182 protein-coding genes, 13 tRNA genes, 2 rRNA genes, 5 pseudogenes, 1 riboswitch and 1 other annotated feature (1 of these 204 cut by a window edge) are annotated in these 230,686 nt (G+C 57.2%); of the genes and pseudogenes, 157 read left to right on the forward strand and 45 right to left on the reverse strand.

The window, feature by feature from the left end; genetic code table 11:
* The 30 genes from ACLBWT_RS06625 to ACLBWT_RS06770 form a co-directional block, all read left to right on the forward strand.
* A 16S ribosomal RNA gene (locus ACLBWT_RS06625) occupies nucleotides 1-62 on the forward strand; the annotation flags it as partial.
* Nucleotides 63-290: 228 nt separating this feature from the next.
* Nucleotides 291-367, forward strand: a tRNA-Ile gene (locus tag ACLBWT_RS06630).
* A 25-nt stretch (nucleotides 368-392) separates the two neighbouring features.
* Nucleotides 393-468 (forward strand) — tRNA-Ala (locus tag ACLBWT_RS06635).
* Nucleotides 469-615: 147 nt separating this feature from the next.
* A 23S ribosomal RNA gene (locus tag ACLBWT_RS06640) occupies nucleotides 616-3,544 on the forward strand.
* A 173-nt stretch (nucleotides 3,545-3,717) separates the two neighbouring features.
* Nucleotides 3,718-3,793: transfer RNA gene (locus ACLBWT_RS06645), tRNA-Asn, on the forward strand.
* A gap of 3 nt (nucleotides 3,794-3,796) precedes the next feature.
* Nucleotides 3,797-3,872: transfer RNA gene (locus ACLBWT_RS06650), tRNA-Thr, on the forward strand.
* 7 nt (nucleotides 3,873-3,879) lie between these two features.
* Nucleotides 3,880-3,954 (forward strand) — tRNA-Glu (locus tag ACLBWT_RS06655).
* A gap of 46 nt (nucleotides 3,955-4,000) precedes the next feature.
* A tRNA-Val gene (locus ACLBWT_RS06660) sits at nucleotides 4,001-4,076 on the forward strand.
* A gap of 9 nt (nucleotides 4,077-4,085) precedes the next feature.
* Nucleotides 4,086-4,160: transfer RNA gene (locus ACLBWT_RS06665), tRNA-Gln, on the forward strand.
* 5 nt (nucleotides 4,161-4,165) lie between these two features.
* A tRNA-Lys gene (locus tag ACLBWT_RS06670) sits at nucleotides 4,166-4,238 on the forward strand.
* A 14-nt stretch (nucleotides 4,239-4,252) separates the two neighbouring features.
* Nucleotides 4,253-4,333 (forward strand) — tRNA-Leu (locus ACLBWT_RS06675).
* A gap of 190 nt (nucleotides 4,334-4,523) precedes the next feature.
* Nucleotides 4,524-5,348 (forward strand): ABC transporter ATP-binding protein, encoded by an 825-nt coding sequence (locus tag ACLBWT_RS06680; protein ID WP_447662270.1) that lies wholly within the window; start codon nucleotides 4,524-4,526, stop codon nucleotides 5,346-5,348.
* A gap of 80 nt (nucleotides 5,349-5,428) precedes the next feature.
* Nucleotides 5,429-6,223, forward strand: coding sequence for a (2Fe-2S)-binding protein (locus tag ACLBWT_RS06685; RefSeq protein WP_447662271.1), 795 nt, complete (start codon nucleotides 5,429-5,431; stop codon nucleotides 6,221-6,223).
* Nucleotides 6,224-6,317: 94 nt separating this feature from the next.
* Nucleotides 6,318-6,392, forward strand: a tRNA-Gly gene (locus ACLBWT_RS06690).
* Between the two features lie 6 nt (nucleotides 6,393-6,398).
* A tRNA-Arg gene (locus tag ACLBWT_RS06695) sits at nucleotides 6,399-6,475 on the forward strand.
* A 9-nt stretch (nucleotides 6,476-6,484) separates the two neighbouring features.
* Nucleotides 6,485-6,561, forward strand: a tRNA-Pro gene (locus ACLBWT_RS06700).
* Between the two features lie 8 nt (nucleotides 6,562-6,569).
* A tRNA-Gly gene (locus tag ACLBWT_RS06705) sits at nucleotides 6,570-6,643 on the forward strand.
* Between the two features lie 144 nt (nucleotides 6,644-6,787).
* A complete protein-coding gene (locus ACLBWT_RS06710) occupies nucleotides 6,788-7,561 on the forward strand; it encodes a polysaccharide deacetylase family protein (protein WP_447662272.1) in 774 nt (257 codons plus the stop codon).
* A 388-nt stretch (nucleotides 7,562-7,949) separates the two neighbouring features.
* The gene (ppc, locus tag ACLBWT_RS06715; RefSeq protein WP_447662273.1) at nucleotides 7,950-10,745 is read left to right on the forward strand and encodes a phosphoenolpyruvate carboxylase; all 2,796 of its coding nucleotides are present in this window, start codon (nucleotides 7,950-7,952) and stop codon (nucleotides 10,743-10,745) included.
* Between the two features lie 144 nt (nucleotides 10,746-10,889).
* A complete protein-coding gene (locus ACLBWT_RS06720) occupies nucleotides 10,890-11,822 on the forward strand; it encodes an EamA family transporter (protein ID WP_447662274.1) in 933 nt (310 codons plus the stop codon).
* Nucleotides 11,819-12,394, forward strand: coding sequence for an RNA polymerase sigma factor SigW (gene sigW, locus ACLBWT_RS06725; RefSeq protein WP_447662275.1), 576 nt, complete (start codon nucleotides 11,819-11,821; stop codon nucleotides 12,392-12,394). The genes ACLBWT_RS06720 and sigW overlap by 4 nt, the downstream gene beginning before the upstream one ends.
* A gap of 143 nt (nucleotides 12,395-12,537) precedes the next feature.
* Nucleotides 12,538-13,164, forward strand: coding sequence for a zf-HC2 domain-containing protein (locus tag ACLBWT_RS06730; RefSeq protein ID WP_447662276.1), 627 nt, complete (start codon nucleotides 12,538-12,540; stop codon nucleotides 13,162-13,164).
* A 163-nt stretch (nucleotides 13,165-13,327) separates the two neighbouring features.
* Entirely contained in the window at nucleotides 13,328-14,170 is an 843-nt protein-coding gene (cdaA, locus tag ACLBWT_RS06735; protein ID WP_447662277.1) for a diadenylate cyclase CdaA, read from the forward strand.
* Nucleotides 14,163-15,548, forward strand: coding sequence for a CdaR family protein (locus tag ACLBWT_RS06740; protein WP_447662278.1), 1,386 nt, complete (start codon nucleotides 14,163-14,165; stop codon nucleotides 15,546-15,548). Before cdaA ends, ACLBWT_RS06740 begins: the two co-directional genes overlap by 8 nt.
* A gap of 612 nt (nucleotides 15,549-16,160) precedes the next feature.
* The gene (glmM, locus tag ACLBWT_RS06745) at nucleotides 16,161-17,501 is read left to right on the forward strand and encodes a phosphoglucosamine mutase (RefSeq protein ID WP_447662279.1); all 1,341 of its coding nucleotides are present in this window, start codon (nucleotides 16,161-16,163) and stop codon (nucleotides 17,499-17,501) included.
* 393 nt (nucleotides 17,502-17,894) lie between these two features.
* On the forward strand, nucleotides 17,895-18,110 hold the full coding sequence (locus ACLBWT_RS06750) for a hypothetical protein (protein WP_447662280.1): 216 nt from the start codon (nucleotides 17,895-17,897) through the stop codon (nucleotides 18,108-18,110).
* Between the two features lie 239 nt (nucleotides 18,111-18,349).
* Nucleotides 18,350-20,185, forward strand: a complete 1,836-nt coding sequence (gene glmS, locus ACLBWT_RS06755; RefSeq protein WP_447662281.1) for a glutamine--fructose-6-phosphate transaminase (isomerizing) — start codon at nucleotides 18,350-18,352, stop codon at nucleotides 20,183-20,185.
* 504 nt (nucleotides 20,186-20,689) lie between these two features.
* Nucleotides 20,690-22,567 carry an SLOG domain-containing protein gene (locus tag ACLBWT_RS06760; RefSeq protein ID WP_447662282.1) on the forward strand — a complete coding sequence of 626 codons (1,878 nt, stop codon included), beginning with the start codon at nucleotides 20,690-20,692 and terminating at the stop codon, nucleotides 22,565-22,567.
* Nucleotides 22,568-22,620: 53 nt separating this feature from the next.
* Nucleotides 22,621-23,229 (forward strand): TIR domain-containing protein, encoded by a 609-nt coding sequence (locus tag ACLBWT_RS06765; protein ID WP_447662283.1) that lies wholly within the window; start codon nucleotides 22,621-22,623, stop codon nucleotides 23,227-23,229.
* 120 nt (nucleotides 23,230-23,349) lie between these two features.
* On the forward strand, nucleotides 23,350-24,441 hold the full coding sequence (locus ACLBWT_RS06770; protein WP_447662284.1) for a toll/interleukin-1 receptor domain-containing protein: 1,092 nt from the start codon (nucleotides 23,350-23,352) through the stop codon (nucleotides 24,439-24,441).
* Nucleotides 24,442-24,714: 273 nt separating this feature from the next.
* On the opposite strand, the gene ACLBWT_RS06775 is transcribed toward ACLBWT_RS06770, so the two are convergent.
* Entirely contained in the window at nucleotides 24,715-25,302 is a 588-nt protein-coding gene (locus ACLBWT_RS06775; protein ID WP_447662285.1) for a cysteine hydrolase family protein, read from the reverse strand.
* 24 nt (nucleotides 25,303-25,326) lie between these two features.
* Here ACLBWT_RS06775 and ACLBWT_RS06780 point away from each other — a divergent pair.
* Together ACLBWT_RS06780 and ACLBWT_RS06785 are read left to right on the forward strand one after the other, a co-directional pair.
* Nucleotides 25,327-25,530, forward strand: a pseudogene (locus tag ACLBWT_RS06780) (helix-turn-helix transcriptional regulator); the annotation flags it as partial.
* Nucleotides 25,531-25,680: 150 nt separating this feature from the next.
* Nucleotides 25,681-26,217, forward strand: a complete 537-nt coding sequence (locus ACLBWT_RS06785) for a dihydrofolate reductase family protein (RefSeq protein ID WP_447662286.1) — start codon at nucleotides 25,681-25,683, stop codon at nucleotides 26,215-26,217.
* Between the two features lie 441 nt (nucleotides 26,218-26,658).
* On the opposite strand, the gene ACLBWT_RS06790 is transcribed toward ACLBWT_RS06785, so the two are convergent.
* Nucleotides 26,659-27,675, reverse strand: a complete 1,017-nt coding sequence (locus tag ACLBWT_RS06790; RefSeq protein ID WP_447662730.1) for a phosphotransferase — start codon at nucleotides 27,673-27,675, stop codon at nucleotides 26,659-26,661.
* A 958-nt stretch (nucleotides 27,676-28,633) separates the two neighbouring features.
* On the opposite strand from ACLBWT_RS06790, the gene ACLBWT_RS06795 reads away from it, so the two are divergent.
* From ACLBWT_RS06795 to ACLBWT_RS06815, 5 genes are all read left to right on the forward strand, one after another.
* Nucleotides 28,634-29,569: a carbohydrate ABC transporter permease gene (locus ACLBWT_RS06795; RefSeq protein WP_447662287.1), complete on the forward strand. Its 936-nt coding sequence runs from the start codon at nucleotides 28,634-28,636 to the stop codon at nucleotides 29,567-29,569.
* A gap of 39 nt (nucleotides 29,570-29,608) precedes the next feature.
* Nucleotides 29,609-30,415: a carbohydrate ABC transporter permease gene (locus ACLBWT_RS06800; protein WP_447662288.1), complete on the forward strand. Its 807-nt coding sequence runs from the start codon at nucleotides 29,609-29,611 to the stop codon at nucleotides 30,413-30,415.
* Nucleotides 30,416-30,518: 103 nt separating this feature from the next.
* Nucleotides 30,519-31,883 (forward strand): ABC transporter substrate-binding protein, encoded by a 1,365-nt coding sequence (locus tag ACLBWT_RS06805; RefSeq protein ID WP_447662289.1) that lies wholly within the window; start codon nucleotides 30,519-30,521, stop codon nucleotides 31,881-31,883.
* 124 nt (nucleotides 31,884-32,007) lie between these two features.
* Entirely contained in the window at nucleotides 32,008-33,762 is a 1,755-nt protein-coding gene (locus tag ACLBWT_RS06810; protein WP_447662290.1) for a cache domain-containing sensor histidine kinase, read from the forward strand.
* Nucleotides 33,755-35,341, forward strand: a complete 1,587-nt coding sequence (locus ACLBWT_RS06815; protein ID WP_447662291.1) for a response regulator transcription factor — start codon at nucleotides 33,755-33,757, stop codon at nucleotides 35,339-35,341. Before ACLBWT_RS06810 ends, ACLBWT_RS06815 begins: the two co-directional genes overlap by 8 nt.
* Before the next feature lie 67 nt (nucleotides 35,342-35,408).
* On the opposite strand, the gene ACLBWT_RS06820 is transcribed toward ACLBWT_RS06815, so the two are convergent.
* Nucleotides 35,409-35,975, reverse strand: a complete 567-nt coding sequence (locus ACLBWT_RS06820; protein WP_447662292.1) for a DUF302 domain-containing protein — start codon at nucleotides 35,973-35,975, stop codon at nucleotides 35,409-35,411.
* A 206-nt stretch (nucleotides 35,976-36,181) separates the two neighbouring features.
* On the reverse strand, nucleotides 36,182-36,433 hold the full coding sequence (locus ACLBWT_RS06825) for a YolD-like family protein (RefSeq protein WP_076358590.1): 252 nt from the start codon (nucleotides 36,431-36,433) through the stop codon (nucleotides 36,182-36,184).
* A 395-nt stretch (nucleotides 36,434-36,828) separates the two neighbouring features.
* On the opposite strand from ACLBWT_RS06825, the gene ACLBWT_RS06830 reads away from it, so the two are divergent.
* From ACLBWT_RS06830 to ACLBWT_RS06875, 10 genes are all read left to right on the forward strand, one after another.
* The gene (locus tag ACLBWT_RS06830) at nucleotides 36,829-37,503 is read left to right on the forward strand and encodes a hypothetical protein (protein WP_447662293.1); all 675 of its coding nucleotides are present in this window, start codon (nucleotides 36,829-36,831) and stop codon (nucleotides 37,501-37,503) included.
* Between the two features lie 195 nt (nucleotides 37,504-37,698).
* Nucleotides 37,699-38,547, forward strand: coding sequence for a copper amine oxidase N-terminal domain-containing protein (locus ACLBWT_RS06835; protein ID WP_447662294.1), 849 nt, complete (start codon nucleotides 37,699-37,701; stop codon nucleotides 38,545-38,547).
* 405 nt (nucleotides 38,548-38,952) lie between these two features.
* Complete coding sequence (locus tag ACLBWT_RS06840) at nucleotides 38,953-39,867, forward strand: carbohydrate ABC transporter permease (RefSeq protein WP_447662295.1); 915 nt, start codon at nucleotides 38,953-38,955, stop codon at nucleotides 39,865-39,867.
* A complete protein-coding gene (locus ACLBWT_RS06845) occupies nucleotides 39,864-40,700 on the forward strand; it encodes a carbohydrate ABC transporter permease (RefSeq protein WP_447662296.1) in 837 nt (278 codons plus the stop codon). Before ACLBWT_RS06840 ends, ACLBWT_RS06845 begins: the two co-directional genes overlap by 4 nt.
* A 110-nt stretch (nucleotides 40,701-40,810) precedes the next feature.
* Nucleotides 40,811-42,595: a cache domain-containing sensor histidine kinase gene (locus tag ACLBWT_RS06850; RefSeq protein ID WP_447662297.1), complete on the forward strand. Its 1,785-nt coding sequence runs from the start codon at nucleotides 40,811-40,813 to the stop codon at nucleotides 42,593-42,595.
* The gene (locus ACLBWT_RS06855; protein WP_447662298.1) at nucleotides 42,570-44,189 is read left to right on the forward strand and encodes a response regulator; all 1,620 of its coding nucleotides are present in this window, start codon (nucleotides 42,570-42,572) and stop codon (nucleotides 44,187-44,189) included. Before ACLBWT_RS06850 ends, ACLBWT_RS06855 begins: the two co-directional genes overlap by 26 nt.
* A 133-nt stretch (nucleotides 44,190-44,322) precedes the next feature.
* The gene (locus ACLBWT_RS06860) at nucleotides 44,323-45,612 is read left to right on the forward strand and encodes an ABC transporter substrate-binding protein (RefSeq protein ID WP_447662299.1); all 1,290 of its coding nucleotides are present in this window, start codon (nucleotides 44,323-44,325) and stop codon (nucleotides 45,610-45,612) included.
* A gap of 242 nt (nucleotides 45,613-45,854) precedes the next feature.
* The gene (locus tag ACLBWT_RS06865) at nucleotides 45,855-48,917 is read left to right on the forward strand and encodes a histidine kinase (protein ID WP_447662731.1); all 3,063 of its coding nucleotides are present in this window, start codon (nucleotides 45,855-45,857) and stop codon (nucleotides 48,915-48,917) included.
* 3 nt (nucleotides 48,918-48,920) lie between these two features.
* On the forward strand, nucleotides 48,921-50,039 hold the full coding sequence (locus ACLBWT_RS06870; RefSeq protein ID WP_447662300.1) for a response regulator: 1,119 nt from the start codon (nucleotides 48,921-48,923) through the stop codon (nucleotides 50,037-50,039).
* Nucleotides 50,040-50,132: 93 nt separating this feature from the next.
* Entirely contained in the window at nucleotides 50,133-50,387 is a 255-nt protein-coding gene (locus ACLBWT_RS06875; protein WP_447662301.1) for a hypothetical protein, read from the forward strand.
* 149 nt (nucleotides 50,388-50,536) lie between these two features.
* On the opposite strand, the gene ACLBWT_RS06880 is transcribed toward ACLBWT_RS06875, so the two are convergent.
* The gene (locus ACLBWT_RS06880; RefSeq protein WP_447662302.1) at nucleotides 50,537-51,433 is read right to left on the reverse strand and encodes a LysR family transcriptional regulator; all 897 of its coding nucleotides are present in this window, start codon (nucleotides 51,431-51,433) and stop codon (nucleotides 50,537-50,539) included.
* 152 nt (nucleotides 51,434-51,585) lie between these two features.
* Between ACLBWT_RS06880 and ACLBWT_RS06885 the strand changes: the two are divergent.
* The 6 genes and pseudogenes from ACLBWT_RS06885 to ACLBWT_RS06910 form a co-directional block, all read left to right on the forward strand.
* Nucleotides 51,586-52,119 (forward strand): annotated as a pseudogene (locus tag ACLBWT_RS06885) (acyl-CoA thioesterase); the annotation flags it as partial.
* A gap of 411 nt (nucleotides 52,120-52,530) precedes the next feature.
* Complete coding sequence (locus tag ACLBWT_RS06890) at nucleotides 52,531-52,902, forward strand: VOC family protein (RefSeq protein ID WP_447662303.1); 372 nt, start codon at nucleotides 52,531-52,533, stop codon at nucleotides 52,900-52,902.
* A 299-nt stretch (nucleotides 52,903-53,201) separates the two neighbouring features.
* Nucleotides 53,202-53,522, forward strand: a complete 321-nt coding sequence (locus ACLBWT_RS06895) for a hypothetical protein (protein WP_447662304.1) — start codon at nucleotides 53,202-53,204, stop codon at nucleotides 53,520-53,522.
* A 589-nt stretch (nucleotides 53,523-54,111) separates the two neighbouring features.
* A complete protein-coding gene (gene asd, locus ACLBWT_RS06900) occupies nucleotides 54,112-55,200 on the forward strand; it encodes an aspartate-semialdehyde dehydrogenase (RefSeq protein ID WP_447662305.1) in 1,089 nt (362 codons plus the stop codon).
* A gap of 225 nt (nucleotides 55,201-55,425) precedes the next feature.
* A complete protein-coding gene (locus ACLBWT_RS06905; RefSeq protein WP_447662306.1) occupies nucleotides 55,426-56,601 on the forward strand; it encodes an acyl-CoA dehydrogenase family protein in 1,176 nt (391 codons plus the stop codon).
* 66 nt (nucleotides 56,602-56,667) lie between these two features.
* Nucleotides 56,668-57,450 carry a copper homeostasis protein CutC gene (locus ACLBWT_RS06910; protein WP_447662307.1) on the forward strand — a complete coding sequence of 261 codons (783 nt, stop codon included), beginning with the start codon at nucleotides 56,668-56,670 and terminating at the stop codon, nucleotides 57,448-57,450.
* On the opposite strand, the gene ACLBWT_RS06915 is transcribed toward ACLBWT_RS06910, so the two are convergent.
* Together ACLBWT_RS06915 and ACLBWT_RS06920 are read right to left on the reverse strand one after the other, a co-directional pair.
* Complete coding sequence (locus tag ACLBWT_RS06915; RefSeq protein ID WP_447662308.1) at nucleotides 57,447-57,953, reverse strand: SRPBCC domain-containing protein; 507 nt, start codon at nucleotides 57,951-57,953, stop codon at nucleotides 57,447-57,449. The genes ACLBWT_RS06910 and ACLBWT_RS06915 overlap by 4 nt on opposite strands.
* A 90-nt stretch (nucleotides 57,954-58,043) precedes the next feature.
* Complete coding sequence (locus ACLBWT_RS06920; protein ID WP_447662309.1) at nucleotides 58,044-58,397, reverse strand: ArsR/SmtB family transcription factor; 354 nt, start codon at nucleotides 58,395-58,397, stop codon at nucleotides 58,044-58,046.
* Between the two features lie 381 nt (nucleotides 58,398-58,778).
* Between ACLBWT_RS06920 and ACLBWT_RS06925 the strand changes: the two genes are divergently transcribed.
* Entirely contained in the window at nucleotides 58,779-59,729 is a 951-nt protein-coding gene (locus ACLBWT_RS06925; protein WP_447662310.1) for a DMT family transporter, read from the forward strand.
* 145 nt (nucleotides 59,730-59,874) lie between these two features.
* Here the strand turns inward: ACLBWT_RS06925 and ACLBWT_RS06930 are convergent, their stop codons facing one another.
* The gene (locus ACLBWT_RS06930) at nucleotides 59,875-61,368 is read right to left on the reverse strand and encodes a long-chain-fatty-acid--CoA ligase (protein WP_447662311.1); all 1,494 of its coding nucleotides are present in this window, start codon (nucleotides 61,366-61,368) and stop codon (nucleotides 59,875-59,877) included.
* 350 nt (nucleotides 61,369-61,718) lie between these two features.
* Here ACLBWT_RS06930 and ACLBWT_RS06935 point away from each other — a divergent pair.
* The 6 genes and pseudogenes from ACLBWT_RS06935 to ACLBWT_RS06960 all read left to right on the forward strand — a co-directional run bounded on the left by ACLBWT_RS06935 (nucleotide 61,719) and on the right by ACLBWT_RS06960 (nucleotide 67,133).
* Nucleotides 61,719-62,233 (forward strand): annotated as a pseudogene (locus ACLBWT_RS06935) (acyl-CoA thioesterase).
* Between the two features lie 253 nt (nucleotides 62,234-62,486).
* The gene (locus tag ACLBWT_RS06940) at nucleotides 62,487-63,125 is read left to right on the forward strand and encodes an ABC transporter permease (RefSeq protein ID WP_447662312.1); all 639 of its coding nucleotides are present in this window, start codon (nucleotides 62,487-62,489) and stop codon (nucleotides 63,123-63,125) included.
* 14 nt (nucleotides 63,126-63,139) lie between these two features.
* Nucleotides 63,140-64,063 (forward strand): ABC transporter substrate-binding protein, encoded by a 924-nt coding sequence (locus ACLBWT_RS06945; protein ID WP_447662313.1) that lies wholly within the window; start codon nucleotides 63,140-63,142, stop codon nucleotides 64,061-64,063.
* 18 nt (nucleotides 64,064-64,081) lie between these two features.
* Nucleotides 64,082-65,119: an ABC transporter ATP-binding protein gene (locus ACLBWT_RS06950; RefSeq protein WP_447662314.1), complete on the forward strand. Its 1,038-nt coding sequence runs from the start codon at nucleotides 64,082-64,084 to the stop codon at nucleotides 65,117-65,119.
* Nucleotides 65,091-65,723: an ABC transporter permease gene (locus ACLBWT_RS06955; RefSeq protein WP_447662315.1), complete on the forward strand. Its 633-nt coding sequence runs from the start codon at nucleotides 65,091-65,093 to the stop codon at nucleotides 65,721-65,723. Before ACLBWT_RS06950 ends, ACLBWT_RS06955 begins: the two co-directional genes overlap by 29 nt.
* 36 nt (nucleotides 65,724-65,759) lie before the next feature.
* A complete protein-coding gene (locus ACLBWT_RS06960) occupies nucleotides 65,760-67,133 on the forward strand; it encodes a dihydrolipoyl dehydrogenase family protein (RefSeq protein ID WP_447662316.1) in 1,374 nt (457 codons plus the stop codon).
* 393 nt (nucleotides 67,134-67,526) lie between these two features.
* Here the strand turns inward: ACLBWT_RS06960 and ACLBWT_RS06965 are convergent, their stop codons facing one another.
* Both ACLBWT_RS06965 and ACLBWT_RS06970 read right to left on the reverse strand, forming a co-directional pair.
* A complete protein-coding gene (locus ACLBWT_RS06965; RefSeq protein WP_447662317.1) occupies nucleotides 67,527-68,060 on the reverse strand; it encodes a cysteine hydrolase family protein in 534 nt (177 codons plus the stop codon).
* 227 nt (nucleotides 68,061-68,287) lie between these two features.
* On the reverse strand, nucleotides 68,288-68,428 hold the full coding sequence (locus tag ACLBWT_RS06970) for a hypothetical protein (protein WP_447662318.1): 141 nt from the start codon (nucleotides 68,426-68,428) through the stop codon (nucleotides 68,288-68,290).
* An 84-nt stretch (nucleotides 68,429-68,512) separates the two neighbouring features.
* Here ACLBWT_RS06970 and ACLBWT_RS06975 point away from each other — a divergent pair, with 84 nt between their 5' ends.
* Entirely contained in the window at nucleotides 68,513-69,112 is a 600-nt protein-coding gene (locus ACLBWT_RS06975; RefSeq protein ID WP_447662319.1) for a dienelactone hydrolase family protein, read from the forward strand.
* A 118-nt stretch (nucleotides 69,113-69,230) separates the two neighbouring features.
* Here ACLBWT_RS06975 and ACLBWT_RS06980 read toward each other — a convergent pair whose 3' ends face one another.
* The gene (locus ACLBWT_RS06980) at nucleotides 69,231-69,869 is read right to left on the reverse strand and encodes an NAD(P)-dependent oxidoreductase (RefSeq protein ID WP_447662320.1); all 639 of its coding nucleotides are present in this window, start codon (nucleotides 69,867-69,869) and stop codon (nucleotides 69,231-69,233) included.
* 240 nt (nucleotides 69,870-70,109) lie between these two features.
* On the opposite strand from ACLBWT_RS06980, the pseudogene ACLBWT_RS06985 reads away from it, so the two are divergent.
* From ACLBWT_RS06985 to ACLBWT_RS06995, 3 genes and pseudogenes are all read left to right on the forward strand, one after another.
* A pseudogene (locus ACLBWT_RS06985) lies at nucleotides 70,110-70,315 on the forward strand (SUMF1/EgtB/PvdO family nonheme iron enzyme); the annotation flags it as partial.
* Between the two features lie 139 nt (nucleotides 70,316-70,454).
* On the forward strand, nucleotides 70,455-71,150 hold the full coding sequence (locus ACLBWT_RS06990; protein WP_447662321.1) for an RNA polymerase sigma factor: 696 nt from the start codon (nucleotides 70,455-70,457) through the stop codon (nucleotides 71,148-71,150).
* Nucleotides 71,147-71,929 carry a DUF4367 domain-containing protein gene (locus ACLBWT_RS06995; RefSeq protein WP_447662322.1) on the forward strand — a complete coding sequence of 261 codons (783 nt, stop codon included), beginning with the start codon at nucleotides 71,147-71,149 and terminating at the stop codon, nucleotides 71,927-71,929. The genes ACLBWT_RS06990 and ACLBWT_RS06995 overlap by 4 nt, the downstream gene beginning before the upstream one ends.
* Here the strand turns inward: ACLBWT_RS06995 and ACLBWT_RS07000 are convergent.
* The 4 genes from ACLBWT_RS07000 to ACLBWT_RS07015 all read right to left on the reverse strand — a co-directional run bounded on the left by ACLBWT_RS07000 (nucleotide 71,923) and on the right by ACLBWT_RS07015 (nucleotide 74,476).
* Nucleotides 71,923-72,228, reverse strand: a complete 306-nt coding sequence (locus tag ACLBWT_RS07000; protein ID WP_447662323.1) for a DUF1871 family protein — start codon at nucleotides 72,226-72,228, stop codon at nucleotides 71,923-71,925. The genes ACLBWT_RS06995 and ACLBWT_RS07000 overlap by 7 nt on opposite strands.
* Before the next feature lie 118 nt (nucleotides 72,229-72,346).
* Nucleotides 72,347-72,826, reverse strand: a complete 480-nt coding sequence (locus tag ACLBWT_RS07005) for a hypothetical protein (protein WP_447662324.1) — start codon at nucleotides 72,824-72,826, stop codon at nucleotides 72,347-72,349.
* 371 nt (nucleotides 72,827-73,197) lie between these two features.
* A complete protein-coding gene (locus ACLBWT_RS07010) occupies nucleotides 73,198-73,731 on the reverse strand; it encodes an NUDIX domain-containing protein (RefSeq protein ID WP_447662325.1) in 534 nt (177 codons plus the stop codon).
* 31 nt (nucleotides 73,732-73,762) lie between these two features.
* Nucleotides 73,763-74,476 (reverse strand): MOSC domain-containing protein, encoded by a 714-nt coding sequence (locus ACLBWT_RS07015; protein ID WP_447662326.1) that lies wholly within the window; start codon nucleotides 74,474-74,476, stop codon nucleotides 73,763-73,765.
* A gap of 478 nt (nucleotides 74,477-74,954) precedes the next feature.
* Between ACLBWT_RS07015 and trpS the strand changes: the two are divergent.
* The 3 genes and pseudogenes from trpS to ACLBWT_RS07030 all read left to right on the forward strand — a co-directional run bounded on the left by trpS (nucleotide 74,955) and on the right by ACLBWT_RS07030 (nucleotide 81,993).
* Nucleotides 74,955-75,941: pseudogene (gene trpS, locus ACLBWT_RS07020) on the forward strand (tryptophan--tRNA ligase).
* 181 nt (nucleotides 75,942-76,122) lie between these two features.
* Complete coding sequence (locus tag ACLBWT_RS07025; protein WP_447662327.1) at nucleotides 76,123-77,070, forward strand: ribose-phosphate diphosphokinase; 948 nt, start codon at nucleotides 76,123-76,125, stop codon at nucleotides 77,068-77,070.
* 1,734 nt (nucleotides 77,071-78,804) lie between these two features.
* Nucleotides 78,805-81,993: a glycosyl hydrolase family 18 protein gene (locus ACLBWT_RS07030; protein ID WP_447662328.1), complete on the forward strand. Its 3,189-nt coding sequence runs from the start codon at nucleotides 78,805-78,807 to the stop codon at nucleotides 81,991-81,993.
* Nucleotides 81,994-82,126: 133 nt separating this feature from the next.
* On the opposite strand, the gene ACLBWT_RS07035 is transcribed toward ACLBWT_RS07030, so the two are convergent.
* Entirely contained in the window at nucleotides 82,127-82,402 is a 276-nt protein-coding gene (locus ACLBWT_RS07035; protein WP_447662329.1) for a YciI family protein, read from the reverse strand.
* Nucleotides 82,403-82,537: 135 nt separating this feature from the next.
* On the opposite strand from ACLBWT_RS07035, the gene ACLBWT_RS07040 reads away from it, so the two are divergent.
* From ACLBWT_RS07040 to ACLBWT_RS07055, 4 genes are all read left to right on the forward strand, one after another.
* A complete protein-coding gene (locus ACLBWT_RS07040) occupies nucleotides 82,538-83,563 on the forward strand; it encodes a phosphotransferase enzyme family protein (RefSeq protein ID WP_447662330.1) in 1,026 nt (341 codons plus the stop codon).
* Between the two features lie 951 nt (nucleotides 83,564-84,514).
* The gene (locus ACLBWT_RS07045; protein ID WP_447662331.1) at nucleotides 84,515-86,320 is read left to right on the forward strand and encodes an ABC transporter ATP-binding protein; all 1,806 of its coding nucleotides are present in this window, start codon (nucleotides 84,515-84,517) and stop codon (nucleotides 86,318-86,320) included.
* On the forward strand, nucleotides 86,313-88,193 hold the full coding sequence (locus ACLBWT_RS07050; protein ID WP_447662332.1) for an ABC transporter ATP-binding protein: 1,881 nt from the start codon (nucleotides 86,313-86,315) through the stop codon (nucleotides 88,191-88,193). The genes ACLBWT_RS07045 and ACLBWT_RS07050 overlap by 8 nt, the downstream gene beginning before the upstream one ends.
* Nucleotides 88,194-88,663: 470 nt before the next feature.
* On the forward strand, nucleotides 88,664-88,945 hold the full coding sequence (locus tag ACLBWT_RS07055) for a hypothetical protein (RefSeq protein WP_447662333.1): 282 nt from the start codon (nucleotides 88,664-88,666) through the stop codon (nucleotides 88,943-88,945).
* Nucleotides 88,946-89,098: 153 nt separating this feature from the next.
* Here ACLBWT_RS07055 and ACLBWT_RS07060 read toward each other — a convergent pair whose 3' ends face one another.
* Nucleotides 89,099-89,539 carry a VOC family protein gene (locus ACLBWT_RS07060; RefSeq protein ID WP_447662732.1) on the reverse strand — a complete coding sequence of 147 codons (441 nt, stop codon included), beginning with the start codon at nucleotides 89,537-89,539 and terminating at the stop codon, nucleotides 89,099-89,101.
* Between the two features lie 185 nt (nucleotides 89,540-89,724).
* On the opposite strand from ACLBWT_RS07060, the gene ACLBWT_RS07065 reads away from it, so the two are divergent.
* The 3 genes from ACLBWT_RS07065 (at nucleotide 89,725) to ACLBWT_RS07075 (ending at nucleotide 94,666) form a co-directional block, all read left to right on the forward strand.
* On the forward strand, nucleotides 89,725-90,111 hold the full coding sequence (locus ACLBWT_RS07065) for a VOC family protein (protein WP_447662334.1): 387 nt from the start codon (nucleotides 89,725-89,727) through the stop codon (nucleotides 90,109-90,111).
* Nucleotides 90,112-90,427: 316 nt separating this feature from the next.
* Entirely contained in the window at nucleotides 90,428-93,877 is a 3,450-nt protein-coding gene (locus ACLBWT_RS07070; RefSeq protein ID WP_447662335.1) for an OmpL47-type beta-barrel domain-containing protein, read from the forward strand.
* Between the two features lie 393 nt (nucleotides 93,878-94,270).
* Complete coding sequence (locus tag ACLBWT_RS07075; RefSeq protein WP_447662336.1) at nucleotides 94,271-94,666, forward strand: MmcQ/YjbR family DNA-binding protein; 396 nt, start codon at nucleotides 94,271-94,273, stop codon at nucleotides 94,664-94,666.
* A gap of 108 nt (nucleotides 94,667-94,774) precedes the next feature.
* Here ACLBWT_RS07075 and ACLBWT_RS07080 read toward each other — a convergent pair whose 3' ends face one another.
* Nucleotides 94,775-95,185, reverse strand: a complete 411-nt coding sequence (locus tag ACLBWT_RS07080) for a VOC family protein (RefSeq protein WP_447662337.1) — start codon at nucleotides 95,183-95,185, stop codon at nucleotides 94,775-94,777.
* A gap of 231 nt (nucleotides 95,186-95,416) precedes the next feature.
* Here ACLBWT_RS07080 and ACLBWT_RS07085 point away from each other — a divergent pair, with 231 nt between their 5' ends.
* From ACLBWT_RS07085 to ACLBWT_RS07100, 4 genes are all read left to right on the forward strand, one after another.
* Complete coding sequence (locus ACLBWT_RS07085) at nucleotides 95,417-97,246, forward strand: LytS/YhcK type 5TM receptor domain-containing protein (protein ID WP_447662338.1); 1,830 nt, start codon at nucleotides 95,417-95,419, stop codon at nucleotides 97,244-97,246.
* On the forward strand, nucleotides 97,243-98,229 hold the full coding sequence (locus tag ACLBWT_RS07090) for a LytR/AlgR family response regulator transcription factor (RefSeq protein WP_447662339.1): 987 nt from the start codon (nucleotides 97,243-97,245) through the stop codon (nucleotides 98,227-98,229). Before ACLBWT_RS07085 ends, ACLBWT_RS07090 begins: the two co-directional genes overlap by 4 nt.
* A gap of 309 nt (nucleotides 98,230-98,538) precedes the next feature.
* Entirely contained in the window at nucleotides 98,539-98,880 is a 342-nt protein-coding gene (locus ACLBWT_RS07095; protein WP_447662340.1) for a DUF485 domain-containing protein, read from the forward strand.
* Nucleotides 98,877-100,418: a solute symporter family protein gene (locus ACLBWT_RS07100; RefSeq protein ID WP_447662341.1), complete on the forward strand. Its 1,542-nt coding sequence runs from the start codon at nucleotides 98,877-98,879 to the stop codon at nucleotides 100,416-100,418. The genes ACLBWT_RS07095 and ACLBWT_RS07100 overlap by 4 nt, the downstream gene beginning before the upstream one ends.
* Nucleotides 100,419-100,969: 551 nt before the next feature.
* Here the strand turns inward: ACLBWT_RS07100 and ACLBWT_RS07105 are convergent.
* Complete coding sequence (locus tag ACLBWT_RS07105) at nucleotides 100,970-101,344, reverse strand: VOC family protein (protein WP_447662342.1); 375 nt, start codon at nucleotides 101,342-101,344, stop codon at nucleotides 100,970-100,972.
* Nucleotides 101,345-101,637: 293 nt separating this feature from the next.
* Between ACLBWT_RS07105 and ACLBWT_RS07110 the strand changes: the two genes are divergently transcribed.
* The 5 genes from ACLBWT_RS07110 to ACLBWT_RS07130 all read left to right on the forward strand — a co-directional run bounded on the left by ACLBWT_RS07110 (nucleotide 101,638) and on the right by ACLBWT_RS07130 (nucleotide 107,072).
* Nucleotides 101,638-102,615 (forward strand): NlpC/P60 family protein, encoded by a 978-nt coding sequence (locus ACLBWT_RS07110; RefSeq protein ID WP_447662343.1) that lies wholly within the window; start codon nucleotides 101,638-101,640, stop codon nucleotides 102,613-102,615.
* A gap of 1,265 nt (nucleotides 102,616-103,880) precedes the next feature.
* Nucleotides 103,881-104,336, forward strand: coding sequence for a MarR family winged helix-turn-helix transcriptional regulator (locus ACLBWT_RS07115; protein ID WP_447662344.1), 456 nt, complete (start codon nucleotides 103,881-103,883; stop codon nucleotides 104,334-104,336).
* Between the two features lie 97 nt (nucleotides 104,337-104,433).
* Nucleotides 104,434-105,378 (forward strand): VOC family protein, encoded by a 945-nt coding sequence (locus ACLBWT_RS07120; RefSeq protein WP_447662345.1) that lies wholly within the window; start codon nucleotides 104,434-104,436, stop codon nucleotides 105,376-105,378.
* An 8-nt stretch (nucleotides 105,379-105,386) separates the two neighbouring features.
* Nucleotides 105,387-106,001: an alpha/beta hydrolase gene (locus tag ACLBWT_RS07125; protein ID WP_447662733.1), complete on the forward strand. Its 615-nt coding sequence runs from the start codon at nucleotides 105,387-105,389 to the stop codon at nucleotides 105,999-106,001.
* Nucleotides 106,002-106,094: 93 nt separating this feature from the next.
* The gene (locus ACLBWT_RS07130) at nucleotides 106,095-107,072 is read left to right on the forward strand and encodes a ring-cleaving dioxygenase (protein WP_447662346.1); all 978 of its coding nucleotides are present in this window, start codon (nucleotides 106,095-106,097) and stop codon (nucleotides 107,070-107,072) included.
* Nucleotides 107,073-107,143: 71 nt separating this feature from the next.
* On the opposite strand, the gene ACLBWT_RS07135 is transcribed toward ACLBWT_RS07130, so the two are convergent.
* From ACLBWT_RS07135 to ACLBWT_RS07145, 3 genes are all read right to left on the reverse strand, one after another.
* Nucleotides 107,144-108,130: an NAD(P)/FAD-dependent oxidoreductase gene (locus tag ACLBWT_RS07135; RefSeq protein ID WP_447662347.1), complete on the reverse strand. Its 987-nt coding sequence runs from the start codon at nucleotides 108,128-108,130 to the stop codon at nucleotides 107,144-107,146.
* Between the two features lie 101 nt (nucleotides 108,131-108,231).
* Nucleotides 108,232-108,696, reverse strand: coding sequence for an RrF2 family transcriptional regulator (locus ACLBWT_RS07140; protein WP_447662348.1), 465 nt, complete (start codon nucleotides 108,694-108,696; stop codon nucleotides 108,232-108,234).
* A 1,199-nt stretch (nucleotides 108,697-109,895) separates the two neighbouring features.
* Nucleotides 109,896-110,606, reverse strand: a complete 711-nt coding sequence (locus ACLBWT_RS07145) for a FadR/GntR family transcriptional regulator (RefSeq protein WP_447662349.1) — start codon at nucleotides 110,604-110,606, stop codon at nucleotides 109,896-109,898.
* 161 nt (nucleotides 110,607-110,767) lie between these two features.
* Between ACLBWT_RS07145 and ACLBWT_RS07150 the strand changes: the two genes are divergently transcribed.
* A complete protein-coding gene (locus ACLBWT_RS07150; protein WP_447662350.1) occupies nucleotides 110,768-112,183 on the forward strand; it encodes an FAD-linked oxidase C-terminal domain-containing protein in 1,416 nt (471 codons plus the stop codon).
* Nucleotides 112,184-112,238: 55 nt separating this feature from the next.
* Nucleotides 112,239-113,603 (forward strand): (Fe-S)-binding protein, encoded by a 1,365-nt coding sequence (locus ACLBWT_RS07155; RefSeq protein WP_447662734.1) that lies wholly within the window; start codon nucleotides 112,239-112,241, stop codon nucleotides 113,601-113,603.
* 98 nt (nucleotides 113,604-113,701) lie between these two features.
* On the opposite strand, the gene ACLBWT_RS07160 is transcribed toward ACLBWT_RS07155, so the two are convergent.
* Both ACLBWT_RS07160 and ACLBWT_RS07165 read right to left on the reverse strand, forming a co-directional pair.
* Nucleotides 113,702-113,797 (reverse strand): putative holin-like toxin, encoded by a 96-nt coding sequence (locus ACLBWT_RS07160; protein WP_447662351.1) that lies wholly within the window; start codon nucleotides 113,795-113,797, stop codon nucleotides 113,702-113,704.
* 365 nt (nucleotides 113,798-114,162) lie between these two features.
* The gene (locus tag ACLBWT_RS07165) at nucleotides 114,163-115,935 is read right to left on the reverse strand and encodes a proline--tRNA ligase (RefSeq protein ID WP_447662352.1); all 1,773 of its coding nucleotides are present in this window, start codon (nucleotides 115,933-115,935) and stop codon (nucleotides 114,163-114,165) included.
* A 675-nt stretch (nucleotides 115,936-116,610) separates the two neighbouring features.
* Here ACLBWT_RS07165 and ACLBWT_RS07170 point away from each other — a divergent pair.
* From ACLBWT_RS07170 to ACLBWT_RS07180, 3 genes are all read left to right on the forward strand, one after another.
* Nucleotides 116,611-116,802: a hypothetical protein gene (locus ACLBWT_RS07170; RefSeq protein WP_447662353.1), complete on the forward strand. Its 192-nt coding sequence runs from the start codon at nucleotides 116,611-116,613 to the stop codon at nucleotides 116,800-116,802.
* Nucleotides 116,803-116,918: 116 nt separating this feature from the next.
* Nucleotides 116,919-118,535, forward strand: a complete 1,617-nt coding sequence (locus ACLBWT_RS07175; protein ID WP_447662354.1) for a gamma-glutamyltransferase family protein — start codon at nucleotides 116,919-116,921, stop codon at nucleotides 118,533-118,535.
* Between the two features lie 352 nt (nucleotides 118,536-118,887).
* Nucleotides 118,888-119,145, forward strand: coding sequence for a peptide-methionine (R)-S-oxide reductase (locus ACLBWT_RS07180; protein ID WP_447662735.1), 258 nt, complete (start codon nucleotides 118,888-118,890; stop codon nucleotides 119,143-119,145).
* Here the strand turns inward: ACLBWT_RS07180 and ACLBWT_RS07185 are convergent.
* On the reverse strand, nucleotides 119,103-119,342 hold the full coding sequence (locus tag ACLBWT_RS07185) for a hypothetical protein (protein ID WP_447662355.1): 240 nt from the start codon (nucleotides 119,340-119,342) through the stop codon (nucleotides 119,103-119,105). The two genes, ACLBWT_RS07180 and ACLBWT_RS07185, sit on opposite strands and share 43 nt — an antisense overlap.
* Nucleotides 119,343-119,635: 293 nt before the next feature.
* Between ACLBWT_RS07185 and ACLBWT_RS07190 the strand changes: the two genes are divergently transcribed.
* The 11 genes from ACLBWT_RS07190 (at nucleotide 119,636) to ACLBWT_RS07240 (ending at nucleotide 130,672) form a co-directional block, all read left to right on the forward strand.
* Entirely contained in the window at nucleotides 119,636-119,968 is a 333-nt protein-coding gene (locus ACLBWT_RS07190; protein ID WP_447662356.1) for an ArsR/SmtB family transcription factor, read from the forward strand.
* A gap of 98 nt (nucleotides 119,969-120,066) precedes the next feature.
* The gene (locus ACLBWT_RS07195; protein ID WP_447662357.1) at nucleotides 120,067-121,179 is read left to right on the forward strand and encodes an NADH:flavin oxidoreductase; all 1,113 of its coding nucleotides are present in this window, start codon (nucleotides 120,067-120,069) and stop codon (nucleotides 121,177-121,179) included.
* A 285-nt stretch (nucleotides 121,180-121,464) separates the two neighbouring features.
* The gene (locus ACLBWT_RS07200) at nucleotides 121,465-121,602 is read left to right on the forward strand and encodes a hypothetical protein (RefSeq protein ID WP_447662358.1); all 138 of its coding nucleotides are present in this window, start codon (nucleotides 121,465-121,467) and stop codon (nucleotides 121,600-121,602) included.
* Between the two features lie 306 nt (nucleotides 121,603-121,908).
* Nucleotides 121,909-124,911 (forward strand): glycosyl hydrolase, encoded by a 3,003-nt coding sequence (locus ACLBWT_RS07205; RefSeq protein ID WP_447662359.1) that lies wholly within the window; start codon nucleotides 121,909-121,911, stop codon nucleotides 124,909-124,911.
* 671 nt (nucleotides 124,912-125,582) lie between these two features.
* Nucleotides 125,583-126,071 (forward strand): hypothetical protein, encoded by a 489-nt coding sequence (locus ACLBWT_RS07210; protein ID WP_447662360.1) that lies wholly within the window; start codon nucleotides 125,583-125,585, stop codon nucleotides 126,069-126,071.
* 219 nt (nucleotides 126,072-126,290) lie between these two features.
* On the forward strand, nucleotides 126,291-126,539 hold the full coding sequence (locus ACLBWT_RS07215) for a hypothetical protein (RefSeq protein WP_447662361.1): 249 nt from the start codon (nucleotides 126,291-126,293) through the stop codon (nucleotides 126,537-126,539).
* Nucleotides 126,540-126,568: 29 nt separating this feature from the next.
* Complete coding sequence (locus ACLBWT_RS07220) at nucleotides 126,569-126,796, forward strand: hypothetical protein (protein WP_447662362.1); 228 nt, start codon at nucleotides 126,569-126,571, stop codon at nucleotides 126,794-126,796.
* Between the two features lie 262 nt (nucleotides 126,797-127,058).
* Nucleotides 127,059-127,934, forward strand: coding sequence for an aminoglycoside 6-adenylyltransferase (locus ACLBWT_RS07225; protein WP_447662363.1), 876 nt, complete (start codon nucleotides 127,059-127,061; stop codon nucleotides 127,932-127,934).
* A 125-nt stretch (nucleotides 127,935-128,059) separates the two neighbouring features.
* The gene (locus ACLBWT_RS07230; RefSeq protein ID WP_447662364.1) at nucleotides 128,060-129,028 is read left to right on the forward strand and encodes a quinone oxidoreductase family protein; all 969 of its coding nucleotides are present in this window, start codon (nucleotides 128,060-128,062) and stop codon (nucleotides 129,026-129,028) included.
* Nucleotides 129,029-129,166: 138 nt separating this feature from the next.
* Nucleotides 129,167-129,766 carry a GNAT family N-acetyltransferase gene (locus tag ACLBWT_RS07235; protein WP_447662365.1) on the forward strand — a complete coding sequence of 200 codons (600 nt, stop codon included), beginning with the start codon at nucleotides 129,167-129,169 and terminating at the stop codon, nucleotides 129,764-129,766.
* A 96-nt stretch (nucleotides 129,767-129,862) separates the two neighbouring features.
* Nucleotides 129,863-130,672, forward strand: coding sequence for a hypothetical protein (locus ACLBWT_RS07240; RefSeq protein WP_447662366.1), 810 nt, complete (start codon nucleotides 129,863-129,865; stop codon nucleotides 130,670-130,672).
* Between the two features lie 187 nt (nucleotides 130,673-130,859).
* On the opposite strand, the gene ACLBWT_RS07245 is transcribed toward ACLBWT_RS07240, so the two are convergent.
* A complete protein-coding gene (locus ACLBWT_RS07245; protein ID WP_447662367.1) occupies nucleotides 130,860-133,595 on the reverse strand; it encodes a discoidin domain-containing protein in 2,736 nt (911 codons plus the stop codon).
* Between the two features lie 584 nt (nucleotides 133,596-134,179).
* Between ACLBWT_RS07245 and ACLBWT_RS07250 the strand changes: the two genes are divergently transcribed.
* From ACLBWT_RS07250 to ACLBWT_RS07275, 6 genes are all read left to right on the forward strand, one after another.
* Nucleotides 134,180-137,497, forward strand: a complete 3,318-nt coding sequence (locus tag ACLBWT_RS07250; RefSeq protein WP_447662368.1) for a DEAD/DEAH box helicase — start codon at nucleotides 134,180-134,182, stop codon at nucleotides 137,495-137,497.
* Between the two features lie 45 nt (nucleotides 137,498-137,542).
* Complete coding sequence (locus ACLBWT_RS07255) at nucleotides 137,543-137,740, forward strand: hypothetical protein (RefSeq protein WP_447662369.1); 198 nt, start codon at nucleotides 137,543-137,545, stop codon at nucleotides 137,738-137,740.
* A gap of 367 nt (nucleotides 137,741-138,107) precedes the next feature.
* A complete protein-coding gene (locus ACLBWT_RS07260) occupies nucleotides 138,108-138,410 on the forward strand; it encodes a Dabb family protein (protein ID WP_447662370.1) in 303 nt (100 codons plus the stop codon).
* A gap of 39 nt (nucleotides 138,411-138,449) precedes the next feature.
* Nucleotides 138,450-139,040 carry a uridine kinase family protein gene (locus tag ACLBWT_RS07265; protein WP_447662371.1) on the forward strand — a complete coding sequence of 197 codons (591 nt, stop codon included), beginning with the start codon at nucleotides 138,450-138,452 and terminating at the stop codon, nucleotides 139,038-139,040.
* A 193-nt stretch (nucleotides 139,041-139,233) separates the two neighbouring features.
* Nucleotides 139,234-140,214 (forward strand): aldo/keto reductase, encoded by a 981-nt coding sequence (locus ACLBWT_RS07270; RefSeq protein WP_447662372.1) that lies wholly within the window; start codon nucleotides 139,234-139,236, stop codon nucleotides 140,212-140,214.
* A gap of 38 nt (nucleotides 140,215-140,252) precedes the next feature.
* Nucleotides 140,253-141,431 carry an MFS transporter gene (locus ACLBWT_RS07275; RefSeq protein ID WP_447662373.1) on the forward strand — a complete coding sequence of 393 codons (1,179 nt, stop codon included), beginning with the start codon at nucleotides 140,253-140,255 and terminating at the stop codon, nucleotides 141,429-141,431.
* 105 nt (nucleotides 141,432-141,536) lie between these two features.
* On the opposite strand, the gene ACLBWT_RS07280 is transcribed toward ACLBWT_RS07275, so the two are convergent.
* Nucleotides 141,537-142,208 carry an HAD family hydrolase gene (locus ACLBWT_RS07280; protein WP_447662374.1) on the reverse strand — a complete coding sequence of 224 codons (672 nt, stop codon included), beginning with the start codon at nucleotides 142,206-142,208 and terminating at the stop codon, nucleotides 141,537-141,539.
* A 27-nt stretch (nucleotides 142,209-142,235) separates the two neighbouring features.
* Entirely contained in the window at nucleotides 142,236-142,739 is a 504-nt protein-coding gene (locus ACLBWT_RS07285) for an NUDIX hydrolase (protein WP_447662375.1), read from the reverse strand.
* A gap of 354 nt (nucleotides 142,740-143,093) precedes the next feature.
* On the opposite strand from ACLBWT_RS07285, the gene ACLBWT_RS07290 reads away from it, so the two are divergent.
* From ACLBWT_RS07290 to ACLBWT_RS07360, 15 genes are all read left to right on the forward strand, one after another.
* Nucleotides 143,094-144,515 (forward strand): ABC transporter substrate-binding protein, encoded by a 1,422-nt coding sequence (locus ACLBWT_RS07290; protein WP_447662376.1) that lies wholly within the window; start codon nucleotides 143,094-143,096, stop codon nucleotides 144,513-144,515.
* Between the two features lie 28 nt (nucleotides 144,516-144,543).
* Entirely contained in the window at nucleotides 144,544-145,428 is an 885-nt protein-coding gene (locus ACLBWT_RS07295) for a carbohydrate ABC transporter permease (RefSeq protein ID WP_447662377.1), read from the forward strand.
* On the forward strand, nucleotides 145,422-146,312 hold the full coding sequence (locus tag ACLBWT_RS07300) for a carbohydrate ABC transporter permease (protein WP_447662736.1): 891 nt from the start codon (nucleotides 145,422-145,424) through the stop codon (nucleotides 146,310-146,312). The genes ACLBWT_RS07295 and ACLBWT_RS07300 overlap by 7 nt, the downstream gene beginning before the upstream one ends.
* 118 nt (nucleotides 146,313-146,430) lie before the next feature.
* Complete coding sequence (locus ACLBWT_RS07305) at nucleotides 146,431-148,128, forward strand: DUF4127 family protein (RefSeq protein ID WP_447662378.1); 1,698 nt, start codon at nucleotides 146,431-146,433, stop codon at nucleotides 148,126-148,128.
* 4 nt (nucleotides 148,129-148,132) lie between these two features.
* A complete protein-coding gene (locus tag ACLBWT_RS07310) occupies nucleotides 148,133-148,819 on the forward strand; it encodes an N-acetylmannosamine-6-phosphate 2-epimerase (RefSeq protein ID WP_447662379.1) in 687 nt (228 codons plus the stop codon).
* Between the two features lie 2 nt (nucleotides 148,820-148,821).
* Entirely contained in the window at nucleotides 148,822-149,658 is an 837-nt protein-coding gene (locus ACLBWT_RS07315) for a MurR/RpiR family transcriptional regulator (protein WP_076358701.1), read from the forward strand.
* Nucleotides 149,659-149,787: 129 nt separating this feature from the next.
* Complete coding sequence (locus ACLBWT_RS07320; RefSeq protein ID WP_447662380.1) at nucleotides 149,788-150,711, forward strand: ROK family protein; 924 nt, start codon at nucleotides 149,788-149,790, stop codon at nucleotides 150,709-150,711.
* Nucleotides 150,708-152,309: an FAD-dependent oxidoreductase gene (locus tag ACLBWT_RS07325; RefSeq protein WP_447662381.1), complete on the forward strand. Its 1,602-nt coding sequence runs from the start codon at nucleotides 150,708-150,710 to the stop codon at nucleotides 152,307-152,309. Before ACLBWT_RS07320 ends, ACLBWT_RS07325 begins: the two co-directional genes overlap by 4 nt.
* A gap of 382 nt (nucleotides 152,310-152,691) precedes the next feature.
* Nucleotides 152,692-153,822, forward strand: coding sequence for a hypothetical protein (locus ACLBWT_RS07330; protein WP_447662382.1), 1,131 nt, complete (start codon nucleotides 152,692-152,694; stop codon nucleotides 153,820-153,822).
* A 468-nt stretch (nucleotides 153,823-154,290) separates the two neighbouring features.
* Nucleotides 154,291-155,739: a SulP family inorganic anion transporter gene (locus ACLBWT_RS07335; protein WP_447662383.1), complete on the forward strand. Its 1,449-nt coding sequence runs from the start codon at nucleotides 154,291-154,293 to the stop codon at nucleotides 155,737-155,739.
* Between the two features lie 237 nt (nucleotides 155,740-155,976).
* Nucleotides 155,977-156,873 (forward strand): hypothetical protein, encoded by an 897-nt coding sequence (locus ACLBWT_RS07340; protein ID WP_447662384.1) that lies wholly within the window; start codon nucleotides 155,977-155,979, stop codon nucleotides 156,871-156,873.
* A gap of 253 nt (nucleotides 156,874-157,126) precedes the next feature.
* Nucleotides 157,127-157,987, forward strand: a complete 861-nt coding sequence (pdaA, locus tag ACLBWT_RS07345) for a delta-lactam-biosynthetic de-N-acetylase (protein WP_447662385.1) — start codon at nucleotides 157,127-157,129, stop codon at nucleotides 157,985-157,987.
* A 511-nt stretch (nucleotides 157,988-158,498) separates the two neighbouring features.
* Nucleotides 158,499-158,936 (forward strand): SRPBCC family protein, encoded by a 438-nt coding sequence (locus ACLBWT_RS07350; protein ID WP_447662386.1) that lies wholly within the window; start codon nucleotides 158,499-158,501, stop codon nucleotides 158,934-158,936.
* A 3-nt stretch (nucleotides 158,937-158,939) separates the two neighbouring features.
* The gene (locus tag ACLBWT_RS07355) at nucleotides 158,940-159,311 is read left to right on the forward strand and encodes an ArsR/SmtB family transcription factor (protein ID WP_447662387.1); all 372 of its coding nucleotides are present in this window, start codon (nucleotides 158,940-158,942) and stop codon (nucleotides 159,309-159,311) included.
* A 108-nt stretch (nucleotides 159,312-159,419) separates the two neighbouring features.
* The gene (locus tag ACLBWT_RS07360; protein ID WP_447662389.1) at nucleotides 159,420-160,199 is read left to right on the forward strand and encodes a DsbA family oxidoreductase; all 780 of its coding nucleotides are present in this window, start codon (nucleotides 159,420-159,422) and stop codon (nucleotides 160,197-160,199) included.
* Nucleotides 160,200-160,840: 641 nt separating this feature from the next.
* On the opposite strand, the gene ACLBWT_RS07365 is transcribed toward ACLBWT_RS07360, so the two are convergent.
* Nucleotides 160,841-161,602 (reverse strand): ZIP family metal transporter, encoded by a 762-nt coding sequence (locus ACLBWT_RS07365; RefSeq protein ID WP_447662390.1) that lies wholly within the window; start codon nucleotides 161,600-161,602, stop codon nucleotides 160,841-160,843.
* A gap of 552 nt (nucleotides 161,603-162,154) precedes the next feature.
* Between ACLBWT_RS07365 and ACLBWT_RS07370 the strand changes: the two genes are divergently transcribed.
* From ACLBWT_RS07370 to ACLBWT_RS07380, 3 genes are all read left to right on the forward strand, one after another.
* Nucleotides 162,155-162,787 carry a TVP38/TMEM64 family protein gene (locus ACLBWT_RS07370; RefSeq protein ID WP_447662737.1) on the forward strand — a complete coding sequence of 211 codons (633 nt, stop codon included), beginning with the start codon at nucleotides 162,155-162,157 and terminating at the stop codon, nucleotides 162,785-162,787.
* Between the two features lie 253 nt (nucleotides 162,788-163,040).
* Entirely contained in the window at nucleotides 163,041-164,666 is a 1,626-nt protein-coding gene (locus tag ACLBWT_RS07375) for an MDR family MFS transporter (protein ID WP_447662392.1), read from the forward strand.
* 330 nt (nucleotides 164,667-164,996) lie between these two features.
* Entirely contained in the window at nucleotides 164,997-166,157 is a 1,161-nt protein-coding gene (locus tag ACLBWT_RS07380; RefSeq protein ID WP_447662393.1) for an MFS transporter, read from the forward strand.
* On the opposite strand, the gene ACLBWT_RS07385 is transcribed toward ACLBWT_RS07380, so the two are convergent.
* Nucleotides 166,142-166,384, reverse strand: a complete 243-nt coding sequence (locus tag ACLBWT_RS07385; RefSeq protein WP_447662395.1) for a hypothetical protein — start codon at nucleotides 166,382-166,384, stop codon at nucleotides 166,142-166,144. The genes ACLBWT_RS07380 and ACLBWT_RS07385 overlap by 16 nt on opposite strands.
* 250 nt (nucleotides 166,385-166,634) lie before the next feature.
* Between ACLBWT_RS07385 and ACLBWT_RS07390 the strand changes: the two genes are divergently transcribed.
* Nucleotides 166,635-167,567, forward strand: a complete 933-nt coding sequence (locus ACLBWT_RS07390) for a manganese-dependent inorganic pyrophosphatase (protein WP_447662396.1) — start codon at nucleotides 166,635-166,637, stop codon at nucleotides 167,565-167,567.
* A gap of 256 nt (nucleotides 167,568-167,823) precedes the next feature.
* Here the strand turns inward: ACLBWT_RS07390 and hflX are convergent, their stop codons facing one another.
* Entirely contained in the window at nucleotides 167,824-169,113 is a 1,290-nt protein-coding gene (gene hflX, locus ACLBWT_RS07395) for a GTPase HflX (protein ID WP_447662397.1), read from the reverse strand.
* 568 nt (nucleotides 169,114-169,681) lie between these two features.
* Between hflX and ACLBWT_RS07400 the strand changes: the two genes are divergently transcribed.
* A complete protein-coding gene (locus ACLBWT_RS07400) occupies nucleotides 169,682-170,494 on the forward strand; it encodes a DUF4362 domain-containing protein (RefSeq protein ID WP_447662399.1) in 813 nt (270 codons plus the stop codon).
* Between the two features lie 126 nt (nucleotides 170,495-170,620).
* On the opposite strand, the gene ACLBWT_RS07405 is transcribed toward ACLBWT_RS07400, so the two are convergent.
* Both ACLBWT_RS07405 and ACLBWT_RS07410 read right to left on the reverse strand, forming a co-directional pair.
* Complete coding sequence (locus tag ACLBWT_RS07405) at nucleotides 170,621-172,129, reverse strand: glycoside hydrolase family 30 protein (RefSeq protein WP_447662400.1); 1,509 nt, start codon at nucleotides 172,127-172,129, stop codon at nucleotides 170,621-170,623.
* Nucleotides 172,130-172,372: 243 nt separating this feature from the next.
* Nucleotides 172,373-173,389 (reverse strand): LacI family DNA-binding transcriptional regulator, encoded by a 1,017-nt coding sequence (locus ACLBWT_RS07410; protein ID WP_447662402.1) that lies wholly within the window; start codon nucleotides 173,387-173,389, stop codon nucleotides 172,373-172,375.
* A 306-nt stretch (nucleotides 173,390-173,695) separates the two neighbouring features.
* Here ACLBWT_RS07410 and ACLBWT_RS07415 point away from each other — a divergent pair, with 306 nt between their 5' ends.
* The 4 genes from ACLBWT_RS07415 to ACLBWT_RS07430 all read left to right on the forward strand — a co-directional run bounded on the left by ACLBWT_RS07415 (nucleotide 173,696) and on the right by ACLBWT_RS07430 (nucleotide 179,197).
* Nucleotides 173,696-174,742: a LacI family DNA-binding transcriptional regulator gene (locus ACLBWT_RS07415; protein WP_447662403.1), complete on the forward strand. Its 1,047-nt coding sequence runs from the start codon at nucleotides 173,696-173,698 to the stop codon at nucleotides 174,740-174,742.
* 15 nt (nucleotides 174,743-174,757) lie between these two features.
* Nucleotides 174,758-175,672 carry an ABC transporter permease gene (locus ACLBWT_RS07420; protein ID WP_447662404.1) on the forward strand — a complete coding sequence of 305 codons (915 nt, stop codon included), beginning with the start codon at nucleotides 174,758-174,760 and terminating at the stop codon, nucleotides 175,670-175,672.
* A 12-nt stretch (nucleotides 175,673-175,684) separates the two neighbouring features.
* A complete protein-coding gene (locus ACLBWT_RS07425; RefSeq protein WP_447662405.1) occupies nucleotides 175,685-176,572 on the forward strand; it encodes a carbohydrate ABC transporter permease in 888 nt (295 codons plus the stop codon).
* Nucleotides 176,573-177,571: 999 nt separating this feature from the next.
* The gene (locus tag ACLBWT_RS07430; RefSeq protein WP_447662406.1) at nucleotides 177,572-179,197 is read left to right on the forward strand and encodes an extracellular solute-binding protein; all 1,626 of its coding nucleotides are present in this window, start codon (nucleotides 177,572-177,574) and stop codon (nucleotides 179,195-179,197) included.
* 173 nt (nucleotides 179,198-179,370) lie between these two features.
* Here ACLBWT_RS07430 and ACLBWT_RS07435 read toward each other — a convergent pair whose 3' ends face one another.
* Complete coding sequence (locus ACLBWT_RS07435) at nucleotides 179,371-180,264, reverse strand: AraC family transcriptional regulator (protein ID WP_447662407.1); 894 nt, start codon at nucleotides 180,262-180,264, stop codon at nucleotides 179,371-179,373.
* A 121-nt stretch (nucleotides 180,265-180,385) separates the two neighbouring features.
* Here ACLBWT_RS07435 and ACLBWT_RS07440 point away from each other — a divergent pair, with 121 nt between their 5' ends.
* From ACLBWT_RS07440 to ACLBWT_RS07480, 9 genes are all read left to right on the forward strand, one after another.
* On the forward strand, nucleotides 180,386-181,768 hold the full coding sequence (locus ACLBWT_RS07440) for an MATE family efflux transporter (protein ID WP_447662409.1): 1,383 nt from the start codon (nucleotides 180,386-180,388) through the stop codon (nucleotides 181,766-181,768).
* A gap of 83 nt (nucleotides 181,769-181,851) precedes the next feature.
* On the forward strand, nucleotides 181,852-182,481 hold the full coding sequence (locus ACLBWT_RS07445) for a sugar O-acetyltransferase (RefSeq protein WP_447662410.1): 630 nt from the start codon (nucleotides 181,852-181,854) through the stop codon (nucleotides 182,479-182,481).
* Between the two features lie 546 nt (nucleotides 182,482-183,027).
* Nucleotides 183,028-183,624 carry a TetR/AcrR family transcriptional regulator gene (locus tag ACLBWT_RS07450; protein WP_447662412.1) on the forward strand — a complete coding sequence of 199 codons (597 nt, stop codon included), beginning with the start codon at nucleotides 183,028-183,030 and terminating at the stop codon, nucleotides 183,622-183,624.
* Nucleotides 183,625-183,663: 39 nt separating this feature from the next.
* Complete coding sequence (locus tag ACLBWT_RS07455) at nucleotides 183,664-184,164, forward strand: hypothetical protein (RefSeq protein ID WP_447662414.1); 501 nt, start codon at nucleotides 183,664-183,666, stop codon at nucleotides 184,162-184,164.
* A gap of 445 nt (nucleotides 184,165-184,609) precedes the next feature.
* Nucleotides 184,610-186,556 (forward strand): PhoX family protein, encoded by a 1,947-nt coding sequence (locus tag ACLBWT_RS07460; RefSeq protein WP_447662415.1) that lies wholly within the window; start codon nucleotides 184,610-184,612, stop codon nucleotides 186,554-186,556.
* Between the two features lie 526 nt (nucleotides 186,557-187,082).
* Nucleotides 187,083-187,265, forward strand: a riboswitch (Lysine riboswitch).
* 104 nt (nucleotides 187,266-187,369) lie between these two features.
* The gene (locus tag ACLBWT_RS07465) at nucleotides 187,370-188,194 is read left to right on the forward strand and encodes a transporter substrate-binding domain-containing protein (RefSeq protein WP_447662738.1); all 825 of its coding nucleotides are present in this window, start codon (nucleotides 187,370-187,372) and stop codon (nucleotides 188,192-188,194) included.
* 66 nt (nucleotides 188,195-188,260) lie between these two features.
* On the forward strand, nucleotides 188,261-188,980 hold the full coding sequence (locus tag ACLBWT_RS07470) for an amino acid ABC transporter permease (RefSeq protein WP_447662417.1): 720 nt from the start codon (nucleotides 188,261-188,263) through the stop codon (nucleotides 188,978-188,980).
* 20 nt (nucleotides 188,981-189,000) lie between these two features.
* Nucleotides 189,001-189,750, forward strand: coding sequence for an amino acid ABC transporter ATP-binding protein (locus ACLBWT_RS07475; protein WP_447662419.1), 750 nt, complete (start codon nucleotides 189,001-189,003; stop codon nucleotides 189,748-189,750).
* Nucleotides 189,751-190,081: 331 nt separating this feature from the next.
* Entirely contained in the window at nucleotides 190,082-190,666 is a 585-nt protein-coding gene (locus ACLBWT_RS07480) for a YdeI/OmpD-associated family protein (protein ID WP_447662421.1), read from the forward strand.
* A gap of 308 nt (nucleotides 190,667-190,974) precedes the next feature.
* Here ACLBWT_RS07480 and ACLBWT_RS07485 read toward each other — a convergent pair whose 3' ends face one another.
* From ACLBWT_RS07485 to ACLBWT_RS07505, 5 genes are all read right to left on the reverse strand, one after another.
* On the reverse strand, nucleotides 190,975-191,277 hold the full coding sequence (locus tag ACLBWT_RS07485) for a putative quinol monooxygenase (protein WP_447662422.1): 303 nt from the start codon (nucleotides 191,275-191,277) through the stop codon (nucleotides 190,975-190,977).
* Nucleotides 191,274-192,296, reverse strand: coding sequence for a helix-turn-helix transcriptional regulator (locus tag ACLBWT_RS07490; protein WP_447662423.1), 1,023 nt, complete (start codon nucleotides 192,294-192,296; stop codon nucleotides 191,274-191,276). The genes ACLBWT_RS07485 and ACLBWT_RS07490 overlap by 4 nt, the downstream gene beginning before the upstream one ends.
* 43 nt (nucleotides 192,297-192,339) lie before the next feature.
* The gene (locus ACLBWT_RS07495) at nucleotides 192,340-192,831 is read right to left on the reverse strand and encodes a DinB family protein (protein ID WP_447662424.1); all 492 of its coding nucleotides are present in this window, start codon (nucleotides 192,829-192,831) and stop codon (nucleotides 192,340-192,342) included.
* Nucleotides 192,832-193,123: 292 nt separating this feature from the next.
* Nucleotides 193,124-193,417 (reverse strand): hypothetical protein, encoded by a 294-nt coding sequence (locus ACLBWT_RS07500; protein WP_447662425.1) that lies wholly within the window; start codon nucleotides 193,415-193,417, stop codon nucleotides 193,124-193,126.
* 107 nt (nucleotides 193,418-193,524) lie between these two features.
* Complete coding sequence (locus ACLBWT_RS07505) at nucleotides 193,525-194,361, reverse strand: AraC family transcriptional regulator (RefSeq protein WP_447662426.1); 837 nt, start codon at nucleotides 194,359-194,361, stop codon at nucleotides 193,525-193,527.
* A 133-nt stretch (nucleotides 194,362-194,494) separates the two neighbouring features.
* Here ACLBWT_RS07505 and ACLBWT_RS07510 point away from each other — a divergent pair, with 133 nt between their 5' ends.
* From ACLBWT_RS07510 to ACLBWT_RS07525, 4 genes are all read left to right on the forward strand, one after another.
* Nucleotides 194,495-196,597 carry a beta-galactosidase gene (locus tag ACLBWT_RS07510; protein ID WP_447662427.1) on the forward strand — a complete coding sequence of 701 codons (2,103 nt, stop codon included), beginning with the start codon at nucleotides 194,495-194,497 and terminating at the stop codon, nucleotides 196,595-196,597.
* 64 nt (nucleotides 196,598-196,661) lie between these two features.
* Entirely contained in the window at nucleotides 196,662-197,600 is a 939-nt protein-coding gene (locus tag ACLBWT_RS07515) for a DNA-3-methyladenine glycosylase family protein (protein ID WP_447662429.1), read from the forward strand.
* Between the two features lie 326 nt (nucleotides 197,601-197,926).
* Nucleotides 197,927-199,570: a hydroxysqualene dehydroxylase gene (locus tag ACLBWT_RS07520; protein WP_447662430.1), complete on the forward strand. Its 1,644-nt coding sequence runs from the start codon at nucleotides 197,927-197,929 to the stop codon at nucleotides 199,568-199,570.
* Nucleotides 199,571-199,594: 24 nt separating this feature from the next.
* Nucleotides 199,595-200,866 carry an ATP-binding protein gene (locus ACLBWT_RS07525; RefSeq protein ID WP_447662431.1) on the forward strand — a complete coding sequence of 424 codons (1,272 nt, stop codon included), beginning with the start codon at nucleotides 199,595-199,597 and terminating at the stop codon, nucleotides 200,864-200,866.
* On the opposite strand, the gene ACLBWT_RS07530 is transcribed toward ACLBWT_RS07525, so the two are convergent.
* Complete coding sequence (locus tag ACLBWT_RS07530; protein ID WP_447662433.1) at nucleotides 200,830-201,312, reverse strand: hypothetical protein; 483 nt, start codon at nucleotides 201,310-201,312, stop codon at nucleotides 200,830-200,832. The genes ACLBWT_RS07525 and ACLBWT_RS07530 overlap by 37 nt on opposite strands.
* 72 nt (nucleotides 201,313-201,384) lie before the next feature.
* Between ACLBWT_RS07530 and ACLBWT_RS07535 the strand changes: the two genes are divergently transcribed.
* The 6 genes from ACLBWT_RS07535 (at nucleotide 201,385) to tyrS (ending at nucleotide 213,040) form a co-directional block, all read left to right on the forward strand.
* Entirely contained in the window at nucleotides 201,385-201,900 is a 516-nt protein-coding gene (locus ACLBWT_RS07535; protein ID WP_447662435.1) for a DUF6886 family protein, read from the forward strand.
* 287 nt (nucleotides 201,901-202,187) lie between these two features.
* Nucleotides 202,188-207,383, forward strand: coding sequence for an S-layer homology domain-containing protein (locus tag ACLBWT_RS07540; RefSeq protein WP_447662437.1), 5,196 nt, complete (start codon nucleotides 202,188-202,190; stop codon nucleotides 207,381-207,383).
* 726 nt (nucleotides 207,384-208,109) lie between these two features.
* Nucleotides 208,110-208,622: a GNAT family N-acetyltransferase gene (locus tag ACLBWT_RS07545; RefSeq protein ID WP_447662438.1), complete on the forward strand. Its 513-nt coding sequence runs from the start codon at nucleotides 208,110-208,112 to the stop codon at nucleotides 208,620-208,622.
* A gap of 584 nt (nucleotides 208,623-209,206) precedes the next feature.
* Nucleotides 209,207-210,373, forward strand: coding sequence for a GNAT family N-acetyltransferase (locus ACLBWT_RS07550; RefSeq protein WP_447662440.1), 1,167 nt, complete (start codon nucleotides 209,207-209,209; stop codon nucleotides 210,371-210,373).
* Between the two features lie 112 nt (nucleotides 210,374-210,485).
* Nucleotides 210,486-211,241, forward strand: a complete 756-nt coding sequence (locus ACLBWT_RS07555; RefSeq protein WP_447662441.1) for a class I SAM-dependent methyltransferase — start codon at nucleotides 210,486-210,488, stop codon at nucleotides 211,239-211,241.
* Nucleotides 211,242-211,397: 156 nt separating this feature from the next.
* Nucleotides 211,398-211,633, forward strand: a binding site (T-box leader).
* Nucleotides 211,634-211,750: 117 nt separating this feature from the next.
* Entirely contained in the window at nucleotides 211,751-213,040 is a 1,290-nt protein-coding gene (gene tyrS, locus ACLBWT_RS07560) for a tyrosine--tRNA ligase (RefSeq protein WP_447662442.1), read from the forward strand.
* Nucleotides 213,041-213,196: 156 nt separating this feature from the next.
* On the opposite strand, the gene ACLBWT_RS07565 is transcribed toward tyrS, so the two are convergent.
* Nucleotides 213,197-213,700 (reverse strand): hypothetical protein, encoded by a 504-nt coding sequence (locus tag ACLBWT_RS07565; protein ID WP_447662444.1) that lies wholly within the window; start codon nucleotides 213,698-213,700, stop codon nucleotides 213,197-213,199.
* A gap of 256 nt (nucleotides 213,701-213,956) precedes the next feature.
* On the opposite strand from ACLBWT_RS07565, the gene ACLBWT_RS07570 reads away from it, so the two are divergent.
* From ACLBWT_RS07570 to ACLBWT_RS07585, 4 genes are all read left to right on the forward strand, one after another.
* Nucleotides 213,957-215,057 carry a LacI family DNA-binding transcriptional regulator gene (locus tag ACLBWT_RS07570; protein WP_447662445.1) on the forward strand — a complete coding sequence of 367 codons (1,101 nt, stop codon included), beginning with the start codon at nucleotides 213,957-213,959 and terminating at the stop codon, nucleotides 215,055-215,057.
* A gap of 161 nt (nucleotides 215,058-215,218) precedes the next feature.
* Entirely contained in the window at nucleotides 215,219-215,851 is a 633-nt protein-coding gene (locus ACLBWT_RS07575) for a hypothetical protein (protein ID WP_447662446.1), read from the forward strand.
* A gap of 49 nt (nucleotides 215,852-215,900) precedes the next feature.
* Nucleotides 215,901-215,993: a stalk domain-containing protein gene (locus ACLBWT_RS07580; RefSeq protein WP_447662739.1), complete on the forward strand. Its 93-nt coding sequence runs from the start codon at nucleotides 215,901-215,903 to the stop codon at nucleotides 215,991-215,993.
* Nucleotides 215,994-216,674: 681 nt separating this feature from the next.
* Nucleotides 216,675-217,970: a glycoside hydrolase 5 family protein gene (locus ACLBWT_RS07585; protein WP_447662448.1), complete on the forward strand. Its 1,296-nt coding sequence runs from the start codon at nucleotides 216,675-216,677 to the stop codon at nucleotides 217,968-217,970.
* A 1,051-nt stretch (nucleotides 217,971-219,021) separates the two neighbouring features.
* Here ACLBWT_RS07585 and ACLBWT_RS07590 read toward each other — a convergent pair.
* The 3 genes from ACLBWT_RS07590 to ACLBWT_RS07600 form a co-directional block, all read right to left on the reverse strand.
* Entirely contained in the window at nucleotides 219,022-220,200 is a 1,179-nt protein-coding gene (locus tag ACLBWT_RS07590; RefSeq protein WP_447662449.1) for a glycine C-acetyltransferase, read from the reverse strand.
* Between the two features lie 52 nt (nucleotides 220,201-220,252).
* Nucleotides 220,253-221,299: an L-threonine 3-dehydrogenase gene (tdh, locus tag ACLBWT_RS07595; protein WP_447662451.1), complete on the reverse strand. Its 1,047-nt coding sequence runs from the start codon at nucleotides 221,297-221,299 to the stop codon at nucleotides 220,253-220,255.
* A 211-nt stretch (nucleotides 221,300-221,510) separates the two neighbouring features.
* Nucleotides 221,511-222,059: a helix-turn-helix domain-containing protein gene (locus ACLBWT_RS07600; RefSeq protein ID WP_175619213.1), complete on the reverse strand. Its 549-nt coding sequence runs from the start codon at nucleotides 222,057-222,059 to the stop codon at nucleotides 221,511-221,513.
* Nucleotides 222,060-223,107: 1,048 nt separating this feature from the next.
* Here ACLBWT_RS07600 and ACLBWT_RS07605 point away from each other — a divergent pair.
* From ACLBWT_RS07605 to ACLBWT_RS07620, 4 genes are all read left to right on the forward strand, one after another.
* Nucleotides 223,108-223,851 (forward strand): YheC/YheD family protein, encoded by a 744-nt coding sequence (locus ACLBWT_RS07605; protein ID WP_447662453.1) that lies wholly within the window; start codon nucleotides 223,108-223,110, stop codon nucleotides 223,849-223,851.
* 638 nt (nucleotides 223,852-224,489) lie between these two features.
* Nucleotides 224,490-224,957: a RidA family protein gene (locus tag ACLBWT_RS07610; protein ID WP_447662454.1), complete on the forward strand. Its 468-nt coding sequence runs from the start codon at nucleotides 224,490-224,492 to the stop codon at nucleotides 224,955-224,957.
* Between the two features lie 233 nt (nucleotides 224,958-225,190).
* A complete protein-coding gene (locus ACLBWT_RS07615; protein ID WP_447662456.1) occupies nucleotides 225,191-227,845 on the forward strand; it encodes a glycoside hydrolase family 2 protein in 2,655 nt (884 codons plus the stop codon).
* 230 nt (nucleotides 227,846-228,075) lie between these two features.
* Nucleotides 228,076-228,927, forward strand: coding sequence for an alpha/beta hydrolase (locus tag ACLBWT_RS07620; RefSeq protein WP_447662458.1), 852 nt, complete (start codon nucleotides 228,076-228,078; stop codon nucleotides 228,925-228,927).
* 244 nt (nucleotides 228,928-229,171) lie between these two features.
* Here ACLBWT_RS07620 and ACLBWT_RS07625 read toward each other — a convergent pair whose 3' ends face one another.
* A complete protein-coding gene (locus tag ACLBWT_RS07625; RefSeq protein WP_447662460.1) occupies nucleotides 229,172-229,951 on the reverse strand; it encodes an SDR family oxidoreductase in 780 nt (259 codons plus the stop codon).
* A gap of 235 nt (nucleotides 229,952-230,186) precedes the next feature.
* On the opposite strand from ACLBWT_RS07625, the gene ACLBWT_RS07630 reads away from it, so the two are divergent.
* A protein-coding gene (locus ACLBWT_RS07630; RefSeq protein ID WP_447662462.1) for a glycosyltransferase family 2 protein crosses the window boundary here: on the forward strand, nucleotides 230,187-230,686 show its beginning. It continues 751 nt past the right edge of the window; only the first 500 of its 1,251 coding nucleotides appear in the window; the start codon lies at nucleotides 230,187-230,189; its stop codon lies beyond the right edge, outside the window.

Raw genomic sequence — 230,686 nt, forward strand, 5'->3', positions numbered from 1 at the left:
TGATTGGGGTGAAGTCGTAACAAGGTAGCCGTATCGGAAGGTGCGGCTGGATCACCTCCTTTCTATGGAGAATCGCTTCCTGCAACGGAAGCATTCAAATTCGGAGTGTCGCCAGACACTCCACGAGAAGCCCTCGGGTTTCAAATCGGAATCGCAAGATTCCAACCGGCTTGTCACTCACTCGTTGTCAGTTTTGAAAGAGCAAGTCTCTTTCTACAGGAGCTCTTGTTTTTTTCTTCTGTTTGGAGGAAAAAATGTTCTCCACATGGGAACCAAGTCAATATCGACGAGGGCCTTTAGCTCAGCTGGTTAGAGCGCACCCCTGATAAGGGTGAGGTCGGTGGTTCGAGTCCACTAAGGCCCACCATTTGTCTTTGCAGACAACCTTATACGGGGCCATAGCTCAGCTGGGAGAGCGCCTGCCTTGCAAGCAGGAGGTCAGGAGTTCGATCCTCCTTGGCTCCACCAACCATTTTATTGGAAGTGTCTTTTGCTGAGGTAACACTCGGTGGACGGCTCATCCGTAAAAACACTTGTTCCTTGAAAACTGGATACGAACGAATATGAAATGCTGAAACATCCTTAGCTGTTTCTTAACCAGGCTATACAGCCTTAGGTTAAGCTACTAAGAGCGCACGGAGGATGCCTAGGCGCCAGAAGCCGATGAAGGACGTGGCGAACCACGATAGGCCTCGGGGAGCTGTAAGCAAGCGTTGATCCGGGGATTTCCGAATGGGGAAACCCAGCTGGAGTAATGTCCAGTTACTGCAGAGTGAATACATAGCTCTGCGTGAGGCATACCAGGGGAACTGAAACATCTAAGTACCCTGAGGAAGAGAAAACAATAGTGATTCCGTCAGTAGCGGCGAGCGAACGCGGATTAGCCCAAACCAGGAGGCTTGCCTCCTGGGGTTGTGGGACGTCTCACATGGAGTTACAAAGGAATGGGTTAGGCGAAGAGGTCTGGAAAGGCCCGCTACAAGAGGTAAAAGCCCTGTACCCAAAAGTCCATTCCCTCCGAGACGGATCCCGAGTACCGCGAGACACGTGAAACCTCGTGGGAATCCGGCAGGACCATCTGCCAAGGCTAAATACTCTCTGGCGACCGATAGTGAAGCAGTACCGTGAGGGAAAGGTGAAAAGCACCGCGGGAGCGGAGTGAAATAGAACCTGAAACCGTGCGCTTACAAGAAGTCAGAGCCCTCTATATGGGTGATGGCGTGCCTTTTGTAGAATGAACCGGCGAGTTACGTTCACGTGCAAGGTTAAGTCGGGAAGACGGAGCCGCAGCGAAAGCGAGTCTGAATAGGGCGCCATAGTACGTGGGTGTAGACCCGAAACCGTGTGATCTACCCCTGTCCAGGGTGAAGGTGCGGTAACACGCACTGGAGGCCCGAACCCACGAATGTTGAAAAATTCGGGGATGAGGTGGGGGTAGCGGAGAAATTCCAATCGAACTCGGAAATAGCTGGTTCTCCCCGAAATAGCTTTAGGGCTAGCCTCGGTGTTGAGCATGCTGGAGGTAGAGCACTGATTGGGTGCGGGGCCCGCCAAGGGTTACCAAGTCCAGTCAAACTCCGAATGCCAGTCATGTATAACCGGGAGTCAGACGGTGAGTGCTAAGATCCATCGTCAAGAGGGAAACAGCCCAGATCATCAGCTAAGGTCCCCAAGTGTGTGTTAAGTGGGAAAGGATGTGGAGTTGCCCAGACAACCAGGATGTTGGCTTAGAAGCAGCCACCATTTAAAGAGTGCGTAATAGCTCACTGGTCGAGTGACTCTGCGCCGAAAATGTAACGGGGCTAAACACACCACCGAAGCTATGGCATGTACCATTTGGTACTTGGGTAGGGGAGCGTTGTGTATAGGTTGAAGTCAGACCGTAAGGACTGGTGGACAGTACACAAGTGAGAATGCCGGTATGAGTAACGAAAAGATCAGTGAGAATCTGATCCGCCGTAAGCCTAAGGGTTCCTGAGGAAGGTTCGTCCGCTCAGGGTAAGTCGGGACCTAAGGCGAGGCCGAAAGGCGTAGTCGAAGGACAACAGGTTGATATTCCTGTACCACCGCAAGCCGTTACGAGCAATGGAGTGACGCAGAAGGGTAGTGACGCGGACCGATGGATGTGTCCGTCCAAGCAGTGAGGCTGGTTTGTTGGCAAATCCGCAAACCGTAAGGCTGGGCTGTGATGGGGAGGGAAACTTTAGTACCGAAGGTCATGATCTCCAGCTGCCAAGAAAAGCTTCTAGCCAGGCGAAGGTGCCCGTACCGCAAACCGACACAGGTAGGCGAGCAGAGCATGCTAAGGCGCGCGGAGTAACTCTCGTTAAGGAACTCGGCAACATGACCCCGTAACTTCGGGAGAAGGGGTGCCTCGGTAGGGTGAATAGCCCGAGGGGGCCGCAGTGAAAAGGCCCAAGCGACTGTTTAGCAAAAACACAGGTCTGTGCGAAGCCGTAAGGCGAAGTATACGGGCTGACGCCTGCCCGGTGCTGGAAGGTTAAGGGGAGCGGTTAGGGGCAACCCGAAGCTGTGAACCGAAGCCCCAGTAAACGGCGGCCGTAACTATAACGGTCCTAAGGTAGCGAAATTCCTTGTCAGGTAAATTCTGACCCGCACGAATGGCGTAACGACTTGGGCGCTGTCTCAACGAGAGATCCGGTGAAATTTTAATACCTGTGAAGATGCAGGTTACCCGCGACAAGACGGAAAGACCCCATGGAGCTTTACTGCAGCTTGATATTGGACTTTGGTACGATCTGTACAGGATAGGTGGGAGCCTTAGAAGCCGGAGCGCCAGCTTCGGTGGAGGCACCGTTGGGATACCACCCTGATCGTATCGGAGTTCTAACCTGGTACCGTGAAGCCGGTACAGGGACCGTGTCAGGCGGGCAGTTTGACTGGGGCGGTCGCCTCCTAAAATGTAACGGAGGCGCCCAAAGGTTCCCTCAGAATGGTTGGAAATCATTCGCAGCGTGCAAAGGCATAAGGGAGCTTGACTGCGAGACCTACAAGTCGAGCAGGGACGAAAGTCGGGCTTAGTGATCCGGTGGTACCGAATGGAAGGGCCATCGCTCAACGGATAAAAGCTACCCTGGGGATAACAGGCTTATCTCCCCCAAGAGTCCACATCGACGGGGAGGTTTGGCACCTCGATGTCGGCTCATCGCATCCTGGGGCTGAAGTAGGTCCCAAGGGTTGGGCTGTTCGCCCATTAAAGCGGTACGCGAGCTGGGTTCAGAACGTCGTGAGACAGTTCGGTCCCTATCTGTCGTGGGCGCAGGAAATTTGAGAGGAGCTGTCCTTAGTACGAGAGGACCGGGATGGACGTACCGCTGGTGTACCAGTTGTTCCGCCAGGAGCACCGCTGGGTAGCTACGTACGGACGGGATAAGCGCTGAAAGCATCTAAGCGCGAAGCCCCCCTCAAGATGAGATTTCCCAGTATGTAAGACCCCTGGTAGACGACCAGGTTGATAGGTTCGGGGTGGAAGCGCAGCAATGCGTGCAGCTGACGAATACTAATCGGTCGAGGGCTTATCCTATGGATCAAGCATCACGGGAGATCGTCGCAAGACGATGACCGTGAGCGAGACATGGCGAGAATGAATCCGAATACGATTCGCTAGCCATGCAAGAAAAAGCAAATGGACTCAGCATCCATCCTATTCGTTCGATCCAGTTTTCAAGGCGCAAGCTTTGAATGCAAACCGCATATTCCCTGATAGCTCAGTTGGTAGAGCACTCGACTGTTAATCGAGTTGTCACAGGTTCGAGTCCTGTTCGGGGAGCCATTTGCTCTCATAGCTCAGTAGGTAGAGTGCATCCATGGTAAGGATGAGGTCACCGGTTCGATCCCGGTTGAGAGCTCCACAATCGTGGCCCGTTGGTCAAGGGGTTAAGACACCTCCCTTTCACGGAGGTAACAGGGGTTCGAATCCCCTACGGGTCACCATTTTTTTGTTTTTACATAGTAAATGGTTCATTGGGCAAATTATTTAGGAAGCTTAGCTCAGCTGGGAGAGCATCTGCCTTACAAGCAGAGGGTCGGGGGTTCGATCCCCTCAGCTTCCACCATATGCCTGTTGGGGATTAGCCAAGCGGTAAGGCAACGGACTTTGACTCCGTCATTCTCAGGTTCGATCCCTGAATCCCCAGCCATTTGCGAGCCATTAGCTCAGTTGGTAGAGCACCTGACTTTTAATCAGGGTGTCGAAGGTTCGAGTCCTTCATGGCTCACTTTTTTTTATTTTGCGCGTATGGCGGAATTGGCAGACGCACCAGACTTAGGATCTGGCGCCTTCGGCGTGGGGGTTCAAGTCCCTCTACGCGCATCCACAAAACCTTGAGAAATCAAGGTTTTTTTGTTTTTCCCGAATATACCGCTGAACCGTCCCGGGCGGCTGAAATCGATAATTCTTTTGACAATTCAATTGAGAACCGTTATCATATATTGTATAATGATAATCGTTATCAAATAATCGGGTCGCAGCGATCCGTCCAAGCAGAGAGGAGCTTGCAGCCATGGTTCGATTGACGACCAGCCAGCTGGATATAGCCTATGAAAAGAGACAGATCGTCCGTGATCTCAACCTGAGCATCCCTCAGGGGAAAATTACGGCCCTGGTAGGGTCCAACGGCTCCGGCAAGTCGACGATTCTGAAGACGATGGCTCGCCTGATGTCTCCTCAAAACGGACAGGTGCTGCTTGACGGAAAGTCCATTCATAAGCAGGCCACCAAGGAAGTCGCCAAGGAATTGGCGATTCTGCCTCAGAACCCGACGGCTCCCGACGGGCTGACGGTTCAGGAGCTTGTCTCCTACGGCCGCTTCCCTTATCAGAAGGGATTTGCCTCCATGCGCAAGGAAGACCGCGAGATCGTGGACTGGGCGCTTCAGGCGACGAGCATGACGGAGTTCGCGGATCGTCCTGTGGACCAGCTGTCGGGCGGACAGCGGCAGCGGGGATGGATTGCCATGGCGCTGGCGCAGGAGACGGACATTCTCTTCCTCGACGAGCCGACGACATTCCTTGATATGGCTCATCAGCTCGACGTTCTGCAGCTTCTTGAAGAGCTGAACGAGAAGGCGAAGCGGACGATTGTCATGGTCGTCCACGACTTGAACCATGCCTCGCGTTTCGCCCATCATATGATCGCGATCAAATCAGGCCGAGTTCTGGCTGAGGGCGCGCCGGCTGAAGTCATGACGCCTGCCGTGATGAGGGATGTATTCGGCATCGAAGCGGATATCGTATCGGATCCGCGTACAGGAGTGCCTCTGTGCCTACCCTATGCTTTGGCGCCAAAAGAAGAGCGCAGGGAATCGGCAGCAGCCTTGGTATCGTAGCCGCAGCAGATGCTGCAGGCGGCTGTTTCGAGCCGCTAGAACGCCTAGGAAACGGAGTTTTAGGAATCGAGGGATAAGCCATGAACGCAGATATCAAGCAGAAGCTCTCAGACAAGCATGGACTGCTGTGGGAGCTTCCCGATGGAATTCATATGACGGCTACCGCAGAGGAGCTGGCGCGGCCAGACACGGCTTCCCGGTTCCTCAAGCTGTATGCGGGCCTGCTTCCGTCCACATCGATCCAGCCTTCGGCTACATACTTCTGTTCCTGGGCGAGAAGCCTCACAGGCGCGGTGCACTGGCTTCTGGCCAGCCGCAGCGGCTGCCTGTCGGTGGATCCGCAGGATTGGACCGTCGTGCTGTCCAAACCGGGAGCATACGCTTCCATCGGCTTCATGCCTTCTTCCACCACGCTTGTCACCGTGGAAGGCGACGGCTCGGCTATAGACCCGGAGACCGTCATGGACCGTTTATACGGAGAGCTGATCGCACCGATTTTCCGAACCTTCGCTGATGTGTCCGGCGTTCGCCAGAACGACCTGTGGCGGCTCATGGCGACGAATTTGAACTATACCAAGGCGACATTGCTTGCAGACTCGCCCGAAGAAAATGAATTCATGTCCTTGGAATCGGACTTCCGTTACGTGCTGGCTGAAATGTCCGGCGAGAAGGTAGGCTTGGCCCGCAATCCGCTGGCCATTCCGATGAGATACGTGGACAATCCGTATAAGCCCGGAGAGCATAGCATGATGCGGGCTTCATGCTGCCTGGCGTACATGACGGACTTCGCCAAATACTGCTATACTTGTCCAAGGCTCAAAGCTTCCGAACGAGGCAAAATGTTACAGGAAATCCGGGAGATGCAGAAGGTTTAAAAGAGCGTAAAACAATTTCAAAAAAACACTTGCATTCCTTTGGGCAAGCTGATATATTATTACTTGTCGCGCTGAACAAAAGCGATGACAACAAGCGGAAGTGGCTCAGCGGTAGAGCATCGCCTTGCCAAGGCGAGGGTCGCGGGTTCGATTCCCGTCTTCCGCTCCATAGTGTGTGCCCGTAGCTCAGCTGGATAGAGCATTTGACTACGAATCAAAAGGTCGGGAGTTCGAATCTCTCCGGGCACGCCATTTAAATTTCGGGATGTAGCTCAGCTTGGTAGAGCACCTGGTTTGGGACCAGGGGGTCGCATGTTCAAATCGTGTCATCCCGACCATTTAGTTTGCGGGTGTAGTTCAATGGTAGAACTTCAGCCTTCCAAGCTGATAGCGTGGGTTCGATTCCCATCACCCGCTCCATACTATACATAATCTATCGGATCCTTGCCCTCGGGCAGGGATTTTTTGTTTTGATTGTTGGTTTTGGGATGGATTGCGCCCCCCTTGGGAAACCTGAATCGGAATGACTATTGGGTTGCCTAGCCCAAGCAAGGGGGTTGCAAGATGCCTACGAAGAAATTTATCGGTGCGGCGAAGAAGCCGCGCTGGATGCTGCTCGGCATAGCAGCGGTTATCGGTACCGGGTACGCGGCGCCTCATGGGGAAAAGGGCAGAGACTATTTCGAGTCCACGGGCCAGGCGTTATGGGAAGTGAAATCGGATCAAAAAGTAATCGCGATGACTTTCGACGACGGACCTGACCCGGTAAAGACCGCACTCATCCTCGACGTACTGAAGGAATACGAAGCGAAGGCTACTTTTTTCGTCATCGGCAAAAATGCGGAGAAGTATCCGGATGTCGTAAGGAGGGAGGCGGAGGAAGGCCATGAAGTGGCTAACCACACCTATACCCATCTGATGAAGCAGCCGCCTCAAGTGGATAAGCTGATCCGCGAAGTGGAGCGCAGCCAGGCGGTGCTGACCGGCATTACCGGCATCAAGCCGGTGCTGTTCCGGCCGCCGGGAGGCATCTACAACGAACCGATGCTGCAAGCGATGAAAAAAGAAGGGATGATGACGATCCTCTGGTCATGGCATCAGGATACGCGCGATTGGGCTCGGCCGGGCACAAGCGCCATCGTGAATAAAGTCATGCGGAACGTGCGAAGCGGCGATATCATTCTTTTCCATGACCGGGTGGAGCACAGCATGCAGACAATCGAAGCGCTCAAACAGATTCTCCCCAGCCTGAAGAAGCAGGGTTACCGGTTCGTTACCGTCAGCGAGCTGATCCGGTACGACAGCCGGCCGATATGGAACAAAGCCGAAAAGCCTTGAGCGACTCAAGGCTTTTTTCTTTGATTCCGCCGCTGGATGCCGCTGCTTCACCGCTGTGACTCGCCAAAAAATACTGGCTTCGACAGTCTTCTATCCCAAAAGGTTTTGTAGTATGATGATTAAAGTGATTTTAGGCACCAGTTAGCGGGTAAGACGGGCCAGAGGGCCGGCCGTACATGACGTTTGAGCAGCAAGGGTTTGAGGTAATGGCATGAACCTGCCGTACGCCTCGATACGACGCCTTGTTATTCAGCGTACCGGTAACCGGAGCGGGGCTAGCAGGAGAGCAGCCGCGCTTACCGTGTTTGCAAAATCAGCCATTTCATGCACTCTACGCTAACGATGCGGTTCCGCCCGCCTTGGGCAAGGAACCTGGAGGAGGAACAGAATGTCGGAACAGGCTGTAACCGCCCAAACGGCGAATCGCCCGCAATCCAATAACCTGCTGCGCCGCGACGTCCGTTTCTTGGGAAATATTCTAGGGGATGTACTCGTTCACCAGGGCGGCGAGGAGCTGCTGGAAGTCGTGGAGAGAATCCGCGAGATGAGCAAGGCGCTGCGCGCCGAGTTCGTCACGGAGCTGTACGATGAGTTCAAACAGACGATTACGACGCTGGACCCTGATATCCGCCATCAGGTTGTCCGCGCGTTCGCGATCTATTTCCAGCTGGTCAATATCGCGGAACAGAACCATCGGATCCGGCGCAAGCGGGACTATGAGCGCTCAGCCGGAGAATCGGTCCAGCCGGGCTCGATCGAAGCGGCTGTCCAAGGTCTGCAGGAGCGCCATATCTCCATCGACGACGTGAAATCCATGCTGAACGACATCTCCCTCGAGCTCGTCATGACGGCGCATCCAACGGAGGCGACCCGCCGCGTCGTGCAGGACATCCACAAGCGGATCGCTGTCGGCATGATGGAGCTGGACAATCCGAACCTGGCCTACCGGGAGCGGGAGAAGCTTCGCGAAGGACTGCTCAATGAAGTGCTGATCCTTTGGCAGACCGATGAGCTGCGCGACCGCAAGCCGACGGTCATCGACGAGGTGCGCAACGGCCTTTACTATTTCGATGAAACGCTGTTCGAGGTTCTTCCCAACGTCTACGAGGAACTGGAGCGCTGCCTTCACAAGTATTATCCGGAAGAGCATTGGCATGTGCCGACTTACCTGAAGTTCGGCTCCTGGATCGGCGGCGACCGGGACGGCAACCCTTCCGTCAAGGCCAAGGTGACCTGGGAGACGCTGACGCTGCACAAGCAGCTCGCGCTCCGCAAGTACGAGACCGTCCTGAAGCAATGGATGGAGATTCTCAGCTTCAGCACGAACATCGTGGAGGTGCCGGCGGAGCTGATGGATTCCATCGCGAAGGATCAGCAGAGCGTGGAGCTGCGCGGCGCCGACAGATGGCGCAACACCAAGGAGCCGTACAAGATCAAGCTCAGCTACATGCTCGAGAAGCTTGTCAATACAGGGGACGATTCCCTTCGCAGCTCGTCCAAGCGCTACGGCAGTCCGGATGAATTCAAGGAGGATCTGCTGCTCATCGACCGCAGCCTGCGTTCGCATTATGCGGATTATACGGCCGATACGCATGTCCGCAAGCTGATCCGCCAGGTGGAGCTGTTCGGCTTCCACATGGCCGCTCTGGACATCCGCCAGCACAGCCAGGAGCATGAGAACGCCATGGCGGAGGTTCTTGCGAAGATGCATATCGTCGAGGATTATGCGGCGCTGGGCGAAGAAGAGAAGATCGGGCTGCTCGCCAAGCTGCTGGAAGATCCTCGTCCGCTTACGTCGGGCCATCTGGAATATTCCGAAGGAACCCGCGAATGCCTCGACGTCTATCAGACCGTCTACCGCGCCCAGCAGGAGTTTGGGACAGATTGCATCTCCAGCTATCTGATCAGCATGACCCGAGGCGCCAGCGACATGCTTGAGGTCATGGTATTCGCCAAGGAAGTCGGCCTCTTCCGCAAGGAAGCGGACGGCTCGGTGCGATGCACGCTCCAGTCGGTGCCGCTCTTCGAGACGATCGACGATCTGCATGCCGCGCCTGACATCATGAAGAGGCTGTTCGAGCTGCCGCTCTACCGCAAAGCCGTCGAGGCAAGAGGCAACCAGCATGAGATCATGCTGGGCTACTCCGACAGCAACAAGGACGGCGGTGTCGTAACGGCCAACTGGGAGCTGCGCATGGCCCTCAACGACATCACGGAGACGGGCTCGCAATACGGCGTCAAGCTCAAGTTCTTCCACGGCCGGGGCGGCGCGCTGGGCCGGGGCGGCATGCCGCTCGGCCGCAGCATTCTCGCTCAGCCTCCGCATACGATCGGAGGCGGAATCAAGATCACGGAGCAGGGCGAGGTGCTCTCGTCGCGCTACTCCATGCAAGGGATCGCGTACCGCAGCCTGGAGCAGGCGACTTGGGCGCTGCTGACCGCGGCGCGGCTGGCGATGCATCCGGAGCAGATGGCTCCTGAAAATCCGGAATGGGATGAAATCGCCAAGGAGATCTCCGAGACGGCGCAGCGGAAATACCAGGATCTCATTTTCCGGGATCCGGACTTCATGGAGTTCTTCAAGGGAACGACTCCGCTGTCCGAAGTGGGCGAGCTCAACATCGGGTCGCGTCCGTCCAAGCGCAAGAACAGCGATCGCTTCGAGGATCTGCGCGCGATTCCTTGGGTATTCGCCTGGACGCAGAGCCGTTACCTGCTTCCGGCCTGGTACGCCGCCGGAACCGCGTTCCGGAGTTATGCCGGAGCGGATGAGAAGCGGCTCCAGACTCTTCAGGAGATGTACAAGGACTTCCCGTTCTTCCGCTCGCTTGTCGACAACCTGCAAATGGCTATGGCCAAAGCCGATCTGATCATCGCAAGAGAATATGCCGGCATGATTCAGAACGAACAGGTCCGTGACCGGATCTTCCGCCTCGTGGAGGAGGAATACGATTTGACGTTGAAGTTCATCCTCGACATTACGGGACAAAAAGACTTGCTGGACAACGTTCCGGTCATTCAGGAATCGATCCGCTTGCGCAATCCTTACGTCGATCCGCTCAGCTACCTTCAAGTCGAGCTGCTGACGGAGCTGCGCCGGGAAGAGGGCGACAACGCCCATCTGCTGCGCGAAGTGCTGCTCACGATCAACGGAATTGCCGCAGGCCTCCGCAATACAGGCTGACAACCTGAACGACAAGCAACTCGCATCTACACAAGGGTGACTTGTTCATCTGAAGGAAAGGCAGCAAGCGGCCGCACTGCTCAAGCTATGAGCATTGCGGCCTTCTTGCTGCCTTTCCCGGCTTGAAAGGGGCGTCTAGAGGCTATGGGGAGACTGGCAAGAGGGAGCTATTGGACATCCGTGCTGCTCGTGCTGCTCGGGGCATCCAGCTACGGATTGATGTCGCCGCTCATCAAGCATGTGTATGGATTCGGGTACACGTTCAGCCAGGTCGTCGTCCATCAGCTGGCTGCCGGGGCTGCGATGCTGTGGATCGCGGCTGGAGCGGCAAGGGGGCGCAGCGGCGCTTCCTTGCGCCCCCGCCTGTCATTGGGACAATGGACCGGGCTCGCGCTGATCGGCACGGCGGGACTGGCGATGACGACGGTGCTGTACAATCAAGCCCTGCAAGGGCTCAAAGCCTCCTTTGCCATCGTCTTGCTTTTTCAGTTCACCTGGATTACGATTGCGCTAGACAGTATCTGGAACCGCCGTCTTCCGGGATGGGGAAGGCTGGGATGCGTGGCGGTCATTGCTGCCGGCACGGTGCTCGCGCTTGGAATCGGCGGAGCTTCATGGCCGCACGCCGCAGTCATGCCGCTGTTATGCGGACTGGGCGCAGCGTTCACCTACAGCCTGTATTTGGCGGGAACCGGACGTTTCCGGAGAGATCTCAATCCCGCCGCGGCTTCAGCTATTATGGTCACATTCGGATTTATACTGGTCCTGGCGCTGTTCGGCAGAGGCGCATGGGCGGGAGCGGCCGAACCCCGGCTCATCTTGTGGGCGGTCGTGCTTGCGCTGCTCGGGCAAGTCATCCCCACTCTACTGTTAACGATCGGGATTCCGCGCATAGGGAGCAGCCTCGCCGCGCTGCTGGGGGCCATGGAGCTGCCCGTAGCGGCAGCGGCAGCCTGGCTGATCGGAGGAGAGACGCTCAGCGCTCTCCAGCTGGGAGGCATCGCGGCGATTCTGGCCGGCATCGTGCTGGCTCAGAAGGTTCCCGCCAAGGAAAGTCCGGCAAGTCTGGAGGAATGAATGCAGTGAAATCCATCGAAGCCAACCTGATCCGGCTCGCGCTCAAGGGAGACCAGCGAGCGTTCGCGGATCTGGTTGGCATGTATCAGGACAAGTTATACCATTTGGCTTACCGGATGCTGTACAACCGCCAGGAAGCTGAGGATGCCGTTCAGGAGACGTTCCTGAGGGTGTTCCGCAATATGGAGCGGTATGACGAGTCGATGAAGTTCTCGACCTGGATCTACCGGATTACGACCAATCTGGCCATCGACCGGCTGCGCCGCCGCAAGCCGGGCTTCTCGCTGGACGCGGAGGTGCCGGAGCATGACGGGCTGGACGGCTATTCCATGTTCGCTAGCGAGGATGCATCCCCCGAGGACGAGGTGCTGCTGTCGGAGACCCAGCGGATCATCCGCACGGCGATCGATACGCTGCCTCCAAAGTACAAATCCGTCATGGTGCTGCGTTACCTGGAGGACTTGTCGCTGCAGGAAATCAGCGATGTGCTCGATATGCCGGTCACGACGATTAAGACGCGCGTCCATAGGGGAAGGGAATTCCTCCGCAAGAAGCTTGAGCACAAATTATAAGCCGCAGGGCTCAGCATAACAGGCTCAAAAAAACGAAACACAACGTGATCTCGCAACGTAAGCTATGAAGTAGAGCGCCGATCAGCGCGTTTTTCAAAAGTCATCGGGAAACGATCCGTTCCCTGAAGAAAGGACTGGCTGCCATGAAATGCAATGTCGCCATCGTTTGGATGCATGACTATATAGACGGCGAGCTGCCCCGCGAGGACGCCGTCGTTCTGAAGGAGCATCTGCTTTCCTGTCCGGGATGCCGGGCACGCTTCGAGCAGCTCGAGAAGACCGAGGCGCTTCTCTCCTCCGCCATGACGGAACCGAGGGAGCCGATGCTTGCGCCTGCGGCTTCGGCGGCGCTGACCGAAAGAATTATAAAACAAATTCCCCCTCCGGCTCGTCATAGAGATTGGACGGGATGGATTCGCAGACATCCTGCCTTGACGGCAGCGGCCGTATTCGTGCTGGTCATGCTGGCCAGCTTCGCGCCCGCCGTCAACAACGGTTCCGAGCTAATCGTGCGCGGCGACGATCTGAGACAGGTCGTCATCGACGGCCATACGGTCATCGTTCCCGAAGGCGCCCATCTGAAGGGCAGCCTGACGGTCGAGAACGGCATCGCCGACGTACGGGGAGACGTGCAGGGCAGCGTCACGGTTGTGGACGGCTCTCTGCTGACGGCCTCCACGGCTCACATCGCCGGTCAAACACGCAAGATCGACCAGCTGCTGGACCGGCTTTGGTACAAGGTGACCCAGACTTTCGGAAGCACTCCGTGAAGGCTACAGGCCACGCTCCCTGCGCAAGGGAGCTTTTTTTTTTGCTTGACAAGGATTTGTGGTAAGCTAACTAGAAAAGAATAGGGTTAGCACAACACTCAGGGTCAGCTTGCGGACAACAGAAAAAAAGACATCCGGCAGGCAGCGGGCGGGGGTATCGAACATGGGATTTTTCACGGAAATGACTTGGCAGGGCTGGATCCGCAACGTGATCGACATCGGCATCGTCAGTTATATCATATACAAGCTAATTCTGCTGGTACGGGGCACTCGGGCCGTGCAGCTGATCAAAGGGATCTTCATGCTTGTGGGGACTTGGGCCATCAGCACCTGGCTGGATCTGTACACCTTGAAGTGGCTCATGAACCAAATGTTCACCTTCGGGGTCGTGACGGTGCTCGTCATCTTCCAGCCGGAGCTGCGCCGGGCGCTGGAGCAGCTCGGGAGGGGCAAGCTGTTCGCACGGACTTCGTCGGCGGATCGGGATCAGCTCAACGAGCGGATTACCGAGCTGATCAAGGCGATACAGTTCATGTCCAAGCGTCGGATCGGAGCGCTCATCGTATTCGAGCGCATGACCGGCCTTACGGAGCTGATCGAATCCGGCATCAAGATGGAATCGCGCATCAGCTCGGAGCTGCTCATCAATATCTTCACTCCGAACACGCCGCTCCATGACGGAGCGGTCATCATCCGGGGGCCGCAAATCACGGCGGCCGCCTGCTATTTGCCTCTCTCCGAGAATCCCTTCATCAGCAAGGAGCTCGGAACCCGCCACCGCGCCGCGATCGGCGTCAGCGAAGTGACCGATGCGATATGCGTCGTCGTCTCCGAAGAGACGGGACAGGTTACTCTTGCCGTTGGCGGCATCATCGTGCGGGACATCAAGGAAGAGTCTCTCATCTCCAAGCTGTTCGAGGAGTTGACGCTGCAAAGCTCCATGAAAGCGAAGCAGAGGTCCAGATTCAGCCTGCGCAAAAAGAAAGAAGGCGATGCCAATGGATAAATGGCTCAGCCATCCAACGGCCATCAAGATCCTTTCGGTCGTCATCGGCATCCTGCTCTGGGCAGTGGTGCATTTCGATCCGGAATCGACGCCCAATACAGTCGCCTCGACAACCGAGACCCAAAGCGTCGATGTCGTGAAAATCCAGACGACCGGACTGGATGAATCGGCTTATTCACTCAAGCTGCTGGAGCCGAGCGTAGCCAAGATGATGGTCAAGGGCAGCCGGTCCGCGCTTGCCTTTACGACGAATGACGATTACTCCATCAGCGTCAACCTGGAAGGCAAGGGACCGGGCACATATACTATTCCGCTGACAGTAGGCAAGCTGCCAAGGGGAATCGAGCTCGTGACGCTGTCGCCGAGCCAGGTGGAGGTCGTCATCGACCGCCTGGAAAAGGGGACGTTCGAGGCTGGCGTCGTCACGCAAGGCAAGCCAGCGGAAGGGTACGAGCTTGGAACGCCTGTCATCAAGCCGGGAAGCACGGTGGAGGTCACGCTGCCGGCTCAGGATCTTGCCCGCGTCGGCTCCGTCAAGGTTTTCGTCAATGTAGATGGAGAAGATGCGCCCGTGCATGAGAAGAAAGCCAAAATCTCCGTGTTCGACAAATCGGGCAACGAAATCAAAGGAGCGGCGCTGAACCCCGGCACTCTGGATGTAGAGGTTCCGCTGACGATGCCAAGCAAGGAAGTCCCTCTGCAGATCGGTTATAAGGGCAGCCTGCCCGGCGGCCTTACGCTGGAGGGAATCCAGTCCAAGTCGAGCACGGTCAAGCTGTACGGCCCGAGAGGGCTTCTCGAGGAAGTCAACCAGCTGGCGGCTGATGTGGACCTCAGCCAGATCCGCAGCTCTGGCGATGTCGAGCTGGAGCTGCTGCCGCCCGAAGGACTGAAGGCGGTCGAGCCGTCCAAAGTCACCGTAACCGTTACATTGTCTTCTTCGGGGACGAAGACTCTCCAGGTACCCGTCACATTCGAGAATACGCCGAGGGGACTGGATGCAGCGCTGGAAGCGCCCCGGGATGGAACCGTGGATATCCAGGTAAGCGGCTCTCCGGAGGAACTGGACAGGCTGACCGCTGCGGATATCCGCGCTGTCGCCAGCCTGGCGAATCTCGCGGAAGGCGCCCATGAGGTGCGCCTTGCGTTGACGCTGCCGAACGGCGTCCAAGCTGTCGGCGAGCCGCCGCTTGTGACCGTCAAGCTTGTTGCCAGCGAGCCTGCCTCGGGATTGCCCGAGAGTAGTCCGTCTCCTTCGCCCAGCCCTTCGCCAAGCCCTTCGCCCGGCAATGATGGCGGCAAGGGGAACGATCCGGCAGGAGACGGTGCTGCCGGGGAGGGCAATGCATCCGACGGCGGAGGGAGCAACTCCCCGTGAAGTGCTAGTGATGCTTGCTTGCTCGCTGCTAAGCGGCAGACGCGGGTGAAGCGACCAACGGAAGCGAGTAACGCACAGCATGGAATATAATGCAACAAATGAATAGCAACAAGTGTATAGCAACAAAGTACAGCAACAAATGTAAAGCAACAAATCTATAGCAACTGCGTAAAGCAACAAATCTATAGCAACTACTTAAAGCAACAAATGTTCATCAACTAACGTATAGAAGCTGCGTGCAGAAGCTGACCGACCGCAACCAACGTGCAGCAGCAATACGTGCCGTAACTAACGTACCAGCAGCAAATGTGCCGTAACTAACATACATACCCGCTTGCATGAGCAATGCTGGCATAGCGCCAGCGGCCGGAGCGGGGAAGCAGCCTTGATCCAAGCCTTCTTGGGTTTCCGGGTTTTTCCAGCCATGCATTTCGGAACCCGACTGGGCTCGGTCTGCGTATGATGAATTCCGGGGCTATTTTCCATGGCATAAGGTTGCGATAGTTTTAATGGGATAAACCCTTTATAATGAATACCATTCTTCTCCTCAATCATTTCTATCATACAAGCTTGCTAAAAGGGAGCTTACAAAAAAGGGGCTTTTCATTCACTATGGGCAAATATTTCGGAACCGACGGGGTTCGCGGGGTAGCGAACAGCGAACTCACGCCGGAGCTTGCATATAAAATCGGCCGCTGCGGCGGCTACGTACTAACAGCTGGAGCACATAAGCCGACCGTCGTCATCGGCCTCGACACCCGCATTTCCGGCCCGATGCTGGAGTCGGCGCTCATCGCCGGCCTTCTCTCCATCGGAGCAAGCGTTGTAAGACTTGGCGTCGTATCGACTCCGGCTGTCGCATACCTCACCCGGATGCTGAAGGCCGATGCCGGCGTCATGATCTCGGCTTCGCATAACCCGGTGCAGGACAATGGCATCAAGTTTTTCGGCGGCGACGGCTTCAAGCTGTCGGACGAGACCGAAAACGAGATCGAGCGCCTGATGGATGCCGAGACGGACGAGCTGCCGCGTCCTACTGGCGGAGATATCGGCACGGCGAGTTATGACGGGAACGCGAAGCGTCTGTACATCGACTTCCTCAAGACGACCGTCTCTTCCCGCTTCGAGGGGCTTAAAGTTGTCCTCGACTGCGCCAACGGAGCGGCTTACGAGCTCGCCCCTGCGGTGTTCCGCGAGCTGGGGGCGGAGATCATCACGGTGGGAGCGGAGCCGGACGGCCGCAACATCAATGAAGGTGTAGGCTCCACCCATCCGGAATACCTGCGCGAGGAAGTGCTGCGTCACGGAGCGGATCTCGGCCTAAGCTTCGACGGCGACGCCGACCGCTTGATCGCCATCGACGAGAACGGCGAGGAAGTCGACGGCGACTTCATCCTCTGCATACTGGGGGATGCCATGAAGCGCGAAGGCAAGCTCATGAACGACACGGTCGTGACGACAGTCATGAGCAACATCGGCTTCTTCAAGGCGGCGGAATCCCTCGGCCTGAACACAGCCAAGACGGCTGTAGGCGATCGCTACGTCATGGAAGAGATGCGCCGCGGCGGCTTCAATCTGGGCGGCGAGCAGTCCGGCCATGTCATTTTCCTGGACTATAATACGACCGGAGACGGCATCCTGACCGCTCTGCAGCTGACAGATGCGCTGGTGAAGTCGGGCGGCAAGCTGAGCGGACTGCGCAGCTTGATGCGCAAATACCCGCAGGTGCTCATCAACGTGCGGGTGGCCGACAAGTCGATGTACAACGACAATCAGGCGATTCTTGCTGCCGTAGCGCAGGTGGAAGGCGAGATGGGCGACAACGGGCGTGTACTCGTGCGTCCTTCGGGGACGGAGTCTCTGATCCGCGTCATGGCGGAAGGCCCGGACAAGGATCAGGTTGCGGCTTACGTCGACCAGATCGTTGCCGTTGTAAAAGCCGAGCTCGGCTAATAACGGCCGCCTTTTCAAAAAATAGCAGATGACGGTTAACCCGGGTGCTTCCCGGGTTAATGTCTTCTATCTGCAAGGTTTGTCCGCCATTCAGTTGCATTTCAAGCCTGCATTGAATATGATATAGGGTATTGGTTTTGATTCCGGAAGGAAAGCGAGGATCGAGGTTGGATCAGGCAATATAAGCGCCAGAGCTTGCAAAAAAGGAAGCCGATTTTCGGCAGGACTCCCGGCCACGGAGCGGGAGCATAGGATAGCCCGGTCAATTCGGGCACGATCCACAGTCGTTGACGCCGGATAGAAGATCCAGGCGAGAAAGCGGCGGGACCGGGCGGCTTCGCGAGGAGCGGCGACCTTTGGATTCCTGAGGCATTCCCGGAGCAAGCTGACGAGGTGAAGGTGTTCGAAACATTCGGCGGGGACCTTCCGGTGGGCATGACATCGACAGCCGTTATCGCAAAAGGACGCGGGCAACCGGTCTTACAAACGAACGGCACCATGCTGGAATGGAACGTAGAGGGCATTGCCGGCAGCTTAGCCGGTTTGCTTTTGGACCTTATAGATTTTTTAGAAGCAACATACTATTACAGGACGGGTCTGCCGCCCTGAAGGTTTGCGATGCCCGTCAATAACATGCGCCGAGCGCATGATGGATCGGGCTGCTGCGGATACTAGGCCAAGGATGGCGACATCCAGGGTTCTGTTCTCTGCTGCTTAAGGTCATCGGCGTCCTATGGGACTGCCTCGCCACCACTGATTCGACAAAAACGGAATCGGCGCAGGAGAAGCCTGCGTCCATATGGCATCCAACCGGGCGGCCGGCGCCGCATACGGAGGTTTATTTCACTATGTGTGGAATCGTTGGTTATATCGGCAATCGTGACTCGAAGGAAGTTCTGATCGAAGGACTCAAGAAATTGGAATACCGTGGGTATGACTCCGCAGGCATCGCCGTATTCACGGACAGTGGTCTGGAAATCCGCAAATCCAAGGGACGCCTTGCGAACCTGGAGGAAAAGCTCGTCAGCGAGCCGATTCAAGGCTCCGTCGGCATCGGACATACGCGTTGGGCGACGCACGGCAAGCCATCCGATGTGAACTCCCATCCGCATACCGACAACTCCTCGAAGTTCTCGGTCGTTCACAACGGCATTGTCGAAAACTATATGGATCTCAAGGAAGAGCTCGGCGCGAAAGGTCATACCTTCGTGTCGGAAACCGACACCGAGGTCATCTCCCATCTGATCGCCGACGAGTACGACGGCGATATCGTCACGGCGGTGCAACGTGCCGTGAAACGCATGAGAGGCGCTTACGCCCTCGGCGTTCTGACCGAATACGAGCCGGAGAAGCTGGTCGCAGTGCGTTTCGCGAGCCCGCTCGTCATCGGCGTCGGCGAGAACGAGAACTTTATCGGCTCCGATATTCCGGCCATTCTGGAATATACGCGCAACGTGTACATTCTGAATGATGGCGAAATGGCGGTTCTGACGCGCTCCGGTGTCGAACTGATGACGACTTCGGGCGACATTATTTCCAAGGAAATATTCCATGTCGACTGGGATCTTGTTACCGCGGAAAAAGCCGGTTTCGACCACTTCATGCTCAAGGAAATCCATGAGCAGCCGAAGGCTTACCGCGACACGATGATGAGCCGCATCAGCGAAGACGGCAAGTCGGTCGATCTCAAGAAGGAAATCAGCATGACGACGGAGCAGATCCGCGGCATCTCCCGCGTGCATATCGTCGCTTGCGGAACGGCTTACCACGCCGGTCTCGTCGGCAAAACCGTCATCGAGAGCCTGGCTCGCATTCCGGTGGAAACCGATGTCGCTTCTGAATACCGTTATCGTTCGCCGATCATCACGCCTGACACGCTCGTCATCGTCGTGAGCCAATCCGGCGAGACGGCCGATACGCTGGCCGCTCTTCGTGAAGCGAAGCGCAACGGCGCGCGCGTGCTTACGATCACGAACGTAGTCGGCAGCTCGATCGCCCGCGACGCGGACGATGTCATCACGACCTGGGCGGGACCTGAGATCGCGGTCGCTTCGACCAAAGCGTACTCCTCGCAGCTGATCGCCTTCTACCTGCTTGGCTTGTACCTGGGGCAAGAGCGCGGCACCGTCGAGGCGGAGCAAGCAGCGGAGATCATTGCCGCCATGCAGAAGCTGCCGGAGCAAGTCGAGCAGATTCTGGAGCAGGCGAACATCTTCAAGACTGTCGCCGAATCCGTGTCGAAACATGCCAACCTGTTCTTCATCGGACGCGGCCTCGACTTCGCCGTAGCCCAAGAGGGATCTCTGAAGCTGAAGGAAATCAGCTACATCCACTCCGAGGCTTACCCGGCCGGCGAACTGAAGCACGGCACGCTGGCGCTGATCGAGGAAGGCATTCCGGTCATCGCTCTGGTGACGCAGGAAGAGCTGTACGAGAAGACGCTGAGCAACATCAAGGAAGTCAAAGCTCGCGGCGCGCATGTTCTGGGCATAGCCAACGCAGGCTACGAGGAAGAAGTCATGAAGTCGGTCGATGAGGTGTTCTCGATTCCTCGCACGCTTCCGCTGCTGACGCCTGCGCTGTCGGTCGTTCCTCTTCAGCTGCTGAGCTACCACGCTTCGCTGGCCCTGGGCAACGACGTGGATAAGCCAAGGAACTTGGCGAAGAGCGTGACGGTGGAGTAAGGAAGGCGAGTGGTTTTAAAACGGATTTTCTTTGACAATAAAGTCGTTTAACTAACAAGAATTTGATTAAAAACCCCATGGTGCAATGCACCATGGGGTTTTTTTAATTATCCTGTGATTCTTTTCTAGGTGCTGAACGACAACAGCCTGCCGATAATCAACGGCAGGCTGTTCCATTAACGGGCAGATTAGTTCCATATTAACCGCGGTGAACCGTATCACAAGTGAGGCGAAATAATTTGGATTAACCGCTTGCGGGACTTGGGAAGTTACCTCCCCTACTTTTGAGGAGCAACTTAAATTGTTCAAGGTCGACTGACAGGAGATTTTGTTGAGAAAGTGAAAGAGAAGCAATTTTGAGTGGATAAATATGTTAATATTAAACCAAAGGGACATGAACCTAATGAAGGATTTAACTTCTATCAATTGTTTGACTATGATTTCTACTTTCATCTACATAAACAATAACATGATAAACATTTAGGAGCTAAAAGGAGTGGTTATGTGACAGCTTTTATTATCCTTCCGGAGCTAACACTGGGTGTAAAAGAACTTTCAGAAAGATTTTATAAGACTTGTTTGGAGGAGTTGTCACTACATATATCGATTCAAGTGTTGTCAACTGAGACTGTTATTCAAAGTATACGCCTTACACGAAGTGATGCGATTATTTTTTTTAACCGATCCGACGGAAGGTATCCGGACTTTATTATTGATTTTCTAAAGGATGCTGTTACGGACCATTGCAAAATACTTCCTGTCGCAATTACCAAAGATGAACGGATACCGCCTGACTGTGTTAGACAGGCGCAAAGCTTTGATGTATTTGAACACTTAAGACAACGCTCTTTATCTGAATCACTGATTGAGACAGTAGCTGTTGTTTTCGCACGAAACGTGATTGCGGAATTACAACCGACACTAAGTAAAAATAATATGTATCTATTCCTAAGTCATAGGCGCTTTGATGGAGAACTCATTGCTGGCGCATTTCACGACGCATTCGCTGTTAGAGCACAAAAAGCATTCCGAGATTTAAATAAGGTATTAGTAGGTCAAGATGCTCAAAATATAATAGAGCAGAACTTGCGGCAGAGTGATGCTGTCATCTTTTTGGACACGCCTAAGAGTGGTGAGTCAGAATGGATCGCAAAGGAATTAACTATGGCCATGTCCGCTGGTCTTCCAATCATCTGGGTACGTATTGGTCCAAATGAGGGAAGGTCAACTAAATATTCACTTAGACCTACAGGTCAACCACATTTCAACCTACCCCAACTTGATCCGACCGATACTATGGCCGACTCAAGCATAGTTGATGCCATTATACATAAAGCTTTCGAGATTTCTAGGGAACATGCAAAAACCATCTTAGGACACATTAAGCGACTCCGTACTTTGTCCAGAAATAGTTCAATTAAACTTACTGAGCTTGACAACCAACTCCTTACGTATCAAATAGATATTCCGCGACGTGGCTATCGATATTTTCAAAGGCCGATGACCCATGTAGTTGGCTTCTACGGTTGGATACCGCAAGTGCGAGATCAAGATCAGTTTATGGAGAAGGTACAAAGTACTGGTTATCAGCCGCATCCTCTTCTAGGCCATGTCTATGATGCGGCCCTTATGCTTGCACCAATAGCTTCTTACAACAATCAGGATCTCATAAATGAACCTCATAAAATTGATTCTTGTGACGAGTATATTAATAGTCTGGAAAGCTACCTTAGTTTTCCAGGTACTTTAAAAAAGGATTGCAAGAGAGGGGTAATTATTTCAGGTGCTTTTCCTGACTGCGAACCAGAGCATCAACAGTATATAACAGATGCAGTAAGAGCTTTTACTCAAGCAGTGCTTAGTCGAAATGGCCAAGTTATCTTTGGTGCCCACCCAACCTTTCAGCACTTGATTTTCGATATGGCTAAAGAAAAACGACCTAATGATTTTCAAGCAGCAGTTCACATGTATGTTTCGAGATACTTTGTGACTGAAGGCAACGTTGAAGAAGGCAGAAAAAATGCAACCATCTCGCCGGTTGACGCTGTGTTCAACGAGCGGGAGAAAAGTCTGACTGCCATGAGAGAAGCTATGATAATGGATCCAGAGGCCGCATGCATGGTTGTTATTGGTGGAAAGACCAATCGGCCGTATCTTCCACCGGGTGTAGACGAGGAAATCGAGCTTGCAATGAAGCGTAATTTGCCGATATTTTTAATCGGGGCCGCTGGCGGTCGTACCTCAGAAATTGCAGCTGAGCTTGATAGTACAGGATGGAAAACACAGTTGAATGATTTCTCTATAGAAATAAATCATGAATTAATGGTTAGTTTAGATTTTCCAGCACTCGCAAACAAACTGTTAGATAAAATGCACATATAAACAAAATGGTATTAATATGGATTTAATGACAAGCATATTAGGGGGAATGTACATTGGCGCGTAAAACTTTTATTTCTTATAAATATTCTGAAGCAAAAGATATTAGAGATCGAATTTTGGAAACCTTAGGTGATGATGCGAGATACTACCAAGGTGAAACTAGTGAATCTCCTGACATGTCAGACAATACCACAAATTATATTAAGGAAAAGTTAAAAGACATGATTTATTCTACATCTGTTACCATAATAGCTATTTCCCCAAATATGAAAAAAAGCGAGTGGATTGATTGGGAAATCGAATATTCACTTAAACAAATAAAACGAGGCGATAGAACATCTGGTACGAACGGGGTATTGGGAGTAGTAATGAAGTGTAATGGTGATTATTCTTGGTTAAGGCCTACCACTACTAACTCAGATGGACATACGGCAATTCTAACAAACACCGAGTACCTATATGAAATTATTACAAATAATAGGTTCAATCAAGAACCTAAGGCATATACATGTAATGTATGCAAGAATGTTGATTTTTTAACAGGATCATATATTTCTTTAATTAATGAAGATGATTTTCTTGTTGATCCAGAAAAGTATATCAACAATGCATATGATAAAAGTAAAAATACAGAAAACTATAACATCTCCAGAATAAGATAACCGAATTTGATTGTTTGTTTGCAGAGATTAATTTAGAGACTGATAGCAATTTTAATTATTACCAGTAGGGCACTGGACTATGAGTGCCATGTGTGAAATTCCATAGATGGAGGGTTTGACGTGGCTGAACATAATCCTAAGATATTTTTAAGTTATTGCCAAAAAAGTATCGAATTTTCAGATGAGGTGCTTAAGTTTTCAAATAAACTCAGGAGTGAAGGCATAGATACTATCTTGGACCAGTATGAAGAATCCCCTAAGGAAGGGTGGCCAAGATGGATGGAGAATTCAATTAATGAATCAGATTATATAATATTAATCTGTAACCAAGAGTACCTAAATAGGCTATCGGGGAAAGCTGAAAAAGGAGTAGGTAGAGGCGTTAAATGGGAAAGTAATATAATTTACCAACATTTATATAATGATGATACATTAAATGAGAGATTTATTCCGGTTGTATTTCAGTCAACAGATACCGCATTTATTCCAATGCCTCTTCAAGGAGTTTCCTATTACGATGTCTCAAAGTCTGAAAGATATGATAGTTTGTATTGGCGGTTAAGAGGGATAAGTAAAAATGAGAAACCTCAGCTGGGTAAATTGAGACCTTTGCCAGCAAAAGAAAGAAAATCATTATTCATTACTACGCCAATTGATTTAGAATCATGGGATAAAGCTATCTGGAGGGGGGCAGCATTTCTGATGGACGTGGATGATGAGGAACCTCCATGTTTATTGCTGCCGTACTCAAAAGAATACTACGCAAAGAAAATATTCAAAGATTGGATATCAATTTATGGTAAGGAAGATAAGTTTGACGAACTAAGGGTAGCAATTATTGAAGGAGATATTCCTGGTGAAGATACAGGCTACACAATACATATTAGCTCCAATATTGATAGAGCTGCTAAGAGAATGGAAGAACAAGGATTTGAATTTGAAGAAAGCTTACTGATGTCAATTTCAAGAATGCAGCGAGCTAATCCTACAGATAATTTTAAAATGCTTAATATATTTAAAACACGGTTTCAAAAACATAAAAAATATTTTTTGATGCCTGCTGTCCTTGACGAAAAAAATCGGAGAATTAAGCCATTGACTGAATATAGAATATTAAAGCAAGAATTAATCTTTAGGCATGTAAGTGAAATTGGGGAGCATGATATAGATACAGTAGTTATTCAAAAAAACAAGCCTTGGAGAGAGTATTGAAGGAGTTCGTTGGTTTGCATGAACTGATACTAACATGGGACAATTATGTAGTTTCATATTTAACCGGATTTATTCGGGTACCTTCTATTTTTGGTACCTGTAATTTCGCCGTTAGAGTGATACGGAGAACCGTATCACAAGTAGTGGTAAAGCGGAAAATGGAGCTAGTGGTAAATAAAAGTGGTTGGGACATCCATTACAAATAAGAATGAGAGACCGAAAATTCAGCGGCGGGCGAAAAAACGCCCGCCGCGCTATGTGTATGGAAAGAGCTCAAATTAATAGGTTATTCAAACAATTAATTTTACTACCTTTACTTTCATAATAACGAAGCATTTCGTCAATTTTCCTTTTATCATAACTGGTAACGCAATCTGATAGGACATTAACGCCATAATTTGCTTTGCGCAAGTTGTAACAGGTTGATTTAACACAAGCAACAGCATCTGCTCCTGCGATGTAGAAATCACATATTTCATTTTTACTAATAAATTCTGTAAATTCTTCACAACTTAATGCATTTCCTTTGTATTTTGTAAAAACATTTTTTGATACTATTTTCAAGTCTGAAGCTAATTCAGACCCATATGTATTGGGTTTAAGAGTCCTCGTGCCGGCTGATAAATTTTCATGCCTTAAATAAATAACATGAATATTATTCTTGACTGTCCAATCAATAGCTTTATTGATATTGCCAATAACATCCTTGTAATTCTTTGTTATGTCATTTTGAATATCGATTATTACTAAGGCTATTTTCTGCCTAGTGTTTCCTCCTGATAGGTAGATTGATTTGTTTGCTTTTTGAACATACCTTGTAATTGTTGACGACAGTATGGCAACAATCAATAATGATAACAAGAAATTTTGGTAGGCGGCTATCAGATGAAAGTTGACAGGCTTGTTAGCATTATTATGATACTCCTTGATAAAAAGCGTATAGGCGCACAGGAGTTAGCCGATATGTTTGAAGTTTCACCCCGCACAATCTACCGCGACATAGACACTATCAACATGGCGGGTATTCCTGTTTGCTCAACATCGGGAGTGGGCGGCGGCTTTGAAATCATGCAGAAATACAAGATGGATTCGGTCAGACCAGGACTATGCACATTAGCAATCCATGAGAAACCGGACATGCTGTTGGATGATAAAATGTAGACATAAATAAGGCTGCATAATGGAACGTGTAATTTTGATGATGAATGTGCGAGAAAACAAGAGAGGAGAGTCAGTCGCATGGCAAAGATCGTTTTCGCTTTGAACCAGTCTCTGGACGGATTCGTCGACCACGACCACATGGCATTTGAGCCCGACCCCGTGCTATTCCGTCATTTCATCGACGACGTGCGCGGCCTAGCGGGCATCCTGTACGGAAGCCGCATGTACGAGACCATGCGGTCTTGGGACGGGGACCACTTTGAATGGGATGCGCCGGAACAGGAATACGCAGCGGCGTGGCAAAGCAAACCGAAGTGGGTGGTGTCGAGGACGTTAAAGTCCGTCGGTCCGAACGCTTCTCTGATCGAGGGCGACCTCGCAGCGGCCATACGTAGGCTGAAGGCTCAGTATGAAGGGGAAATTGAAGTTGCCGGGCCGGAGTTGGCCCACAGTCTAACGGAGCTCGGTCTCGTTGATGAGTACCGACTCTATCTCCATCCAGTCGTGCTGGGTCACGGCAAGCCGTTCTTCGCCGGTCCGCGGCCGCCGCTGCGCTTCGTGGCAAGCGATCGAATTGGCGAGAAGGTGATCAGGTTGACCTACGTTCCAACTTAGTTGTGCGGTTGACCCAGCGTCCTAAAGGGCACGTTACTTTAATAGGGATTCTCCGGCTGTAACGGCAGTCAGAGGATCCTTTATTCTTTAAAATTAGTTCAGTTATGCGAAATGACATAGTTATTTATGGAATTGACGATTGACCTAGCGGATTACGATAGTTCAATGAAACCAGGCTGCCGACATTCAACCAGCGCATCTTCTCCGCATTTCAATGACGATATCTTGCAATTTCGATATCTTGCAATTTCGATAGATCCCTTTTCCCAGCGTCGCATAGCGATTCTTTTCTAGGTACTAAAAAATGTTATGTTGTGCTCACGTTGTTGATTCATTCATTTTAAATTGTTCTAAGAATGCAAATTATAGACTGGTGGGAATAATGAAAGAAACTCCGAAAACCCACTACATTCAAGGGTTTTAGGAGTTCTTATTTTAGAGTCAACCCCGCACAGGGTTGGTCTTCATTTCATAGATTTTTTCGAGCGTATGGACAGACTTCGTCTTCTCGTCATCGTCCTCTATGCGGAGATACCGCTCCACAAGCCTGTACCCGAATACGAGAAGGATCATCTCATAAACGCAATGATTGGCGATAGGGGATACATCCGCATACTCGGAAAAGCCTTTGTAATACGCGGGAATGCATCGCTGGTAGTATTCGACCATGTGATCAATATCCGCTTCATCCGCAATCAGGCTTGCGAGATCCTCGCCCAGGTAGCCCCATCCGCTGGTATCCCAGTCGATGAGCGCGATTTTCCCATCGGTATAAATCAGGTTGGTCACCCAGAAGTCCCGGTGGCATAACACGAGGGGCAATTTTTCGATGCGGGCGAGTATCTCGTCTGCGTGCTCATCGATGTCGATGAGCATTTGCCGCACGTGTTGCGGGAATTCGCAGTCCTCCGAGCGGATATAATCGTAGACGACTGGCCATGACCAATAACGCAGATAATTATTTTTCATGAATTCAGCATGGCTCAGATTGGTCAGGCTCTGCAGCACGGCGGGCTGCTCCGCATACAGCCTGCCTTGATAGCGTCCTAGCTCCAGCGCGGCCTGTTCATACATGTCAGCGGTCAATTCTAAACCGGTTACGCCATCGATATATTCCAGCCACAGCTGAAATTCATTTTCATCGGCATTGATCTCGGCGTGATAACATGTCGGCCAGCGCAAGGCATCCGAGAACGTCGCTCCTAAGTCAGACGAATAGAGATCATATTCCCGGCGCCATGAACCCGGATCGCCGTAGCGCTCCCATTTCTTTTGGGTTTTCAGCACGATACGGTACGGCAATTTTTCGCTATCTGCCGTATCAGCTGTCCCCGTTACCAGTTTCACATTTCCCACAGTTCCGCCCTGTAATAGCATGGTTTGGCAGTCGGCGGAGATGATATCCGTCTTGAAACGGCGGCTTAAAGCATAGATCAGCGTTTCGAGTTTAATATTCATTTCTTCCATCCTCCATTTTTCTTCGTTTGCTTGCTTCACATGGCGATTGTTTTGGCATACCCGGCATATCGATGACCATCGCGCCGGAGGGAGCATAAACAGCTTACGGTGCGTTGTTGTATGCCGCCCCTGGCTGTCGACCTCCCGGATCGCCTGAACTTTCATTACGTCCTGTTCCATCAACATTGAGTAGAGACGATTGTAGTTTTTTGGACGCAAAAATGCCACGGACAAGCAGCCTCTAAAGAAGCTGCTGTCGCGCGGCATCAGGACGCAAAAAGATACGACCTTCATCGTATCTAGCAAACAGCAATATTCACGAAAGGTTACTTTGGATGGCATACCAAATAATACGGGGGTTTCCCGCTTTTATCGCGTATGCCTGCTATTCAGATTTAAGACCAAACCACCTTATAAGTAGTTGCCATTCAAACACATCTCCCTTCGTGTCAGGAACTTGCTTATCGCTAAGCTGTTTATAAAATAATCTCTTTTGGAAAAAAATACAATGCCTTACAGCACAGATTGTGTCGGCGGCCTGCCCTATCGAATCTGAGCAAATGTAAATGGGACAGTTGATCAACTGGAACTTGCTCACAGTTTGAACATTAGTATGATTCCGCTGTACTTGCATTCATGGAAAGCCGGCATTAATTCTATTCTTTTCCCGCCATGAACCGGAACGCCTGGTGCTGAACGGTCTTCACTATATTAAAACCTATAACAAAGTCATATCTATTCCTGTAAAGATCAAAAAACAAATAGTTGCGGGGAACGGAGGTGCGCTTGCGCATCTCCGTTTTGATGTGTCCGCAAGCCTGAACGCAGAGGCTGCCTCTATGTTCCCCATCGTTAAAAAGTAAAAATATTTTCAAATCGGTCATTTTCCAATCTTATTGTCATCGGCGAACTTCGGTACGATGGAAGCAATCAAGATCACGGGATCGGGGTGCGAGCGATGGACAATACGATCATAAAAACGGCCAAGGCCAAGCGGACGCCGCGCGTCCGTTCGGCCGCGCAGCGGAGGGAGACGCTCTCAGGCTACATCTTCATCGGACCGATGTTTCTGGGATTGTTGATTCTGACGATCATACCGACCCTTCTTACTTTTATTCTCAGCTTTTCGGATTGGAGCTTTATTTCCGGCGTCGACAAGCTCAACTTCACCGGCTTCAAAAACTTTTCCAAGCTGTTCGACGACGACGTCTTCCTCACTTCGCTGAAGAACAACCTCTACCTGCTGCTCGTCGTCCCTATCCAGCTGATCATCTCCCTGGCCCTCGCGGTCATCATCGACAGGCTGGTCTATCTGAAGGGCCTCTTCAAAATCGTCTTTTTCATGCCGTATATCTCCAGCATCGTGGCCGTCTCGATCTGCTTCCAGCTGCTCTTCCAGCCTTCCTACGGCCCGATCAATCAATTTCTGCGTTCCCTCGGCGTGCGCAACCCGCCCACCTGGCTCGCGGATATCCACTATGCGCTGCCTTCCGTCATGATCATCATGGTCTGGGTTGGAATCGGCTTCTGCCTGATCGTCTATATGGCGGCTCTGCAATCCATCCCCAAGGATCTGTACGAATCGGCGGACATCGACGGCGCCGGCGCATGGACCCGGTTCACCCGGATCACCTTCCCGATGGTGTCTCCGACGACGTTCTTTTTGCTCGTCACCGGCTTCATCAGCTCCTTCAAGGCGTTCGACATCATCAAGGTCCTGACCGAAGGGAAGCCGGCTTATTCCACCTCCGTCGTGACCTACTATCTCTATACGACGGCGTTCGAAAATCTCAAGACCGGTTATGCCTCCTCCATGGCGCTGATCTTGTTCGGCTTTGTCCTCTTGATTACGCTTTTCCAGCTGTACGGGCAAAAGAAATGGGTCAACTACTGATCGGGGTGAACTATGGATAAACAGAATAGAGGCGTCCGGATGGCCGCCACGATCGTGATGCTCTTCGCAGGCATCGCCTTCATCACACCGTTCCTGTGGATGATCTCGGCTTCGTTCAAGCCCGAGATCGATGTGTTCAATTATCCGGTCGAATGGATTCCGAAGCATTGGAACATCTATGGCAATTACCGCGAGGTGTGGTTCGGAGAGCATCCCTTCGGCACCTATTATTGGAATACAATCAAGGTAAGCACGCTTACGACGGTCGTTTCCGTCCTGGTGTCGAGCATGGCCGCCTATGGATTCGCGCATGTGGACTTCAAGGGCAGGAACGTCATGTTCCTCGTCGTGCTGATGACGTTCATGGTGCCAAGCTATTCCATCATCGTGCCGCAGTTCCTCCTATTCAGATGGCTGCATCTGTTCGACAGCCACCTTGGCCTGATCCTGATCGGCTCCTTCAGCGCCTTGGGCACCTTCATGCTCCGCCAGTTCTTTCTCGGCATCCACAGGGATTACCTGGAGGCGGCCAAGCTGGACGGCGCCGGGCATGCCCGCATCTTCCTGCAGATCACGCTGCCGCTGGTGAAGCCCGCGCTGGCCACATACGGCATCCTGCGGTTCATCTGGACCTGGAACGACTACGCCAATCCGCTCATCTTCCTGCGCAGCGACCGTCTCTCGACGATCCAGCTCGGCATCCAGAAATTCGCTTCGGAGAGCGGAGTCTACTATTCTCTCATCATGGCAGGGACCGTATCGGCCATCCTGCCGCTCATCGTCATCTTTGTCATCGGGCAAAAGCAGGTCATCGAAGGCATCGCGATGGGCGGCGTAAAAGGGTAAAAATAATTCCGGATCAGTCAAAATAGAAGCTCTGATCACGCTCTGGTCTATGGTAAGTTTTGATTGTCAAAAACGAGACGCACTTAAACCGGGAGGTTGGAAAATGAAAAAGAAATGGTTGTCGGCCGCTGCGGCCGCGCTGCTGGCGACAGGCCTGCTGTCCGGCTGCGGCAACGGATCCACGAACGACGCAGCCTCGCCCAAGGAGACTGGCGGCGCGAGTCCGAGCGCCAGCGCTCCTGCCGCCAAGGAGCCCGTCTCCATCAAGTTCCTCGGCTGGGAGAAGGCATCCGTCTATCAGCCCGCCATCGACGCCTTCCAGCAAGCGAATCCCGATATCAAAGTCGAATATGTTCCGCTCGTCGAGAACGATTCGAACGAAACGATCAAGAAGATCGATCTGATGTACGCTTCGGACGACGATTTCGACGTCTTCACGCTCAACTCCGCTCCAGCCTTCGCGCAGCGCGGCGCGAGCGGCATGCTTGAGCCGATGGACGACTATCTGGCCAAGGAAGGCGTCAAGTATGAGGACGAGTACAAGGCGGAGCAGCAAAAGCTGGACGGCAAGCGGTATTCCCTTCCGGGAAAGTTCGGGCCGTGGATGATCCTTCTGAACAAGGAGCTGCTGGATGCGGCGAACCTCGAGGTGCCGAAGAGCTGGACCTGGGATGAATTCCGGGACTACGCCAAGAAGCTGACCAAGGGCGAAGGCGCGAACAAGACCTACGGCGCGCATTTCCATGAATGGAAGGATTATTTCCTGCTGAAGCTCTATAGCGCTTCAGGGGACCAAGGCATCATGAAGGACGACGGCCAGACGCTCAATGCCGACAACCCGCTGATGAAGCAGTCGCTCGAGCTGCGCTACGAGATGGAGAAGACGGATAAATCAGCGACGCCTTATCAGGATGTCATCACGCAGAAGATCCCTTACCGCAATCAGTTTTTCCAGCAAAAAGCCGCCATGCTCCCGACCGGACCGTGGATGGTAGCCGAAGCCGGCGGCACCGACAAGATTCCGGCGACCTTCGTATCGGCATTCGCGCCTTGGCCGACCAACGCGGCCGGAGATGACGTCTACTCGTTCGGCGGAGCCGATCCGCTCGTCATCTCCTCCCATTCGAAGCACAAGGAAGAATCCTACCGGTTCCTGCGCTACCTATCGACCGAAGGAATGGCGCTGACCAACCAGTTCTCGGCTTGGAAGAAAGCCGACATCAATCAGGAGGTCGACCGGATCGTGAGCGCCACGCAGTCGCCGGACAAGATCGACAAGGCATCGCTGATCAACGTCCTGAGCGTGACGAAGCTGCCGATCCCGCCGATTACGGTGTCCTATGCAGGCGATCTGGAGAAGGCTTACATCGCGGAAGCGGACACGTACATGCTGAGCAACAATGACATCGATAAGACCATGGATTCCATCAAGGCGAACCTGCAAAAAATTATAGATGCAAACAAGTAGCTCCAAAATTATAATGGGGGGGAGGATGCTCTTGCGGCATCCCCTTTTCCATCTTATAAACATCCTGCCTGAATGGGCGGGACTATGAACCTTATTTCGGAACGCGGACGGGAGGCAGGGCGCCATGCGCATGCCGTTGATAAGCTGGAGGCAGAAGCTGATCGTAATGTCCCTGCTCTGTCTTGTCGTGCCATCCGTCATCACCCTCATCCTGCTTGGGCTGTATGCGAAAAACGAGCTGAAGGCCAAGGCGGTCGAGAAGGCGGAGCAGTCGCTGGAAGTGGCCGAGCTGTATACGTCCAATATCATGCAGGATATGGTAAACGCTTTCAATTCGATCCAATACGACAGCGAGACGATTACGGATATACGCATCGCCTGGAACAAATACAAGCAGGACGGGACGGGCAAGGTCGATTTCTTCTCGTTCCGGCATCTCTCGGAGAAGCTGGACCGGATCACCTTTTTCGGCGGAGAAACCTATGTGACCATTCTGCTGCCCAATGGCCTGTACTTCACGAATTATTCGACCTACGACAACAGCCTGAGCTTCATGTACAAGGAGAAGTGGCTGGAGGAGATGGCCGCCGAGCCGGGCAACACGACCGCCTGGCTGGGCACGCAGCACAACTACATCCGATCGGAAGCCGACAAATATCCGAATGTGGTCACGATCATCCGCAAGTTCCAGCTGTACAACAACGGCGTGAGCGCCTATATCATCCTGAGCAAGCCCGAAGGCCAGTTCCGGCAAATATTCGCTCGATACGAAGGCGACCCGGTGCTGATGCTGCTGGATAAAAACGGGACGATCGTCTCCCATACCGACCCTTCGCAAATCGGGTCCAAGGCTCCAGTGCCAGCCCCGCCGCAGGGACATAACGGCCGCTCCGAATGGAACGGAGCCGACTATTTGACGGTAAGCCACACGCTGCCCTTCGCCGGGTGGAGCCTGCTCAGCCTCACTCCGTACGAAAAAGTCACAAGCGGGATCGGAAGCATGTTCAACCGGACGTTCGTGCTGCAGCTTTCATTCTTCCTGCTGTTCGCCCTTTTGCTGCTCTATTTTCTCAACCAATGGACGAAGCCCGTCATCCGGCTCGCGCGGACGGCCTCCAAGGTCGAGAAAGGATTTCTGGACGAGCGCTCGGGCGTCAGAGGGCGGCATGAGGTCGGATTCCTGGGGCTTGCCTTCGACCGCATGCTGGATCGCATCTCGGACATGATCGTGCAGATCGAGGAGGAGCAGACCCGCAAGCGGATGGCCGAGCTCGAGCTTCTGCAGGCGCAGATCAATCCCCATTTTCTGTTCAATACGCTCAACTCCATCCGCATGCAGGTCATTCTGAAGGGCGAAGAGGAAATCGGGGGCATTATCGGCTCGCTGTCCACGCTGCTGCGCATGACGATCAACCGCAACAACGAGTATATTCCGCTGCACGAAGAGGTCGCTACCGTCGGGCATTACATGCAGCTGATGAACTTCCGGCATCATGAGCATGCGGAGCTCAACGTCAATCTGGCCTCGGACACGCTGCTGGCGTCGATTCCACGGTTCACGCTGCAGCCGCTTGTGGAGAACGCTTACATCCATGGCCTGCGCCAAAAGAGCGGAGAAATCGCCATTACTTCCTGGAAGCGGCAGGGGACGCTCTTCATTCAAATCCACGACGACGGCATCGGCATGGCCGAAGAGGTGCTGGAGCGGTTCCGCAGCGGCGCCCCGATGTCCGGCATCGGCCTCAGGAACGTGAAGGAGCGGCTGCAGATCATGTATGGAATCCGGTTTGAGATGGAAATGATGAGCGAGCCTGGTGCGGGCTTGAGGATCATCCTGAAAATTCCGCTGCAAAGCAGGGAGGAGCTCATCCATGCATAAAGCCATTCTGGTGGATGACGATGTGGCGGTGCTGGCCTTTCTCAAGCAGCTCGTGCCTTGGGAAGATTTCGGCTTCGAGCTGGCGGGGACCTATACGAACGCGCTGGATGCTCTTGAAGCGTGCCGAGGGGGATACCCTGACCTGATCATGACCGATATCGGCATGCCGGAGCTGGACGGGCTCAGCTTTATTCGGAGGGCGCAGTCCGAGGGGGCCAAGAGCCGGTTCGTCATCCTGTCCTGCCACGATGAGTTCCATTATGCCCAGCAGGCCGTTCAGCTTGGCGTTCAGGATTACATGCTCAAGGAGTCGCTGACCCGTCAGGGCATCGCGGAAATGATCCGCAAGGTTCAGGTCAAGATCGAAGAGGATCAGAGCCTGAAAATCAAGGTGGACCGGCTCAGCATCCAGGCAAGCAAGAGCAAGACGGCAGCCAAGGAGCAGTGGCTGAGAGAGGTTCTCTCATCGGCATATGCCGATCCTTCGACTTTGCTGGAACAGCTGCGGGAGCATGGACTGCCCGCCCGCCTGGGACATTTCCTTCCGCTGATGTTCCGATCCCACCGGCATCAGGAGGCGATCGACCGCTACCGGCAGGAGGATGCCGTCAGGTTCATCGTGGAGAACGCAGCCGAGGAGCTGCTGCGGGACGAGCCGGACATGCTGTTCATGGGGCATGCGGGAAGCTCATTTTTCCTGATCTACGGATACAGGAGAGACTTGGCTCGCAATCCCTACGAGCATGCCGCCTCCGCTGCGGGGAAGCTGCAGCGGGCGTTCGCCGGCGTGCTGAAGCTGAAGTATTCCGTTGCGATCGGAGAGGAAGCCTCGACGGGAGCAAGCCTCAGGCGGCAGCTGATCGAGCTGCAGGAAGCCGGAGAGCGGCTCTTCTATTCCGAAGGGCCGGTCGCGGTCAAGAAGGCTGAGCTGCAGCGGGAATGGAATCGGGAGGATCCCTTCGCCCATCATTTCCACTACGCGGAGCGCTTCGGCCGCCTGCTGCTGGAGACGGGCGACGACGTCGGCCCGGCCGTGGAGGCGTTCATCGGCTTGATGGCGGAACGCCGGTTCCAGCCTGCGGCTGTCAAGCAACTGGTCTGGAAGCTTGCCCTCGACCTGCTGCTCAAGCTGCGGCTCGGCATGGCGTACGACAAGGAGAGGGTGCAGCAGGAGATTGGCCGCATGATGCATGTCAGCGAGCTCAGGGACTGGCTGGCCAAGTTTTTGGCGGAAGCCGTCTCCCAGGCCGGACGAATCGCGAGCAGCAGCAAAAAGACCGAGATCGTGGATGCTCAGAACTACATCCGGATGCACCTGAACCGGAAAATCTCGCTCGAAGAGGCGGCGGAATACCTGCATCTGAATCCCAGTTATTTCAGCCGCCTCTTCAAGAAAGAGACCGGAGAAAACTTCATCGAGTTCGTGAACCGGATGAAGATGGAGCGGGCGATGGCCCTCATCAGCGATTCCGGAAAATCGGTCGAAGAGGCGGCATTTTCGCTCGGATACGACAATAAAAGCTACTTCATCAAGCTGTTCAAGCAGCATCACGGAATCGCGCCCAGCCGAATCGTCTGATGGTCATTTTGCCTATGGCGAAGCTGCCGGCCGATGCCGGAGTCGAGAAGGTCATAAGGTCATAAGGTCATAAGGAGCTGCTTTCTCTTTCCTCAGGGTTCTGCATCCGATTGTTCCTTACGATGCACTGCACGACACCGTGCATGCGACAATCCAGCAAAGAACCGTACGGATATAAGGCCGGCTGGTTCAATGTCGCCAAAAAAGAAGATGGCCGCTCGTAGCTGATTGTAGCACCGGCGGGACTGCCGTCATCATAAAGACAAACCCGGAACGGCACGAACAAGCTGGATCTGATATCGATCGTGAGGATCGGTTCGGCGACGACTCCATTCCCGACGAGATATAAAACACATTTTTTGATGCCGTCATGAAGCGAGACCAGCCGGCCTTGATCGATTTTGCAGAAGATCATCAGCCCGTGGGGGCCAGCCATTTGGGCGAATGCCTGCTGGACCTTATCCCAGGAAGCCTGCTCGTTGACGAGCGAGGTTTCAGCGTTGCTGTCCCAATGCCCCATTTCTCGCTCGAACGCAGCCACAAGGGCCTCATAGCTGAGCCCCGATGGGATATCTTCGCGGACGGTCGTCAACCATGAAGCCGTTCTGTTAGGAATAAAAGGGCCGTTTGCCATTGCAGCGGAAGCCTCCCCTTGCGATTCTTTTTTCTCCTCATCCTATTCCTTAGAACGAAAGGTTAGAGCCTCCATCCACGGAGCTGGCTTGCCAGGCTTCGAGCTCAAGCCTGCTGCATGCGGCGGCTGGACGTCTGGGAGACGGGGAGGCCGCATAACAAAAACCCAGGAGCGAAAGGCCCTGGGTTATCATCTGATTCGAGATTTCAATCTCTAGGATAGTCCACGGACATGATGTCCATGAACGGAATTTTGACAACATCCTGTGCCTGCTGGACATGAACCTTGCCCGTGCGAGAATCCATGACCACGATCTGCCCTCTCACGAACTCCTCCCGACCCCAGACCGTCAGAACGATTTCCGAATTCTCCTGATACGCTTCGGTTATTTGGTTCCCTATTTCCTCCAGGACGAACTCATCTCTCGTGGGACGCTTAGGAACTTTTGCCTTTGCCATGTTCACAACCTCCTGTTGCCAATTGCAGTTCAAATCCCATGCGGCCAGCCTGCTTATAAGCCTCATAACCTCATGGACCGGTTCGAGGGACGGCGTATCCAAACCATTCGTTTTAAAGTGCAAACTCGATTTGTCGTTCCTATGAATGATAGATGCGCCATATCTATGGACATGGATACCTTCACTATTTTCCCAATAAACAAGGCAGTCGATGTCGTTTTTTTCTATCGGGGGTTAGTATAGCATACTTCAATTCAACCTGAATGGTCATCATAAATTCATTCGAAATGGCCGCCAAATTGCAACCTTCATGACGCTCCGACTCGTTCCCTTGAGTAGAAAGGGGAGGCGGCCGTGAACATGTATATCCGGATGCACAGACGGGAGGAAGCGCGATGAAACGTACTTGCCTGCTGCTGGCGCTTTTATTTACTCTGTGCGGATGTGAGAGCAGCGACGAAAAAAACACTCCTGCTGCCGTGGAAGATATCAACGCGAAGGGTGACATAAGCACAGCAACCTTGCCCTTCACGAAAGAAAAGGGCTCGACAGATACCCCCGGCTTTTCCGTCGAGAATGAAAACGATGTGGCTGATTCGGATTTTGAACCGGCTTTTGAAATGTGCGCGAAAGCTTTGTCCGACTATTACAAGGCGATCTGGAACGGCTCGGAGATCGATTTGGATGCTTATATCGATAACAGAAACCTTAACCAGTACATGCAAAAGAAGATCGCAGCCCAATATGAATTGTTCCTCAAGAACAACCTTGTGGATAATCGCGTGACAGATGTAGATATTGGCGCTGGTAAAGCAGAGTACGCTGGAGGAAATAAGAGCTACGTGTATTTGAAATTGGATGCGCGCGTTGAAAAGGATGTAGGCAGCTATGCTGAACCTACCGAGTTTCTTGTCCATCGTTCAAATGGAAAGGCAGTCATTGTGGATTGGTATGCGAGCGGTAAGGATAGCTACGATTCCATCGTACGCGGGCATAGTCAGACGATCGACAATCCTGATATCTGGAATGACAGCGACTGGGTAGAGAAATTAGCTCTTCGAACGGATTGAGCCGCACATGCAAGCGACACGGAGACTCTTATCCGACGTGGTCGACCTGTTGAGGCCGAACCGACACTTATCCACAGCTGGAGCCGAGTTATTATCCACAGTCTGTGGGTAATGACTCGGGCAGCAACCTATTTTCCAGGGTTCCGTCTGTAAGACTGTCTTATCCTAATTGACTGATAAAGGATGGATTGAAAGATGAAGATCATAATTCCCGGCCTCTTTCTTGCAGCAGCCGTGCTCGTCTCGTCGCCTGCCGCCCATGCGGCAAGCAGCCCAATCAAAGTTGATGGCGTAGCTGTCGCTTCGGATGTGAAGCCTGAAATGAAGAACAACCGCACCATGGTGCCTTTGCGTGTAATCAGCGAAAATTTGGGAGCTGCGGTAAATTGGTCCAATTCGGAAGTGACGCTGACGAAGAACGAGATGAAAGTGGTTCTAAAAGCCAATAGCGCGACTGCGGTAAAAAATGGCGAAAAGGTTCAGCTGGACGCCAAGCCGTACGTCAAAAACAATCGGGTTCTCGTTCCGCTTCGCTTTATAGCCGAAACCTTTGGCTGCACGGTCGGTTACAGCCATTCCACGGCAACGGTCGATTCTCCGCCGCTGGTCATTAATGATATCAAAGTAAAGACCCTTCAGACCGAATACCATATGACCATGGGCGGCGTCGTCGAGCAGATCAATGGGAATTCCTATATCGATGCCATCTACAAGCTCATTGATAGCGGCAAAGGCCAGAAGGTCGATGCGCCTGCCAGCTTCGCGTGGAGGGTCAACATCGATGTGCCTGGGTCCTATTATAAAAATAAACAATATGACTTCATGGACAGCAAAGGAAGCAGCGTGAAGCGTTATGATGTTTATTCTTTGGTCGAGGCTTTCCCGGCTGAGGATCTGAAAGGATTTGCAAAGGTGTTGGTTCATGACGCCAAGGGCAATCAATGGTATTCGTTCAGCGAGACAGCCAGAGATTCCCTGGCGAAGCTGACGGAATCAGCCTCCTCGAACGGTTATTCGAAGGTAATCAGCAACACGGTTGTTTAAGCCGCGGTCGCTGACAGTCCTTTTCACCTGACCAGGCAGGCGCCTGACAGGCTTTGCTCATCGGGGAGCCTGTCCTTCAGCTTGAACATGTATTCCCAAGCCGCATCTCTCCAAAGTGGAGGGAGCGGCTTTGTTGGTTAGGACTAATGGCAATTGAAATGGCAGAAGGAGAAATGGTCAAATTGCTTTACGAGGAAGCCTTCTCTCGAAGCTTTATAGGCATCAGATGCGGATAGGATCCGCCTCAATCTTCCCGATCGGTCAATAGTGAAAGAATTCGTGCATTTCCCGGCTTCACCCCCTTATCCTCATCCTCTATACTAGGCTCATCAACAAGCGAGAGGTGAATTCATGGGCATGCCATCATCCATTGAACCTGCTGACAAAGCCGGAGTCCGTTCAAATGTGAAAGCGATTTCTACTAGAGCCGGACGGCGATGGAACGCGCCGGTCGTCGGTTATCTGTTCATCGCGCCGTGGCTGCTCGGCTTCCTGATCCTGCAGCTGTGGCCGATCATCCAATCCTTCTATCTGTCCATGACCGAGTTCTCCCTGCTGGAGCCGGCCCGCTGGATCGGTCTCGACAATTACCGGCATATTTCCCATGACCGATTGTTCTTCAATTCCCTGCGGGTCACCTTCGTGTACGTCGCTGCTTCAGTGCCGCTCAAGCTGATCGCCGCGCTGCTGGTGGCCATGCTGCTGAACCGGCAGATCCGGGGAATTTCGATCTACCGCACGATCATCTATCTGCCCTCTCTAATTGGAGGAAGCCTGGCCGTAGCCGTGCTGTGGCGCAATATATTCGGTCTCAACGGATTCGTCAACCAGCTGGCCATCCTCGTGGGCATCGCCCCCAAAAACTGGATCGGCACGCCGTCCACGGCCCTGGGCACACTGGTGCTCTTGACCGCCTGGCAGTTCGGCTCCTCCATGATCATCTTCCTCGCCGGGCTCAAGCAGATTCCTCCCGAGCTGTACGAGGCGGCGTCGGTGGACGGAGCCTCGAGGCTGCGCAAGTTCTTCCGCATCACGCTGCCCATGCTGTCGCCCGTCATTCTGTTCAATCTCGTCATGGGCATCATCAATGCCTTCCAGATGTTCACCTCCGCCTACATCGTGACGAACGGAGGGCCCGTCAATTCGACGGAGATGTTCGCGCTGTTCCTGTACAACAAGGCGTTCGGATCGTTGCAGATGGGTTATGCCTCGGCGCTGGCGTGGATCTTGCTCGTCATCATCGGCTTCGTCACGGCGCTCAACTTCATCGTGTCGAAGTATTGGGTCTTCTATGAAACGGAAACGGAGGGACGAAAATGACCGGCGCGCTTCGAAAAAGCAATCTGCTCGTCCATCTGGTTATGATTGCGTCTTGTCTAATCATGTTCTATCCCCTGCTCTGGTGGATCGGGGCTTCCTTCAAATCGACGGCGGAGCTGGGACAGCCCGGCCTGTTCCCGAAGCAGTGGCTGTGGCAGAACTACACCGAAGGCTGGGTGGCCCTGCCGAAATATACGTTCACGAGGTTCTTTGAGAACAGCCTCATGCTTAACGCCTCGACGACGCTCCTGCATGTGGTCTCGGCCAGCCTGGTCGCCTTCGGCTTCGCGAGGCTCACCTTTCCGCTCAAGGGCATGTGGTTCTCGATCCTGCTCCTGACCCTGATGCTGCCCGGCCAAGTCACGCTGATCCCGCAGTATACGATGTTCCACTCCTTCAACTGGGTCAATACCTATCTGCCGCTGATCGTGCCGTCCGCGATGGGAGGAGCCTTCTTCATCTTCCTCATCGTGCAGTTCATCCGGGGCATTCCGCGCGAGCTCGACGAATCGGCGAAGATCGACGGCTGCTCCTGGTTCGGCATCTATGCGCGGATCATCATGCCCTTGACCGTTCCGGCGCTGATCACGGTGACGATTTTCTCGTTCATCTGGGGATGGGACGATTACTTCGGCCCGCTGATCTATCTCAACAGCGTCGACAAATACACGGTGCCGCTCGCCCTGCGCATGTTCATCGACACGCAGTCAGCCGTCGCCTGGGGCCAGTTGCTGGCAATGTCGCTCTTGTCCGTGCTCCCGCCGGTGCTGATCTTCTTCCTGGCGCAAAAGCATTTCGTCGAGGGCATCGCCACCTCGGGCCTGAAGGGGTGATCGTCAGGACTCTGGCGCAGCCGGGCGGGCAGGGATACAATGGGGGCCCAAGGGAGCCGCAGCCGGCAGGGCGGCTTTCCCGCCAGTAGACGAGAAAAGGGCTGATCCTCATGAACCCGTTCCGCAAGCATCGCGTTGATTATGTGTTTTTTCTAAGCTTTGCCGCCTTCATCGGCATGCTGGTCACGGTCATCATGACTGTCAGCTACCAGCTGTCTGCCCGCGAGCAGGCGAGCAGCGCTTCGGTCTATCAGCAGGCTGTGCTCCAGCAGCTGAACAAGCAGCTGACGGATCAGATGGATGCGGTCGAGCAGACCGCTCTGCTCATTTCAATCCATTCCCAGATGGCGGGCTACCTGACGAGCAAGGGGGATTATTTCACCCTCAAGAAGGCAAGGGACGAGCTGAACAAGGATTACCTGGCGCCGATGCTGAACAGCTCGCGCTCCATGTTCTCGTTCCAGGTCTACATGAATGCCCCTCTGCAGGTCGATCCCAACGCTTCGATTCAGTACTTGCCGCTGGCTAGTGCAAGAGCGGAGAACTGGTATAGCTCGGTCGAAAAGGCGGATTCCCTCTGGATCGGGCAGCGTGGCATCGGCTCCCCCCAGGGGAGGCAGCAGGTGGTCAGCTTCATCCGCAGGATCAATACTCCGGACGGCGTCAATCTGGGCATCTTCATCATCAATGTGCGCGTTCGATTCCTCCAGTCGATCCTGACAGAGGACAATTCCTCGGCCAGCCGGCTGCTGCTCGACTCCGGAGGCCGCATGATCATGCATACGCAGAGCGCTCCGCCGCCAGGCGAGATTCAGGCGGTGCTGGCACAGGTGCGGGGGGATGCGGGCCATGCGCGCCAGCAGCTGGCCGCTGCCGGTTCGCTGCCGGAGAAGGATATGCTGACCGTCTGGTCCCGCACGACGCCCAACAGCTGGATGCTGGTGGAGCTGACGCCCTGGAAGACCATCACGGGAGGGAGCGTGCGCCTCGCCTGGACGTTGGCGGGAGTAGGCGCCGCCGCGATTTTGCTGGCGCTGTTTTTCACTCTCTACTTGTCCCGCAGCTTCACCCGTCCGATCCGGCAGCTCGTACAGCTGATGCAGTCGTTCTCGCCGGGCCGGCGCTCCCAGGCTCTGCCGACCGAATACCGCAATGAATTCGGCAGCCTGTTCGGCGGCTACCGCAAGCTGACGGAGAGAATCGAGGGGCTGTACCAGTCGCTTGATCAGCAGCATCAAGCCCAGCGCCGGGCAGAGATCCGGGCGCTTCAGGCGGCGATCAATCCCCATTTTCTCTACAACACGCTGGATCAGCTCAACTGGATGGCGATTGAGGCGGGCCAGGAGAAAATCAGCCACGTCGTGGAGCTGATGGGGCGGATGTTCCGCATTGGCCTATCCGGCGGCGAGACGATGATTCCGCTGCAGGAGGAGCTGCAGCTCGTGGAGAGCTACCTGGGGATCCAGCAGGTGAAGTGGCGGGACGGGCTGGAGTACCGGATCGAGATCGCCAGCGAGCTGCGGGAGCTGCTCGTACCCAAGATGACGCTGCAGCCCTTTGTGGAAAATGCGATCGTGCACGGGTTCCATGGCCGCCGCAGGGGGCTCGTCACGATTACGGGCGAGCAGCGGGACAAAGGAATGCTGCTCACGGTCCGGGATGACGGCATCGGGCTGAGGGAGGACTGGAATACCCGCAAGCGGACAAGGACCGGCGGATACGGAGTCCGCAACGTGACGGAAAGAATCGATGTGCTGTTCGGCCGGCCTTATGGGATCAAGCTCCGTGCCCTTCCGGAAGGGAAGGGCACGGAGGTGGACATTTATCTGCCGAATAGGCAGGATCATGGAGTCGAAAGGGGCGACCAGCATGTGGACGATCGCGATCGTGGATGACGACCGGCAGGTGCTGGACGGCATGTCCCGTCTCATCCCTTGGGAGCAGCTTGATGCCAGGCTGGTCGGGGAGGCGTCGGACGGCGAGGAAGGGCTGCGCCTGATCGGGGAGAGGAACCCGGACATCGTCATCACGGACATCTACATGCCGGTGATGAACGGGCTCGACATGATCGAAGAGCTGCGCAGGCAGGCATACGGAGGCAAGATCATCATTTTGAGCGGGTATTCCGATTTTGATTATGCGCGCAAGGCGCTGAGGCTCTCGGTGGACGATTATTTGCCCAAGCCGGCCTCTCTCCATACGATCCGCGAGGTGCTGGAGCGGGTGGCGGGGGAGCTGTCCAGGCAAAAGGCGGTGGAAAGCGAGGAGCGGAGAATCCGTGAAAAGCTGCTTCAGTTCGAGCCCTATTGGGAACGGGAGTGGGCAAAGTCGGTGCTGACGGGCGGAGAGCCGTCGCCGGCGGGAGCGGCCGCCGGGTTGCCGGAGAAGCTTGGCTGGAGGAACGCGCAGGTCATCACGCTGGCTCTTGAGCTGCGGAGGCAGGGAAGGATGGAGGGCATGTCCGTCCGCGACTGGAGCTTGTTCCGCTTCGCCATCGGCAACATGGTGGAGGAGCTGGCCGGGCATGCCGGCATGCGAAGCTTCTTTTTGGAGCTGCACAGCCATCATATGGCGATTCTGCTCAGCAAGCCGCTGACCTGGCCGGAGCCGGTCTTCCGGCAGGAGGCGCTGGAGCTGGCGGGACGCATCATCGCTGCCGCCGACAGCTGCCTCCAGGTCAAGCTCCGGATCGGATCCGGCTCGCGTAAGGCCGATTGGAGACATGCGGCGCATTCCACGGAGGAAGCGTTCCAGGCGCTGGCCTCCCGGCGGGAGCCCCACCCGGTCCATCCATGCGTCTATGTGCATGCGGAGGGCGGCCGCCCTCCCGGCAGCGGTCGGGAGCATCGGCCCGTCTGGTTCTTCCAGGAGATGGCGGATGCCATCCGCAGCTTCGACGAGCAGCGGGCGCTGCTGGCGCTGGAGCAGTTTTGCCGCGAAGGGGGAGGAGCGGCAAGCCTCGATGGGACGGAGCTGGAGGCAATCGGGGCGCAGCTGTTCGCGATCCTGTCCTTCACGCTGTACGAATCCGGAATACGGCTGGACGACACGCTTGCGCCGTCGGAACTTGCCCGCGAGCTCGCCCTTGTAGAAGGCGTGCCTCAGTGGAGGGAGTGGGCTGCGGAGAAGATTCGCTTCGTCTGCTCGCGGTTTGCACCTAACGAGAACCTGAAGCATAAGGAAACGGTCGACTTCATCATCCAGTACATCCACGAGCATTATGCCGAAAATATCCATCTGCAGGATCTGGCCGATCGAGTCTATATCTCCAAAAATTATCTCAGCACGCTCTTCCGCCAGGCAACGGGAGAGACGTTCGGCGACTACCTGACGCGGGTGCGCATGGAGCGGGCCAAAAGCATGGTGCTGGAGAAGCGGCTGCTGGTTGCGGAGATAGCCGAGAAGGTCGGCTACCGCAACGTGCCGTATTTCACCACGTTGTTCAAGCGTCACACAGGCAAAAGCCCGACGGAATTCTACAAGGCCTGAGACAGGACAGGAGCAGGTTCGTAAAATCAAGAAAGATTTTGGGCTTCCGCCGTCTGTGAGCGGAGCGCTCGGATTGGTACGCTGGGGAAGCAAGGGAATCGGGTTAGGATCATTCGAGGGAGGCTGACAAGGGATGGGAAATCGGAAACGCCGCCTGGCGGCAGGCTTCATGATTCCGCTCCTGATGGGATTGTCGCTGAGCGCATGCAGCGGCGTCAAACAGGAAGAGGCGGGAACGACTGACGGAGGAAGCGGCAAGGCCGTCAAGCTCCGGATCATGTGGTGGGGATCGCAGGCCCGCCATGACGCGACTTTGAAGGCGCTCGACCAATATGCGAAGACCCATCCCGGCGTCACCTTCGAGCCGGAGTATCAATCATTCGACGGCTACCAGGACAAGCTGTCCACGATGTCGGCGGGCAAGAACACGCCGGATCTGTTCCAGATGGATGCGGCGTGGTTCAATGACTGGGCCTCGAGCGGGAGGCTCGAGGATCTTTCTACCGTACCGGCTGCGGACATCGACAAGTCCCTGCTCGAGACCGGCACGTACGAGGGCAAGCTGTACGCGATGCCCCTCGGCAACAACGCCTGGGGCATGGTCTACAACAAGACGATGATGGACAGCCTCGGCATCCAGCCGCCGTCGACATGGGAGGAATTTTTCCGGATGGCCCGGGACATCAAGCCCAAGCTGGCGAAGGACCAGTATATGAGCAAGGATATGACGGCGGACGGAGCCTTCTATATGAGCTACCAGCTGAGTATGGGCAAGGGCTACAGCCTCAGCAAGGATGGCAAGTTCCACTACGACGAGGCGACCTGGAAGGACTGGATGAACAAATGGGCGGCTCTGCGAAAAGACAAAATCGTGGCTCCGCCGGACGTAACCGTGTCCGACAAGGGCCAGGACGCGCAGATGGATCTGCTCGTGCAGAAGAAGATTCTGCTCAAGGGCTCCCACGCGGCGGAATTCGGCGGCTTCGATGCGCTGATGCCGGGCGATCTGGCGCTCACGGCGCTGCCGCGCGGCACCCAGGCCAGCGGCTGGCTGAAGGCTTCCATGTACTGGAGCGTCAGCCCGACCAGCAAGCACAAGGAAGAGGCGAAGAAGTTCATCGACTGGTTCGTGAACAGCGAGGAGGCGGCAGCGATTCTGGGCACCTCTCGCGGCATTCCGGTGTCCAAAACCGTGGTCGACGCTCTTCAGCAGAAGTTCACCGCTGTGGATAAGAGCGCTCTCGGCCTGATCGAAACCGTGTCCAAGGACGGAGCCGCCTTCGACCCCGGCCCCGGCAGCAAAGGCGGCTGGGCGAACTTCACCAAGGAATACGACAATATCGTCCAGTCCATTCTTTTCGGCAAGATCAGCATTGACGAAGGCTGGAATCAGGTCGTTGGACTGAGCAAGGATCTTGGGTGACGTTCTCGGAGATTCTTTGTCAAAATGGGCTGTCCTCCAAAGCGAGGGCGGCCTTTTTGCGATTGGGGAGGCATGGAAGAAGCATCCCCCCAGATTACCTCCTGTTTATTATTCAATTCGAGCACGAAGATGCCCATTGCGACTTAATAGCCGACCCCGCTCTTCACGAAAGCTACTTTTTAACCGATAAATACTATCTAGGTTTATTGATATTTAAGTAGGTGGATGGGGGCATTATTTTGATGCGGAAGGTTGTCGGCATCATCTTCCTCGTGGTGTCGCTGAGCATCTGGATTCCGCTCGGCATCAGCTCGGAGCGAGGTTCGGAGCCGAACCGGCTGCGGGCGGAAAAAGGCGTGCTCGATCTGGCGGGCTGGGACGGCTCCGGACGGATCGCGCTGAATGGCGAATGGGAGTTTTATTGGAACGAACTGCTTCCCCCGGGAGCGGCTTCCGAGCAGGGTGCGCCGTCTTGGATGGAAGTGCCGGGCGTATGGAGCGGGGGACAGGCAAGCGGGGAAGAGTGGCCGGCTTACGGGGCGGCGACCTACCGGCTGAGGCTTCTCCATGTGCCGGAGCCTGGCGTCTACGCGCTCAAAAAGACGAATATCCGCTTCGCCAGCGAGATTTACGTCAATGGGAAAAAGGTGCTGACCGACGGCGTGCCCGCGCTGAGCGAGAATGCCTATGTACCTGGCAATTCCCCGGGCCTGGCCGCATTCGAGCTGAAGAGCGGGGAATCGGAGATCGTCGTGCACGCGGCCAACTACGACTATCTCGATTCCGGCATCCCGATGCCGATCTACTTCGGCAAGCAGGAGGCCGTCGGCGCCGCCAACGAGCGGAGCTTGATCGGCGAGTCGGCCATCGCGGTCGTGCTCGCCGTCATCGGCCTTATCCATCTCGTTCTGTTCGCCGCGGTGTGGCTGTACGGGCAGCGGGACTACCCGCTGCTGCTGTTCGGCCTCACATGCTTGTGCCTGACCTTGTTCAACGGCCTCCTCGGAGAGAGGCCGCTTGCCTTGCTGCTGGACGGGCTGCCCTTCCAGGCGATGTACACGATCAAGGACATGAGCTCGCTTGCCGGCTACATCGTCTCCGTCTATCTGCTCCGGCTTCTGCAGGGAAACCGCCCCAACCGGTGGCTGCGCCTGTTCGTGCTGTCGCTGCTGGCCGGCCTCCTGATCTTCCCCTTCCTCAGCATCCGGGCGTATTTGCCGGTCTACCGTGTCGTCATCTTCATCGAGCAATTGCTGATGGTCTGGCTGCTGTGGAGCGCGGCGGCGCATTACGTGCGGGCAGCCCGCGCCAAGAGGTACGAGGCGATGCTGCTGGTGCTGGCGGTGCTGCTGCTGAATCTATATGCTTTAAGCTGCTTCCTGTTCGGCATGTCGCTGCTAGGCTCCCTGCTGCTGGGCCGGATCTATCTCATTCTGTTCAGCCTGGTCGTCTTCCTGATCATCGTCTATCGCTTCTACTCGGCGTTCCGCGAGACGAATCATATGCATAGCAAGCTGCTGCGGCTGGATCGCCAGAAGGACGAGTTCCTCTCGTCGACGACCTATCAGCTGAAGGCGCCGCTGCAGGATATCGTCCACCTGGCCGACAGCGTGGCCAAGAGCATGGCCATCCCGCCGGGATCCGGTCCCGCGCGCAGCCTCGAGCTGATTGCCGGAACGGGGCGCAAGCTCGGGTATCTCGTCCAGGATATGCATGACTTCTCCCGGCTGAAGCATGAGGACATCCAGCCGGAGCTGCGCAACCTCGATTTGAGATCCGCAGTGGAATCGGTGCTTGGGCTGCACCGGTCGCTGCTGGGACGCCGGCCGGTCCTGCTGCTGAATCGGGTAAGGGAAGAGATGGCGGCAGTCTATGCGGACGAGGACCGGCTGGTGCAGATTCTTCATCGTCTGGTCGGACAAGCCGCGTTTCGGGCAGAGGAGGGCAAGATCGAGATCGATGCCGAGGAGCAGGGCGGCTTTGCCATCGTGACGATCGATTTTGTCGGGAAAAGAAAGCCGCAATCCTCCGATGAGCGCTTCGTCTCCGATCCTCCTTTGTCGGGCGAGGACTACGCCGATCTGGCGCTGCTGATCTCTCGCCGCTTGATCGAGCTCCAGGGAGGCCGGGTGCTGCAGCCGGCGGCGGGGGAAGCTGAGCTGCCGTTCCGATTCGCCCTGCAGCTTGAGGCGGAGCATGGCGGCAAGCCGGCCCGAAGGGGAACGGGAGCGAAGGAGCCGGCTGCCGCCGCCCATTTCCTCAAGGCCGCCCGCGATGGCAGGCAGGGTCCGGCCGTGCTCGTGGCCGATCCCGATGCTGCCAGCCTGCATGCGATCTCCCTGCTGCTGGAGCAGGACGGCTATCGGGTAGATGCGGCCCATTCGCTGAAGCAGATGCGGGAGGCGCTCGGCCAGGACCGGGAGCTGTGCCTGGTGCTGCTCAGCGTATCGCTGACGGACAGCAGCGGCTACGAGGCGCTCGAGGGAATCCGGGAGCGCTTCTCGCCTTCCGAGCTTCCCGTTCTGATGCTGACCGGCCGGCGCCGGGAGGAGGACCGCAAGCTCGCCCTCGATCTCGGCGCGAACGATTATGTCGCCAAGCCCTTTCAGGCGGAGGAGCTGCTTGCCAGGGTTCGCAGCCTCATCAAGCTGCGGCAGTCGGTCAAGGAAGCGAGAGAGCGGGAGATCGCCTTCCTGCGCTCTCAGATCAATCCGCATTTCCTGTACAACGCGCTCGGCGCGATCGCGGAGCTATGCGTCGAAGATCCGGCGAAGGCGGAGGAGCTGACGCTGCATCTGTCCGGTTACTTGCGCGGAAGCTTTGACTTCCGGGAGCTGGACTCCTTGTCCACGCTCGGAGCGGAGATGAAGCTCATCGAGGCGTATGCCGCGATCGAGAAAGCCCGCTTCGGCTCCCGGCTGAAGGTGAGTCTCCGCTGCGACGCAGATCCGGGCTTGCGTTTCCCGCCTCTTCTGCTTCAGCCGCTCGTGGAGAACGCCATCCGCCACGGCCTTCTCTCCAGGGGGAGGGGCGGCGAGGTCAAGGTGACGATCTCCGAGCACGAAGGCTTCCTGCATGCGGCGGTGGAGGATGACGGCGCCGGATTCGACGCGGAGGCGATGTCGCTTCGGCTGCAGCAGCCGGAGCGCATCGGCGGAGTCGGGCTGTGGAATGTCAGCGAGCGGCTGCGGCTGCTGTACGGGGAGAAGCTGGACCTAACAAGCCTGACGGGGCAAGGCTCGAGGCTGGCGTTCCGCGTTCCGGTCGCGGCCGGGCCCGCACGCGGCTATGACAAAGGAGGATGAGCGATGCTGCAAGCGATTATCGTGGATGACGAGGAGCTGTCGGTTCGCCGGCTGTCGAGGATTGCGGGCGAGCTCGGCGGCGTGGACATCACCCGCAGCTTCTTCAGTCCGGCGGAAGCCTGCGAGTTCATCCGCAGCCATCCCGTCGACGTCGCCTTTCTCGACATCAACATGCCCGAGATTGACGGGATGGAGCTTGGAGCCCGGCTGAAGCAGCTGCAGCAGTCGCTTGAGGTCGTCTTCGTAACCGGCTACGACCGGTACGCGGTCGATGCCTTCGAGCAGGACGCGGCGGATTATGTCCTCAAGCCGGTCAACGCGGAGCGGCTGGCCAAGACGCTCGAGCGTCTTCAGAAGCGCCTTAGGCCGTCTCGGGAACCGATTCCGCAGCCGAAGCTCGGCGTTCGGCTGTTCGGCGGCATCCGCTTTTTCCGTTGCGACGGTATGGGCACGGAAGCGCCGATCAAGCTGCGCAGCCCCAAGACCGAGGAGCTGTTCGTTTACCTGCTGTGCAAAGGGACCGTCAGCCGGGAGGAAGTCGCCGATACGCTGTGGAAAGGGCTCGATCCGGACAAAGCCGCCAACAACATCAACTCCACGCTCTATGACATCCGCAGGTCGCTCGCAGACGCCGGCCTGGAACCGCTGCTGCAGGCCGGACGCTACGACATCAGAATCGATGCCTCGCAGGTGGACTGCGATCTGTACGAGTACGAACGCATCGTCCAACTGATCCGTGCGGAGCCGTCGCCGGACCTAGGGCGCTTCGACAAGGCGGAGGCCGCGGCGCAAGGCTCGTTCCTGACGGGCAAGCTGTACGAATGGGCGGGCGGGCTGTCGCGGCGCCTGGAGCGGGAGCGGATGGAGCTGCTGGAAGGGAAGGCGAGAATGCTGCTGCGGGACAGCAAGCCTCAGGCCGCCTTTCCGCTGCTCGAGCGCGTGATCGAGCTCGATCCGCTGCGGGAGGATATCCACGTGGAGCTGATCCGCCTCTACATCAGCCTCGGCCGCACCCACGACGCGGCCAGGCAATACCGGGAGCTGGAGGAAAGGCTCGCCCGCGATCTCGGCGCCGCTCCTTCCTGTTCGTTCGCTTCGCTCATGAACGCAGCTCATCTTTAATTCCATCGATAAGCCAGGACTTTAGAGCTAAAGTCCTGGCATTTTTGTGTTCTCTATCGCTTGTTTATTTTTCTTTTATTCCAGTTTACTAGAATGAACTCGGATCATGTCGCCGATCGTGACGCAAGGCATCTCAGCAGCCCGGACGCGTTCGTCAACGGCCGCAGCCGCGTGCTCATCGACGCCGCCATCGCCAGCGCATTGTCGGGCGGTCCGCTGATCGACGAGCAGGGGCGGCTGGCCGGCATCATTTCCGGATCGCTGCGCACGATGGAAGGCATCCATCTGGCGGCCGGCATGTCCGACCTGACGGCGCTGCTGCCGGACGGCTTCCGATCGGCAGACTGAATCGCCGTTTGCCGGTGCGGCCCCGGGGCCTAACGGGAGCCATCCCTCCTAATGTCAATGAGGCCGGAAGCAAGGGCCGCAAGAAGCCTCGGCAACCTTATCGGCCTTCTTGGCCGTTTCTACTCATTCCGCGGGACCGCTTCACGCCATCAGCCCCTGACGTCCTCCAAGCCCGCCCGCATGAACGTGATCCACTCCCGCGCGGCGAAGGACAGGTAGCGCTCCTTCTTCCATATCATATACAGGCGCCATAGGATTGCCGGCTTCACGAGCGGAATGACGCGGAACCGGGCCATGTCCAAGGAACGCGTCACACCTTCGGGCAAGATCGCAATGCCGAAGCGGGCTGCGACCAATTCGACCATGAAGTCCCACTGCGTGCTTTCAAAGGCGACATCGGGCTCGAATCCGGCCTGCCTGCATTGATCCACGATCAGATGATGCAGCGTGAACTCATCCCTGAACAGGATGAAGGACTCCCGTCTTAGCTCCGCAAGCTCAATGCTGGCATGGGAAGCGGCCCAATGCCCGGGATGCACGACCAGATGAAGCTCTTCTTCGATGCAAGGGAGAAGATGAAACTTCTCTTCATTCACGATCGGAAGGATGACAAGCCCGGCATCCAGCTCGCCGTTGTCCACGCCGGCCTCGATCAGCTTGCCCCCGCGCTCCGCCAGCTGCAGGCGGATCTGGGGGTATTTGCTGTGGAAGCCTTCCAGAATGGACGGGAACAAGCGCCCGCCGATCATCGGCGGGATGCCGAGGCGGAGCGTTCCCCTCTTGGCCTGGACGACATCGTCGAGCTCCGCCGTCATATGGTCGAGCGACTTCATGACCTGCTGCGAGGAGCGCAGGATGCTCTCGCCGGCATCGGTCAGCACGATCTGCTTCGAAGACCGGTCGAACAACGTGACGCCGAGCTCCTCCTCCAGCAGACGGACCATTTTGGACAAGGAGGGCTGGGTAATATGAAGCTGCCGAGCCGCTTTCGTAAAGCTGCCTTGCTTCGCGACTTCCATGAAATACGTTAATTGACGGATATCCATGGCTTGCTGGGACACCTGCCTTCCTGAATCATACCTATAGAGAAAACGAATGAAAACAATGCGATATATGTATTTTACCTATATGACAAGGACGTGTACACTATATATCTAGCCCGGACAGACGGGGTTATATACAGAAAGAAGGTACATGCATGATTGCCCAAAAAGAAACCTTGCCTGCAAAGCCGGCGAGCCTCTCATACACCATAAAAGCGTCCATCGTCCTGCCGCCCGACACGAACCATCACGGAACGATTTTCGGCGGCAAGCTGATGGCCTACATCGACGACGTCGCGACCATCGCCGCTACGCGCCATGCCCGCCGTCCCGTCGTGACGGCTTCCACCGACTCCGTCGACTTCCTGCACCCGGTCAAAAAAGGCGATGCCGTCTGCTTGTCCGCCTTCGTAACCTGGGCGCATAAGACGTCGATGGAAATCTTCGTCCGGGTCGTGACGGAAGACCTGCTGACCGGAGAGAGAAAAGTATGCGCCACCTCGTTTCTGACCTTCGTGGCGCTTGGCGACGACGGCAAGCCGACCGAGGTGTCCGCCGTCATACCGGAAACGGTGGAGGAGCAGCGGCTGCATGAAACGGCCTGGGAACGGAAAGAGGCGCGGAAGATCAGAAGGAAGGAAAGCAAGCTGTTCGCCGACGTATTGGGACCTGATTTCAGCTTGAGAAAAACGAAGGAAAAGCTGGAGGAGAACCGCAGCCGGCCGAAGCCGGTCTCGGAGAACAAACAAGCCGCTCCGGCGCAAACCGGCCTGCCGAGCGTAGACGAGCGAGAGGCCGCGGCGATATCCGGCGCGAGAAGCGACTCCGCCCCGCGGATGATGGAAGCCTACGCGAGCGCTTGGGGCAGCGACTGGTAAGCGGCAAGCGCAAAAGGCATCCGTTTTGGAGGCAGAACCGGCACACATGAATAGCGTGGCAAAAAAGCAGCCCAATATGCGGCTGTTTTTTTATTTTTTCACGAAGAGGCAGGATCGCGGGGGCGGGCGTTGAATTGAGGACATGAAGCTGGGGACACCTTAAGCCCATCGGCAATGGCTGCGGAAGCCGAAGCCAATATGAGATTCGGGAGCGTGCAGACGATGATCAATAAAATCGGCCAAGTGATGCTGTATGTCCAAAACCAGGATCAAGCCAAAGCATTCTGGACGGAGAAACTCGGATTTACGGTCGTAGCCGAAGAGAATGGAGAAGGCATGAGATGGTTCGAGGTCGCTCCCAAGGAAGGCGGGACAAGCCTCGTTCTGCACGACAAGGAAGCTATCGCTCGAATGTCGCCTGAAATCAACGTCGGCACGCCGTCGCTGATGTTTTTCTCCGAGGATCTGGAGGGGCTGTACCGGGACTTGGGCGACAAGAAGGTGACGCTCGGAGAGCTCGTGACGCTTCCGTTCGGCAAGGTTTTCAATTTCGCCGATTCCGAAGGCAACTATTTTGCGGTCATGGAAAAGTAAACGCATCCCTTCTAAATCCTCTTCCGAGGTCGGATTGGCATGCCTGTTTGAGCTGCGAGAAAGGTATCTTTCTCGCAGCTCTTTTATTTTTCCGGGAGGTCGAAACTATTGCAGGGCCGAACGGTTCCGAAAGAGGACTTTTCCACAAATGGAGCCGAGTTATTATCCACCATTTAGCGAGGCAGCGAGAGATTCCCTCGTGATCATTACTAATAAATGCTATTATTATTTTTGAATAAGGTATTTCAACCTTATTTTTGTGTATAATTAAACTAATAAACATTAATGAGGTGACTAGTTTGGCTAAACTTTACTCGTCCGATTCTGTAGACAGCTTGATTAATCGTCTGGAAACTCTTAAAAACCATGAATCAAAGAGCCTTGAGTTCGAAAAGCAGCTGTCTGTCGAAGGGAATAGCTCCACGATTGTGCGTGAAGTGAATATTCACGCTTATGAAAGCATTATTGAGATGATTAAAGATCATTTTGAAAAGGCTGAATCGGTCAAGCAGACCCGTTCTCCCCGAAATCCGTCTCTCCCTCGCAACACGGGCGGCCGCAAGCCTGGAAGACCTCGCAAGAATGAGAATGCTGAGGTAGCCGCCGCGAGCGAACAGTGATCGTTTCCTGAGGCACGCTGCCCTGTCAGTGTGCTTTTTTCTTTGATCGATGACAAAATTTTTTATTTACCTTGGCAGGGATAATTTGATACGATAGGTGCAACAATTCAAATGCGATGAAGAGAGAAGTAGGTAAAGCGATTCTTTCCCAGAGAGCTCCGTCCGCTGAAAAGGAGCAAAGGACCCTTTATCGAAAAAAGACTCCGAGCAGCGCGCAGGAACCTGGCTTATCAGGGGATGGCGCGACGGGAGCTCCTGTTACAGAGCTAGAGTATACGCATCTTGTGCCGACCGGCATGGCGATGCCGTACTCGAAGAGGCCGATTGGGCGACCAATCCGGCGAACCTGGGTGGTACCACGAGGATTCCAATCTCGTCCCTGAGACTGAAGCGCAGTCTTGGGGGTGGGATTTTTTTGTTGGCAATAGATGGAGCTTGAAGGATGGGCATCCGGCTTCGGAATGCCCGTCGGTGACAACTCGAGTTTTCAGCCTATCTGGGCAGCAGGCGGTACATCGAGCCGGCGGGCTGAATAGGTAGTAGAAAGAGCGGCATTCATTCATCATACGCAGAGGGGAATGGAATTCGAATGGCAGAGAGAAAACTGAAAGCCGGCATCGTCGGCGGAACGGGCATGGTCGGGCAGCGCTTCGTGCAGCTGCTGGATGGACATCCTTGGTTTGAGGTGACGGCGATCGCGGCAAGCGCCGGGTCGGCGGGCAAGACGTATGAGCAGTCCGTGCAGGGCCGCTGGAAGCTGGAAACTCCGATTCCGGAAGCGGTGAAGGGGATCGTCGTGCAGGACGCGTCCAAGGTGGAGGAGGTCGCCTCCGGCGTGGACTTCATCTTCTGCGCCGTAGACATGAAGAAGAATGAAATCCAGGCGCTGGAGGAAGCCTACGCCAAGGCGGGCGTGCCGGTCATCTCCAACAACTCGGCGCATCGCTGGACGCCGGACATCCCGATGGTGATTCCGGAAATCAATCCGGAGCATATCGAAGTCATCGCGGCCCAGCGCAAGCGTCTCGGCACGGAGACCGGCTTCATCGCGGTCAAGCCGAACTGCTCCATCCAAAGCTATGTGCCGGCTCTTCATGCCTTGCGCGAGTTCAAGCCGACAACGGTCGTCGCCTCGACGTACCAAGCCATCTCCGGCGCGGGCAAGAACTTCACCGATTGGCCGGAGATGCTGGACAACGTGATTCCATACATCGGGGGCGAGGAAGAGAAGAGCGAGCAGGAGCCGCTCCGCATCTGGGGCCGCATCGAGAACGACGAGATCGTCAAGGCCAGTTCGCCGCTGATCACGACGCAGTGCATCCGCGTGCCGGTAGCCGACGGGCATATGGCGACGGTGTTCGCTTCCTTCGAGAAGAAGCCTTCCAAGGAACAAATCCTCGAGCTCTGGAAAACCTACAAAGGCCGTCCGCAGGAGCTTGGCCTCCCGAGCGCGCCGAAGCAGTTCATCACCTACTTCGAGGAAGAGAACCGTCCGCAGACGAAGCTGGACCGCGGCATCGAGGGCGGCATGGGCGTCTCGGCCGGACGTCTGCGCGAGGACTCCGTCTACGATTTCAAGTTCGTCGGCCTCTCGCATAACACGCTGCGCGGAGCGGCAGGCGGCGCGGTTCTGATCGCCGAGCTGCTGAAGGCGGAAGGATATATTCAAGCGAGATAGCTGGTCCCTCCCGAAAGACGGAACATCCGCAATTGCTGACAAGGAGCAAGGCAGCGGCATGAAGAACTTATTTCCTCGGAGATAAGTTCTTTTTTTTGAACAGGGGTCAGGGTATAAGCCTGGTTCCCTATCGGGTAACTATGTTAGGATGTGAATAATTCATGCCCGATACCGTTGACGGGGCATCTTATCTTTCATTAGTTCGCAGGAAAGGCGGCTGAGAATATGACACCATCGATGGATCCCTATATCCGCAATGAACGCGAGGCGGCGATCGCGGAGAGGGCGGACCGGCTTGCCGCCCGGTTTGCTCCCAGAGCGGCGGAGCATGACCGGGAAGGCTCGTTTCCTTTTGAAAACTTCGAGGATTTGAAGAGATCCGGCTACCTGAAGCTGACCGTTCCGGAGGCGTACGGAGGCGAGGAGGCATCCGCCTACGAGCTTGTGCTGTCTCAGGAGCGTCTCGCCCGCGGCGACGGCTCGACGGCGCTGGCCGTCGGCTGGCATGTCCACACGCTGATGAAGCTGAGGCTGTCCCGCTCGTGGCCGGAGCCGCTGTTCGCCAGGCTGTGTCAGGATATCGTCCGGGACGGCATCGTCATCAACGAGCTCGCCAGCGAGCCGGCGACGGGCAGCCCCACCCGGGGAGGCCGGCCGGAGACGACGGCGAGACGGACCGACGGGGGCTGGCTCATCACGGGACGCAAAACCTTCAGCACGCTGAGCCCGATCCTCGAGCGGTTCACCGTGACGGCCGGCTTCGAGGGCAGCGGGAAGGTCGGCTCGTTTCTTGTGCGCAGCGGCCCAGGCGTGCAGGTGGAGGAAACATGGAACACGCTCGGGATGAGGTCGACGGGAAGCCATGACGTTGTGCTGAGCGATGTATTCGTTCCGGACGAGGAGACGATCATCGGCCTGGATTCGGCGTCCCCGGCTGCCCCGTTCGTGCCGACGGAGGCGTCGATGCTCCATATTCCGGCTTGTTATATCGGCATCGCCTGGGCGGCGCGCGACTTCGCGCTGGAATTTGCCCGCAGCCACAAGCCGAATTCCTTGACCGTGCCGATCGCCGAGCTGCCTAACATCAAGCGCCAGCTCGGGCTCATCGAAGCCGACTGGCTCGCCGCCCGCTCGTACCTGTACGGGGTTGCAGACCGCTGGGACCGGGAGGAGGAAGGCCGCGCAGAGCTGAAGACGGAGCTGGGACTCGCCAAATACATCGCCACCAATGCTGCGATCTCCATCGTGGATCAGGCGATGCGGATCGTCGGCGGCTTGAGCCTCTCCCGCAGCTACCCGCTGGAGCGAATGTACCGGGATGTCCGTGCGGGCCTGCATAACCCGCCTATGGACGATATCGTGCTGACCAATCTGGCGAACCGCGCCCTAGCGGAGTCTTGATGTCCGTTATTTGATCAGGCATGGCAAGGCAGGCGGGACCGATAGACAGAAGAGGAGGCGACCAGGATGAAGCTTGAGATCATCGCGACCCGCGTATCGGATGCGGTGCTGGCGGCCAGCGGCGGAGCGGACCGGATCGAGCTCGTGACCGGCATGCTGGAAGGCGGCTTGACGCCGGGACCGGGGCTGATCGAAGAGACCGTCAAAGCGGTGCCGATTCCGGTCAACGTCATGGTGCGGCCGCACAGCTTGTCGTTCGTCTACGACAAGCTCGACCTTCTGGCGATGCGGGCGGACATCCGGATGATCCGCAGGTCGGGAGCGGCGGGAGTCGTCCTTGGCGCCCTGACTCCGGAGGGAACGGTCGACGAGGAAGCGCTGAAGCATCTGCTTGGCGAAGCCGAAGGGCTGGATGTCACCTTCCACCGTGCATTCGACGCCGTCCGCGATCAGCTTGAGGCTTTGGAGATCCTGACCATGCATCCTGCCGTCAACCGCATTCTGACCTCCGGCGGGCAGCCTTCCGCGCTCCAGGGAATGTCCCGGCTGAGGCAGCTCGTACAAGCATCGGCAGGGAGCGGGATCTCGATTTTGGCGGGAAGCGGCTTGACTGTGGACTCGTTGGAAGGCTTACTGCTGGAAACGGGCGTGAACGAGGTTCATTTCGGCTCCGACGTCCGAGAAGGAGGGCATGCCCTCAGGCCGCCTTTGCCGGAGCGGATCTCGGCGATCAAGAAGGTGCTGGCGGCAGCGGGACAGCAGAGGGATTCTGCAGCTTCGGTTCATGCGCAGATAGGCAGCCGACAACGAAAAAAAGCTGCCGGGAACCGGCAGCAGTCCAATCTCTAGGCTTGCGAAGCCACATATTCCTCCAGCCGATCCCATGTCTCCGTGATGCCTTTCTCCATGCCCATTTCGATCACGCTCTTGAGAGCTTCGGCGCTCTCGTAAGCGGAATAGTTCGTCACCTTGGTGCCCCCTTCGACATCCTCGAAGAGCAGCTTTATGCGGCTGGGCGGCATGTCGTTGTTCTCGATTCCGTCGGCGTCGGAGAAGTAATCGATGCCCGTGAATTTCTCGCCGTCCACCACTTCTTCATAGACCGTCTTGCCCCATGATTCCATGCCGAAGAAGTCGCCTTGATTTTTGTCCATGCACGTCATGCAATAATGCCAGCTTCCCCCCGGGCGGAAATCCATCCGGCTTGCGGTCAGCTCCCATCCGCGCGGTCCCCACCAGTGCTTGAGCATTTCGCCGTCGGTGAAAGCTTGGAAGACCAGCTTGCGCGGAGCCGGGAAAACCCGCTCCAGAATAAGGGTATTGCCTTCGGCCTTGAGAGTCATTGTGCTCATTCATATTCCTCCTCTTATCGATTGTCCCTATATGTTCATGCCGGCCATTGCCTTCGCCCGCCCTAACCTTGAGATCGCGAGGGCAAGGTTTTATTTCAGCTTCCGATCGGATTCCTCATCCGAGTTCATGTCCGCTGCCTGCAGCTTCAGCAAATAGTCTTCCAATGCGTCGTATCGCTCTTCCCAAATGCGCCGGTAGCGCTCCAGCCAAGCATCCATCTCCCGAAGAGGCTGCATGCGAAGGCTGTAGCTGCGGCGGTTCGCCTCCGCCGCTACATCTACGAGGCCTGCCTCAAGCAGCACCTTCAAGTGCTTGGAGGCTTGAGGCTGCCGGATCTGAAGCCGCTCAGCGATTTCTCCGACCGTGAACGGCCCTGTCGACAGCAGCTCGACAATCCGTAGACGGCTTGGCTCGCTTAAAGCTCCGAATGTCGTTATGTCCATAGCTGTCTGTTGTCGCCTGGATGCAAGGAAAAGCTCCACTCCGGCACGGCTCTTGCCGATCCAATCATCCGCTCACCCCCTTCCCTTCATCATTGCCGTCCCATGATTTCAATATACCATATAAGGAATATTCCTGTAAAGGAATATTAAAAACATAAAGCCGGACTTCCCTTTAGGAAGCCCGGCTGGATGCCGATACCCGGCTCGCGCCGAACGATCGAAGCCTATGAAAGAGCAAGATAGCGAAAGAGTGGGCATGTTAGGATAGGAAAATATAATGCAGGCCCATAATCAGTTCGCATTTACAAACGGTCCTCCAGCCCTTTTAATAGAAGGACCGTTCTATAGCCATACCGGAATTGCATTGCAGGGGGAGTTCATATGCCAAAATCGCTGTATGCCGCACTCGTCGCTCTGAGCCTGATCTGGGGAGGCTCCTTCTATTTCATCAAGCTTCTGCTCGAAGAGACGGGACCGTGGATGATCGCCTTCCTGCGTTCATCGTTCGGCCTCGTCACCATTACCGCAGTCATGCTGCTGTTGCGCAAGCCGTTCGGGCTTCGCTCCGTGCCCTGGATTCCCATGGCTGTCATGGCTCTCGTCAATACCGCCGTTCCATGGGCGCTCATCGGCTTCAGCGAAACGAGGCTTTCCAGCGGAATGGCGTCGGTTCTGAACGCGACGACCCCTCTGTGGACGATTATCGTCGGCACGCTCTTTTTCCGGATTGCGGCCGGAAGGCTGCAGTGGGCGGGAATGCTTGTGGCCCTCGCGGGGATGATGCTCCTGCTCGGCGTCAATCCGTCCACGATCATCTCCGTCGACGGAATCGGCTTCGCCTGCATGCTGGCGGCGACGCTCTGCTACGGAATCGGCTCGCAGCTGTCCAGGCGCCTGAAAGGCTTGTCGATGTATCAGCTCACCTTCGGAACGCTGTTGTGCTCCGCTGCCGGGAGCGGAATCGCCGCCTTTTCCACAGAGCCTTTTCCGGCTGGAGCCTTCAGCTCAGGTTCGATCATCGGGGCTTTGGTCGGCATCGGCGTATTCGGCTCCGGCATCGCGTACATCATCTTCTACTACCTGATCCAGAAGGGGAGTCCGGAGTTCGCCACGATGGTCACCTATCTCGTGCCGGTCAGCGCCATCGTCTGGGGATACGCGCTGCTCAGCGAGCCTCTTCATTGGAATCTGCTCGCGGGGCTGGCCGTCATTCTCGGCGGCGTGTTCCTCGCTACCCGGGGCGGAAGGCAGAGAGGCGGCGGGAAAGCCCCCTCTGATGCCCGCAGGGAAGACGAATCAAATCCGTTGACGGTTAGCCGCATGAATGATTGAATTCCTGGAAAATGAACGGCATCAAACGGTTGGCCTGCTTAATCGTCTGCATGAATATCCGCAAAAAACGGCAAATCCCGAGGATCTGCCGTTTTTTGCTTTTCATGAAGGGATTCTGCCGGAGCATCGAGCCGGGCATGAAGCGTTACTTTTCCCTCAGAGCCCGCCGGAGCGTTTTGCCGGAGCTGTTCTTCGGCAGCTCCGCCAGGAACTCGACGATCGTCGGAATCTTGTATTTCACAAGCCGGGATTGGCAGAACTCCAAGAGGCTGTCGACCGCAAGCGCATCATCGCTGCGGACGACGAACGCCTTGACCCTCTCGCCGAACACCTCGTCGGGCACGCCGACGACCGCCGCCTCGAATACGGCCGGATGCTGGTAGATGACTTCCTCCACCTCGCGCGGATAAACGTTGAAGCCGCCGACGTTGATCATGTCCTTCTTGCGGTCGACGATAAAGATGTAGCCTTCCTCGTCCATCCAGGCCATGTCGCCTGTGTAGAGCCAGCCGTCCCGGAGCGTCGCCGCCGTCGCTTCCGGCATGCCGAGATAGCCCTGCATGATGTTCGGGCCTTGCGCGATCAGCTCTCCGACCTCGCCGCGCGGCACCTCGCGTCCTTCCGAATCCACGACCTTGTTGATCACGTTCGGGATGTCCACGCCGATGGAGCCTGGCTTGCGGATGCCCCCGAGAGGGTTGAAGGCGGTGACCGGACTGGCTTCGGACAATCCGTAGCCTTCATAGATGACGGTCTGGAACTTCTCCTCGAACTTGTTCAGCACTTCGAGCGGCAGCGAGGCGCCGCCGGAGGAGCAGAGCCGGATGCCTGCGAAGTCTGCGGCCGACGCTCCGGGGAATTGCAGCAGGAAGCTGTACATCGTCGGCACGCCGGAGAATATCGTCGCCCTGTCGTCGCGGATCGTGCGGATGACCTCGGCTGGCTGGAAGCGCGGCATGATGATGAGCGCTGCTCCGACCGCGAGCGGAGCGTTGACGCACACCGTCATGGAGTAGATGTGGAACATCGGCAGCACGACGACGGCGCGGTCCTCATGATCGATCTTGAACATGGAATGGACCGATTCCGCGTTGGTCGCCAAGTTCCGATGGGAGAGCATCGCCCCCTTCGGCTTGCCTGTCGTACCCGAGGTATAGAGGATGACCGCCGTATCGTCATCTTTGATGTAAGCGGATTCAAGATCGCCGCCGCCAGCGCTCAGAAGCTCATCCCAGGACGTGCCGGCTCCGGCGAAGACGACAAGCTTCAGCTCCGGAAGGCGGGGCCGCAGAGCATGGAAGACCGGCTCCAGAGGAGCGGCGGCAATGGCCGCGCGGGCACGGCTGTTGTCCAGCACGTAAGCGATCTCCTCCGGCGTGTAGGTCGGGTTGACCGGCACCGCGACGGCGCCGATGCGCAGGATGCCGTAATAGGCGATGACGAATTCGGGCGAATTGCCGAGGAGAAGCACGACCTTGTCTCCCTTGGCGATTCCGTGGGACGCAAGCCCGGACGCGCACTGCATCACTTGGTCCATCAGCTCGGAATAGCTTGTTTCCCGGCCGCCCCAGACGTAGGCGGGACGCGCGGGATAGCTTGCTGCGCTGTTCTCCAGTATTTCGACCAGACTCCAACTCATGCGCATTCATCTCCTCTTTCAATCGGCTTGGAATGAGAACCGGTGATGTAGGCAAGGATGAATTTATTCAGCATTATATTCTTGAAAGCGATAACAAATCCCTGCCGGCGGCGATGAATTTATTTTCCATTTCATGGATCTCGTTATTGGACGGGAAGCGGCTTGAAATCGGAATGTGATGAAGGTGCATCGAGAAATCGTAGCGAACATGAACATGTAATTCTAATAATTCAACCGCTTTATACTATATTGCTAAAAAGTATAGATCTTTTCCGAACAAAACGGGTACATTCTATTCAATAGAACCGAACAGCTGGGTCATCCAACCAGAGAGCAGGAGGAGAATATCCATGCAGCCATCCAAATTCGTGCGCCAATCCCGCTGCTTCAAGACGGCACGCATCTTTCCGCCGGATATCAACAACCATCAGACGATGTTCGGCGGCAAGCTGATGGCCTATATCGACGATATCGCCTCCATCGCGGCGATGAAGCATTGCCGGATGCCGACCGTGACCGCATCGACGGATTCCGTCGACTTCCTCCATCCGATCCGCCCGACCGACAGCATCACGATGGAGGCCTATGTCGCTTGGTGCGGCCGGTCGTCGATGGAGGTGTTCGTGAAGATCGTCAAGGAGGATCTATGAGCGGGGAGCGGATGGTCGCGGCGACGGCTTTCCTGACGTTCGTGGCCATGGGACCGGACAAGCGTCCGGCGCCGGTGCCCGATATCCTACCGGAGACGGAGGAGGAGAAGAAGCTGTTCGAGTCCGCTCCGGAGAGAGCGGAGATCCGCCGGCGGCGCCGGGAGGAATCCAAGCGTTTTGCCGATTTTCTCGGCGTGGATCATCCTTGGGAATAATTTTTAGTACAACAGACGGGGGAGCCGTTCTTTCCCTTGATTCCGTGCGCTCAAGCCGATGCTGTCGACCCGCAGACCTGTAAGCCGGGCCGGCGGATCCGCGGCATATTTTCACTTCTGTGAACAAAACCAGCCGACCTTCGGCTGGTTTTTTCGTTCGGCGCCGGAAAAAGTTGTCATCCGAGGTCTGATTGGAGGGCCGGTTGGATAGGGTATCTACTATAGATTGTCTTTTAGGGAAGGCGGGGAATGCATGGTTGCGGAAGCATATCGGTACATAACGGAAAACCGGGAGCGGTTTTGGGAAGCCGTGCAGACCCATGTGGCGATCAGCCTGTACGCGCTTCTGATCGCTGCTGCCATCTGCATTCCTCTCGGAATCCTCTGCGCCAAATACAGTCGGCTGACCGCGCCCGTCATGGGCTTGTTCAACTCGCTGCGGGTCATTCCGAGCCTGGCCGTTCTCGTCATCCTGCTCCCGATCCTGGGCACAGGCTTCACGCCTGCGCTCGCCGCGCTCACGCTGCTGGCCTGTCCGCCCATCCTCATCAACACTTATCTCGGCTTCCGCAAGGTCGAGCCCTCTGTGCTGGAGGCGGCGTCCGCCATGGGCATGGGAGCGGGCAGGCTGCTGCGCCGGGTGGAGCTGCCGCTGGCGGCTCCGCTGATGATCTCCGGGCTGAAGACAGCAGCCGTGGAAGTTGTCGCGAGCGCCACTCTCGCCGCGTTCATCGGAGGCGGCGGACTCGGGACGTTCATCATCAACGGGCTGGGCTTGTACAACTTCCCGATGCTGCTGGTCGGGGCTTTGCCGGTCGCGGCGCTGGCTGTCCTCATGGAGCTGGTCCTGTCCGGGCTGGAGCGTTACGCTTCGAGATTTCAACGAATATAGAAGGGGTGTCGGGAATGAATACGAACATGCAGAGGAACAGCCTGGCGAAGAGAGCTTGGATAGGAACGGGGATCGTTCTGATGGGCGCCATGCTGAGCGCCTGCGGCTCAAGCGGCAGCGGCAAGCCGGAGATCGCGGTCGGCTCCAAAAACTTCACGGAATCGCTCGTGCTGGGCGAGATGTACTCGCTGGCGCTGGAGCATGCGGGCTACAAGGTGGACCGCAAGCTGAATCTCGGCGGCACGCTCGTCGCGCATGAAGCGCTCAAGAAGGGCGATATCGACATGTATCCGGAATACACGGGAACGGGCCTCATCAACGTGCTGCAGCTGCCGCCGAAGACGGACGCGCAAGCGGTGTATGACGAGGTATCCAGAGGATACAAGGAGAAGTTCGATCTTGTCTGGCTGAAGCCGACAGAAGCCAACGACTCCCAGGGCCTGGTCACGACCAAGAAAGTCGCCGAGCAGTACAACCTGCATAAGATCTCCGATCTGCCCAAGCTCGCTCCGCAGCTGCGGATGGCTGCCGTTCCCGAGTTCGAGGAGCGGGAGGACGGCTTGAAGGGACTGAATTCCTTCTATGGCAAAATGGATTTCAAAAGCATCAAGCTGTTCGACTACGGCGTGAAGTACCGCGTCATCATGAACGGAGAAGCAGACTTGACGGTCGGCTTCACGACCGACGGAGACCTCACCAATCCCGATCTTGTGCTGCTTGAAGACGACAAGAAATTCTGGCCTCCGTACTTCGTCGCGCCGGTCGTGCGGGGCGAGGTTCTGGAGAAGAACCCCGATGTGGAGAAGGTGCTGGACGACGTCTCCGCCAAGCTGGACAACAAGACGGTGCAGGCGCTGAACGCGCAGGTGGACATCGACAAGAAGGAATACGGTGACGTGGCGAAGGACTTCCTGCAGAAGCAGGGATTGCTCGATTAAGCGGAGGAGGGAATCGCCATGAACGGACTGGCGCTTAGATTCGAAGGGGTGAGCAAGCTGTACCCCGGGGCCGCCGACCCGGCGGTCCGGGACGTCTCGCTTGCCGTGGAGGAAGGCTCGTTCGTCACGCTGCTCGGCACATCCGGCTCAGGCAAGACGACGCTGCTGAAAATGGTGAACCGCATCATCGAGCCGACCTCGGGCAGCATCACGCTGTTCGGGCGGGATATCCGCGAGCGTCCGGCGACGGAGCTCAGGCGCGGCATCGGTTATGTCATCCAGCAGACCGGCCTGTTCCCGCATATGACGGTGGAGCAGAACATCTCGACCGTGCCGGACATTCTCGGCTGGGACAAATCGCGCGTCTCCGCCCGCGTATCGGAGCTCATGGAGCTCGTCCAGCTGCCGGAGGACATGCGCAAGCGATATCCGAGGCAGCTCTCCGGAGGCCAGCAGCAGCGCGTCGGCATCGCCCGGGCGATGGCCGGCGACCCCAAGGTGCTGCTCATGGATGAGCCGTTCGGAGCGCTCGATGCCATCACGCGCAGCTCGCTGCAGGATGAGCTGCTCGCCATCCAGCAGCGGCTCGGCCGCACCGTGCTGTTCGTCACGCATGACGTCAGCGAGGCGTTCAAGCTGGGAGACCGCGTCGTCGTCATGAACGGCGGCCGGATCGAGCAGTCCGGGACGCCGCTGGAGCTGCTGACCCGCCCGGCGACCGATTTCGTGCGCCAGCTGACGGGAGGAGACGATCTGTTCCAGCTGCTGGAGCTGCTGAAGGCGGAGGACCGGATGCTTCCTCTCTCCGCCGGACCGATGCTGCCGGAGTCGGCTCCGTCCGTCCAGCGCACCGACAGCTTGAAGTCGGCGCTGGAGAAGATGCTGAGGCATGGGGCTGTCGAAGCAACCGTGGCAGATGATCATGGAGCAGCGGTGGGCAGGCTGACGCTGGCTCAGCTTCAGCCCCAGTCCCTGGCCCAGACGGAGCTGCCTAGACCGCAGCCGCAGCCTCGGGAGGGGGAAGCCGATGTCGGAGTATTTGCTGAACCATTATGACGATCTGCTGAAAGGCCTCTGGGAGCATCTGCTGCTGTCGGCCTCGGCGCTGGCGATCGCGCTGCTGATCGCGTTGCCGGCAGGCTACTGGCTGTCCCGGCACGGCCGCATCGCCGTTCCTGTCTTGGCGGTGCTTGGAGTCGTGTATGCCATCCCGAGCCTCGGCATGTTCGCTTTGCTGATTCCGCTGCTGGGGCTCGGCAAGCAGCCGGCGCTGGCCGCGCTTGTCCTGTACAGCCAGCTGGTGCTGATCCGCAACGTGATCTCGGGCTTCCGCTCCATCGAACCCGCAGTTCGCGAGTCGGCGTCCGGCGCGGGCTTCGGCCGCTGGCGGCTGTTCATGCGGATCGAGCTGCCGCTCGCGCTGCCCGTCATTCTGGGCGGGGTGCGGATCGCCTCGCTGTCGATCATCGGCATCGCGACGATCGCCGCCTGGATCAATGCGGGAGGGCTCGGCGTCATCTTGTTCGAGGGCCTGTATCAGAACTCCGTGCCCAAAATGGTTTGGGGAACCGTGCTTGTCGCGCTGCTGGCGATCTCGGTCAACCAGCTGCTGCTGGCTCTGGAGCGGAGATCGATCCGGCGGGCGGCAGGAGAAGGTTGATTTTGCGCCGGGAGAAGCGAGGGGAGGAAGGAAATCATGAACACAGGCACGCATGAATACGATCTGGTCGTGGTCGGAAGCGGAACGGCTGGAGCTTCGGCTGCCCATCGCTGCCGGGAGGCGGGGTGGAAGGTCGCCCTAGTCGAGAACCGCCCTCTGGGAGGTACCTGCGCCCTGCGCGGCTGCGATCCGAAGAAGGTGCTGGCCGGCGCGGCGGAGCTGATCGATTGGAACCGCCGGATGAAAGGCAAGGGAGTAACGGGCGATGTCTCCATCTCTTGGCCGGAGCTGATGGCTTTCAAGAACGGCTTTATTGAAGGCGTGCCGGAATCCAGGGAGAAGGAATTCCGCGAAGCGGGCATCGAGGTGTGGCAGGGCACGGCGAAGTTCGCGGCGGAGGACATGATCGAGGTCGGCCATGCCAAGCTGAAAGGCCGCCATATCCTTCTTGCAACGGGAGCGCGGCCAGCCCCGCTCGGAATCGAGGGCGAGGAGCTGCTCGCGACAAGCGACGATTTCCTGGAGCTTAAGGAGCTGCCCAAGGAGATCGTGTTCATCGGCGGCGGCTATATCTCGTTCGAGTTCGCCCATATGGCGGCCCGCGCCGGAGCGAAGGTCCATATCCTGCATCGGGGGAAGAGGCCGCTGACCGGCTTCGATCCGGATCTGGTCGATCGCCTCGTCCAAGCGACGGAGGCGCTCGGCGTCGACATCCATCTGGGAGCGGCGGTACAGTCGGTGACAAGGGAGCCGGGAGGCGGCCTGACGGTCCAAGCCATGAAGGACGGCAAGCTGCTCAAGCTTCCCTGCGGACTTGCCGTGCACGGAGCCGGCCGGGTCGCCAACGTGGATGATCTTGATCTCCGCCAAGGTTCCGTGGAGGGCGGCAGCGCCGGAATCAAGGTCCACCCTTGGCTGCAGAGCGTCAGCAATCCGCGCGTCTACGCGGCCGGCGACTGCGCGGATACCGAAGGTCCTCCGCTGACGCCGATATCCTCGGCGGAGTCTGCCGCCGCGGCCCGCAACATGCTGCAGGGCAGCCGCCAGGAGCCGAACTATAGCGAGGTCCCGACCGTCGTCTTTACGGTGCCCAAGCTGGCTTCGGTGGGCCTCTCGGAGGAGCAGGCGCAGGAGCGGGGCTTGAATGTGACCGTGAACAAGCTGGATGCGGCTTCATGGTACACGTACAAGCGGACCAACGAGCAAGCGGCGATGATGAAGGTCATCCTGGACGCGGATTCCGGCAAAGTGCTGGGCGCCCATCTGCTCGGAAGCACGGCGGACGAGCTGGTGAACCATTTCGCGACCGCGATCCGCTTCGGCTTGACGGGGGAGGACATTTCCTCGATCCTGTTCGCGTACCCGAGCGCGGCGTCGGATCTGACCTATCTCGTCCAAGGAAAAGAATAAGCGGCTCCCGCTGAATGGCAGCAACCGCGTCGAAGCGTCCTTCGGGACGCTTTTTTGCTAGCCGGCAACATTCACGTCGGCCTTGACGGCCGCCGCAGCTGCGCCATTCAGCCTGCGCCGCTGGAGGATGAGCAGGAAAAGGCATCCTGAGAAGCGGAAGGCCGGCGTTGGCGCCGGCTGGAATGACCGGCCGGAAGGACCAGCCGGAAGGATCAGCCAGAAGGGCCAGCCAGAAGGGCCAGCCAGAAGGACCAGTCTGAAGGAACAGCCAGAAGGACCAGCCTGAAGGGGCAGTCTGAAGGACCAGTCTGAAGGAACAGCTGGAGGCGGCTGGTCTTTTTTTGGAGCTGATTCCAGTTGCACTGCGGTGACTCTGTTGGGAGATCGGCTCCGCTATGCGGAGCGGAAATCGACCTCGGAGGCTTCGGGATTGCCCGCGAACGAACGAAACTCATCGTTGTAACGGCCGATGATCTGGATTGCGCTCTCCCCGCCCTGGCCCCAGGTGCTGTGCCCGTCCTTCACGACGGCCACCTCATAGCCCCGGTCATGGGCTCCCTTGGCCGTGGCCGCAATGCACATGTCGGTCTGGAGGCCGGCAATGACCAGACTCCCGACTCCAAGCCGCGTGAGCACCTCCTGCAGGTCCGTGTTCTGGAAAGCGTCGGGGACATGCTTCTGGATCGTCGGCTCCCCAGCTGTCGGCGCGATCCGAGGGTGGATGCCCCATCCGTGGCTGCCGGTCGCCAAAGGATAGCCTTCGTCTTCATTATGCTGGACATAGATGACAGGAGCATGGCTGGCTTTGGCTTTCTCGACGAGGTCTTGAATGCGCTCAAGCAGGCCGGGGCCGTCATGCATCGGTTCGGGCTCCTCGAACATGCCGTTTTGGACATCGATGACCAGCAGGGCTGTATTCGTACTCATGATCCCAACCTCTTTCTATATTTTGGTTTTTTGTCCCTTTTATCTTATAGGAACAAATGTTCTTTTTGCAACAGTGAAATTTAAGAGAGAGGATGAAGAAATCAGGTTCGCTTCCGCTCCGTCGCCTGCCATGGAGATCGTTTTCATTGGATTTAGTTGGAAGGCGTGCTAATCTAGCTCTATCTCTATGGATAGCAATGCGGGACTTGGCGAAGCTCAAAGTCAACTCAGGCACAGCCATGCTCGTTTTCAGCGCTCTTCTTTTCATCCGTATGCGATTGAAATAAGTGGAAGCGCCGCCCGTCAAAGGGCAGCGTTTTTTCTTTGCGGCAGGCCAAGAGCTTGCGGGAAAGCTGCTTGCCAAGCAAGCAGCTTTCCTTGATTCATAGTGCCGCTTCCTTGGGTCCCTGGTTCCTTGGTGAAGCGGCGATAAATGAAGGGGGAAAGAGCCATTGAACGGTAAAACCGTTGTCGTCGTCCTTCACGAAATCTACGGAGTAAACAGCCATATCAAAGAGGCGGCCGCTTCGCTGGAGGCGCAAGGGTACATGACGCTGACGCCGGATCTTCTGGACGGACGGACATTTTCATATGAGGAAGACGAGGAAGCCTATCGCCATTACCATTCCACGGTCGGTGCCGCAGACGCGCGGGATCGGCTTCTTCCCTTGCTGCGCAGGTTAAAGGAGCGGGGCGACCGCGTCCTGCTCGTCGGCTTCAGCGTCGGCGCGTCCGCCGCCTGGCTGTGTGCCGCTGTCGAAGGAGCGGCTGACGGAGCGGTCTGTTACTACGGCTCCCGGATCCGCGAGCACGCCGGCCTGGAGCCCCGTTGTCCCGTGCTCTTGCTGTGGGCGGAGCAGGAGCCAGGTTTCGACGTTCAGGAGCTCAGCGCGTCGATGGCGTGTATGAAGCAGGTGACCAGTCGCATCTTCAAAGCGGAGCATGGGTTCGCGGATCCCGGCTCCCCCCGGTACGACGGCGTCTCGGCATTTGAGGCGGACCGCGAAGCGAGGTCGTTTCTGAAGCAGGCGCCGATTTTTCCGGAGGGTTGAACGGAGAGAGGCGGCATGTTTCTGTCGCATAGTCAAAAAACAAGCCAGCCGGATGTTTCCGGCTGGCTTGGCTGCTGAGCGAGGCCGCGCAGAATCCCCGCCGGCCGTCTCCGTTCCTTTACTCCGCTTCGCCGACGAGCGAGAAGCGCTCGCCGCGATGGGCTGGACTCTCGATCTCATCCACGAGCGCGATCGCGTAATCCGCGTAGCTGATGTAGCTGTCGCCTTTGGCGTTGACCGTCAGGCGGTCGCGGCCTTTCCGATAGGAGCCCGTGCGTCTGCCTTCCGCATGGAAGAAGGCGGCCGGGCTGATGAACGTCCAGTCCACACCTTCCGACTGCTGCAGATCGGTCAGATTCTTTCCTTGATTGGAGGCTGTCGCGTAATATTCCTTGGGGAACTCCGGCGTATCCATCAAGCGGGTCGCATGGGCTTCATCGACGAACAGGCTGCCTGCGCCGCCGACGACGATCAGCCGGGTATCGCTTCCTTTCAGCAGCTCGATCAGCTTTTTGCCTGCTTCGACGTGGAGATGTTCCTGACCGGGAGCGGCGCCGAATGCATTGACGACGACATCGAACGGGCGGAGGTCTTCCGGCTGCAGGTCAAATACTTCCTTTTCCAGCATCAGGAGCGAAAGGTTTTTGACTTTGGATGCGTCCCGCACGATCGCGGTCACCTGATGCCCCCTGTTGGCGGCTTCTTCCGCGATGAGGCTTCCTGCCTTGCCGCTGGCTCCGATAATACCGATTTTCATGCTTGTATCCTCCTCGAATAGGTTCGTATTCCATTATTCCCGACGCCGGATCGACCAAACGCGATCGCATGATGAGGGCGGAGCATGGCTCCTAATGTAGATGTAACCATCATGATTATAACAAGCTGCTTTTGTCCATTTTTTTGTGATCGGGAAAGGACAGGTGCCTCGGATTGAAGTATGATGAAGGCAATCAGGCTTGGGAAGGGGAGAGCAGAGATGGATTCATGCTGCTGCGCAGGAGATTGGTTTGCGCCCGATTACCATCGCCAGACGATGGAGGTCAATCCCTTCTATGCGGAGGCTACCGGCAAAAAATCCATCCGGGGCAATCCTACCTATGCCACCGTTCCTACTGCAACCGGTACCGCGTAGCGGCGCGAAGCTCCAATACGCCGGACAGCTCCATGGGCAATGCCGGCTTCCGGGTGGCGGCGGATTCCTGAGCCGGCCTTCGTAAGCAGGGCTTCCGGCCGAGCCGAATGCCGGTTCCATCTGTACCATTTTAGAAAACCTGTCCACGCGGGCAGGGTTTTTTTGAGTTGGAGAGATTCCATTTCAACCGTCTCGGAAGGTATTCTGTTGATGGACATAGAAGGAAACAAACACGGAAAATGTCGAGATTTCAATTTATTATTCAATAAATCTGGAATTTTTTTCTTCATGGTCAGGCTGACTATTCTTACATGGGGGAACGTGGCAGTAATGGAAAGCAAACTCTTTTTCATCGCTACAGCCGATTTTGTTGCTTTGAACCCGGATCTCCAAAGAGAGATATATAGGGAATATTACAGACTTGTTTATTCTCCTATCATCTACATGGTCAAAGATCATGCGACAGCGGAGGACATCATCCAGATTTCCTTCCTCAAAGTGATCAAAAAAAGGCCGGAGGCGGAAAACGAAGCCAAGCTGAAGGCATGGATTCATGTGGTCGTAAAAAATACGGTTTATGATTTTTTCAAAAAATCCAAAAAAAATCGCAACGAAATGGATTCGGATCATGTTTACATTAACGAAAGCCCCGTTTACGCGACGGAAGCAGGCGACATCGAAAGCCAAATCGAGCTCAAGCTTATGATAGAGGCTCTGGAGAAGTATCTCGAGGATATCAAGCCCGAATACAAATCCTTGATCGAGCTTCGCTGGAAACGGGACCTCAGCTATAAGGAAATCGCCCTCAGGCTGGACACGACGGAAGAAACGGTGAAATACAAGCTTTTCCGGGTGAGAGAAGCGATGAGGAAGAAATTTTTGAAGGAATGGGGGGCAGAAAAATGAAAAGCGACGAAGAGTTCGACCTGTTGTTCGATCGGGCGATAGCCGAGGCCTCCGGCAAGCATGAATTCGTGCCCGATCCGGAGATATCCTGGATGAAGGTCAAGAAGCAGCTTGGACGCAGGGCAAAGAGGCGTTCCCGGATGAAGGTGCTTCCTTACATCGCGGCATCGTTTCTGGTTGGCGCGGTCCTGCTTGGCGGACCCGTCAAATCTCAGGCTTTCCCTTTCTTCCATGCGGTCAAATCCATTCAGGACGATGTCGTGAAGCTGATCTTCGGATCCGGCGGCGACAATGCGGTCGAACCGAAAACGGCGCCCCCTCCGGAGCATTCAGGGCCGGAGGGCAGCACCGATGAGCCGGGCGGCGCAACCGAGCAGCAAAGCTTCCACAGCCTGAAGGATGCGAAAGCCCATGCGGATATGGAGATCCCCGCGATGAACTATGTTCCCGAAGGGTACGAGTTGAAAGAAGCCATGATTCTGAACAGCCAGAAAGGCAAGTCGGAGAGCGCCATTCTGAACTACAGCAATGGCGAAGGGAAGATGCTTACGGTCATGGTACGGAAGGTCAGGGCCGGCGAACAGGTCACGACCGGCGGGGATCTCAACGGCAGGGCGGATTACAAGGAAATCAAGATCGGCGGCAGCAATGCGTATCTCTTTCATTCGGAAAAGGATGGTTTGTCGAGTCTGGAATACATGAAAAGCGAATTGTTCATCTCGATATACGGAGAATTGTCTCCAGAGGAGATCACAAGGATAGCGGAAGAAGCCTACTGAGAGGATAAAGGATTGAAGGTGGAGCCGGGACGAAGCCTGGGCAATAGGCCTTGATGCCTTAACCCTTCAATAATTTTTTGGGCGACGCGGAGAGTGCCTTTGCACTTTTCGTTTTCGCCAAAATGGTTGCTGAAGATGGCGCTGATGCGGAAGGAAAGCTCCTCGGCGGTGATGTTGTCGTGGATGTGGCATACGATCGCTCTCACCTCGTGCTTGTATTCGTCGGGAGGACAGCAATATGATCGCAACAGATTAAAGGGATCCCACTCGTTCACGACGTCTCTAATCAGTTCAAACATACGCAGTCAATCCCCTCTCGCATGGTAACGTTGTAGTCGAATCTTGAAGCGCAGCCTGAATAAGAAAAGCGGAGCCGTCCATTCGAGCTCCGCTTTTTGGTTATGAATAAATTAAACTTTAGCTGCAGAGGTGGTTAGCGGTATAGGCGGTCGTTTGCTCGGTTACGGAGCCGTTTTTGACGAAGTGCACGATCTTGCCCCGGAAGTAATACCCCGTATCTCCCGTGCGGAGGACGGAATTCTGGAACACGTTCGTGTCCTTGGAGCTCAGCGTCGTAAGGACGCCCGAATCGATCCATTGGGTTCCCGTCCACTTTTGCAGCTGGAAAGTAGCGCCTAATTCGGAAACAGTCGTTTTGGCCTGAGTTACTGCCGTTAAGGTGACCACGCCTTTTTCGGAATAGATGGATTCATTGCCGTAACCGAGATAAGTATAACCATCATAAAAGCCGTACGTGGAGAACATTGTGGGAGGTGCTGACGTTTTGGCTCCATCAGCCGAGGCTGCCGACAACGGCGAGCTCAGGGAACCGAATACCAAAGCCGCCGCGAATAAAATGCTCCAGAAAATACCGATGATCCTTGCGTTTCGATTCATACTAAATCAGCCTCCAATATGTAATGGTCCAACACTAGAATAACAACCGCAAACCGAGTGTGGTTGCAGCCTTAATAAAAAATATTTACGTGTATTAAAATAGTGATCATCGCCTGCAGCTGCCCTCTTGCGGTCTATGTTCATCCCGATAAGATTGAACGAAAATGGATTTCTCTTCCAGTTAGATAGCGCTTACAATAGTTCCGAAGAACCTAATTGTGAGAAGGGGGAACGCATCCGGGGGAACGGGTTGCGCTGGATTAGCTCTTTCGCCCAGCCGCTTCGGCAAGAGCCGGACTCTCCTAGGCAGGTAACGCGAGGCCGGTGACTGAGGAGATCCGCATGAGGCGGGGAACCTAGTCAGCTGCTGCTCAGAACGGCAGCCCGTCCCGGATCTGACGCTCCACAAGCTCCATGACAAGCGTCTCCCTTTCGATCGCAAAGCCGATATTCACACCTTTTCGCTCCATTATGGCGCGGTTGTGGGAGATGGCATCGGCGATTTCCACCCACTCCGGCCGCGAACCGTTGGCGATCTCGTGGGACTCCGGACGAATCCGGGAGAAATCCGTCTCTGCCCGGCACACATAGAAGCAAGAGCTCATTCTCATGTTTTCATACTCCGACTCCCGCGCGGGACGGATTTCCTCCACGCGGCCGAGCTCCCGGACGACTTCAATGGAAGAGCAGCCGGCTTCTTCCTCCAGCTCGCGCCGGAGCCCTGAGAGCATGTCTTCTCCCGGCTCGATTCCGCCGCCGGGAATGCCGTAGTCGTCATAACGGGCGGTGTAGATCACCAGCATCCTGGTTCCATCGACGATGATGCCCCGGGCGGAACGGCGAACGAAGGCGGAACCGTCTGGATTAGCGACTTTCGGATGGACCAGATCATACAGCAGTTCCATGTCTTCAGCTCCTTTATCCTTTTTGACGCGCTCAAACTTCGACGACCGTGTCGCCGACCCGGACGGTACCCGGCACAGCGACGGATGCATAGAGGCCGAAGTGGTTTCCGAATTGCCGGCTTACAGTCTTGTGCAGCGACGGATCGCGCTGCAGCGAGTCCGGTTCCAGGCCGATCATCGAGCAGCGGCCGCAGAACGAGTCCACTCGCAGTTCGGCGGTCCCTATGCGGACCCGTCTGCCGATCCACTGCGCATCGTCGAAGCCGGGATCATTCATCGCGAGCACCAGGTTAGGCCGGAAGCGGCGCATGTCCAGCTTCTTGCCCCAGGCGGCTTCGAGCTTGCGCCGTGAAGCGTCGGTCACGATGAGAACGGGAGCGGCGTCGACAGCCAGGAGACCCGTCTCCTCCAGGTGAGGCTCTTTGTACCCGGTCATCGACATCCCGATCTCCGTATGCCGCTGCATGTCTGCCAGCAGCTGCTCGTCCCAGCGGAAGGCTCGGCCTTCAGGAGAGATGACATGCAGGCCGTCTTCCGCTACGGATGCGCGGTAAGCCAGCATCTCCGGAAGCTGCCGGGCGGTGATATAGCTGTTCCATCCCTGCTTTGTTTCATCGCGGAATGCCCCGACGCGGTCGCCTGCGAGTCCTGTTGCTTCCATCTCGCAGGCATCCAGGCGCTCGCCCGCAAATGATTTGACCGGATACCTCGTAATGGAGGCGACTTTCCCGGAAGACGTTTCCATCCTTATTCCTCCTCGAATGAATCCTGCCTTTATTATAGGGGCAGGACCGGATTTTGCCCATCGGTTGAAAGCCGAACGGCGTACCATGGAAGAGGCTTCATAGGAGGATAAAGGGAGCGGGATATTGACATACTGGGATATTATTTATATTGAGTGGCAAGCAAATGAATCTATCAAAGCTAGGAATGGAAGAGTACCCTGAAGGAGTTGTCTCAGCGAGCCGGCGACAGGTGGAAGGTCCGGCACAACGGATTCAGGCGAATGGCTCCATTCGCTTCGGCCCGAAAGCGGGCAGCCGTAAGGCAGCCGCCAGTAGGCTCCGGCGGGAGTTCCCGCCGTTATCAAGGGAATCATGTTAGCCGTTTTGACATGACAAGAGGAGCGGCCCTTGGCCGAATTCGGGTGGTATCGCGGAGTATTCACACTTCGTCCCTTTCAGGGACGGGGTGTTTTTTTATGTTCAAGGAGGCGAAGGGATATGGGAAAACGAATCTTGTCGGGAATCAAGCCAAGCGGGGAGCTTAATATCGGAGGGTATGGAGGCGCTTTAAGCCAGTTCGTTGCGATGCAGGAGAATGCCGAATGCTAATTTTTCATTCCGGATCTTCATGCCGTAACCGTCAGGCAGGACCCGAGAGAACTGAGAGCGCGCTCGATGGAGACCGCCGCGCTTTATCTGGCTGCGGGAATCGATCCCAAGCGGTCCGTCGTGTTCTTGCAGTCCCAGGTTTCCGCTCATGCCGAGCTGGGATGGCTGATGGAGACGCTGGCGACCGTAGGCGAGCTGGGCCGCATGACCCAGTACAAGGAGAAGGCGGAGGGCAGGGAGTCGGCGAGCTCTGCCTTGTTCACTTATCCGGCTTATATGGCCGCAGATATACTTCTGTACCAAGCGACTCATGTTCCGGTAGGAGACGACCAGAAGCAGCATCTGGAGCTGGCACGCGATTTGGCGGTCCGCTTCAACAGTCGGTTCAGGAAGGGGCTCTTCTCCATCCCCGAGCCAATTATAGCGGGCATCGGGAGCCGCATCATGGGACTCGATGATCCGGCCAAAAAAATGAGCAAAAGCAATCCCAACCGCAGCAGCTATGTGCTGCTCATGGATGAGCCGGATGAGATCCGCCGCAAATTCGCCAAGGCCGTTACGGATTCCGATGGTGTCGTCCGCTACGACTGGAGCGGCAAGCCCGAGATCAGCAACTTGATGGAAATCTATGCGGTGTTCAGCGGAATGACGATCAAGGACATCGAGCAGCGATACCAGGGCATCGGATACGGAAGCTTCAAAATGGATTTGGCCGAGGCCGTCAGCGGAAAGCTGGAGCTCCTTCAGAGAAACTTCCGTGAACTAGCAGGCTCCGAAGAGTTGGAGCGGGTGCTCAAGGAGGGCGCCATGCGGGCTGCGGAAGCAGCGGCGCCGACGCTTAAGGCCGTGAAGGAAGCGATGGGGTTCGTGGTATGACAGAGACAGACTGAACTCGCTGCGGCTGCAAATGCAGAAGGGCCTGTTCCTTACATCGAGGTTTCTCCTTTGCGAATGAGATGCCGCAGATCAATCCTCCCGCGGGCTGTTGATTTGGCTCCGATAGGCTATAATGGTTAAAAAGGATGATAGCCGAAACGCGGGAGGGAAAGGGATCAATATGACGGATAAAGTGAAAATTTTCAGCGGATCTTCCAATATTCCGCTTGCGAAGAGCATCAGCGAGCAGCTGGGCATTCCTCTCGGAGAGGTGGAGCTGTCGCAATTCGGTAACGGAGAGCTGTACGTCTCCTACAAGGAGCCGATTCGGACCTGCCATATTTTCATCGTGCAGTCGCTGTCGGACCCGGTCAACGAGAATTTTATGGAGCTGCTCATCATGATCGACGCGGCCAAGCGGGCTTCGGCCAAGACGATCAACATCATCATGCCGTACTACGGCTATGCCCGCCAGGAGCGCAAGCGCCATCCGCGCGAGGCGATCTCCGCCAAGCTGGTCGCCGACCTGCTGGAGACGGCAGGCGCTTCCCGGATCATTCCGCTTGATCTGCACACGGCCGCAATTCAGGGCTTCTTCAACTTTCCGGTCGATCATCTCACGGCGCTCGACGAGCTGGCTGAATATATCCGCAGCAAGAACATCGAGAATCCGGTCATCGTGTCTCCCGATGCGGGGCGCGCCTCTACGGCAGAGAAGCTGGCGAACTACCTGCATGCCCCGTTCGCGATGGTCGTGACCAACCACGACAGCCACACGGGAGAAGAGAAGACGCATGTCATCGGCGAGGTGGCCGGCAAGACTCCGATCGTGATCGAAGATATCATCGATACAGGCAAAACCCTTCTCAATGTCGTGGACAAGCTCGTCGAGAAGGGCGGACGCGACATCATGGTCGCGGCGACCCACGGCCTGTTTTCCCAAAATGCGCTTGAACGCCTGGAGCATGCGCATATCAAGGAAATCGTCGTTACGGACTCCATCCTGCAGCCTTCCGGTCATTCCGACAAGCTGACCGTCATCTCGATGGCAAGCCTGTTCACCGAAGCGATCCGCAGCAATATTTATGGCGGCTCGATTGCCACTATGTTCAAGAACAAAGGAATTTAATCGTCCGCGGAAGCAGCATCCGCGAACCGATCCAAAGAGGCCGGAAGCCATTTCCGGCCTCTTTGCCGTTCTCTTCAAACGGCAGGCGAACGTGCGAGCAGGCTTAGAAGGCAGTTTGCCGGTCTGGATGCGTCTCAGAAGCAGATGCAAGACAATTGCAGGCAAGACAATTGCAGGTAAGACAATTGCAAGCAAGACGTTTTATGGATAATGACAGGCTTATGCGCCTTTCGAGAAACACAGCCGGTTTACGTTACCGATGTAGCCCGGCTACTAATTGATAAATGCACATGTTGCACCGTTAATGGAACCCAGGCGCTCTCGGACATTCCATTACAAACACTGATGCGGATTATCTTGGAAGCACGCATTGCCGTTAAAGCACCCGTTGCCGTTAAAGCACCCGTTGCCGTGGAAGCACCCGTTGCCGTGGAAGCACCCGTTGCCGTGGAAGCACCAGTTGCCTTGAAAGCATCCGCTGCCTTGAATGTTCTTTTTACCTAGAATGCTTATCGGACATAGGATCCGTTATTTGCCTTACAGAGTGGAATTTGCGAAGTTATCGGACATTAGATCCGTTATTTGCCTCCACTCTATTGATATTAGGGTAATTTTTTGGAAATAGCGGAACGTATGTCCGATAGAATGCCAAAAGCCTCGAATTCGGCCAAATAGCGGAACGTATGTCCGATAGAATGCCAAAAGCCTCTAATTCGGCTAATTAGCGGAACGTATGTCCGATAAAATGCCAAAAGCATCGAATTCGGCTAAATAGCGGATCGTATGTCCGATAGAAAACCAAAGGCACTCGAAATCGGCCATACGGAACGAATTTCCGAAATGCATGCTTCAAATCCAGGCCTGTCGGCGCTCTCGCCAAACAGATGTCTTTCACCTGCGGCGTCAGAAGCGCGACAGCGTCTCTACACCGTTTCTACAGTCTCTTTGTTGAGCCTTCGCACCGCTTTTCAACCGAGAGGAAATAAAGGCCCATACTTAGAGATGAATCGTTTCGAAAGTTATTATGATTATTAAAGACAATTTAGTGGTTGAAAAAATGATACTTTCGATCTTTTTGTGATGAATATCACGGATTATATAGATTTTGAAAAGGTGTTGGATCATTCCCAACGAATAGGGAAGTTTGATAGGCACAAAATTCGCCAGCGAGGTGGTAAGCACTCTCATTGATGCTTGATATCATTGACTTCACTTCTTTCGCCAAACCTTTCAGATCATTCCGCAAGTCAGATCATTCCGTAAGTCAGCTCATTCCGCAAGTCAGATCATTCCGTAAGTCAGCTCATTCCGCAAGTCAGATCATTCCGTAAGTCAGCTCATTCCGCAAGTCAGATCATTCCGCAAGTCAGCTCATTTCGTAAGTCAGCCCTTTCCCTTTCGCAAGTCAGATCATTCCGCAAGTCAGCTTTTCCGCAGTCAGTTCATTCCGTAAGTCAGCCATTTCCCTTTCGCAAGTCAGCTCTTTCCACAGGTCAGCTTTTTCCAAGTCCGTTCTTCAGGTCAGCTCTTACCGCCAGACAGCTCAACTCTTTCGGTACTTCAGCTCTTTCCGCACTTCAATTCTTTCCGTACTTCAATTCTTTCCGCACTTCAATTCTTTCCGTACTTCAATTCTTTCCGCACTACCCCCCTTTTTTCTAAGTCAGCCGGTCCAGACAGAGGTCGAAAAGCCGTTCCATGATTCCCCAAATCATTATGGATGAGGTGACTTGATTGTCCACGCGACTGAAAAAGAACGTTTCTTCCACGCTTGCTTCCTTGCTCGCTTTGGCACTCCTGATCAGCATGTTCGGAGCTGCCGCTGCCCCCGCTGCCGCTGCGGAGGATCCCAACATCCCCCAGAATCTGGCCGTATCGGATGTAAAGGCAAAATCGATCACTCTGACTTGGGATGAAGTTCCCGGGATCGACCCTAACAACGGGTATCAGATCTACTACAAAATCGGAGACAGCACCCAGTGGAATTGGGCGGCCTGGGCCGGACTTTCCCCGAAAATCGTCGGCGGTCTGGAGCCGGAGACGACCTATTCCTTCTACGTCACTTCCGTTCCGGTGCTAGGCACCCAGAGCGAGAAGAGCAATGTGGTCACGGCAACGACCGTCGCCGAGGATCCCAATGCCTATCCGGAGCCGCCGCTGACGGCTCCCCAATACCTCCGCGTGACGGACGTCACCTCCAATTCGATCGAGCTTGGATGGACGACGAGCCCGCTCGCTACGGGATATGACGTGTATGTGGACAACAAATGGTTCGGGGGAGACTGGGCGGCCGCCGGCAAATTCTCCTACGAAATCGCCAAGCCGACGGTAGGCCAATCCGTTTACTTCCAGGTCGCCGCGCAGGATAAAGATCGCCGGGTATCCGGCAAGAGCAACGGCCTGCGCATCGTCTGGGGCCAGCTCGACGCTCCACAGTCGGTGCAGGTCGTATCGGGAACCCGTACCGCAATCTCGCTAGGCTGGGCTCCGGCAGCTGGTGCGACCGAGTATGAAATCTACCGCGACGGCGACCTCATCGGCACCAGTTCGGTTCCGCGGTATGCGGCGACGGGATTGACCGAGGGCCAAGCCTACGACTTTACGGTCGTCGCCAAGAACAGCCTGTGGCAATCGGAAGCGAGCGTGCCGGCAACCGCCGTTCCGGGCCGCGAGTACAACATCGTCGCCTATTATGCCGCTTGGGCACAGGGCGCCCGCCAGTTCAGTCCGGCTGATATCGACGGCTCGGAGATTACGCATATCAACTACGCTTTTGGTGATATTTGCTGGAAGGGAGCCGGCACGACCGGAGCCGAATGCCAGAACCCTGATATCGAGCTGCAAAAGGGATATGTGTTCAATGGAGGCGTCATTCAAGGCTATCCTGAATTCGATCCCCAAGGCTTCGAGGAGCTGAAGGAGCTCAAAGCCGACAACCCGAGCCTGAAGACGCTCATCTCTGTCGGCGGCTGGTCCTGGTCCAAAAACTTCTCGCTCGTCGCCGCGGATGAAATTTCCCGCAGGACGTTTGCCAGCTCCGCCGTCCAGTTCCTCCGCGCCTACGGCTTCGACGGCTTCGACATCGACTGGGAATACCCGGTTGAGGGCGGAGAGACGACCAACGCCAGGGGACCTCAGGACAAGGAAAATTTCACGCTTATGGTGAAAACCGTCCGCGAGGCGCTTGACGCAGCCGGCCAGGAAGACGGCAAGTATTATCTGCTGACGATCGCCTCCGGCCAAGGCGACAATTTCACGGTAAATGCCGATTACGCCAACTCGGTCCAATACCTCGATTTCATCAACATCATGACCTACGACTACAACGGAACCTGGCAGACGGAAGCGGCCCACAACGCTCCGCTTTACTACGATCCGAACAACAAGGCTGCCTCGGCCAAGCGCTTCAATGCAGCCGGAGGGCTGCAAGGACATCTGAAAGGCGGAGTGCCGAATTACAAGCTGGTAGCCGGAATTCCGTATTACGGAACGGGCTGGGGCGGCTGCGCGAGCGGCGGCGAGTATCAGCAGTGCTCCAGCACGATCATCCCTGGAACGTGGGGGGCTGATGCGAAGTTCGACATCGCCGATCTCGAAAGCAACTACCTGACGAATCCGGACTTCAAGCGGGTGTTCAACAACTACGCCAAGGTTCCTTATTTGTACAATGAAAAGACTGGCGTGTTCATCTCTTATGACGATGCGGAGTCGACCGCCTACAAAACCGCTTATATCCGGTCGATTGATATCGCCGGCGCCATGAACTGGGAAATCAGCGCCGACCGCAACCATACGATGTCGGATCAGCTCGCAGCCGACCTCCCTGCGGGAGGCAGCTCTGCGGACAGCCTGTCGGCACCGGCAGCGCCGACTGCCGGCAAAGCGACCGCCACGGAAATTCCGCTTCAATGGCAGGCCGTGCCGGGAGCGACCGGCTACGACATCTTTGCCGATGGCCAATGGGCGGGGTACGCTGCCGAAACAGAATGGACGCTGAAATCCCTGGAGGCGGATACTTCGTATACGATTGAAATTGCCGCCATCCAAAAAGGAGGGGATGGAAAAGCGATCCGGGTTTCTATTTTCAGTTCCCCTCTGATGGCGAAAACAGCTCCGGCCTCTGATCCGACGCCGACACCGACAACAACGCCGACACCGACACCGACAACAAACCCGACGCCGACGCCGACAACAACGCCGACAACAACGCCGACAACAAACCCGACACCGACACCAATACCGACGCCGACACCATGGTACCCGTCCTATCCGGTAGCTACGCCGACGCCATCCGCAAGCCCGACGCCGTCCGTCACGCCTGCACCGACAGCTTCGGCATTGCCTGAGCCTTCCGCAACGTCCGTGCCGGCCAAGCCGCTGCCGTTCAACGATGTCAGCTCCAAGCACTGGGCGAGCGATGCCATCGCTAGAGCTTCCGGGCTGAACATCATCATCGGGTTCGGAGACGGCAGCTTCCATCCGAATGGAAGCGTCACCCGCGCCGACTTCGTCACCATGCTGGGACGCGCGCTCGGTCTGGACAGCACCGGCGGCAGCCTGGACTTCAAGGATGCTTCCTCCGTTCCGGCTTACGCACGCGGGTATATCGCGCAGGCTCTGGAGGCGGGCTGGCTGAAAGGGTACGACGACGGCACGTTCGGGCCGAAAAAGACCATCACCCGCGCCGAGATCGCAGTGCTGGTCGCCAAAGCGCTCCGGCTTCCGGCCGCAGACTCCAAGCCGGCCTTCGCCGATGCCTCTTCCATCCCGGCATGGGCATCCAAGTATGCAGCCGCGCTGGAAATCGCCGGTCTTATCCAGGGCGACGAAAAGAACCGGTTCCATGGAGATCAGCCTCTGACACGGGCTCAAGCAGCGGTTCTGATCATCAACCTGATCGACCATGCCAAAAAGGCTTCGTAACGAAAACAAGCCCCTTCACCGTTCAGGTGAGGGGGCTTTTCGCTTGCTGAAGCGATGCTGTCGATGTCAAGAAACCGTAGACAGCAGAACTGATGGGCGAATTAGTTCCGGGGCTAGACCTTTTGTTCCGGAGCTAGACCTTCAGATGCAGGGAGGTCATTTCCCAAGGGTGAATCTCGTAATTGCGAGCCTGATGGAGGACATAGGGATCCTGTTCCACGAGCGTGGCGACCTCTTCGAGCGATTCTCCCGTGTAAATGACGAGGCCGCCCCATCCATCTGTGAATCTTCCTCTGGCGGCGATGCGGCCCTCTTGCTCCAGGTTCTCCAGGTAAGCAAGATGCTCCGTCCGCAGCATTGCGCTCTTTTCTTCATCCAGCATCGGCAGCATGACCGCGTAAAATGCCATTGTCGACTCCTCCTCCATCGTATCGGGAATAGTTTCAGTATACATTTATTTGAGGGAACAAGCAGGAAATTAAGGGCCAGCCCCCTAAACCTAATCAGAGGACTAGAAACCTATATTCAGGCAAGGGGGATAAACATGGAGGCATCGGTAGAGAAGCTGTTCGGTACAGAACGGCTGGAGGATGCGGCGCTTCGTTTCGGACTGCAGGGAGATCCGAAGAAGCTGGGCGATTTTGAAAACTATATCTATGAAATGCAGACAGCGGAAGGCGTTTCCGTCATTCTGCGCCTGACCCACAGCAGCCATAGATCGCTGGAAGAAATCGAAGCCGAGCTTGATTTCCTTCAGCATCTTGAGACGGAGGGCTGCGGGAAGGATATCGCGTCGAGTCTGGCCTCGCCGTCCGGCAGCCGCATCGAGAAGATTATGGCCGCGGACGGATCGTGCTTCTATGCGAGCCTGTTCCGCAAAGCGCCGGGCGGAAGAGCGGTGCCGGACTCGGAGGCATGGAATCGGGAGCTGTTCGCCGAGTGGGGGGCGGTAACGGCCCGTTTCCACAACGCTTCCGCCAAGCTGGATCGGAATCTCGCCCGAAGACAGTGGAGCGAGGATGACCTGATCGCGAACGCCGCAGCCTATCTTCAGGGCGAAGACCCGAGGATTATCGCGCAGCTTGCATCCGTGCAGGAAAGGCTGCATGCTCTGCCTCGGCCGGAAGGGAGCTACGGCTTGCTTCACGGAGATATCCATAACGGCAACTTTTTTGTCCACGAAGGCCGCATCACGGTATTCGACTTCGACGACCTGGAATACAACTGGTACATCCATGATGTCGCCATTCCGCTCTATTATGCGCTCAGCTCCCGAATTCCAGATCGATACGGCGCGGATCGGGACGCATATGCGGCGGACTTCTTCCTTAGCTTCCTGCAAGGCTATCGCAGCGAACGGGAGATGCGGGAGGAGTGGCTGGATGTGCTGGGGCTGTTTTTGGAGACGCGCGATCTCACTTTGTATACCGTCCTTACCAAGAAGCTCAGCCCCGAAGAATTGACGGAGGGCACCCGCACCTGGATGGGCCAAATAAAGGAAAGGATTGTTGCCGGGACTCCGATCGTCTCTCTCGATTTCAGGGAGCTGGCCGCTGCCGCGCTCAGCTAGATGCTTGACGAAAGCCGTCCGCTTGGACGGCTTTTGAATGCCAGGAGGGTCGCTGCAAGAAGTCTCGCTGTTTGGGCAGCGTATTGTGGCTATGTCCGCCAGCAAGATGGTTATGTCTGCCAGCAGGATGGCTATGTCTGACAGCAGCGTTGCTATGTCCGCCAGCAGGATGGCTCAGTCGCCAGCAGCGTTACTGTTTTCACCAGCAGAATGGCTAAGTTGCTAGCAAGATTGCTAAGTCTACGAGCAGGTTTGCAAGTAAGCCAGCAGTGTTGATATGTCCGCCAGCAGGATGGCTCAGTCGCCAGCAGCGTTGCTATGTTCACCAGCAGAATGGCTAAGTTGCTAGCAGGATGGCTAAGTCTACCGGCATGATTGCTAAGTTGCTATCAGGATGGCTAAGTCGCCTGCAGCGTTGCTATGTCCGCCAGCAGTGTCGCCATCTCTGCTCTGCCAGCAGCGTTGCTATGTCTTCATGCAGCGGGGTAAGAATTCATTGTGCGGGGACGGTATCCGGAAAAACATCCATATTTAGAAGCCAGTAGTGGCACAGCTGCTGGAAATACCGGTTATCGGACATAGGATCCGTTATTTGCTCAATTATCCCGAAAATGCCTTTTTATCGGACATAGGATCCGTTATTTCAACGAAAATCGGTCCAGAAGAGCAAGAAAGCCAACAATAACGGATCTGATGTCCGTTAAATTTTTTTTAACGGTGCCGGAACCCGAAATAACGGATCGTATGTCCGATAGGGAGGGCGCGCCAGGCTCATTCTCCGTGTGCTGGCACTTCAAGAAGGCTTGCCTTACAGCCTTGCTATCAATCGATAATGAAGGGCGGCTGCAAAAGCCGAGCCGGACGCCTGCCCGCCAGGATAGAGTCGGAGCCTTCCTTGGGAAATATAGGGTATAATAAACGCATACATAGCTCGGAGGTGCATCACGGCATATGGAGAAAGTATTGTCATCGCTGTCCAAGTACCGCGTCTCGGCCGGGGTCGCCCTGCTGATGATGCTCGTCGAGCTGGCGGTGGAGCTGTCCCAGCCTTTTATCATCGCGAAGATCATCGATGAAGGCATCGCCCATAAAAAACTGGAGGTCGTCTGGCTGTGGGGAGGCGTGCTCACTGGAGGGGCGCTTGTCGCCTTCGCGGCGGGGATATGCAGCTCCTTCTACGCTTCGTACGCAAGCCAGGGATTCGGCTACGACCTGCGAGAGCGGCTGTACGGCAAAGTTCAGTCGTTCACCTACGAGGTGTTCAACCGGTTCGCGGCGTCGAGCCTGATCACCCGCCTGACGGGAGACGTCAGCCAGGTTCAGGATACGGTTTTCATGGCGCTCCGCTTCATGACGAGAATCCCGCTTGTGGTTGCGGGAAGCGTCCTGATGGCGCTCATCGTCAACTTCCGGCTGGGTCTTATGCTGGCGGCGACGCTGCCGCTGCTGCTGCTTTTCGTCGGCTGGATGATCGGCCGGGCTTCTTCCGTATTCCAGACGGTGCAGCGCCGTCTCGACAAGGTCAACGCAGTCATTCAGGAGAACTTGACCGGCATCCGGCTTATCCGCGTTTTTGTCCGCATGGGCTATGAAGTCAAGCGCTTCGGGGAAGCCGGCGCCGAGCTGATGAAGGGCACCGTGCGCGCCTTGCGGCTGACGGAAACGACCCAGCCGTTCATCATGCTGATCGTCAACGCCGCCATCATCGCCATTCTCTGGTACGGCCGGCTCGATATCGCATCGGGATCGGCGACCGAGGGCCAGACGGTCGCGGTCATCAACTATGCGCTGCGGACGATCGGCGCAATGAGCATGCTGGCATGGATCGCCGCGATGTTCTCCCGGGCCGGCGCATCGTCCCGGCGCATCCGCGAAGTGCTGAACGCGGACGGCTCCGATGCGCAGGTTGCTTCCGGAACGAAGCCGCTTGCGGGCTCCGATGCGCAGGTTGCTTCCGGAACGAAGCCGCTTGCGGGCTCCGATGCGCAGGTTGCTTCCGGAACGAAGCCGCTTGCGGGCTCGGATGTCGAATTCCGCTCGGTAGGCTTCACCTACCCGGAGAGCAGCATCTCGATCCTGGACAACATCAGCTTCCATGCGCGCGCGGGGCAGCGAGTCGCGATCATGGGGGCGACGGGATCCGGCAAGTCCTCACTCGTGCAGCTGATTCTGCGCCTGTATGAGCCGACCGATGGCGTGATCGCGGTCGGAGGCATCGATCTTCGGGAGCTTGATGTCAAGGCGCTGCGCCGGGCGATCGGTTATGTCCCGCAGGACGTGACGCTGTTCTCCGGCACGGTCAGCGAAAATATATGCTGGGGCAACGAGCATGCGACGGAGGAGCAGATCGCGGCCGCAGCGAAGGCGGCCCAGCTGCATGAGACGATCATGCGCCTGCCGGACGGATACGGAACGATGCTCGGCCAGCGCGGCGTGAACCTCTCCGGCGGCCAGAAGCAGCGGCTTTCCATCGCCAGAGCGCTCGTCAGGGAACCGAAGATTCTTATTCTCGACGACAGCACCAGCGCTCTCGACCTGAAGACCGAAGCCAACTTGCTGCAGGAGCTGGAAGCAATGAGCTGCACGACATTCCTGATAACACAGAAAATAAGCTCGACCGTATCAGCGGACCTGATCCTGCTGCTGGAGGACGGCCGTCTGACGGCGGCAGGGCGCCATGACCAGCTGATGGCGGATTCGGAGCTGTACCGGCGCATCTATGAATCGCAATACGGGGAGGAGACGCGGCATGCTTAAGCAATGGCTCGAACCGCTGAGAGTTCCGCGCCCCGAGCCGGATCCTTCGCTTCCGCCTGCGGGCGCCCGCGGCGGCAAGCCGAAGGCGAAGGCCAAGGACTGGACCGGCACGCTGAGGCGGGTGTGGGGATATCTGGCGAAGCGCAAGGTGAAGCTGACGATCGTGCTCGTGCTTGTAGCGGTCAGCTCCGCGCTTGCCTTGCTCGGCCCGTACATGATCGGGCGCGCCGTCGACCTTTATCTCAAGGAAGGCAGCGACGCAGGCGGATGGGGCTTATTCCTCGCCGGGCTCGGCACGGCATACCTGCTTGCTTCCGCAACTTCCTGGACCCACAACGTGTGGATGATCACGATCGCCCAGGAGACGGTGTACCGGCTGCGCAGCGATCTGTTCGCCCACCTGCACCGGCTGCCCATTCCGTTCTACGGCAAGCGTCAGCAGGGCGAGATCATGAGCCGCCTGACGAACGATATCGAAAATGTCAGCTCCACGCTCAACAGCTCCGCGATCCAGATCTTCTCCAGCGTGCTGACGCTGGTCGGAACGGTGAGCGTCATGCTGTGGCTCAGTCCGCTGCTGACGCTGCTGACCTTTGTCGTCGTGCCGCTGATGGCGGTCGGCATGCGCTGGATCACGAGGCGGACCGGCCCTCTGTTCAAGGCCCGCCAGCGCAATCTCGGAGAGCTGAACGGCTACATCGAGGAGACGCTGTCCGGCCAGCGCGTCATTACGGCCTTCTCCCGCGAGGAGCAGGTCAAGGAGGCGTTCCGCGAGCGCAACGAGCGGATCCGGCTGTCCGGATTCTGGGCGCAGACGATCTCGGGCTTCATCCCCAAGGTCATGAACAGCCTGAACAACCTGAGCTTCGCCATCGTGGCGGGAGTGGGCGGAATTCTGGCTGTACGCGGCGCCATTACGGTCGGCACGATCATCGTGTTCGCCGAGTATGCGCGCCAGTTCACCCGTCCGCTGAATGACTTGGCGAACCAGTGGAATACGCTGCTGTCGGCCATCGCAGGCGCCGAGCGGGTCTTCGAGGTGCTCGACGAGGAGCCGGAGGAGCGGGAGGACAGCAAGGCCGAGCGGCTGGACAAGGTCGAAGGAGCGGTGCGCTTCGAGCATGTATCCTTCGGCTATGAGGAAGGCCGCGAGACGCTGACTGGCATCGACTTCGAAGCTCGTCCCGGCGAAATGATCGCCCTTGTCGGGCCTACGGGAGCGGGCAAAACGACGGTCATCAGCCTGCTCTCCCGCTTCTACGAGCCGACCTCCGGCCGGATTACGCTCGACGGCAAGGATTTGGCCGGCATCCGCCGGGACAGCCTGCGCTCCCGCATGGCTTTCGTGCTGCAGGACTCGTTCCTGTTCGCAGGGACGATACGGGAGAACATCCGCTACGGAAGGCTTGACGCGACCGATGAGGAAGTGGAGGAGGCGGCCAAGCTTGCCAATGCGCATTCCTTCATCATGCGGCTCAAGGACGGCTACGGCAAAATGCTGAGCGCGGACGGCAGCGGCATCAGCAGCGGCCAGAAGCAGCTGCTCGCCATCGCGAGGGCGATTCTCGCGAATCCGTCCATGCTCGTGCTCGACGAGGCGACGAGCAGCATCGATACGGTGACCGAGATCAAAATCCAGGAGGGGCTGCAGCGGCTGATGAAGGGCAGGACGAGCTTCGTCATCGCCCATCGGCTCGGAACGATCCGCAGCGCGGACAAGATTCTGGTGCTGAGGGACGGCAGGCTGGAGGAGCAGGGCACCCATGAGGAGCTGCTGCGCCGCGGCGGCTTCTACAGCGAGCTTTACGGCTCCGGCAAAGGCGTTCCAGGAGGCGCTCAGGAGAATCCTGTGGCTGCCTTGCAGCAGCGCTGACAAGCCATGAAACTCAAGTCGCAAATCACGCAGGTTCAGAAGCTGAAATTGCGCCCCTTGACCGAAGATATGGAGCAGCCGATTTAAACGACCATCGTCTTCAGGGACGGGTTGAAACACGAATATTCCGCCAAAATGAGTGCCCTGAAGGGTGCTCATTTTTAGTTTGAAATCATGCGTGCCAAGGATGCAAGCGGCAGAGCGCCGGCAAATGGGGCTTGGGCTTTTCCTCGTCGATTTCATCAAAAGGCATCACGGGAACGAGTCTTGCGTTCGGAATTGAAAGGCCGATGATCGGCAAGAAAGAGACGGAAATGAGATGAGGAGAGACGAGAATGAGACGAGAAAGAGACGGGGACGAGACGAGAAGGAGGAAATCCAGCCTTTAGAATGGACAAATAGAAAAAATATAGGAACCTTTGCTGCAAACCGGTGTTGGATGGGTAAGGAGAAAGAGGAGGCGAGCAGCGATGCGTGAATACAGACTATTGGACGACAGCATTCTGATGACCGACGGCCGAAGCCTATGGTTGAAGAGGCTGGGCAGGGAGCCGGAGCCGGTGACGGCGGAGGCTATCATGCCGGATCTGCTTGAGCTGCTGGAAGCGCAAAGGGTCACCAAGGTGGCCAAGCTGCAGATGGAGCTGGCTCACGCTCTGGACGAATCGATGAAGCTCGGAGCGGAAGAGGAAGCGAAGACGGTTCTGGAAGCCTACCGGCCGGTCCTGGAGGAACGGGGTTCGATTCAATAACCTTTTTTCAAACGATGAAAAGACGATCCGGGAAAAGAGAAAGTCCCGGACCGTCTTTTTCTATGCGGATAAGAGGAAGCTTGCGCCTTGGTCCGAATCGCGATTCATCCAGAATGGCGTTATTCCAAGACGCTGCAGCCGTCCATGCTTCGCTTAGGCGGTCGGTTCGGCTTGCTGGCCCTGCTCAGCCATGGCGGCCATATCCATATGGAATACTTCCCATAGATGTCCGTCGACATCCTCGAAGCTACGGGTATACATGAAGCCAAGATCGGAGGCATCGACCGTCGCTTTGGCGCCGGCTTTCAGAGCGGTCTCGAAAATCTCGTCCACCTTGTCCCGGCTGTCCGCCGTTATGGCGATGATCGCCTCTGCGGTGCGGGAAGCATCCGCGATCTCTTTGTTGACGAACTTGCCGAAGAAGGGCTCGGTCAGCAGCATGACGAAAATCTGCTCGCTTACGATCATGCAGGCGGCGTCGCTGTTCGTCATGTCCAGGTTGAAGCCGAAGCCGACTTCACGGAAGAATGCCATTGACTTGTCCAGGTCTTTTACGGGAAGATTGACGAAGATCATGCTCGATGTAAGAGACATCATTGATCACCTCATCCTTGGATTTGACTCCAGTATATCCTCTTTGCCTAAGTGCTGTTTCTCATGGATTGCTATGATTTCCGCATGCGGCGGTCCGTGGGGTCCAGCTGCGCGGCTGTTGAAACGGGAGACGGTTGAATGAGCGGAGATGAGCATCCAATCCTTTTAGAAAGCTGGGCGAGACCATGCTGCACCATTTGGAATTGTATGTATCCGATCTGGAGGCTTCGGCCGGATTTTGGGGCTGGCTGCTGGGAGAGCTCGGCTACGAGCCCCATCAGCGCTGGGAGCAGGGACGAAGCTGGAAAAAAGACAGGTTCTACCTCGTTCTGGTGCAGGTGGAGGAGAAGCACCGCGACCGGGCCTACCACAGGCGGAAGGTAGGAATGAACCATTTGGCCTTCCACGCCTCTTCCCGCGAACAGGTCGACCGCCTTGCGGCAGAGCTGGCTGCCATGGGGACGGTCATGCTCTATGGAGACCGCTATCCTTATGGCGGAGGAGAAGGGCATTACGCCTTGTTCTGCGAGGACCCGGACCGGATCAAGGTCGAGGTCGTGGCTCCGGACTAACGGGGGCAAGGGGAGCCGGTCGATCTGCACGATTGGGTTTGATTTGCACGATTGGCTGTTCTGCACGGAGTCTAATTTTCACGTCATATAATCTCCGCTGGATGGCTGAACCGCTCGGGAGAGCGGTTTTTTTGCTGTCTGCAATAAAGGTGGAAAAGGAGCCATGCTAAACGATGCTTATTCAAATGTTTACAGAAATTTATCTAAGTAACAATAAAATTTACCTGACAAATGACTATCCGAAAACATCTTCCTGATATATTCTATTTCTGCCGGGAGATTAACAGAATATTCCGGCTTAACCGGAAAGGGGATCATGATGAGGACGAATTCGGTATGGAAGAAAAGATTGCTGCATGCGGCGCTTGCCGCCGCTGTGCTGGCGCCGACCCAGCTGACCGCTTGGGGCGGAGGCCAGGCGCATGCCGAGGGGCCCGCCGATCCAGCGCCGTTCATCAAGGCCAAGGTCGTCAACGGCAACGCAGGGAAGAAAGTGCTGTTCGACAATTCGCATGCCCAGACGGCCGGCGCGGCGGACTGGGTCATCGACGGAGGCTTCTCGGACTTCGGCAACGCGCTCGCCACAGCCGGCTTCGATGTCCAGGAGCACCGCAAGTCCACCCCGATCACCCTGGCGGATTTAAGCCCTTATAATGTCTTCGTTACCGCCGAGGCCAACGTTCCGTTCAAAACGAGCGAGCAGTCGGCCATGGCCCAGTACGTGCAGAACGGCGGCAGCATCTTCTTCATCGGCGACCACTACAACGCCGACCGCAACAAGAACCGCTGGGACGGCAGCGAGTCGTTCAACGGCTACCGCCGCGGAGCGTGGGACAACCCTGCGAAGGGAATGAGCGCCGAGGAAGCCGCATCCGCAGCGATGCAGGGCGTGCAGAGCTCCGACTGGCTGGCGGACAACTTCGGCGTGCGCTTCCGCTACAACGCTCTCGGAGACATCAACGCGAACAATATCGTAGCGCCGGACCAGGCATTCGGAATCACCCAAGGAGTGTCCTCGGTAGCGATGCATGCTGGCTCCACGCTGGCGATCATCGACCCGGCGAAAGCCAAAGGCATCGTCTATCTGCCCAAAACGAGCGCCAAATGGAGCAGCGCCGTCGACCAGGGCGTCTACAACGGCGGAGGCATCGAAGAAGGCCCTTATGTCGCCGTCTCCAAAAAAGGCGCTGGAAAAGCCGCGTTCATCGGCGACTCCTCGCCGGTCGAGGACGCGACGCCGAAATATGTGAGAGAGGATACGGGAGCGAAGAAAACGACCTACGACGGCTTCAAGGAAGTGGATGACGGCAAGCTGCTCGTCAACCTCGTGAACTGGCTTGCCGCTTCCGAAAGCTATACGAGCTTGTCTCAGGTATCCGGCCTGACGCTGGACAACCCGACGCCGCTGCTCGCCTTTGAGAATCCGGCGACCTCCACGGAGCCGCAGGCCGAGCCGTGGGCAGCTCCGAACGCCGGCTACAAATGGTATGATTCCAGCACGTTCCGCGCCGGGTCCTACGGAGTGAAGAGCAGCCCGACGCCAACGCCGACGTCGACCGTATCCCCGACACCGACGCCGAGCGCGACGCCTGCGCCTACTCCGGCGCCCGGCACGGTCGGCTACGAATTCGTCTCGCAGGCGACGCTGCCGAACAACGGCAGCGAATTCCAGATCCGCGTGAATGCGAGCGGCCTGACGCCGGGCAGCACGCTCAGCGGTTATTCGCTGGGCATCTATCTGACGGCCAACGGCACGCAGATCGCCCAGGTGCAGAACGATGACGGCACCTGGCCGAGCGCGTATGCGTACAGCTCCGCGTTCAGCCTGACTGCGGACAGCGCGGGCAGCGCCACCAAAGTGCTCAGCGTCCGCATCAAGTCCGGCTCCACAGGGGCGGCGAATCTGCGCTTGCGCCAGAACAGCACCAATCTCAAGACCGTCGCGGTCACGCTCGGGAATGTCCAGCCCGAGCCGCTGCCGACGCCGACTCCGGCGCCGACAGCGACTCCGGCGCCGACAGCGACCCCGGCTCCGACCAAGACGCCAACCCCGACCGCAACGCCGACTCCCAAGCCGGCTAAAATAACGCTGTCGGACGCAAGGACGCTGCCATCCGGCAGTGTCGTTTCCGTTCAAGGCGTCATCGTCAGCGAGCCGGGCATTTACGGCGGCGAATCCTTCTATTTGCAGGATGGCACGGCGGGCATCTACGTGTTCCAGAGCGAGCCCGGCTTCCATGCCGGAGACGTCGTGGAGCTGACGGCCGAGACGGCCGTCTACAACAGCGAGCTGGAGCTGGCCAACCCTGAATCCATCGTAAAGACAGGAACGCAGGAGCTGCCTTCGGCTGCCTCGGCCGACACCGTGACGGCAGCCAACCAGGGAACGCTGATCTCTATCGGCGAAGCGACGATCGCCAATCTGGCTGCCGCCGCACCTACGGGCTCGTTTGAATTCGATGCCGTGAAGGACGGGGCTTACGTACGCGTGCGCGCCGACGTCCGGACCGGCCTCAGCCAGGACAGCTTCCCGTATCATGACGGCGACCGGGTTCAGTTGCAAGGCATCTCCTCCGTGTTCAAGGGCACCTACCAGCTGAAGCTGCGCGGAGCTCAGGATATCGCCCTGCCGGCCGATACGGCCGCGCCGGCGACGACCGCTTCGCTGTCCGGCAAGCCGAATGCCGCAGGCTGGCATCAGGGAGACGTGACGGTCGTTCTCGAAGCGGCGGATGACCGTGCCGGAAGCCTGAAGACGTTCTACAGCCTCAATGGAGGCGGCGAGACCGCCTATGGAGCTCCTGTCCTGCTTTCGAGCGAAGGCACGATTACACTGCGTTATTATTCCATCGACGCCGCCGGCAACAGGGAATCGGCCCGGGAGCTGACGGTCCGCATCGACAAGACCGTTCCGGACGCCGTTCTTACGCAATCTGGAGGTCCTGTCGCCGATGCGGCCTTCACGGATACGCTGAAGTTCGAGCTGCAGGCATCGGATGCCCTCTCCGGCATCGTCTCCTCCGAGCTGCTGCTGGACGGACAAGCGCTGGCCAGCGGAACGCAGCTGCTCGCTGCCGATCTGGGCCTCGGCGCGCATTCCGTACGTTATATCGTGACGGACGCCGCCGGCAATACGGCCGAGCAGACGACCGCCTTCAACGTGACCGAGGGCGCAGCTTCCGCCAAGGGGGCTCCGGGAACTCCGGTGCTCAGCGACAACAACGGGCATGTCAACGGCTTGCGCGACGGCAGCTACAAGGTCACGATGAACATGTGGTGGGGCAACAACGGCAGCATCTACAAGCTGTACGAAAACGGCAAGCTGATCCGTACCGTCGTGCTGACCGATGCAACGCCTTCCGCCCAATCGTCCGCGGCGGAGATCTCGGGAAAAACCAACGGCACGTATGTGTACACTGCCGAGCTGATCAATGCCAAGGGAACGGCGCGCAGCGCTCCGCTGACCGTCCAGGTGACCGACGCGAATCCCGGCAAGCCGGTGCTTTCCCATGACAATTGGGACGGCGACGGAGCCTACCGCGTGACCGCCAATATGTGGTGGGGAACGAACGCAGCCGAGTACCGCCTGTATGAGAACGGCACGCTGATCGACACCCAGGCGCTGAAAGCGGCGACGCCGGCGGCTCAGTCCGCCTTCACGGACATTTCCGGACGCGCCAAAGGCACGTATGTATACCGGGCGGAGTTCGTCAACGCGGCGGGAGCCGCTTCCAGCGAGACGATCACCGTAAAGGTCAACAGGTGACGATTGCCGCTTCAGCCGGTTTCCATGCACTAGGATTTCTCCAGATCCCTTCGGGGATCTTTTTTTGTTTCGAGGCTACCCGAGACTATCCGTGGACAATGCTTCCGCCAAGGGGACTCCGGGGATTCCGGTGCTCAGCGGCAGCAGGCGGGCATGTCACGCCGCATGCAGTTCGGGGAAATCCGGCGGCTATTGGAGCGGAGCATGGCTGCGCTATAATGAAGCAAATGGCAGCCAACGGCTCCGGCTCGAGAGCTGCCGGCGAGGAGGCCAGGTTAGGAAGGGGTGATCCGAAGTGGAAGTCAACCCGGTGGGAGACTTGCTCAGCCGCGGCGAGGGCGATCTGTATGAACAAATGAACGCGAGAACGACCGGACAGGAGAGGAACGCGCAGTGAACCATGAAAAGCTGATCAAGCTTGGCCTCGGCTACCCGGGAACCAGCGTGAAAACCCCTTTCGACCCTGATATGCAGGTGCTGTACGTGAAGGACAAGATGTTCGCCCTCTTCGGACGGCATGCCGAATGGGAGAGCGTGAACCTGAAGGCCGATCCGGACGAAGCCTGGCTGCAGCGGGAGAGCTACCCGGATTCGGTTCTTCCGGGATACCATATGAACAAGCGGCACTGGAACACGGTCGTGCTGAATGGACAAGTTCCCGGCGATATCGTCCGGCAGATGCTCCAGGAGAGCTATCAGCTCGTAGTGGCCAAGTTCCCCAAGCGGGTGCGGGCGGAGCTGGCCGGAAGCATGAAGCGGGGCATGCCGGGCGGCGGGCAGGAAAGCTGACTTGCCAGCATCATAGGCAGCCGCGCAAGCGATTCAGAGAATCAAAAGGCCGATTCAAGCGGAAAAAGCCCGGGAATCCCGGGCTTTTTTGGATAAGCTCCGTATGAATCAGCCCGCAGGAGGGGCTTCGGTCGTAATCATCCAGAGAACGCCGTATTTGTCCGTCACCTGCCCGAAGAGCGTTCCCCAGAATGCCGGTTCCAGCGCATGGCCGATCGTTCCGCCTTCCGCCAGCTTGGCGAAGGCTTCGCGCGCCTCTTCCTCGTCAGCGAATTCAAGCGACAGATTGAGATTGGTGCCGGGATGGACGGGACGGAACGAGTCCGATATGAAGATCGTCACGCCTGCGGCGACGAGCGCCAGATGGAGAACCTTGTCCTTGAGGCTGTCGTCGTCCTTTGCGCCCGGCATTTCGCCGTAAGTCATGACGGACAGGATTTCGCCTCCAAGAGCCTCCGTATAGAATTCCGCCTGCGCTCTTGCGTCTTCCGAATGCAGGTAAGGGTACAGCTTGGCCATTCCGCTCATCCTCTCTCGTACTGGATATTTTGCTCATGAATACAGTGTACCTGAACGGCTTCGTTCCGGTTTCTCACGGATTGCTATAGATAGGATTCCACTCCTTGTCTTCGTCAACCTCCATGCACAAAATAACTAGGCAAATGATTGCGGGGCGGGATAAAATGGACTCAACTCCCAATTTTAGCTTTGATAGCGCTGTCAAATTTGCCGGAGCGAAGGAGTGGAGCCATGGAGCCCTATACCCGGGTGCTCATCGAGCGGATGGGCATGCTGCTGATTGTGATGTTCATCATGACTCGGCTTCCGCTCTTCCGCATGCTGCTGGATCGCGCGGTGACGATCCGGACAGGCCTGCTGTTCACGCTGATGTTCGGACTTATCGGCATTGCCGGCACGTACTCCGGCGTTGTCGCCGGAACCGATGGCATGCAGGCCGCCTTCTGGATCAGCCGGCTTGAGCCCGGCCAGTTGCTGGCCCACTCGGCTCTGATCGGCGTCGTGCTGGCCGGCCTGCTCGGCGGCGCATACGTCGGCGCCGGAGCGGGGCTGATCGCCGGGCTGCATGCTGCGGCGCTCGGAGGGCTGGCCGGCGGCGCCTACCTGGTCTCCACGCCGCTGATCGGCCTGCTGGCGGGGCTTGTTGCCCGTTTCTTCTACGAAGAGAGGATCATCGCTCCGATAAAAGCCTTTTTCATCGGCGTATTCGCACCCATCCTGCAGATGGGCGTCATCCTCATCTATACGACCTCCTCGCCCGAGGCGATCGCTCTCGTCAACAGCATCGGCATGCCGATGGTGCTGTCCAGCAGCCTTGGCATTGCCCTCTTCGTCGCGATGATCCAAGTCGCGCTGAAGGAGCAGGAGCGGTCAGGCGCGCTGGAGACGCAGCGCGCGCTCGCCGTGGCGGGAACGGTGCTGCCTCATCTGGAGCAGGAGCTCACGGTGGAGAGGGCGTCTGCCGCTGCCCGCGTGCTTGCGCTGGCGCTGCCGGCCGATGCCGTCGCCGTGGCGGATACGGCTTCGATTCTTGCTTATACCGGGTCCGGCTCCCGCAGGTTCGAACCGCTGAATCCGACCGGCTCGCCGTTATGCGTGCAGGCCATCCGCACAGGCGGCACGGTCGTCGCCGAGCTGCGCCGGGAGGAGGACGAATCCACCTTGCAGGCGATGGCATCGAAGCGCGGGAGAGCGGTCGTTCCGGGCTCCCGCCGCAAGGACGGATTGAAGCTTCGCGCCGCCCGCGAGCCTGGCGCCGTCATCCTGATCCCTTATCAGCAGTCGGGGCGGACGGTCGGCATGCTGCAGCTGTATTACCGCAACCGCCGTCTCATCCGCAGGGTGGAGGAGGAGTTCGCCGCGGGACTCAGCCGGCTGATCTCAAGCCAGCTGACGCTGGCGCGGGCGGCAGAGCTGGAGGTGCTGACGAAGGAAGCGGAGCTGCGTGCTCTGCAGGCGCAGATCCATCCCCATTTCCTCTTCAACACGCTGAATTCGATCGTCACGCTCATCCGCACGCAGCCGGAAGCGGCCAAGGGGCTCACCTACCAGCTGGCCCAATTCATGAGAGCGAGCCTGCGGACGGCACAATCGCCGCTGATTCCGCTGGAGCAGGAGCTTGAGCAGCTTGGAATCTACCTCAATATATTGCGGGTTCGATTCGGGGACCAGATGAGGCTGGAATGCGACGCCTGCCCGGATGAGGCCGGAATCCAGATTCCGCCTTCGACGCTGCAGCCGCTCGTGGAGAACAGCATCCAGCACGGCTTGCGCAGCGTCAGAAGCGGCGGAATCGTCAAGGTGACGCTTCGGCGGGAGCCGGGCTGCCTGTCCATTGCCGTGGAGGACAACGGCAGCGGCATCGACGGGACGGCGCTGTCCAAGCTCGGCGCGGCCCCTTTGCAGACCGCCGATCCGAGGGGCAACGGCCTCGGCGTCTACAACGTGAATCAGAGGCTGATCCGGCTTTTCGGAGCCGAATCCGCCCTTGTCTATGAGAATTTGCCTGCGGGCGGATGCCGGGTGGCCTTCCGCTTGCCGCTGGAGAGGAGAATCGGATGAAGCTGACCGTGCTGATCGCCGAGGATGAGAGGCTGGCCCGCGAGGAGCTTGTCTATATGCTGTCCAAGGAGCCTGATCTGGAGCTGCTGGAGCCGGCCTGCAGCGGCAAGGAAGCGATGGAGGCCGTCCTTGCCCGGCGGCCGGATGCCGTCTTCCTCGATGTGGAGATGCCGGAAATGACCGGCCTGCAGGCGGCTCGCGCCCTGATGGAGGCGGGCAATCCGCCGCTTTTCGTCTTCACGACAGCATACGACCACTATGCGGTCGATGCGTTCGGAGTCGAGGCGGTGGATTATTTGTTGAAGCCCTACGATGAGGAGAGGCTTCGGCAGGCGCTGCGGCGGCTGCGCGAGCGCAAGCAGAAGGGCATGCTCGAGCAGCCGGCGGGAGGGGGAGAGGGCGGCGCATCCTTAGCGGAAGCGGGACATGCAGCCGTTCCCGCTGCGGAAGCGGGAAGCAAGCTGGCCGCGGCTGCTGCCGCTTTTCCTGCGGCGGGAGCGGACGTCAGGCATGGCGGAACAGGCCCGGCCTCCGGTCCCGCCGGAGCGGTGACTGGGCAGGCAGGGGCAGGAAATGCTGCCGGGACACCGTCTGCAGCAACGTCTCTGCCGCTTCCGGTTTCCGCTGGTCCTGCTTCAGCGCGGCGGATCCGTCTGCTGATCGAGGATGGGGGGAAGATGGTCGTGCTCGACGGCCGCTCCCTGCTGTTCGCCGTCAAGGAAGAGAAGCTGACCCGGATCCGGATGGCCGACGGAAACGAATATACGGCGCGCCAGACGCTGCAGGAGCTGGAGGAGCGCCTCGGCGCGGGTTATTTTCGGCCGCACCGGAGCTACCTCGTCAACCTGGATTACATTCGGGAAATCCAGCCTTGGTTCAACGGAGCCTACAACGCGGTGCTCAAGCATGCGGAGGAAATCCGCATCCCGGTGTCCCGTTCCGCCGCCAAGGAAATGCTGCGGCTGCTGGAGGAAGGCGGATGAGCGCGTCTGAGCATTCGGCCTGGAACGGGCCGGGCGATGACGGGAAGGGGGACTTCCATTCCAGCAAGGCCTGTGCTCTGCTTCCACATCGGAAGCAGAGCTTTTTGTTCGATTTAATGAAGGTTCGTCGGTCCAGGCTGCCCGAGCGGGAATGCGGCTGCCCATCGCTGACTGCGGCATCCGACCGTTCGCAACCGCATTTCCTCCATTCAGGAAGCGGAATCAACATTTCGCGACGCAAACGTTCCGGAGGCGGAGACTTGGCGTGTATAGTAGAAATAAAGCGTTTTCATTAGAGGAGGATGCCAAGTGGCCAAAGCTCCGCTGACCTACAGCGACGTAGCCCGTTCGGATTCGTTTCGTGCCTTGTTGCGGAAGAAAAAGCAATTCCTGCTCCCGATGACCCTCTTTTTCCTCGCTTTCTACTTTACCCTGCCCATCCTGACCTCCTACTCCAAGGTGCTCAACGAGCCCGCGCTCGGACCGGTCTCCTGGGCATGGCTGCTCGGCACGGCGCAGTTCATCATGACCTGGACGCTATGCACCGTCTACAGCCGCAAGGCGGCCAAGTTCGACGAGATGGTCGAAGGCATCAAGGCCGAGGTCGCGCGCAGCGGCCAAGCCCATGAGAAAGGGCGGAAAACTTCATGAACACGGCGTTTCTGCTGTTCCTGCTCATTGTGCTCGGCACCCTGGTCATCACTTATTACGCATCCAAAAAATCCAAGACCGCGAGCGAATTCTACACCGCCGGCGGCGGCTTGACCGGCTGGCAGAACGGACTGGCCATCGCCGGCGACTACATGTCGGCCGCTTCCTTCCTCGGCATCGCCGGCATGATCGCGCTGTTCGGCTTCGACGGCTTCTTCTACAGCATCGGCTTCCTTGTCGCCTATCTGGTCGTGCTCTATCTCGTCGCGGAGCCTTTGCGCAACCTGGGCCGCTATACGATGGCCGACATGATCGCCGCGCGCTTCAATCAGCCGCAGATCCGCGGCGTGGCGGCGCTGAACTCCATCGTCATCTCGATCTTCTACATGATCGCCCAGCTCGTAGGCGCAGGCGGCCTGATCGCCCTGCTGATTCCGAGCCTGGATTACACCACCTCGGTCCTGATCGTCGGCGTGCTGATGACGGTATACGTCGTCTTCGGCGGCATGACCGCCACGAGCTGGGTGCAGATCATCAAATGCGTTCTGCTCATGGCAGGAACGCTGATCATCTCCCTGATCGTATTCGCCAAATTCGACTTCAACATCGGCCATATGTTCACGGAGATGAAGAGCGCTACGGGCCTGAAGGAAGCGTTCCTGAATCCCGGCAACAAATTCAAGAACGGCCTCGACACGATCTCGCTCAACCTGGCGCTCGTGCTCGGCACAGCCGGCCTGCCGCATATCCTGATCCGCTTCTTCACGGTCAAGGACGCCCCGACCGCGCGCAAGTCCGTCGTGACGGCGACGTGGATCATCGGCATCTTCTACATCATGACGCTGTTCCTCGGCTTCGGCGCCGCCGCCTTCGTCGGCGAGGAGACCATCGTGAAGGCCAACGCCGCCGGCAACATGGCCGCGCCGCTGCTGGCCAAGGCGCTTGGAGGAGAGTTCCTGTTCGCCTTCATTTCCGCTGTCGCCTTCGCCACTATTCTAGCGGTTGTGGCTGGACTGGTCCTGTCGGCCGCATCGGCCTTCTCCCATGACTTCTACAACCATATCCTGCGCAAAGGGCAGGCCAAGGAAAAGGATCAGGTGCGCATGGCGAAGCTTGCCTCCGTCGGCGTCGCCGTCATCTCCATCATCCTGGCTCTTTTTGCCCAGAAGCTGAATGTCGCCTTCCTCGTCTCGCTGGCCTTCGCCGTCGCGGCAAGCGCGAATCTTCCCGTCATCCTGTTCACGGTATTCTGGAAGAGATTCAATACGTCCGGCGCCATCACAGGCATGCTGACCGGCCTCATCTCGGCCTTGTTCCTGGTCATGATCAGTCCGAATGTCTGGAACCCTGTCGCAGGCAAAGCCATTCTCGTCGGCACGCCGCTCATCGACCTGACGAACCCGGGCATCATCTCCATTCCGCTCGGCTTCATCGGCGCGTTCCTCGGAACGTTCCTCTCGTCCAAAACGAATGCAGCCAAGTACGACGAGGTGCTGGTCAAAGCCAATACAGGCATATCGGATCTTCCGACTTCGTAGGCTTCGAAAGCGAAGCAAGCCGCCTTCTCCATCAAGGATGGGGGAGGCGGCTTTTTCATTGTCGCGGGCTGGATGTGATTGGAAGACGGACAGGCAAAAGGTCCGTCCTCGCTTGAGAATGGCGGATTGCGGCCGCTTTAAGGCATGGGCGTAAACGAGCGGAGGAAGTTGGCCAGCCAGCTGCAGACGAAGAAGCCTGACAGCACGATGGTTAAGGCGATCGAAGCCGCTTTGGGGATTCTAGGAATGTTTCCGAGCAGCTTGGCCGCGGCGACGGTGCATGATGCCGTTCCCATAACACAAAGGAGAAGCAGCAGTCCCAGGAGCCTTTCACCTCGATCCTAAATGAAGTTCTTAGTAGATAGGACGGTTTCCAGGCTCCTAATATATCAAGCAAGCCCGAATCTTGCTCCGTTCCTTCCAGCTTGAAGCACGAGCCGTCCTCGGGAGATGGCCAAAGCGATCAGAGCCTTGGCATGAACTCCAGCCGGGAGATGGCGAAGGTGATCAGAGCCTTTCCATGAACTCCAGCCGGGAGATGGCGAAGGTGATCAGAGCCTTTCCATGAACTCCAGCCTATTGCCGAAGGGATCACTGCAATAAAAGCGTCCGATTCCTTCTTCGGCACGCGTCTCGTCCTCTTGGACGGCGATTCCGCTTGCCACCAACCGAAGCCGCAAGGCATCCAGCCCGTTCACGCCGAAGGCGGGATGGGCTTTCGCGGCAGGAACGAAATCCTTTTGCACGCCGATATGGACCTGATGCGCTCCGCATTGGAACCAGACGCCGCCTCGGCTCTGCAGGGCAGCGGGCTTGGGCAGCTCGGGCCAGCCCAGCACATCCCCGAAAAAGGCGCGTGCTTCGGCTTCTCTGCCGGCTGGAGCGGCCAGCTGCACATGATCAATGCCGTGAAATGAGTACCCCATGAAAGGTTGGCCTCCTTAACACGTGAATGGTGCGAATTGAAATGAATGAGAAAGCGGGGTTCCAGCTTGATTAGAGAATTTTAGTTTCAATTAATGAAACTATGTTTTAAAAATCTATTTTAGTATACCTCTATTTCATAAAAATTCCATCCCTCCGCGTATAATTCCAACTTCCGAATCCACTCTAAGAACAGATCGGAGCTGCAGCGTTGCGACCGGATCGGCGATCAGAGCTGCGGCTGCATCGGCGGTCAGAGCTGCGGCTGCATTCCAGAGCATAGGGAGTGGACATAATGGCACAAAGAAAATGGCTGCGAAAAAGCTTGAAGCCGGCCTTCGTGCTGGCTGCGGCGGCCAGCTTGGCAGGAGGCTGCGGCACGGCTGGAGAGAGGCCTTACAACGATTTGAACATGCGCATGCAGAATATGCAGCAGAAGATGGGCGCCGGTACGATCAAGGTCGGAAAGCAAAGCGCCTATCAAGTTCCGATGACGGAAGCGGACGGCAAGGTATGGATTCCGCTGGAGCATGCCGCACGCGCAGTCAATATGAAGGTGCATTCCATGCGCGACGGTTATGCGATCGGAGATACGGACGCGGCCTACAAGATTCGGATGGGCGACGTCAACGCAGTATCCGGCAGCCGGACGGTCGATTTGCCGGATGCCCCGCGTTCCATCGGCGGCCAGCCCTGCATTTCATCGGATTCGCTGACAACGCTGCTCGAGACGCCGGTCCGCTGGAACGCCAAGACGAGAGAACTGACCGTCTCGCCGCTTCGCGATTCTCCGCAAGCCAATACTCAAAGAGGCATCACGATGCAGATGACGGATCCGACCGGCCTGCGCAGCGGCGGCACGATGCAGCCGTTTTCCACGGGAAGCGCGCAGGAGCTGCTGCAGCTGGCCAAGCGTTTTCTCGGTACTCCGTATGATTTTGGCGCGGGCAGCTATGCTTCTACGAAGAAGTTCGACTGCTCTTCCTTTACCCAATACGTCTATGACAAGTTCGGCGTCAAGCTGCCCCGCACATCGCGGGAACAATCCCAAGTGGGGCGGACCGTCAGCGAGTCCGAGCTTCAGCCCGGCGACTTGATGTTCTTTTATACGCCGGGTCGCTACGACAGCAACAAGGTGGTCGGGCATGTCGGCATCTATGCAGGCAATGACAAGATCGTTCAAACATACGGGGATCCGGGCGTCGTTGTGAGCGACTTCAACGAATACTGGAAAGGGCGGTTCCTGTTCGGCAAGCGCGTGTTAAGCAGCTAGACATTAGAACCGGGCCGTGACGCCGCCTGCGGCTGATTCCGGGAAGCAGCGCTGATCGGGTTTCAGGCTTCGAAAACAAACACGGAACTGCAGCAGCGAGTTTGACGGGCATGCCCTGAACAGCCGTGGTCTGTACTTATATAAATATGCGGAAATTCGTACCGGTACAGCTGGATCAGCTGAATTGCAGAATGCTTTTGTCCTCGTATGGAATCAAGGCCAACCCGACGTTCATAGCGCCGTCTCCCTTCTTAATCACGATTCGTCTATCACAGGGCTGGCAGGGCAGAACGGTTATAGCGGAAAAGGAGGTATTGAAACCTGGCTGGAAGCAAACGATCTGTCGGCACTGAACTCCTATAAGTCGGCGGTTAAACTGATGTTCCGGGAATAAGTGGCGTTTTGGCATTTGGTTGGGCCCGACATACATGTCATCGTTGCCAAGACCGGTTTTAAAGTGTCGGATAGACGTGGCGTCATTGGATTGGTACTCGGTAATCGGTACTCGGTACTCGGTAATCGGTACTCGGTACTCGATTCTCGGTCATCGGTCATCAGTCCTCGATTCTCGGTCATCGGTACTCGATTCTCGGAAATGGGTACTCGGTGATCGATAATCGGTAATCGGTAATCAGTAATTGTATGTTATCGGGGGATACGCGGCGTCATGGCATCAAAAACCAGCTCTAAAGCTTGCTATCGGACATACGATCCGTTATTTCATTGGAAATCGGCTATTTTCTTTGCTATCGGACATACGATCCGCTATTCTCCTCTCAGCTGCCGCTATCCCGATAAAAAACCGAGAATAACGGATCTAATGTCCGATAAATGACGGGGAAACGCTTTTTTGACTAAATAACGGATCCTATGTCCGATAACTACTGCCCGTTGATCGTTTCATCGTATCCCTTCCTCAAAGTAGATCGGTTTAAATAATGGCGGAACAGCCTTTGAGCCCGAATAACGACCTGCATCAAGTAGCGAGCGGAGCATGCGGGTTTCGGCATATAAAAGCAGCGGTTCCATATTCCAATTGCGGGTTGGCAGACAGTCTGAAGCAGGACCGGAACCCGCGCGAGGTGCATGGCACATCGATACGTGTCGGCGATCGGAGTCGCCACAATTGCTGAAAGCCAATCCCGGCTGTGTTGCAGCAGCCATTGTACAAAAGAAGTCCGCTGAACGTGTTGACAACGGACGCAAAATCATTTATCTTTAATTTAAGATAATTAAATTTAAGATATTCGGGAGGGCGATGACCAATGACGGAAGCGACGAGGAAACCAGATGATCAGGCATCATCGCTCAAGCTGTTCGTCGTCCTGTCCAAGGCCTACCGGACGATCATGGATCTGGCGATCAAGGATATGAAGAAATACGGTTTGTCGCCATCCGAATTCACCGTGCTGGAAGTGTTGTACACGAAGGGCCGGGTGCCGCTGCAGCAGATCGGGGAGAAGATTCTCGTGACGAGCGGCAGCGTGACCTACAACATCGACAAGCTGGAAAAGAAGGAGCTGCTGAAGCGCATCCCATGCGAGGATGACCGAAGAGTGACGTTCGCCGAGCTGACCGAGCAGGGACGGCGGCTGTTCGATTCCATTTTTCCTCAGCATGCTGCGCTGATCCACTCACTGACGGCCGGACTCGATCCGGAGGAGAAGGAGCTGGCGGCATCGCTGCTGAAGAAGCTCGGGCGCGGGGCGGAGAAGGGATAGAATCCCGCCGCCCTCCGGCACAATTGCCTTTAACTTTGAATAAACAGCCTTCGCACGTCAAACACTTTAACTTTAAGATAATAGGGAGGAATTTACGATGACACTCGCAACCAAGGGCATCCACCATATCACCGCTTTCGCTACCGATCCGCAAGGGATCGTGGACTTCTACGCCGGCGTGCTCGGCCTTCGCATGGTCAAAAAAACGATCAACTTCGACGCTCCTGAGGTGTACCACCTCTACTTCGGCGACGAGCATGGAAGCCCCGGCACGATCCTGACCTTCTTCCCTCACCCGGGCTCGCGCAAAGGCCGCGTCGGCGGCGGCCAGGTCGGCATCACGACTTTGGCGGTGCCTCCCGGCTCGATGGCGTTCTGGGAAGAGCGGCTGGCCCGCTTCGGCGTCGAGACGGCGAAGGCCGTCCGCTTCGGAGAAGAGCTGCTGCAATTCGCGGACCGCGAAGGCATGCTGCTGGAAATCGCCGAGCGCGAGCAAGGACCCGAAAACAGCTGGAGCTTTGGCGGCGTGCCGTCGGACAAAGCCGTAAAGGGCTTTGGCGGAGCGCTCCTGTACAGCACGAATTCGGCCGCGACGCGCCGGGCTCTGACCGACACGCTTGGCCTCAAGGCTGCCGGAGAGTCGGACGGCTTCGCCCGCTTCATCGGCGAAGGCGAGCTCGGCAACGTCGTCGACGTGCCGCTCGAGGATGTCGAATATGGCAGCGGCGGCGCGGGAACGGTGCATCATATCGCCTGGCGCGCGAAGGACTTCGCTGAGCACGAGCAGTGGAGAGTGGCTGCTGCGGCCGGAGGCTTCCAGCCGACGCCGGTCATCGACCGCCAGTATTTCAACGCGGTGTACTTCAGGGAAAGCGGCGGCATCCTGTTCGAGATCGCAACCGATCCGCCGGGATTCGCAGTGGACGAGGCGGAGGACCAGCTCGGCGCCAAGCTGATGCTGCCGGACTGGTACGAGCCGCACCGGGGGCAGATCGAAGCCGGCTTGCTGCCGATCACGGTACGCAGCCTGGGGGAGGAATAATCATGAGCATGGTCCATTTATACAAGGAAGGCCGCAGCAAAGACGCCCCGACGCTGGTATTGTTCCATGGAACAGGAGGCACGGAGCATGATCTGCTGCCGCTGGCGGAGATGATCTCTCCGGAGTCGGCCGTGCTGTCGGTTCGCGGCAGCGTGCTGGAGAACGGGATGCCCCGCTTCTTCCGGCGGCTGGCGGAGGGCATCTTCGACGAGGAGGATCTTGTGCGCCGCACGGGCGAGCTGAGGGATTTCCTGGATGAGGCAGCCGCCAAATACGGACTCGACCGCTCCAATATGATTGCCGTAGGCTATTCCAACGGAGCGAATATCGCAGCCAGCCTGATCTTCCATGAGGCCGTTTCCTTCCGCGGAGCGGCGCTCCATCATCCCATGGTTCCGCGCCGCGGCCTGCAGCTGCCGGAGCTGAAAGGGCTGCCGGTGTTCATCGGAGCCGGCATGAACGACCGGATCTGCCCGCCGCATGAGACGGAGGAGCTGAAGTCGCTGCTCGCCGGAGCCGGATCTGACGTCGACCTTCACTGGGAGAATTACGGTCACCAGCTGACGGGGACCGAGGTTGAAGCAGCTGCGGCATGGTTCTCCAAGCATTTCCGCCAAGGCTGAGCTGGAGCAGATCAATTATTCCTGTGGCTTAATCCTTTTCGGTGTTCGAACGGATGAGGATCGGTTTGGTTTCCATAGAAGGAGGCAACAACGATGACTGCAGCATTGAAAGGCCTGCATCATTTTTCCGCTTTTACCGCCAAGGCGTCGCTGAACTATGATTTTTATACTCGAGTGCTTGGCATGAGGCTGGTCAAGAAGACCGTCAACCAAGACGACACCAGCATGTACCATCTGTTCTACGGGGATGAAAAGGGGAATCCGGGAACGGAGCTGACGTTCTTCGAGATGCCTATGGCAGGCAGGAACCGTCCCGGCACGAGCAGCATCTCGTCCTTGTCGCTGCGGGTGCGCAGCGACGAGGCGCTGGAGTACTGGACGAAGCGCCTCGATGAGCATGGCGTCGACCGCGACGAGGTGCGGGATCGCGCCGGCCGCGCCACGCTGGCGTTCCGCGACCCGGAAGGGCAACGGCTGGTGCTCGTCTCCGACGAGCACGGAGCCGGAGTCGCCGCAGGCACGCCGTGGGAGCTGAGCCCCGTTCCGCAGGAATACGGCATTACCGGGCTCGGCCCGGTGCAGCTCACGGTCGCCAACGCGCAGCCGACAGTCGCCGTGCTGACGGAGCTGATGGGCTTCCGCCGCAAAGGCGCTTTCCCTGCTTACGAGGAAGGCCAGCCTGACGTCATCGTGCTGGAGACGGGCGAGGGCGGCAGCGGGGCGGAGGTGCATGTAGAGGAGCGCTATGACCTGGAGCGCGAGCGGCTTGGCCGCGGCGGCGTTCACCACGTCGCTTTCCGCGTCGAGGACGAGGAGGAGCTGCGGGCTTGGGTGGGCCGCATCCAGAGCGCGGGCTTCTCGAACTCCGGCTTCGTGGACCGCTTCTACTTCCGCTCGCTCTACTTCCGTGAGCCGAACGGAATCCTGTTCGAGCTGGCGACTGACGGACCGGGCTTCGACACCGACGAGGAGCTGTCCGAGCTCGGCGAAACGCTGGCGCTGCCTCCGTTCCTGGAGGCGCGGCGAGAGCAGATCGAGGCGCATTTGAAGCCGATCGATACGAGACGGTAACGTGCAAGGAAAAACAGCATAGGGTTCCCGAAGCAGATTTCTGCCCGGGAACCCTTTTTGGCTTTGTCCGACTATGAGAGGCGCTGGTTGTTCCTATTCATCCACGATTTTTCGCCGATAAGCGGCGAAGTCGGTTGGCTCGCTTGGATCCGGCTTGCCCAGTCTTCTTCAGCCAGCTCGGAGACGATGCCTGCAGCTGCGGCGGAGCCCATAGAGGCGGCGATAATAGCTTGATTCATCGGCGTGGCAGCGTCTCCGGCCCCGAATACGCCCGGCAAGTTTGTTTTGCCCAGTATGTCCACGTCCAGCACTCCCTGCTCATTGATGATGCAGCCAAGCGCGGCGGGCAGATCGGATCCGGGCGCGAGCTTGGAACCGAAGAAGATTCCGCTGCATGGCACGGAAATGCCGTCCTCCAGAAGGACTTTCGTGACGATGCCCTCGCTGGATTCAATTTGCTGGATAGGGGAAGTATACAAAGGAATTCCACGCTCTGCCAGCTGCTCCCGCTGTTCATCGGCCAGCTCATCCGGTCCATTCGTGCAGATGGCGATATGGCGCGACCAGCCGGACACGAGCTTGGCGAAGTGGAACGCTTGAGGGCCATTGACGATCAGCGCAAGCGGCTTGTCCCGCAGCTCCCAGCCGTCGCAGAAGGGGCAGACGAAGGCGCTGCGGCCGTATACATCATCAAGCCCGGGGATATTCATAGGGAGATCCTTCTTGCCTGAGGCGAACAGCAGTTTTTTACTCCGGTAGCTGTCGCCATGGAGAGTCTTCAACCGGAAGTCGCCGTCGCTGCCAGTAATTTCAACCGCTTGATCGCGGATGAAGCGGACCGACGGGTAAGCCGCGATCTGCTCTCTTGCGACCTTCCTGAACTCTCCGGGACTGATGCCGTCGCGCGTCAGAAATCCGTTGGTTGCATGGGTGACCCGGTTGCGCGGGCGCTCTTCGTCGATCACGAGCACATTTCTGCGGGCTCTGCCCAGGACGAGAGCGGCGCTCATGCCTGCCGGTCCGCCTCCGATAATAATGCTGTCCAACTGTGCTGTCATGCCCATCCCAACCTTTCTGGATCTTTTATATCCATAATAACAACGCAAGAAGCCTCGCGGCTTGATGCCCGGTCAGCCTCCATCATGAACCCACTGCATCCTCATGCTCCGTGGTTGGCGCCGCAAGGGAAAGAGGCTGCATCCAGCACTCCCTGGATCGTATGCTGCTTCAGATAGTCCAACATCTGGCGCTCGGCTCCGTCCATGACCTTCTTCACGAGGCATTCGCGGCCTGGTCCGGACGCATCGGCTTCGGCAAACAGCTCATGCTGATGGGTGTTGGAGGAATGGCATTCATACATCTGCTGCCGGCCTTCCACCACGCGAATGACATCGAAGAACGTGATCTCGTTCCCGGGGCGCGCGAGCTCGTAGCCGCCGCTTGCTCCCGTAACGGCGCGGACGATGCCGTCCTGGCGAAGCTTGGACATGATCTTGGACAGGTAGCTTTCCGGAACTCCAAGCTTGGAGGACAGCTCCTTGATGCCTACATACCGGCCGCGTTCCGCCTGGGCCAAGTGGATGAGAGTATGGAGGGCGTACCCTGTGCTTTTGGAAAATTGCATGCGCGGTGTCTCCTTGCGTGATCTGCTCCTTATTATGGACATCTTATGTCTATAATAGAAGAAAACGGACTGAGATGCAAGCGAGCTATGCGGATAAGCCAGGCGATAATAGAAGATGGCACAGCTCAGAACGATCGAACGATGGGGCGGAGCCCAATCAGGTCAAGGCGATTGACAAAAGTTTCCATGGAAGCGGCCGAGGGGGAATTCGTCGCCATTGTCGTCAGCTCAGGCATCGGCAAGCCGACGCTGCTCCACATGCTCGGGGCTTGGACATCCATTTTATGCCGGCATCGCAGGCATCGTCCTGCTTGTCATGGTCAGCGGTCAACTTCTTCTCATTAATGTGCTGTATGTGTCCGTATCGATGGCAGGAAAGGAAAGGGAAAGGGAAAGGGAAAGGAAATGAAAGGAAAGGAAAGGAATGGATCCGATCGCTCTAGGGAAGCAGCATGGATTCTTCCGCCGAGGGAGCCGCTAGCCAATCGCAGATGGGGCGTCTAACAGCATGGAGCGATGTACGGACCATCCGCAACCTATCTGACAGCGGCCCGGAAAAAGACAATGCCAGCGCGACCGGCGGCAGGACGGTTCAACATCACTAAAGACTGACTTGGAAGTCATTCCATCCAGGTTTAACAACAAAACCAGCGCTTCCGGGAGCACGACGAGCCCGGCTGCGCTCGTTTTTATGCTGTTTATACGGCGAATCTCTACAATCGCCTATATCAACATGTGTATCGGACATAGGATCCGCTATTTGAGGGAATTCGTAGGATCTGGTTGATTATCGGACATAGGATCCGCTATTTGTGAATTATTATTGGGATCCAAATATTGCAGAGGGGAATAACGGAACGTATGTCCGATAAATGTGAAATTGGCTTCAAGGCGGCAAAATAGCGGATCGTATGTCCGATAGCAGCTACATAGTGGTGCAGTTCAATTATTTCTTACTGAATTAATGCCAGTTTATCGTAGAAGGGCGGGCCGGACGAGCCCCATCGGCAAAATGCAGGGCGATCCGCGCCAGACAGCGTCTTATCGTAGAAGGGCGGGGCCGGACGAGCCGCAGCGGCTAAATGCAGGGCGGTCCGCGCCAGACAGCTTCATGGAGACATGGGCTCAAGCTTCCATAGTTACAGAGCTGCTGATTCCCGGGCTGGCTGCCTGAAAAGCATATGCCGGAGCTGTCAGTTTCAGAGCCGGCCCTTGATGCCCTGCAGCACATCGATCACCTTGTTCAGATGCTCGCCGAGCACATGCTCCGCAAGCTTGGCTTCTCCGGCCTCGATGGCATCATAGATGCGCCGGTGCTCGCCGAGCAGTCGCTGGGCGGTGCCCTTCTCGCGGTAGAACCACAGCTCGCGGGTCTGGGAGATGGTGGAGGCGAAGCGCTCGGCGAGGGATTCCATCATCTGCGCGAGCAGCGAATTGCCCGAGGCGGCTACGATCGCCATGTGGAACTCGGTGTCGGCACGCTCTCCGGCCTCGGTGTCGCTGGCCTCGAGGCTGCTTTCCATGGAGGCGAGAATCTGGCGAAGCCGCGCCAAATCGTCCGGGGCGCGCCTTGCAGCGGCGAGCGACACAGCCCCGATCTCCAGCACCTTGCGAACTTCCAGCAGCTCGGTCAAGGAGCCCGCATTATGGAACATCTGGTCTGCGCCTTGCTTAGGATCACTTGGTAATACCGCCTTGACGAAGGTGCCGCCGCCCTGGCGCACATCCAGCCAGCCCGTCGCCTTGAGCGCGCTGGCCGCCTCGCGGATCGTGGAGCGGCCGACGCCGTACGATTCGGCCAGCTCCACGACGGAGGGCAGCCGCTGACCGGGCTGCCAGGCGCCCGAGCGGATCTGTTCCAGCATATGTTCGGCTACAAGCTCATGGCCTTTGGCTTGGATGATTTTCATCGCGACCTCCCGGGGCATCCCAAAACGTTCTATACAATAAAATCAGTATAGCATATAATGATTTCCAAAGTCGTCAGATGACCTGATGATAAAAAGGCGTATTCACATGTCCGCGCGACGGTTGAACGCTATACTTTTTACAAATGGAAGGGGAAATGAACATGCTGGATCCGGCCATGGCGAGACGGCTGCGGGATATCGTAGGAGAGAAGCATTTCAGGGACGATCCGGAGGCGAGGGTCGCCCATTCCTATGACGGCACGCCTATGCTCCAGAGCTTGCCGGACGGCGTCATCTACCCGGACTCGACGGCTCAGGTGTCCGAGATCATGAAGGTCCTTGCGGAGTACCGCGTGCCGGTCGTGTCCCGAGGCTCCGGCTCCAACCTATGCGGGGGGACGGTCCCTGTGCAGGGAGGCGTCGTCATGGTCATGCACCGGATGAACCGGCTGCTGGAGGTCGACATGGACAATCTGACGGCAACGGTGCAGCCGGGCATGATCACCGCCGCGTTCACCGAGCATATCGAATCGCTAGGGCTCTTCTACCCGCCCGATCCGAGCAGCATGAAGATCTCGACGATCGGAGGCAACATCAGCGAGTGCTCGGGCGGCCTGCGCGGACTGAAATACGGAACGACCAAGGATTACGTGCTCGGCCTCGAGGCCGTTCTGGCAAATGGGGAAGTTCTCCGCACCGGCGGCAAGCTCATGAAGGATGTGGCCGGCTACGACCTCACCAAGCTGCTCGTCGGCTCGGAAGGCACGCTGGCCATCATTACGGAAGCGACCTTGAAGCTCGTGCCCCCGCCCGCCGGCAAAAAGACGATGCTCGCGATGTACAAGGACCTGTACGGCGCGGCCCGGACCGTCTCGCGGATCATCGAGAACAAGATCATTCCGGCCACGCTGGAAATTCTCGACAACCCGACGATCCGGGTCGTAGACGATTTCGCCCATCTGGGCCTGCCGCGGGATATGGAAGCGATCCTGCTGATCGAGCAGGACGGCGATCCCGAGGCGGTCGAGCGGGATATGGAAGCCATCAGGCTCATCTGCGAAGCCGAAAAGGCCGACCGGGTCGAAGTCGCCCGGACGCGCGAGGAGGCCGAGAAGCTTATTGCGGCGAGGCGCAGCGCGTTCACGGCGCTGGCGAGGCTGCGGCCGACGACGATTCTCGAGGATGCGACGGTTCCCCGCTCCCGCATCGCGGACATGGTGCTGCGCATCCGGGAAATCGCGGACAAGTACGGCGTCTCGATCGCTACCTTCGGGCATGCGGGAGACGGCAACCTGCATCCGACCGCGACGACAGACGCTAGGGATGCGGAGGAGGTCCACCGGGTCGAGCAGGCTTTCGCGGAAATATTCGAGGCGGCGATCGAGCTTGGCGGCACCATTACCGGCGAGCACGGGGTCGGCGTCGTGAAGGCGCCGTTCCTGGAATGGAAGGTCGGGGCGAGCGGCATCGCCGTCATGAAAGGCATCAAGGATGCGTTCGACCCGCATCATCTGCTCAATCCCGGGAAGATGTTGGCCGGGGAAACTCGCAAAAGGGTGGTGATCGATCGTGGCTAATGGAACGAATAGGGGCCTCGGATTAGCGGTACAGCCGCATTCGGGACCCGGAAGCCTGCTCGGCAAGCCGGATGTGCAGCATGCCAACCCGGTGTCGAGAACGGTGCTGGCCAAGCTGGACTACGACCAGCTGACCAACTGCATGCGCTGCGGCTTCTGCCTGCCGGCCTGCCCGACATTCCGGGAGACGGGGCTGGAGCCGGAATCGCCGCGCGGCCGGATCGCGCTCATGAAGGCCGTCGCCGACGGCATCATGGAGCCTGACAGGGCGTTCGCCGAGCAGATGAACCATTGTCTCGGCTGCCGGGCCTGCGAGCCCGCCTGTCCTGCCGACGTCAAATACGGGCAGCTGCTGGAGCAGGCCAGGGACGCAATCGAGGATCATGCGGATCACAGCCTGCCGGCAAAGGGAGTGCGGAGGCTCTTCTTCAAGGATGTGCTGCCGCATCGCTCCCGCCTGAAGTGGCTCGGCCGATCGTTGTCCTTTTACCAAAAATCAGGTCTTCGGCAGGTCGCGCGCGGTACGGGCATCATGAAGCTGTTCCCGGCGGCCATGCGGGAAATGGAGCAGATTCTTCCCGAGGCTTCGGGAAAGGGCGTCGTAGACCGCATCGGCACGGTCGTTCCCGCCAAGGGAGAGCCGATCGCACGCGTCGCCCTGTTCCGGGGCTGCATCATGGACGTGCTGTTCAGCGAGACGAACGTCCGCACGGCGGAGCTGCTGGCGGAGGCCGGCTTCGAGGTCGTCATCCCGGACAATCAGGTGTGCTGCGGCGCCCTGCATGCTCACAGCGGGGAGCTGGATCAGGCGCGAGGGCTCGCCCGGTCCAACCTGGACGCCTTCCGGAATGCGGGCATCCAGCATATCGTCTCCAACGCCGGCGGCTGCGGCGCGCAGCTGGCGGAATACGGCCATCTGATGCATGGAGACGAAGAGTATGCGGAGCTGGCCGTCGAGTTCGCTGCCCGCGTCGTCGATGTCAGCCAGCTGCTGCTCAGCAGCGGCAGGCTGCCGGCCTTCTCGGAGCAGAATGGCGGCGTACGTGTCACTTACCAGGACTCCTGCCATCTCCGCAACGGCATGAGAAGCTCGGGAGCGCCGAGGCAGCTGATCCGCCAGGTGGCGGGCGCCTCGTTCGTCGAGATGAAGGAAGCCGACCGCTGCTGCGGCTCCGCGGGCATATACAACGTCACACAGCCGGAAATGGCGGGGCAGATTCTGGAGCACAAGATGGAGCATGCCAACGCCACCGAAGCGGCCTACCTGCTCACGAGCAATCCCGGCTGCCTGCTGCAGATGAAGCTCGGGGTGCAGAAGCACGGAGACCCGGCCGCGATGAAGGTCATGCATGTCGTCGATTTCCTGCACGAGCGCATGGGAGAGCCGGCGAGCCTTTCCTCGGCAGGGAAGACCGTTTGACTTTCAAGAGGGAGGCAGATTCGTTTAGAGGCGGATTTGCATAGAGGAATTAACGACAGACAGCCCGTTTCCGACTGCTCGGAAGCGGGCTTGTTTGGTTACTCAAATGAAAATCGTTTATCGATGTAGGTCAGAGTCGCCAGCAGAAAAGAACCGAACGCGATCAATGCCATGATCGACTGGAAAGTATCCATAGGCATGCCTCCTTTCCGGAGGGTGCCTTACACCACATGCGATCTGTACAAATATAGCATATCAGACAGAGTCTACCAATTGTAGGCTCTTTTCTTAATTGGAAATATCCCAGCTAACAGAAGCCAAGCTGTCGCAGAGAGCCGGCTGAAACCAGGAATTGCTGCAGCGGCTGCACAGGGACGGAGAACCAAGTACAGTCTCGCAGCTGCAAGAGTCAGATCTTCATCTTCATGGTGGTTAAAATGCTGCAGGCATAGCAAAAAGGCAGCTCTCGACGGCTGCCTTTTTTTGTTTTTCTACTTCGGAATAGAGCCGGCTAAAATGCCTGTCATTCCGCCAACCCGGAAGCGGCCCGTTCCGGGAACTAGCTTCCAGTCCGCAGGGCTTGCACCATCTCCAGCACCTGCCGCGCCGCTTCTTCCGCAGTCAGGCTCGCCTTGTCCGCGCTGCCTCGCCGGACGAACTCCACCTTGCCGTCCGCCGCATCGCGGCCGACGACGATGCGTGCCGGAATGCCGATGAGGTCGGCATCCTTGAACTTGACGCCCGGCCGCTCGTCGCGGTCGTCGACCAGCACCTCCGCGCCGGCTTGCTCCAGCTGGAGGCGCAGCTTGTCCGCGAGAGCCATCTGGACATCGTCCTTGACCGACACCGGAATGACATGGACGTGGAACGGAGCCAGCGCCGCCGGCCACACAATGCCGTTCTCGTCATGGGATTGCTCCACGGCTGCGGACAGAAGGCGGGAGACGCCGATGCCGTAGCAGCCCATGATCATCGGATGTGTTTTGCCCTCAGCGTCGAGGAAGGCGGCCCCCAGCTTCTCGCTGTATTTCGTGCCGAGCTTGAATACCTGGCCGATCTCGATGCCGCGATGGAACGCAAGCGTGCCTTCCTGGCATTTCGGACAAAGGTCGCCAACCAGTGCATTGCGGAAATCGCCGACAACCGCAGCCCCTAGATGGTTTCCCGCATGAACGCCCCGGATATGGAAGTCCTCTTCGTTCGCTCCGGCGACTCCGTCCGTTACGGCAGCCGCGTCATGATCGACATAGACGGGAATATCCAGCCCGACAGGACCGGCGAATCCTGCGGGAGCGCCTGTCGCCTTCATGACCGCGCCAGCCTCGGCAAGCGAGACGGAATCCGCTCCAAGGAAATTCTTGACCTTGAGCTCGTTGATCTCATGGTCGCCGCGGACGACGACGGCCACGATGCTTCCGTCGGCCTCGAACAACACGGTTTTGAGAATCTGCGAGGAAGGCAGCTCCAGAAACGCGGTCAGCTGCCCGATTGTACGGACACCGGGCGTATGGATTTTTGCAGGCTCCGATGCCGGGGAGGCGGGTGCCGGTTCATCCGCGGGGCTATTGTTCCCGAATAGACGGCCCGATCGGGCATCGTTCGCAAATATCCGTCCCGCCTCGGCTTTCTCGAGATTGGCGGCATACCCGCAGCAGGTGCAGGAAGCGATCGTATCCTCTCCGATCGAGGCAAGCGCCATGAATTCATGCGTGCCTCCGTCGCCGCCGATCGTTCCGGCATCGGCTTCGACGGGGCGGAAGTTCAAGCCGAGACGGCTGAAGATCCGGTTATACGCCTCGAACATCATTTGATAGGAATGGTCCAGCCCCTCTTGCGTCGTGTCGAAGGAATAGGCATCCTTCATCAGGAACTCCCTCCCGCGCAGCAGTCCGAACCGGGGGCGGCGCTCGTCCCGGAACTTGGTCTGAATCTGATAGACCGTCAGCGGAAGCCTCCGGTACGAGGATACCTCGTCCCGGACGAGAGAGGTGACGACCTCCTCATGCGTCGGGCCGAGCGCGAACTCCCGGTCGTGGCGGTCGCGCATGCGCATCAGCTCCGGACCGTAAGCGTCATAGCGGCCGGACTCCCGCCACAGCTCCGCAGGCTGCAGCGCGGGCAGAAGAACTTCCTGGGCGCCGGCCTTCTCCATTTCCTCACGGATGATTTGCTCGGCCTTGCGGAGAACTTTGCGTCCCAGCGGCAAATAAGAGTAGATGCCGGCGGCCGTCTGGCGGATGAAGCCCGCCCGCAGCAGCAGCCGGTGGCTGGCAGCCTCGGCTTCGCCGGGGGTGTCGCGCAGGGTGGATAGAAGCAGCTTGCTTTGAAGCATGAAAGGTCCCTCCTTGTGTGATGTCGGCGGATGAATGGGCCGCAAACAAAAAAGACCCATTCGACAACGGATGAATGGGCCGCATAAAACAAAAAAGACCCATTCGTCAACGGATGAATGGGCCGCATAAAACAAAAAAGACCCATTCGTCAACGGATGAATGGGCCGCATAAAACAAAAAAGACCCATTCGTCCAGGGACGAATGCGTCGCGGTACCACCCTGAGTTCGGCTCCGGCCGGACTGGCGGCAGGAAGCCCTTGAGACGGATAACGGCAGGAAGCCGGCGCCGGGCCTGCGGACAGGCACGGATGCAGCTCGCAAGGTGGGGATGCCGGGGTTCGATGCGGGAAACCTTGCAGCCTGGGGTTTCCTCTCTGGACGGCGAACGGCGGGGCATGCTGGCCTTGGTCACAGCAGATGGCGGATATCGGTTTTATCCACCATATCGGAAACCGGCTGCAAGGTCAAGAAGAGAAGATGGAAGTCATGCGCGGCAATATGAAGCCGAAACAACAACGACCATCCAAGCGTCTAACAGATAACGCTTGAAACGGAATGGAGGCCGCGGCGTGCGGATCATCACGAAGCGCAATCGGCCCTTGCTGTGGGCGCTTGCGGTCGTATAGACAAGCGAATCGCCGCGTGCCGAAGCAAGGAGGAGGCCATGAGCAGGATGGATGCATCGTTTGCCTGGGTTGCCGCCCCGGTTTTCATCGCCGGTGTCGTTTTATTGTCCCGTAGAAGGAAATTCGGCAGCTGGAGTGGAAAAGGGTTGGGAATGATGCTGATCCTGTTTTCGATCCTGTCGCTGTTAGCGGCCATTCTGACAGCCAATGCAGACGATATTCACGATCACGGGCATTAGCTTGAACATGGACAGGACACGACTCGCCGCCAACCACGCATTACCGACTGCACACGTAGAAAATCGGCTTTGCAGCCGAACATCTTGCAATCCGCCCAGGAGGCCTAACTATCGCCATGACCTTTGATCCGCTCTATCATCCGCATCCTTCCTATCGTCTTCCCACGTACGCGCGCAATGGAATGGTCGCCACCTCGCAGCCGCTCGCCGCGCAGGCCGGCCTCGATATTTTGAAAAAAGGCGGCAACGCCATCGACGCCGCGATCGCGGCAGCTGCGGCGCTGACGGTCGTGGAGCCTTGCTCCAACGGCATCGGCGGCGACGCCTTCGCCCTGGTGTGGACGGAAGGCCGCCTGCATGGCCTGAACAGCAGCGGCCCGGCGCCTGCCTCGATCTCGATCGACGCCGTGAAGGAGCGGGGCCACTCGGAGATGCCGAAGTTCGGCGCCATCCCCGTCACGGTGCCCGGCGCGCCGGCCGCATGGGGCGAGCTGTCGCGCCGCTTCGGCAAGCTGCCGCTGATCGAGGCGCTGGAGCCGGCGATCCGCTATGCGAATGAAGGCTTTCCGGTGTCCCCGACGGCGGCCTACTACTGGGAACGCGCAGCCCGCATCTACCGGGAGAGGCTGCCTCAGGATACCGCCCGCTCCTGGTACGACACGTTCGCTCCAGGCGGCAAGACTCCGGCGGCGGGCGAGCTGTGGCGCTCGCCGGGACATGCCCGGGCGTTGGCCTCGATCGGCGAATCGGGCGCAAACAGCTTCTACCGCGGAGAGCTCGCGGAACGCATTGCGGCTTATGTGCGCGACGAAGGCGGATTCCTGACCGCGGAGGATCTGGCCGTGTTCCAGCCGGAATGGGTGGACCCCATCCATGTCAACTATCGCGGCTACGAGGTGTGGGAGATTCCGCCGAACGGCCAGGGACTTGTCGCGCTGTTGGCGCTTAATATTTTGGGAGGCATGGAATTCGCCCCGGACAGCCTGCTCGCTCCTGCAGCCCTGCACCGCCAGATCGAGGCGACGAAGCTCGCGTTTGCCGACGGGCTCAAGTTCATTACTGATCCTGCCCATATGAACGTCGCGGTCAAGGATTTGCTGTCTACTTCCTATGGCGATCTGCGCCGGGGTCTGATCGGCCCGCAAGCCCGGATGCCGGAAGCGGGAGAGCCGTCCTCGGGAGGCACCGTCTATCTGGCCGCCGCCGACGGCGAAGGCAATATGGTTTCCTTCATCCAGAGCAACTACATGGGCTTCGGCTCCGGCCTCGTCGTCCCGGGAACCGGCATCGCGCTGCAGAACCGAGGCAGCGATTTCTCGCTGGATCCTGCCCATGCCAACGCGCTTCAGCCGGGCAAAAAAACGTACCATACGATCATCCCGGGATTCCTGACCCGAGGCGGAGAGGCGGTCGGCCCGTTCGGCGTCATGGGCGGCTACATGCAGCCCCAGGGCCATGTCCAGGCCGTCATGAACATGGTGGACTTCGCCCTCCATCCGCAGGCCGCGCTCGACGCGCCGCGCTGGCAATGGCATAAGGACCTGACCGTATCGCTGGAACCGCATTTCCCGCTGGCGGCAGCCCAGTCGCTGGAGCGGATGGGCCACCGGATCACGCTGGAGTCGGGCTTCGGCTCCTTCGGCCGGGGGCAGATCATCCTGCGCGATCCGGCAAGCGGGGTGCTGTGCGGCGGCACCGACTTCCGCACCGACGGCACCGTGGCGGGCTGGTAGTCGGACCGGCCATGCTGCATAGGCGGCACTAGGCGGATCAAGAGGGGGCGAAAAGCCTTGAATCAAGAAGGAAAGTCCGAAGCCGTCGGCAGGCAGGGAGCGCATGAAGAAGCACGCACGGCAAGAAAGAGCATAGCCGCCTCTCCCCCTGCACCGGTCTGAAGCAGGAGACCTTCGCGGGCGGCTGCTTCTGGTGCATGGTGCAGCCTTTCGAGCCGCGAAGCATTGGCCTGCCCTGCTGCCCCAAGGGGAGCTCCGGCGGCGGCTCGGCCCGCTTGAGTACGAGGTCATCCGCCATGGCGCGCAGGAGCCTCCGTATGACAATCCGTAATGGAACAACAAGGAAGACGGCATCTATGTCGATGCCGTCGGAGGCGATCCTTTATTTTCGACGATGGATCAATTCGACGCCGGGGATGGCTGGCCGGCATTCCGCAGGCCTTTGCGCGAATGGCTGCTGCGGCGCGAAGCGGATCTGTCGACGACGCCGCCCCGGATCCGGCTCAGGAAAGGCGGCCTCGCAAGGTTATGCCGGCCAGCTCGCGCTTTGGGACCGGGGGTTTTGAATCAGGCGTACTTCAAAGGACTGCCCTCTCCAGCCTGTTCCTGAAGATGCGGAGCCCAAGCCTGGTCGAGCGTGCGGGTCGTGACGAGGCGGAGCACGAATTTGCCCAGCTCGTCGAAGCTAAGACGCTGCAGGCCGGCGATGAAATCGTCGGTCAGGACGGATTCGTCCAGCACCTCCTTTACCACTTCAATAACCGTATGCACGCGTGCTGTATGTTCAAGTTCATCGATGGATCTCATTAACGGGAATTCCCCCTTAGCGAATATAGGGCCGGCTTGCATGGACATGCCGGGCCTTTGCGGAATTGGCGAATGGTGGAAGACCCTCCGCCCATCAAATTTTAGCACGGAGAAGCAAGCGATAAACGCAGTCTGAATAAATACTAATGTGGTTATCATTTTTCTCATGGGCCGTGGTAGTCCGGCAAAGCCCGCAAGTCGGGATGATAGGATGGCAAAGAAGGTTCATTCTTCTTCGACGTATTCTTCTGTTATAATGGAGGTAAACTATCGGGTAGAAATGGGTGTAAGCGATGAATCAAGACGATAAGCTTGCCGTGCTGAAAGCTCTCTCCAACGAGACTCGCCTGAATATTCTCTGCTGGCTCAGGGAGCCTGACAAGCAGTTCAGCACCCAGCCTCGCGAGGTGCAGAATGAATTTCCGGGCAGCGTCTGCGTAGGCAGCATCCAGGAAAAGGCCGGGCTGACCCAGTCCGTCATCTCCTCTTATCTGTCCTCCATGCAAAAGGCGGGTCTGCTGGAATCTCGCCGTTACGGCCAATGGACGTATTACAGGCGCAACGAGCAGGGAATTGAAAAATTCCTTTCCGGTTTCGCGTTCGATCTGCAGGGCAAAGAGAACTGAAGCGTTCAAGCTCGGCACAGGGCTTGCATTCCGCTCGGTTAATCGATATATTCAAGATTATGGATATATATCAGCACCACACAGGAGGAGAGACATAGATGACTTTGTCCAAAACTGCAGCAGCGCTTTTCGAGCCTTTCGAGGGCGGCAAGCTGAACCTAGATACGCGGATCGTGATGGCCCCTATGACCCGCAGCTTTTCGCCGAAAGGCGTTCCCGGCCCTGACGTGGCCGGCTATTATCGTCGCCGTGCCGAGCGCAGCGTCGGCTTGATCATCACCGAAGGAACGGTCATCAACCATCCGGCGGCCGCTGCCGACCGTGACGTGCCCCACTTCTATGGAGAGGAAGCGCTGGCAGGCTGGGAGCGCGTCGTCCGCGAAGTGCATGAAGCCGGCGGCAAGATCATTCCGCAAATCTGGCATGTGGGCACTGCCCGCGAGAGAGAGAAATTCCCGGAATCCGATGCTGCCCCGATCGGTCCTTCCGGTCTCGGCCTCACCGGCCAGCCCGTGTCGGAGCCGCTGACGACGGAAGAAATCCGCGGGCTTGTGCAAGGCTACGCCCAAGCGGCCGCCGACGCCAAGCGCATCGGCTTTGACGGCGTGGAGATCCATGGAGCGCACGGTTATCTGATCGACCAGTTCTTCTGGGAGACGACGAACAAGCGCACCGATGAATACGGCGGCGATATGGTCGGACGCACCCGTTTCGCGGTCGAAGTCATCGAGGCGGTCCGCGCGGCGGTCGGTCCTGACTTCCCGATCGTGTTCCGCTTCTCGCAGTGGAAGCCGGTGGACTATGCGGCCAAGCTCGCTCCGACTCCGGAGGATCTCGAGAAGTTCCTCGCCCCGCTGTCCGCTGCCGGCGTCGATATCTTCCACTGCTCCACGCGCCGCTTCTGGGAGCCGGAGTTCGAAGGCTCCGACCTGAACCTTGCGGGCTGGACCAAGAAAATCACCGGCAAGCCTACGATTACAGTCGGCTCTGTCGGCCTTGACTCCGAGTTCACCAGCCTGTTCGCTGAAGGCAAAGGCGGCAAGGCGCAAGGAATCGACAGCCTGATCGAGCGCTTCGAGAAGAACGAGTTCGATCTGGTCGCCGTCGGCCGCGCGCTGCTGGGCGATCCGGCATGGGCGGAGAAAATTCGCGACGGCCGCACGGATGAGCTGCAGACGTTCACGAAGGAAGCTTTGGGTTCGCTCAGCTAAAGCTTGAAGAAGAACCATTCCGTAGAAATTCGAATCCAAAAAGCTTCATCCCGCCGATGCGGGATGAAGCTTTTTGGACTTCTCAGAATCTATTCCTGCCGGCCAGTACCTCCACGATCGACCGTGAGCAGGACTGCAAGCCGTTCGAAGTGGAGGAATGCCTGGGAGAAACGCTGGATCTGTTCCGGGAATCGGCATTCCCCAGGAAAAGATGGACGAGCTGTTTCAGCCGTTCATCCAGCTTCAGACGCCTCTCGCTTCAAGCAGGAATGGACCGGTCTCGGCTTGTCCATCAGCAAGACTCTAGTCGAGTTGATGGGCGGAACCATTTATGCGATCTCCCAGGTCGGAGACGGCACCCTGTTCATCATTACGATGATCGCCGCTCTGCCGGCCGGCGACCGGCCGTCCGGTTCCGCTTGAGGACCGCCGCAGAAGAGATCGACAGCCCCTGGCCCGATGCTGCCCAGGATCTTTTTCTTTTTTCGGGATGATTCCGATCCGGACGACAGCAACGGCCGGCAGGCGGCAAAAGCCGTCGTCTTTTATTTTCGCCAAACATGTGAAAAAAAGGGAATAAACCCGAAAAAAGGAGCCTTTATCGGCCGCTGCTGTGTTGGTACGATGATCATATACGGGGTCGTCCCTGTATGAATGGATGATAGGGAAAGGAGATGGAAAGACGAATTTGATTTATGAAAGCGTTATCAATAGTCGAGGAGGAACAAAATGAAGAAAATGACGGCGGGCCTGCTCATGCTGGCCCTTATTCTGTCCTTGCTGCCAGCGGGCAAGGCGACGGCCTTCAACGGCGAAGTCGCGCTCGGCTCCGGCTCTTATTCCACCGTACTTCCGACCGGAGCGGTTGATACTCAGGCGAATATCTACAAGACGGCCAACGTCACGGGAGCGATGCCTACCAATGACTGGTGGAGCAACCTTGCCTGGGACACGTATTCCGAAGCTCAATACCCCCATCCGCTGGCGATGAAAAACGGCTCCGGAGGCATCCGCATCTATTATCCGGGCAACAGGATCACGGCCAACTCCAGCTGCGTCTGCGGCTGGATCAACGATATCCACGACTTCACGGTCGGGCATACGGCCGTCTCTAGCTTCCCCGACGCCAAGGTCGACGGCTTCAGCGACTGGTTCGTGAAGGCTCAATACAAGAGCGGCGCGAACGAAATGAACGTCACTTACGGACATGGTTCTCCGTATGTGTACTTCACGTATGCGGGCGGCAGTCCGAAGGTGGACTTTTACGACGCTCCGACCGTCTGGTCCGGCAGCGCAAGCACTCCGGTTCTCGGCATTACGGTCGCCGGCGCGCATTACGGGCTGTTCGGCGCGAGCGGCAGCACCTGGAGCGGCATCGGCGGCAAAACGCTGACGAACAACGGCAGCTCGTATTTCTCGGTGGCCGTCCTTCCTGACAACACGCAGGCGACTCTGAACAAATACGCCCAGTACGCCTACTCGCATGTGACGGGAACTCAAGTGTCCTATGCGTACAACGCTTCGACGAGCAAGGTTACGTCGACCTTTGCCTTCACGACGCAGGCCAAGCAGGGCACGCAGACGGGCACGATCTTCGCCCTTTACCCGCATCAATGGAAGAACAGCTCGAGCCCGCTGCTCTCCTACACGTACAATTCGGTGCGCGGCCTCATGAAGACGGGGGAAGGGAGCTCTTTCCAGACCGTCATGAACTTCAATGGCGTGCTGCCTTCCCTGCCGGACAAAGGCTCCTATGACCGCGCGCTGCTCCAGCAGTATGTGGACCAGGCGGAAGCCGAGACGTACAGCGGCGACGCCGACACCTACTGGGTAGGCAAGACGCTCGGCAAGCTGGCCTCGCTCGCTCCGATCGCGGACCAGATCGGCGACACGACGGCGGCGAACAAGTTCCGCAGCTCGATCAAGACGATTCTCCAGGGCTGGTTCAAGTCGAGCGACGCCGCCGGCAATCTCAAGAGCGGCAATGTCTTCTATTACAACCGCAACTGGGGAACCGTCATCGGCTATCCGGCCAGCTACGGCTCCAACAATGAGCTCAACGACCATCATTTCCACTACGGCTATTTCATCAAGGCAGCTGCGGAAATCGCCAGGACGGACAAAGCCTGGGCCGCCGCCTGGGGACCGATGGTCAACCTGCTCATCCGCGACATCGCCAGCAGCAGCCGCACGGACACGATGTTCCCTTACCTGAGGAACTTCGATCCCTATGCCGGCCATTCGTGGGCTTCCGGCCATGCGAGGTTTGGGGACGGCAACAACAACGAATCGTCCTCCGAGGGCATGAACGCCTGGGCGGGCATGATCCTGTGGGGCCAAGCAACGGGCGACACCGCGATCCGCGATACAGGCATTTCCCTGTACACGACCGAGATGAACGCGATCAATGAATACTGGTTCGACGTCGCGGGCAGCAACCGCCCGGCCGGCTTCACCCGCTCTACCGCGAGCATGGTCTGGGGCGGCAAGACGGTAGGCGACGGCACCTGGTGGACCGGCAACCCGGAGGAAGTGCACGGCATCAACTGGCTGCCGTTCACGGGGGCATCGCTGTATCTGACCCAATACCCGGATTACGCCGCGAAGAACTACAACGCGCTTGTATCGGAGAACGGCGGCACGAACTTCGACGCGTGGGAAGACCTGATCTATATGTACAGAGCGATCTCGAATCCGGCGGAAGCGAAAAGCTTCTGGAACGCGCGCGGCAACGCCCTCTCCGCCGAGGCGGGCAACTCCAAGGCGTTCGCGTACCACTGGATCTACAATCTGGATGCCATAGGCGTCCAGGACCGCACCGTGACGGCGAATACGCCGCTCTACGCCGTATTCGTGAAAAACGGCGTCCGCACGTATACGGCTTACAATGCAGGCAGCTCCGCGATCACGGTCACCTTCTCCGACGGCAAGACGATGTCGGTGCCTGCGAACGGCTCGGCGACGGAAGGGGCCGGCGGAACGACTCCGACGCCAACCCCGACCCCAACGGCTACCCCGACGCCAACCCCGACACCGACGGCGACGCCGACTCCGACGCCGGCTCCGTCAGCGGGAGCGATTCCGGGCAAGATCGAAGCCGAGAGCTACGCGGCCATGAGCGGCGTGCAGACGGAGGCGACAACCGATACCGGAGGCGGGCTGAACGTCGGTTATCTTGATACTGGAGATTGGATGGATTACAGCGTCAACGTCGCCCAGGCGGGAACGTATACGCTGCAGGCAAGAGTGGCGAGCCCGAATGCGACGGGACAATTCCAGCTGCGCTCCGGCAGTACGACGCTGGCCACGGTAACGGTGCCGAATACAGGCGGCTGGCAGACCTGGACGACCGTATCGGCGCAGGTACAGCTGGCCGCGGGGCCTCAGACGCTCCGCGTCTACATCAGCGGTCCGCAGTTCAATATCAACTGGCTGCAGTTCGCATCGGCCAGCAATGTCCTGACTTACACAGCCGCCGATTATACGGCGACAGTGACCAAGTCGGGCACGTCGGAAGCCCTAGTGTTCGCACCCAAGACGGCGGCGGCTTACGTCGATGTCCATTACACGATCAACGGAGCCAACCAGCAGAACGTGCGCATGGTCCAAAGCGGTTCCAACTGGACGCATACGATCCAGGGAGTGGCCTCAGGCCAGTCGATCGAGCTGTGGTTCACCTATGAGAAATCGGGACCGCAATACGATTCGGCTCATTACACGTACACGCATTGAGGATGGTTCCTTTAGCGGAAACTTTTGAATGGGTTCCGCAGCGAGACTGAAATGCGGTTAGTGGAATGGGAAAGAGGAGGTCGTCTTCATCGACGCCTCCTCTTTCCTTTTGATGCCTAAGGTTAGCTGCTCAAGTGCATGCCCAGCAGTAGTAAGCCGAAAAAGTCGTCTAACTCGCTGCCCGGCGGTTCTCCAGCCTGAGTAAGCCGAAAAAGTCGTCTAACTCGCTGCCCCGGCTGCTCTCCAGCCTGAGTAAGCCGAAAAAGTCGTCTAACTCGCTGCCCTCTTGGCTCTCCAGCCTGAGTAAGCCGAAAAAGTCGTCTAACTCGCTGCCCCGGCGGCTCTCCAGCCTGAGTAAGCCGAAAAAGTCGTCTAACTCGCTGCCCTCTTGGCTCTCAAGCCGGAGTTAGCCGAAAAAGTCGTCTAACTCGCTGCCCTCTTGGCTCTCCAGCCTGAGTAAGCCGAAAAAGTCGTCCAACTTGCTGCCTGAGCGTCAGCCGAGCCGGAAGGTGGACCCAAAAAAAGGAAGTTTCCAGTCAGTTTCGTCTGACTGGAGACTTCCCTTTAAACATTTCATGGTTCCTGATCTTTGAACGTTCACAAAGTGTTCACTTATGCGGGAGGTCCCATCCTTTCTATACTGACAAGGGTAAACGAAAGGATGATGGGAAATGCCCGCAACGAAGAAGGAAGACATTTATTTCGGATTGATGATGTGCTTGGGAATGGTCGTGTTCATGACGTTCTACAATCTCTACACGCATGATCTGCTTGGAACGATGACGTGGAAAGAAGTTCTCGTTCAACTGCTCTTGGTTTATGTCGTCGCTTCCTTGCTCGAGCTGTTTGTCGTCGGTCCGATTGCGAAGAAAGCCGCCTTTTCCTTGCCCTATGACAAGTCCAAGAAAATATTCGTCATTCTGTCCCTGGCTTTATGCATGGTGACCGGCATGGTTCTCTGCATGTCTCTTTATGGGCTGGCGATGACCTGCCTGACCGGCGGCTTAGCCGGAGAATCGTGGCTCGGCAGCTATTTTTCCCTCGTAGGACACAATTTCATTTTCGCTCTTCCTCTGCAGTTGCTGGTCGTAGGGCCGCTGGTTAGGCTATTGTTCGCGAAGTTTGTTCAAGGAAACAGGAGAACGGAGCTTGGAGGCTGACAGAAATCAAATAGGAAACGGCAGGCGGAAGCACCATTCTGGCAGCCCGAAGGGCTTGTTGGCGTGCTTCCGTTTTTCCTTTCCGCTCCATGAGGAAGACCCTCATCACGAATGTGATCTCCTGAATAAAGGATTTCGGAATCTTTCCGAAGAAGAACCGAGTATCGTTTTATTGCAACCGTTGGCGATGCCTGTTCCCGGGAGGAAGGATTGAGCCTGATGGCGAGAAGAAAATGGGCCTTTCGAGCATCGGTTCTGTTCTCCACCTTGCTTGCCGTCTTTCTGATCCGAGGATGCTGGCAAATGGACAGAGTGGAGCAGCAGCTCTATGGAAACGACTTGATGATCAGTCTGGTGCAGCTTGAGGGTTTGATCGGCCAGCAGGAAGAGAGGAACTGGGATAAGCCTGACCTCGTCACGATACAGCTGGGAAATGTGACGGATAACTTGTCAACGCTTTTTTTCTGACCAAGCTGCCCTCCAAGTCGGAAAATCGCATGCTGCAAAGCCTGTATATCCTTTTCCGCCGATATCCCAATAGAGAGCCATACAAGCTGCCGGAGGTTGCTCAACAGGACCGGTCGGCCTACTCCGGCTTGCGAGCGGAGCTGAGGGATGCCGGGATTGGAATCGGGATACCGATGAGCGGCAGCATCAAGGAAGCCAAGCGCAAGCTGGAAGTCTTGCGTGAAGCGCTGGAGGCGAAAGAATTCAATCGCTCCTAGTCTTAAGCAGAGGCCAGGCGTTCATCGGGGTGAGAAACAATGAATTGGATGAGGATAACCCTGAGGGAGGAGAAAGGGGAAATGAAAATCCCGTTTGCGAAGCTTTGACGCGCTTCCCGTATTCGCCCTTCCCGCATTCGTCCTTCCCGTATTCGCTCATCCGCGGCTTGGGCAAGGGGACCGCCTCTTGAGTTCAGCCGTGCTGGACAACCTCGAAGCCAAGACAACCTCGAAGCCAAGACAACCAAGGAGGCTGGATGACATGAGAACGGAACAGCAGATGATGGATTTGATTCTGGGTTATGCCCGGCAGGAGGAGCGCGTGCGTGCGGTCGTGATGAACGGCTCGCGGACGAATGTGAACGTGCCGAAGGATCGCTTTCAGGATTACGACATCGTCTATCTGGTGACGGAGCTGGATTCTTTTGTGCAAGACCATGCCTGGGCAGACGTCTTCGGAGAGCGCCTAATCATGCAGATGCCGGACGAGGGGCAGCTGTTCCCTTCGGACCGCAAGGGACGATACGCCTATCTGATGCAGCTGGCGGATGGCAACCGCATCGATCTGACGCTGATTGAAAGGGAGCAGGCTGCGGAGTATGCTCGGGAAGACAAGCTGGCCGTGGCGCTGCTCGACAAGGACGGCTTGCTGCCGAAGCTGCCTCCTCCGACCGACGAGGACTACAGGGTCAAGCCCCCGACCGCATCGGAGTATGCCGGCTGCTGCAACGAGTTCTGGTGGGTGGCGACCTATGTCGCCAAGGGGCTGTGGAGGCAGGAGCACCTGTATGCTTACGACCACCTGAATCTCTATGTCCGGCCGATGCTGCTGATGATGCTGGACTGGCAGGTCGGCATTTCGACGGGATATAGCGTGAGCACGGGCAAAAACAGCAAGTATTTGCGGCAGCATGTGGACACGCGGACATGGAGCGAGTTGATGGCGACTTATTCCGATGCCAGCCTGGAGAACATATGGAGGGCTCTCTTCGCCATGGGCGGGCTGTTTCGCCGCGTCAGCTCCGAGGTGGCCGAGGCGGCGGGTTTTGTCTTCAACGAGGCGGAAGCCCTTCGCGTGACGGCTTATTTGGAAGAAGTAAGGAAGCAGTCCGTCCCGCAGCAAGAGGGATCTGGCTGAAGCGCGGGAGCTGGAGCGCTGGGCCGCAGACAACGGAATCAAGATGGCCCAGAAAAGCTTTTGGAAATGGATTTGAAGCGAATTGATTGCGGGCAAGGAATTAGGACTATGAAAGGGGAATGTCTGTGAAAGCACTGGTATTCCACGAATTCGGCGGACCGGAAGTGCTCCATGTCGAACAGCTTCCGGATCCCGCTCCGGCTGCAGATGAAGTGCTCGTGCGGATGGAGGCGATCGGGCTCAACTTCGCCGATATTTACCGGAGGCGGGGCAATTATCACTTGGCGGGCAAGCCGCCTTATATTCTCGGGTACGAGGGCGCAGGCGTCGTCGTGGAGGCAGGAGCTGGAGCTCATGCATTCAAAAAAGGGGACCGCGTCGCATTCGCCGACGTTCCGCATGCCAATGCCGAACTGGTGCGGGTTCCCGTCGATCGCGCCATCCCGCTGCCGGAAGGAATCAGCTTCGAACAGGCGGCGGCCGTGCTGCTGCAGGGCTTGACCGCCCACTACCTGGTGAACGACAGCTTCCGCGTCGCGCCGGGCGACGAGGTGCTCGTCCATGCCGCGGCCGGAGGCGTCGGGCAGCTGCTCGTCCAGCTGGCGGCGGCCAAAGGAGCTCGGGTGCTCGGACTGACTTCATCCGCTGCCAAGCGGCAAGCCGCTCTTCAGGCGGGTGCGGATGAAGTGCTGCTGTACGGAACCGAGTGGGTGAGCGGGGTGCGGCAGTTGAGCGTCGGCGGTGAAGGCGTCGGCGTGGCCTACGATTCCGTCGGCTCGACGCTGATGGAGAGCTTTGCTGCTGTGAGAACACGGGGGACGGTCGTCTTCTACGGGATGGCGGGCGGAGATCCTGCTCCCGTCGATCCCCGGATGCTGATGGACAGCTCCAAGACGCTGACCGGCGGAGACCTGTGGAATCATGTCACGACGCAGGAGGAAAGGATACGGCGTTCCGGAGAGCTGTTCGGCTGGATCATGGACGGCAGCCTGAAGCTTGCGGATATTCGAAGCTTCGCTCTGGCGGACGGGGCTGAGGCTCACCGCCTGCTGGAGAGCCGGCTCCACAGCGGGAAGATCGTTTTGATTCCGTGAAAGCATAGGGCAAGATTTAGCAGGGATGGAGAGCGATCTCCGTCCTTTTTTCTATGCTTGCAGCAATCAATTTATTCGACTATTATCTAATTAGATATTTATCAAATCAATACTTTGCGATGAAAAGGAGAATGAACGATGACAACTCCATGGCCGTCCGTTTGGCTATCCGAACGCTGCCAGATTCGAAATTTACGGGATGATGAAGGCGAGCCTGCTCAGCGGCTTTACGAGAGATCCGCTCCGCTGCCGATCTGGACGGGTCAGCCTTTGAATTCCTCGTATATAGGAAATGTGCGGAGCGGAAATCCGGAGCTGCCGCCGGGCGGCCGTCCGGATCGGCTGCATGTTCAGCTGGCGGAGCTGAAGGGGGAGGCGCTGGCGGCTGAGCCGAAGGCGGGCGGACCGTCAGCGGAGCCCGTCGCCTTGATGGAGCTGTACCAAGGATATCCGGGCGAGCGGGATCTATATATCGGCCTGTTCGCTGTCGATCCAACGCATCGCGGTCAAAGGCTCGGAAGCGAGCTCGTGGACGGGATCATCCGCCTTGCCGCCGAGCGGTCCTATGAGACCGTCCGGGCAGCCGTCGATCTCAAGAACTGGGCGGCCCTGCGCTTCTGGATCGGCTGCGGCTTCAAGGAAGCCGTCAAGGTGAGCGGCGACCGGGAGCATGGCAGGAATGCCTTTGCAAGAATCGAGCTGGCTTGCCGCATCGGGGGCCAAGTCGAGGCCCGATAGGTCTGCGGCTCATTCGGAGGAGATCGTCGCTATGCAACCTTGATGATGGAGGAGGCGTCATTAACGGCAGTTAGATGCTTCCAGGAGGAGAATTATATGCAGCTTCGCGGCCTCATCCTATCCCTCTCCGTTTGCGCGCTGCTTTTGGCGGCTTGCAGCGGAGCTCCTTCGGAACGAGGGACGACAGTCGTCCCGGCACCATCAGCAGCCTTGCACGGCACTCCGAATTCCCCGGCTCCCGGCACCGGCTCCGGAGGCGGCGGGCTTCCATCCCCTTCGCCCGAAGGGCAAGCAGCCCAGTCATCCAAGGATGACACAGCAGCGAGAGCGTACGCGGAAAACGCAGAGGGGAAGCTCGTCATCCGGCCGTCCGGCCCGGTGACGGAGGAGAAGCTTGGAGCCCCGAGCTGTCTCGGACAGGAGAACGATCATCAGTGGAAAGGCAGCTTTGAGGCGGTGTGGCAGCCTGAGGATGGCCCTGAGCAGCCGGTAGCGCGCTACGAGGACGGCTTTGACGGCGACGGAATCATCCAGCCGGACACCAGGCCTGTCCAGATGGAAACCGTATCCTTGGGCTCGAGAGACTTGTATGCGTTCACTCCTCAATATACGGATTGCCATGCGCTGCTGACGTATTTTTACGTCTTGGAAGGCGGCAAGGCCTACTCGGTGCCGCTTGTCTTCGGCGAGGATCAGACCCAGCCGCTGATGGCCAGGCTGCCGATCGGCGGCATGGAGACGAAGGACGGCGAGCTGCTCCTGGCCGAGGGCTACGGCGCGGGGCAGGATAAGATCGACGTGTACCATTTCCGCTACAACGCCGCCAGCCGGCAGCTGGAGAGGACCGCGACCGACAGCCATGATGCGGCCCGATTCCTGGAGCAGGCGAAAGGGAAGACGAAGTAGGACGTTCAGGGCAAGGCCCGCTCAAAACGTTCAGGGCATGGCTCAAAAACGTTCGGGCGAGGCTCAAAAGACCCGAATAGAGCTGGGCAAGTCCCCTTGCCGGCCCCGACAGCCGCAGGAGACGGATCAATGCGCAAAAGGGCCGTTCCGGAAGCTTCGCCCGGAACGGCCCTTTCTTTTTCCCAGCTTAGGACAAGTAGACGTTCAGCTCGCGGATCGACCACCAGCTGGTGCTCGTGCCGGTCTGCACGATCTTGATGTAGCGGGCGGTCTTCGCCGCGAACGAGGCGGTGACGACGGGGCCGGTGCCGGCGCCAGTGGCGACGGAGCTGCCCCAGCTTGAGCCGTCGGCGGAGACATAGATTTCATAACCGCGGGCATAGTCGCCGTCGCTGCCGGTAGAATCCATCGTCAGCCTGGAGAAGGTTTTGGACGCCTTCATATCGATGGTGATGGATTGGCCCGGCGCCATCGCCGCGCCTGTGCTCCAGCGGGTCGCCATGCTGCCGTCGAGCAGGTTGGCCGCAGCGTCGCCGCTGGACGGAGTGCTGCTCGCCGTCCAGCCGGTCCGGTCCAGCGCCGCGCCGGGAGTAGGAACCGGGGTCGGGGACGGAGTTGCGGTCGGGGTTGGAGTCGGCGACGGTGTCGGCGTCGTCCCGCCTGACGCGCCGTACACGTTCAGCTCGCGGATCGACCACCAGCTGCTGCTCGTCCCGGTCTGCACGATCTTGATGTAGCGGGCGGTCTTCGCGGTGAACGAGGCGGTGACGACCGGACCGGCGCCGGTGCCTGTGGCGACGGAGCCGCCCCAGCTTGAGCCGTCGGCGGAGACGTAGACCTCATAGCCCCGCGCATAGTCGCTGTCGCTGCCGGTGGAGTCCATCGTCAGCTTGTTGAAGGTTTTGGCTGCCTTCATGTCGATGGTGATGTACTGGCCCGGCGCCATCGCCGCTCCCGTGCTCCAGCGGGTCGCCATGCTGCCGTCGAGCAGGTTGGCCGGGACGTCTCCGCTCGACGGATTGCTCGTCGCGGTCCAGCCGGTGCGGTCCAGCGCCGCTCCCGGTGCCGGGGTCGGTGTCGGCGTAACCGTCGGGGCAGGGGTCGGAGTCGGAGTCGCTGTAGGCGCAGGAGTAGGCGTGCCTCCCGAGCCGTTGCCCGCCCATTCCCCCAGCGTCTGGCGCATCGCCTCGGCCGGGGAGTTGGCGTACACGCGGCCGCCGGTGTTGTTGATGATATGGGAGATCTCGCTGCCGGCCGTGCCGGAGAGCCAGATGGTCGTCATGTTGTGGAACTTCACGCCCGGCGAGTTCGGCGCCTCGATGGCGCTGTTCAGCTTGACGGCCGCGTCGCGGAAGTAGGAGTAGATGCCGAGTCCCCAGGCCTCATGGCTTGTCACGCTGTCGGCGACCTTGTAGGAGGCGTAGCCGTTGACGGCGCCTCCGCCGCTCTTCCAGGAGGCTTGGTTCGGCACGTCGTACGGAATTTCGGACTGGTAGAAATACAGCTTGCCGCCGTTGCCGTTCCAGACGGTCTGGTACTCGTTGTGATGCTCGTTGAACAGCCCGTACAGGGTGACGTCGGTGCCGTTGACGATGAGGCCGTTTTTGGAGACGTTGGACGTCCAGCCGGCGCCGGCGCCGTGGTCGGCGCGCCAGAGCCAGAAATGGTCTCCGATGACGTCGCTGCTGTTGATGCGCAGGCTGGCGTCGCTGCGTCCATTGGACGCGCCGCCGGTACGGAAGGTCAGATCGTGCAGGGAGGTCGGATTGGATTTATGGCGGACCGAGCTGCCGACAGGGCCGACATCCATCAGCACCGGCGTGTTGACAGGGCCGGCATCGAAGGTAAGGCCGGCGATCTTCACGCCGTCCACGTCCGCGACGGTCATCGCGGGCAGTCCCGTATCCGGCACGAGCGTCGGAATGCCGATGCCGAGCACGACGGTATTGGCGTTCGTCACGCGGATCGTATCGTTCAGATGATAGATGCCGGGCGTGAACAGCAGATGCTTGCCTTGGGCGAGGGCGGCGTTCAGGCTCGCCGCGGTAGCGCTTTCAGGACGCGCGACATAAAACTGGCTGATCGGGATCGACTGGCCGGGCGTAGAGCCGGACGCCCAGCTGATGCCCTGCGTGCCGCTCTGCAGCGCGGGGACGAATACCTGGTACTGGCCGCTGCCGTCGACGTACAGATACGGCTTCTCGCGGATGACCGGCGTCGTCGGCACGACGGTGTAGGGGGGATCCGGGAAGCTGGCCGGCGGGGCGTTCTTGCTGCCGACGAACATCATGTTCCAGACGCCGTTCGTCCATTCGCCCCACTCGCTGTTGCGGGAGAACCACTGCTGCTGGGAGGCAGGCACGACTTTGCCGTCGACCTTGGAATCCGCGAGGAAGCCTCCGCTGGCCCAGCCGGCGTTCCAGTTGGAGTCGAAGTCGAACAGATCGAGCTCGCCCTTGATGTTGAGGCGGCGGAGCGGAGCGGCCTGCGACACGGCGATCTGCGTCTTGCCGCTGGCAGGAGCGAGCGTCATGTTCTCGATGGCCCGCCAGAAGTTGCGCGTCGCGTTGCCGTTGTCCCAGTCGGCGTTCACATTGACGCCGCCGGTTACCGTAACATCGCCGGGATTGCGCCCGAGGCCGGCCACATGGGTATAGAAGCCGACGTTGAAATTGACATTATAGGTGCCGGGCTTGAACAGCAGCGCCTTGCGGCTGCTGCTGAACTCGGCCGACTCCAGCGAGCTGAAGATAGACGTCGCCACGGACTGGATGTCCGCCGCCGGCATGGACGGATCGAACACATAGACATCGGGTCCGAACAGGGTGGTGTTGGCGTCGCTGACCGGCGCAGCCGAGGCTGCGCCGGCCGCCAAACCGCCCAGCGTCAGCGCCGCTGCGACCGACAGGATCATTTTCTTCATTTTTCATCCTCCTTTGATTTGGCCTTGCGATGCGCGGGTTGGCCCTGATGTTGAAATCGTTTCAAAAACAGGCTGCCTGCCACCTCTTTTCTTTTGATGTCGATGAATTTCTATTGCCATCAAGGGACGGCAACCCCAGTATAAGATGAAATTCTACCCTTGAAAACGGTTTCTTTCCAAGTTCTTGAAAATACAAACCCTGCGGCTTGAATTCACCGGTCAAGCCGAAAAAAGCCGCCTCAGCGATGAGCGGGGGCGGACGGGTGTTGACATCGGCCAGCGGATCATCCCTTGATGGAGCCGACGTACACGTCTTGGCGAAATAGTTCTGCGCGCAGGCGCCGAGGATGGGCGGGAGAGCCTCTCCCGGGAAGCGTGCCTGCGACGAGGATGGGCAGCCGGAAAGCCGCCGTGGAGACGGCGGTTTTTGCCGTCTTTACCGCCGCCGGGAAGCGGCAGGATCGGGGAAGGCCGCAAGGCCGGTTCCCGGAGAACGCGCTTGGCTGCCGTTCTCCTGTCCCAAGCAGGCGTGGTATGATGGAGGCTGACTAAACCAGACATCATGAAGGAGGCCGCCGAAGAACATGAACCAGCCGGGACCGACCCTGACCGAAGCGATGATCCAAAATCTGTGCGGCAACCTTTCCTTCGGGAAGGGCCGGACGCTCTACAAAAACGGCAAGGTGCTGCTGGCCGATATGGCTGCGGACGGCAGCCGGGTCGAGGCTCTTGTCCAAGACAAGCCCCAGAGCCATGTGTCCGTCCGCGCCGGTTCGGGAGGCAGGCTGGAGGCGGCCTGCTCCTCTTGCCCGCCTTTGGGCTCCTACGTCAAAGGCTGCAAGCATGTGGCGGCGGTGCTCGTAGCCGTCAAGGAGCGGCTCCATGACGACGGCGAGGAGCCTGGCCGCCGGCGGAGCGCGGGGAAAAAGCCGTCAGCCGGCGACAAGGCGCCTCCGTCCGGCGTGGACAAGCTGCTGCAGCTGTTCGCCACGGCTGCGGCGCCAGCCGCTCCCGGCCTGGCGGAGCGGCTGGTGGACTCGCGCCGGCTGACGCGGGCGGAGCTTGTCTGCGCGCCGGTACTGCTGGACGGCGGCTTGCGCCTGCTCGGCATCGCCTTGTCGGTTGCGGACGGTCGCGGCCTGCGGCCCGTGCGGCGGATCCGCGAATTCCTGCTGCGCATCGGCGCTGGAGCGGCGTCCGACCCGGCCGAGACGGGCGTCGCCTTCGATCCGCAGCAGCAGCGCTTTCCTGCCGGGCAGGAGGCGCTGCTGCGCCTGCTCGCAGAGACGGCCGGCACGGAGGCGCTGTACCGGCAGCCGTCGGGGCAGGGAGGCGATGCCGCCGCAAGCGCTTTGCCGGAGAGCGTGCTTCCGGTACCGCCTGCCGCCTGGCCCCGCCTGATGCCGCTGCTGCTGCAGGCGACGGGCTTGAAGCTGGAGCATCGGGGAGCCGCCTATGATGGGCTGCGCGAGGGAGACGGCGCTCCGGAGCTCGGCTTCCGGCTGGAGGAGGCGGAGCGCGGCGAATACGCGCTGCGGGCCGACGGCCTGGCCGGCGTTACCGCCTTTCCTGCGTACGCCGCCGCCCTGCAGGGCAACTCGCTGCATCGACTCGATCCGCAGCAGGCCGTACGGCTGGACGAGCTGCAGCGGCTGCTGGCCGACGCGCCGGATGGAAGGCTGACCGTTCCGGAAGGTCAGCTGGAGGCGCTTGCCGCCGGCGTGCTGCCGGAGCTGGCCAAGCTCGGCAGCGTGAAGCTGGACGCCAGCCTGGAGGAGCGGATGATCCGTCATCCGCTCAAAGCCCGGCTCTATTTGGACCGGGTGCGCGACAAGCTGCTTGCCGCCCTTGAATTCCAATACGGAGAGATCGTCTTCAATCCGCTGGAGGATTTGCGCCAGAGAGGGACGGGAGCGATTCTGATCCGCGATCCCGAGCGGGAAGCCGAGATATTCCGGGTGCTGGAGGAGGACAAGCCCGCCTCCACGGACGCAGGTTATTTCCTCTCGGGGGAAGAGGAGGAGTATCGCTTCCTTTACCGCACCGTACCCAAGCTGGAGAAGCTGCTGCAGATCTACGCGACGAATGCGGTCCGCATCCGCATGCCGTCGAGCACGGCGCCGCCGCAGGTGCGGGTAGAGGTCGACGAGCGGACCGACTGGCTGGAATTCCGCTTCTCGATGGACGGAGTGCCGGCCGAGGAGGTTCGCCATCTGGTGGAGGCGGTTCAGGAACGAAAGCCTTACTACAGGCTGCCGTCGGGAGCATTCGTTTCCCTCGATGGCGACCGCTTCGCCGATATGATCCGAATTATCCAGGATACGGGCATGGCAAGCCGGATCGGCCCGGACGGATCGTTCACGCTGCCGCTGCTTCAGGGGCTGCCCATGCTTCACCATGCTTCCGGCGAGGATGCGGGCATGCGGTTCGGTCCCGCCTTGCATAAGCTGGCGGAGGATCTCCGCCATCCGGAGCGATTGGAGTTCCCGCTGCCGGAATCGCTGGACAACGTGCTGCGCGACTATCAGAAGACCGGCTTCCGCTGGTTCAAGACGCTGGCCCATTACGGCCTTGGAGGCATTCTGGCCGACGACATGGGGCTGGGAAAAACGCTGCAGGCGATCTCCTTCCTCGTCTCCGTGCTGCCCGAGATCCGGGAGAGCGGGCAGCCGGCTCTCGTCGTCTGCCCGTCCTCGCTGCTGTACAACTGGAGCTCCGAGCTGGAGCGCTTTGCTCCCGGCGTGCGGGCCGTCATCGCCGACGGCTCCAAGAAGGAGCGCAGCGCCAAGCTGTCCCGGCTGGGCGGCGTCGACGTCGTCATCGCCTCCTATCCGCTGGTAAGGCTGGATACGGCCGATTACGACGCGCTTGCGTTCCATACGCTCATCCTGGACGAGGCGCAGATGATCAAGAACGATGTCACGAGCACGGCACGGGCGGTGAAGCGTCTGAATGCGCGCCATCGGTTCGCTCTGTCCGGCACGCCGCTGGAGAACCGCTTGACCGAGCTGTGGTCGATCTGCGAGGCCGTGCTGCCGGGGCTGTTCGGCAGCCGCCGCGAGTTCCAGGAGCTGCGCAGCGAGGAGGTAGCGCGCATGATCCGGCCGTTCCTGCTTCGCAGGCTCAAGCGCGACGTGCTGAGCGAGCTGCCGGACAAGATCGAGACGATGCTGAAGACCGACCTGCTGCCGGAGCAGAAGAGGCTGTACGCCAGCTATCTGGTGAAGCTGCGGGCGGAGGCTCTGAAGCATATGGCCGAGGGCATTTTCGAGCTGAAGAAGATCCGCATTCTGGCGGGGCTGACCCGCCTGCGGCAGATCTGCAACCATCCGGCCGTGTTCGTGGAGGACTATGCCGGCGGCTCGGCCAAGTTCGATCAGCTGATGGATCTCGTGCGGGATTGCCGGCTGAGCGGACGCAGGCCGCTCGTCTTCTCGCAGTACACCGGCATGCTGGACATGATCCGGCGCCGGCTGCAAGAGCAGGGCGTGTCCACGTTCCTGCTCGAGGGCAGCACACCGGCCCGCGAGAGAGTAGAGATCTGCCGCCGCTTCAACGCCGGCGAGCGCGACGTCTGCCTGCTCTCGCTCAAGGCAGGCGGCACCGGTCTCAACTTGACCGGCGCCGACACGGTCATCCTGTACGACCTGTGGTGGAACCCGGCGTCCGAGCAGCAGGCGATGGACCGGGCGCACAGGATCGGCCAGGACAAGACGGTGCAGGTGTTCCGGCTCGTCGCCCGCGGCACGATCGAGGAGCGCATGCACGACATGCAGCAGCGCAAGCGCCGTCTCGCCGAGGAAGTCATCCAGGGAACGGCCGAAGCCGATATGCCGCTGCTGGATCAGGATGACATCCGGGAGCTTCTGGCGCTGCCGAACCACTCCATATCAGGAGGATAGATTGAATGAAGGCTGTTTTTTCAAGCGCTGCTCGCAGCTTTTCTGATGCATGCTGTCGTGACCGGCGGCATTTACGGATACTTGAAGCTTTTGGCCGTCAATCGAACTCGAGAAGGCTACTTCCCGGACGCATTCGGTATGCAGATTGCCGGCGGCTCGATCGTGGCGCTCCTGTGCATGACCTTTTTGACCTTCGTCCTGCTTTATATGGCGATCGGATGGACGGTGATCCGGCTCCGTTGACAACGGAGGCGGCAAGTCCTTCGGCTTCAAAAGCCCTTGCAGCATCTGAATGCTGCGAGGGCTCTTTTTTTTAGAAGCAGGATAAATCAACGAGGGACTCGAAAAGAATGACCGTGTATCTTTAATGGTCCAATGAATCTGTAGAACGAATCCAGAGGTCCAAAGCTTCACTGGAGACCGGGAATACCTTCCCTAACGGCAATCGGATTCAAATCGGCAGATTTTATGAAAGCGCATCCGGATCATTCGGCGCCAACAATTCGATTCGGAGAATGGAAGCTGGTTGTTCATGACCGGTCTCCCGGTCAAGCGGATTTTGCCAAGGCCAAGGACAAGCCACCTATAATCCAAGGAGGAAGATGCAAAGATGATGGAGCATATGGTATCGATCAAGTTCAACCGGGAGCTTGACGCCGAGACGCGGCAGTCGATCGTGGACGAGCTCGCGGCGTTCAAAGGGGAAATTCCGGGCATCGTCGAGCTGTCGGCGGGAATCAACGAAACGGAGGAGCTGGAGAACAAGCACGGCTTCTCGCTCGGCCTGCGCATCCTTTTCGAAGACCTCGAATCCTTGCGGAGCTATGGTCCCCATCCCGTGCATCAAGCGTTTTTGAGCCGCATCGGCGGCATGCTGGAGCAGGTTGTCGTCGTTGATTTTCCGGTGTCCTAGATACATGTGGACCTACGGTTGCTAATAAGGAGGCAAAGTATGTCTTTAGAAATTCTGCAAGCAACGGTCGCGGATCGGCTGGGCAGCCTGGAGCAGCCGGTGAATCGACCCCTTTTGATCGGAGTCGACGGCTGCGGGGGATCGGGCAAAAGCACGCTGGCCGAAGCCTTGAAGCTGAGCTGTCCTTCTCCGGTGACGATTTTGCATTTGGACGATTTCTATGTCCCGCCATCGGAGCTGGACCGCAGCCGGCCTGAGTCGCTGCCCGTCGGAGCGGATTTCGACTGGCGGAGATTGAAGCGGGAGGTGCTGGACAGCGTCCTTGGCGGAGCGGACGGCAAGTACCAGAGGTATGACTGGGAGACGGAGCGCCTGTCCGACTGGCATGAGGTTCCGGCCTGCGGCACGCTCATCGTCGAGAGCGTTACGGCGACCCGCCTGGAGCTCGCGCCGCTCTATGACCTGACGATCTGGGTGGATTGTCCGCGGGAGGAGCGTCTGCGCAGAGGCCTGGAGCGCGACGGGGAGGAAGCTCGTGGACGCTGGGCGGCATGGATGGCGGCAGAGGACAGGTATGCACAATCCCACAAGCCGATGGAGCGGGCTGATCTCGTCGTCAAGGGCGACTGATCCGGAGCCTGACGTTGGGAGTAACCTGTATCAGTTACATGTGAAGTACCAGTAAAATCTCCGGGGTTTGCTGCGTCTTTGATCGACGGGGAGCGTAGAAACTTCTTTTCTTTCAGCCGCCATTTTCTTATTGACTTGGAGCTCACTCCAAGGAGTATAGTCGTCCTATCCCCTTTAAGGAGTGTGCCGACGCATGGAATATGTGAAACTTGGAAATACCGGCTTGGATGTATCCCGCATTTGCCTTGGCTGCATGGGCTTCGGCGATGCCGATCGCTGGGTTCATAAGTGGGTGCTCGATGAGGAGAGCAGCCGTCACATCATCAAGAATGCCTTGGAGCTGGGCATTAATTTCTTTGATACGGCAAATGTGTACTCGGCCGGAGCCAGCGAAGAATTTGTCGGACGCGCTCTTAAGGACTTCGCGAATCGGGATGAGATCGTCATCGCGACGAAGGTGAATGGCCGCATGCATGAGGGCGCCAACGGGGCCGGACTTTCCCGCAAGGCGATCATGAGCGAGATCGACAAAAGCCTGAAGCGTCTTGGAACCGATTACGTAGACCTGTACCAGATTCACCGCTGGGATTACCATACGCCGATCGAAGAGACGATGGAAGCCATGCACGATGTCGTGAAGGCTGGCAAAGCCCGATACATAGGGGCTTCCGCCATGTATGCATGGCAATTCTTGAAGGCGCTGCATGCAGCCGAGACACACGGATGGACCCGGTTCGTATCGATGCAGAATCATTTGAACCTCATTTATCGCGAAGAAGAACGGGAGATGCTTCCTCTCTGCAGGGAGGAGAAAATCGGCGTGATTCCATACAGCCCGCTGGCAGGAGGAAGGCTGACGAGAGATCCACAGGAAACGACTCTTCGTTCCGAAACCGATCAGATCGCCAAACAAAAATACGATGCGTCTGCAGATGCCGACCGATCGATCATCGATCAAGTTGCTTCCATAGCGGAAAAGCGCGGCGTTTCCCGCGTCCAGATCGCGTTGGCCTGGCTGCTGCAGAAGCAGCCCGTAACCGCTCCTATTGTCGGCGCCACCAAAATATCGCATCTCCAGGAAGCGGTGGCCGCGCTCTCGGTTTCCTTGACGCCGGAAGAAATCGCGTCGCTGGAAGAGCCGTATGTCCCTCATCGGGTCGTCGGAGCCCAATAAAATCGCATGAACGCCGGCAAGCAAGACTCGGAGAACGGATGACGTCTGAGGAGGGGAGCAGCCTGGAGCGTTTATGGACGAAATCGTTCATTCTCATGACGATAGGAAATTTATTCTTATTTGTCTCTTTTTATATGCTGTATCCGACGATGCCGCTCTTCATCCAGCAGATGGGAGGCAATGAATCGCAGGTCGGCCTGGCGATGGGAGCCTTCATGCTGTCCGCCGTCGCTTTCCGTCCGCTTGTCGGAGGATTGCTGGACCGGTACGGCAGGCGTCCGTTTATCGTCGGGGGCCTGATCCTGTTCACCTTGGCGATGTATATGTACAACTGGGTCGGAGGGATCATCATGCTGATGGGTCTCCGAATCCTGCATGGCATGACCTGGGCCGTTTCCACGACGGCTACGATCACCGCCGTTACGGACATCATTCCGTCTGCCCGCCGCGGAGAAGGCATGGGGTGGTTCGGCACATCCATGACCTTGGCGATGGCGGTCGGCCCGATGGCGGGAATCTGGGTTGCCGAGAGCCGATCGTACAGCAGTTTGTTTTTATTGGCGGTGGCGCTCGCAGCTGCGGCTCTGCTCCTGATGGCCGGAGCCAACCTGCCTTTTCAGCCGGCATCGCCGGCAAGGCGGATCGAATGGTTCGAAAAATCCGTGCTCCCCGTTGCGGGTTCCGTCTTCTTCCTGTTTGTCGCCTACGGAGGCATCACGACCTTCGTGCCGTTGTTCGCGAAATCGCTGCAGGTCAATTCCGGCACGTTTTTCCTCGTCTTCGCAGCCACGCTGGCGCTTAGCCGGCCCCTTTCAGGGAAGCTGTCCGACCGGTACGGCGAGAGGATCGTCATCATGCCGGCCCTTGCGGCTACGATCGGAGCCTTGATCGTTTTGAGCCTTTCGACGGGATTGACCGGCATCCTCGTCTCGGCGGTTCTATACGGCATCGGCTTCGGATCCGCGCAGCCCGCTTTTCAGGCGGCGACGATCCGTCTGGCCCGTCCGGACCGTCTGGGGGTCGCCAATGCCTCCTTGACGGCTGCCAATGATCTTGGCATCGGACTGGGAGCGATCGCGTTGGGCTGGATTTCCCAGTATGCGAGCTACCAAGCCTTGTTCGCGGTCAGCGCCGGATCCGTTGCGGTTTCCTTGATCCTCTTCATGATTTTTGTGAACCGGTTGCTGCGGAAAACAATCGAACCGGCGCTACAATAAGGCGCCCGGGCGACTGACAAAGTCAACGCAAAGGAAACAGCCCGGGTATCCGGGCTGTTTTTGCTTCCTGGTCCAGATCTGTGACAATGAACGAGCAAGAACGCATCAGGCACCGCTGCCGCCGGTATCCTCCGCATTCAGCAGTTGAAGGAACTCCGTCGTGCTGCTGAACAGCCCGTCCGGCTCCGCGTCGTACCGGGCGCTTTGGAACGTGGAGAGCCAGCGGACGCCAAAGGTGCGGACGCCCGCCGCACGTCCGGCCAGTATGTCCGCGTTGCTGTCGCCGATGAAGACCGTTTCCGCTGGAGAGGCTCCGAGCTTGGCGAGCGCCAGTAGAATTCCTTCGGGATCCGGCTTCGGCTTGTCCACATCGTCTCCCGTAACGGAAATAGCGAAATAGTCGGCCATGCTCAGGGCGTCGACCGAAAGGTCGTACGCTCTCCGGCTCTTGCCCGTAATGATGCCCATCGCGATTCCCTTGCCGCGTAGGATGTCCAGCAGAGCGGCGACATCGGAGTCTCCGGACATCGTCCCGTCGCGGTGGCCCTTTTCATAGACGTCATAATAATGCCGGATCGCTTCCTCTGCGGAGCAGCCTGCCGGGATGTTTCTCCGGATGATATCGTCCTCCGTCGGACCGAACATGGCCACGATGTCATCATTCGTCGGCTCCTGGTCCCCGAACTGCTTGAACACCGACTTGAAGGCGCTGAAGGAAAGCGGAAGCGTGTCGGCGAGCGTGCCGTCGAAATCGAACAATACCAGCTTGATTGCCATTGTAAGAGCCACTTCCTTTTGATAGAGTTACTTCTCCTGAACGGCCGTCTTCACAATCAGCCTCGCCAGCTCATGGTCGTCCAGAGCGCAAGCAGCCTGATCCGGCTCCGCCCATACCCGAGCGGTGCATTCATGCTCGGATATGAAAGGCATGCGTTCCTGAACCTCAGTCTTGTAAAAGGCCTGATACGCTACAAGCGGATATTTTCCTTGGGGATCGAACAAGGGATTGGCCTCATGGCTGATCCGGATCAGTCCAAGCAGGGAAGAAGATCCGCAGCGTACGCATCCCTCCTCCATGCACTCCCGAAGCAAAGCCTCCTCCGGCGATTCGCCCTCCTCCACATGGCCTCCGGGCAGGTTCCAGCCTCTGCCGCTTACCTTCACGAGGAGAATATGGCCGTTGTCGACGCAAACTCCATGGACGCTGGTCACGGTCTGTCCGGCACCCGGCACGGCACCCGGCAGCCACGTCAGCCTCACGAGATGGCCGCCCCAGTCCGCTTCGATTGTCGTTGCCGCCATCTTCATTGCCGGCGCCCCGCCTTCTCCGTTATGGCATGTCTTGCCTCAATCAATCGTAAGCCCTCCCTGGATGCGCAGCTATTTCCTTATTTTACATCTTTGGGCTCGAAGGATGAATACCGAGTTCAGCTGGGTGCCGGACATCTCTATTCACCTTATGAAGAAAAAATTCTCCAGAAAAATCGAATTTTTTGGATAATAATGCTTCTCAAAGCGGAGCTCTATTGCTATACTCTAAGCAAGATTTACCAATTCCACATTTTCCTCAACTTGGCTAAGAACGGCATGGTTTCTCTTTTCTCCCGTTTTCTGCGTACTTGTCCTGCAAGTCTATGAAATCAAGAGAGGGTGGCTCATGGTATGGTGAAGCAAGCAGTAGGCGAGGAAAAGGCCGTCAAGCATCGCAAGGCGGCTCAAGCATCCCGACAACGTCCGTCATCCGCAGCGCTGCGCAGGGCAGCGACGGCGGGAACTCTGGGAGCGCTGCTCCTGCTGAGCGCCGCATGCGGCAACAACGGCAACAACAGCGGCGCGAACAACGACGGCGCCGCATCGCCCGCTCCGACGGCCGGAGCCAGCGCCGCCCCGAGCGGCAGTCCTGCCCCTGCCAAGGACGTGAAGCTGGAGTTCTGGACGATCTCCCTCCAGCCGAAGTTCAACGACTTCTTCAACAAGCTGATCGACGAGTACGAGCAGGGACATCCCGGCGTCACCATCGACTGGAAGGACTATCCGTACGACGCCATCCAGGCCAAGCTGCTCGCCACCGCAGGCGGCAGCAATTCTCCCGACGTCGTCAACCTCAACACGGAATTCGCCAGCCAGCTTGCCTCCAAGGGCGCTCTTGCCGACATCAATCCGCTCATCAGCGACGAGGTGAAAACCAGCTTCTTCGACGGCATCTACAATTCCACCGTCTTTGACGGAAAAGCATACGCTCTGCCGTGGTATACCGGCACTCAAGTCCTCTACATGAACACCAATCTGGTCAAGAAAGCCGGGCTCGATCCCGCCAATCCTCCCAAAACCAAGGAGGAGCTCTATGAGTGGTCCAGGCAGATCAAGGCCAAGACGGGCGCTTCGGGGTACGCGACCCAGTTCGGCGCGAATATCCTTCCGAGCGAAGGCGTTCCGATCCTGGACGAGGCGCGGACCGGCGCAGCCTTCAATACGGATGCCGGCGCGGCAGTCGTGCAGCAGCTGAAATCCCTCGTGGACGAGGGCGTCATCGTCAAGGACGACGCCAAGTTCGACAAGCAGATCCAGTATTACTCCAGCGAGCAGGTGGCCTTTGAGCTGTCCGGGCCATCCTTCATCAACTTCCTCAAGACATCCGCTCCGGATGTGTACAAAAACACGATCGCGGTGCCGCTGCCGACGGGCAAGGCGGATCTGCGCTATTCCAACTCCATGAACCTGGTCGTGCCGAAGGGCTCCAAAGATCCGCAGGCAGCAGCCGACTTCGCCGCCTTCGTCACGAACGCAGACAATCAGACCGCCTTCTCCAAGGATTCCAACACGCTGCCGTCGACCAAGAAATCGATCGAGGATCCATTCTTCTCCGAATCCGACAATACGCTGGAATCCCAGGCCAAGATCGCTTCGGCGCAAAGCCTTGACAAGGCGCAAGAGTATTACCTGGGCATACCCGCAGCGGGAGACATCAATACCGCCGTCTCCAAGGAGCTGCAGAACATCATCCTGAACGGCGGCGACGTCAAGAAAGGACTGGATGCAGCGGCAGCCAAAGTGAACGAGGCCATCAAAGCCCCGACCAAATAACGAAACACATTTAGGACGGTGAACTGGCATGCGCAGAAGAACCCTCGCTTCCGATGCGCTTCCGGCCTGGAGCTTCATGGCTCCGGGCCTTCTCGTTATCGGAGTTTTCGTTTTGTTTCCCATCCTGTACAGCATCCCGCTCGCGCTGACCAACTACTCGGTGCTCGGCGAGACGGATTTCGTCGGCCTGGACAACTTCGTCAAGGCGTTCAAGGACGACAGCTTCATCGCATCCCTGCGGAATTCAATGACGTATGTCATCGTCGTTCCGGTGCTGCAGCTGCTGTCGATTCTGATGGCGATCCTCGTCAACAGCCGCATACCGGGCATCAAGGCGTTCCGGGCGGCCTATTACATCCCGGTCGTCACCTCGATGGTCGCCGTCGCGCTCATGTGGAACTGGCTGCTCAGCCAGAACGGCCTCGTCAACTACATCCTGCTGGAGCTCGGCATCATCCACGAGAAGATCGGCTGGCTCTCGACCAGCTCGACCGCTCTCTACGTGCTCATGTTCATCACCTTGTGGAAAGGGCTCGGCTATTACATGATGCTGTATCTGGCCGGCCTCCAGGCGATTCCCGCCGATCTGTACGAGGCGGCCATCGTGGACGGAGCTACGGCGGCCCAGCGGATCCGGCATATCACCATTCCGCTGCTGCGTCCGTACGTCTTCTTCTGCAGCCTCATTTCCCTCATGGGGGCGATCCGCGTCTTCGACGAGATGTTCGTGCTGACGAGCGGTGGACCCGGCAACGCGACTCTGACCTCCAGCCTCTATATTTACCAGGAAGGCATCACCAAGCTGAATTACGGGTATGCCTCGGCGCTCGGGCTGATCGTCAGCGTCATTGTCGGCGTCGTCAGCATCATCGTATTCCGGGTCAATCAGAAAGGCGGGGTGAATCCATATTGATGAATCAACCGAGTATGGACCGCTCCGTCCAGAGCCTGGAACGGAATACCCGGCGCAGCAGGCAGCCGCGCCGCATTCTGACGCTGGCGGTCGGCTACCTGCTGCTTCTGCTGCTGGCCTTGTTCATGATGGGACCGTTTCTCTGGCTGCTCAGCGTATCCCTCATGCCGGGGAAGAACGTGTTCGCCTTCCCGCCGCCGATCTTCCCGACCTTCGTCAAGCTGACCAACTATACCGAGGTATGGGGCTTCATCAATTTTCCCAAGTACATCGGCAATACGCTGATCATCACCGCGCTCGGCCTCGCGCTCAACCTGGTGCTGTCGCTGACGACCGCCTATCCGCTGGCCAAAATGCGCTTCAAGGGACGCTCGCTCGTCTTCGCCATCCTCGTCTCGACGATGATCATTCCGTCGTCGACGGCGCTCATCGTCCATTACTTGACGATCGGCTGGCTCGGCCTCATCGGATCCTATATCGGCGTCGTGCTTCCGTCGGCCGTGTCCGTCTTCAACATCTTCCTGATGCGGCAGACGTTCATGGGCGTGCCTGACGACATCCGCGACTCGGGCAAGATCGACGGCGCTTCCGAGGTTCGGATCTTCCTGCGGCTCATGGTGCCGATGGTGAAGCCGGGCATCGCCGTCATCCTGCTGCTGGAATTCATGGCGTACTGGAACAACTTCCTGTGGCCGATCGTCGTGCTCGACGATCCCGGCAAGTATCCGCTCGCAGCGGCGCTGACGTATCTGAACGGCCAGTTCGCCTACAACTTCGGCTGGATCGCGGCCGGCACGATCCTGTCGGTGCTGCCGATCATCCTCGTGTTCCTGTTCACGCAGCGGTATTACATGGAAGGAATTTCGGGAGCGGTGAAAGGATAGACAACGCATGGATTCACGATGGCGCATGCCTCCTGTCGGAGGAGAGCGCATAGGGAAGGATGAGGCCTGCAGCACCCGGCCGAAGCCGCCATGCGGGAAGAAAGGAGCTGACGACGTTATGCATCCGACATCGGGCCCGAAGGCGAAGGTCGTATACCTGCCGCTGGACGAGCGCCCCTGCAACTACGATTTTCCTTGGCTGCTGTCGCGCGGGAGCGATCTGGAGCTTGTGCGCCCGCCGATGGAATGGATGGGCGACAAGAAGAAGCCGGGCCGCATCCGCGAGCTCGGCGACTGGCTGGAACGGGAGGCTGCGGACGCCGAGGCGGCGATCGTATCCATCGACACGCTGCTGTACGGCGGCATCGTTCCTTCCCGGCTGCACGGGCTTGGCGAGCACGAGGCCGCCGCTCCGCTGGAGAGGCTGCGCCGCATCCGCCAAAGCAATCCGTCGCTCAAGCTGTACGCCTTCCACCTCCTGATGAGATGCCCCCGCTATTCCAGCTCCGACGAGGAGCCGGATTATTACGGGGAGTGGGGACGGGAGCTGTTCCTGCTCGGTTATTACGGCCACCGGGAAAGGCTGGGCGAGGCTTCGGCGGAGGAGCTGGCCGAGCTGGAGGCTATCCGCAGCCGGCTGCCGGGAGACGTCCGCGACGACTACCTGCAGCGCCGGGCGGTGAACGCCGCCGCCAACCGGGCTTCGCTGGAGCTGGCGGCGGACGGCACGCTCGATTTTCTCGCGCTGCCCCAGGACGACGCCGCTCCTTACGGCTGGACGGCACTGGACCAGCAAGCGGTGCGGGAGCGGATCCGGGAGCTGGGAGCCGAGCTGCGGACGCTCATGTATCCGGGAGCGGACGAGGCGGGCTGCACGCTGCTCGCCCGGCTCGTCAACGCCAGGCACGATGCGGTTCCGCTCGTCTACCCGAGATATTCCAGCACGCGGGGGCCGCAGATCACGCCGCTGTATGAGGATCGGCTGCTCGGCGAAAGCATCAAGCTCCATATCCTTGCGGCGGGCGGCTTGCTTGCGGAGAGCGCTGCCGACGCGGATCTGCTCCTGCTCGTCAATTCGCCCGGAGACAGGATGGGCGAGGCGAACGGACAGCTGAGCCCGGATGCCGGCTATGATGTGCAGCGGAGCATAGCGGAGCTCGCGGAATACGGCCATTACGCGCTGAGCCGGCTGCGCAAGCCCGTAGCGGTGGCCGACGTCGCCTACGCGAACGGAGGCGACCTGCAGCTGCTGAGGCTGCTCGGCAGGAAGGGCATGCTGCCCCGACTGGCCGGTATCGCCGGCTGGAACACGAGCGCCAACTCCATCGGCACCGTGCTCGCGCAGCTGATGCTCTATGACCGGTTCGGCTGCACGAGCAGCCACCTGGACTTCCTCGGCCTGCGCATCGCGGAGGACTACGGCTACTGCTCCGGCGTTCGCCGCCAGCTCGCCGACGGGCCGATCAAGGAGCTCGGCATGGACTATTTCGCCGTGGACGGACAGAGCGGCCGGGCTGCGGCCATGGTTCGGGAGGAGCTGGAAGGCTTCCTGGAAAGGGAGCTGGCTGGAAGCGGGCTTTCCGTGACGATCTTGGATTGCCGGATGCCGTGGAGGCGGATGTTCGAGGTGGGGCTGTCCGTAGCAACCGGGATCGATGAAAGGAAGTCCGATGCAGCCGAGACCGATGCGGCCGAGGCTGTCCCGGCGGAAGAGCGCAGGCCGTCGGAATATTCGGCTGCCGGGCAATACGGCATGCAGGAACCGTCCATGGAGCAGGCGGCTTCAGCCGCCGACAACAACGAGGCAAGGGGATGACGGCATGACGTCTTTTTGGGGGAAGGTGAAAGGCGGGCTGATCGTCTCCTGCCAGGCGCTGGAGGGAGAGCCGCTGCACGGAGCGGGCATGATGGCGAGAATGGCGCTTGCGGCGGAGCAGGGAGGAGCCGTCGCCATCCGGGCCAACTCCGTCGCCGACGTGGCGGAAATCAAGAGCGGGGTGGCCATACCGGTCATCGGCATCATCAAGCGCGATTATCCCGGCTCTCCGGTCTACATCACGCCGACGATGAAAGAAGTGGATGAGCTGGCGGATGCTGGGGCGGATATGATCGCGTTCGACGCGACGCTCAGGCAGCGGCCGGGCGGCGTCACGGCGGAGCAGCTCGTCCGCCATATGCACGGCAGGGGAATTCCGGCGATGGCCGATATTTCCACGCTGGAGGAAGCGCTCGAAGCCGAGCGTGCAGGAGCCGATTGCGTCTCGACGACGCTTGCCGGCTATACGCCTTATTCGAGAAGCCTCGACGGTCCTGATTTCGAGCTGGTGGAGAAAGCGGCCTCCAGCCTGCGGATTCCGGTGTTCGCCGAAGGGCGGATCAGCGATCCGGGCCAGGTAGCGAAGCTGCTCGGCCTGGGAGCCTGCGCCGTCGTCGTCGGATCGGCGATTACCCGTCCCCAATTGATTACAGAGCGGTTCGCCGCAGCCGCGAGAAGGAGTGTCCGCTAGAGATGGATCTGAGATTGAAGGTTGGTTCCTATTATCCCTCCTTGACGAAGTCGGAGCAGAAGGTCGCCGATTACGTGCTGAACGCTTCGGAGGATATCATCTATCGCTCGGTGACGGAGCTCGCGGAGCTGTCCGCCGTCGGGGAAACGACGGTCATGCGGTTCTGCAGAGCGATCGGCTTCAAAGGATACCAGGATTTCAAGCTTGCGCTCGCCCAGGATTACAGCCCGCGCAGGCAGCAGGAGAGCGGCGGGCATTCCGATGCCACGCCGGATGATTATGCGGAGCTCGTCTACAGGGAGACGTCCTCGATTCTGGCCGATACGATGAGCCTGCTCGACCGTGCCAAGCTGGAGGAAGCGGTAGCCCGCATGGATGCGGCCGGCTACGTCCAGTTTTTCGGCGTCGGGGCTTCGGGCATTACCGCGCTGGACGCCAAAAACCGGCTGCTGCGCATCGGCAGGCGCGCCGAAGCTGTGGCGGACGCCCATTTTCAGGCGATGATGGCCGTCACGATGGGCCCTGGAGACGTCGCATTCGGGATCAGCCTCAGCGGCAGCACCCTCGACACGGTCGACATGCTGACCAAAGCCCGGCAGCAGGGAGCCTACGTCATCGCCGTGACCAATTACGCCAAATCGCCTATAACGGCGGCGGCCGATCTCGTGCTGCTCACGGCGGGCAAGGAATCTCCGCTTGAAGGGGGCTCCATCGGAGCGAAGATCTCGCAGCTTCTGCTGATCGACATGATCTGCGAGGGACTGGCCCGGCTCGATCTCGCCCGTACACGGGAGATGAAGGAGCGGACGGCCAAGGCGGTAATCGAACGGATTTATTGACCCTGGACGGCCAAGGCGGTAATCGAACGGATTTATTGACCCTGGACGGCCAAGGCGGTAATCGAACGGATTTATTGACCCTGGACGGCTCTGTCTTCGGCATGAAGGCTTGATCACGGATGATCGGAGGTGGGCGGGATCGCGACGCTGGTAGGAATTGATATCGGAGGCACTTCCATCAAAGGAATCGCAGCGGATCATCGAGGGCGTGTTCTGGAGGAGCTGTCGGTGCCGACGGAAGCGGCCCGCGGCAGGAAGGGAATCCTCTCCTCGCTGGACAATCTGGCGGCGCTGCTGCTGGAGCGGCATCCCGAGTCCGAGGCGATCGGAATCGCCAGCGCGGGCCGCATCGATGCGGGCAGCGGGGAAGTCGCCTATGCGACGGACAACCTGCCCGGCTGGACCGGCATGCGGCTCTCGGAGTGGGCCGGACTTCGCTTCGGGCTGCCGGTAAGGGTGGATAACGATGCCAATGCGGCGCTGCTCGGCGAATGCTGGATCGGGTCCGGAAGAGGGCTGCGAGATGCGGTCATGCTGACGCTCGGCACCGGAGTCGGAGGAGCCAATCTTGCCGGCGGCAGGCTGCTGCGCGGAGCCCGCTGGGGAGGCGGAGACTGGGGCCACGTCGTGCTCGTGCCGGGCGGACGTCCATGCAACTGCGGCCGCCGCGGCTGCGCGGAGATGTACCTGTCGGGCACGGCGCTCATGCGCGATGCCTCCGCGGCTTTCGGCACGATCGGGCCCGAAGGGCTGATGGAGCGGTACCGGGCAGGAGATGCGGCCGCCCTGCGGCTGCTTCGGAATTATGCGGGGATGCTGGCCGTATTCATCGGCAATCTGGCCGCCGCCCTCGATCCCGAAGCCGTCCTGCTGGGAGGCGGCGCCGCGGATTCGCTGCGGGAGTGGCGGCCGCTGCTGGACGAGGCGCTGGCCTTGGAGGGCGCGAGGATCGAGGTGCGTCCGGCTCTGCTCGGCACGGCGGCAGGCTGCTGCGGCGCCGCAAGGATGGCGCTGGATCTGATGGGAAGAACGACGGAGGAGGAGACGGCATGAAGATGCAGGAGCTGGAAGCCGATGTGCTGATCATCGGCGGAGGTCTTGGAGGGACGGCCGCGGCGCTGGCCGCGGCGCGGGAAGGATGCCGGGTCATCCTGACGGAGGAGACCGATTGGATCGGCGGGCAACTGACTTCGCAGGCGGTGCCTCCCGACGAGCACCGATGGATCGAGAGCTGCGGCTGCACGGCTTCGTTCCGGGAGCTGAGGGAGCGGATCCGCGCGTATTACCGGGACAATTACCCGCTCACGGAAGCGGCCCGGGCCAACAAGCTGCTCAACCCCGGCAACGGCTGGGTCAGCCGCCTGGCCCATGAGCCCCGCGTCGCGCTGTCCGTATTGGAGGCGATGCTGGCTCCATACGTCAACAGCGGCAAGCTTCGGATTCTCAAGGAAACGGCCGCCGTCAGCGCAGAGACGGAGGGAGACCTGGTCTCTTCCGTAACGGTCGCCTGCCGCAGGACGGACCGCCGCACGGTGCTGCGCGCGCCTTATGTGCTGGATGCGACGGAATGCGGCGATCTGCTCCCGATGACGGGGACGGAATATGCGGTCGGCTCGGAATCCCGCAGCGAGAGCGGCGAGCCGCATGCGCCGGAGACGGGCGATCCGGAGGATGTGCAGGCGTTCACCCATGTGGCGGCATTGGAGTACATTCAGGGAGCGGATTTCACGCCGGAGAAGCCGCCGGAAATGTATTCGTACTGGAGGGATCTCGTCCCTCCGTTCTCCCCTTACCCGCTGCTGAGCTGGTTCGCGACCGATGCCAACGATACGACGAAGAAAAAGGAATTCACCCTGCTGCCCAACGACAAGGGCGTCACCTCCTTGTGGGATTACCGCCGGATTCTGGATCCCCGCCATCTTGCGGCTCCTCTCTATGACGGAGATCTGTCGCTGCTCAACTGGGCCCAGAACGATTATTATCTGGGCACGATCCTGGACGTTCCTCCGACCGTCAAGGAGGATCGGCTGTATGCGGCGAGGCAGCTGACGCTGTCCGTCGTCTACTGGCTGCAGACGGAGGCGCCGCGGCTCGACGGGGGCAAGGGCTGGCCTGGCGTGCGGCTGCGGCCGGATGTGCTGGGGACGAAGGACGGCCTCGCCAAGTCCGTCTACATCCGGGAATCCCGCCGCATCAAGGCGCTCCAGACGATTACGGAGGCCGACGTCAGCAAGGAGATGCGCGGCAGCGAGGGCATCCGAAGGTACGGGGACAGCGTCGGAGTCGGCAGCTATCATCTCGATCTTCATCATACGACCGTGACCTACCGGAGCTTCTACATCCCCAACTATCCGTACGAGATTCCGCTCGGGGCCCTCATCCCGGTGCGGATGAACAACCTGCTTCCCGCCTGCAAGAACATCGGGACGACCCAGATTTCCAACGGCTGCTACCGCCTGCACCCGACGGAGTGGAACATCGGCGAGGCTGCCGGGGCGCTCGCCGCCTATTGCCTTCGCACCGGGCTGCGGCCGCGCGAGGTGCGCGGAGAAGCGGAGCATCTGGACGGCTACCAGGAGCTGCTGGCGTCCCGCGGCGTGGAGATGCACTGGCCTGAGGATGTGGAGAAGGGGGTGGTCGAGGGAGCGTGAGGCATGCGGCTTATGCGACTTCAGCCCTCTTGAGAAGTTTCTGCTGCCGCGAGCAGGATAACGGGCTGGAGAAGGCAGCGGTCCTGCCGCTTGGACGGAAGGAATATGGAGCAGGATTACAGCTGGGCGGGTGAATGACGAGAGCTGCAGGAGATGAAACAGGAGCAATCATTAGGCGCGCAAAAAGTTCAGGCTGCGAAAAGAAATAGGGAACGAGTCCGTGAAGATTTCTCGGGCAGGCATGAAACCGGATGAAAAAGGGAAATGAAGGAAGAGCAACATGGACGATTGGGACACTGGACAATAGGGTCGCAAACCCTTCCGATCCGCCGCTGAAGGAAGCCGGGCTAGAAAACCCATGATCGAACAGGAGGAATTGTTCATGAGATCACATGGTCAAAAGCTTGCGTACAGCCTCGTTGCCGCCAGCCTGCTGCTGGGCGGAACGGCAGCCGCTTCGCCGCCCGCCGTTCCCGAATCGGGAGCCGGCCTGCAGGCGATGGCGCAAGACCAGCCGTTCGTTACCGTTCCGATTGAATCGCTCAAGCCTGCCCAGGCCATGGAGAAGCCGGTGCTGACTCCAACGGGCGGCCAGCTCATCCTCAGCGATTCTCCGGAAATGCCGACCGTACCCGGAGCCTATTATCGGGACACGGTTACAGGCTCCTTCCGCGTCTTTTACCATCATCTCAACAATACGGGAGCGCCGCTGCAGATCGGCGCCGCGGTGACCAATACGTCGGGCTACACGGTCAAGCTGTATGAGGAAGGCTCCGGAGCGGGAGTGGACTACTACCCGGACGTAGCCGGCCAGATCGCCCTGGCCGCCTTTCTCAAGGATCGCGGCTCGAAGCGTCCGGTCGCCGTGCTGAAGCCGGGGGAAACCTACTGGCGGACCGCGGAGGTGCCCGCGACGCATACGCTCAGCGGCTTCCTGCAGCTGCGCGCGGAATCCGCTTCCGGCGGCGCCGCGCCGGTGACCGTCACCACGCTGGGTTATGCGATGCGGCCGGCCGATCCGCTCGCCGAGCCGGTGCTGCCGCCCGACCGGCATATCCGCGGCACCTTCCCGCATTACGACCGTACCGGCACGCTGGTCTACAAAACCTCTGCCGGCAATTCCCTGCTTCGGGTCGATTCGTCGCCTACCGGCCAGTGGGCTGACTTCATGCCGGGAGAGTACGAGCAAGGCGTGGACGCCACGAGCGGCGCCGCCGTCCTGAACCCCGGCAACTACGGAGTCATCTACGACATGTCGGTCGAGATCGAGAACGACAGCGACGAGCGCCGCATAGTAGGCGTCTATCTGAACCCGTCCGGAGGATCGGGCCATTATACGATCGGCTGGGGCGGCAAGCTGCTGAATTCCGGCTTCCTGAACTACACGACGGCGTGGCAGCTCTCCGAGTTCAATGTCGGGCGCAAAGGGAAGACGGTTCCGTCCCGGCTCAGCCTGACCGGCGGCTCGGCGGGCCCGCAGACGCTTTACTTCACCAACCGTCCGGTCAAATAAACAAGAAGTCCCCCTCGTCAAGCAGGCGAGGGGGATTTCTTCGTTATTCTTCCTCTTCGGTCGACGACATGGAGCCGGCGCCGGCTGGTCGCGGGATGGAAAGCACCCGCGCAGTGAAGGCGATGACGAGACGCTGGCCGGGCGCTATCGTGCCGAGCGGGATGCCGGTCTTCAGGTTGCCGCCGGCACCGAGCGGCCGCCTACCGTTGCGCTGTCAGGCACGAGAGCGAGCGAAGGGGAAAGGTCGTCTGTCAGGATGGCTTTCACCGCGGTGAAGCCGCTGTTGTTCTCGTTGACTCCTCTAGGTTCATTTCTTTTTTAAACCCTCCTGCCCATCGACGAGGCCAAAAAAACCTTCAATTCGATCGGAATCTTCCGTATAATGCTTACGGACGAAGTGCATCGGAACCCGGCTTTTCTGAGACTGGAAAGTCGCCAAAATCATTTTGCAGGAGGTCTAGGAAAGAATTGAAAGCAGCAAACTGGAAAAACGAATGGTTCACGGATCCCAAATCGAATCTGCTGTCGGGCATCACCGTCGCTCTGGCACTGATTCCGGAGGCGATCGCATTCTCGATCATTGCCGGCGTACATCCGATGATCGGATTGTACACCTCCTTCATCATCGCCGTCGTCATCTCCTTCTTCGGCGGGAGACCCGCGATGATCTCGGCCGCGACCGGCGCGATGGCGCTTCTCATGGTCAACCTGGTCCGCGACCATGGACTGGAGTATCTGTTCGCAGCCACCGTCCTCTGCGGCATCATCCAGATGGCGATCGGCTATATGCGGCTGGGCCACTTGATCCGCTTCGTGCCGCACTCGGTCATGAACGGCTTCGTCAACGCGCTCGCGATTCTGATCTTCACCGCGCAGCTCGTTCATTTCCGGGGGCAGGGCTGGCTCATGTATGCGCTGCTCACCCTCACGCTCGCCATCATTTACGGCCTGCCGAGGCTGACCAAGGCGTTCCCGTCCGCGCTCGCGGCGATCATCATCGTCTCGGCGATCACGATGGGCTTCAAGCTGGACGTCCTCACCGTCGGCGACATCGGCAACATCACGAGCGCGCTGCCGAGCTTCCATCTGCCGAACTTCGTTCCGAATGTGGACAACCTGATGATTATCCTGCCATATTCGGTCTCGCTTGCTCTGGTCGGATTGCTGGAGTCGCTCCTGACTTCGAATATCGTCGATGACATGACCGACACGACGAGCAGCAAGAACCGTGAGGTCAAAGGCCAGGGCATCGCCAATATCGTGACCGGATTCTTCGGAGGGATGGCAGGCTGCGCGATGATCGGCCAATCGGTCATCAACGTCAAATCAGGCGGACGGACGCGCCTGTCCACGTTCACGGCGGGCATCTTCCTGCTCGTTCTGATCATGGTCCTAAGCAGCGTCGTCAAGGAGATTCCGATGGCCGCGCTCGTCGGAGTCATGTTCATGGTATCCTTCGGAACGTTCAACTGGCGTTCCCTGACGGAGCTGAAGCGGATTCCGATCGGCGACAGCATCGTCATGGTCGTGACGGTAATCATCGTCGTGATGACGCATAACCTGTCCTACGGCGTCATGGCCGGTGTCGTCATCAGCGCCTTGATTTTCGCCCGCCGCATCTCCGCGATGAAGGTGGAAGGAAGGATGGAAGGCGGCCGCAAGCGCTATTTCGTCACGGGCCAGCTATTCTTCGCCACGACGACGGCGTTCGGACAGCAGTTCGATTATGGTGATGATCCGGACGAGGTCGTGATCGACTTCGGACAATCCCATGTATGGGATCATTCCGCCGTCAACGCAATCGCCAAGCTCGCGGACAAATACGCCGCCGCCGGCAAGCGCGTCGTGCTTGAAGGCCTCAACGAGCAGAGCCGCACCCTCGTCGACCGTATCGGTCTGGGCAGCGGAGCCCACTGAGAGAATGAAAAGGACTGAACCCAGCCGTTCGAGCTGCCGATGCTCAGTCCTTTTTCTTTTTTTGCAGCAGCGGAGAGCGAGCAGCCGAAAAATTCGTCCAGCTCGGCCCGTTCTTCGTTCATCCGGTTTCGATTCAAAGCCGGCTTCGCGGGTCTCATCCGCGATGCCGGCTTTTTCCATTCGCCTGTAACCAAGAGTTCGTCCCGCTCGTCTTAAGGAGCGGAGGTGTAAACCCACATGAAAAGAAAATCGAAAACGTTCGCGCTGTCCAGCGCGGTTCTGATGCTGATGCTCGCAGGCTGCGGCGCAGGCAATGCTCCGGAAGGCGCGGCTGGCGGCGAAGCAAGTCCTTCGCCGGAGGCAAGCCCCGTCGTATCGGCTTCGGCGGCTCCGACTCCAGCCCCGAGCGCCGAGCCTTCGATCGCGCCGACTGCCGCTCCGGTTCCAGAACAGGCGGAACATCGAAAGTACGGCATCTATAACGGAGCGGCCGATCCGCATACGGTCGAGATCGAATCGGATGGGAAGCCCCAGGCTTATCAGCTCGCGGAAGGCGCCAGTACGGAAGGCATTGTCGAAGGAGGCGAAGTTTTCTTCATCTATAAGGAGCAGCCGGTAGAAGGAGATGCTACCGTGAAGCAGCTGATTCTCACCAAGCTGGTCAAGGCGAAAACCTTCAAGCTGAGCGTGCAGACGGCTCCAATGGAGAAGCCGGCCGCCCTCATGCAGGGCAAGGGATTCGGATTGTATGTTTTCAGCGCGCTTGATTTCGATCGCGAAAAAGGCATCCTCTCGTTCGGCGATCCGGCACAGGGATACAACCTGCAAGCTTCCATCACGCCCTATGCTTCCGATTACAAGACGGACGATCTGAAGGAAGAAGCGCGGAAGGAGTTCGCCGGCACCGGGCTCGCCGAAGTTCCGAAGGAGAAGCGTCCTGAACCTTTCCGCGATGCGGCGGTCTTCCTGGAGGGGAGCAATGAATCGCTTCTTGTGCAATATATAGCCAAGAAATACGGCGGCCAATGGTTCGTTTTCAAAGTAAACACGAACCAGACCGAGGACGGCGGTATTTTCTCCGACTATGTCTACACGAGCTTGAATTCGCTTGAGCGCTCTCCGAAACCCGATTGATGCTTGCTGAAACGGAAGTTATGCACAGATTTGTGCACACTATGAACAGGTTTAAAAGCCTGTAATATGAAGAAATTGAAAAAGTTGCTCACTTATCCACAAATCAAGTTATGCACAAGAGGATACATGTTTCGATGTGCGTTCATGAATTGTTGCGCAGTATCCCCTGGAACTTTCGGAACGCATAATTTTCCCGCTTCCTGCACATACCAACCCGGTATGCGAACTTAAACAGGCAGGAGGCGGACGATGAATGAAAGCCCGAATCAAAGCGGCGGGAGCGGCCGGCTGCATGCTGGCAATGCTTGTTCTTTCCGCTCAGGCAGCGGGAGCCGCTGCCCCTGAGCAGCTGTCCAATCGGAATGCCGCCGTCCCTGAGCACAATCAGGAAGCGGCGGCAGGATGGAGCAAGCCCTACCATTTCGGCTTCAAAAAAAGCAAAAACGGCCAGCTGCCCTCGATAGCCGAGGAGGGCTTCATGCCGATGCTTGAGAAGCATAAGGCCATTTTTCTCGGCAATACGGCCGAGAAGGAGCTGTATCTGACCTTCGACAACGGGTATGAGAAGGACAAGCTTACGGCGCAGATCTTGGACGTATTGAAGGAGAAGAAGGTTCCGGCCATTTTTTTCATTACGGGCCATTATGTCAAGACGGAGCCTGATCTCGTCAAGAGGATGGCATCCGAGGGCCATCTGATCGGCAACCATTCCTGGAGCCATCCCGATATGAGCACGCTGCATCCGGATGCGGTCAAGCGGGAGCTGGATGGTGTCAAAAAAGCGGTAGCCGACCTGACAGGCTTCCGGGAAATGAATTATCTGCGTCCTCCTAGAGGCATTTTCAGCGACCGCATGCTGGAGGTGAGCAAGGAGGACGGCTACACCAATGTGTTCTGGTCGGTCGCCTACAAGGATTGGGATACCTCCGCGCAAAAAGGAGCGGAATATGCCTACAGCAACGTAATGGGCCAGCTTCATCCCGGTGCCGTCCTGCTGCTTCACGCGGTATCCAGGGACAATGCCCAAGCTCTCGGACGCATCATCGATTCGGCGCGAAGCCAAGGCTATACGTTCAAAAGCCTGGATCAGCTCACGCAGCGGACTTATCGCTGAAGCCGGAAGCGTCCTTCCGCTGAAGAGGCTTGAGGGCAAGGTTAAGGGCAAGGTTAAGGGCAAGGTTATCGGCAAGCCATAACCTTCCGGGACAAGCGCAAAGATGGGTCAACCCGTTTTTTCGGGTTGGCCCTTTTCCGTTTTTCAGGCATCGGGAAGGCACATTCGTTCAGGTTCTTGGCAGCTCTTCGTTGTTCGATTGTTGCCGGCAGCTCTGCGTTAGATTGTCCGGCAGCTGCGTTGATATGGATTGTTGCTGCCGGTTAGGCAAATGCTGAGGCTCCTTATAGACGTAGATGGATCTGTTGATGGTCAATAGCTGAAACCGGTGGAGATCAATTCATTTATCAAGCGATGGGAATCTGCGCATCTACTCAAGCGATGGGAATCTGCGCATCTACGCCCGGGGATGGTGGGATTGATTTGCAGTGAAATCCATTTGTCGAATTAGGATACCATATGGTATCCTAAAAATGAAATGAAACTCATACGCAAAGAGGAGCTGTATCTCATGACCGACAACAACATGCAGCCGGGCCGGTCGCTGCCCGATATCCGCCAGACCCAGATCATCAATGCCCCCATCGCTCTCGTATGGGAGAAGGCGGCTACTTCCGAGGGCATCGCCTCATGGTTCATGCCCAATACGTTCACACCGGAGGATGGAGCGGAGTTCATTTTGCATGCGGGTCCCTTCGGAGATTCCAAATGCAAAGTAACCGAGCTGTCGCCTCCTCACCGGTTGAGCTTCGCCTGGGGAGAACAATGGTCCATCACGTTCGAGCTGCGCGAGCTGGAGCCGGATGTGACGGAATTCACCTTGATCCACTCCGGCTGGCTGGAGGAAGGAAGGACGGAATTCGGACAGCCTCACAACCAGGTGCGGGGCAACATGAACGGCGGCTGGGACAAAATGGTTCAGAAGCTCGCCGGCATGTTCGTCTCCTGACGCATGGAGGCGAAGGAACAGCGGCATGACGTGTTTCAGGCGATAGCGGATCCGACTCGCCGGGAGCTGCTGCAGCTGCTTCGTACGGGGGAGGAGCTTCCGCTTAAAGGCATCACTCCTCATTTTTCCATGACAAGGGCTGCCGTATCCAAGCATCTGCATATTTTATCCGATGCAGGACTTCTCCATGAACGGCGTGTCGGGCGCGAGACCCGGTACCGGATGAATCCCGATCCCCTGCTGGAGCTTCGGCGCTGGCTCGCCTTCTTCGAACGTTATTGGGACAACAAGCTGGGCATGCTGAAGATGATTGCGGAGACGGAGCATGATGCAGCTGGCGAGAAATCGGATCGGCCGGCCGCACAGGACGGGTAATAGGACAGACCGTTCGTTTGATCGATGAAACCCGGCTATGCTATAATAATGTAACTTACTTAGTTACAGTTAGTTGAGACGGATTTGAAACAACGGGAGGAAGGCAGCATGAAGGTAGAGATTTGGTCCGACTATGCATGTCCGTTTTGTTATATCGGCAAGAAGAGGTTTGAGTTGGCTCTGCAATCGTTCCCGCATCGGGACAAGGTCGAGATCGTTTACCGCAGCTTCGAGCTGGACCCGAATGCCAAGCACGTACCGGGTACCAGTGTTCATGAACTGCTGTCGCGCAAATACGGATTCCCATTGGAACAAGCGAAGGCCAGCAATGCGAACGTCGGCAGCCAGGCCGCCGAGCTCGGCTTGACCTTTGATTTCGACGCGATGAAGACGGGCAATACGTTCGATGCCCACCGGCTGATGCACTGGGCATCACAGCAGGGCAAGGGCAACGCCCTTTCCGAAGGGCTGTTCCGTGCTTACTTCGAACAAGGACGGCTTCTCGAAGACCGCCAGACGCTGACGGAGCTTGCGGCTGAAGCAGGGCTGGATGCGGCGGGAGCGGCAGAGGTTCTTGCTTCGGATCGATTTGAGGCCGAGACGAGGAGAGACGAGCAGGAAGGCTCCGAGCTGGGCATCCAGGGAGTTCCTTTCTACGTCCTGGATCGCAAATACGGCGTTTCCGGCGCTCAGCCTCCATCCGTATTCCTCCAGGCGCTGGAGCAGGCTTGGTCGGAGCGCGCAGCCGCTGCCGCTGATTCCGTACAAGCCGGAGCTGCCGCAGGCGAGGATTGCGCGGATGGAGTCTGCGCCGTTCCTGCAGCAACGGGCGATGGGGACGCCTGCGACGACGGGAGCTGCGTTGTCCCGGACCCAAGCGGCAAATAATAAAGGCTGAAGAGGCAAGCTGCGATAGCAGCTTGCCTCTTCTTTGTTGCGGATATGCAGGCAGCTGGCGTGTTTGGAGCGGGCATGAGACGCATATGAAATCATATTTAAACCCGCTGACACTGCATACCAGACTCCAGACTCCAGACAGCAGACAGCAGACACCAGACAGCAGACACCAGACACCAGACACCAGACACCAGACACCAGACACCGGCAGATACAAACCACACGAGATACCCGTACCAGACATTTGGCATCCAGCATCAGGCACTAAACACTAGACGCCAGACCATATCATAAGCTTATTCGGGTAAAGGCTGCTCGATCGGACATCAGATCCGTTATTTGGACGAAATTGGCGAAAAAAGGGATTTATCGGACATCAGATCCGTTATTTGTCCCATTTTCCGTCATTTTGAGCCTGTAACGGCAGAATAACGGATCGTATGTCCGATAATCAGCCGAATCGCGGCTAAAGGAGCAAATAACGGATCCTATGTCCGAAAGAATGAGCGATGGGTCTCATTCGCAAGAAAGCTCTTTGAAAAAAGTCGTGCTTGCTTCACCTCGCGCCCCTACGCCCAAATGAATAGCCAAACAGCATATGGCCGTGGCCGCGAGTCGTATGTTCGTCGGATTCAACCAAGCGCGTGGGTCAGCGAGATCATCGTCAGAAGCCCGGCGATGAACGAGAGTGTGGCGGTTCTTGCATGTCCATCCCCGTGGCTCTCCGGAATAAGCTCCTTGTACACGACGAAAAGCATGGCTCCGGCCGCGAAGGCGAGGCCGTAAGGGACGACCGGCTCCATGGCTGCGGCAAAGCTGCCTCCAAGGAGAGCCGCAATGAACTCCAGAAGCCCGGTTCCGACGGCCATGAGGACGGCGTAAGCGCGTTTTGTACCCTGAGTAATCAGGAACAGTGCCGTCAGGAAGCCTTCCGGAATATTCTGCAAGCCGATGCTGACGGCTACAATCGGTCCGAGCTGGATTTCACCGCTGCTGTAGCTGACGCCGACAGATAAGCCCTCCGGCAGATTGTGCAGCGCCATGGCGGTGAGGAAGAGCGATGAATTCCGGTCCAGGCCGAACCATCCGCCGCTCTGCGAGTGCAGCGGCTGCGGAAGCTCGCCGTGGACGGTGTCGGTATGCGGAATGAGCAGTTCCAGCAGCATAAGCACGAATGTGCCGAGCAGGATGCCGATCGTAAGCACGCCTAGATTGGACAGCTTGAGAGCGCTTGGGATGAGGCCATAGGTCGATGCGGATACCATGATGCCGGCAGTGAAAGTGAGCAGTACGTCTTTGCCGCGATGGGTCATGGAGCTGATGAAGAGGGCGGGCAGCGCGCCGACCGCAGTGCACATGGCCGTGGCCAGCGACCCCAGCAGGATCGGATTCATAGCCATTCTCCTTGCTCCGGCGCAAAGCCGGGAAAGTTCATTCAATTCCGGTGGAAAGGTCCACCATTGAAACTATTGTTGCCCCCGTAAGGGGAGTAGTCAACTATTATGGAGGCAGCGGCAGCCGATTCCTTCCATCCCGTCGATCTCGATGACCTGCCTGTCGGCTCCAACGTCCATCCCGTCCGTCACGATGATCAGCCTGGCCAGCTCCGACTTTCATCGTTCCGCCTTGATTCTCTACCGCCCGGCCTCGACATTCCGTTCCGACCATGCTCAGCTTCCCTTCCGTACGCCTCTTCTCCCCATCCCTTGAGTTCATTACCATGAACGGTTCGAATCTGCGAACACTTCCGTCAACCTGCCGCGAGGCTTCGCCATAAAGTATGCCGCTCACGGGCGGAACATGTTTGTCCTGCTTGCCTGGACTTTTTCCCTTCGGCGCCAGGCGGGACTTTATTTCCTTGCCGCTTGCCGATACAATGGGCATACTGAATAGGATCATCCTGCCAGCTGCAACTTATGCAGCTAGAGCCGGCCAAAGGGGCATCGATTATGATATCCGACCTGCTTGACTATATGACGGAAGAAAATCTGCACCGGCTGCTCGGAGAATACCGTTCCTACGGACCGCTCCCAGGCATCCTTCTGACCTTCCTGAAATCGTTCGTTCCGCCGCTTCCGACGATTCTGATCGTCGGCGTCAACGCCGCCGTATACGGCCTGTGGCCCGGCTTTTTATACTCGTGGATCGGCCTGGTGGCCGGCTGCATGGCTACATTCCTGCTGGTGCGCACCGCGGCCGGCCACCGCATCGCCCGCCGCTGGGCTGCGAAGCCCAAGGTGAAGGCCAGCATGGACTGGATTCGCCGCAACGGCTTCAGCTACGTGTTCGTACTGAGCCTGTTTCCGGTCGGTCCGTTCGTGCTCGTGAACATGGCCGCTGCCGTATCCCGCATGAGCGTGCTTCGTTTTCTGGCCGCCGTCGCCGCCGGCAAAGCGGTCATGGCGTTCGCCGTTTCCTTTGTCGGCCATGACATCGCCCGCTTTTACCGGGAACCGCTCCAGCTCGTCTACGTGGTCCTGTTCATCGTGCTCTCCTGGTATGTATGCAAAAGAATCGAAGCCCGCTTCATGCGCAAAGAGGCGGCTACGGACGGAGCTCAAGCCGCAGGCGGAAATTAGTTCACGTACTCCAAGCACCCTGACAATCAGTTGTCAGGGTGCTTCTGTTAGTCTGGTTGCAGAAGCGAAGGAGATTCCGCCGATGAATCGGCCAGGCATGAAGTCTTTGCGGTAAGCATCTTTGTCCAGACTGTTTCAGTCAGACTGAAATCAGTCTCCGGACTGATTTTCGCATCAAGGCTCCTCTATATAATAGGGGAAGCGTCCGGCCCTCGAGGCCGGCAACAGACAGGGGAAGGGCAGGGGATTTATCATGGCGCAAGCCTCACGCAGCACGGGCCTCATCGTGGCCGGATTGCTGCTCGGCATTCTGATGGCTTCCATGGACCAGACGATCGTATCGACGGCTATGGGGACCATCGTCAGCGAGCTTGGAGGACTGGACAAATTCGTCTGGGTCACTTCGGCGTATATGGTAGCGGAAATGGCGGGCATGCCGATCTTCGGCAAGCTGTCCGATATGTACGGCCGCAAGAGATTCTATATCTTCGGCATCATCGTGTTCATGGCGGGCTCGGCGCTTTGCGGCACCGCGACTTCCATCGAGCAGCTGGCCATTTACCGGGCCATTCAGGGCATCGGGGGCGGGGCGCTCGTACCGATCGCCTTCACGATCATGTTCGATGCCGTGCCGGCAAGCGCGAGGGGCAAGCTGGGCGGTCTGTTCGGCGCCGTATTCGGCCTCTCCAGCATCTTCGGACCGCTGCTCGGAGCATACATCACGGACCATATCCATTGGGAATGGGTTTTCTACATCAATCTTCCGCTTGGCTTGATCGCGCTTGCCTTCATCGCAATCTTCTACAAGGAATCGCCTAAGCATGCCAAGCAAGTCATCGACTGGGGAGGCGCGGCAACGCTGGTCGGAGCGGTCGTCTGCCTGATGTTCGCCTTGGAGTTCGGCGGGAAAACCTACGCTTGGGATTCCATTCAAATATCCGGTCTGTTCGCCGGATTTGCCGTACTCACGATTCTGTTCGTCGTGTTCGAGCTGCGGGCCAAGGAGCCGATCATTACGTTCGGCATGTTCCGCAACCGTGAATTCCTCTCCAGCAATCTGATCGGCATCTTCAGTGGCGCCGCCTTCGTGACGGCATCCGTCTACATTCCGATCTTCGTGCAGGGCGTGCTGGGCGGAAGAGCGACCAACTCCGGCCTCGTGCTTCTGCCGATGATGGTCGGTTCGGTCGTGACGGCAACGATGGGCGGCTTCCTCATGACCAAGCTGAAGTACCGGACCCTCATGATGCCGACTCTTGCCATCCTCGTGCTCGGCCTCGTGCTGCTCGCGACGATCGGCGAGGGAACGAACATCTGGACGCTGAGGCTGTTCATGATTCTGGTCGGCCTGGGCATCGGCGCTTCGTTCTCGGTACTCAGCAATGCAGCCATCTTCTCCGTGCCTGTCTCGGACCGGGGGACTGCCAGCGCGACGCTGAACTTCCTGCGTTCGCTCGGCATGGCGCTCGGCATTACGGTGTTCGGCATCGTCCAGAGCCATCTGTTCAGCGGCCGCATGAAAGATCTGCTGGGCGGAGCGGCACCCGCCCGGGGAGCGCCTCCCGGCGCCGATGCCGCTGGAGCGGGCGGCACGGCGGGCGGAGCTGTCGCAGGGGCAGCCGGAGGAACCGGCCTGCCGGAGGGTCTGAGCTTCAAGGATCCGCGCCAGCTGCTGGATCCCGAAGCCCGCAAGCATATTCCGCAGGAGGTTCTCGACTCCATCACCTCGGCGCTCAGCTCCTCCATCGTGCATACCTTCGCTTGGGCGATCCTGCCCGCGGCCATCGCTCTTGTGTTCTCCTTCTTCATGGGCAGCGGCAGAATGGATCCGCAGGAGGTCGCCCGCCAGGAACAGGAGCATGCGGCTGCGATGCATTGATCCGGCAAGCTGAACGCTGAACGCTGAACGCTGAACGCGGAGCCTCATCAGAGCACACCGATTCATTCGGGCCGCAGGCCGCTTCCCATCCTGATTTTCAGGATGCGGAGCGGCCTTTTTTGTGCTACACTGGCGTAATGTCTTTTGGGCTCCAGGAAAAGCAAGTTTCGATTTCGAGGAATGCAAGTTTCGATTCCGAGGAATGCAAGTTTCGATTTCAGGAAAAGCAAGTTTGAATTCCGGGGCAGCAAGTTTGAATGTCAGAGAAAGCAACCTTGGCCCTACTCTAGTTCGAATAAATGGAAACCTGGAAAGAAAGAGGTACGCCCTATGCGTGGAACAGCTCCGATCAAAGCATTTAATTTTCTCTATTTCGCCCTGCTGGCCATGTTCTTATCGTTCATGCCGGTCTATCTGAGCGATCAAGGACTGAGTCCGGCCCGCATCGGCCTCATCACGGGAACGGGCGGCTTCATCACGATCATCGCCCAGCCGCTCTGGGGCATGATCAGCGACCGGATGCGCACCGTGCAGAAGGTGCTGCTCCTGCTCGTGGCCTGCTCGTCCGCCATCGGCTACTTCCTGTACGACTCCTCGAGCTTCGGCATGCTGCTGCTGTTCGCCATGCTCATGTACTTCTTCCTGATGCCGGTCGATCCGCTCATCGAGAGCCTGAACTTCCGGACCGCGGAGCGGCTGGGGACGAGCTACGGCTCCATCCGCACCTACGGAGCGCTCGGTTATGCCGTCATGTCGCTGGCGGTCGGCTACGTCATGTCTTACCTCGGAGCAGGCAGCTTGTCCTGGCTGTTCGCGGGCGCAGGCATCGTCAGCCTGCTGGTGGCGCTTATGCTGCCCGATGCCGAAGTGTCGGGCAAGCCCGTCACGGTCGCCAGCCTGCGGGTATTCCTCTCCAATCGGAGGACGCAGCTGTTCCTGCTGCTCATCTTCATCAGCGCCGTGCCGCAGCGGATCAACGATACCTTCCTCGGCGTCTACATCAGGGAGCTTGGCGGCAAGTCCGAGCTGGTCGGCCAAGCCTGGTTCCTGGCCGCCGGCAGTGAGATTGCTGTCTTCGCGCTGAGCTTCTGGTGGCTCCGCCGCGGCAAGGAGATGCTGCTCATCTCTATCGCCGGCTTCTTTTACTTCATCCGCTTCTTCCTGTCCGCGTGGATCACGGAGCCTTACGGCCTCGTTGCGATCCAGCTGCTTCAGATCGTCACGTTCCCGGTCTTCTATTCGGCTGCGATCCAGTACCTGTACCGGATCGTTCCGGAGGAATGGCGCGCGACGGGGCAGACGGTGCTCGCTCTGCTCTTCTTCGGCGTGTCGGGCATCGTCGCTTCTTACGGAGGAGGGTGGCTGTATGACCGCCTTGGCGGCCATGTGCTATACCTGACGATATCGGGCTTGTCCCTTGCCGGCCTGCTGTTCGGAATCGGGCTGTACCGAGCTTCTTCGCGGGAGGATGCAGCTCAAGCCCGGTCGTAATAGTGCTTGAACGTGTCCTCCATCACATGCCAGACGCGGAGCTTGCGCATGTCCGACCTGCGCAGGGCGTCACTCAGCTCGACCTCGGAGGAGCAGTCGCTGTCGGAGACGGCGCTGACGAGGTCGAAGATCGTTTCCTTTTTCGTTATCGAGTGCCGGTAGATGAAATAAATTTGCACGACCTCCTGGGTCAGGAGATGGCGGTATTTTTGTCCGATGGCATACATGGTAGCTTCGCCTCGCTTCTGTTCATGGATGGGCAGCTGTAGAGTCCAAGTATGGTTCCGCATAAGAAATTTACCCTTGATCTCAGCATATGAAAGCTCGTACGCAACGGATTGGGCGGCTTTCCTCGGAGGCTCGAAGCTAAAGATGATCGGAATGGTCGGTTTTTCGCTGCGCAGGTATGGTGACACCCGGAGATTTACGGTATAATCGGGGACGAGCTTATGAATTCATTGACGAAGGAGTACGATGATGGAAAAAGTACTTGTTTTTGGCCATAAGAACCCCGATACGGATACGATTTGCTCCGCGATCGCCTACGCGGACCTGAAAAACCAGCTCGGCTGGAACGCCGAGGCGATCCGCCTCGGAACGGTGAGCGGAGAAACCCAATACGCTCTCGACCAGTTCGGCGTCGGCGCTCCGCGCCTCGTCGAGGCTGTCGCCGCCGAGGCGAAGCAGGTTATTCTCGTCGACCATAACGAGCGCCAGCAGAGCGCATCCGATATCGACGAGGTGACGGTCATCGAGGTCATCGACCATCACCGCATCGCGAACTTCGAGACGAAGGCGCCGCTGTACTACCGCGCCGAGCCGGTCGGATGCACGGCTACGATCCTGCTGAAGATCTTCAAGGAGAACGGCCTGTCGCCGCGCAAGGAAATCGCCGGCCTGATGCTGTCCGCCATCATCTCCGACTCCCTGCTGTTCAAGTCCCCGACCTGCACGGAGCAGGACGTCGCAGCGGCGCGCGAGCTCGCTGGGATCGCCGGCGTCGACGCCGACAGCTACGGCCTGAGCATGCTCAAGGCCGGCGCTGATCTCAGCGACAAGACAGTCGCCGACCTGATCAGCCTCGACTCCAAGGAATTCTCCATGGGCGCAGCCAAGGTCGAGATCGCTCAAGTCAACGCCGTTGACCTGAACGATGTGCTCTCCCGCCAGGCGGAAGTCGAAGCGGCGCTGAACGCGATCATCGCTTCCAAAGGATTGGATCTGTTCGTGTTCGTCACGACGGACATCATCAACAACGACTCCGTCGCGATCGCTCTCGGCAAGCACACGGCTGCCTTCGAGGAAGCGTTCGGCGTGAAGCTGGACGACAACAAGGCGACGCTGAAGGGCATCGTGTCCCGCAAATCGCAGGTTGTTCCGGTTCTGACGGAAATTCTGGCGAAGAAGTAAGCGTACGAAAAGCCTCTTTCCCTTATAAGGGAAGGAGGCTTTTTTAATCCTGCTTGGCAAGGAGCTTTCGATCTGCGATGACTCGGTCCTGGCGGAATTCATGACTGGAGCCGTTTCTAATCTGACCTGCGTCTTCATCCTGTATTGACCTGGGATGATGGAGATATGCGCGTCTCGAGACGCTGTCTTTTGCGGGAAACAAAAAAAAGCATTCCGGAAACTCTCCCGGAATGCTTTTCCTTCTTATGAGATGCTCTTAAGATTCATTCGTTTCTGGGATGCCGACCTCGCTCTTGAACCGGTTCAAGTCCGCCTCGCGGCATTCCAGCTTGAGCCGTGTTCCGCCTTCCTCGTATTCGGTTTCGAGAATATGGGCGTTTTCGTTGAAGAAGGCGACCCAGCTGCCCTTGTCGTAAGGCACGACAATCTCGGTCTCGACATAGTCGGTGAAAATGCTCTTGCGGATCGAGTCGACCAGCTCGTCGACGCCTTCGCGGCGATATGCGGACAGATAGACGCGGCTGTCCTCCACGCGCGGATAAGAGACATCCGCCAGATCCGACTTGTTGTAGGCATACAGCATCGGAATATGATCGGCGCGAAGCTCCTTCAGCGTCTCTTCGGTCACCCGGATCTGCTGAGCGTACTCGGGATTGGACGTATCGACGACATGCACGAGCAGGTCGGCTTCGGATACTTCCTCCAGCGTGGAGCGGAATGCCTTGATGAGATGATGGGGAAGCCCGCTGACGAATCCGACCGTATCGGTCAGCAGGAACGACTTGCGGTCCGGCAGCTCGATGCTGCGCACGGACGTCTCCAGCGTGGCGAAAAGCATATCCTTCGCGAGCACGCCTTTGCCCGAATCCGGATGGAAGGTGTCGACCATGGCGTTGAGCAGCGTCGATTTGCCTGCGTTCGTGTAGCCGACGAGGCAGACGACGGGAATTTCGTTCTTCTTGCGGCGCTGCCGCTGGATCTGGCGCTGGGCGACAAGCTTCTCCAGCTCGCTCTCAAGCCCATGGATGCGCTCCTCGATCCGTCTGCGGTCCAGCTCGAGCTTGGTCTCTCCGGCACCGCGGTTGGCGAGGCCCGATCCGCCCCCGCCGCCCTGGCGGCCCAGCGATTCCCGCAGGCCGACCAGACGGGGCAGCATGTAGCTGAGCCGGGCGACTTCGACCTGCAGCTGCGCTTCTCTCGTCTGAGCCCGCTCGGCAAAGATGTCGAGAATGAGAATCGTGCGGTCGATGACCTTGGTCTTGAGCTCCGCTTCCAGGTTGCGGATCTGGGAAGGGGACAGCTCGTTGTTGCAGATGACGGTCGGCTGGTCGAACTGCTCCACCAGCGCGGCGAGCTCCTCGATTTTGCCGGAGCCGAGATAATGGGTTTTGTGGATCCGCTCCGCCTTCTGCGTCAGCTCCGTGACGGTCTCGACGTTGCAGGCTTCCGCCAGATTGCGCAGCTCCTCCATGGAGTAGGCGAATTGATGGTTGTTCTGCTCGTGGACGCCCACGAGGATGGATTGTTCTTTTGGCGCTATGGTCATAAGGTTGATCTTCCTTTCGATGTGCGAGTGGCATTGCAGCCGCCTGGTTACATATAGGATACCCTGATTCGGGAAGCAGCAAAAAGGACACGGGCATAAAAAGCCCGTGTCCTTCGTAGGTCTGCTGGATATGGCGGCGGCAGGAAGGGCGGCGACGACAATCGCTGACCCTTCCTTATCCAGGCATAGCCTCATATAGAGCCGCCACGGCGGCCTTCCCGCACCTTGGGGGCGGATAGGCCGAAATGGAGGCAGCTAGAGCTATGTACGTGGACAGACCACATCTGAGTTCCCTGCGCAAGGCAGAACATGGGCGCTATTCAATTAGCGACGCACCGTGCGAACTCGGATGCAGTTAATCACACGTAACCCTCCGTTCAAATTCAAAGTGGTTTGAGTGTACCATATGATTCCAGGGAAACGCAACCGGGGCGCATGCCTGGACAGGGGCAGTCAAGCTCCGGATGAAGGATCCGGGCAGGAGGAAGAGAGAGCGGAAGCAAGAAAAGGGAGTGGAGCGACAACCATTTGCCGGCTATTGCCGTCAGGGAATGTGGAGGTGTTATTTATGCGGAAATCAATCGTCTTATTGGCAGCTGCGGCCATGCTTGCCGGCGCAGGCGGCTGCGGGGCTGGACAAAGGGAAGGCGGGACATCGCCGCCATCCGTCAGTCCCGGAACGATCGCGGAGCTGGCTGCCCACGGGGTCGCGGTGAGCCGCTCGCTCCGCTTTGGCCAAGTCAATGCGGCTCTTTACGGCAGCTTTTCGGAAAAAGGTCAGATCAGAGCCTTCGAGAAGGCGATCCGATCCGCCACGAAAATCGAAGGCATTCTCGACGTGGCCCAGCCGGATTACGACGTCGCGGTCACGGAAGACGGCAAGCGGAAGGAGATTCACCTATGGCTCGATGCCCGGTCGAAGCGGGGCATGTATGCGTATGTATCCGACACGGGGACGGGCTACACGCTGACGGAGGCATCGACCCGCCAATTGTACGATCTGATCTGGGGGCTGAAGTACGGGCCGGATCAAGCGGCGGCCAACGGGGATCTGGTGAATGCCTTCGGCTTGGCGAGGAACCGGGATCAATGGGAGACATTTATCGCGAATGTGGAGGCTGGCGTCCAGGACGAGCTCCAGATTGTCCGCTATACGATTGAAGGCGACCCTGTCTTCGATAATCTGTCCTTTGATGGAAAGACGATCATGCACAGATACGACAATACGCATGACGCGTTCGGATCGCCTAGGAAGTCGGTTGATTTTTGCCGATCGATCGAGGGGAAGAAGAAGGATGACGGGACGGAGTACGTTCTCGCTTCCTGCGGAGAGGGCAGCGCCGAGGGCGGGAGGTTCAGCCTGTATCTGGACCATCCGTGAGGCCGACAAAAGCTGTCCATAGCAGCGGGCCGAACGAAAGCAAGACAAAAACAAGCAGCCGGGCAGGCTGCTTGTTCGTCTGTCTTCGCCGCGATGCACGAAGCTGCGAGGCGAGGACGGGATCCGTCAGGAAGCCGTGCCGTACCATTTGTAAGTCATGGCGGATTTGGCCGGAATCGTCACGTTGAAGCTCTGGCTGCCCCATTGGATCTTCACGTTGCGGGCAGAGGTCGAGGAGTTGTAGGCGACGACGACTTTGGAGCCGTCCGGGTTTTTGAACGCGACATCCTTGATCTCGCTGCCCGTGTTCGTCGAGATCCGGTACGCGCCGGGAACGACGAATTTGCTGAAGTGCCCGAGCAGGTAGTACTGCTTTTTGTACGTGACGGTATTTTCCGGCCTGCTGTTGTTGTTGTCGGAGTTCTGGATCGTAATCATGCCTTTGTTGCTGTTGTTGTCGCCGAGCAGCGAAGGACCGTCCTTCTGGTCAAGCGCCGCATTCCACAGGATGATGGACTTGGACCAGTTGCGCGTGATGTTGATGAACTCGTTCATCATCGTATCGAAGCCCTGCGACGTGCCGTTCTGCGGATCGTTCCAGTTGCCGAAGCCGCCCTCCGTGAACCAGACATCCTTGTCCGGATGGGCATTGTGCATCGAGGTCATCTGCGAGCCGTCGCCGCTGTCGTAATGGTGGAAGGCGCTGCCGGATACATAGCCGCCTTTGCCTGCATTTTTGAGGCTGGTGATGACGGTATTCGGGAAGTTCCAATCCAGATAGTTGTGGTCGAAGGCGATGATTTTCGTATTGATGCCGGCGTTTTTCAGCGTCGGTCCGAGATAGTCGCCGATGAAGCCGATCTCATCCTGGGTGTTCATGCCCATGGACGGGTAATGGGTCGGCTCATACAGCGGCTCGTTCTGCACGGTGACCGCGTAGATCGGAATTCCTTGGCCCTGATAGGCTTGAATGTATTTCTTGAAATACTCGGCGTAGGTGCCGTAGTATTCGGCCTTGAGCTTGCCGCCGTTCAGCGTCCCGGAATATTTCATCCAGGCCGGGGCGCTCCAAGGGGAAGCGAATACTTTGATGCCGGGTTTTTTGGCCTGGGCGGCCTTGATCATCGGAATGATGTACGACTGGTCGCGGCTGATGCTGAAATTGTTGAGAGCCGTATCGCCCGCCGTGTCCGCATACGTATAGGCGCTCCAGGTGAAGTCCGAGCTGCCCATCGGCTGCCGCAGGACGCTGAGCCCGATGCCTGTATTGCCGAACAGTTTCTCCATGACCTCGGCCCGCTTGTTCGCGTCGAGCTTGTAGTTCAGCAGCCAGGCGGAGGAATCGGTGAGGGATACGCCGAAGCCGTCCATCTGCTGGTAGGTCGTGCCCTCGTTCACCGTGATCGTATAATCGGCGCTGCCCGCGCTGCCGCTGAAGCTCTTGTCGCCGATCCGCGTCAGGCGGGCGCTCGGACTGAGGCCTACAGCCGGCTCGGAGTTCGGGTCGGAGGTGGAGATCCAGACTTCGACCTGTTCGCCTGCAGCCTTGGCCGGCTGGGGGGCGTAGGATCCTCCTGCGGCGACAATCGCCGCGGCCAGCACGACAGAGGCGGTTTTCTTTTTCCATGCCATCATCAATCATTCTCCTTTCGGGGATAAGAGATTCAAGGTTGCATATGCCTTCGTTGAGCCGCTAGGGAAAAAATGAAATCCAGTTTCCAGCGGGGAACTATAGAGCACCTCCCATTCTGTAATCGATTACAAAATATTGGGGACAAAACCCGGATTCCCGCTTTTTTTGGAAGCGTTTACCGGGTGAAAATATCGTAAGGGATCGTTATCCAAAAATCAAGGCCGAAAATTTCGGGTCCGCAGCCTTCACGATGGGTTCCGCTGGAAGGAGGATGAGCTCCGCACCAGCAGCTCGGAATCGACCTTGAACACGCGCCTGTCGCTGAACAGGTCTTCGTTCATAGAGTCGATCAGCTTCTCGACGATAAGGGCTCCCATCGTATATTTCGGCTGGTTGACGGTGCTGAGCGTCGGGGTGATGTACTTGCTGATGCGGTTGTTGTCGACGCCTACGACAGCGAGGTCCTCGGGTATGCGGATGCCGCGCTCCCTGCAGCTCTTGTAGATGCCGAGCGCCATCTCGTCGTTGGCGGCATAGACGGCGGTGAAGCCGCCGGAGCGCGACAGCAGCCGCTCCATCGCCTCGTAGCCGCCTGCCTCGCTGAAGTTCCCGTTCTCGATCAGCTCGGGACGGAACGGAAGGCGATGCTCCTTGAGCGCCTTCATGTATCCTTCCAGCCGCTCGTAGCTGTCGATCGATTCCGCATAACCGCTGAGGAAGGCGATATTCGTATGGCCCATCTCGACCAGGTGGGTCACGACCTCGGTGGAGAATTTGACGTTGTCGGTATAGATGCAGGGCACGCCTTCATGCTTGATGTGGCGGCCGACGATGCCGATGGCGTAGCCTCTGCCGGCAATGTCGAGGATGTCGGAATCGGGGATCGCGGGAGCGACCAGGATCGCGGCGTCCACAGTGCGGTTCATCAGGAGCGTAAGGTATTCCAGCTCCTTGGACGGCTGGTTCTCGGCATCGCAGATCAGCACCTTGTAATGCTTCACGTAAGCCATGTTCTCCATTCCCTTGATGATCTCCGTGAAATAGGACACGTTGATATCCTGCACGATGACCGCGATGGTCTTCGTCTTCTGCACGCGCAGGTTTTTGGCGACGGCGTTGGGGTAATACCCCAACTCCTTGATCGCCTGAAGCACTTTCTCTTTGGTATTGGCCGTGACGCCGGAGCTGTCGTTCAGCACCCTGGACACGGTGGCGGTAGAGACGCCGGCTCGCTGGGCGACATCGACAATCTTCACATCCATGATAGACATCAACCTTTATAGTAGGACTAGTTCCGATCGGCTGGAAGAAGCAAAGGGAACTGTAATCGTTTTCAGCATTGCTTTCATTTTAGTCGATCCAACCCGGGAGGCACAACCTAAAAAAGTTCTTGTAATCGTTTTCCGACCTTGATATACTCCGAAATGTAACCGCTGGACAGAAATGGAATGGGAAATCAAGGAAGATTGCCCTTCTTCCTGGCGGAGCCATTTTTTTTCATTCAAAATGTAATCGATAACATTACGAGCCAAGTTGAAGCAAGAGAGAATGTGAATGAGTTGAAAGACATGAAAGCAGACAGCACGATCAGCGACGTGGCCAAGGCGGCCCGCGTATCGGTCGCTACGGTGTCCCGGGTGCTCAACGAAAGCGGGGCGGTGAGCGCCAAGACGAGATTGCGCGTCGAAGAGGCGATCCGGGAGCTGAGCTTCATGCCGAACGCTTCCGCCAAAAGCCTGCGGGCGCTGCGCACGATGACGATCGGAGTGATCGTCTCGGACATTCTGGTCTCTTACTACGCGGAAATCATCAAAGGAATCGAGAATACGGCCAATTCGCTGCACTACAAAATCATCATTTGCGACGCTCAGAACCAGAAGGAGAAGGAATCCGACTACATGACGCTCGTCATGAACCGGACGGTGGACGGCATCATTCTCATCACGCCCAAGCTGACGGATGCCGAACTGGCAGCCTACGCGGAGAAAGGCTATGCGATCGGGCTGATCGGCAGATCGATCGACCATCCGCTCATTCCTTGCGTGTACACGGACAATGTAGGAGCAGCCCAGGAAGCGGTCAGCCACCTGACGATCCAAGGGCATGAGCGGCTGGCATTCCTGAGCGGATTCGCGGATGCGACCGACAGCTACGAGCGGCTGGAGGGGTATATGAAAGCGCTCCGGCTGGCGGGACTGCCGTTCGTACCGGAGCTGATCGAGAACGGCGGCTTCAGCGAGAATGGCGGCTATGATGCGTTCCACCGCCTCATGGACAAAGGCTATCCGTTTACCGCAGTGTTTGCAGCCAATGACGAGATGGCGCTGGGCATCTATCGGGCCTGCTCCGAGAGAGGCCTTTCGATCCCGGAGGACATAGCGGTCATCGGCGTCGACAACAACCGGGTCAGCAAGTACATATCGCCGACGCTCAGCACGGTGGACCAGCCCAAGTACAGCATGGGCGCTCTGCTCGCCGAGAAGCTGATCGATCAGCTTGGCGGCAACCAGTACGCGGACAAGAGAACGTTCCAGGTGAGATCCAAGCTGCTTGTCCGGCAATCATCCCTTTTCGAGGTAAAAAGAAATCGATTACAGCAACCATCATCCGACTAAGCCGGAGGTAATCCAATGAAAGGCTTTCTCCAAGAGCTTTCCCGCAACCGAATCATGTTTCTCATGATCCTGCCTGCCCTGATCTTTTTCGTCATCTTCTCGTATATCCCCATGGTCGGCGTCTACTACGCTTTCACGAACTTCGACTTCGAGGGCGGCCTGTTCGGCAGCGAGTTCGTCGGCATGCAGAACTTCAAGTTTCTCTACGATTCGGGCGTGCTGTGGAACCTGACCAAAAACACCGTCCTCTACAATCTGGCCTTCATCCTGCTGGGCAACGCGCTCCAGCTGCTCTGCGCGATCTTCCTCAGCGAGCTGCCGGGCAAATGGTTCCGCAAGCTGACGCAATCCATCATGTTCCTGCCCTTCTTCGTCTCGTTCGTTCTGGTCGGAGCCTTTGTGTTCAACCTTTTCAACTCCAGCAACGGCGTCATCAACACGGTGCTGGTCCAGCTCGGCCTGCAGCCGTATGATTTCTACCTGCACACCGCTCCGTGGAAGTACATCATCATCTTCTTCAACATCTGGAAAGGGCTCGGCTACGGCACGATCATCTATCTGGCCGCGATCATGAGCATCAGCGACGAATACCATGAAGCCGCGAAGATCGACGGAGCGAATATTTTCAAGCGGATCCGCTACATTACGCTTCCGATGCTCGTTCCGACCTTCATCCTGCTGATCCTGCTCAGTCTGGGAGGCATTTTGAAAGGGCAGTTCGATCTGTTCTACCAGATCATCGGCAGCAACGGCGTCCTTTACAACTCGACGGACATCATCGACACGTACGTCTACCGCTCGCTTGCCGTCAACTTCGATATCGGCATGGGCACGGCCGCAGGACTGTACCAGAGCTTCTTCGGACTGGTGCTGGTCGTTACGGTGAACTACATCATTCGCAAAACGCATAAAGACTACGCGTTGTTCTAGGAGGAGCCGCTCATGAAAATCCGCACGGAGAAATCGACCCATGTGTTCAACGCGATCGGATACGTCTTGATGACGCTCTTCGCCCTGCTCTGCCTGCTGCCGTTCCTGCTCATCGTGTCGGGCTCGTTCTCCTCGGAGAACGAGATCATCACCGAGGGCTTCAAGCTCGTCCCGGATCAATTCTCCGTGGATGCCTACCGCGCCGTCTTCAGCGATCCGACGCAGATTTTCAACGCCTACCGGGTATCCATCCTGCTGACGATATGCGGGACGGTGCTGGGGCTGTTCCTCACCTCGATGGCGGGATACGTCCTGTCCCGACAGGATTTCAAATACCGGGGCAATCTGGCGTTCTTCATCTACTTCACGACGCTGTTCAGCGGCGGCCTGATTCCCTGGTACATCCTCATCGTCAACCATCTGCAGCTCAAGGACAGCTACTTGGCGCTGCTGCTTCCGGGCCTGCTCAGCGCCTGGAACATCATTCTCATGAAGAACTTCATGAAGTCGATTCCGGAGTCGATCTCCGAGTCGGCCAAGATCGACGGCGCCGGCGATTTCACCATCTACCGCAAGCTGATCCTGCCGCTGTCTGCTCCAGGCCTGGCGACAATCGGATTGTTCATGGCGCTGGCCTACTGGAATGATTGGTTCACGGCCAATCTGTTCATCACGACGGAGTCGAAGTATCCGCTGCAGTTTCTGCTGTACAAGATTCTCGCCAGCGCAGCCGTGCTCAAGACGAGCATCGCGGGCAATCTGTCGCCGGACTTCAAGCCGCCGGCCGAGACGCTCAAGATGGCTGCCGCTGTCATTGTGACGGGCCCGATTATTTTCTTGTATCCGTTCGTGCAGCGCTTCTTTGTGAAGGGGCTGACCATCGGGGCGGTGAAGGGGTGATGGCTCGCCTTTTCCGCAGACGTGGCTCTCGTAATTGCGCAGGCATGCTTCGAAGCACGCTCAGGGATTCTGCTGGGATGCTCCGAAGCACGCTCAGGGATTCCGCTGGGATGCTCCGAAGCACGCTCAGGGATTCTGCTGGGATGCTCCGAAGCACGCTCAGGGATTCTGCTGGGATGCTCCGAAGCACGCTCAGGGATTCCGCAGGCGGATAGCTCTTCCAATCGCTGTTGAACCCGGATTTCTTCGATCCACTAAGCCATTCGGCTGTGGAAATCCGGCTTCAAAGGCGACCGCTGACGCTTTTCCAGAGCTATTCCGCCCGCTCCATCCCCTCGCGGATGGATTACCCCTCCGATTGCGCGAACTCGCTCCGCTCTCACGCTTGGGGAAGGGAAGGGCAACTCGCTCCGCCCTTCCGCTGAGAAGAGAAGGGAAGAGACGAGCGAACTCGCGCCGCTCGTCCGCGCTAAGGGAACAGGGGAAGAGCGAACTCGCGCCGCTCGTCCGCGCTAAGGGAGCAGGGGAAGAGCGAACTCGCGCCGCTCGTCCACGCTAAGGGAACAGGGGAAGAGCGAACTCGCTCCGCTCCCGAGTTAGGATCAGGAGGCGCGAACTCGCTCTGCTTCCGCGCCTTTAGGAAGAAACGGGCGCAGCCGACAGTCATGGGGCGGCTGAAAAGCAAGTTGGAAAGCGCTTACGACGTGGGGGTGCTCATGGAGAAGCGTCAGCGGTCGCTTCTGCAAGCCGAATGGCTCCTTTCTGCGAGTCCGGCAAGCAGACGCGATGATAAGAGAGACATGAAGGAACGAGAGCAAAAAACGAGAGCAAAGAACGAGGGCAAAGAACGAATGCAAAGAACGAGAGCAAAGAACGAGAGCAAAGAACGAGAGCAAGGAACGAGGGCAAGGAACGAGAGCAAGGAACGAGAGCAAGGAACGTGAAAGAAAACGGATCGGGGTTGCCATTTTGCATAACCTAACTAGGAGGAAGTCTATCATGAACAAAAAGAAAACAGTCGGCCTGGCGATGACCACGGTGCTGCTGGCAGGAGTGCTGACAGCCTGCAGCGGAAACGGAAACAACGGAAACAGCGGAAACAACGGCAGCGCCGAAAACACCGGAGCTGCTGCAGCCAATGGCGGCGCTGCGGCGAACAACGGTGCAGCCCCGTCAGCTGATCCGGCGAAGATCGACACGTCCAAGAAGGTGGAGCTCGTCTGGTACGTGCTCGGCGACAGCCACAAGGACAGCCCGCGGGTACAGGAAGAAATCAACAAAATGCTGGAGAAGGACATCAACGCTACGATCAAGCTGAACTTCACGACCTGGAACGACTGGCAGACGAAATACAACCTGCTGCTGACGTCCGGCGAGAAGGTGGACATGGTGTTCGCCTCCACCTGGGCCGATTACTACAAGTTCGCGGATCAAGGCGCGTTCAAGGATCTGACGGACCTGATCCCGACGTATATGCCGGAAACGTGGAAAACCGTGCCGAAGCAGGACTGGACGGAAGCGACGGTTCAAGGAAAGATCTTTGCCGTACCGAGCACATATCCGGAGTATACGCCTGACGGGCTCGTCTATCGCGAGGACTGGCGCAAGGAGCTGAACGTGCCGGAGATCAAGGATCTCGATTCGATCGAAGCGTACCTGGAAGCCGTCAAAACGCAGAAGAAGGTCACGCCGATCAACGGCAAAGCCTGGAACGAAGTATTCACGCTTTTCAAAGCCTATGAAGGCTACGAGCAGATCGGCGGAGACAGCGGCGTCATCGTCGCCAAATCCTATGATACGCCGCGCGATATTATCAACTATGCCGAGACGCCGGAGTTCGAGCAGTTCGTCAAGCGCATGAAGACATGGTCGGAAAAAGGCTTCTGGACCTCGGATACGCTGTCCTCGCAGAAGGAAGCCGGCGATGCCCTCAAGGCAGGCACGGGCGGAGCTTACTGGCGCAACGCTCCCGGCGCCGGCGGATTCATCGTCGATGCCGAGAAGGCGAACAAAGGCGCGGCCGAGTACGGGTACTTCCCGTTCACGCGCTTCCATAACTACGCGATGCCGACGCTGTCGGTCAACAACGCGATGGCGATTCCAAAAAGCTCGAAAAATCCGGAGCGCTCGCTGATGGCGCTGGAAAAAATCCGGACGGACGAGAAGTATTTCGACCTGCTCACCTACGGCATCAAGGACTTGGACTACAATCTCAGCGAAGACGGCAAGCTGGTCATTACGCCTCCAAAGGGCAAGGAAAACGACAAAACCTTCAAGAACTACGGCATTACAAGCTGGGGCTGGCGTGTGGAAAGCCTGATCAAAGAAGAGCAAGCCGGGGGATGGAAGCAATTCCCGACGCTGCTCGAGGAATTCAAGGCCGAAAGCAAGCCGAATATCTTCTCTCCGATCATCATGGACTACAAGCCGGTGAAATCGCAGCAGGCCGCGGTCAACCAGGTCATTCAGCAGTACGGCATGCCGCTCATGATGGGTCTGGTGCCGAATGTGGACAAAGCGCTGGAAACGTACCGCAAGCAGCTGAAGGCGGCCGGTGTCGATCAAGTGATGGATTACGTGAAGGAACAAGCCAACAAGTACTATGACGAGAAGGGCATTCAGTAAGGAGTTTCTGCAATTGCAATCGATATAAAGTTATTGCCTGCCGTCCCTTGGAGATGAACTCCTTGGGACCTTTTTTCTGTTCGATGTCGCGGCAGATTGTAACTCCAGATTTATCTGCAAGCTTCGGTACTCAGGATGGACGTATGGGACGTGCAGGCGGCCTAGGTTCGAACTCAATCTCTTGTCGATTGCAACCTTTGCTTACGGTATTCCTGCGGAACTATTCCCTTCTCCTTACGAAAAACAAATGAAAAATAACTTGCACTTTGAAAACCGCAGGATATAGCTATCTCACTTATCGTTCTATCTGTCTCTTGCAACATTTCACAGCTTTTTTGGAGGCGATATCGGGTCAGATAGGAGTTAGGTGTTTGACCTAGGCGCTTACCGAACAACTCACAACACCGACTCCTGCATACTGAACCCGCCGATGCAATTTCATCAAGCGTTATCTTGTTCTCATGATTCTTATGAATAAAGCTAATCATACTCCAGACAGTTGCCCATGACTGATCGATAGCATGATGTCCAGAATTCTGATTGATATGGTCTCCCAAACATGCACATAAAGATACAGCTTGTGACAGTAAACGTAGTGGATTGCTTGCATGATTGTGCATCTCATCGTAGATCTGATTCACCGAGAGCAGGACTTCCTGATGCCATGAAATTTGCTCTGTAAGTAAAATATAGTCTTCAGTATTTGAACCGAATTTTTCTTCCCAATATTGTTTTCCAACCCATGAATCCTTACCAACCAGTGAAGGATGTATGGCAACCACAATGTAGGTACAGTCGGTCATATTAGCAGAATAGCCGTAATGTAACCTTTCGCTGTTAACGAAAATCCCACTCCCCTTATCGATATGCACAGTTACTCCGTTTACAAAATAGTCCATCGAACCTTCAAGCACTAATATAAGCTCTAAATCGGGATGCCAATGACATGGGGCAGCATATTTATCAAATTGGTGCAGTGTGCCTTTACGCACATAGAGCTGAAAATTCGACAAATTGTAGTTTAAACGTTCTGATAAATCAGAAAATAAAACTAGCTTTGTACGCACTCTATCATACCTCACAATAAATACAATTTTGTTAGTATTATAGACGATTTTGGATGGATTTCTCAATAATTATATACTATTTTTATATCAATACTATTTTCAGAAAGAAGGGGGGAGGGAAGTGCGACGCCGTATTCTTATGGTAACTCCTCTCGGTAATTTGAATCGTGATTTGACCAGGTTGGTAATACCCATTGCATTACAGAACCTCATCACAGCAACAGTCATTACGGTAGACGTAGTGATGTTAGGTGTAATTAGTCAGTCTGCAATGTCCGCTGTATCTTTGGCAGGTCAAATTACCTTTGTATTGACCCTATTCTATATGGGACTGTCAACAGGGGCAGGAATTCTTACTGCCCAGTATTGGGGGAAGAGAGATGTAAAGACGATACAAAGCGTCCTTAGTATCGCTTGTATATTTTCGATTTGCATATCTATTTTCTTTTTTGGATTATCACTGATTTTTCCAGATATGCTGATGCGCTTTTTTACGGATGACGAAGAGTTAATTCGATACGGCTCGGGTTTTCTGCAAGTGATCTCATTTTCTTATCTCGCTATGGGAGCTTCACAGATGTACCTGAGTGTCATAAGAAGCATGGAGAATGCACGGTTGAGTGCATGGATTAGCTCTTTGTGTCTGATTCTAAACATCCTGTTCAATGTACTTTGTATATTTGTATTTTTCCCTGACATGCCTGAAAAGGCGATAAAGGCTGTAGCTACAGCAACTGTTTGCGCACGATTCATTGAACTTGGTTGTTGTATTGTGCATTCTATTACACGGGGGAATATTAAATTTCAATGGCCTAAGCGTGATGGTATTCAATTGAAATTGCTTAAGGATTTTTTGAAATACACTGTGCCTGTTCAGGGTAATTATATCGTTTGGGGCTGCGCTTTGACGGCATCGGCGGCGATTATAGGACATGTAAGCGCTGATATGGTTGCAGCTAATTCTGTCGCAACAGTAGTGAAAAATTTAGCCATCGTATTATTCGGAGGTATTGCGAGCGGTGGATCTGTGCTTATCGGTAAATATCTGGGCAACGGTGAACTGGATATGGCCAAAAGAGCCGGCAACAAGATAACCTTCTATGCTCTCCTATTTGGAGTTTTAGCAGGGTTCACCATTTTTCTGATAAAACCGCTGGTCTTTAGTATGGTGAGCTTAAATGATACTGCTCAAGGCTATCTTAACAGTATGCTTTATATCTGCGCTTTCTACTGTATTGCTAAATCGATAAACTCCACAACCATCGGAGGTATTTTCACTGCAGGAGGAGACGCCAAATTTGGTTTTTGGTGCGACACTGTCGCGATGTGGGGAATAATATTGCCATTAAGTTATTTGTGTGCTTTCTTGTGGCACGTTCATCCCATTGTTCTATACGCAGTAATCTGTTTAGATGAATGGATTAAGCTTCCAGCCTCAATCATTCGTTTTCGCCAGTATAAGTGGATAAAGAATATTACGAGAGATTTTGATGAAGCAAGGTAAGAACGAAGAGTTCTGTAGTTTCAATTACTTGATAATCGCTATAGGACCATGTTTAGAAAAGCAAATATAAAGGAGTATGGCATATGAACATTAAAGAAAGAATGGCAAGCATCCAATTGTTTACCGACCATGACTCTAATTACCCGGAGCAAGCGGCTGAGCTAGCCCGTGCACGCCAGAGAGGTAAGGCTCTGTGCTTTGAAATTAATCGTTTGCATCCCGATGACACAGAAGGACGCTTGAAACTGATGAAAGAACTGTTTGGAAGCATTGGAGAGAATGTATGGATGGAGCCCCCAATCCGGATGGCATATGGTTCTAACACCACGGTAGGCAGCAACGTGTACATTAACTTCAATTTAACCGTTGTAGATGATTATAAGGTTACGATTGGAAATAATGTTATGTTTGGTCCTAACGTAACCATTGCAGTAACCAATCATCCCATACATCCCGACGTGCGCAGGGAAGGTGGAATGTTTGCCCTGCCAGTGGTTATTGAGGATGATGTTTGGATCGGCAGCGGTGCAATTATTGTCCCAGGAGTCACCATTGGAAAGGGCAGTGTCATTGGGGCTGGAAGTGTAGTTGTTAAGGATATCCCTGAAAACGTAGTTGCTGTTGGAAACCCATGTAGGGTTCTCCGTGAAATTACAGAAAACGACAGAGTTTATTATTACAAAAACATGCGTGTGGATCAGGTTCAATGGTAAATTTACTTTTAATGAAAGAATATAGTGGAGTGATTCCATGGAGCAACCAGTGGTTAACGGTCGCTCCATCTTTGTTTTAGCTGAAAGCCGAATAATTTCGAGTATGCGGAGGCAGTGGTACTGCCAGCAGCAATGGTTTGGACCTCCCTTTTTTGTAAGAAAAATCGGTTCTCCTATAACCTGTGGATGCTCCTAACAGGGATTCCAAATCAAAAAGGGCCGGGCTTCTCTTCGATGCCCGGCCCTCTATTATTGTGCCTACTTAGTAGCGAGATCCGAAAACCACACCTTGTGGGGCAATCGCATCGATTTGGGCAAAGTCAAAGTCATCCTGTGTCAACTCAACGTCTAGAATGGGGCATGGACAAGCCCTCGGGCAATTCCACCGAAATTCCGAGTGTGCTCTTTTTAGCTTTTTAAGTGATACGCTGAACCGTACCATAAGTGACGGCAAGTTTTTGCTGAAATAGTGAAGATGGCGCAAACCATTTTTGATTGACTAGTTAGTCAATAATGCTATATAGTACATTCGAGGTGGTCATACCAATGTCGGCGAAAAGAAATGAACGGAATGATAAAAATAAGGAGGAGCGCAGGAATCAAATTTTGGAGGCAGCATTGGAAGTGTTCGCGCGGCGAGGCTTCGTCGGAACGAAAGCGAGCGACATTTCCAAGCGTGCTGGCCTCAGCCATGGGCTGACTTACCATTACTTTGAATCGAAGGACGAAATATTTACTGAGTTAGTCGAGGATGCTCTAAAGTCCGCGGCGATGGTCATCGACTATGCGATCATGCAGCCTGGCAATTCAGTTGCTAAGTTAAATTGGTTGACTGAAACAATTCTTACGCATACGGGGCAGAGTTCCTCCTATAATTTTTTACTTATGATGCAGGCTTTCACGATGGAATCCATTCCGCCCAAGGCCAAGGAGTTAGTGGAGCGGTATGAAGGGTTACCGAGGATAAAGATGGCGGAATTGGTTCGAAAAGGTCAAGAGGAAGGCTTCTTCATGGAAGGGGATCCCCAGCAATTAGCCTATCTCTATCTTTCCACAATACAGGGCTTGAATTTCAGTTGGTTTGCAGCGGGACAATCTTATCCCATAAACCCAGATCAAGTTAATAAGCTGCTATTAAAATAGAACGACACCCAACGTGTAGTGGGAAAGGAATGCATCATTATGAGATCATGGATGAAACACGAGGATCCGAATAATAAATACGGAGCCACGTTTACCCTCGGCGACAGGGAAATCGAACTTCCTTCAGGTGCGGTGATTTCCGTAACCAGAGGTGAGCAGTTCAATATTCCAAGGTTAATTATCAACGGGATTGTAAATCAATTTATTATGAAAGCCATGCCGAAGAATGAAGATTTACTTTATGCCGAACTTAGCGGTCAGATGCAAGGGGGAATTGGCCAAACTTTAACCGTTTGGAAAGACGGAAAGCGGATGAATCGCTTTAGGACAAGCGGTTCGCACAACTTTGCACGGAAATTCTTTAGTTGGGTCTTTTATAGCGGGAAGGTACAGTCTTACTTTTTGACATGGCCGCACCAGGGGGCTCTTCCATCCTCAGAGGAGATAACGGATTTCGTTAAGATACATGGTCGGCATTTTGACGGCGGGATATTAATCAAGAAAGCAAATCATTCGATCCAATTAAAAAAAGATGCGTAATAACGGGAAAACTGACTATAAAGGCGTTGCATCAACAAACAGTTTAACTTGCCGATACAAACAGCTCGGTGAACCGTATCATAAGTAAATGAGGTTTTTTGATAGTTTGGTTTACCACTTTTTTTATAATCAACCTAAATGAATACTGCAATTCAATAAATGAGCAGGCTCATAATGGCCTGCTCATTTACTGCTTTTATGATTTAGAAACTAAATTTAAAGGTTGCTTAACCAGAAATGCCAATACCTCCGGAAGCAGCAAAGGACGTTTCAATATGATGTATCATGCATTTCAATACAATTTTCTACTAATGGAATACTATGATCCTCTCTTGATGACCGCCGCAAAAGGCTTACAAGAAATTAATATTATATTGATATTGAATTAATATTGAGCTGGTTTAATTGAATTGTATAAGATAAATCTACTAGGAGGAATATCTAGATGATTAATAAGAAAGTTGTGAAAACAGGAGCTACTCTAGCTCTTGCTTTAGCTATTACAGTTCCAGCAATATCACCGACAGCAGCGGCAGCTAAGGATAATAGTAAAATAGAATTTGTTAAATTCAACGGAATGAAAGCACCATCTACTATTGATGAAATGGTAAAAACGTATACAACTGCAACAGTTGATGTGAAATATAGCAATGGAAAAGTAAAAACATTTCCGTTGTCTTATAACTACCTTTTTAAATCGGAAGATAAGGTAGCAACAGTTAAAGGGGAAAAAATCCCTGCAGGTACACCGATTGATGTGAACGGAAATCCAATCGTTGATCCAAGTAGTACAGATGGAAAATACTTTGTTTCAGATGCTCCGGATTCAAATAGTTTATTAATGCCAATTGACGGCAAACTTTATATGGTTACACATTATGAATATCAAACAGTTGATGCTGCTGGTCAATCAGCTTACGGTTTAGTTCCAGCATCTATGTCTTTAACTGAGATGGATCAGGACAAAAAAACAGGTGAACTTAAACCTGCCAATGTTAAAAAAATTGATTTTTCAGCAGTAAATGGACTTTGGATTCCATGTAATGGATCTTTATCACCTTGGAATACACACTTAGGTTCAGAAGAATATGAGCCAGATGCTCGCCAATTTGCAGATCCTACATCAAAAACAAGAAGTCAAGTTGAAACATTTGCTCAATTCTATTTTGGAGATAAAGCAAAGGCTAATCCTTATTTCTATGGCTACACCCCTGAAATTACTGTAGATAAAAAGGGTAAAGTATCAGTTGAAAAACATTACAGCACAGGACGTTTCTCACATGAGTTGGCTAAAGTAATGCCTGATAACAAAACGGTATTTTACGGTGATGATGGCGGTAATACAGGAATGTTTATGTATGTAGCCGATAAAGCAAAAGATTTATCAGCGGGTACACTATACGCAGCGAAATTTAAACAAACAGGAACTGAGAATGGTGGTTCAGGAGACTTACAATGGATTAATTTAGGACATGCAACGGATAAAGAAGTGAAAAATATTATTGACAGCGGCATTACATTCAATGATATTTTTGAAGCTTCTGATGTACCTAAAGAAGGTTTTACAGCGATAAAACAATATTCATATGGTAAAACAGAATATCTAAAACTTAAACCTGGTAAAGAAAAAGCAGCGGCCTTCCTTGAAACACGCCGATACGCAGCAATGCTTGGTGCGACTACTGAATTTAACAAAATGGAAGGTGTAGCGTTAAACGAAAAGGATAAAAAAGTATATATTGCTATTTCCGATCAAAGTAAGAGCATGGAAAAAGATTCAACAGGAAAAGATCCAGCAGACCATATCCAATTACCAAAAATTAAAGCTGGTGTAACTTATCAATTAGATTTGCAAGGTGGTCAAAAGGATAGCGGAGGAAAAGTTATTGATAGCTCTTATGTAGCACCATCAATGCATGGATTGGTAGTAGGGGAGGATCTTCCTAAAGCTGATGCATATGGAAACACTGCAAATGTAGACAAAGTAGCGAATCCAGATAACTTAAGTTATTCAGAAGCAATGAGAACCCTCTTTATTGGTGAAGATAGCGGTGCTCACACAAATAACTTTGTTTGGGCATATAATGTTGATACGAAAGACTTGCAACGTATTTTATCTGTCCCAGCCGGAGCGGAAGCAACAGGATTATTTGCTGCAGATGACCGCAATGGTTTCTCATACATTTTCAGTAATTTCCAACATCCTGGTGATGAAGTAGATAGTAAGTCAATTACAGCTGTTAACAAAGATGAATTAGTTAAAGCTGTTGACGAACAAATTGGTATTAATAAAACAGGTGGTATTGGTTATATCTCTGGTATACCTTCTTTAACAAAATATAATAATGGTAAATATCAAAAAGACTTAGAAATAGATAATGAAGGAAAATAAGTTTAGGGAAAAGCTAAGTGAACGAGCACAAATTTAAGTATCAGCAACTGATGTAGCAGGGAATATATGTACTTCCAGTAAACCGTACCATAATAGGTGCGGTTTTTTCTTTCATAGCTTTTAAAATCAAAGCCTTCTTTATGTCGAATTATTATCAGAATTCTGAGGAGTTTAAAAGTTGCACTCTAATGGACAGCGGTACGAGAATTAGGAAAATGAATATTGACCGTGTTCTAAATAATAAATCTTAAAAACAAACCTCATTTAGATATATCACGGTGAACCGTACGATAAGCGATGATAAAATTAGAAAACGATTCCAATAAGCCCAAGGCAACCACGACGCTAGTTGTACGAGAGGCATCAAAAATATACATGCTAGATAATGTACAGGATATTTTAGAAATGAAAGAAACATTCAAGCCGTTAGAAATGGTATATTTTCACCAATTAACCCGTGTATATACATTGACAATCCTCCGCTTCATATAGCATAGTTACTATAACTGAATATTGCCTCATGTTATGGTGAGGTAGAGGTGCGGCGTTTAACAGTTTGTAGCGGAGCTGGAGAAGGCGATGAGGCTATGAAGAAGGAAATGCCGCCGAAGTGGGTAATACGCTCCGTATTGCTTGCTGGGTCTGCAGTTAAGAGCTGCAGGACTGTCTCAATGAACCTCCCCGTTCATTGAGTTGAGCTATCTTCCCAGGGAAGCAGAGGCATGTAAGGTACTAGGCATAGTGCGGCCCGAGCTGATCTCAGGCCGCTTTTTGTTTTGAAAAAAGAGATATCGGGAGGATAAAAAAATGAAGATGAAAACAAAGGTTTTTTCGGTCTTGCTGCTTTCAACGATGCTTATGATAGCGGGCTGCGGTTCAAATGGAGATTCCGGATCCACGGCTGAAGATACGTTCAAGGTTGGATTGGAAGCGGGTTACGCACCGTTCAACTGGACTCAAAAAGATGATTCCAATGGCGGCGTAAGCATCGCCGGAACTTCTGAATTCGCAGGCGGCTACGATGTGGAAATAGCGAAGAAGATCGCAGACGGCTTGGGCAAGAAGCTTGAGATTGTGAAGACGGAGTGGGATGGACTTGTTCCAGCCTTGACTTCGGGCAAAATCGACGCGATCATTGCCGGGATGTCCCCTACCGCAGAGCGCAAGGAAACGATTGATTTCTCCGAAAACTACTACAAATCCAACTTGGTGATGGTCGTGAAAAAAGGCGGGAAATATGAAGGCGCCACTTCCATCCAGGATTTTAACGGAGCGAAAGTGACGGCTCAATTAAACACCTTCCACTATTCGGTCATTGACCAAATTTCGGGCGTATCCAAGCAGACGGCGATGGACAACTTCCCGGTGATGAGAGTTGCGCTTGAGTCCGGAATGATCGACGGTTATGTCTCGGAGCGCCCGGAGGCGGTGAGCGCTTCTGCAGCCAACGGCAACCTCGTCATGGTCGAATTCAAGGATGGCTTCCAAACCTCCGAGGATGACACGGCGATTGCGGTCGGCCTCAAGAAGGGCAGCGGATATACGGCGAAAATCAACGATATTCTAAAAGGAATTTCGGAAGAGCAGCGCACAAGCATCATGGATGCAGCGATAAAAAATCAGCCTGCGTCTAAATAGTGCCAACGGAGAACCGGCTGTATGCCATACAGTCGGTTTTGTAATGAATGAATGGGAGGCATCGGCATGAGTTTGGAATGGATCTTGAAAATTGTCGAAGAAAACTGGCAGATGTTCCTGCGCGGGGCAGGGATGACTCTCTTGATCTCATTGGTGGGAACCGTCATCGGCGCCGTCATCGGCTTATTGGCAGGCGTGATAAGAACGATACCGACGCCTGGGCGTGTCGCCCAGCGAGTTTTGCTCAAGAGCGCGAACTTTCTTCTGACGGTATATATTGAAGTGTTCCGCGGCACGCCTATGATCGTGCAGGCTGTAGTCATTTATTACGGTTCGGCACTGGCTTTCGACTTCAACATGAATGTGCTCACCGCAGCATTTATTGTCGTATCCGTCAATACGGGAGCTTATATGGCGGAAATAGTTCGGGGCGGAATCCTGTCTGTCGATAAAGGACAGTTCGAAGCGGCTCATGCGATCGGCATGAATCACATGCAGATGATGGCCAACATTATTTTACCGCAGGTCATCCGCAATATTTTGCCGGCAACAGGCAACCAATTCGTGATCAATATCAAAGATACCTCTGTACTTAACGTGATTTCCGTCTCGGAGCTGTATTTCCTGACGAAGTCGGTTGCGGGCAACAACTTCCGGTATTTTGAATCCTTCTTTGTCGCATGCGTGATTTACTTTGTCATGACCTTTACCGTCACGAGAATTTTGCGCTATTTCGAAAAAAGGCTGGATGGTTCCAAAAGCTACGAGATGGAACCCGCCCGATAAGCAAGAGGAGACAGAAACCTATGGAAAAAGTCATTGAAATCCAACATCTCAATAAAAGCTACGGCATGAATGAAGTGCTGAAAAATATCGGATTTTCCGTCCATCAGGGCGAAGTGGTCACGATTATCGGCTCCTCGGGCTCGGGGAAGTCGACGCTGCTCCGCTGCATCAACCTTCTGGAGATTCCCAGCGGCGGGGAAATCCATTATCGGGGCCGGAATATTCTGGATGGCAGCCACCATATTCCCTCCTATCGTAAAAAGCTGGGGATGGTGTTCCAGCAATTCAATCTGTTTGAGAATCATGATGTGCTGAGCAATTGCATGGTCGGCCAGATCAAAGTGTTGAAGCGCTCCAAGGCTGAAGCGGAACAAACGGCTCGGAAATATTTGAAGGTAGTAGGCATGGAAGCTTATATCAACGCCAGGCCCCAGCAATTGTCGGGCGGCCAGAAGCAGCGCGTGGCGATTGCCAGAGCGTTGTCCATGGAGCCCGATGTCCTGTTGTTCGATGAGCCTACATCTGCCCTCGATCCCGAGATGGTAGGCGAGGTGCTCAAGGTGATGAAGGAGCTGGCCCATTCCGGCCTGACGATGCTCATCGTCACGCATGAAATGGATTTTGCAAGGGAAGTGTCGGATCGGGTGGTGTTCATGGATAAAGGCGTCATCGCCGAAGAAGGGACACCGGAGCAAATGTTTAGCCGGCCTAAGCAAGAACGCACGAGGGAATTCCTGAAGAGGACATTCGTCGAGCATGATCGGGCCTGAGCTCAATGATTTAATGAGCTCTTGAAGGTCGGTCGCGTGAATGCCTTCTCCGGTCTTTGCGCTAGCTGGCGACCATGAACGGAATGCGGGGATTTGTGTACTTAAAATGGTTTTTTTGGGGCTTTCCCGTAAGCAGGGGGAAAGTCCTTTCTGCTAGTTGGCCAGCGGAAGCGGCCGCGCTTCAGGTGTGATAGGATGAAACGAGCAGCTAAGGTAAACCGGAAAAGCCAACCATGATAACGAGCAGTTGGAACCGAAAACTACAGGGCAATTGTACATAGACTCATTTCGTGTCCATCCAACCTAATATGAAATCGGAGTGTTCTCAATCATGACAACGAATCCAAAAGTAGATGGATTTATTCGGAAATCTAAAAAGTGGAAGGCAGAATATGAGAAGCTGAGAACGATCGTTCTTGACTGCGAGCTGACCGAAGACTTCAAGTGGATGCATCCTTGTTATACGTTCGAGAATAAAAACATCGTGATTATCCATGGATTTAAAGATTACTGCGCGCTTCTGTTCCACAAAGGCGTCTTATTGAAGGATGCCCATGGCATTCTCATCAAACAAACGGAAAATGTACAGGCGGCGCGCCAGATTCGGTTCACCAATCTCCAAGAAATCGTTGATAAGGAAACGATCTTGAAAGCCTATATCAATGAAGCCATTGAAGTTGAAAAAGCCGGTTTGGAAGTGGAATTTAAAAAGAATACCGAATACGTCATTACAGAAGAATTTCAAACGAAACTCGATGAGATGCCTGCCTTGAAGGCTGCTTTTGAAGCCTTGACACCTGGAAGGCAGAGGGCCTACCTTCTTTATTTTGCTGCCCCCAAGCAATCCAAAACTCGAGCGTCGAGGGTGGAGAAATATACGCAGGCCATTCTCGAAGGCAAGGGATTGAATGATTAGGGCATGTTTGCAGGGCTGAGCGGACGCAATCAGGCTTTAACCATTACCAAGCCCCGATTCTGTTGGCAGATAGGGAAACGAAGCTCAAACGAGGCTAAATAAAACAACACAACGAGGCTGCCGCAGATTATAAGGCTGCCTCGTTTTTTTCAATTCCAGAGTGCTCATTTCATGGATGGAAGGAGCAAATAATCATGGGCATTATATTGGCAATTGGATTCATATGCATCCTAAGTTATCTTAGAGCCATCCATATCTCTCTTCAGAAAGGTTTGAAAAAGATGGATGAAACGAATCGATCTTAATGCTTACAATCCGACGCCGCCGACCGGACGGACGCGGATCGGCTCAATCTCGGCGATGAGCGGCCTCGCTTGGCCGATGACGGCAAGCACCTGCTCGTTGCGCAGGGAAGCGGCATGAGCATCCTCGTCCCGCCACAGCTCGGTAATCCAGATCGTGTCTTCGTCATCGACCGCTTCGTGGATGATGTAGAGCTCGCAGCCTTCCATCCGATCGAGGCTTTTGGAGGCATCCAGCAGAAGGCCGAGCAGCTCGGCACGCTTTCCTGGATGGGCTTTCATTTTACCGAACATCGCATATTTGCTCATGATCTCAATCCGCCTTTCGATGATATCGAGTGACGTTTCAGCATTTCGGCATAATGGGCCGCGGCTTCCGAGCTCACCTGCACCATCCGCTCGATGAGGCTGGCTGGCTCGATAATCGTCAGGGAGCGGCCGTAAGGAAGGAGGAAGTAAGGAACGAAGGTTCGGAGGGAATCCGCGCCGAGCCGCAGATGCAGCCTTTCCGGAAGCCGCTCTGCGACGGAGTGTCCGAACAGCCAGTGGCGGCACAGCTCCCCGAGCGCAAGCGGCGCTCCTTCCAGGACGACGTCGACGAGCTGCTCCTGCTCCAGCGCTCCAGGCATCAGGCTGTTCAGCAGATGCTCCTTGGCGGAGAAGCCCTCCGGCTTCTCGAACCGGAGGCTGCTGCTCTCGACGCTTCGGATGCGGTCGGCACGGAAGCTTCGCAGCTCTCCGCGAAGCCTGCAGAATCCAACCGTATACCACGCCCCCTTCCAATGGACGATTCCGTACGGATCGAATTCCCGGCGTCTTGAAGCGGTGCTTGAACCGGATTTTCCGTGACCCTTGTCGTAATCCATGATGACCGTCTCGCCTGAGGCGGCGGCCTTCTCCAGCTCCCGGAGAGCTTCTTGCTCTCGCGGGCCGATCGGGGAATGGACGACCTCCAGCCTCTCCGCGTGTCTGTCCAGGCGGCTCCGCTGTTCTTCCGTGGAGTATCGCATGAGCTTGTCCAGCGCATGAGCGAGGTCGCCGCTGTAAGGATAGCCTGCTTCCCGGGCGAATACGGAGGCTTGGACGAGCGCGCGCTGCTCATTCGGATCGAAGAATAGAGGCGACTCGCTGAACGACTCCAGAATCCGGTAGCCGCCGCTCGGACCGGAATCGGCCAGGATCGGAACGCCGCTGGCGCAAAGGGAATCGATGCAGCGGTAGATCGTGCGCACATGCACCTCCAGCGACTCCGCCAGCTGTCCGGCGGTCATCTTGTGGCCGGACCGCAGCAGCCAGAGAATCGAGAGCATATTGTCCGCTTTGGCCATTGTCCTCATTCCCTTCTCGAATATCCGTCACGTCATCTGTCATTCAGGGCAGGGGAGCCATTCCCTTCTCCACCCAGGTTTCATAACTCGGGCCGTATACATCCGGAACGCGCAGGCCCGCCTGCCGCATCAGCACCGTCATCTGCCCCCGGTGATGGGCCTGGTGCATGATGGTGAAGCGGAGCGAAGCTCCGTTCGCCCAGAGCTCGCCGCCGATCTCCTGCTTTTGAAGCAAAGCCTCATCGCTCCATCCGGAGCGGACGGCATCTGCAATATCGCGGCTGACGCGCCTGTATTCCGATGCAATCCCGTCTGCGGAACCGCTCTGTCCGGCATCTGCTGCCGTGAAGTCCAATCCCATGGAAGCCATATAACCGATCGACTCCGCCAGATGCCAGGCAATAGCTCCGAGCGTGCGGCGGTTTGCCGCCACCGGCTGGGCGAGCGATTCATCGGTCAGGGCGTCCAGTACGCCTGCGGTCAGCTCCGCTTCCGCTCTCCATTCTTTTTCAAAATCCTCGATTGATGCAAACATCAAGCATCCCTCCACTGGGGCGGCCATGCCGCCGATTCCGTTACAGAACAAGCATAACGTACAATCCCTGACAGATGCGGTCAGTGATTGGAAGGTTTACTTTACAATTTTCCCGTTGACGTATGTACGCCCTGCCATCGAAGCCTCAAGCACCCACGTGTCGAGAGCTGTTCTGCTGATGTAGATCTTTCCAAAGCATGATCTCTTCCATCCTATCCGAAGAAAATATCCATGTCACGGAATAAATGGGCATGAATGGATGAATGGATGGCTGGATCGGAATTTCTTCACGTCAAATCCGGGTCCAGATCGGGCAGCTTTTCGCTCTCTTCGACCAAAGGGAGCAATGGTAGCGGACCAGGCGCGGCTGAAGCGGACTGAGGCTGGAATTCACGCCTTTCTTCAGCACATAGGGGACGAAGCCGCTGCCGACAAAAATGAGGGCTTTCGCCAAATGCCCCTCCTCCATCAGCCAGGCGGTGGCGGATCCCGCGGCGAAGTCGAGCCATACCATCTGATGGAAAGCATGCTTCGGCAGGATGAAGATGAACTGGCTCTTGCGGACGAACGGAATGGGGACGGTCATAGCCTGGCCTCCTTGCAAAGGAAAAATGGTATGGACCATCCTATTCGCTAGGTGAATTGTCCCATTCCAGGTGAAGGCCGGTCCCGATCAGCTTCGCCATGAAGTTCTCATGCCCGCCCGCTTCGGAATCGGTCCGGCGTATCGCCGGTCAGGCGGCGAAAGGTCGCGATGAAGTGGCTGACGTCGCGGAAGCCGGTCTGGCCGGCAATGACGCGCAGCGGCTCGCCCGGACGGCTGAGCAGCAGCTCGCGGGCTCGGCGGATGCGCAGCCGTACGAGGTAGGCGTATGGAGACAGGCCGAACAAGGCTCGGAACAGCGTGTTGAGCCGGCGGCCGGAGAGGCCTGCGGCTGCGGCCAGATCCCCGAGCCCGATCGCCGGCTGATGAAGATTGGCCTCCAGCCAGGACAGCAGCGGCTCGAGCTGGCGCAGCCGCTGCGACACGCCGGCGGCTTCGTCGGTGCTGGAGTACGTGCGCAGCGCCAGCAGGAAGCGGTACGCTTGCTGGGACGATTCCAGCCCGAGCGGATCGGCTCGGCCTTCGAGCACCTCCAAGCTGTTCAGCAGCAGGCTGTCCAGGGGAGATCCGGGCTCCCAGCGGTAGAGCGCCGGACTGGACAGCCTCAGCGACGCCAAGAGGCCCGGCAGCTCGGGTCCGGCAAAGGTCAGATAAGCCGTCTGCCAGACGCCGCCGCTCCTGCGGTAGCTATGGGCCACTCGCGGCGGCAGGAGCAGTCCGCTGCCGGGCGGCAGCGTCTCCGCATGGCCGTGCCAGGAGACACGCCCTTCGCCGGCGAGCGTCTGCAGCCAGTGGTAGACCGGGTAGCCGTCTCCGCGATGGAACGGCTCCTGGTCCGGGTTGAAGCCGATGCTTTCCAACTGGACCGGCAGAGGCCTGTCCTGCAGCTGGACGGGAACGACCCGGCGATGTCCGGCGATGTTCATCGTTATGCGCCTCCTGAGCTCATCTTAGTTCCATATTCTTATATAGGCCAGACATAAGATTGGATTTTAAGGAGATCGTTCCTTTTTTAAAATGAAGATATCCTTATATTACACCTGGAAGAGGTGCCTGATAATGATAAATTCGAAGCTGCCCAAGATTTGGTATGGAGGCGATTACAATCCCGAGCAGTGGGACGGGGACACCTGGACGGAGGACCACCGGATGTTCAAGCTGGCGGGCATCGACGTCGCCACGATCAACGTGTTCTCCTGGGCTCTCGATCAGCCGGACGAAAATACGTACGACTTCGCCTGGCTCGACGAGCAGTTCGAGCTGCTCCACGGGCAGGGCATCGGCATCTGTCTGGCGACCGGCACGGGAGCCCATCCGGCGTGGATGGCGAAGCGCCATCCCGAGGTGCTGCGGGTGGATTGGGAAGGCCGCAAGCGCCGCTTCGGCGGGCGCCACAATTCCTGCCCGAACAGTCCGGTCTACCGCCGCTATTCCACGGCGCTGGCAGGCAAGCTGGCGGAGCGCTACGGACGGCACCCTGCTCTGCTCATCTGGCATATCAGCAACGAGTACGGCGGCTATTGCTATTGCGACAACTGCGCGGCGGCATTCCGCGGCTGGCTGAGACAGCGGTACGGCTCGCTGCAGGAGCTGAACCGCGTCTGGAATACCCGGTTCTGGGGCCATACCTTCTACGACTGGGAGGAGATCGTGCCGCCTAACGCGCTCAGCGAGGAATGGGGAGGCAGCCGCACCAACTTCCAGGGCATCTCGCTGGACTATCGCCGCTTCCAGTCGGACAGCCTGCTGGACTGCTTCAAGCTGGAGCGCGATGCCGTCAAGGCGTCGACGCCCGATATCCAGGTGACGACGAACCTGATGGGCTTCTATCCGGAGCTGGATTACTTCAAATGGGGCAAGGAGATGGACATCGTCTCCTGGGACAACTACCCGTCCATCGATACGCCGCCGAGCTTCACGGCGATGGCGCATGATCTCATGCGGGGACTGCGCGGCGGCCAGCCGTTCATGCTGATGGAGCAGACGCCGAGCCAGCAGAACTGGCAGGCGTACAACTCGCTGAAGCGTCCCGGCGTCATGCGGCTGTGGAGCTGGCAGGCGGTGGCCAGAGGAGCGGACACGGTCATGTTCTTCCAGCTTCGGCGCTCCGTCGGAGCGTGCGAGAAATACCACGGCGCCGTCATCGAGCATTCCGGCCATGAGCATACGCGGGTATTCCGCGAGGTCGCGGAGCTCGGGCGCGAGCTGCGGCAGCTCGGCGATACGCTGCTGGACGCAAGGGCGGATTCCAAGGTCGGCATCGTCTTCGACTGGGAGAACCGCTGGGCGACGGAGCTGAGCAGCGGTCCGACGGTGGCGCTGAACTATGCGCAGGAAGTCCACAAGTATTACGATGCGCTGTACAGCCAGCATATCCAGGCGGACATCATCGGAGTCGAGGAGGACTTCTCCCGCTACGATCTCGTCATCGCTCCCGTGATGTACATGGTGAAGCCAGGCTTCGCGGACAAGGCGGAAGCCTTCGCCGCAGCCGGAGGAGCGTTCGTCACGACGTTTTTCAGCGGCATCGTCGATCAGAACGACCTCGTCAGAACCGGCGGTTATCCAGGCGAGCTGCGCAAGCTGCTCGGCATCTGGTCCGAGGAGATCGATGCGCTTCTGCCCGAGCAGCGCAACCGGATCGTCATGGCGGCAACCGGAGAGCTTGCGGGCGGGTCGGACGCTCAAGGCGGCAGCGGACGGAGCGGCGGCCCGCGCGCCGGCGCCGGAATGCGTTCCGAGTATGAGTGCGGCCTGCTCTGCGATCTGATCCATAGCGAAGGAGCGGAGGTAAGGGCTGTCTACGGCGACGACTTCTACCGCGGCATGCCGGCTCTGACCGTGAACAAGTTCGGCGAGGGAGAAGCCTGGTATGTCGCCTCCAGCCCGGAGCCGGCTTTCCTCCGTGACTTCCTCGGAAGCCTGTGCAGCGGACGCGGCATCCAAGCGCTTGTGGAAGAGGCGTCTGCAGAGCTGGAAGCCGCCGTCCGCATCAAAGACGGAAAACGATACCTGTTCCTGCTCAACCATGGGGCGGATGAGGGATGGGCGGAGCTTACGGCAGGCGGGGGCGTCGATCTGCTGACCGGAGCGACCGTCGGCGGCCGTGTCTCCGTGCCGGGAAAAGGCGTGCGGATCGTACAATCCGGCCGGATTTCATAAGCACTTATGCTAAAATAGCCCTTAGAGGGCGGGAAGCCCCCGCCATACGAGGGAGGATCTGCCGATGAACGGAATTACGCCTCATGCGGGCGCCGGGCCCATTGTCGTACCTGTGCCCGAACATTTCAATTACCCTGCCGCCCTGGCTTATTTGAGCCGCTCCAGCGATGAAGCTCTCTATGCCGTTGAGGGGGATTCGCTGGTCAAGCTGTTCGCGCGAGGCGGAGAAGAGATTCTGGTCCAGGTGGATTACGAGGAGGAGAGCGGCGTCTTGCCGGCCGCCGGCCGTCTCGTCGCCTCCTTCCCGATGGGAGACAGTCCTTCCGCGGACATGAGGGAGCTTATCGGGACCTACATGATGGAATGGTTCGATCTGGACCGGGACCTGGAGCCGTTCTATGTCCTCACGGAGAGCAGCGATCTGCTGCGCGAGGCCGGCCGGACGTTCCGCGGACTGCGGATGATCGGCATCCCGGATCTGTTCGAGGCGGTCTGCTGGGCGATCATCGGGCAGCAGATCAATCTGGCGTTCGCTTACACGCTCAAAAAAAGGTTCACCGAGACGTTCGGCCGTTCCGTGAGATGGAACGGGCGCGAATATTGGGCTTTCCCGGAGCCGGCTGCGGTCGCTTCGCTGGAGCCGGCCGACATTATGGCGCTGCAGATGACCGGCCGCAAGTCCGAATATCTGATCGGGGCCGCCCGTCTGGTCGCGGACGGTTCGCTGGACAAGCAGTCGCTGCTCGAGGCGGGCTGGGAAGGCGCGGAAAGCAAGCTGGTCTCTATTCGCGGCATCGGCTTGTGGACAGCCCATTATGTCATGATGCGCTGCCTGCGCATGCCGGAGGCGCTGCCGGCCGCCGATGTCGGTCTGCTGAACGCGATCAAGGCAGCCGGCGGCATGGAACGCAGGCCGACGGCGGATGAAGCCAGGGAGCTTGCACGGCCATGGAAGGGCTGGGAGGCCTATGCGACTTTTTATCTATGGAGAACCTTATATTGATAGATGGGAAGCAAGCAGGCTCGACCAGGACGATCGGACCCGAACCGCTATAATTAGAAGGCGTCTCCGCCAGGGGACGCCTGTTTTTTTTAATCTCTTTTGGAGCCTCATCCGCCGCTGGAAGCGCTTGCCGGCAGGAGAGCGGATGCCTGTTCGTGCCCAAAGGATGGGATGGATGCCTATCGCAGAAATTTATTTCATTAATTGATAAAATTCGACAGTAATAGACATTAGTTCGATGGTACTATGTGGGAAAGAGTTTATGTGTATATCGGCCTATTGGTGTTGGCGCACAAATAATGGATGCTAGAGAAGGAGATGGCGATTTGAATAAGGTCATGCCGAAAATTGTCATTTTGGGCGGGGGCGTAGCAGGAATGAGCGCTGCCCATGAGCTCGCGGAGAGAGGCTTCAACGTTTCCGTCTACGAGGCAAGGTCCATACCGGGAGGCAAAGCCCGAAGCATGGATGTGAAGGGAAGCGGCACCGAGGGGAGAAAGGATCTTCCCGGAGAGCATGGCTTCCGCTTCTTCCCTAAGTTCTACAAGCATCTTCCCGACACGATGAAGCGAATTCCCTTCCCGGGAAACAAACGCGGCGTCTTCGATAATCTGGTGGAGGGCACTCGGCTCGGCGTCGCATTCGACGATCGGCCGATGCAGCCGTTCGTGACGGAGTTCCCGGCGAACTCCTCCGACTGGAAAGTACTGCTGGAATCCATTTTCGGCAACGATCTGGGCCTGACCCGGGCGGAAGCCGAGCACTATGCCGGCAAGCTCTACCAGCTCGCCTCCAGCAGCGACCTCCGCCGATACCTGGAATACCAGCGTGTCTCCTGGTGGGATTTCATCGAAGCGGACAAGCAATCCCAGCAGTTCCAGCGCATTCTCGCAGGGCTGTCCCGCATTCTTGTCGCTGCCAAGGCCAAGGAGGCGAACGCCTGCACGATCGGAACGGTGGGAGCGACCTTGATGATGGACATGATCACTCCGGGAGGCAGCGCCGACCGGCTGCTGAACGCTCCGACCAACGAAGCCTGGCTGAAGCCGTGGCAGGACTATCTGCTCTCGCTCGGTGTCGAGTTCCATCGGAATGCCCGGGTCAAATCGATTGCCTGCCAGGACGGCGCCGTGGCCGGCGTCGCCGTCGTCGTCGACGGCGAGGAGCGGACGGTTGTGGCGGATGCCTACATATCTGCATTGCCCGTAGAGGTCATGGCGGGACTCGTCACGCCGGAGCTTGCCAAGGCCGATCCTCTCCTCGGCAAGCTCAGGACGCTCAGCGAATCCGTCGAATGGATGAACGGCATCCAGTTCTATCTCAACGAGGACGTCGAGCTGATTCACGGGCATATCATCTGCATGGACAGCCCTTGGGCGCTGACGCTCGTCTCGCAGAAGCAGTTCTGGCCCGGCACCGATCTGTCCCAATACGGCAACGGGCGGGTACGGGGAGTCATTTCGGTCGATATCTCGGATTGGCAGGAGAAAGGCATCCTTTACGACCGTCCCGCCATGCAATGCTCGGCCGAGGAGATCAAGAACGAGGTGTGGGCCCAGCTCAAGAAAAGCTTCAACCATGAAGCGGAGCTGCTGCGCGACGATCAGCTGGAGCATTGGTTCCTCGACGAGGACATCCAGTTTCCCAATCCGAATTCAGTGACCAACATGGAGCCGCTGCTCGTCAACAGGGTGCATACATGGGATTTGAGGCCCAATGCCTATACGGCCGTGCCGAATCTGTTCCTTGCTTCCGATTACGTGCGCACCAATACGGATCTCGCCACGATGGAGGGCGCGAACGAGGCAGCCCGCAGAGCCGTCAACGCCATCATCGATCATTATGATCTCAAGGCCGACAAATGCAAGATATGGGATATGTACCAATACGATTGGCTGATCTTGAACCGGAGCAGGGACAAATCCCGGTGGGAAAACGGGCTGCCCTGGAACGGCAGAATCGTCGGCTAGAGTGGATAGGAAGGATTTCCTGCCGTGATTGAAAATATAATTGCACGCGAATTCCAAGGGCTGATGTATTATCTGACCGCATGCCTGCTCTTCTTGATCATTACTCCCAGAGTGTCGTTCATACGCCATGGCCGCAAAATCCTGTTCGTTCTCATCCTGATCGTCCAGAGCTACTTCTATCTGGCCTACGAAGAGATCGATCCCTTGGTCTACGCGCTCCATCTGACGCCGGTGTGCGTCGCCATGGTCGCCTTGTTCGAGGGGTGGATTCCAGGGACGGCAACGGCGGCGGCATTCGTATTGGGCAATGTCTTCATTGCGGGCAACGACTGGCTTCCGCCCACCATAGCATGCGCCGTCGTGACTGTGCTGGGCATCATCTTCCATTACCGGATCAAGCTGCCGGAGTCGATCAGGCTCATGATCATGCTGCATATTCTCTTGACCCTTGTTCATATCGGAATCAATTACGGCTTTATGGCCGAACAGGGATTCGAATTCAACCTGACGGAAGTGCTGTTGATTACAGCGGGCTCCATCCTCTCCGCCCCGCTTGTATCCTACACCTACTATTTGGTGAAGCACCAGGAGAGGCTGACCGAGGAGCTGTTCAACGCGGAGAAATACCATCTCATCGGGCAGCTGACCGCCTCCATCTCGCATGAGGTGCGCAACCCGCTGACGACGGCCAGAGGCTTCCTCCAGCTTATGGGCAAGCCGGGACTGGACCAGCAGGCGATGGACCGATACCGCAACCATGCCCTTGAAGGCATCGACGGAGCCAATGCCATCATTACCGATTATCTCAATTATTCCAAGCCCTCCGTCGACGAGCCGAAGCCGCTCGATATCCGGCAGGAGCTCAGCAGCGTCGAGCAGTGGGTCAAGCCTCTATGCGTCATGTCGGGCATCGAGTTCGTGACGAGCCATTCGACGGAAGAGCCGCTCATCATTGTCGGGGACTCCAAGAAATTCCAGCAATGCCTGCTGAATATCATGAAGAACGGAATCGAGTCGATGCCGGAAGGCGGCGTTCTTGCCATCAGCACGAGGCAGGAGAACGACAAGGCTCTGATCTTCATCCGGGATACGGGAGTGGGGATGAACGAACAGCAGCTGAAGCGCATCGGGATGCCGTTCTATACGACCAAGGACAAGGGAACCGGACTCGGACTCATGGTCGTGACCAACCTGATCAAGGCGATGGGCGGCCGGACGTATTATCGCAGCAAGCCGAATCAGGGGACGATCTGCGAGGTTCATTTGCCGCTGGCGCCGGATCCGCCGGCCTCTTGATCGTCGAGCCGGCGGAGCGTCAATGTCCAGGCGGCGTCATCCGGCCCGACATGGTTGCCCGATTGCCGGAGAAGCCTGTTCAGCGGAGCGGACAGATCAAGCAGCGTCAGCAGGTCGCTGCGTTGGAGCGCGATCAGCTGATAAGCGGTTCGCGCTCCTTTGCCGTTCGGACCGTGCAGGGCGCCCGGAAGGGGAGTTCCGTTGACCGCAAGCGCGGGAAGAATGGAACTGCCGCCTGTTATGGCTATGTCGGCCAGATAGATTCCGCCCGCTTTGATCCGGATTGCGCCGGTTGAGCTCAGCGATAAGGCTGGATGCCGGGCCGGGCAGCTTTTGCTGAACGCCAGCCCAGGCTGCGGCGCATCGGCCGAGCATCGCCTGCAGCCGGTGAAACGAATCATGCCGTCGTTCCCGCCGGATCGGCCGGCGGAGGATGCGCAAGTCATGGGATGCCTTCTTCCGCTTTGTATTCTGTCTTCCCAGCTATCTTATGCAGGAGCCGAGAGGAGAACGACGCCTTGGAATCTCTTCTTTACCACTTCAGCGAAGAGTCCGCGATCAGCCGCTTTGTCCCTCGGCCAAGGCCCGGACGCGACGATCTGCCTGCCGCGGTATGGGCTGTCGACGAAGAGCATAGAGTAAATTATTTCTTTCCGCGGGAATGTCCGCGGATCATCTACAATCGCCAGCCCGGGCTTGATGGGCGGGAGGAGCGGCTGCTCTTCGGCATGTCCGGCGCCTCACGGATTATTCTGGTCGAGAGCCGATGGCTGGAGCGGATTCGGGCCGCGGCTTTGTACCGGTATGATATGCCTGCCGATACATTCCGGATGGAGGACGAAAGCGCGGGCTACTATGTTTCGGATGAGACGGTTGTCCCCCGATCGGTCGATCGCATGCCTGATCTTCTAGGAGAAATCGCGCGCTCCGGCGCGGAGCTGCGCGTAACGCCAAGCCTCTTTCCCGCCAGGGACGCGATCATGCAATCGTCGCTGCGCCAGTTTTCCATCATTCGGTTCCGCAACGCGAGATGAGACTCTTCAGCCGTTTGGCTGAAGGGTCTTTTTTCCTATTTTCAAGGACTAGAAGGTATAAATAATTTGAAAATAGTTGACATAAGTTTAAGGTATATCTATAATTTCGTTGAAATTATGTTTTCGTTCCTTGTTTTACCAAACAAAACAGGAATGAAATCAAGGACAGGCCTGCAAGTCGAGAGAGAGAAAGAAAGAGGCTCTGACAGGGCAGCAAGGAAGCGTCAACCATGTTCATGACGGGAGGAATGGAATTGTCCAGTTCTAGTTGTTCGAGACAGCCATTATTGAAAGCGCTTTTATCGTGGGTGCTGGTTTTCGGTCTGATGACGCCTGCCTTCGGGTCGACGGCCGGAGCTTCTCCAGCGGGAGCATCGGAAGAAGGGAGCGTGACGGAATCCGCATACGGAGGCGTTCCGGATCAGGTATACGGAGGGAATACCTTGTTCTCCTCCTACATTACCGCAGAAGGAGACAAGCTGATGGAGGACGGCAGGGAATACCGCTTTGCCAGCCTCAACTATCCCGGGGCGCTGGGGGACCCGGCATTCTCCCAGGACGACGCCCTGCGCACGATCAAGGCGATGGGCGGGAAAGTGACCCGCTCCTATGTGCCGTCCGTTCTCCGTTATGACGGTTCCAACAAGGACTCGGCCTTCATCCTCGGACCGGATTCCAGCGGCAGGATGCAGTTCAGCGAGGAAGGCTTCGCCAAGATGGACCGCATGCTCGCTCTCGCCAATCAGACCGGCGTCCGGGTCATCATCCCGTTCGTCGATCAATGGCAGTGGGTCGGCGGCATTGAAAGCTACGTCAACTTCGTCCATCCCGGCACGATAACGGGGGATGCGGCGACGGATCCGGACGGCTGGAAGTTCTATACCGACCCGGAGGTCATCGGTCTGTTCAAGCAGGTCGTCCATTACATGATGAACCGCACCAACACGATTACGGGAGTGAAATACAAGGACGACAAGGCGATCCTTGCCTGGGAGACGGGCAACGAGCTGGGCGGCTACAACCAGGACAAGTTCCCGCAGTCATGGACGACGGAAATCGCCCGCTACATCAAGGAGGAGGAGCAGCCGCAGCAGCTGCTGCTCGACGGGCGCTTCTCGATCAACGCCGCATCGCTGACGGACGATCATATCGACATCGTCGGCAATCATTTCTACACCGGCAATTTCATCGACAAGATCAATGCCGACGCAGCCTTGGCCGCAGGCAAGAAACCTTACATTCTGGGCGAGTTCGGGCTCTACACGACCAAGGAGCCGGTTGAAGCCCTGTACAACGCGGCGTTGCAAAACGGCACCTCCGGCATCATGATCTGGTCGCTGAGGCCGCATAAGGAGGACGGCGGATTCTACTGGCATGACGAGGATCCGGGCAACTGGGCTTCGTATCACTGGCCGGGCTTCGCCTCGGGCGATTATTACGGCGAGACGGATATTATCCGGACGGTGTACAACTACGCTCATTACATGAATGCGCTGGATAAAGGCAAGACCTCCGCGGTTCCCGCGATTGCGGCGCCGGAAGGAGCTCCGAGACTGTTCCCGATCGATTCAGTCGCGGACATCAGGTGGCAGGGAGTTGTCGGAGCATCCGGCTACGAGGTGCAGCGCTCCGCCGACGGAATGAATTGGGAGACGGTCGCAGCCGACGCCTCCGACGGAGGACGCGCCGGAACGAAGGCTTTCCACGATGAGCAGGCCATCACCGGCACGTCGTATCAGTACAGGGTACGCGGAGTCAACGAGTCCGGCGTATCGGCGTGGTCCAATGTCGTGAGTACGACGGCGAGACATCTCATCACGGATGAAATTAGCCTCATGCAGAGTCCCAAGGAGAATCGCCAGACGTATGCCTACGACCAGTCCTCCAATGTGTTGAACAAGGCGGACAACTGGAATGAGCTCGGCCAAGGCTTCAAAGCCTATGTCGCCGGCTCGTTGCCGGGCACGCTTACCTATGCGGCGCCTGTTCCGCTGGAGGCGGTGCGTATAAAGACCGAGGGAAGCGGCAAGGTAAGGCTGTTCGTCTCCTCGGTCAACGGAAAGTATGCCGAAATCCAGCCGAGGCTGGCAGACGGGCTGTGGACGGCAGACGGGCTTCCGGCAGAAACCCGGTATGTGAAGCTGGCCATTGACGGCGGCAGCTCCGTTCTGGTCGACCGTGTCGAGCTGGAATACGCCTATGCCGGCCAAGGCTATCGGCCCGTCCCGGCGCCGGTGCGCAGCGGGTTGATCGTAGACCGCAGCTTCGACGGACAGCCGGACTCGGCATCGGGCAATCTGGCCGTTCGCGGGGCTTCCGCCGGCACGGAAGGGCTGCCGGTCCTCAGCCGTCTGGACGGAGAGCATGCGGAGCTTGTGTACGCAGCCGCAGGCGACATGAACTCCTACCGGTTCACCTCGTATGTGAAAGGAGGAGAGGAGCTGCAGCTGTCGGCTTCCATCGACGGCTTGAATTACCAGCCGCTGCAGCCGGCCGTGACCCGCAAGGAGACGGCGGACGGATGGAGCCGCCTCGTCTATGCGGGCTTCGAGCTCCCGGCCGGAACCCGTTACATCATGGCCGCCTATCCGGCAGGCGGAAGCCCGGAGTCGCCGGCTCTCGCCAAAGCCGATATCGGCTTCGGAGCGGCTCTGATTCCGCTCACGGAAGCTCCGCCCGCGAACGTCCTCGAGGACGGCGAATACGATTACGGCAAGAATGACAGCATCGCTGCCCGTTACGAGCGGGACCAGGATGGCGGCGAGGCGTCGATTGCCCTCGATGCCGCCGCGAAGAATCGCGGCAGCTACGGCGCGAAACTCCATTACGAGCTTGGCTCCGCTTCGTTTGCGGGCTTGAGCAGGCTCATCGACCATGCCGACCTGTCTAACTTTGATGCTCTGCATGCCTGGGTGAAGCCGGACGGCAGCGGCAATAAGCTCGGCTTCAGGCTCTCCACGGGAGATGGACGGATATGGGAAGCAGCGGCTTCGCTCGGCGGCACGGCGGCACGTACGCTGGAGGTCAAGCTGGCGGACTTCGCCCTTGCGGCAGGCGATGGCGGCCGAGGCCCGATCGATCTGTCCGATGTAACCGGATTCGGCCTGTATGTGAGCAGGACGGATGGAGCTTCCGCCGCAGCGGGCACGATCGTCGTGGACGACGTGCGGATGGCCAATGCCTCCAAGCTGGACAATTTCGAAGGTTATGGCGGCTACGATGCCCTGGTGCAGAAAGCATTCGCGCGCAACACGGGCGGCGGAGCGCTGGATGTATCGCTGGAAGGCTCGCGCAAATACGAAGGCGATTACGGCTTGCGGATGGACTACGACTTCAGCGGTCCGGGATATGCGGGAGGCAGCTTCAGCCCCGATTACCTGAAGCTCGATGGTTATGACGGCTTCAGCTTCTGGCTGCAGCCGGACGGGTCGAACAATGAGCTGGCGATTCAGTTCTCCGACGACGCCGGGAAGTTCTGGGAGACGAAGGCGGTGCTCCGCGGCAGCGATCCGCGCTTGATGTACGTTCCATTCAGCGCCTTCCGCTACCCGAGCTGGTACGGAGGCAATCCGGACGACCGTCCGGATCCGAACCGGCAGATCAAGACGTTCTCTCTGTATCTCGGCGGTTCGCCCGATTCGCTGTCGGCATCGGGTACGCTGTATGTCGACGACATCCAGGGAGCTGACTTTACCGACAGGCTGAACGGGGCGTCCGTGGCCATCCAGGATAGCGGAGCCGTCATCGGGACGCTGCCTTACACCCTCAGGGGCATGGCCAGCGGCGCGGAATTCGTCCGCATCCAGGTCGGCAAGCAGACATTCCACGCTCCGGTGAAGCCGGACGGAACCTGGTCGTACACCACTTCCAAAATCGCCAACGGCATGAAGGAGGCGACGGCTGCCATCGAGCTGTTTGACGGGACCGTCCTTCACAGCAGCACGGCGGCATTGAACGTGAACGTGCCGGGCAATCCTTATGACGACGGCACGGCGCCTGCTGCGAACAACCGGCTGCTCAATCCGGGCTTCGAAGAGGCGGTCGATGCGGGCGCATGGCCTGTGCTGCCGAAGCACTGGTCCAGCAAAAACGCCGATGGCGCCGAGGTGACGAGCGGCATCGTCAAGCTGGAGGGCGGGGCGCGCAGTGATCAGTATTCTCTCGTCCACTGGAACGACCAAGCCTATGAAGTCACGACTTCGCAGGAAGTCGTTGGCCTCGAGCCCGGCATCTACGAGCTGAAAGCCTGGACGAAGTCCAAGGGCGGCCAGATAACCGCCGAATTGACGGCTGCTGGCGATCAGGGAGCCGTACGGAAGGCGGCGATTCCGCAAGGAGAGAGCTCATGGGCATCCGTTAAGGTATCCGGGCTCGAGGTGCGGGAAGGCAAGCTGGCCGTCGGCTTCCATTCCAAGGACAGCGGGGGCAACTGGATCAAGGTGGACGACGTGTCGTTGATTAAGACCGCTGACCTGCCGGGCGGGGAGCCGACGCCGACGCCAACGCCTGGGGGAGGAGCAACACCGACGCCGGGAGGGGAAGCGACGCCGACGCCTGGAGGAGGGGCAACGCCGACGCCTGGCGGGGAAGCCACGCCGACGCCGGGAGGAGGAGCAACGCCGACGCCTGGGGGAGGAGCAACGCCGACGCCTGGGGGAGGAGCAACGCCGACGCCTGGAGGAGCAACGCCGACGCCTGGGGGAGGAGCGACGCCGACGCCTGGAGGAGGAGCAACGCCGACGCCTGGAGGGGAAGCCACGCCGACGCCTGGAGGAGAGTCAACGCCGACGCCTGGAGGAGAGTCAACGCCGACGCCTGGAGGGGCTTGGACACCAGTGCCTAGCGAGACGCCTGCGCCTAGCGCCACACCTTCGCCCATCGCCACGCCTGCACCAAGTCTGACGCCGTCGCCAAGCTCCAAGCCAGTCCCTTCCTTTGGCGATTTGGGCGGGACCGATTGGGCGCGTTCCGCCATTGAAGAGATGGCGGCCAAAGGAATCATGCTGGGAGTAGGCGGCGACAAGTTCGCTCCGAACAAACCTCTTACTCGCGCCGAATTCATTACAGCCTTGTTCCGGGCGTTCCAGCTGGATGCCGCCGGATCGATGGCAGGCTTCAGCGACGTGAAACCCGATGCTTGGTATGCCGAGGCGGTGGCTGCTGCTGCCAAGCTGGGCATTGCAGGCGGCACCGGTGCCGGCAAATTCGAGCCGAACCGAGCGATCACACGCGAGGAAATGGCTGTCATGGCCGCTAATGCTCTCAACCATCTGGACCGTCTCAAGTCCGCCGACGTGAATGCGGAGCTCGCGGGCTTCAAGGACCGCGGCCAAATAGCGGGTTATGCCCGCTCGTCGGTCGCGCAGCTGGCTGCGCTCGGAGTCATGAACGGCGCCGGAGGAGACGGCTTTGCGCCGAAGGGCAAGGCTACCCGCGCTCAGGCAGCGGTTATGCTGCAGCGGATGCTGAAGCTGTTTGAATAACGACGCTGAATGACAAGAAGAAAGGCCGCTCCCCGTCATCTGGAGATGAGGGAGCGGCCTTCTTTGTCGAGCCCGAAATTTTACTTTGCCGAGCCGCGGCCATCAAGCCTTCTTTGACGAATAGCAGACTCATGGCTGGATTGTACATTTCGATCCCAACGGATTGTGGCAAAGACGGCATCGCAAACCTATCGGACATACGATCCGTTATTTAGCCCATTTAGGACGATTTCACATTTTAACGGACATACGATCCGCTATTCTTGCGAAAATTGCTATGGATGACAGGTTTTTGAGGAAATAACGGATCTGATGTCCGATAGAATCCAAAAGGGGGTTGAAATGTCCAAATAACGGATCTAATGTCCGATAGAACTCCGAATTGATCGCGAACCATAGGCAGGGCTTTGATGATGTCCGAAAGAATTCTGAATTGTTGCTAACCATACTGAATTGGTCGTGAACCATGTCCCGAATGAGCTGGAATCCGGAACACAAAGGGTCTAATGATAGTTAGTATCGTTTCCAAGGAGCGTATCCATATTGAAGGATGCTTGATGCCGATAAATTCCACCGAAAGGGATCTTACAGGCTGCTGGTCAAGTCCGGCAAGGCTTGCCGGGCATCGCCCAGAATTCTTGTTATCATCATTTGTTTTTGAAATGACAGATACTTATGATAGCTTACGCTTGTCTAAATTCAATATATAAAGGTTGGGGAATAGGAATGAATGCAAATAAAAACCTTTCACAGTGCATAAAGATAAGACCTTTAACCATAAATGATTATGAAACTGTCTTAAAATGGAGTATGGACGACTCTTTTTGTTCAGCCAATGGATGGGAATTAAATAGAAGTCCTGAAGAACTATATGGATGGTGGCTCAAATGTGTTGACAATGTAGCTGAAGATTTTATAAGAATGGGTATTGAGTTTAATGAGAAATTGGTTGGATATGCAGATTTAGCTTGTATTAAAGATAATACTGCTGAGTTAGGTATTGCAATTGGCGAAAGTGGGCTATGGGGAAAAGGGATTGGATTTAATTCTGCCATAGGTATGATGGAGTTTGCCTCAAAAAAATTAGGTATTACATCATTTACCGCAGAAACACACGAAGCTAATGTTCGTTCACGAAAAATGCTTGAAAAGATAGGGTTTAGAGAAATGAGTAGATTAGGTAGTGAAGAATACTTAGGGATGAACAGCCAACTAATACAATACAAATTAAATTTATAACGGGGAAGCCTCAGTTTAAAGGTTTCTCCATATTTCCTTTCTAAAATCAACATTAAAATTTAACAGAGCCTGAAATTAAAAAAGGGAGCGTTCCTTAGTCACTATGACTTGGGAATGTCCCTTCTTTTAAAGTTTTCATGAAGCGCTTATCTTTTATGGAAGATATTAAAACTTCAGGGAAATCCCAATCTACAATATAAACCGCTGCTGTTTCATGTTGAGTAGGGCGATTAACACCACTACCGGCACCATTGTATGCCAAGCCGGGATTGGAAAAGCCCCCCTGGGGCGGCTGGCGAAGCAACCGTGCCGGATCCGTTCGGGAACCGGATTACCTTCTATGAAGCGGACGGGGTCTAGAATGATGGATGCGACGCATAGGGGATCTATAGAATATGGGCTGAAGCGGATTCGTCTGCTTTCGGTCAAGGTAGGCCGAAGCACCTGAAGCAGGGGAGCATTCATGTTAAGCCCGCACCTCAAGTTCTCGTGTTTCTTCGGCTATAACCGTTCTTTCCATATCCTACCCTCGTAGCCTGCAAGTATAGTAGGTGCAGGACAAAACGCGGGAGTGAGCCATGAACATGAACATATCCGTAGAGCCGTGCGGCCTGAACCGCAAATTTATTCTGATGAATCTGTATCCGCTGTATCTGCATGATCTGGCCGGAATCCGCGAAGTTATGCCGAACCGCTGCGGTGTATTTGAAGAGGATGACGGAATCCGGACACTGCAGGAGCAGCAGGGCGAATTCGACATCTGGTGGGAAAAGGAAGGCCTTTTGTTCCCCTATCTGATCCTCGCGGACGGACTTCCGGCCGGCTTCGCGCTCATTGCTTCCGGGCCGTACACCGAGTCCGGCAGCGATTATATGGTGAACGAGTTTTTCATCCTTAGGCCATACCGAGGCAAAGGCATCGGTGAAGCGGCGGCTGGCGAGCTGTTCCGGCGGCATCCCGGAAGCTGGTCGCTGTTCACGACGCCGGGCGAGCGCAACCGGGGCTCCATCGCCTTCTGGCGGAAGTCGCTGGCCCGCCATGCGGGGGAAGACGGATATACGGAGGAAGATCTGGAGCTGGAGCACTTTGGCTGCAGCAAGCTGTTCCTCTTCTCATCGGCAGCGGAACCTTCCGGGGGAGTGCTTGAAGGAATAAAACAGGCCGTAGATGCTGCCGAATCCTCTACTTGGATGCTGGCCGAATCCACGGAAGCGTCTGTTGGATCACCCGCTGAGCCCCTTCGGGAATGTGTGAAACCGCCAGCTGGCTCCGTCGCCGAATTGCCTGCGGAATCCGAGGAACCGCCCGGCAAAGCCACAGCCTGCTCCACCGATGTCCGCAAGGCATCCATGGCCGACTTGCCGGCTATAGCCGCTCTGGATGCCAAGGTAATCGGCCATGGCGGACGGCTCGCCGAGCTCGAGAAGCATGTGCGCAGCGGCAACTGCCTCGCTTCTCTCCGAGAGGGCCGCCTAGCGGGCTTCGCCGCGCATGACCGGTCCTTTTTCGGGCAGCGGTTCCTGCAGCTGATCATGGTCGATCCGGACGACCGCCGGAGCGGAGTCGGCCGCAGTCTAATGGCGGCTTGGGAGGCCGGGTTCCCTGGAGAGAAGCTGTTCACCTCCACCAACGAGTCCAACATGCCGATGCAGCTGCTGTGCGAAGCGATGGGCTACGTCCGCAGCGGGATTGTCGACAACCTGGACGAAGGCGATCCCGAGATCATTTATTGCAGGCCTCCGGTTGCCTGAGCGACCCTTGTCTGGTACGGTTAAGCATGCAGACAAGCCAGGGTGCGCGGCCGCATCGGCTGGTTCGAACGGCGGACCCTGGCCTCATGGACGAGATTTGGAGGGATGATCGATGGACAGCAAGGAGCGGTTTTCCAGCCGTGTGGACAACTATGAGAAATACCGGCCGAGCTACCCGGCGCAAGCGGTAGACTACATCATCAGCCGTGGCGGGCTCAAGGAAGATTCTCCGGTAGCCGATATCGGTGCCGGAACGGGCATCTTCTCCGGGCTGCTGCTGGAGCGGCAGCTCCGGGTCATGGCCGTGGAGCCCAATCCGGATATGGCCAAGGCGGCCTGGGCCAAGCTCGGTCCCGACGAGCGGTTCGGCCTGATGCTGTCGCCTGCGGAGGATACGGGGATGGCCGAGGATTCCGTCGAAGCGATCGTAAGCGCGCAGGCTTTCCACTGGTTCGACCAGGCTGCCGCGCAGGTGGAATTTCGCCGCATCCTGAAGACTGAAGGACGCGCGTTCCTGATCTGGAACTCGCGCGTGCTTACAGGCACGCCTTTTCTGGAAAGGTACGAGGCGCTGCTGCATAAGTACGGGACGGACTATGCGAGCGTAAACCACCGCAACGTCTCTCCGGAAGCGCTGCAGACTTTCTTCCGCGAGGGAACGATGGAACTGCAGACTTTCCCTAACCGGCAGATCTTCGATTACGACGGCGTGAAGGGCCGCCTGCTGTCTTCCTCGTACGCTCCCGCCGAGGGACAGCCCGGGCACGAGGAGATGCTGGATGAGCTGCGGCAGATCTTCGACGAGACGCAGCAGGACGGAACGGTCAGCTTTGACTACGAGACAGAAGTGTACAGCGGGCTTCTTTAGTCAGCTTTGACTACGAGACAGAAGTGTACAGCGGGCTCCTCTAGCCAAGGTTTGGATCCGGACGAGCCGGCTGAGAAGCGGATGCGCTCCTTTCGGCATGTGCTCCGCCTGGAAGGAAGTTGACATATCCGCCGGGATTCGCTAAAGTGATAGCGATAAAGTGCGTTGAAGGGAATCAGTAGCGCCCGAGCGACATCGCTCTAGAGAGCCGGCGGTTGGTGCAAGCCGGTGCGGGGTCGGGCTGCGAATTACATCCTGGAGCATCCGCGTCCGAACCTGCCTGAGGCAGAAGGACCCGGACGGCAGCCGGCCGTTACCCGGCAGAGCGGAGCATTCTCGTCCCCGTACGGGAAGCTCAACATAGGGTGGTACCGCGATGACTCGTCCCTGTCTTTGGACAGGGAGGGGTCTTTCTTTTTGTCCATGAGCACGGGGCGCTGGTGCTGGCGGCATTCCCCATCAATCAGGATCAGCTGCAACACTCATTCAATCAAGTGGAGGGAACAGACATGGCACAAGAGCAAGCTGCGGCCGTCAATCCGGAACTGCTGGAGGACCTGGAATACCGGGGCCTGGTGTACCAGGTGACGAACCGCGAGGAACTGAGCAAAAAGATGAGCGAAGGCCGCGTCACGCTGTACTGCGGCTTCGACCCGACGGCAGACAGCCTGCATATCGGCAGCCTGCTGCCGATCCTGACGCTGCGCCGCTTCCAGCTGGCGGGCCATAACTCCATCGCCCTCGTCGGCGGCGGCACCGGCCTCATCGGCGATCCGAGCGGCCGCTCCACCGAGCGCTCGCTCAACACGGACGACACGGTCGCGAACTGGACCAAGAGCCTGCAAAACCAGCTGTCGCGCTTCCTCGACTTCGAGGCCGCGGGCAATCCGGCGAAGCTCGTCAGCAACTACGACTGGCTCGCGCCGCTCGACATCATCACTTTCCTGCGCGACATCGGCAAAAACTTCACGGTCAACTACATGCTGGCCAAGGACTCCGTCGACTCGCGTCTCGCGAACGGCATTTCCTTCACGGAGTTCAGCTACATGATCCTGCAGGCGTACGACTTCTTCAAGCTGAACCGCGACCATGGCGTCAACCTGCAGCTGGGCGGCAGCGATCAGTGGGGCAACATCACCGCAGGCCTGGACCTGATCGGCAAAATGGGCGGAAGCGACGCTTACGGCATCACGATGCCGCTCGTCACGAAGAGCGACGGCAAGAAATTCGGCAAGTCCGAATCCGGAGCCGTGTGGCTGGACCGGGGCAAGACGAGCGCATACCAGTTCTACCAGTTCTGGATCAACACGGATGACAGCGACGTCATCCGCTTCCTGAAGTACTTCACCTTCCTCTCCCGCGAGGAGATCGCGGCGCTGGAGCAGGCCGTCGCGGCGCAGCCGGAGAAGCGCGAGGCCCAGCGCGAGCTCGCCCGCCAGGTGACCAAGCTCGTGCACGGAGAGGATGCCGTCGAGAGCGCCGAGAAGATTACGGCTGCGCTGTTCTCCGGCGACGTCACGCAGCTCAGCGAGGACGAGCTGGTCGAGGCGCTGCAGGACATGCCGACGACCGTCATGGGCGAGGCTGCCGAAACGGGGCTGATCGACCTGCTCGTCGAGGCGAAGGCCGCTCCTTCCCGCCGCCAGGCCAAGCAGGACATCGAGAGCGGCGCCGTCTACGTGAACGGCGTCAAGCAGACCGGCATCGACACGATGCTGACGTCGGAGCAGCGCCTGCATGGACGCTACGTCGTGCTGCGCCGCGGCAAGAAGAATTACTACCTCGTGAAGTTCGAATAGAACGGCTTCAGCCCGCACCGGCATCCAGCCGGGGCGGGCTTTTTCCATGCCCCAAAATCCGCTCTCGGCAAAAGGCGGCTCTCGGGTGCAGACTTCTCCTCCGCCTCGCGAAGCTCGCCGAATGCCTTGCTGCGTGAAGCCGGGCTACTGGCCCGGTCAAGGATACAGCTTAGCCATCTCGCGGTAATCGGACCAGAGACGGCTCAGAACCCAGCCCTCCGCTGTCCGGACGGCGGTCGCTTCCCCGGGGACGTTGTAGGGCTGGACCTTTCCGCTGTCTTCGGTCACCTTTACAACAACGATATATATCAGGTCGTAGGAGTCTTTCGCATCCTTGACCGCTTCGATCTTCATTTGTGTTGCCTTTGCCTCCAGATCGGTTTTGTTATAGGCTGCAATCCGGACAAGCATAGCCGTTTCCAAGTTGGCCTCCAGCTTTTTGAGCAGCTCCTCGGTGACAAGAGGCTTGAGCAGGCTGCCGCGTTCTTTGATCATCGAGTAATCATCTTCCGGAATATCGCCATGCTTGACGTCGTACTGAATGTGAATGGCCTTATCCAGAACGGATATGGCATCCGCTTCATCTGACCCGGCTCCGGAGCAGGCGGTCAATAAAGCTGCAATCAGGCTCAAGGCCAGCACGATGCGTGTCGTTTTCATTGGATGTCCTCCCCGATTTGATCTTAAACGTAACGAAGAATTGCGGTTCCGGTTGCGTATTTCCCGAGGACATCTTCCATGTGCTTCCATGTTTCTGCGACGCCAGAATAGGAGTGGTTGCCATTTCTTGCAACCAAAATTTTCATTCATAAGAGAAATGGGGATGAGAAAGCCTGAAAAAATTTGAAAAAAGTTGAAGGAACCTTTACACTTAAAGGAAAGAAGACGAACCGGAAAGGGTCGTAAAACCTAAGGGGTGAGCATCATCAAAAAGGTCACGCTGCAAATGATTGCCGATAAATTGAGCGTCTCCAAAGCCTTGGTCTCCAAGGCGCTCTCCGGAGACAGCGCCGTCAACGAGGTGACACGCGAGATCATCTGGAAAACGGCCGAGGAGGAAGGCTATCGGATCAAGGGGAGCAAGCGGCTCGGCGGCTCCTCCCTGACGGGCAATCTCGCGGTTCTCATGCCCCGCGCCTATCTGGACGACCCCGAGTATTGGGGCAAGATCATCAAGGGCATCGACGCGGAGCTCGCCAAGCAGACGTACAGCATGGTGCTCTCCAGCATCGACGTGACGATGCGGGTGAAGGACGGCATGCCAACCGCCATCACCGAGCGCAAGGTCGACGGAGTCATCGTGCTGGGCCAGCTGCCGGAAGCCTATACCGACCAGTTGACCAAGCGCAAGCTTCCGTTCGTGCTGGTCGATCCGGACGCCCAGCATCCCGATATGGACCAGGTGCTTGCGAACAACTACCTCGGCGCTTACCAGGCCGTGCAGGCGCTGCTGGCTGAAGGCCACCGCAGGCTTGGCTTTGCCGGAGACGCCTTTACGACCTGGAGCTTCTCGGAGCGCCAGCGGGGCTTCGCGGAAGCAATCGCCGTGCACAACCGCCGCCAGCCGGCCGACCAGGCCGAGGCCGTCATGATCGAGGGCATGGGCGTCAGCGGCAGCGGCATGTATACCCAGCCGGCATTCGCGGCCGAGCTGGGCGCCGAGCTGCACGCGGAGCGCAGGCTTACGGCGCTTTTCTGCGCCAACGATCTCATCGCCTTCGACGCGCTCAACCTGATCGGCAAGATAGGGCTGTCTTGTCCGCGCGATCTGTCCGTCGTCGGCTTCGACGACCTCACGCTCGCTGAGCTCAACCAGCCCAAGCTGACGACCGTCAGCGTGCCCAAGGAAGAGATCGGTGCGAGGGCGGCCCAGCTCGTGCTGGGGAGGATCGGAGAGCCCGAGCGGCTGCCGGAGCTCGTCATGCTGTCGACGTCGCTGATCAAGAGGGAGTCGACAGCTCCGCCGGCCGGGGCGGCGGTTGCCGCTGCGGGCGAGACGGAGACGGCAGAGGCGTAGCGGGCAGAGGCGTAGCGGGCAGGTCAGGAAGACAGGGCCGGCAGGCGCCCTGTCTTTTTTTAATTCCGTCAGCCAGCCTGCTGCTGCAGGAAATGCGGAGGCCTGCTTTGTAATAGAATAAAAGGAAAATGTGGAAGAGCAAGGAGGGCTTCGGTATGCAAATGAGCTGGATTCATTCTCCCTCCGCCTGGGGAACGGACATCCGCTGCCGCTGGATTCGGAGGGAGGGCAGCCGCTCCTTGGCCGTTTTGTTTCCAGGGCAAGGCTATTCCTGCGAAATGCCGCTGCTGCACTATGCCGGCAAGTCGGCGATGCAGGAGGGGTACGATCTTCTGCTGCTGGAATACGGCTATCAGGCGGCGCGCAGGGAGCCCGGTCCCTTCGAGGAGGCGATGGCTGCGGCAAGCGCCGATTGCGCGGCCGTCCTCAGGCCGCTGCTGGAGCGCTATGACCGCCTTGCCTTCATCGGCAAGAGTGTGGGAACCGTCGTCTCCAGCCGTACTCGGGAGGCTCTTGCGGAAGATTTGAGAGGCAAGGAATTCCGCCACATCTTCCTGACCCCGATCGGTCCGGCTATTCCCTCCATGCTGCGGGATGGAGGTCTGGTTGCAGTCGGGACAGCGGACCCGGTGTTCGGTCCGGAGGACATGCGGCGCACAGCGGCGGGCAATGGGGTCCGGCTGCTGGCGATCGACGGGGGCGACCATGGACTGGAGCTGCCGGATGCCGGGCAGTCGCTTGATATTCTTCGGGAGATCGTTTCCGCGGTCGGCATGTATTTGAAGGAAAGCTGAGGTTGGAGAAGATAAGGCGGACTCCTTCGGATATCCCTGCGCAGGAAAGCTGAAGCTCGATGCCAGGACCGTTATCGAAAACGGCCGGGTCTATGTCCCGCTGCGCTTCGTCTCCCAAGCTTTCGGCTACAAAGTGACTTGAGGACGGAGGAACCATCCGTATCGAAGCTCTCGTACTGCCGGAACAGCGAAGGCTGCTGCAGGAAGGGGATCCGGCCGAAGCGCGGAGCTTCGCGATCCGCCGGGCAGGCCTGCAGGCGCAGTATGCCCGTGCGCCGCTGCGCAGCACGGACCAATTCGAAGAGACCAGCAGACCTGTCTGTTTCCGGAAGAAGAGGCGGACCGTTTCTATTCCATCTTCAACGGAGAGGTTTCTTTCTTCGAGCTGATAGGCGGTTTTTTTGCTGCAACCCCTGGCAGGCGCTTGTCCCGCTGTCCAGCTCCGGAAAAGGGGATCTCAACGCTTTCTTGGCGGGGGATATCAAAAACCGGACCTGACCTTCGCCGCTGGATATGAAGCGAGCATTCTTCTCCTTCCCCGAAGGAGAAATCGTCAACATCAGCTCGAGAACCTAGCAAAGCGTAACTGCGGACGGCACCGTGACACAGCCGGGCTACAAGCATTCTCAGGGTTCATGCGCGGCGATGCGGTCTGTACCAGAGCCATGCCGGCAATGAGCCCGGAAGAGTGAAAATGCTAAGCCGGTAAACAATTTTAAACATAGAATAAAAAAGTTTATTTATGTTGAATGAAAATATTGCTCATGGTATGCTTTTTCTTGAAATCGTTCTCATTTCTTGAAGAAAAGGCAGGGATGCATCCATGACGAGCAAGGAATTCATAAGCCGCGAAGGCAGCCGGTTGATGCTTGGCGGCAAGCCGTTCCGGTTCGGGGGACCCAATATCTATTGGCTTGGGCTCGACGAAAATGTAGGCGGAGTGGATTGGCCGACCGAATTCCGGGTGCTCGACGCGCTGGATACCGCGGTTCAGATGGGTGCCGCCGTCGTTCGTTCGCACACGCTGGCAGCTTCCCAGGGATGCGCCAAGGCACTCTCGCCAAAGCGCGGGGAGTACAATGAAGAAGCGTTCCGCCGCGTGGACTTTGCCATCGCAGAGGCAGGCCGCCGGGGACTCCGGCTGCTGGTTCCTTTTGTGTGCAATTGGGCTTATTACCATGGGGGCAGGGAAACCTTCACCTCCTGGAGAGGGCTCGATGACCCCGAGCTGTTCTATAGGGATCGGGCCGTCATCGAGGACTTCAAGTCGTATCTCAGCTTCGTGCTGAACAGAGTGAACAGCCTGACGGGCACAGCCTACAAGGAGGATCCGACGATCATGGCCTGGGAGCTGGGCAATGAGCTGAACGGGGCTCCGGCCGAATGGGTGCGGGAGATCGCCCGCCACATCAAGTCCGAGGACAGACGCCACCTGGTCGCCCACGGCAAGCAGTTCGAGCTGGACCTCGACAAGCTCGGCATTGAAGAGCTGGACATTCTCGACGTCCACTATTACCCGGCCGATGCGGGCAAGCTTGCTGCTGATGCGGCTGCTACCGCAGAGGCCGGCAAGGTATATATCGCCGGGGAGTTCGGATGGCCGGATGGCGATCTGGAAGGCTTTCTCCGCCATGCCGAAGAGGATGAGAGAGTGACGGGGACACTGTTCTGGTCGCTGTTCGGGCATGGCGACGAGGGTGGGTATGTGCCGCATTACGATGGGTTCTCGCTTCACTATCCCGGCACGGGCGTCAACGAAGAGATCGGCAGGCGGGTGCTGCGATTGCGCGAGCATGCCTTCCGGATGAGCGGCGAGACAGTTCCGGAGCATTCGATACCGGAGGCGCCAATCATCACGTCGGCCAAGGAGCAGATCGTTTTCCGCGGCGTAACCGGCGCCGCGATGTACACGCTCGAGCGCTCCAGCCGCGGAGCCGATGGGCCGTGGCAACTTGTATTTGATGCGCGGGCGGCGAATCATGATATGCCTTGGCGCGACCCGTTGCGGGCGCATTCCGCCACGGCGTGGTACCGCGTCAAGGCTTATGCGCCGGACGGACGGGCGGGGGCTTACTCGCCGGTCTATGAGTCGGAGGCGTTCACGCCGGTGAGCGGATAAGGATGAGTCGGAGGCGTTCGCGCCAGAAAGTGGATAAGGATGGGCGGGAGGCGTTTACGCCAGAGTGTGGAAGCTAGCCTTAGCTTGAGCCAAATGCAGTGAACCAGCCATTTCTTAGTACGGCCAGGAACAGATATAAGCGGTCATTGTCTAGTGGCACGGTCCAGCCGGCTAGGTTGTAGTGCCACGGTCAGAAACAGGTAAAGCCGGCTATGGTATCGTGCGACGCCTGAAACAGGCAAAGCCAGCCATGGTTTAGTGCCACGGTCAGAAACAGATAAAGTCGGCTATTGTATCGTGCGACGCCAGAAACAAATAAAGCCAGTAGCTCTGAGAAACGAAATGCCGGGAACGGACATAGCCAGCCATGACGCAGAGAGTCCGCTGAGCAAATTCAATGAACTACTGCGCAAAATCAGCCCGACCGTATCCAATCGAAACTATCCACCCTCGAACTAAATTTTGAACCGCAACAACTAACTATTCTTTGGGCTACTGGCTGCTATCGGACATCAGATCCGTTATTTCGCCTGTTTAGCTGGAAAAGGGCTTCTATCGGACATCAGATCCGTTATTTGGATCGAAAAGGGCCAATTGTGGACTTAAGGCCTCAATTAGCGGATCTGATGTCCGTTAAATTTTTTTTAATGCCTGAAATTGAGGAAATAGCGGATCCTATGTCCGATAGGGCTTGACCATTTGTTGAACGGGGAATCGCTAAGCCTTCGAGAGGCGAGAGCTCCCAAATCAGCCGGATATTTATTGGATTATCGGTTTTAGACATCAAAACTGAGGCATGGAATTGTAAAAGGCATGGAACAAGGATTGAACAAGCATGGAACAAGGATGAACAAGGATTGAACAAGGATGGAAAAGGCATGGAACAAGGATGAAAAAGGCATGGAACAAGGATAGAACAAGGATGGAACAAGGATGGAAGAGGCATGGAACAACAGAGTTATCCAGACATCATAAAGCCGTCCAGGTTATCCAAAAAAAAGCTGTCCCTGCCGTCGAAGGACGGAGGACAGCTTTTTCAATACCCGAACGATCAGCCCAGCAGGCCGAACTCGCGGCCGACCTTGAGCAGCGCCTGGCGGGCGAACTCGAGGTCCTCGGCCGAGTGGGAGGCCGTGATGATGAAGCGGACGCGGCCCTTGTCGGCCGCTACGGTCGGATACACGATCGCCGGAGCGAATACGCCTTCCTCGAGCAGGCGAGCCGAGAATTCCATCGTGCGGGCCGCATCGCCGATGACGATCGGGATGATCGGCGTCTCGCTGGCGCCGGTGTCGAAGCCGTCGCCCTGCAGCTGCGAGCGGAAGAAGTTCGCTGACGCCCACATGCGCTCGCCGAGCTCGGGGCTGCTGCGCAGGACGCGGATCGCCTCGAGGCAGCTGGCTGCGACGGCCGGAGTCTGCGACGTGCTGAACAGGAACGGCCGCGCCTTATGGATGAGGTACTCCTTGAGCGCGAGGCTGCCTGCCGCGTAGCCGCCGACGACGCCGACGGCCTTGGACAGCGTGCCGATCTGGATATGCACGCGGCCGTTCAGGCCGAAGTGGTCGGTCGTGCCCTTGCCGTTCTTGCCGAGCACGCCGCTCGCATGGGCGTCGTCGACGCAGACGATCGCGTCGTAACGCTCGGCCAGCTCGACGATGTCCGGCAGCGGAGCGATGTCGCCGTCCATGCTGAAGACGCCGTCGGTGACGATGTAGCGGCGGCTGAACGAGCCGGATTCCTTCAGAATTTCCTCCAGCTGGTTCATGTCCTTGTGCTTGAAGATGCGGCGGGCTGCCTTGGTCAGGCGGATGCCGTCGATGATGCTGGCATGATTGAGCTCGTCGCTGATGACGACGTCCTCAGCCTGCAGCAGCGTGCCGAACACGCCCTGGTTGGTCGTGAAGCCGGATTGGAACACCAGCGCGGCCTCCGTTCCCTTGAATTCGGCGAGCTCGCGCTCCAGCTGGTCATGGATGTCGAGCGTGCCCGAAATCGTGCGGACGGAGCCGCTGCCGACGCCGTACTTCTCGATCGCCTCGATCGCAGCCTGCTTCATCCGGGGATGATCGGTCAGACCCAGGTAGTTGTTGGAGGCCATCTGCAGAATGCGGCGGCCGCCCATCTCCATCCACGGGCCGGAGCCGCTCTCCCAAACGGCGGGCAGGCGATATCGCCCCTGCCGCTTCAGCTCCTCCAGTTCGTCCTTCAGTCCGTCTAGTCCAGCCATTGGCGGATCTCTCCTTTTTTGAACGGGGCCGCGTCGGCCCTTTAGTATGACTCTACTCGTGCTTGAACACGATCTTGGCGCATTGCCCGGAGCCCATCAGCTCGAACGCTTCCTCGAAGCGGTCAAGCGTGAACGTGTGGTCGACGAGCGGCCGCAGGTCGATCCGGCCCGCGTCGAGCAGGCCCTTGATCTGATGCCAGGTCTGGTACATTCTTCGGCCCGTGATTCCGTATACCTGCAAGCCCTTGAAAATGATGTGGCGGGCCAGGTCGATCGGCACCGCCTTGGACGGAATGCCGAGCAGCGAGACGCGTCCGGCGTTCGCCATCGCTTCGAGCAGGCTGTTGATCGCATGGCCGTTGCCCGACATCTCGAGACCGACCTCGACGCCTGCGCCGTCCGTCAGGCCGCGCAGCTCCGCCACGACATCCTTGCCCGGCTCCGACTTGATGCAGGCGTCCGCGCCGAGCTTGGCAGCCATGCCGAGCCGGTAGTCATGCAGGTCGACGGCGATGATCTTGCCCGCGCCGACCGCTTTGGCGACCTGGATCGCCATGAGGCCGATCGGGCCGCAGCCGATGACGGCGACAGACTTGCCGACGATGTCTCCCGCCATGACGGTGTGGACCGCGTTGCCGAGCGGATCCTGGAGGCAGGCCAGCTCATGCGGCAGCGAAGGATCGTTGTGGATGATGTTGACGGCCTTGGTCACCGCGTATTCCGCGAAACAGCCCGGAGCGCTGATGCCGAAGCTGCGCGTGTTCGGGCATACATGCGCGTTGCCGGAGCGGCACTGCTTGCAGGTGCCGCAGACGATATGGCCCTCGGCCGACACATGGTCGCCGACGGCGACATTCGTGACAGCGCTTCCGACCGATTCGACGATGCCGGAGAATTCGTGGCCGAATACATTCGGCGTGACGACGTTCTGCTCCGCCCATTCATCCCAGTGATAAATATGCATATCGGTGCCGCAGATGGAGCTTGCCTTCACCTTGATGCGGACTTCGTCGTCGGCTATTTGCGGAATCGGCACTTCCATAAGCACGGCGCCGGCTTTGCGCTCCGCCTTGACCAAACCAATCATTTTATCCTTCATTTTTCATTCTCCTCTGATCAAGAATGATCGTCATAACGAACATATGTGCAGTATATGGTACTGCTTCGTAAGTAATAGTATATTAGTCGACCCTGCTTTGTAAACAACAAAAAACAACCTTCGGCGAAGGTTGTTGAATGGCGGAAAATCCTTATGGGGCGCGCGTTCGCGCCCGTTGGACGGACGTCCGCGAGGGGCAGACACGACCCCTCTAGAACGGGTAGAGAATGATGCTTTGAAGCTCTGTCTCCTCTTCGCCGGACTCATTGAGATACGTATGCGGCTGCCCGGCGTCGAAGCGGATCGCGTCGCCGGTTCCGGCCGTGTAGGACTGGTTGCCGATGACCATGCGGAGCGTTCCGCGAGTGACGGTGACGAACTCCTCGACGCCCTCGTGATGGGGCTCGGCCTCGTAGACGCAGCCGGGCAGCATGACGACCCGGTAGATCTCGAAGCGGGAGCTGTCGTTGTACGAAAACTGCGGGTAGCTCATGTATTTGCCGTCCCCGGCCAGAATCGGGGAGCGGACGGAAGCCTTCACGAGAGTGACGGACGGGCGCTCCTCTTCGATCAGATCCGAGACGGAGATGCGCAGCCCGCTCGCGATTTTCCACAGCACCGTAATGGTCGGGTTGGAATCGGCGCGCTCGATCTGGGCGAGCATCGTCTTGCTGACCCCGGTCAGCTCGGACAGCTTGTCCAGGCTGTAGGCCCGGGCCTTGCGGATTTTCTTCAAGTTGCGGGCAACCCGCAGCACCATCGTGTCCACTGCCTAACCTCCATGCTTTTTTGTCTTGATCCGCAGATCCCAATGGAGGCCATGAGCGTTCATGTTTCCCTTTTGCCTGCAAACGCTCTTCTCAGCCGGAATCGGCATGTCTATCCGCTCGGTTCATTATCGTTTATTTTATCACGTCAGGCCGGTGAAGTGGCAAGTATATCTCCTCGATCTGCCTTTGCAAAGCAGATGACCGACGATCCTTGAGCAAGGGCCTAATTAAAAACAAATCGTACAAGTGCGTATGCAGGCTGAAGCTTATTCGAATAAAATAACACATCAATCTTTAACAGGAAAGGACCATGTTAAATTGAACTAAAACATAAAAAAACGGATTAAAGGCAAAAAAATTATCGGATCAGGTGCGAGGAGAATTGTATATGAATTTGGTAATGGCTATGTATTAAAAGTAGCTAAATCAAAAAATGGGATTAAAAGCAACAGAAGAGAGGTGTTTACATATATTTCTTCTCCGTCTCCAATAAGAAAACATCTTGCCGAAGTTATCAAATATGAGAACGAATATCGTTGGCTGACAATGAGAAGATACAATCAGAATTTTCCCCGATATAAAGAATATAAACGTAAACTTTACCGACTTAGAGCTAAATTCAGGAACTATGGCATTATTCCTTATGAAGTAGTAATGAAAAAGGATGGCAGTCCAAATTATAACAACTTGCGTGTAAAGAAAAGCGGGGAAATTGTTGTGATTGATTATGGGAATTTTCAATATCGAGGCTGAAGCGGTTGCGTGAGAGAATGGAACTGCAAACTCCGAAGGAACTGCTATTCCAGGTGAGATTATGGGATCGGTTAGTTACCCTTCTTACTTTTTATGGCGGAAACGTTCGGGCTGCGGGTGATCGATGGAACGAAAGCTCAGTAATAGCCTTTATTGATGCTTCTGAAGCCGTGCAACGACCTGATTTCGCTCGGCTATCGGGTTATGAGCGAAATAAAATCAGTATGGTTATTAGCCGTCGTCCAGATAAGTGGTCCCGAATATGGTAGGAATGGAGGTGGCTTGATGAAACACAAATTCATCCGTAGCAAGATGAAAAAAGGGAAGCCTTTGCTGAATGATCGCGTCCTATCCCATCATGTTCCAAAAACCCATTGGTATCATGATGACACTCTTACTATGATGCTCAAAGCCTTCCCTGTAATATATATCAAACCCGATAAAGGTTCTGCGGGAACGGGGATAATCCGGGTCAAGAGACTCAATAGTTCCGAAAGCTTGATTTCGTTCAAAGCCATGTCCAAAATCTGTCCCAACACAAGCATCGTATCCGAAGTAGCGAAGAGAATGCGTCGCAATAAAAAATATATTATCCAGCAGGGGATTTCACTTGCAACCTATCGAAATAAACCTTTTGACCTGCGTGTTGTTCTCCAAAAACCCTCCGACCGGTGGTTGCTTACCTGGATGAGCGCCAAGGTCGCGCCAAGGTCCAATTCGATCGTTACCAATGTGGCAAAAGGAGCCCGGGATGCGAGAATAAAGGAAATCCTTCGAGGAGCCGACCAACCGCTAAACGTATCCAAGGTCCTGAAGGAGTTAACCGGCGTCTCCTACAAAATCGCACGTAAATTAGGCTCTCGTTTCCCTTTTCGAATCGTCGGATTGGATATGGGCATCGATAAGAAAGGAAAGGTATGGTTTATCGAGGCCAACACCAAACCGAGCTTTCACGGATTGAAGAAGTTCGACCCCGTCCAATATCGAATGTATCTCTCTGCAAAGAAGCAAATAGAAGCAAGCAGCTGAAAATAAGCAGTTCCTCTACATTACGATAACTATTAATCTTGGCTTTAAGACAAGAATTAATAGCTGATTAGAAGTCGTGTAATCACGGCTTCTTTTTGAATTTTTGGCATCTCAAGAGAGGCTGAACGAGGAAAATCCCCGGCAGGAAGCGGGGGCAAGTGAATGAAATTGCCTTGCTGCTTACATCAGAATAGGCGTCACCCTTTCATTTGTTTCTATTAATTTATGAAGGAAGCTTGGGTTCATAGAAATGAGCTCGTAGGAAGGTTGCTGGGAAGGGTTCACAGGAAATCTAGCTGAGCGGGCAGTTGGACCATACCGGATGTCAAGCCGGCACATAGGATAGAAGTATCAATATGCATATTTGCGAGAAGGAGAGTGCAAGCTGACCAATTTCAATTTTCAGGTCACTCCGAGCGGCGGCAACCCTCTCTCTTCCGTCCATGGATTCCCTCCTTGAATAGGCTTGCATGGTTCTATTTTATCAAAGGAGAGCCGATTGCCGACGATGGAAAACGGGCGTAAAATACAACCTGAGCCGGCATGCATGGGCATTCAGGCGTCATTAAAGGCGAGCGTTTTTTTCGGTTCGCTATGTCTGGATGCTGGCCATGGACATTGATTTAGGGGGAAATAGGATGACGGAAAAGGGAAACGTGGAGGCCCGCTTGGACGAGCTCGGCATCGTGCTTCCGTCCGCAAGCGGACCGGCGGCCGCATACGCGAACTGCGTTCTGGCCGGAGGGTTGTTGTTTGTTTCCGGCAAGGGGCCGGCGGGGCAGCCGAAGGGCAAGCTGGGGACCGACTTCACGACCAGGGAAGGCATGGGATTCGCCCGCCAGGCCGGCATCGAGGTGCTGGCGGTCGTCCGGGAAGCGCTCGGAAGCCTGGACCGGGTCAAGCGCGTCGTGAAGATCCAGGGCTTCGTCAATGCATCGCCGGAATTCGAGGAGCATCATCTTGTGCTCAACGGCTGCACGGAGCTCATGCTGGACGTATTCGGAGAAGAGAAGGGCATGCATGCCCGCTCCGTGCTGGGAGCCGCGTCGCTCCGGAACAATCTGCCCGTCATCCTGGATTCCATCTTCGAGGTGGAAGAGGAATGAAACGGCACTAATAGAGGAGAAATCTCTTCTCCAATATTTTAACCTAAGCCGTCTGGACTGTTCCCGGTCCAGCGGCTTTTTGCCATGCAAGCCATTCAAGCCGCAGCAGCTTGGACGTTGGTTCGCGGACCCAGCATTTTTCGCCCTGAGAACCATTGTTGAGAGAAAAGTTTAAGTATGTTAACATTTTGTTGAAAACTGTCTACGATATCAAGGCAAAGGCGGGGCGCTTAATGGAATTGAATCTGAACGGCACGAAGTGGGAGCTCAAGGGCTTTTGGCCCTGGGTGCCGCTCAAAGGGACGAGCATGGAGATCGGGAGCGAGCTCCTCGGCGTCACGGAGTGGATTCCGGCGACCGTGCCGGGAGGCGTGCATCAGGATCTGTACCGGGCAGGGCTGATCGAGGACCCTTACCGCGATCTCAACAGCATCCATTGCGAGTGGATCGAGAACCGCTGGTGGGTATACCGGGCTTCCTTCGAACGTCCGGCGCTTGCGGGCGAGCAGATCGAGCTGGTGTTCAAAGGGCTGGATTACGAGGCCATCATCAGCATGAACGGCGTGTATCTCGGTGATCACAAGGGCATGTACGAGCCGGCCGTCTTCAACGTGACCGATGCCATCAAGCTGAGGGAAACGACCGAGCTGCAGATCGTCTTGAAGCATGCGCCGGACGAAATGGGGCAAATCGGCAAAACCTCCGAAACCTTTACGCAGAAAAGCCGCTTCAACTACAAGTGGGACTTCTCCACCCGCCTCGTGAATACGGGCATCTGGGACGATGTCGTGCTGCGCGTCCATCAAGCGGCGACGATCGGCGATGTCGCTCTCCATACCGATCTGAGGGGCGGAGAAGGCATCATCCGGCTGTCGGCGGAAGCCGTCCGCCGCGGAGAGCCGGCCGGAACGCTGCGCTGGCAGGTCGAGGTGGAGTCTCCAGAAGGAGGAGCGGCATCGCCTGGTATTGTCGTTGATGAAGCGGTGCAAGGCTCCGAGGGAGCCGCTGTCATCCGCATTCCCGAGCCGGCCGTCTGGTATCCGAACGGCTACGGCAGCCAGCCCCTCTACCGGGTGTCGATCCGGCTGCTGGACGATACGGGCGTGCTGGATGAGCGCGTGATGGACGCCGGCATCCGCAGCCTCGGCTACGTCCGGAACGAGGAGGCGCCTGAAGACTCGCTTCCGTACACCTTCGTCGTCAACGGCGAGAAGATCTACATCCAGGGAGCCAACCTGACGCCGCTCGACCATCTGTACGGAAATGCCGGACCGGAGAGATATGAGTGGATCGTACGGCTGGCCAAGGATTGCGGAATGAACATGCTGCGCATCTGGGGCGGCGGCATCATCGAGAAGCCGTACCTGTACGAGCTGTGCGACCGCCACGGCATCCTGATCTGGCAGGAATTCATCCAATCCAGCTCAGGCATCGACAACGAGCCTTCCAAGAAGCCGGCCTTCATCGAGCTGCTCGGCCGGACGGCCGGGACGGCGCTGAAATCCCGGCGCAACCATGTGTCGCTGACCGTATGGAGCGGCGGCAACGAGCTCATGAGCGAGCAGAATCGGCCATCGACCTACGAGGACTCCAACCTGGCCTATTTGCGGGAGCTGGTCGAGGCGCATGATCCGCAGCGGCTGTTCCTGCCGACTTCCGCGTCGGGGCCTGTCCAGTATATTACGGCGGAGAAGGGCGTGAGCCACGATGTCCACGGCCACTGGAAGTATCAGGGCAATCCCGGACATTACGAGCTGTATGGAGACGTGGACCATCTGTTCCACAGTGAATTCGGAGTGGACGGCGTCAGCTCGGCGAAGAGCCTCCGCAAGTTTTTGAGCCCCGTCCACCTGAAGCCGGTCTCGATGCAGGACAACCTCGTTTGGAGGCATCATGGCGAATGGTGGGATACCTTCAGCCGGGATACGGAGCTGTTCGGCGAATTCGCGGACTTGCCCGCCTTCGTACAGGCGAGCCAGTGGATCCAGTCCGAAGGGCTGCGCTTCATTCTGGAGGCTAACCGGCGCAGGGCGTTCCGCAACAGCGGCAGCATCATCTGGCAGCTCAACGAGCCTTGGCCGAACGCCAGCTGCACGAATCTCGTCGATTATTACATGGAGCCGAAGCTGGCCTATTACGGGGTGCGCAAAGCATTCGAGGGCTCCCATGCGTCGCTGGACTACCGCAGCCTGACTTGGCGTGCGGGAGAGACGTTTACGGCGGGGGTGTTCGCTCATTTCGCCGACGGGGAGAACATGGAGATCGAGGCGCAGGTGCTGGATACGGCGGGAAAGGTGCTGGCTGCGAGGTCTTTCGCAGCTTCTTCGGAGGCGGATCCGCAGGCGGAGGGCAGCGGGCTGCGTCGCAGAGGCTCCGCAGCGGCGGGACGGCTTGAGTTCGCGGTGCCTCACACACGCGATGGCTTGTTCCTCGTCCGGCTCCTCTACGGACCGGAACGCAAGGATAACGTCTACGTGTTCTCGACGCTGGCGGAGCATCCGTTCCGTCCGGCTCTGGAGCTGAGCGGGGCGAGCCTGGCGGTTGAACCGCTGACGGGCTGGGAGCCTGAATCGGGCGAAGAGGGCTTGTCGGATATCTATCCGCGAGTCGGAGTGGCCGCGTCGGTCATCCATCCCGTTGTGCGCCGGTACCTTATTCGCAACGAAGGCGCATTGATCGCGCTGCACATCATGCCGGAGGAAAGCTCGGACCGCTGGTGGACGGTGGCGGACGAGGCCGGCTTCATGCTGCTGCCCGGCGAGAGCCGGGAAGTGTCCGTCGTCTGCACGCCGCGCGTGAACGATGTGTTCAGCGGATCGCTGGATGCAGCGGATGCGGGAAATGTTCCGCAAGTCGCATTTGTTTGCCTGGGCGAAAAACAGCAATGAAATGCGGTTTTGGAGCAGTCTTTCGGGGCTGCTCTTTTTCTTTGCCTGAAGAGACCTCCCGAACCATCCAAGCGGGGCTTATCCCGTTCTGACGGGTAGTCCTTGGCAAGCTTTTCCGGAAATTAGAATTCTCCATTCCAACTATCTTTTTTCTATTCTTTATTATGGGTAAGAATGGAATTGAAGAGGCGATGCCATTTTACTTCAACGGCATGGAAGGAGGTGCCCCGATGTCCTGCAAGCAGGAGCAACGGGCATGGAGCAGCGCGGACGGAACGCCGATCCATGGCTGCAGGTGGATACCCGAGGGGAAGGAACCGGAGGCGGTGATCGGGATCGTGCACGGACTGGGTGAGCATGCGGGCGCGTACGACCATGTGGCGGATTGGTTCACGGACAAAGGATATGCCGTTTATGCCTTCGATCAATGGGGACACGGGCTGACGGCCGGCAGACGAGGGGATTGTCCGGACTACGAGGCGCTGCTTGAGCCTGTCCTGCTTATGCTCGGCGATATCGGCTCGCAGCATCGGGGCTTGCCGGTGTTTCTGTTCGGGCACAGCATGGGCGGAAATGTCGCTTTGAACTATGTTTTGCGCCTCAAGCCGGATGTCGCCGGCGTCATCGCGGCGGGGCCATGGCTCAAGCTGGCGGTTGCGCCGCCGCCTGTGCGGCAGCTGCTCATCCGTCTTCGGAAGCGTCTGCAGCCCGGGTATCGGCATCTCCTCGCGAATGCCCGCGGGACGTCGGATCCGGAGATGCAGCTCCGCTATGCGGCCGACCCGCTGCGGCACGGGCGGATTACGCTGCGCACGCTGACCGGCGTCAGGAGAGCCGGGCGCTGGGCGCTCAAGCACGCCCATGAGCTGGAGACTCCGCTGCTGCTCATGCATGGAAGCGCGGATCAGATCACCTCCTGCCGGGCAAGCCGAGTTTTTGCCAGCCGTGCGGGGAGCAGATGCACTTACCGCGAATGGTCAGGCTTTCGGCATGAGCTGCATGCCGAGAGAGGACGGCGAGAGGTGCTGGCGTTCGCAGCGGATTGGATGGCCGGCATCAAGTCGGAAGAGGTGTACGAATAAGGAGCCGAATGTATCCTTTCCGAATCAAAAGCGGCAGCCGTTTTTTCGAGGCCACTGAAAATGTGTCGCTGCAGACGGAAATCAATCTTCCGATCGCTGTTGTCCCCAGATTTCTCTGTTTTCTGCCGCTTTTAGCGGTTGAAATCCGGGGACAAAGGCGACCACATCCGTTTCTCCAGAACGATTTCGCGCCTTACGCTACTTTTTCAGTGGCCTCGTTTTTTCGGCAGCCGTTTTTTCGAGTTTATTTGCCCAGAAACCCTCCCTCGGACCGAATGACCTGGCCGGTAATCCAGCCTGAAGCATCGCCAGCGAGGAAGGCGATGCCGCGAGCGGCGTCCTCGGGCATGCCGATCCGGCCCATGGGGAACATGGGGAGGAAGCGTTCCCGCAGCTCCCCGTCGATCCAGCCGGTGTCGGTCGGTCCGGGATCGAAGCCGTTGACGGTGATGCCGAGCGGAGCAAGCGCGACCGAAAGGGGCTCGATGATGCCGATGACAGCGCCTTTGGTGGCGATATAGGCGAGATTGCCGGGATCAGGCCCTTTGGACACGAGAAAGACGATTCTCCCCGGCGTCTGAGAAGGACGGCTGCTCTCGAGCCGCTTGGCGAATTCCGTGCTGAGCAGGACGGTGCCGCGTACGTTCACGGCATGATGACGGTCGAGAATGGCGGCGTCCAGCTCGCGGAAGCCTGCATGCCGCTCGTAGGTCGCATTGTTGACGAGGACGGACGGCGGCCTGCCGAAGGCTTCCTCCACGGCGTCCAGAATCGCTGCCGGCGATGCCGGATCGGCCAGGTCTGCTTCCATGTGCGCGGCCCTCGCCCCGATCGCCGCGAGCTCGCGGACGAGCTGGTCCGGCCATCCCGGAGCGGCTCCGTTGCCTTCCAGCTCGTCAAAAGCACCCCAATGCGTGAAAAACACGTCCATGCCCGCTGCAGCCAATGCCCGGCAAACCGCCGTGCCGATCCCTTCCGGCCTGCTGGCGCCCGTGACGAGCGCGATGCTTCTCGCCTCTTTCATGAAATCCACTCCCCTGATTCAACCCTTCATGCCTTTAATCTACCGTCCGTCCGGACGATTGGCGAGGTAAACTTTTTCTTTAACCGATATGCCCCGTCGCCAGACTTCTTTGCCGCCATCGGCCGCCTGAGCTGGAGGCTGGAATAACGAGGGCTCGAGCCGAATACCTATGAGGAGGGAGCAGGCCGGACAAGCGGACGAACCGGACGGAACGTGCGCGAAAAGGGGGCGGAAGATGAAAACGAGCATTATCATCCTGACGCATGATCAGCTGGAGTATACGATGAGATGCCTGGCGAGCATCATCTCGCACACGAAAGATTACGAGCTTGTCCTCGTCGACAACGGCTCCAGCGACGGCACGCCCGAGATGATCCGGAGAATGGGCTGCAAGGCCGTCTTCAATGCCGGCAACGCAGGCTTCGCGAAAGGCTGCAATCAAGGCTTGGAGCTTGCCGACGGCGAATTCGTGCTGTTTCTCAACAACGACACGGTGGTGACGGAGGGCTGGCTGGAAGCGATGCTGCGGGCGCTGGAATCCGACCGCACCGCCGGGATGACTGGCCCGGTGTCCAACTATGCGAGCGGACAGCAGCAGGTGGAAACCGATTACGGTCCCGGCCTGGAAGGGATAGGGGCATTCGCAGCCGCGCGCTCGGCGGCCTGGCAGGGCAAGACGATGGAAGTGCCCCGGCTGGTCGGCTTCTGCCTGCTGCTGCCGCGCGATATGGCGCT

This window comes from Paenibacillus sp. D51F (assembly GCF_053345695.1).

What these genes read in the sequence shown, in the direction of transcription:
- ACLBWT_RS07360 (WP_447662389.1), top strand. Translation starts at nt 159,420, where the DNA reads ATGAAGGTAGAGATTTGGTCCGACTATGCATGTCCGTTTTGTTATATC.
- ACLBWT_RS07120 (WP_447662345.1), top strand. Translation starts at nt 104,434, where the DNA reads ATGACACTCGCAACCAAGGGCATCCACCATATCACCGCTTTCGCTACC.
- ACLBWT_RS06785 (WP_447662286.1), top strand. Translation starts at nt 25,681, where the DNA reads ATGGCAAAGATCGTTTTCGCTTTGAACCAGTCTCTGGACGGATTCGTC.
- ACLBWT_RS06925 (WP_447662310.1), top strand. Translation starts at nt 58,779, where the DNA reads ATGCCAAAATCGCTGTATGCCGCACTCGTCGCTCTGAGCCTGATCTGG.
- ACLBWT_RS07235 (WP_447662365.1), top strand. Translation starts at nt 129,167, where the DNA reads ATGACAACTCCATGGCCGTCCGTTTGGCTATCCGAACGCTGCCAGATT.
- cdaA (WP_447662277.1), top strand. Translation starts at nt 13,328, where the DNA reads ATGGGATTTTTCACGGAAATGACTTGGCAGGGCTGGATCCGCAACGTG.
- ACLBWT_RS07590 (WP_447662449.1), bottom strand. Translation starts at nt 220,200, where the DNA reads ATGGCTGGACTAGACGGACTGAAGGACGAACTGGAGGAGCTGAAGCGG.
- glmM (WP_447662279.1), top strand. Translation starts at nt 16,161, where the DNA reads ATGGGCAAATATTTCGGAACCGACGGGGTTCGCGGGGTAGCGAACAGC.
- ACLBWT_RS06950 (WP_447662314.1), top strand. Translation starts at nt 64,082, where the DNA reads ATGAACGGACTGGCGCTTAGATTCGAAGGGGTGAGCAAGCTGTACCCC.
- ACLBWT_RS07195 (WP_447662357.1), top strand. Translation starts at nt 120,067, where the DNA reads ATGACTTTGTCCAAAACTGCAGCAGCGCTTTTCGAGCCTTTCGAGGGC.
- ACLBWT_RS07225 (WP_447662363.1), top strand. Translation starts at nt 127,059, where the DNA reads ATGAGAACGGAACAGCAGATGATGGATTTGATTCTGGGTTATGCCCGG.
- ACLBWT_RS07160 (WP_447662351.1), bottom strand. Translation starts at nt 113,797, where the DNA reads ATGGATACTTTCCAGTCGATCATGGCATTGATCGCGTTCGGTTCTTTT.
- ACLBWT_RS06720 (WP_447662274.1), top strand. Translation starts at nt 10,890, where the DNA reads ATGGGGAGACTGGCAAGAGGGAGCTATTGGACATCCGTGCTGCTCGTG.
- ACLBWT_RS06940 (WP_447662312.1), top strand. Translation starts at nt 62,487, where the DNA reads ATGGTTGCGGAAGCATATCGGTACATAACGGAAAACCGGGAGCGGTTT.
- ACLBWT_RS07245 (WP_447662367.1), bottom strand. Translation starts at nt 133,595, where the DNA reads ATGAAGAAAATGATCCTGTCGGTCGCAGCGGCGCTGACGCTGGGCGGT.
- asd (WP_447662305.1), top strand. Translation starts at nt 54,112, where the DNA reads ATGGCAGAGAGAAAACTGAAAGCCGGCATCGTCGGCGGAACGGGCATG.
- ACLBWT_RS07010 (WP_447662325.1), bottom strand. Translation starts at nt 73,731, where the DNA reads ATGGAACTGCTGTATGATCTGGTCCATCCGAAAGTCGCTAATCCAGAC.
- ACLBWT_RS06680 (WP_447662270.1), top strand. Translation starts at nt 4,524, where the DNA reads ATGGTTCGATTGACGACCAGCCAGCTGGATATAGCCTATGAAAAGAGA.
- ACLBWT_RS07550 (WP_447662440.1), top strand. Translation starts at nt 209,207, where the DNA reads ATGAACATATCCGTAGAGCCGTGCGGCCTGAACCGCAAATTTATTCTG.
- ACLBWT_RS07205 (WP_447662359.1), top strand. Translation starts at nt 121,909, where the DNA reads ATGAAGAAAATGACGGCGGGCCTGCTCATGCTGGCCCTTATTCTGTCC.
- ACLBWT_RS06730 (WP_447662276.1), top strand. Translation starts at nt 12,538, where the DNA reads ATGAAATGCAATGTCGCCATCGTTTGGATGCATGACTATATAGACGGC.
- ACLBWT_RS07065 (WP_447662334.1), top strand. Translation starts at nt 89,725, where the DNA reads ATGCTGCACCATTTGGAATTGTATGTATCCGATCTGGAGGCTTCGGCC.
- ACLBWT_RS07265 (WP_447662371.1), top strand. Translation starts at nt 138,450, where the DNA reads ATGTCTTTAGAAATTCTGCAAGCAACGGTCGCGGATCGGCTGGGCAGC.
- ACLBWT_RS06875 (WP_447662301.1), top strand. Translation starts at nt 50,133, where the DNA reads ATGAACTCGGATCATGTCGCCGATCGTGACGCAAGGCATCTCAGCAGC.
- ACLBWT_RS07240 (WP_447662366.1), top strand. Translation starts at nt 129,863, where the DNA reads ATGCAGCTTCGCGGCCTCATCCTATCCCTCTCCGTTTGCGCGCTGCTT.
- ACLBWT_RS06965 (WP_447662317.1), bottom strand. Translation starts at nt 68,060, where the DNA reads ATGAGTACGAATACAGCCCTGCTGGTCATCGATGTCCAAAACGGCATG.
- ACLBWT_RS07380 (WP_447662393.1), top strand. Translation starts at nt 164,997, where the DNA reads ATGCGTGGAACAGCTCCGATCAAAGCATTTAATTTTCTCTATTTCGCC.
- ACLBWT_RS07545 (WP_447662438.1), top strand. Translation starts at nt 208,110, where the DNA reads ATGAATGCAAATAAAAACCTTTCACAGTGCATAAAGATAAGACCTTTA.
- ACLBWT_RS07585 (WP_447662448.1), top strand. Translation starts at nt 216,675, where the DNA reads ATGACGAGCAAGGAATTCATAAGCCGCGAAGGCAGCCGGTTGATGCTT.
- ACLBWT_RS07150 (WP_447662350.1), top strand. Translation starts at nt 110,768, where the DNA reads ATGCTGGATCCGGCCATGGCGAGACGGCTGCGGGATATCGTAGGAGAG.
- ACLBWT_RS07445 (WP_447662410.1), top strand. Translation starts at nt 181,852, where the DNA reads ATGAACATTAAAGAAAGAATGGCAAGCATCCAATTGTTTACCGACCAT.
- ACLBWT_RS07365 (WP_447662390.1), bottom strand. Translation starts at nt 161,602, where the DNA reads ATGAATCCGATCCTGCTGGGGTCGCTGGCCACGGCCATGTGCACTGCG.
- ACLBWT_RS07090 (WP_447662339.1), top strand. Translation starts at nt 97,243, where the DNA reads ATGAAGCTGACCGTGCTGATCGCCGAGGATGAGAGGCTGGCCCGCGAG.
- ACLBWT_RS06910 (WP_447662307.1), top strand. Translation starts at nt 56,668, where the DNA reads ATGAAGCTTGAGATCATCGCGACCCGCGTATCGGATGCGGTGCTGGCG.
- ACLBWT_RS06890 (WP_447662303.1), top strand. Translation starts at nt 52,531, where the DNA reads ATGATCAATAAAATCGGCCAAGTGATGCTGTATGTCCAAAACCAGGAT.
- ACLBWT_RS07470 (WP_447662417.1), top strand. Translation starts at nt 188,261, where the DNA reads ATGAGTTTGGAATGGATCTTGAAAATTGTCGAAGAAAACTGGCAGATG.
- ACLBWT_RS07450 (WP_447662412.1), top strand. Translation starts at nt 183,028, where the DNA reads ATGTCGGCGAAAAGAAATGAACGGAATGATAAAAATAAGGAGGAGCGC.
- ACLBWT_RS07600 (WP_175619213.1), bottom strand. Translation starts at nt 222,059, where the DNA reads ATGGTGCTGCGGGTTGCCCGCAACTTGAAGAAAATCCGCAAGGCCCGG.
- ACLBWT_RS07220 (WP_447662362.1), top strand. Translation starts at nt 126,569, where the DNA reads ATGCTGCAAAGCCTGTATATCCTTTTCCGCCGATATCCCAATAGAGAG.
- ACLBWT_RS06790 (WP_447662730.1), bottom strand. Translation starts at nt 27,675, where the DNA reads ATGAATATTAAACTCGAAACGCTGATCTATGCTTTAAGCCGCCGTTTC.
- ACLBWT_RS07485 (WP_447662422.1), bottom strand. Translation starts at nt 191,277, where the DNA reads ATGAGCAAATATGCGATGTTCGGTAAAATGAAAGCCCATCCAGGAAAG.
- ACLBWT_RS06960 (WP_447662316.1), top strand. Translation starts at nt 65,760, where the DNA reads ATGAACACAGGCACGCATGAATACGATCTGGTCGTGGTCGGAAGCGGA.
- ACLBWT_RS06835 (WP_447662294.1), top strand. Translation starts at nt 37,699, where the DNA reads ATGAAGATCATAATTCCCGGCCTCTTTCTTGCAGCAGCCGTGCTCGTC.
- ACLBWT_RS07575 (WP_447662446.1), top strand. Translation starts at nt 215,219, where the DNA reads ATGAGCTGGATTCATTCTCCCTCCGCCTGGGGAACGGACATCCGCTGC.
- glmS (WP_447662281.1), top strand. Translation starts at nt 18,350, where the DNA reads ATGTGTGGAATCGTTGGTTATATCGGCAATCGTGACTCGAAGGAAGTT.
- ACLBWT_RS07555 (WP_447662441.1), top strand. Translation starts at nt 210,486, where the DNA reads ATGGACAGCAAGGAGCGGTTTTCCAGCCGTGTGGACAACTATGAGAAA.
- ACLBWT_RS07135 (WP_447662347.1), bottom strand. Translation starts at nt 108,130, where the DNA reads ATGACAGCACAGTTGGACAGCATTATTATCGGAGGCGGACCGGCAGGC.
- ACLBWT_RS07400 (WP_447662399.1), top strand. Translation starts at nt 169,682, where the DNA reads ATGCGGAAATCAATCGTCTTATTGGCAGCTGCGGCCATGCTTGCCGGC.
- ACLBWT_RS07145 (WP_447662349.1), bottom strand. Translation starts at nt 110,606, where the DNA reads ATGAAAATCATCCAAGCCAAAGGCCATGAGCTTGTAGCCGAACATATG.
- ACLBWT_RS07110 (WP_447662343.1), top strand. Translation starts at nt 101,638, where the DNA reads ATGGCACAAAGAAAATGGCTGCGAAAAAGCTTGAAGCCGGCCTTCGTG.
- ACLBWT_RS06805 (WP_447662289.1), top strand. Translation starts at nt 30,519, where the DNA reads ATGAAAAAGAAATGGTTGTCGGCCGCTGCGGCCGCGCTGCTGGCGACA.
- ACLBWT_RS07340 (WP_447662384.1), top strand. Translation starts at nt 155,977, where the DNA reads ATGAAAAGAAAATCGAAAACGTTCGCGCTGTCCAGCGCGGTTCTGATG.
- ACLBWT_RS07115 (WP_447662344.1), top strand. Translation starts at nt 103,881, where the DNA reads ATGACGGAAGCGACGAGGAAACCAGATGATCAGGCATCATCGCTCAAG.
- ACLBWT_RS06815 (WP_447662291.1), top strand. Translation starts at nt 33,755, where the DNA reads ATGCATAAAGCCATTCTGGTGGATGACGATGTGGCGGTGCTGGCCTTT.
- ACLBWT_RS07460 (WP_447662415.1), top strand. Translation starts at nt 184,610, where the DNA reads ATGATTAATAAGAAAGTTGTGAAAACAGGAGCTACTCTAGCTCTTGCT.
- ACLBWT_RS07275 (WP_447662373.1), top strand. Translation starts at nt 140,253, where the DNA reads ATGACGTCTGAGGAGGGGAGCAGCCTGGAGCGTTTATGGACGAAATCG.
- ACLBWT_RS06995 (WP_447662322.1), top strand. Translation starts at nt 71,147, where the DNA reads ATGAAAAGCGACGAAGAGTTCGACCTGTTGTTCGATCGGGCGATAGCC.
- ACLBWT_RS07500 (WP_447662425.1), bottom strand. Translation starts at nt 193,417, where the DNA reads ATGACCGTCCCCATTCCGTTCGTCCGCAAGAGCCAGTTCATCTTCATC.
- ACLBWT_RS07100 (WP_447662341.1), top strand. Translation starts at nt 98,877, where the DNA reads ATGAACACGGCGTTTCTGCTGTTCCTGCTCATTGTGCTCGGCACCCTG.
- ACLBWT_RS07430 (WP_447662406.1), top strand. Translation starts at nt 177,572, where the DNA reads ATGAACAAAAAGAAAACAGTCGGCCTGGCGATGACCACGGTGCTGCTG.
- ACLBWT_RS07280 (WP_447662374.1), bottom strand. Translation starts at nt 142,208, where the DNA reads ATGGCAATCAAGCTGGTATTGTTCGATTTCGACGGCACGCTCGCCGAC.
- ACLBWT_RS07565 (WP_447662444.1), bottom strand. Translation starts at nt 213,700, where the DNA reads ATGAAAACGACACGCATCGTGCTGGCCTTGAGCCTGATTGCAGCTTTA.
- sigW (WP_447662275.1), top strand. Translation starts at nt 11,819, where the DNA reads ATGAATGCAGTGAAATCCATCGAAGCCAACCTGATCCGGCTCGCGCTC.
- ACLBWT_RS06905 (WP_447662306.1), top strand. Translation starts at nt 55,426, where the DNA reads ATGACACCATCGATGGATCCCTATATCCGCAATGAACGCGAGGCGGCG.
- ACLBWT_RS07405 (WP_447662400.1), bottom strand. Translation starts at nt 172,129, where the DNA reads ATGATGGCATGGAAAAAGAAAACCGCCTCTGTCGTGCTGGCCGCGGCG.
- ACLBWT_RS07045 (WP_447662331.1), top strand. Translation starts at nt 84,515, where the DNA reads ATGGAGAAAGTATTGTCATCGCTGTCCAAGTACCGCGTCTCGGCCGGG.
- ACLBWT_RS07455 (WP_447662414.1), top strand. Translation starts at nt 183,664, where the DNA reads ATGAGATCATGGATGAAACACGAGGATCCGAATAATAAATACGGAGCC.
- ACLBWT_RS07605 (WP_447662453.1), top strand. Translation starts at nt 223,108, where the DNA reads ATGAAACACAAATTCATCCGTAGCAAGATGAAAAAAGGGAAGCCTTTG.
- ACLBWT_RS06920 (WP_447662309.1), bottom strand. Translation starts at nt 58,397, where the DNA reads ATGGACATAACGACATTCGGAGCTTTAAGCGAGCCAAGCCGTCTACGG.
- ACLBWT_RS07190 (WP_447662356.1), top strand. Translation starts at nt 119,636, where the DNA reads ATGAATCAAGACGATAAGCTTGCCGTGCTGAAAGCTCTCTCCAACGAG.
- ACLBWT_RS07475 (WP_447662419.1), top strand. Translation starts at nt 189,001, where the DNA reads ATGGAAAAAGTCATTGAAATCCAACATCTCAATAAAAGCTACGGCATG.
- ACLBWT_RS06685 (WP_447662271.1), top strand. Translation starts at nt 5,429, where the DNA reads ATGAACGCAGATATCAAGCAGAAGCTCTCAGACAAGCATGGACTGCTG.
- ACLBWT_RS06855 (WP_447662298.1), top strand. Translation starts at nt 42,570, where the DNA reads ATGTGGACGATCGCGATCGTGGATGACGACCGGCAGGTGCTGGACGGC.
- ACLBWT_RS07490 (WP_447662423.1), bottom strand. Translation starts at nt 192,296, where the DNA reads ATGGCCAAAGCGGACAATATGCTCTCGATTCTCTGGCTGCTGCGGTCC.
- ACLBWT_RS06795 (WP_447662287.1), top strand. Translation starts at nt 28,634, where the DNA reads ATGGACAATACGATCATAAAAACGGCCAAGGCCAAGCGGACGCCGCGC.
- tdh (WP_447662451.1), bottom strand. Translation starts at nt 221,299, where the DNA reads ATGAAGGATAAAATGATTGGTTTGGTCAAGGCGGAGCGCAAAGCCGGC.
- ACLBWT_RS06880 (WP_447662302.1), bottom strand. Translation starts at nt 51,433, where the DNA reads ATGGATATCCGTCAATTAACGTATTTCATGGAAGTCGCGAAGCAAGGC.
- ACLBWT_RS07055 (WP_447662333.1), top strand. Translation starts at nt 88,664, where the DNA reads ATGCGTGAATACAGACTATTGGACGACAGCATTCTGATGACCGACGGC.
- ACLBWT_RS07420 (WP_447662404.1), top strand. Translation starts at nt 174,758, where the DNA reads ATGAAAGGCTTTCTCCAAGAGCTTTCCCGCAACCGAATCATGTTTCTC.
- ACLBWT_RS07505 (WP_447662426.1), bottom strand. Translation starts at nt 194,361, where the DNA reads ATGAACATCGCCGGACATCGCCGGGTCGTTCCCGTCCAGCTGCAGGAC.
- ACLBWT_RS07415 (WP_447662403.1), top strand. Translation starts at nt 173,696, where the DNA reads ATGAAAGCAGACAGCACGATCAGCGACGTGGCCAAGGCGGCCCGCGTA.
- ACLBWT_RS07610 (WP_447662454.1), top strand. Translation starts at nt 224,490, where the DNA reads ATGACGGAAAAGGGAAACGTGGAGGCCCGCTTGGACGAGCTCGGCATC.
- ACLBWT_RS07185 (WP_447662355.1), bottom strand. Translation starts at nt 119,342, where the DNA reads ATGAGATCCATCGATGAACTTGAACATACAGCACGCGTGCATACGGTT.
- hflX (WP_447662397.1), bottom strand. Translation starts at nt 169,113, where the DNA reads ATGACCATAGCGCCAAAAGAACAATCCATCCTCGTGGGCGTCCACGAG.
- ACLBWT_RS07285 (WP_447662375.1), bottom strand. Translation starts at nt 142,739, where the DNA reads ATGAAGATGGCGGCAACGACAATCGAAGCGGACTGGGGCGGCCATCTC.
- ACLBWT_RS07040 (WP_447662330.1), top strand. Translation starts at nt 82,538, where the DNA reads ATGGAGGCATCGGTAGAGAAGCTGTTCGGTACAGAACGGCTGGAGGAT.
- ACLBWT_RS07350 (WP_447662386.1), top strand. Translation starts at nt 158,499, where the DNA reads ATGACCGACAACAACATGCAGCCGGGCCGGTCGCTGCCCGATATCCGC.
- ACLBWT_RS06810 (WP_447662290.1), top strand. Translation starts at nt 32,008, where the DNA reads ATGCGCATGCCGTTGATAAGCTGGAGGCAGAAGCTGATCGTAATGTCC.
- ACLBWT_RS06830 (WP_447662293.1), top strand. Translation starts at nt 36,829, where the DNA reads ATGAAACGTACTTGCCTGCTGCTGGCGCTTTTATTTACTCTGTGCGGA.
- ACLBWT_RS07305 (WP_447662378.1), top strand. Translation starts at nt 146,431, where the DNA reads ATGCATCCGACATCGGGCCCGAAGGCGAAGGTCGTATACCTGCCGCTG.
- ACLBWT_RS06990 (WP_447662321.1), top strand. Translation starts at nt 70,455, where the DNA reads ATGGACATAGAAGGAAACAAACACGGAAAATGTCGAGATTTCAATTTA.
- ACLBWT_RS06915 (WP_447662308.1), bottom strand. Translation starts at nt 57,953, where the DNA reads ATGAGCACAATGACTCTCAAGGCCGAAGGCAATACCCTTATTCTGGAG.
- ACLBWT_RS07140 (WP_447662348.1), bottom strand. Translation starts at nt 108,696, where the DNA reads ATGCAATTTTCCAAAAGCACAGGGTACGCCCTCCATACTCTCATCCAC.
- ACLBWT_RS07315 (WP_076358701.1), top strand. Translation starts at nt 148,822, where the DNA reads ATGGATCTGAGATTGAAGGTTGGTTCCTATTATCCCTCCTTGACGAAG.
- ACLBWT_RS07310 (WP_447662379.1), top strand. Translation starts at nt 148,133, where the DNA reads ATGACGTCTTTTTGGGGGAAGGTGAAAGGCGGGCTGATCGTCTCCTGC.
- ACLBWT_RS07215 (WP_447662361.1), top strand. Translation starts at nt 126,291, where the DNA reads ATGGCGAGAAGAAAATGGGCCTTTCGAGCATCGGTTCTGTTCTCCACC.
- ACLBWT_RS07510 (WP_447662427.1), top strand. Translation starts at nt 194,495, where the DNA reads ATGATAAATTCGAAGCTGCCCAAGATTTGGTATGGAGGCGATTACAAT.
- ACLBWT_RS07070 (WP_447662335.1), top strand. Translation starts at nt 90,428, where the DNA reads ATGATGAGGACGAATTCGGTATGGAAGAAAAGATTGCTGCATGCGGCG.
- ACLBWT_RS07210 (WP_447662360.1), top strand. Translation starts at nt 125,583, where the DNA reads ATGCCCGCAACGAAGAAGGAAGACATTTATTTCGGATTGATGATGTGC.
- ACLBWT_RS07465 (WP_447662738.1), top strand. Translation starts at nt 187,370, where the DNA reads ATGAAAACAAAGGTTTTTTCGGTCTTGCTGCTTTCAACGATGCTTATG.
- ACLBWT_RS07480 (WP_447662421.1), top strand. Translation starts at nt 190,082, where the DNA reads ATGACAACGAATCCAAAAGTAGATGGATTTATTCGGAAATCTAAAAAG.
- ACLBWT_RS07175 (WP_447662354.1), top strand. Translation starts at nt 116,919, where the DNA reads ATGACCTTTGATCCGCTCTATCATCCGCATCCTTCCTATCGTCTTCCC.
- ACLBWT_RS07330 (WP_447662382.1), top strand. Translation starts at nt 152,692, where the DNA reads ATGAGATCACATGGTCAAAAGCTTGCGTACAGCCTCGTTGCCGCCAGC.
- ACLBWT_RS07260 (WP_447662370.1), top strand. Translation starts at nt 138,108, where the DNA reads ATGATGGAGCATATGGTATCGATCAAGTTCAACCGGGAGCTTGACGCC.
- ACLBWT_RS07530 (WP_447662433.1), bottom strand. Translation starts at nt 201,312, where the DNA reads ATGACTTGCGCATCCTCCGCCGGCCGATCCGGCGGGAACGACGGCATG.
- ACLBWT_RS07130 (WP_447662346.1), top strand. Translation starts at nt 106,095, where the DNA reads ATGACTGCAGCATTGAAAGGCCTGCATCATTTTTCCGCTTTTACCGCC.
- ACLBWT_RS07270 (WP_447662372.1), top strand. Translation starts at nt 139,234, where the DNA reads ATGGAATATGTGAAACTTGGAAATACCGGCTTGGATGTATCCCGCATT.
- ACLBWT_RS07515 (WP_447662429.1), top strand. Translation starts at nt 196,662, where the DNA reads ATGAACGGAATTACGCCTCATGCGGGCGCCGGGCCCATTGTCGTACCT.
- ACLBWT_RS06955 (WP_447662315.1), top strand. Translation starts at nt 65,091, where the DNA reads ATGTCGGAGTATTTGCTGAACCATTATGACGATCTGCTGAAAGGCCTC.
- ACLBWT_RS07165 (WP_447662352.1), bottom strand. Translation starts at nt 115,935, where the DNA reads ATGCTTCAAAGCAAGCTGCTTCTATCCACCCTGCGCGACACCCCCGGC.
- ACLBWT_RS06825 (WP_076358590.1), bottom strand. Translation starts at nt 36,433, where the DNA reads ATGGCAAAGGCAAAAGTTCCTAAGCGTCCCACGAGAGATGAGTTCGTC.
- ACLBWT_RS06820 (WP_447662292.1), bottom strand. Translation starts at nt 35,975, where the DNA reads ATGGCAAACGGCCCTTTTATTCCTAACAGAACGGCTTCATGGTTGACG.
- ACLBWT_RS06865 (WP_447662731.1), top strand. Translation starts at nt 45,855, where the DNA reads ATGCGGAAGGTTGTCGGCATCATCTTCCTCGTGGTGTCGCTGAGCATC.
- ACLBWT_RS07385 (WP_447662395.1), bottom strand. Translation starts at nt 166,384, where the DNA reads ATGTATGCCATCGGACAAAAATACCGCCATCTCCTGACCCAGGAGGTC.
- ACLBWT_RS07035 (WP_447662329.1), bottom strand. Translation starts at nt 82,402, where the DNA reads ATGGCATTTTACGCGGTCATGCTGCCGATGCTGGATGAAGAAAAGAGC.
- ACLBWT_RS07250 (WP_447662368.1), top strand. Translation starts at nt 134,180, where the DNA reads ATGAACCAGCCGGGACCGACCCTGACCGAAGCGATGATCCAAAATCTG.
- ACLBWT_RS07105 (WP_447662342.1), bottom strand. Translation starts at nt 101,344, where the DNA reads ATGGGGTACTCATTTCACGGCATTGATCATGTGCAGCTGGCCGCTCCA.
- ACLBWT_RS07085 (WP_447662338.1), top strand. Translation starts at nt 95,417, where the DNA reads ATGGAGCCCTATACCCGGGTGCTCATCGAGCGGATGGGCATGCTGCTG.
- ACLBWT_RS07170 (WP_447662353.1), top strand. Translation starts at nt 116,611, where the DNA reads ATGGATGCATCGTTTGCCTGGGTTGCCGCCCCGGTTTTCATCGCCGGT.
- ACLBWT_RS07295 (WP_447662377.1), top strand. Translation starts at nt 144,544, where the DNA reads ATGCGCAGAAGAACCCTCGCTTCCGATGCGCTTCCGGCCTGGAGCTTC.
- ACLBWT_RS06980 (WP_447662320.1), bottom strand. Translation starts at nt 69,869, where the DNA reads ATGAAAATCGGTATTATCGGAGCCAGCGGCAAGGCAGGAAGCCTCATC.
- tyrS (WP_447662442.1), top strand. Translation starts at nt 211,751, where the DNA reads ATGGCACAAGAGCAAGCTGCGGCCGTCAATCCGGAACTGCTGGAGGAC.
- ACLBWT_RS07255 (WP_447662369.1), top strand. Translation starts at nt 137,543, where the DNA reads ATGCATGCTGTCGTGACCGGCGGCATTTACGGATACTTGAAGCTTTTG.
- ACLBWT_RS07025 (WP_447662327.1), top strand. Translation starts at nt 76,123, where the DNA reads ATGACGGATAAAGTGAAAATTTTCAGCGGATCTTCCAATATTCCGCTT.
- ACLBWT_RS07355 (WP_447662387.1), top strand. Translation starts at nt 158,940, where the DNA reads ATGGAGGCGAAGGAACAGCGGCATGACGTGTTTCAGGCGATAGCGGAT.
- ACLBWT_RS07290 (WP_447662376.1), top strand. Translation starts at nt 143,094, where the DNA reads ATGGTGAAGCAAGCAGTAGGCGAGGAAAAGGCCGTCAAGCATCGCAAG.
- ACLBWT_RS07000 (WP_447662323.1), bottom strand. Translation starts at nt 72,228, where the DNA reads ATGTTTGAACTGATTAGAGACGTCGTGAACGAGTGGGATCCCTTTAAT.
- ACLBWT_RS06850 (WP_447662297.1), top strand. Translation starts at nt 40,811, where the DNA reads ATGAACCCGTTCCGCAAGCATCGCGTTGATTATGTGTTTTTTCTAAGC.
- ACLBWT_RS07060 (WP_447662732.1), bottom strand. Translation starts at nt 89,539, where the DNA reads ATGTCTCTTACATCGAGCATGATCTTCGTCAATCTTCCCGTAAAAGAC.
- ACLBWT_RS07425 (WP_447662405.1), top strand. Translation starts at nt 175,685, where the DNA reads ATGAAAATCCGCACGGAGAAATCGACCCATGTGTTCAACGCGATCGGA.
- ACLBWT_RS07620 (WP_447662458.1), top strand. Translation starts at nt 228,076, where the DNA reads ATGTCCTGCAAGCAGGAGCAACGGGCATGGAGCAGCGCGGACGGAACG.
- ACLBWT_RS06740 (WP_447662278.1), top strand. Translation starts at nt 14,163, where the DNA reads ATGGATAAATGGCTCAGCCATCCAACGGCCATCAAGATCCTTTCGGTC.
- ACLBWT_RS07390 (WP_447662396.1), top strand. Translation starts at nt 166,635, where the DNA reads ATGGAAAAAGTACTTGTTTTTGGCCATAAGAACCCCGATACGGATACG.
- ACLBWT_RS07050 (WP_447662332.1), top strand. Translation starts at nt 86,313, where the DNA reads ATGCTTAAGCAATGGCTCGAACCGCTGAGAGTTCCGCGCCCCGAGCCG.
- ACLBWT_RS06870 (WP_447662300.1), top strand. Translation starts at nt 48,921, where the DNA reads ATGCTGCAAGCGATTATCGTGGATGACGAGGAGCTGTCGGTTCGCCGG.
- ACLBWT_RS07410 (WP_447662402.1), bottom strand. Translation starts at nt 173,389, where the DNA reads ATGGATGTGAAGATTGTCGATGTCGCCCAGCGAGCCGGCGTCTCTACC.
- ACLBWT_RS07495 (WP_447662424.1), bottom strand. Translation starts at nt 192,831, where the DNA reads ATGTTTGCATCAATCGAGGATTTTGAAAAAGAATGGAGAGCGGAAGCG.
- ACLBWT_RS07080 (WP_447662337.1), bottom strand. Translation starts at nt 95,185, where the DNA reads ATGGCCAAGCTGTACCCTTACCTGCATTCGGAAGACGCAAGAGCGCAG.
- ACLBWT_RS07015 (WP_447662326.1), bottom strand. Translation starts at nt 74,476, where the DNA reads ATGGAAACGTCTTCCGGGAAAGTCGCCTCCATTACGAGGTATCCGGTC.
- ACLBWT_RS06710 (WP_447662272.1), top strand. Translation starts at nt 6,788, where the DNA reads ATGCCTACGAAGAAATTTATCGGTGCGGCGAAGAAGCCGCGCTGGATG.
- ACLBWT_RS06800 (WP_447662288.1), top strand. Translation starts at nt 29,609, where the DNA reads ATGGCCGCCACGATCGTGATGCTCTTCGCAGGCATCGCCTTCATCACA.
- ACLBWT_RS06930 (WP_447662311.1), bottom strand. Translation starts at nt 61,368, where the DNA reads ATGAGTTGGAGTCTGGTCGAAATACTGGAGAACAGCGCAGCAAGCTAT.
- ACLBWT_RS07375 (WP_447662392.1), top strand. Translation starts at nt 163,041, where the DNA reads ATGGCGCAAGCCTCACGCAGCACGGGCCTCATCGTGGCCGGATTGCTG.
- ACLBWT_RS07005 (WP_447662324.1), bottom strand. Translation starts at nt 72,826, where the DNA reads ATGAATCGAAACGCAAGGATCATCGGTATTTTCTGGAGCATTTTATTC.
- ACLBWT_RS07325 (WP_447662381.1), top strand. Translation starts at nt 150,708, where the DNA reads ATGAAGATGCAGGAGCTGGAAGCCGATGTGCTGATCATCGGCGGAGGT.
- ACLBWT_RS06845 (WP_447662296.1), top strand. Translation starts at nt 39,864, where the DNA reads ATGACCGGCGCGCTTCGAAAAAGCAATCTGCTCGTCCATCTGGTTATG.
- ACLBWT_RS06945 (WP_447662313.1), top strand. Translation starts at nt 63,140, where the DNA reads ATGAATACGAACATGCAGAGGAACAGCCTGGCGAAGAGAGCTTGGATA.
- ACLBWT_RS07125 (WP_447662733.1), top strand. Translation starts at nt 105,387, where the DNA reads ATGGTCCATTTATACAAGGAAGGCCGCAGCAAAGACGCCCCGACGCTG.
- ACLBWT_RS07615 (WP_447662456.1), top strand. Translation starts at nt 225,191, where the DNA reads ATGGAATTGAATCTGAACGGCACGAAGTGGGAGCTCAAGGGCTTTTGG.
- ppc (WP_447662273.1), top strand. Translation starts at nt 7,950, where the DNA reads ATGTCGGAACAGGCTGTAACCGCCCAAACGGCGAATCGCCCGCAATCC.
- pdaA (WP_447662385.1), top strand. Translation starts at nt 157,127, where the DNA reads ATGAAAGCCCGAATCAAAGCGGCGGGAGCGGCCGGCTGCATGCTGGCA.
- ACLBWT_RS06860 (WP_447662299.1), top strand. Translation starts at nt 44,323, where the DNA reads ATGGGAAATCGGAAACGCCGCCTGGCGGCAGGCTTCATGATTCCGCTC.
- ACLBWT_RS07625 (WP_447662460.1), bottom strand. Translation starts at nt 229,951, where the DNA reads ATGAAAGAGGCGAGAAGCATCGCGCTCGTCACGGGCGCCAGCAGGCCG.